General features: G+C 33.0%; 144 protein-coding genes, 1 tRNA gene and 1 pseudogene. 52 read left to right on the forward strand and 94 right to left on the reverse strand.

Features of this window, described 5'->3' with window-relative positions; genetic code table 11:
- The first annotated feature begins 543 nt into the window (after positions 1-543).
- Positions 544-2,460 carry a DUF294 nucleotidyltransferase-like domain-containing protein gene (locus AC6CH4_RS19475; protein WP_498105898.1) on the forward strand — a complete coding sequence of 639 codons (1,917 nt, stop codon included), beginning with the start codon at positions 544-546 and terminating at the stop codon, positions 2,458-2,460.
- A gap of 3 nt (positions 2,461-2,463) precedes the next feature.
- Complete coding sequence (locus tag AC6CH4_RS19480) at positions 2,464-3,060, forward strand: 3'-5' exonuclease (RefSeq protein WP_498105900.1); 597 nt, start codon at positions 2,464-2,466, stop codon at positions 3,058-3,060.
- 66 nt (positions 3,061-3,126) lie between these two features.
- Here the strand turns inward: AC6CH4_RS19480 and acs are convergent, their stop codons facing one another.
- From acs to AC6CH4_RS19515, 7 genes are all read right to left on the reverse strand, one after another.
- Positions 3,127-5,037 (reverse strand): acetate--CoA ligase, encoded by a 1,911-nt coding sequence (gene acs / locus AC6CH4_RS19485; protein ID WP_498105902.1) that lies wholly within the window; start codon positions 5,035-5,037, stop codon positions 3,127-3,129.
- A gap of 496 nt (positions 5,038-5,533) precedes the next feature.
- Positions 5,534-7,003, reverse strand: a complete 1,470-nt coding sequence (gene ilvC / locus AC6CH4_RS19490; protein ID WP_498105904.1) for a ketol-acid reductoisomerase — start codon at positions 7,001-7,003, stop codon at positions 5,534-5,536.
- Between the two features lie 42 nt (positions 7,004-7,045).
- On the reverse strand, positions 7,046-7,567 hold the full coding sequence (gene ilvN / locus AC6CH4_RS19495) for an acetolactate synthase small subunit (RefSeq protein ID WP_498105906.1): 522 nt from the start codon (positions 7,565-7,567) through the stop codon (positions 7,046-7,048).
- Between the two features lie 72 nt (positions 7,568-7,639).
- Complete coding sequence (ilvB, locus tag AC6CH4_RS19500) at positions 7,640-9,328, reverse strand: biosynthetic-type acetolactate synthase large subunit (RefSeq protein ID WP_498105908.1); 1,689 nt, start codon at positions 9,326-9,328, stop codon at positions 7,640-7,642.
- A 73-nt stretch (positions 9,329-9,401) separates the two neighbouring features.
- Complete coding sequence (ilvD, locus tag AC6CH4_RS19505; protein ID WP_498105910.1) at positions 9,402-11,075, reverse strand: dihydroxy-acid dehydratase; 1,674 nt, start codon at positions 11,073-11,075, stop codon at positions 9,402-9,404.
- Positions 11,076-11,345: 270 nt separating this feature from the next.
- Positions 11,346-12,464: a 3-isopropylmalate dehydrogenase gene (leuB, locus tag AC6CH4_RS19510; RefSeq protein ID WP_498105912.1), complete on the reverse strand. Its 1,119-nt coding sequence runs from the start codon at positions 12,462-12,464 to the stop codon at positions 11,346-11,348.
- Between the two features lie 86 nt (positions 12,465-12,550).
- Positions 12,551-13,726 (reverse strand): 2-isopropylmalate synthase, encoded by a 1,176-nt coding sequence (locus AC6CH4_RS19515; RefSeq protein WP_498105914.1) that lies wholly within the window; start codon positions 13,724-13,726, stop codon positions 12,551-12,553.
- A 155-nt stretch (positions 13,727-13,881) separates the two neighbouring features.
- Between AC6CH4_RS19515 and AC6CH4_RS19520 the strand changes: the two genes are divergently transcribed.
- The gene (locus AC6CH4_RS19520; RefSeq protein ID WP_498105916.1) at positions 13,882-15,426 is read left to right on the forward strand and encodes a hypothetical protein; all 1,545 of its coding nucleotides are present in this window, start codon (positions 13,882-13,884) and stop codon (positions 15,424-15,426) included.
- A 203-nt stretch (positions 15,427-15,629) separates the two neighbouring features.
- Here the strand turns inward: AC6CH4_RS19520 and AC6CH4_RS19525 are convergent, their stop codons facing one another.
- A complete protein-coding gene (locus tag AC6CH4_RS19525) occupies positions 15,630-17,285 on the reverse strand; it encodes a M1 family metallopeptidase (RefSeq protein WP_498105918.1) in 1,656 nt (551 codons plus the stop codon).
- 168 nt (positions 17,286-17,453) lie between these two features.
- Here AC6CH4_RS19525 and AC6CH4_RS19530 point away from each other — a divergent pair, with 168 nt between their 5' ends.
- Positions 17,454-18,152 carry a carbohydrate-binding family 9-like protein gene (locus AC6CH4_RS19530; RefSeq protein ID WP_498105920.1) on the forward strand — a complete coding sequence of 233 codons (699 nt, stop codon included), beginning with the start codon at positions 17,454-17,456 and terminating at the stop codon, positions 18,150-18,152.
- 173 nt (positions 18,153-18,325) lie between these two features.
- Here AC6CH4_RS19530 and hisIE read toward each other — a convergent pair whose 3' ends face one another.
- The 11 genes from hisIE to AC6CH4_RS19585 form a co-directional block, all read right to left on the reverse strand.
- Complete coding sequence (hisIE, locus tag AC6CH4_RS19535; RefSeq protein ID WP_498105922.1) at positions 18,326-18,922, reverse strand: bifunctional phosphoribosyl-AMP cyclohydrolase/phosphoribosyl-ATP diphosphatase HisIE; 597 nt, start codon at positions 18,920-18,922, stop codon at positions 18,326-18,328.
- Between the two features lie 44 nt (positions 18,923-18,966).
- A complete protein-coding gene (gene hisF, locus AC6CH4_RS19540; RefSeq protein ID WP_498105924.1) occupies positions 18,967-19,722 on the reverse strand; it encodes an imidazole glycerol phosphate synthase subunit HisF in 756 nt (251 codons plus the stop codon).
- Between the two features lie 98 nt (positions 19,723-19,820).
- Positions 19,821-20,132: an NIPSNAP family protein gene (locus tag AC6CH4_RS19545; RefSeq protein ID WP_498105926.1), complete on the reverse strand. Its 312-nt coding sequence runs from the start codon at positions 20,130-20,132 to the stop codon at positions 19,821-19,823.
- Positions 20,133-20,237: 105 nt separating this feature from the next.
- Positions 20,238-20,963 carry a 1-(5-phosphoribosyl)-5-[(5-phosphoribosylamino)methylideneamino]imidazole-4-carboxamide isomerase gene (hisA, locus tag AC6CH4_RS19550; protein WP_498105928.1) on the reverse strand — a complete coding sequence of 242 codons (726 nt, stop codon included), beginning with the start codon at positions 20,961-20,963 and terminating at the stop codon, positions 20,238-20,240.
- 53 nt (positions 20,964-21,016) lie between these two features.
- Positions 21,017-21,598 (reverse strand): imidazole glycerol phosphate synthase subunit HisH, encoded by a 582-nt coding sequence (hisH, locus tag AC6CH4_RS19555; protein ID WP_498105930.1) that lies wholly within the window; start codon positions 21,596-21,598, stop codon positions 21,017-21,019.
- A gap of 68 nt (positions 21,599-21,666) precedes the next feature.
- Complete coding sequence (gene hisB, locus AC6CH4_RS19560) at positions 21,667-22,803, reverse strand: bifunctional histidinol-phosphatase/imidazoleglycerol-phosphate dehydratase HisB (RefSeq protein WP_498105932.1); 1,137 nt, start codon at positions 22,801-22,803, stop codon at positions 21,667-21,669.
- Positions 22,804-22,970: 167 nt separating this feature from the next.
- The gene (hisC, locus tag AC6CH4_RS19565) at positions 22,971-24,017 is read right to left on the reverse strand and encodes a histidinol-phosphate transaminase (RefSeq protein WP_498105934.1); all 1,047 of its coding nucleotides are present in this window, start codon (positions 24,015-24,017) and stop codon (positions 22,971-22,973) included.
- Between the two features lie 97 nt (positions 24,018-24,114).
- Complete coding sequence (gene hisD, locus AC6CH4_RS19570) at positions 24,115-25,398, reverse strand: histidinol dehydrogenase (protein WP_498105936.1); 1,284 nt, start codon at positions 25,396-25,398, stop codon at positions 24,115-24,117.
- 102 nt (positions 25,399-25,500) lie between these two features.
- A complete protein-coding gene (hisG, locus tag AC6CH4_RS19575) occupies positions 25,501-26,358 on the reverse strand; it encodes an ATP phosphoribosyltransferase (protein WP_498105938.1) in 858 nt (285 codons plus the stop codon).
- A 309-nt stretch (positions 26,359-26,667) separates the two neighbouring features.
- Complete coding sequence (locus AC6CH4_RS19580) at positions 26,668-28,068, reverse strand: sensor histidine kinase (protein ID WP_498105940.1); 1,401 nt, start codon at positions 28,066-28,068, stop codon at positions 26,668-26,670.
- Positions 28,069-28,734 carry a response regulator transcription factor gene (locus AC6CH4_RS19585; protein WP_498105942.1) on the reverse strand — a complete coding sequence of 222 codons (666 nt, stop codon included), beginning with the start codon at positions 28,732-28,734 and terminating at the stop codon, positions 28,069-28,071. It lies immediately after the preceding gene.
- 210 nt (positions 28,735-28,944) lie between these two features.
- On the opposite strand from AC6CH4_RS19585, the gene AC6CH4_RS19590 reads away from it, so the two are divergent.
- Positions 28,945-31,035 carry an LTA synthase family protein gene (locus tag AC6CH4_RS19590; RefSeq protein ID WP_498105944.1) on the forward strand — a complete coding sequence of 697 codons (2,091 nt, stop codon included), beginning with the start codon at positions 28,945-28,947 and terminating at the stop codon, positions 31,033-31,035.
- Positions 31,036-31,227: 192 nt separating this feature from the next.
- Here AC6CH4_RS19590 and AC6CH4_RS19595 read toward each other — a convergent pair whose 3' ends face one another.
- From AC6CH4_RS19595 to AC6CH4_RS19710, 24 genes are all read right to left on the reverse strand, one after another.
- Positions 31,228-32,226: a zinc dependent phospholipase C family protein gene (locus AC6CH4_RS19595; protein ID WP_498105946.1), complete on the reverse strand. Its 999-nt coding sequence runs from the start codon at positions 32,224-32,226 to the stop codon at positions 31,228-31,230.
- Between the two features lie 134 nt (positions 32,227-32,360).
- Positions 32,361-33,341 (reverse strand): YeiH family protein, encoded by a 981-nt coding sequence (locus AC6CH4_RS19600; protein WP_498105948.1) that lies wholly within the window; start codon positions 33,339-33,341, stop codon positions 32,361-32,363.
- Between the two features lie 74 nt (positions 33,342-33,415).
- Complete coding sequence (locus AC6CH4_RS19605; protein ID WP_498105950.1) at positions 33,416-34,312, reverse strand: LysR family transcriptional regulator; 897 nt, start codon at positions 34,310-34,312, stop codon at positions 33,416-33,418.
- 120 nt (positions 34,313-34,432) lie between these two features.
- Positions 34,433-36,460, reverse strand: a complete 2,028-nt coding sequence (locus tag AC6CH4_RS19610; protein WP_498105952.1) for a hypothetical protein — start codon at positions 36,458-36,460, stop codon at positions 34,433-34,435.
- A gap of 144 nt (positions 36,461-36,604) precedes the next feature.
- Complete coding sequence (fabG, locus tag AC6CH4_RS19615; RefSeq protein WP_498105954.1) at positions 36,605-37,351, reverse strand: 3-oxoacyl-[acyl-carrier-protein] reductase; 747 nt, start codon at positions 37,349-37,351, stop codon at positions 36,605-36,607.
- Between the two features lie 208 nt (positions 37,352-37,559).
- Positions 37,560-37,835, reverse strand: coding sequence for a hypothetical protein (locus tag AC6CH4_RS19620; protein ID WP_498105956.1), 276 nt, complete (start codon positions 37,833-37,835; stop codon positions 37,560-37,562).
- A 72-nt stretch (positions 37,836-37,907) separates the two neighbouring features.
- Positions 37,908-39,260: a DUF4302 domain-containing protein gene (locus AC6CH4_RS19625; RefSeq protein ID WP_498105958.1), complete on the reverse strand. Its 1,353-nt coding sequence runs from the start codon at positions 39,258-39,260 to the stop codon at positions 37,908-37,910.
- An 11-nt stretch (positions 39,261-39,271) separates the two neighbouring features.
- Positions 39,272-40,132: a substrate import-associated zinc metallohydrolase lipoprotein gene (locus AC6CH4_RS19630; RefSeq protein ID WP_498105960.1), complete on the reverse strand. Its 861-nt coding sequence runs from the start codon at positions 40,130-40,132 to the stop codon at positions 39,272-39,274.
- A 19-nt stretch (positions 40,133-40,151) separates the two neighbouring features.
- A complete protein-coding gene (locus AC6CH4_RS19635; RefSeq protein ID WP_498105962.1) occupies positions 40,152-41,627 on the reverse strand; it encodes a RagB/SusD family nutrient uptake outer membrane protein in 1,476 nt (491 codons plus the stop codon).
- 12 nt (positions 41,628-41,639) lie between these two features.
- Entirely contained in the window at positions 41,640-45,368 is a 3,729-nt protein-coding gene (locus tag AC6CH4_RS19640) for a SusC/RagA family TonB-linked outer membrane protein (RefSeq protein ID WP_498105964.1), read from the reverse strand.
- 247 nt (positions 45,369-45,615) lie between these two features.
- On the reverse strand, positions 45,616-46,728 hold the full coding sequence (locus tag AC6CH4_RS19645; RefSeq protein WP_498105966.1) for a FecR family protein: 1,113 nt from the start codon (positions 46,726-46,728) through the stop codon (positions 45,616-45,618).
- Positions 46,729-46,817: 89 nt separating this feature from the next.
- A complete protein-coding gene (locus tag AC6CH4_RS19650; RefSeq protein ID WP_498105968.1) occupies positions 46,818-47,429 on the reverse strand; it encodes an RNA polymerase sigma factor in 612 nt (203 codons plus the stop codon).
- A 414-nt stretch (positions 47,430-47,843) separates the two neighbouring features.
- Positions 47,844-48,731 carry an IS3 family transposase gene (locus AC6CH4_RS19655; RefSeq protein ID WP_498106144.1) on the reverse strand — a complete coding sequence of 296 codons (888 nt, stop codon included), beginning with the start codon at positions 48,729-48,731 and terminating at the stop codon, positions 47,844-47,846.
- Positions 48,677-49,195 carry a helix-turn-helix domain-containing protein gene (locus AC6CH4_RS19660; protein WP_463459475.1) on the reverse strand — a complete coding sequence of 173 codons (519 nt, stop codon included), beginning with the start codon at positions 49,193-49,195 and terminating at the stop codon, positions 48,677-48,679. The genes AC6CH4_RS19655 and AC6CH4_RS19660 overlap by 55 nt, the downstream gene beginning before the upstream one ends.
- A gap of 83 nt (positions 49,196-49,278) precedes the next feature.
- Complete coding sequence (locus AC6CH4_RS19665; RefSeq protein ID WP_498105970.1) at positions 49,279-49,707, reverse strand: hypothetical protein; 429 nt, start codon at positions 49,705-49,707, stop codon at positions 49,279-49,281.
- Between the two features lie 141 nt (positions 49,708-49,848).
- On the reverse strand, positions 49,849-50,721 hold the full coding sequence (sucD, locus tag AC6CH4_RS19670) for a succinate--CoA ligase subunit alpha (protein ID WP_007808093.1): 873 nt from the start codon (positions 50,719-50,721) through the stop codon (positions 49,849-49,851).
- 84 nt (positions 50,722-50,805) lie between these two features.
- Complete coding sequence (locus AC6CH4_RS19675) at positions 50,806-51,168, reverse strand: nuclear transport factor 2 family protein (protein ID WP_498105972.1); 363 nt, start codon at positions 51,166-51,168, stop codon at positions 50,806-50,808.
- Position 51,169: 1 nt separating this feature from the next.
- Positions 51,170-52,099 (reverse strand): UDP-3-O-(3-hydroxymyristoyl)glucosamine N-acyltransferase, encoded by a 930-nt coding sequence (locus AC6CH4_RS19680; RefSeq protein ID WP_498105974.1) that lies wholly within the window; start codon positions 52,097-52,099, stop codon positions 51,170-51,172.
- Between the two features lie 136 nt (positions 52,100-52,235).
- Positions 52,236-52,802, reverse strand: a complete 567-nt coding sequence (efp, locus tag AC6CH4_RS19685) for an elongation factor P (protein ID WP_035624093.1) — start codon at positions 52,800-52,802, stop codon at positions 52,236-52,238.
- Positions 52,803-52,939: 137 nt separating this feature from the next.
- Positions 52,940-53,725: an acyl-ACP--UDP-N-acetylglucosamine O-acyltransferase gene (gene lpxA / locus AC6CH4_RS19690; protein ID WP_029270176.1), complete on the reverse strand. Its 786-nt coding sequence runs from the start codon at positions 53,723-53,725 to the stop codon at positions 52,940-52,942.
- Between the two features lie 74 nt (positions 53,726-53,799).
- Entirely contained in the window at positions 53,800-55,188 is a 1,389-nt protein-coding gene (locus AC6CH4_RS19695; protein ID WP_498105976.1) for a bifunctional UDP-3-O-[3-hydroxymyristoyl] N-acetylglucosamine deacetylase/3-hydroxyacyl-ACP dehydratase, read from the reverse strand.
- Positions 55,181-56,224: a UDP-3-O-(3-hydroxymyristoyl)glucosamine N-acyltransferase gene (gene lpxD / locus AC6CH4_RS19700; protein ID WP_498105978.1), complete on the reverse strand. Its 1,044-nt coding sequence runs from the start codon at positions 56,222-56,224 to the stop codon at positions 55,181-55,183. The genes AC6CH4_RS19695 and lpxD overlap by 8 nt, the downstream gene beginning before the upstream one ends.
- Before the next feature lie 39 nt (positions 56,225-56,263).
- Positions 56,264-57,493, reverse strand: coding sequence for an HD domain-containing protein (locus AC6CH4_RS19705; RefSeq protein ID WP_498105980.1), 1,230 nt, complete (start codon positions 57,491-57,493; stop codon positions 56,264-56,266).
- 227 nt (positions 57,494-57,720) lie between these two features.
- Positions 57,721-58,800 carry an acyltransferase family protein gene (locus AC6CH4_RS19710; protein WP_498105982.1) on the reverse strand — a complete coding sequence of 360 codons (1,080 nt, stop codon included), beginning with the start codon at positions 58,798-58,800 and terminating at the stop codon, positions 57,721-57,723.
- 181 nt (positions 58,801-58,981) lie between these two features.
- Between AC6CH4_RS19710 and porX the strand changes: the two genes are divergently transcribed.
- From porX to AC6CH4_RS19735, 5 genes are all read left to right on the forward strand, one after another.
- Entirely contained in the window at positions 58,982-60,535 is a 1,554-nt protein-coding gene (gene porX, locus AC6CH4_RS19715; RefSeq protein ID WP_498105984.1) for a T9SS response regulator signal transducer PorX, read from the forward strand.
- Positions 60,536-60,617: 82 nt separating this feature from the next.
- The gene (gene tsaE / locus AC6CH4_RS19720) at positions 60,618-61,025 is read left to right on the forward strand and encodes a tRNA (adenosine(37)-N6)-threonylcarbamoyltransferase complex ATPase subunit type 1 TsaE (RefSeq protein ID WP_498105986.1); all 408 of its coding nucleotides are present in this window, start codon (positions 60,618-60,620) and stop codon (positions 61,023-61,025) included.
- Positions 61,026-61,136: 111 nt separating this feature from the next.
- Positions 61,137-61,610, forward strand: coding sequence for a GNAT family N-acetyltransferase (locus AC6CH4_RS19725; RefSeq protein ID WP_498105988.1), 474 nt, complete (start codon positions 61,137-61,139; stop codon positions 61,608-61,610).
- 84 nt (positions 61,611-61,694) lie between these two features.
- Positions 61,695-62,894 carry an alanine dehydrogenase gene (locus AC6CH4_RS19730; RefSeq protein ID WP_072970800.1) on the forward strand — a complete coding sequence of 400 codons (1,200 nt, stop codon included), beginning with the start codon at positions 61,695-61,697 and terminating at the stop codon, positions 62,892-62,894.
- 36 nt (positions 62,895-62,930) lie between these two features.
- Positions 62,931-63,305 (forward strand): DUF4258 domain-containing protein, encoded by a 375-nt coding sequence (locus AC6CH4_RS19735; protein ID WP_498105990.1) that lies wholly within the window; start codon positions 62,931-62,933, stop codon positions 63,303-63,305.
- A gap of 78 nt (positions 63,306-63,383) precedes the next feature.
- On the opposite strand, the gene AC6CH4_RS19740 is transcribed toward AC6CH4_RS19735, so the two are convergent.
- A complete protein-coding gene (locus tag AC6CH4_RS19740; RefSeq protein WP_498105992.1) occupies positions 63,384-64,049 on the reverse strand; it encodes a uracil-DNA glycosylase in 666 nt (221 codons plus the stop codon).
- A gap of 132 nt (positions 64,050-64,181) precedes the next feature.
- On the opposite strand from AC6CH4_RS19740, the gene AC6CH4_RS19745 reads away from it, so the two are divergent.
- From AC6CH4_RS19745 to AC6CH4_RS19755, 3 genes are all read left to right on the forward strand, one after another.
- Positions 64,182-66,347, forward strand: coding sequence for an endonuclease MutS2 (locus tag AC6CH4_RS19745; protein WP_498105994.1), 2,166 nt, complete (start codon positions 64,182-64,184; stop codon positions 66,345-66,347).
- 363 nt (positions 66,348-66,710) lie between these two features.
- A complete protein-coding gene (locus tag AC6CH4_RS19750) occupies positions 66,711-67,016 on the forward strand; it encodes a GIY-YIG nuclease family protein (protein WP_498105996.1) in 306 nt (101 codons plus the stop codon).
- Positions 67,017-67,120: 104 nt separating this feature from the next.
- Positions 67,121-67,564, forward strand: coding sequence for a thiol-disulfide oxidoreductase DCC family protein (locus tag AC6CH4_RS19755; RefSeq protein ID WP_498105998.1), 444 nt, complete (start codon positions 67,121-67,123; stop codon positions 67,562-67,564).
- A 117-nt stretch (positions 67,565-67,681) separates the two neighbouring features.
- On the opposite strand, the gene ettA is transcribed toward AC6CH4_RS19755, so the two are convergent.
- The 3 genes from ettA to holA all read right to left on the reverse strand — a co-directional run bounded on the left by ettA (position 67,682) and on the right by holA (position 70,698).
- Positions 67,682-69,373 (reverse strand): energy-dependent translational throttle protein EttA, encoded by a 1,692-nt coding sequence (gene ettA / locus AC6CH4_RS19760; RefSeq protein WP_042567052.1) that lies wholly within the window; start codon positions 69,371-69,373, stop codon positions 67,682-67,684.
- Between the two features lie 71 nt (positions 69,374-69,444).
- The gene (locus AC6CH4_RS19765) at positions 69,445-69,621 is read right to left on the reverse strand and encodes a CAL67264 family membrane protein (protein ID WP_089069631.1); all 177 of its coding nucleotides are present in this window, start codon (positions 69,619-69,621) and stop codon (positions 69,445-69,447) included.
- 72 nt (positions 69,622-69,693) lie between these two features.
- Positions 69,694-70,698 carry a DNA polymerase III subunit delta gene (gene holA / locus AC6CH4_RS19770; RefSeq protein WP_498106000.1) on the reverse strand — a complete coding sequence of 335 codons (1,005 nt, stop codon included), beginning with the start codon at positions 70,696-70,698 and terminating at the stop codon, positions 69,694-69,696.
- Between the two features lie 94 nt (positions 70,699-70,792).
- Here holA and AC6CH4_RS19775 point away from each other — a divergent pair, with 94 nt between their 5' ends.
- From AC6CH4_RS19775 to AC6CH4_RS19785, 3 genes are read left to right on the forward strand one after another with little or no spacing between them, the layout of a single operon-like run.
- Positions 70,793-71,245 carry a type I restriction enzyme HsdR N-terminal domain-containing protein gene (locus AC6CH4_RS19775; RefSeq protein ID WP_192184559.1) on the forward strand — a complete coding sequence of 151 codons (453 nt, stop codon included), beginning with the start codon at positions 70,793-70,795 and terminating at the stop codon, positions 71,243-71,245.
- 19 nt (positions 71,246-71,264) lie between these two features.
- Positions 71,265-72,284, forward strand: a complete 1,020-nt coding sequence (locus AC6CH4_RS19780) for a glycosyltransferase family 2 protein (protein WP_498106002.1) — start codon at positions 71,265-71,267, stop codon at positions 72,282-72,284.
- A gap of 34 nt (positions 72,285-72,318) precedes the next feature.
- Positions 72,319-73,152, forward strand: a complete 834-nt coding sequence (locus AC6CH4_RS19785) for an OmpA/MotB family protein (protein WP_056191429.1) — start codon at positions 72,319-72,321, stop codon at positions 73,150-73,152.
- 189 nt (positions 73,153-73,341) lie between these two features.
- On the opposite strand, the gene AC6CH4_RS19790 is transcribed toward AC6CH4_RS19785, so the two are convergent.
- From AC6CH4_RS19790 to AC6CH4_RS19805, 4 genes are all read right to left on the reverse strand, one after another.
- Positions 73,342-73,962, reverse strand: a complete 621-nt coding sequence (locus AC6CH4_RS19790) for an L-threonylcarbamoyladenylate synthase (protein WP_498106004.1) — start codon at positions 73,960-73,962, stop codon at positions 73,342-73,344.
- 17 nt (positions 73,963-73,979) lie between these two features.
- Positions 73,980-74,477 carry a hypothetical protein gene (locus AC6CH4_RS19795; protein ID WP_498106006.1) on the reverse strand — a complete coding sequence of 166 codons (498 nt, stop codon included), beginning with the start codon at positions 74,475-74,477 and terminating at the stop codon, positions 73,980-73,982.
- Positions 74,478-74,496: 19 nt separating this feature from the next.
- Positions 74,497-76,833 (reverse strand): ATP-dependent helicase, encoded by a 2,337-nt coding sequence (locus AC6CH4_RS19800; RefSeq protein WP_498106008.1) that lies wholly within the window; start codon positions 76,831-76,833, stop codon positions 74,497-74,499.
- A 233-nt stretch (positions 76,834-77,066) separates the two neighbouring features.
- Complete coding sequence (locus AC6CH4_RS19805; protein WP_498106010.1) at positions 77,067-77,834, reverse strand: sulfite exporter TauE/SafE family protein; 768 nt, start codon at positions 77,832-77,834, stop codon at positions 77,067-77,069.
- Positions 77,835-77,959: 125 nt separating this feature from the next.
- Between AC6CH4_RS19805 and AC6CH4_RS19810 the strand changes: the two genes are divergently transcribed.
- Positions 77,960-78,481, forward strand: coding sequence for a DUF7935 family protein (locus AC6CH4_RS19810; protein WP_498106012.1), 522 nt, complete (start codon positions 77,960-77,962; stop codon positions 78,479-78,481).
- Between the two features lie 76 nt (positions 78,482-78,557).
- Here AC6CH4_RS19810 and AC6CH4_RS19815 read toward each other — a convergent pair whose 3' ends face one another.
- From AC6CH4_RS19815 to AC6CH4_RS19825, 3 genes are all read right to left on the reverse strand, one after another.
- Positions 78,558-78,962, reverse strand: coding sequence for a hypothetical protein (locus AC6CH4_RS19815; RefSeq protein WP_498106014.1), 405 nt, complete (start codon positions 78,960-78,962; stop codon positions 78,558-78,560).
- A 27-nt stretch (positions 78,963-78,989) separates the two neighbouring features.
- The gene (locus AC6CH4_RS19820; protein ID WP_498106016.1) at positions 78,990-79,898 is read right to left on the reverse strand and encodes a patatin-like phospholipase family protein; all 909 of its coding nucleotides are present in this window, start codon (positions 79,896-79,898) and stop codon (positions 78,990-78,992) included.
- A gap of 107 nt (positions 79,899-80,005) precedes the next feature.
- Positions 80,006-82,066 carry a M1 family metallopeptidase gene (locus tag AC6CH4_RS19825; protein ID WP_498106018.1) on the reverse strand — a complete coding sequence of 687 codons (2,061 nt, stop codon included), beginning with the start codon at positions 82,064-82,066 and terminating at the stop codon, positions 80,006-80,008.
- On the opposite strand from AC6CH4_RS19825, the gene AC6CH4_RS19830 reads away from it, so the two are divergent.
- Positions 82,056-82,904 (forward strand): Dph6-related ATP pyrophosphatase, encoded by an 849-nt coding sequence (locus AC6CH4_RS19830; RefSeq protein WP_498106020.1) that lies wholly within the window; start codon positions 82,056-82,058, stop codon positions 82,902-82,904. The two genes, AC6CH4_RS19825 and AC6CH4_RS19830, sit on opposite strands and share 11 nt — an antisense overlap.
- Before the next feature lie 94 nt (positions 82,905-82,998).
- Here AC6CH4_RS19830 and AC6CH4_RS19835 read toward each other — a convergent pair whose 3' ends face one another.
- The 3 genes from AC6CH4_RS19835 to AC6CH4_RS19845 all read right to left on the reverse strand — a co-directional run bounded on the left by AC6CH4_RS19835 (position 82,999) and on the right by AC6CH4_RS19845 (position 85,482).
- Positions 82,999-83,544, reverse strand: coding sequence for a DUF1697 domain-containing protein (locus AC6CH4_RS19835; protein ID WP_498106022.1), 546 nt, complete (start codon positions 83,542-83,544; stop codon positions 82,999-83,001).
- 79 nt (positions 83,545-83,623) lie between these two features.
- Positions 83,624-84,055 (reverse strand): hypothetical protein, encoded by a 432-nt coding sequence (locus AC6CH4_RS19840; RefSeq protein ID WP_498106024.1) that lies wholly within the window; start codon positions 84,053-84,055, stop codon positions 83,624-83,626.
- 146 nt (positions 84,056-84,201) lie between these two features.
- Positions 84,202-85,482: a phosphatidylserine decarboxylase family protein gene (locus AC6CH4_RS19845; RefSeq protein ID WP_498106026.1), complete on the reverse strand. Its 1,281-nt coding sequence runs from the start codon at positions 85,480-85,482 to the stop codon at positions 84,202-84,204.
- A gap of 397 nt (positions 85,483-85,879) precedes the next feature.
- Between AC6CH4_RS19845 and recG the strand changes: the two are divergent.
- Positions 85,880-87,991 (forward strand): annotated as a pseudogene (recG, locus tag AC6CH4_RS19850) (ATP-dependent DNA helicase RecG); the annotation flags it as partial.
- 84 nt (positions 87,992-88,075) lie between these two features.
- Here recG and AC6CH4_RS19855 read toward each other — a convergent pair.
- From AC6CH4_RS19855 to AC6CH4_RS19865, 3 genes are all read right to left on the reverse strand, one after another.
- Positions 88,076-88,681, reverse strand: coding sequence for a PAS domain-containing protein (locus AC6CH4_RS19855; RefSeq protein ID WP_498106028.1), 606 nt, complete (start codon positions 88,679-88,681; stop codon positions 88,076-88,078).
- Positions 88,682-88,777: 96 nt separating this feature from the next.
- Positions 88,778-89,638, reverse strand: coding sequence for a hypothetical protein (locus tag AC6CH4_RS19860; RefSeq protein ID WP_498106030.1), 861 nt, complete (start codon positions 89,636-89,638; stop codon positions 88,778-88,780).
- A 25-nt stretch (positions 89,639-89,663) separates the two neighbouring features.
- Positions 89,664-90,260 (reverse strand): DUF6436 domain-containing protein, encoded by a 597-nt coding sequence (locus tag AC6CH4_RS19865; protein ID WP_498106032.1) that lies wholly within the window; start codon positions 90,258-90,260, stop codon positions 89,664-89,666.
- A gap of 506 nt (positions 90,261-90,766) precedes the next feature.
- On the opposite strand from AC6CH4_RS19865, the gene AC6CH4_RS19870 reads away from it, so the two are divergent.
- From AC6CH4_RS19870 to pheT, 7 genes are all read left to right on the forward strand, one after another.
- Positions 90,767-91,828, forward strand: a complete 1,062-nt coding sequence (locus tag AC6CH4_RS19870; RefSeq protein ID WP_498106034.1) for an efflux RND transporter periplasmic adaptor subunit — start codon at positions 90,767-90,769, stop codon at positions 91,826-91,828.
- A 99-nt stretch (positions 91,829-91,927) separates the two neighbouring features.
- The gene (locus AC6CH4_RS19875) at positions 91,928-95,023 is read left to right on the forward strand and encodes an efflux RND transporter permease subunit (protein ID WP_498106036.1); all 3,096 of its coding nucleotides are present in this window, start codon (positions 91,928-91,930) and stop codon (positions 95,021-95,023) included.
- Between the two features lie 52 nt (positions 95,024-95,075).
- The gene (locus tag AC6CH4_RS19880; protein WP_498106038.1) at positions 95,076-96,386 is read left to right on the forward strand and encodes a TolC family protein; all 1,311 of its coding nucleotides are present in this window, start codon (positions 95,076-95,078) and stop codon (positions 96,384-96,386) included.
- A gap of 27 nt (positions 96,387-96,413) precedes the next feature.
- Positions 96,414-97,277: a bestrophin family protein gene (locus AC6CH4_RS19885; protein WP_498106040.1), complete on the forward strand. Its 864-nt coding sequence runs from the start codon at positions 96,414-96,416 to the stop codon at positions 97,275-97,277.
- Between the two features lie 242 nt (positions 97,278-97,519).
- Entirely contained in the window at positions 97,520-99,706 is a 2,187-nt protein-coding gene (locus AC6CH4_RS19890; protein WP_498106042.1) for a T9SS type B sorting domain-containing protein, read from the forward strand.
- Positions 99,699-100,628 carry a PorP/SprF family type IX secretion system membrane protein gene (locus AC6CH4_RS19895; RefSeq protein ID WP_498106044.1) on the forward strand — a complete coding sequence of 310 codons (930 nt, stop codon included), beginning with the start codon at positions 99,699-99,701 and terminating at the stop codon, positions 100,626-100,628. Before AC6CH4_RS19890 ends, AC6CH4_RS19895 begins: the two co-directional genes overlap by 8 nt.
- Before the next feature lie 276 nt (positions 100,629-100,904).
- On the forward strand, positions 100,905-103,325 hold the full coding sequence (pheT, locus tag AC6CH4_RS19900; RefSeq protein ID WP_498106046.1) for a phenylalanine--tRNA ligase subunit beta: 2,421 nt from the start codon (positions 100,905-100,907) through the stop codon (positions 103,323-103,325).
- Between the two features lie 50 nt (positions 103,326-103,375).
- On the opposite strand, the gene AC6CH4_RS19905 is transcribed toward pheT, so the two are convergent.
- Both AC6CH4_RS19905 and AC6CH4_RS19910 read right to left on the reverse strand, forming a co-directional pair.
- Positions 103,376-103,843 carry a hypothetical protein gene (locus tag AC6CH4_RS19905; protein WP_498106048.1) on the reverse strand — a complete coding sequence of 156 codons (468 nt, stop codon included), beginning with the start codon at positions 103,841-103,843 and terminating at the stop codon, positions 103,376-103,378.
- A gap of 26 nt (positions 103,844-103,869) precedes the next feature.
- The gene (locus tag AC6CH4_RS19910; RefSeq protein ID WP_498106145.1) at positions 103,870-104,127 is read right to left on the reverse strand and encodes a S8 family serine peptidase; all 258 of its coding nucleotides are present in this window, start codon (positions 104,125-104,127) and stop codon (positions 103,870-103,872) included.
- Between the two features lie 292 nt (positions 104,128-104,419).
- On the opposite strand from AC6CH4_RS19910, the gene AC6CH4_RS19915 reads away from it, so the two are divergent.
- From AC6CH4_RS19915 to AC6CH4_RS19930, 4 genes are read left to right on the forward strand one after another with little or no spacing between them, the layout of a single operon-like run.
- Positions 104,420-104,857, forward strand: a complete 438-nt coding sequence (locus AC6CH4_RS19915) for a hypothetical protein (protein ID WP_498106050.1) — start codon at positions 104,420-104,422, stop codon at positions 104,855-104,857.
- 6 nt (positions 104,858-104,863) lie between these two features.
- A complete protein-coding gene (locus AC6CH4_RS19920; RefSeq protein ID WP_498106052.1) occupies positions 104,864-105,511 on the forward strand; it encodes a hypothetical protein in 648 nt (215 codons plus the stop codon).
- Positions 105,484-106,263, forward strand: a complete 780-nt coding sequence (locus AC6CH4_RS19925; protein WP_498106054.1) for a sensor histidine kinase — start codon at positions 105,484-105,486, stop codon at positions 106,261-106,263. The genes AC6CH4_RS19920 and AC6CH4_RS19925 overlap by 28 nt, the downstream gene beginning before the upstream one ends.
- A complete protein-coding gene (locus tag AC6CH4_RS19930) occupies positions 106,260-106,910 on the forward strand; it encodes a response regulator transcription factor (RefSeq protein ID WP_498106056.1) in 651 nt (216 codons plus the stop codon). Before AC6CH4_RS19925 ends, AC6CH4_RS19930 begins: the two co-directional genes overlap by 4 nt.
- 1 nt (position 106,911) lies before the next feature.
- Here AC6CH4_RS19930 and AC6CH4_RS19935 read toward each other — a convergent pair whose 3' ends face one another.
- Complete coding sequence (locus AC6CH4_RS19935; protein ID WP_498106058.1) at positions 106,912-107,424, reverse strand: adenine phosphoribosyltransferase; 513 nt, start codon at positions 107,422-107,424, stop codon at positions 106,912-106,914.
- 114 nt (positions 107,425-107,538) lie between these two features.
- Here AC6CH4_RS19935 and AC6CH4_RS19940 point away from each other — a divergent pair.
- The 9 genes from AC6CH4_RS19940 (at position 107,539) to AC6CH4_RS19980 (ending at position 116,707) form a co-directional block, all read left to right on the forward strand.
- Positions 107,539-107,612 (forward strand) — tRNA-Arg (locus AC6CH4_RS19940).
- Between the two features lie 109 nt (positions 107,613-107,721).
- Positions 107,722-108,147 (forward strand): helix-turn-helix domain-containing protein, encoded by a 426-nt coding sequence (locus tag AC6CH4_RS19945; RefSeq protein WP_498106060.1) that lies wholly within the window; start codon positions 107,722-107,724, stop codon positions 108,145-108,147.
- A 403-nt stretch (positions 108,148-108,550) separates the two neighbouring features.
- Entirely contained in the window at positions 108,551-108,799 is a 249-nt protein-coding gene (locus AC6CH4_RS19950; protein WP_498106062.1) for a hypothetical protein, read from the forward strand.
- A 74-nt stretch (positions 108,800-108,873) separates the two neighbouring features.
- Positions 108,874-109,311, forward strand: coding sequence for a phosphatase PAP2 family protein (locus AC6CH4_RS19955; protein ID WP_498106064.1), 438 nt, complete (start codon positions 108,874-108,876; stop codon positions 109,309-109,311).
- A 68-nt stretch (positions 109,312-109,379) separates the two neighbouring features.
- Positions 109,380-110,060 (forward strand): response regulator transcription factor, encoded by a 681-nt coding sequence (locus AC6CH4_RS19960; RefSeq protein ID WP_498106066.1) that lies wholly within the window; start codon positions 109,380-109,382, stop codon positions 110,058-110,060.
- Positions 110,050-111,315: a sensor histidine kinase gene (locus tag AC6CH4_RS19965; protein WP_498106068.1), complete on the forward strand. Its 1,266-nt coding sequence runs from the start codon at positions 110,050-110,052 to the stop codon at positions 111,313-111,315. Before AC6CH4_RS19960 ends, AC6CH4_RS19965 begins: the two co-directional genes overlap by 11 nt.
- A 63-nt stretch (positions 111,316-111,378) precedes the next feature.
- The gene (locus tag AC6CH4_RS19970) at positions 111,379-113,790 is read left to right on the forward strand and encodes a TonB-dependent receptor (protein ID WP_498106070.1); all 2,412 of its coding nucleotides are present in this window, start codon (positions 111,379-111,381) and stop codon (positions 113,788-113,790) included.
- Between the two features lie 74 nt (positions 113,791-113,864).
- Complete coding sequence (locus AC6CH4_RS19975; RefSeq protein ID WP_498106072.1) at positions 113,865-115,823, forward strand: LTA synthase family protein; 1,959 nt, start codon at positions 113,865-113,867, stop codon at positions 115,821-115,823.
- Entirely contained in the window at positions 115,823-116,707 is an 885-nt protein-coding gene (locus AC6CH4_RS19980; RefSeq protein ID WP_498106074.1) for a diacylglycerol/lipid kinase family protein, read from the forward strand. Before AC6CH4_RS19975 ends, AC6CH4_RS19980 begins: the two co-directional genes overlap by 1 nt.
- A 76-nt stretch (positions 116,708-116,783) precedes the next feature.
- Here the strand turns inward: AC6CH4_RS19980 and AC6CH4_RS19985 are convergent, their stop codons facing one another.
- A complete protein-coding gene (locus AC6CH4_RS19985; protein ID WP_498106076.1) occupies positions 116,784-117,542 on the reverse strand; it encodes a phosphatase PAP2 family protein in 759 nt (252 codons plus the stop codon).
- 430 nt (positions 117,543-117,972) lie between these two features.
- Between AC6CH4_RS19985 and AC6CH4_RS19990 the strand changes: the two genes are divergently transcribed.
- The 4 genes from AC6CH4_RS19990 (at position 117,973) to AC6CH4_RS20005 (ending at position 122,756) form a co-directional block, all read left to right on the forward strand.
- A complete protein-coding gene (locus AC6CH4_RS19990) occupies positions 117,973-118,713 on the forward strand; it encodes a DUF6597 domain-containing transcriptional factor (protein WP_498106078.1) in 741 nt (246 codons plus the stop codon).
- Between the two features lie 71 nt (positions 118,714-118,784).
- Complete coding sequence (locus AC6CH4_RS19995) at positions 118,785-119,318, forward strand: dihydrofolate reductase family protein (protein ID WP_498106080.1); 534 nt, start codon at positions 118,785-118,787, stop codon at positions 119,316-119,318.
- A gap of 397 nt (positions 119,319-119,715) precedes the next feature.
- Entirely contained in the window at positions 119,716-121,326 is a 1,611-nt protein-coding gene (locus tag AC6CH4_RS20000) for a serine hydrolase (protein WP_498106082.1), read from the forward strand.
- Positions 121,327-121,757: 431 nt separating this feature from the next.
- Complete coding sequence (locus tag AC6CH4_RS20005) at positions 121,758-122,756, forward strand: hypothetical protein (RefSeq protein ID WP_498106084.1); 999 nt, start codon at positions 121,758-121,760, stop codon at positions 122,754-122,756.
- 1,083 nt (positions 122,757-123,839) lie between these two features.
- Here AC6CH4_RS20005 and AC6CH4_RS20010 read toward each other — a convergent pair.
- The 9 genes from AC6CH4_RS20010 to AC6CH4_RS20050 form a co-directional block, all read right to left on the reverse strand.
- Entirely contained in the window at positions 123,840-124,409 is a 570-nt protein-coding gene (locus AC6CH4_RS20010) for a hypothetical protein (protein WP_498106149.1), read from the reverse strand.
- On the reverse strand, positions 124,354-124,956 hold the full coding sequence (locus AC6CH4_RS20015) for a JAB-like toxin 1 domain-containing protein (RefSeq protein WP_498106086.1): 603 nt from the start codon (positions 124,954-124,956) through the stop codon (positions 124,354-124,356). Before AC6CH4_RS20015 ends, AC6CH4_RS20010 begins: the two co-directional genes overlap by 56 nt.
- Before the next feature lie 53 nt (positions 124,957-125,009).
- A complete protein-coding gene (locus AC6CH4_RS20020) occupies positions 125,010-125,126 on the reverse strand; it encodes a DDE-type integrase/transposase/recombinase (protein ID WP_498106088.1) in 117 nt (38 codons plus the stop codon).
- Positions 125,127-125,387: 261 nt separating this feature from the next.
- The gene (locus AC6CH4_RS20025; RefSeq protein ID WP_498106090.1) at positions 125,388-129,194 is read right to left on the reverse strand and encodes an FIDD domain-containing protein; all 3,807 of its coding nucleotides are present in this window, start codon (positions 129,192-129,194) and stop codon (positions 125,388-125,390) included.
- A 298-nt stretch (positions 129,195-129,492) separates the two neighbouring features.
- A complete protein-coding gene (locus AC6CH4_RS20030; RefSeq protein WP_498106092.1) occupies positions 129,493-129,945 on the reverse strand; it encodes a hypothetical protein in 453 nt (150 codons plus the stop codon).
- Positions 129,946-130,120: 175 nt separating this feature from the next.
- Positions 130,121-130,648 carry a hypothetical protein gene (locus AC6CH4_RS20035; RefSeq protein WP_498106094.1) on the reverse strand — a complete coding sequence of 176 codons (528 nt, stop codon included), beginning with the start codon at positions 130,646-130,648 and terminating at the stop codon, positions 130,121-130,123.
- Positions 130,612-135,060, reverse strand: a complete 4,449-nt coding sequence (locus AC6CH4_RS20040; protein WP_498106096.1) for a DUF6443 domain-containing protein — start codon at positions 135,058-135,060, stop codon at positions 130,612-130,614. Before AC6CH4_RS20040 ends, AC6CH4_RS20035 begins: the two co-directional genes overlap by 37 nt.
- Before the next feature lie 9 nt (positions 135,061-135,069).
- Positions 135,070-138,300 carry a hypothetical protein gene (locus AC6CH4_RS20045; protein ID WP_498106098.1) on the reverse strand — a complete coding sequence of 1,077 codons (3,231 nt, stop codon included), beginning with the start codon at positions 138,298-138,300 and terminating at the stop codon, positions 135,070-135,072.
- Between the two features lie 546 nt (positions 138,301-138,846).
- Positions 138,847-139,161: a DDE-type integrase/transposase/recombinase gene (locus AC6CH4_RS20050; RefSeq protein WP_498106146.1), complete on the reverse strand. Its 315-nt coding sequence runs from the start codon at positions 139,159-139,161 to the stop codon at positions 138,847-138,849.
- 85 nt (positions 139,162-139,246) lie between these two features.
- Between AC6CH4_RS20050 and AC6CH4_RS20055 the strand changes: the two genes are divergently transcribed.
- A complete protein-coding gene (locus AC6CH4_RS20055; RefSeq protein WP_498106100.1) occupies positions 139,247-140,581 on the forward strand; it encodes a metal-dependent hydrolase family protein in 1,335 nt (444 codons plus the stop codon).
- A gap of 421 nt (positions 140,582-141,002) precedes the next feature.
- Here AC6CH4_RS20055 and AC6CH4_RS20060 read toward each other — a convergent pair whose 3' ends face one another.
- Positions 141,003-141,431, reverse strand: a complete 429-nt coding sequence (locus AC6CH4_RS20060; protein WP_498106102.1) for a nuclear transport factor 2 family protein — start codon at positions 141,429-141,431, stop codon at positions 141,003-141,005.
- A gap of 17 nt (positions 141,432-141,448) precedes the next feature.
- Positions 141,449-142,495: an NADP-dependent oxidoreductase gene (locus tag AC6CH4_RS20065; RefSeq protein ID WP_498106104.1), complete on the reverse strand. Its 1,047-nt coding sequence runs from the start codon at positions 142,493-142,495 to the stop codon at positions 141,449-141,451.
- 147 nt (positions 142,496-142,642) lie between these two features.
- Here AC6CH4_RS20065 and AC6CH4_RS20070 point away from each other — a divergent pair, with 147 nt between their 5' ends.
- The 3 genes from AC6CH4_RS20070 (at position 142,643) to AC6CH4_RS20080 (ending at position 143,619) form a co-directional block, all read left to right on the forward strand.
- Positions 142,643-142,996 carry a winged helix-turn-helix transcriptional regulator gene (locus tag AC6CH4_RS20070; RefSeq protein ID WP_498106106.1) on the forward strand — a complete coding sequence of 118 codons (354 nt, stop codon included), beginning with the start codon at positions 142,643-142,645 and terminating at the stop codon, positions 142,994-142,996.
- 69 nt (positions 142,997-143,065) lie between these two features.
- Positions 143,066-143,281 carry an Arm DNA-binding domain-containing protein gene (locus AC6CH4_RS20075; protein WP_498106147.1) on the forward strand — a complete coding sequence of 72 codons (216 nt, stop codon included), beginning with the start codon at positions 143,066-143,068 and terminating at the stop codon, positions 143,279-143,281.
- Positions 143,282-143,298: 17 nt separating this feature from the next.
- Positions 143,299-143,619 (forward strand): hypothetical protein, encoded by a 321-nt coding sequence (locus AC6CH4_RS20080; protein WP_498106108.1) that lies wholly within the window; start codon positions 143,299-143,301, stop codon positions 143,617-143,619.
- Between the two features lie 155 nt (positions 143,620-143,774).
- Here the strand turns inward: AC6CH4_RS20080 and AC6CH4_RS20085 are convergent, their stop codons facing one another.
- From AC6CH4_RS20085 to AC6CH4_RS20095, 3 genes are all read right to left on the reverse strand, one after another.
- Positions 143,775-144,365: an NADPH-dependent F420 reductase gene (locus AC6CH4_RS20085; RefSeq protein ID WP_498106110.1), complete on the reverse strand. Its 591-nt coding sequence runs from the start codon at positions 144,363-144,365 to the stop codon at positions 143,775-143,777.
- A 33-nt stretch (positions 144,366-144,398) separates the two neighbouring features.
- A complete protein-coding gene (locus AC6CH4_RS20090) occupies positions 144,399-145,193 on the reverse strand; it encodes an SDR family NAD(P)-dependent oxidoreductase (RefSeq protein WP_498106112.1) in 795 nt (264 codons plus the stop codon).
- Positions 145,194-145,283: 90 nt separating this feature from the next.
- Complete coding sequence (locus AC6CH4_RS20095; RefSeq protein ID WP_498106114.1) at positions 145,284-145,787, reverse strand: SRPBCC domain-containing protein; 504 nt, start codon at positions 145,785-145,787, stop codon at positions 145,284-145,286.
- Positions 145,788-146,074: 287 nt separating this feature from the next.
- On the opposite strand from AC6CH4_RS20095, the gene AC6CH4_RS20100 reads away from it, so the two are divergent.
- From AC6CH4_RS20100 to AC6CH4_RS20110, 3 genes are all read left to right on the forward strand, one after another.
- Positions 146,075-146,647 (forward strand): Crp/Fnr family transcriptional regulator, encoded by a 573-nt coding sequence (locus AC6CH4_RS20100; RefSeq protein ID WP_498106116.1) that lies wholly within the window; start codon positions 146,075-146,077, stop codon positions 146,645-146,647.
- A 391-nt stretch (positions 146,648-147,038) separates the two neighbouring features.
- Positions 147,039-147,677, forward strand: coding sequence for a Crp/Fnr family transcriptional regulator (locus AC6CH4_RS20105; protein ID WP_498106118.1), 639 nt, complete (start codon positions 147,039-147,041; stop codon positions 147,675-147,677).
- A 100-nt stretch (positions 147,678-147,777) separates the two neighbouring features.
- Complete coding sequence (locus AC6CH4_RS20110) at positions 147,778-148,326, forward strand: ester cyclase (protein WP_498106120.1); 549 nt, start codon at positions 147,778-147,780, stop codon at positions 148,324-148,326.
- Between the two features lie 671 nt (positions 148,327-148,997).
- Here the strand turns inward: AC6CH4_RS20110 and AC6CH4_RS20115 are convergent.
- Positions 148,998-150,860 (reverse strand): transthyretin-like family protein, encoded by a 1,863-nt coding sequence (locus AC6CH4_RS20115; RefSeq protein WP_498106122.1) that lies wholly within the window; start codon positions 150,858-150,860, stop codon positions 148,998-149,000.
- 418 nt (positions 150,861-151,278) lie between these two features.
- On the opposite strand from AC6CH4_RS20115, the gene AC6CH4_RS20120 reads away from it, so the two are divergent.
- A complete protein-coding gene (locus AC6CH4_RS20120; protein ID WP_498106124.1) occupies positions 151,279-151,467 on the forward strand; it encodes a hypothetical protein in 189 nt (62 codons plus the stop codon).
- 184 nt (positions 151,468-151,651) lie between these two features.
- On the opposite strand, the gene AC6CH4_RS20125 is transcribed toward AC6CH4_RS20120, so the two are convergent.
- The 4 genes from AC6CH4_RS20125 to AC6CH4_RS20140 all read right to left on the reverse strand — a co-directional run bounded on the left by AC6CH4_RS20125 (position 151,652) and on the right by AC6CH4_RS20140 (position 154,297).
- Positions 151,652-152,251 carry a murein L,D-transpeptidase catalytic domain-containing protein gene (locus AC6CH4_RS20125; protein ID WP_498106126.1) on the reverse strand — a complete coding sequence of 200 codons (600 nt, stop codon included), beginning with the start codon at positions 152,249-152,251 and terminating at the stop codon, positions 151,652-151,654.
- 316 nt (positions 152,252-152,567) lie between these two features.
- The gene (locus AC6CH4_RS20130; RefSeq protein WP_498106127.1) at positions 152,568-153,113 is read right to left on the reverse strand and encodes a hypothetical protein; all 546 of its coding nucleotides are present in this window, start codon (positions 153,111-153,113) and stop codon (positions 152,568-152,570) included.
- A gap of 2 nt (positions 153,114-153,115) precedes the next feature.
- Positions 153,116-153,586: an RNA polymerase sigma factor gene (locus AC6CH4_RS20135; protein ID WP_498106128.1), complete on the reverse strand. Its 471-nt coding sequence runs from the start codon at positions 153,584-153,586 to the stop codon at positions 153,116-153,118.
- Between the two features lie 174 nt (positions 153,587-153,760).
- On the reverse strand, positions 153,761-154,297 hold the full coding sequence (locus AC6CH4_RS20140; protein ID WP_498106129.1) for a hypothetical protein: 537 nt from the start codon (positions 154,295-154,297) through the stop codon (positions 153,761-153,763).
- Between the two features lie 183 nt (positions 154,298-154,480).
- On the opposite strand from AC6CH4_RS20140, the gene AC6CH4_RS20145 reads away from it, so the two are divergent.
- Positions 154,481-154,888, forward strand: a complete 408-nt coding sequence (locus AC6CH4_RS20145) for a helix-turn-helix domain-containing protein (RefSeq protein WP_498106130.1) — start codon at positions 154,481-154,483, stop codon at positions 154,886-154,888.
- A gap of 158 nt (positions 154,889-155,046) precedes the next feature.
- Here AC6CH4_RS20145 and AC6CH4_RS20150 read toward each other — a convergent pair whose 3' ends face one another.
- From AC6CH4_RS20150 to AC6CH4_RS20200, 11 genes are all read right to left on the reverse strand, one after another.
- Positions 155,047-155,643 (reverse strand): hypothetical protein, encoded by a 597-nt coding sequence (locus AC6CH4_RS20150; RefSeq protein ID WP_498106132.1) that lies wholly within the window; start codon positions 155,641-155,643, stop codon positions 155,047-155,049.
- 62 nt (positions 155,644-155,705) lie between these two features.
- Positions 155,706-156,209 carry a hypothetical protein gene (locus AC6CH4_RS20155; protein WP_498106133.1) on the reverse strand — a complete coding sequence of 168 codons (504 nt, stop codon included), beginning with the start codon at positions 156,207-156,209 and terminating at the stop codon, positions 155,706-155,708.
- A 17-nt stretch (positions 156,210-156,226) separates the two neighbouring features.
- Positions 156,227-158,923: an ATP-dependent DNA helicase gene (locus tag AC6CH4_RS20160; RefSeq protein ID WP_498106134.1), complete on the reverse strand. Its 2,697-nt coding sequence runs from the start codon at positions 158,921-158,923 to the stop codon at positions 156,227-156,229.
- A 429-nt stretch (positions 158,924-159,352) separates the two neighbouring features.
- Positions 159,353-160,405, reverse strand: a complete 1,053-nt coding sequence (locus tag AC6CH4_RS20165) for a redoxin domain-containing protein (protein WP_498106135.1) — start codon at positions 160,403-160,405, stop codon at positions 159,353-159,355.
- A 303-nt stretch (positions 160,406-160,708) separates the two neighbouring features.
- Complete coding sequence (locus tag AC6CH4_RS20170; RefSeq protein WP_498106136.1) at positions 160,709-161,137, reverse strand: hypothetical protein; 429 nt, start codon at positions 161,135-161,137, stop codon at positions 160,709-160,711.
- Positions 161,138-161,312: 175 nt separating this feature from the next.
- Positions 161,313-161,765: a DUF6896 domain-containing protein gene (locus AC6CH4_RS20175; RefSeq protein ID WP_498106138.1), complete on the reverse strand. Its 453-nt coding sequence runs from the start codon at positions 161,763-161,765 to the stop codon at positions 161,313-161,315.
- A gap of 187 nt (positions 161,766-161,952) precedes the next feature.
- Entirely contained in the window at positions 161,953-162,492 is a 540-nt protein-coding gene (locus AC6CH4_RS20180) for a hypothetical protein (protein WP_498106139.1), read from the reverse strand.
- Positions 162,493-162,666: 174 nt separating this feature from the next.
- The gene (locus AC6CH4_RS20185) at positions 162,667-163,053 is read right to left on the reverse strand and encodes a hypothetical protein (protein ID WP_498106140.1); all 387 of its coding nucleotides are present in this window, start codon (positions 163,051-163,053) and stop codon (positions 162,667-162,669) included.
- Positions 163,054-163,243: 190 nt separating this feature from the next.
- On the reverse strand, positions 163,244-163,807 hold the full coding sequence (locus AC6CH4_RS20190; protein ID WP_498106141.1) for a hypothetical protein: 564 nt from the start codon (positions 163,805-163,807) through the stop codon (positions 163,244-163,246).
- Between the two features lie 161 nt (positions 163,808-163,968).
- Positions 163,969-164,592 (reverse strand): hypothetical protein, encoded by a 624-nt coding sequence (locus AC6CH4_RS20195; RefSeq protein WP_498106142.1) that lies wholly within the window; start codon positions 164,590-164,592, stop codon positions 163,969-163,971.
- Positions 164,593-164,775: 183 nt separating this feature from the next.
- Positions 164,776-165,186 (reverse strand): hypothetical protein, encoded by a 411-nt coding sequence (locus AC6CH4_RS20200; protein ID WP_498106143.1) that lies wholly within the window; start codon positions 165,184-165,186, stop codon positions 164,776-164,778.
- Positions 165,187-165,330 lie beyond the last annotated feature (144 nt).

Here is a 165,330-nt window from a genome sequence, read left to right on the forward strand (position 1 = left end):
GTGTATGTTCTTGGCGAAAAAGCCCAGATAAAAATTGAAGCTGAAAATGGTCAGTCAACAAATGCAGTACTATATGTGAATGAAAGTGTTTTACAGTTTAATAAAAGAGGTGGATCTGATTTAGTTCCAGACGAAACGATTCTGACAAAGTTATCTGAATAAGACAATTTTCTGAAAGTATATTTTGACCTATAATTTATATTATGTAAAATAGAATATTCTTAAAAACCCATTACTCTTCAATTATATCTGGCAATTACCTTATTTACTCCAAATAATAGCACTATGGAAATATTATAAAAAATATAGATCTAACACTTAAAATTCTACTTCTACTTAATAATTTACTGTTATTAAAAGCTTTGCGGTAAAACGAAAGTTAAATAATAAAGAAATTAACCAATAAAAAATCATTTTAAAGCTTATAAAACTATAAATTTTAACATTTCTTTAAAATAAATACATTCTGATAAAGATGCTTTCATTGTAAGAGTTTATTTTATTATTTTTACATTCGATACTTTAAAAAAATTATCAAAACGTATGAATACAATTGCTGAGCATATTGCCGATTTTTTAAAAGAATACCCGCCATTTGATAATTTGACTTTTCAGGAATTATCTGATATTGCAATCAATATCCGAGTTATCAATTTAGAAAAACATACCGTATTGTTTCAAAACAATGACGTGCTTCATGATAGTTTTTATGTTGTGGCATCTGGTGTCATAAATTTAACTACAATTGCTGATGCCGAGGAAACAATTATAAATAAATGCCATGAAGGAGATATTTTTGGTTTAAGACCATTTTTTGCCAAAAACAACTACATGATGACTGCGAAAGCACGTGAAGAAAGTATCATTTATGCTATTCCGATCGCGGTTTTCAGACCTTTTGTGGCTAATAATTCTGATGTTTTAAACTTTTTACTAGAAAGTTTTGCCACAAATTCACGTCACACTAAAGACAGTGTAAATTCGAATGGAAAAGTAATTTCTGACACCTCTTTTTATGTAGATCAGGGATCAGAAATGCAATATATACAGTCACTTAGCTATAACAATTCACCTTTAACAACTGAAGCAAATCATATTGTTAAAGATGTTGCTATTTTAATGACTGAATCTATGGTTGATAATATCATTGTATGCGAGAAAAACAAACCAATTGGTATTGTTACGGCTACAGATTTATCATCTAAAATTGCTACCGGACGCTACCCTATAACTGAAACGATTGATAAAATCATGTCTTCACCAGTTGTTACTGTAATTGAAAATGTATCACTTGCCGAAGCTCAGTTATTAATGTTAAAGCATAATGTAACGCACTTATGCGTTACTAAAGACGGTACAAGTAAATCTGCAGTTAAAGGAATTATTTCTGAGCACGATCTAATTGTTGCTCAGGCCAGTAATCCTGGTGTTTTGATCAAAGAAATTAAACGTTCTCAGCTTCCGAAAGACTTAAAACAAATTCGTGATCGTTTGTCTGATTTGATTCAGAATTCAATTCAGAAAAATATTCCAATTTCACATATTAGCAATATTGCAAGTGAAATTAACCTTGCTATAATTAAACGTGCCGTTGAATTATCAATTTTAGACTTAGGCTCACCCCCTGCTCGATTTGCATGGTTAAGCATTGGTAGTCAAGGACGTAAAGAGCAACTTTTGCTAACAGATCAAGATAGTATTTTAATATTTGAAGATGTTACACCTGAGAAATACAGAGAAACAAAAGATTATTTTTTAAGACTGGCTAAAAGAACAACGGCTATATTAGAAAAAGTGGGTTACGAATATTGTCCAAATGGTCATATGGGAAGTAATATGTTGTGGTGTAAATCACTGACTGACTGGACAAAACAATACAACAGTTGGATGAATACTCCAGGTGAAAATAGTAATGACCTAAGCAGTATTTTCTTTGATTACGAGATTATTTTTGGAGAGCCAAAAATTGAGGAAGTAATTGAAAACGTTATTTTTAAAAATGCTGTAAATAATACTTTATTCTTTGACTTTTTAGGAAACGATGCTTTAAAGAAAAATTCTCCGTTAAGTTTCTTCAAAAAATTCATTGTAGAAGAAGAAGGTCCACACAAAACAAAATTTGATATTAAAACCCGTGCATTAATGCCTTTGATTGATGGTGCACGTTTGTTAATTTTGAATGCCAATATAAAAGGAATAAAAAATACTTATTTAAGATTTAAACAGTTGGCAATAACCGACTCTAAAAATGCTGAAATATATTTAAGTTGTGCTGAAGCTTTTTTAACATTATCAAAGTTTAGAACTGTTGAAGGATTGAAAAATGATGATTCAGGGCAATATATCAATCTTAGAGAAATGTCTAAAACAGATAAGGAAAAATTGAAAAATGCTTTGACACCAATGAAAGATCTTGAGGAATTAATTAAGAGTAAATTTCAACTTACCCAATTCTCATAATATATGCTAGACTGGCTGAAAAATATCAATAAAGAGTATCCGGATTTCTGGAAAGACTATTTAACGAAATTCGAAACAAAACCCAATAGATTTGTGGTTTTGTCGACTGAAACTTCAGGACTAAATCCCTATAAAGATGTGATTTTATCCTTAGGAGCTTTTTCAGTTGTTGATGACGGTATAGTAATTAAAGATAATTTTGAATCGGTTTTATTGCAATACAAGTTTTTGCAAGACAACGGCCTTTCAAATGAGTTTATCATTGAAAGTAAAATGATAAAAATGCCGGAACCAGAGGCACTAGAAGCTTTTGTGAATTTTCTTGGAAATGCAATTTTAGTCGGCCATCATATTAATTTTGATATCGAAATGCTAAATGCTGCTTTGGAACGCCTGGACTGTGGCAGAATAAAAAATGAAGCTTTAGATGTGGATGTGATGTACCGAAAGCTAATGGATGTGAATGACAAGCAATTTTCATTGGATGATTTATGCGAAATATATAGAATCCCAAAAAGCGATCGAAATTCATCTACTGAAGATGCCTACAGAATCGCACTTTTGTTTTTGAAGCTAAAATCGAGATTAGGAATTAAATAAACCTAAACCATATAAAAAATGCCTCTTAATTTTAAGAGGCATTTTTATTTCTATTTATTTTCAGAATTAAGAAATTCTTTCTTTCATAATTTCTTCAACAATTTCAGGATTCAATAATGTTGAAGTATCTCCAAAATTAGAAAAATCTCCTTCAGCTATTTTACGTAAAATTCTACGCATAATTTTTCCGGAGCGTGTTTTTGGTAAACCAGAAACAAACTGAATTTTATCTAGTTTAGCGATTGGTCCAATGTGGTCTGCAATATATTGATTAATCTCTTTAGTCAGGTTTTCTTTATTTCTAACTTCTCCAGTTTCTTTTAAGATTACGTAACCATATAGAGCATTTCCTTTAATATCATGCGGGAAACCAACAATAGCAGATTCTGCTACAGCCTGATGCTCATTGATTGCATCTTCGATAGGAGCTGTTCCTAAATTATGACCAGAAACGATAACAACATCATCTACTCTACCGGTAATTCTGTAATATCCAACTTCGTCTCTAAGTGCTCCATCTCCTGTAAAATATTTCCCAGGAAAAGAAGAAAAATAAGTGTCTTTGTAACGTTGGTGATCTCCCCAAATAGTTCTGGCAATTCCAGGCCATGGAAATTTAATACATAAACTTCCAACTACTTGGTTTCCTTCAATCTCATTGCGCTTTTCGTCCATCAAAACAGGCTGAATTCCTGGTAATGGTAAAGTTGCGTAAGTTGGTTTTGTTGGTGTTACAAAAGCAATTGGCGAAATCATGATTCCACCCGTTTCTGTTTGCCACCATGTATCAACTACCGGGCATCTTTTATCTCCTACGTGATCATTAAACCAGTGCCAAGCCTCTTCATTGATTGGCTCTCCAACAGATCCAATAACTTTTAATGATTTTAGAGGATACTTTTGAATATAATCTAAACTTTCTTTTGCTAAAGAACGAATTGCAGTTGGCGCTGTATAGAATTGTGTAATTTTATGTTTTTCAATAATATCCCAAAAACGGCTAAAGTCAGGATAAGATGGAACTCCTTCAAAAATTACAGTTGTTCCTCCGTTTAATAATGGTCCGTATAAAATGTACGAATGTCCAGTAATCCAACCAATATCAGCGGTACACCAGAAAATATCATTTTCTTCGTGAGCAAAAACATTTTTAAAAGTATACGCCGTATAAACCATATATCCGGCTGTAGTATGTACCATTCCTTTTGGTTTTCCGGTAGAACCTGAAGTATATAAGATAAATAAAGGATCTTCTGCATCCATAATTTCTGCAACACTATTATCCAGAGCTACATCTAATAAAGGTTGCAACCATTCGTCACGACCTTCTTTCATTTTAATATCAGTTTGAGTTCTTTTAACCACTAAAACTTTAGAAACTGATGGACAAGAATCTAATGCTTCGTCTACAATTCCTTTAAGATCAATAGTTTTGTTTCCTCTATAACCACCATCAGATGTAATTACCATTTTGCATTCGCAATCATTAATTCTTGCAGAAACCGCAGAGGCTGAAAATCCGGCAAAAATCACAGAATGAATAGCTCCAATTCTCGCACAGGCTAAAACAGCAACCGCCAATTCCGGAATCATTGGTAAATAAATACAAACTCTGTCTCCTTTACGAACGCCCTGATCACGCAGTACGTTTGCCATTTTAGAAACTCTTTCGTAAAGTTCGTTATATGTTATGTGTAAAGCTTCTTCAGAAGGATCATTCGGTTCAAAAATAATAGCCGTTTTTTCTCCTCTTTTGCTTAAATGTCTATCGATACAGTTTTTTGTAATATTAACTTTTGCTTCAGTAAACCATTTTACTTCGGCATCAGCCATATTAAAATCAACTACTTTTTCCCATTGTTGATACCACGTGAAATTTTCCTCAGCTATTTTTCCCCAGAATTTCCTTGGCTCTCTTATTGACTTATTGTAATGTTTAAAATATTGTTCTAAATTTTCAATTTTATAATAACTCATATGTTTTTGGAATTTTTTTATAAATGTATTAAATATCAGCGTATTCTTAAAATTATTTAATTCATAAATTTTGGCAAAAAAAAACACATATTAAAAAAAATATAATCTTTTAATGTATATAATTTAAAAATTTAATTTTTCAACCAAAATTACATATTGCAAAAAAGGCATGGTAATTAAATACCACGCCTTTTCAATTTTAACAATTTCAATAACAATTAATTTTTTGTAATCTGTATTACAATCTACAGCTCTACTTTGAAAACAATAGGAGCTTTATTAATTAAAATAGAAATCTCAACAAGTACATTTATTACTAAACATACCCCATTATAAGGGATTACCTCACTTAACTTACTTAAAGAAGTTAAGTGAATGCAATATTGCATCTATATTCATTTTTCTTAATAAGTGCTTACTAATTCAAAATATTAAATAAAACAGAGATACAGTGCAAATCCCATCACAGTCGAATGTGTGGTAATTCCCCAATTTATTATCCAATTTTTTTCATTGCAGTCATAGATTCTCTCAACCATGCTCCTACTTCTTCAATAGGGTGTTGACGAATTTCTTTGTTAACTGCAATTAAAATAGCATTGTCTACTCCGTTTGAAGTTGAAAATGGTTTTCCTATTACATTTGTTTCAACAGTTTTCATGTATTCAGTTAATAACGGCTTACAAGCGTGATCGAATAAATAACATCCGTATTCAGCTGTATCCGAAATAACGCGGTTCATTTCAAACAATTTTTTTCTTGCAATTGTATTTGCAATCAATGGCAACTCGTGTAATGACTCATAATAAGCTGATTCTTCAATGATTCCAGCTTCTGTCATAGTTTCAAAAGCCAATTCAACTCCAGCTTTTACCATTGCAATCATCAATACTCCATTGTCAAAATATTCTTGTTCAGTTATTGGAGCATCAGTTGGAGGAGTTTTTTCGAAGTTAGTCTCTCCCGTTGCAGCTCTCCATGTCAATAAATTTTTATCATCATTAGCCCAGTCAATCATCATGGTTCTTGAGAATTCTCCAGAAATAATATCATCCTGATGTTTTTGGAATAACGGACGCATGATATCTTTTAATTCCTCAGCAATTTCGTAAGCTTCGATTTTTGCCGGGTTAGAAAGACGATCCATCATATTGGTGATACCACCATGTTTCAAAGCTTCAGTGATAGTTTCCCATCCGTATTGAATTAATTTTGAAGCATATGCTGGTTCGATTCCTTTTTCAACCATTTTATCAAAACATAAAATAGATCCGGTTTGCAACAATCCACATAGAATAGTTTGCTCACCCATTAAATCTGATTTTACTTCAGCTACGAATGATGATTTCAAAACTCCTGCTTTGTGACCTCCAGTTGCTACAGCGTAAGCTTTTGCCTGATCTAAACCAAAACCGTTCGGATCATTTTCAGGGTGAACAGCAATTAAAGTTGGCACACCAAATCCTCTTTTGTATTCTTCACGAACCTCAGATCCAGGACATTTAGGAGCACACATAATTACTGTGATATCTTTACGAATTTGCATTCCTTCTTCAACAATATTAAATCCATGAGAGTATGCTAAAGTCGAACCTTGTTTCATTAATGGCATAATAGCTGTAACTACAGCAGTATGTTGTTTATCCGGAGTTAAATTACAAACTAAGTCTGCAGTTGGAATTAATTCTTCATATGTACCTACAGTAAAACCATTTTCAGTAGCATTTTTATAAGAAGCTCTTTTTTCAGCGATTGCATCTGCACGTAATGCATATGAAATGTCTAAACCTGAATCTCTCATGTTTAAACCTTGATTCAATCCTTGTGCACCACAACCTACAATAACAACTTTTTTTCCCGCCAATGCTGCGATTCCGTCTGCAAATTCAGATTGCTCCATAAATTCGCAAACTCCTAATTGTTCTAATTGTAATCTAAGTGGTAATGTGTTGAAATAATTTGCCATTTTTTTTTAAAATATTTAATGATATGTAATTTATAATTGATACTAGTTAAGAGTTTCTAATAATGATGAAATTTCCATCTTTTCTTTAGAAACAGATATTCTGCCTGAACGCACAAATTGCATAATACCGTAAGGTTTGAATTTGGCATATAGTTCTTCAATTTCTGAACGTCTTCCCGATTTTGAAATCACAAAGAAATCACGAGAAACGGTCACGATTGTAGATTGACTTTCTTTGATGATATTCTGAATTTGTTTTTCATCAAACAACAAACTTGACTGTATTTTAAATAGAGCATTTTCCAAATAAATGGTTTCTTCATCTGTATGATAAAATGCTTTTATTACTTCAATTTGTTTTTCTATTTGTCCCACGATATTCTGAACCCATTTTTCAGTTGTATCCACTACAATAATAAAACGAGAAACATTCTCTATCTCTGATTCTGAAACGTTTAAACTTAATATGTTAATGTGACGCTTTAAGAATATTCCTGATATTCTATTCAATAAGCCCACGTTATTCTCTGAGTATACCGATATGGTAAATGTTTTATCTTCCATTTTATTTTTAGTTTATTTTGTTTCAAGTTTCACGTTATATAACCTGAAACTTGAAATCTGAAACTTTTTTCTTTAGCTTAATCTGATTTCAGAAACACAAGCTCCTGTTGGAATCATTGGAAAAACGTTGTTTTCCTTTTCTACCATAACCTCTAAGAAATAAGAATCTTTTGAAGCCATCATTTCGGCTACAGCAGCATCTAAATCTTCTCTTTGTGTTACTTTTTTAGATTTAATATGATATCCTTCAGCGATTGCAACAAAATTTGGATTAATCATTTTTGTTGAAGCATATCTGTTATCAAAGAACAATTCCTGCCATTGACGTACCATTCCTAAAAACTCATTATTTAAAATGACAATTTTTACCGGCACTTTTGTCTGGAAAATAGTCCCTAATTCCTGAATAGTCATCTGGAATCCACCATCACCAATAATAGCAACCACTTCTCGATCTGGTCTTCCCATTTTAGCTCCAATAGCGGCTGGTAAAGCAAATCCCATGGTTCCTAAACCGCCAGAAGTAATATTACTTTTAGTCGAATTAAATTTTGCATAACGACAAGCAAACATTTGGTGCTGACCAACATCAGAAACGATAATCGCATCACCTTTTGAGTGTTTGTTGATCATTTCCATGGTTTCTCCCATTGAAATACCTTTACCATTAGTTGGATTTAATTCTTCATTTATAACAGATTCCACTTCTATTTTATGCAATTCCTTGAATTCATTATGCCATGAATCGTGTGATCTCTTTTCAATTAAAGGCAATATTGCATTTAAAGCTTCTTTAACATCACCTAAAACTGCTACTTCAGTTTTTACGTTTTTATCAATTTCAGCAGGATCAATTTCAAAGTGAATTACCTTTGCCTGTTTCGCATAAGTCGCTAACTTCCCGGTAACCCGGTCATCAAAACGCATTCCTAATGCAATTAAAACATCACATTCATTTGTTAGCATATTAGGCCCATAATTTCCATGCATTCCTAACATTCCAACGTTTAAAGGATGGTCTGTTGGTAAAGCTGAAAGCCCTAAAATAGTCCAACCTGCTGGTATGCCTGATTTTTCAATAAAAGCTTTTAGTTGTTCTTCGGCCTGACCAAGAATAATTCCCTGACCAAAAACAATAAAAGGTTTTTTAGCACTGTTGATTATAGCTGCAGCTTCGGCAACCTTATCTAATTTTAATTTTGGAACCGGATTGTAACTTCTGATTCCTGTACATTTTTCATAACTAAATTCGAACTCATCGAATTGAGCATTTTTAGTAATATCAATCAGAACAGGACCTGGACGACCAGAACGTGCTATATAAAACGCTTTTGCAATGATTTCCGGAATTTCCGAAGCTTCTGTAATCTGGTAATTCCATTTGGTAACCGGAGTCGAAATTCCGATAATATCCGTTTCCTGAAAAGCATCAGAACCTAATAAATGTTTTCCAACCTGGCCTGTAATACAAACCATTGGAGTTGAATCGATTTGAGCATCTGCTATTCCAGTAACTAAATTTGTTGCTCCCGGCCCAGAAGTGGCAATTGCCACCCCTACTTTTCCTGTAGCTCTGGCATATCCCTGAGCTGCATGAGTTGCACCTTGTTCGTGACGTACTAAAACATGGTGTAATTGGTCCTGAAATTTATATAATTCGTCATAAACCGGCATTATGGCTCCTCCCGGATATCCGTAAACCAAGTCTACTCCTTCTTCTAATAAACATCTTATAACGGCTTCTGCCCCTGATATTTTCATAGTATATTTTTTTTATCACAAATCAATGTCATTTCAATTGCTATTGATTTGTGATATTTTGTTATTTTAATAATTAGTTATCGGTAACGCAACCTGTAGAAGCGCTTGAAACCGATCTGGCATATTTAAGTAAAACTCCTTTTGAAACTTTTAACGGTGGTTGAACCCAAGCCGCTTTTCTGGCTGCAAATTCTTCGTCAGATATTTTTAGGTTGATTGTATTTTTCACAGCGTCAATAGCAATTAAATCGCCATCTTTTACTAGTGCAATACCGCCACCATCATAAGCCTCTGGTGTAATATGTCCTACGACAAAGCCATGTGAACCTCCAGAAAACCTGCCGTCTGTGATAAGAGCACAAGTGCTTCCTAATCCTGCTCCAATAATGGCTGATGTAGGTTTTAGCATTTCAGGCATCCCCGGACCACCTTTTGGTCCACAATACCTGATGACGACTACATTACCTGGTTTTATTTTTCCGGCTTCAAGACCAGGAATTACTTCAAATTCCCCTTCAAAAACCACAGCTGGCCCTTCAAAATATTCGCCTTCTTTTCCGCTGATTTTTGCTACCGCACCTTCAGAAGCAAGATTTCCGTATAATACCTGAATATTTCCTGTTGGCTTTAATGCTTTTTGAATTTCGTGAATTACTTGTTGTCCATCTTGTAAATCAGGAGTCGAAGCTAGATTTTCAGCTACTGTTTTTCCTGTGACCGTTAAACAATCACCATGAATCAATCCTACTTTCAATAAATATTTCATTACCGAAGGAATACCACCTGCTTCATGAATATCTTCCATCATATATTTACCACTTGGTTTCATATCTGCCAATACTGGTGTTCTATCATTAATTGCCTGAAAATCATCCAGAGTAATTTTGATATCAACAGCATGAGCCATTGCAATTAAGTGCATAACAGCATTTGTAGAACCTCCTAAAACAGCAACAATTGTAATTGCATTTTCGAAAGCCTTGCGAGTCATAATGTCTCTTGGCTTAATATCTTTTTCTAATAATATTTTGATTGCTTCTCCTGCAGCCAGACATTCATCTCTTTTTTCCTGGCTTAAAGCAGGGTTTGAAGAGCTGTATGGCAAACTCATTCCTAATGCTTCAATTGCTGAAGACATTGTATTTGCAGTATACATTCCGCCGCAAGCACCAGCTCCCGGACATGCATTTTGAATAACCCCTTTAAAATCTTCGGGAGTAATTTCGTTTTTTACTCTTTTTCCTAATGCCTCAAAAGCAGAAACAATATTTAAAGATTCTCCTTTCCATTTTCCAGAGTGAATTGATCCTCCGTAAACCATCATCGACGGGCGGTTTAATCTTCCCATTGCGATTAAAGCTCCTGGCATATTTTTATCACAACCCGGAATAGCAATTACACCATCATACCATTGTGCTCCCACAACAGTTTCAATAGAGTCTGCAATTACATCGCGAGAAACTAGTGAAAAACGCATTCCTTCAGTACCGTTTGAAATACCGTCACTAACACCAATAGTATTAAAAATAAGTCCGACCAGATTTGCATCCCAAACACCTTTTTTAACGTCTTTTGCTAAATCATTCAAGTGCATGTTGCAGGTGTTACCATCGTAACCCATGCTCACAATACCTACTTGTGCTTTCTTCAAATCTTCTTCAGTTAAACCAATACCATACAACATAGCTTGCGCCGCAGGTTGTGTTTGATCTTGAGTGATGGTTTTGCTGTACTTATTTAATTCCATTATGTATTAATTTATTTTAATTTTTATTCAAAAAAAAACCTTCCAGTATTTGGAAGGTTTATAATATAGTTTTTCAATTATATTTATACCATTCCCGATGCAGATGTGAAAATCACATTGACAACAACGACAGAAGTAATAATAATTGAGATTTGCATCTTTTTATTTTTTTTAGTGTGACAAAAGTATAAAAACTTAAGTGACTAAAAAAATAAAATCTCAACATTTTAGATACTTCTTGTTATTTCTTTTAAGTTTTAACAAAAAATATTAAACAATTGTCGATTGTCCGATATGAACGTTGTCATTATTAAAATATAATAAGTCGTCTTTGCTGAAAATAAAATTGGAAACAAACTCCCCTACTTCATTTGTACCGAATTTTGAATCTGGTTTTAAATCAACAGTAACAACTTTAAATTCAATTGCTTTTTCAATTGCCTGATAAATTACATTTGCTTCTTTAAACAAGCCAAAATGCTCTAACAACATCGCTGCTGATAAAATAGAAGCAATTGGATTGGCAATATTTTTTCCTTTTGCTTGTGGATAAGATCCGTGAATTGGTTCAAACAAAGCATTTTTTTCTCCTAAAGATGCCGAAGCCAATAAACCAATAGAACCTGTAATAACACTTGCTTCGTCTGATAAAATATCTCCAAATAAATTCTCAGTCAAAATAACATCAAACTGTTTTGGATTTAAGATGATTTGCATTGCTGCGTTATCCACAAATAAAAAGTCTAAAGCTACATCTGGATAGTTTTCGCCCACTTTCTGAACTACTTTTCTCCATAATCTTGAGGTTTCCAAAACATTTGCTTTATCTACCATTGTTAACTTTTTACGACGGTTTTGTGCCGATTTAAAAGCTAAATGTGCAATTCTGGTGATTTCTTCTTCTGAATATTCACATAAATCAGAAGCATGTGTTCCTTCTTCATTTAATGTTTTTGCTCCAAAATAAGCACCACCTGTTAATTCTCTAAAAATAGTAAAATCAGCTCCTTCAATAATTTCTCTTTTTAAAGGAGAAGCGTCAATTAGTGATTTATAAGGTTTTATTGGACGAATATTTGCAAATAAACCTAGTTCTTTACGTAATTTCAATAACCCCTGCTCCGGACGAACTTTTGCATTTGGATTATTATCATACTTAGGATCTCCAATCGCTCCAAATAAAACAGCATCAGTATTAAGGCAAAGATTAAGCGTTTGTTCCGGTAGCGGATTTCCTGTTTTATCAATAGCTATAGCACCCATTAGTGCTTCTTCAAAAACAAATTCATGATTGTAAACCTCGCCAATTGCGTACAACGCTTTTTTGGCTTGTAAAATTACTTCCGGTCCAATTCCGTCTCCTGGTAAAACTGCTATTTTCAAATTCATAACGTCTCGTTCTTTATGTATTTAAATCTTTATTTTTTCTCTTTCTTCTTTCTTCTTTATTCTATTTTCTATTTTCTATTTTCTTTTCAGCTTCTGATCAAGTCTCCCTGAATTTTAGAAGCTTCAATGATCTGATGAATATCAGCATCTATAACTTCTTTTTTAATGTCGGCGAATTTCAAAAACTCAATATAAACAATATCCAATTGTACTTTTGTTAGTTCGTAACCTACTTTTTTAGCACGGTACGCCAAAGCAGCTCTTCCGCTTCTTGCTGTCAAAATAATAGATGATTCATTTACACCCACATCAAGCGGATCCATGATTTCATAAGTTGCTCTGTTTTTGATCACACCATCCTGATGAATTCCTGAACTGTGTGCAAAAGCATTTGCTCCAACAATAGCTTTATTTGGCTGAACAATCATTCCCATACTTTCAGAAACCAAACGACTCATTTCGTTCAATTCTCTTGTATTGATGTTTGTATCCAAATTAAGGTAAGGATGTTGCTTGAAAATCATTACTACTTCTTCAAGTGCCGTGTTTCCTGCTCTTTCACCAATACCATTAATTGTACATTCTATTTGTCTCGCTCCATTTATTGCACCTGCAATAGAATTTGCAGTTGCCATTCCTAAATCATTATGACAGTGACATGAAAGGATTACGTTTTCGATTCCTTTTACGTTTTCTCTTAAATATTTAATTTTTGCTCCGTATTCTTCTGGTAGACAATATCCTGTTGTATCAGGAATATTTAATACTGTTGCTCCGGATTTAATTACTTCTTCGCAAACTTGTGCTAAGAAAGCGTTATCTGTTCTACCTGCATCTTCTGCGTAAAACTCAACATCTTCTACATATGATTTTGCGTGAGAAACAGCAAATTTTGCTCTTGCGATAATATCTTCTCTGGTAGTATTTAATTTATGGAGTATATGAGATTCAGATGTTCCGATTCCTGTGTGGATTCTAGGTCTTTTAGCATGCTTTAAAGCTGCTGCTGCAACATCAATGTCGTTTTTTACGGCTCTTGTTAGTCCACAGACGGTTGCATTTTCTACAATTTTACAAATCTCAGAGACCGATAAAAAATCGCCCGGACTTGACACAGGAAAACCTGCTTCGATAACGTCAACTCCCATTTTGTCTAGTCGTTCTGCGATAACTAATTTTTGTTTAGTATCTAACTTACATCCTGGAACTTGTTCACCATCGCGCAAAGTGGTGTCAAAAATTTGAACTTTCTCTCTATTCATATTCATTTATTTAATGTAATTTCACATCTTGATAACAAATATATATTGTACTTATGCAGTATGAAATTCATTTTAATGAAATTATACTGTTCATAACACAATTTATAACGAGTTAAATAATTAATAATCAATAAGTTATATTATTATATTTTACAATGGCTAACCATCAAAAAGATTTCTTATTTGTTCTGATAAAATCGCTTTCCAAATCCGAAAAAAGACAGTTTAAAATTTTTGCAAGCCGATTGGAAACAAGTTCGAATACTAAATTCATCGAGTTATTTAATATTTTAGATAAGTCTGAAACCTATGATGAAAAGCTTATTCTAAAAAGTGGCATCATTAAAAAAATACAGCTATCTAACTTAAAATCATATTTATACAAACAAATTCTGGTCAGTATTCGATTGAATATTCCAAGTCAGAACATTCGATATCAATTGCGTGAACAAATTGATTTTGCTGGAATCTTATATAATAAAGGATTGTATAAACAGAGTTTAAAAATTCTGGATAAGACAAAAATCATTGCGCTGGAAAATGATGAAAAATATATGGCATATGAAATTGTAGAGTTCGAAAAACTAATCGAATCACAATATATTACCCGAAGTATTCAGGGCCGTGCAGATGAATTGGTAATTCAGGCAAAAGAATTGAATTACAGAAATACTATTTCAAGTAAATTGTCAAATTTATCACTGCAGTTATACGGAATCATGCTAAAAACAGGTTACGTAAAAAATGATGAAGAGTATAAATATATTGATGATTACTTTAACAGACATACTGCAAAATTAGACGAAAGTAAATTTGGTTTCAGAGAAAAATATTGGTTTTACAATGCCAATCTTTGGCGCAGTTTTCTTGTTCAGGATTTCTTAGCAAGTTATAAATATGCTTATAAATGGGTTACATTGTTTTATGACAACCCAAATATGATTTACCAAAATCCGGTATTTTTCTTAAAAGGGAATCATTACTTTTTGGAATCACTTTATATGCTAAAATACAAATCGAATTTCAAAAAATATCTATCACTTTTAGAAAAAACGATTCAGGATGATAAATTTCCGGTAAACGATAACATTGCATCGCTATCATTTCTATATGTTTATAACAATAAGTTAAATTTACATATACTAGAAGGTACTTTTGCCGAAAGCGAATATTTGATTCCGGAGATTCTGGAGAAAATAAAAATTCACAGCGATCATCTTGATGAACATCACGAAATGTTGTTTTTCTATAAAATTGCTTCTATTTATTTTGGAAACGAAAAATATAACGAATGCATACTATATTTGGATAAAATCATCAATAACAAGAACTTAACAATGCGTGAGGATTTAATGTGTTTTGCGAGATTATTATCGTTGATTGCACATTATGAGTTAGGAAAAGATTATTATTTAGAAAATCATCTTAAAAGCACGTACAAGTTTTTATTGAAAATGAATGATTTACATGAAGTTCAAAAGGAAATCATCAAATTCCTGAGAAACCTGAACAATTTTTATCCAACAGATATTAAAAAGGAATTTATTAAAATGCGCGAGCGTTTTATTGAATTAGAGAAAAACACCTACGAGAAAAGAGCTTTTCTTTATTTAGACATTATTTCATGGCTGGAAAGCAAAATTGAAAATCGTAAAATTGCTGATATTATTAAGGAAAAGGCAAAATTGAGTAGTCGATAGAATTGAAATTCCATTTTTTTAAATTCCAAATTCCAATAAAAAAAAGCGGTAAAAACATAGTTTTCACCGCTTTTTTGTCATTTCGACGAAGGAGAAATGACATACTTTGAGGATATTATCAAATAACAAACTCAACAGGTTTTAAAACCTGTCGGGTTTAATAAACTCCATAAATTGGGATTTGGATTTTTTATATTGGAATTTTATTCTACTATATTAGAACTCGTTACATAAAAATCTTTATCGACTTCTAAAGTTCTGTTTTCATTGGTTGTTTTTACTGATTGCCATTCTGTTGTTGGTTTCAACCAGGTTTCTTCACCGTTTATTTTTACTTTAACCGGCATATCAAATTTAGTTACACAGTTTGTCCAATGATATCCTAAAGTTCCATTTTTGAACATATATTCAAAAATCGGAATTTGAGTTGTAGTTAAATATTGAGCAAAAACTCTGTTGAAATTAATTCCCGATTGCGTATTGATATAATCTTCAATTTCTTTAGAAGTAACGGTTTTATGATAAAAAGTACTATTTAACCCTCTTAAAATCGATTTCCACTTTGCATCATCATTAATAATCTGACGAATTGTATGTAACATGTTGGCTCCTTTTGGATACATATCACCCGATCCTTCGTTGTTTACGTCATAATGCCCAATAATTGGCGTGTCATTCTGAATATTTTTTCTACAACCTCTTACATATTCCGCTCCCGCTTCTTTTCCGTAATAGTACTCCACAAAAAGACTTTCTGAGTAGTTCGTAAAACTCTCATGAATCCACATGTCTGCGATATCTTTATAAGTAATATTGTTCGCAAACCATTCGTGACCAGATTCATGGATAATGATAAAATCAAATTTTAATCCCCAGCCAGTTCCGCTTAAGTCTTTTCCTAAATAACCATTTTTATAGGCGTTTCCATAAGTTACACTACTTTGATGTTCCATACCTAAATAAGGCGCTTCTACCAATTTGTAGCTGTCTTCATAAAACGGATAAGGTCCAAACCAATTTTCAAAAGCTTTAAGCATTCTTGGAGCATCTTTAAACTGTTCTTTGGCTTTAGTCAAATTATCACGTAAAACATAATAATTACAATCTAAATCGCCTTTTTCTCCTTTATATTTTTCAGAGAAATTAACATAATCTCCAATATTGATATTTACTCCATAATTATTAATTGGGTTTGAAACATACCAATTAAAAGTTTTAGTGCCATCTTTTTCTTTTTTAACGCTTTTTAGTCTTCCGTTTGAAACATCTGTTAAATCTCCCGGAACATTAACACTAATCAACATATTCTCCACTTCATCATACATATGGTCTTTGTTTGGCCACCAAACACTGGCACCTAAACCCTGACAAGAGGATGCAATGAAATCTTTACCATTATTATCTTTTTTCCAGGTAATTCCGCCATCCCATGGTGGTCTCACGGCTTCTTTAGGTTTGCCTCCAAAAGAAATTACGATTTCTTTCGTCTCTCCTATTTTTTGTTTAGCTGTTAACTGAATGAAAAATGCATTTCCATCTCTTTCAAATTTTAATTCTTTTCCACCCTGTGTTACTTTATAAATCTGCATTGGTTCCTGCAAATCAATCTGCATTTTATTGTATTCTGTTAAAACAGTATATTTAACAGTATTTGAACCTGTAATTGTTTTTTCAGTTGGATTTACCTTTACATCAAGATGATAATGTTTTAAATCCCACCAAGATCGTTCTTTTGTAATGCTTCCGCGTAAAGAATCCTGATGTGTAAAAGCGGTCTCAGACTTATTTAGAAGTCCTTGCGCATTGGCATTAAAACCAACCAAAAAGGCAATAAAAATGCCTCCAAAGTAATTTTTCATAAATTAGAAATTTGAAATAAATAGGGTACTTAAACGAACTTAATCATCAACAAAAGTAAACATTCGAATCAAGTTTTTAATAATTTTATAATTTCGATTCGAAAAATTTAATGTTAAAGTTTACAATTCTTCCCTATTTTAGCCCTTTCAAATTTTCATTATTGCTTTATGAAACTTATTTCATTTTCTTCATTTTTATGTTTTTTGTGCTCGATAACAGTGTATTCGCAAAATATACCGATTTATAAAACAACTGATCAGCCAACTATTAATGGAGATTTATCAGATTGGAAAACACCTTTTCTAGGCCCATTTGTAATTCATGATTCTGGTGCAAATGCTAGCCAGAATACGATGGTTTCACTTTCGTGGAATGATGACAACCTATATATAGCTTATAAATCTTCTGATTCTAAAATAGTTGGATCATATCAGAAAAAGGATTCGCAAATATTTAATACAGATGATTTAGTAGAAATTTTTATTGATCCCGATGGAGATGGCCAAAATTATATTGAAATTGGAGTGAATGCCTTTTCAACGAATTATGATATGTTATTAAAATGTATTTCTCCCGATTGCGGTGGATGGAGAACTTCAATGGCATTTGATATTCCTGGACTTGAAGCAGCAAGCAAAATAACTCCTGAAGGTTATGCTACAGAAATTAAGATTCCGTTTTCGAGTCTGAAAAAAATTCAGAATGGTAATTTTTCAAAGCCTAAAACTGGAATAAAATGGAAAGGAAATACTTTTAGAATTGATTACGGTAATACTACTGAATATCTTGCTTTACAACCGTATAAGAGTTTAAAATTTGGATTTCATCAGCCGAAGGAGTTTGCTTTTTTTGAGTTTGTGGAATAGTGGTGAATGGAACGCTGATGCCCCATATTCAAAGGATTTATTCTCATTTTTATCCTCCTGACGAAGGAAAGACCATATTAGAAACTCGACAAAGATTGATGACCTTCTATGCGGAATTACTTGTATGATCCTTCCTTCGTCAGAATGACAGGATTGTGTTGAAATGATTGCTTTTATTTCTGGCGTTTCTTCAAAACATCCACAACATCATTCAATTGAAAGCCTTTTGCCTGTAACAAAATCAAATAATGAAAAAGTAAATCAGCACTTTCGCTAAGAAATAAATCATCATTATCGTCTTTTGCTTCAATCACTACTTCTACAGCTTCTTCACCTACTTTTTGAGCAATTTTATTGATTCCTTTTTCAAACAAAGACGCTACATAACTCTTCTCAGAATCAGCATTTTCTCTTCGAACTTTTATAGTATTTTCTAAAGTAGAAAGGAAACCATAATTCTCTTTATTTTCTTCTTGCCAGCAAGTGTCAGCTCCCGTGTGACAAGTTGGCCCAACAGGTTTTGCCTGAATTAAAAGTGTATCGCCGTCGCAATCATTTTTAATACTTACCAAATTCAAAAAGTTTCCACTCTCCTCACCTTTTGTCCAAAGTCTTTGTTTTGAACGGCTGAAAAAGGTTACTTTTTGAGTTTCTATTGTTTTTTTAATCGATTCTTCGTTCATATAACCCAGCATCAGAACATTTTTTGTTTCTGAATCCTGAATTATCGCTGGAATTAATCCGTGTGAGCTTTTGATATCTATGTTCATATTTTTAGTCTAAAGTTGTAAAGTCGAAAGTCTTAAAGTCAAAACTAAATTCGAACTTCTATATTATTATTTCTTAATTCGTGTTTCAAAGCCTTAATTTCGATTTCTTTAAAGTGAAAAACACTTGCTGCCAATGCTGCGTCTGCTTTTCCAACTTTAAAAGAATCTACAAAATGCTGTATATTTCCCGCTCCGCCAGAAGCAATAATCGGAATATTGATCAGAGTTGATAATTTAGCCAAAGCTTCATTGGCAAAACCATTTTTAGTTCCGTCATTATCCATTGATGTGAATAAGATTTCTCCCGCACCACGTTCTGCAACTTCTACAGCCCAGTCAAATAAATTTAATTCTGTTGGCACTTTTCCTCCAACTAAATGTACTATCCATTGTCCGTCAATTTGTTTAGCATCTATCGCCACAACAACACATTGGCTTCCGAATTTCTGTGCCAGATCATTAATCAACTGTGGATTTTTTACTGCTGATGAATTAATTGATACTTTATCTGCACCGTTATTCAGCAGAATTTCAACATCTTCTACAGATGAAATACCGCCTCCAACTGTAAACGGAATGTTGATTTTTTCAGCAACACTTCTCACCATATTGACCAACGTTTTACGACGTTCTTCAGTAGCTGAAATATCCAGAAAAACCAATTCATCAGCACCTTCAGCCGAATAAATTTCTGCCAATTCCACCGGATCGCCAGCATCGCGCAAGTCAACAAAGTTAACGCCTTTAACGGTTCTTCCGTTTTTTATATCCAAACATGGAATGATTCTTTTTGCTAACATCTTTTTAAATGTGTTAATTAGAAAATTTGATAATTAGATAATTTTACGCTACGTATTAAATTATCTAATTTTCTAATTCTCTCATTATCTAATTTTTTCTACTCGAATACAGGACTCAAAAAGGTTCTTTCGTAACTTATAACGCATCTTGTGTCTTCGGCAATTTTAAAAGCTTCTACACACTCCTGATCATCTTTTGAAAACATTTGTTTTCGGTAATTTTCATAACCAGTTAAACTTGGAAAAGAAAACAGTGCATAAGCAATATTATTAGCTCCCTCCGAAGGCATAAAATAACCATGATGCTGGCCTCCTAATCGATTTACGATTTTAATCCATCTCTTACCGTAATCTTCAAACGCTTCCAATTGATAAGGATCTATAACGTATTTTAAATGACATGTTATCATAATCTTTTTTTTAATGTGTCAATGTGGAAATTTGATAATTAGATAATTTTTGTGCAATACGGGAAATTATCTAATTTTCTAATTGGCACATTATCTAATTAACCCTCATTTTCCAATTATATAATTCTCTAGTTGTTTTAGCGAAATTCTGCCTTCATAAATCGCTTTTCCAATTATTGTTCCTTCACAACCTAAATGAGCTAATTTTGGTAGTTCATCAAAAGTTGAAATTCCTCCGGAAGCTATTAATTTTACACCAACGGCTTCTTTTAATATTTTTTCATACAAATCAAAGCTTGGTCCTTCAAGCATTCCATCTTTAGCAATATCGGTACAAATAACATATTGAATTCCTTTCATTTGATACTCCTGAATAAACGGAATCAAATCTTCATCAGAATCTTCTAACCAGCCTGAAACTGCTATTTTTTCATCTTTAGCATCAGCTCCTAAAATGATTTTTTCAGAACCATATTCTGTAATCCATTTTTCGAAGATTGCTCTGTTTTTTACCGCAATACTTCCGCCGGTAATCTGACTTGCACCACTTTCGAAAGCAATTTTTAAATCTTCATCTGATTTTAAGCCTCCGCCAAAATCAATTTGCAAACTGGTCTGTGTCGCAATTTGCTCCAGAATTTTATAATTGACAATTTTACTCGATTTTGCACCGTCTAAATCTACTAAATGTAAATATTCAATTCCGTGTGCTTCGAATGATTTCGCTGCTTCAAGCGGATTTTCATTGTAAATTATCTTCGTATCATAATCGCCTTTTGACAAACGAACACATTTTCCGTCAATGATATCTATGGCTGGTATTATTCTCATTATTTAGGTCTTAAAGTTTGAAAGTCCAAAGTCGTAAAGTCCTTAGATTCCTTTTATATTTTTAAAAAATTCTCTAATATTTTCTCACCGACAGCTCCGCTTTTTTCCGGATGAAATTGTGTTCCGTAAAAATTGCCTTTTTTTAATGCCGATGCGTATTCTAACTCATAATCCGTTGTCGCAATGGCTTCATCGCAATTTGGAGCATAAAAACTATGTACTAAATACATAAATTCATTTTCCGAAATCCCCTTAAACAAATCCGATTTTAGATTATAAATTTGATTCCATCCCATTTGTGGCACTTTTACTTTTGATGTGAATTTAATTACATCGACATCAAAAATTCCTAGACCTTTCGTATCGCCTTCTTCAGATGATTTACACATCAATTGCATACCAAGGCAAATTCCTAAAACGGGTTGTTTCAAATTCGGAATCAAACTATCCAATCCGCTTTCTTTTAGTTTTTTCATAGCCGAACTTGCTTCACCAACTCCTGGAAAAATCACTTTATCAGCCTGCTGAATCTCTTCGGGATTATTACTCAAAACAGCTTTAAAACCAAGCCTTTCAATAGCAAACATAATGCTCTGAATATTTCCTGCTCCGTAATTTATAATTACTATTTTCATTAAAAAAGCTTTAAGCTTTAAGCCGTAAGCTTTAGGCTTATTGCCTATTGCCTATAGCTTATAGCGTTTTACAACATTCCTTTCGTTGAAGGCAAAATCATCTTTTCTGTATCTCTTTTCACCGCTACTTTTATGGCTTTTGCGAAAGCTTTAAAAATCGCTTCAATTTTGTGGTGCTCGTTGGTTCCTTCTGCTTTTATGTTGATATTGGCTTTAGCACCGTCAGAGAACGATTTAAAGAAATGATAAAACATTTCTGTTGGCATTTTACCTACCATTTCGCGTTTGAATTCGGTTTCCCAAACCAACCAGTTTCTTCCTCCAAAGTCAATGGCAACCTGCGCCAGACAATCATCCATTGGCAGACAGAAACCGTAACGCTCAATTCCTAATTTATTCCCAAGTGCTTTCGCAAAAACTTCTCCAAGTGCAATTGCAGTATCTTCAATCGTGTGGTGTTCATCAACTTCTAAATCACCTTTTACCAAGATTTCCAAATCCATTTGACCGTGACGAGAAATCTGGTCTAACATATGATCAAAAAATGCAATTCCGGTATCAATTTTACTTTTTCCGGTTCCGTCTAAATTCACATTAATGAAAATATCGGTCTCATGTGTTTTACGTGTAATCGATGCCGAACGTGCTTCCAATTTCAAAAACTCATAGATCGTTTTCCAGTCCGTCGTTTGCAAAATAATCGTATCATTCAATTCTTCACGTTTTGATGATATTTCATTACTTCCAATTCCGTCCGTCATATTCATGAAAATCGCTTTGGATCCTAAATTTTTCGCCAATTCAACATCTGTCAAACGATCTCCCAAAACAAAAGAATTTTCTAAATCATATTCCGGATTATTCAAATATTTCGTCAACATTCCTGTTCTAGGCTTGCGCGTTGGCGCATTATCTTCTGGAAATGATCTGTCAACAAAAATATCATCAAACAAAACTCCTTCATTTTCAAAAGCTTTTAAAATGAAATTCTGCGTTGGCCAAAATGTATCTTCCGGAAAACTATCCGTTCCTAATCCATCCTGGTTGGTAACCATCGCTAATTCGTAATCTAATTCAATGGCGATTTTAGCCAAATATTGAAAAGCTTTTGGATAAAATTCTAGTTTATTCAAACTATCCAGTTGCAAATTTTCAGGTTCTAAAACAATCGTTCCATCACGATCGATAAAAAGTACTTTTTTCATAGTATATTTTTGTTCTGCCACAGATTACGCAGATTAAAATGATTTTTTCTCTTGCCACGAATTTCACTAATTTTCACTAATTTAATTTGTGTTAATTCGTGGCAAAGAAAATAAAACACAAACAGAAAAAAATCATTTTAATCTGTGAAATCTGTAGCCAATATTTTTTACTTTAATAATTTCAATTCCTTAATCAAAATTGCATTTTCTTCTGGAATACCAATCGTAAAACGCAGGCAGTTTTCGCATAAAGGCTGAGTTGTTCTATTGCGTATTACAATTCCTTTTGCAATTAATTCGTCGTATCTTTTGTTGGCATCGTCTACTTTAACCAAGACAAAATTGGCTTCCGTCGGGTAAACTTTTTCTACAAAACTAACTTCAAGTAAAACTTTAAGAAGTTCTTCTCTTTGCTCAATGATAGAAGCTATTTCCTGCCTTATTTTATCAGAATCCTTCAGACGAGAAATGGCTCTTTGTTGTGTCAATTCGTTTACATTATAAGGAGGTTTTATTTTATTTAAAACCAAAATTACAGCTTCAGAAGCATAACAAATCCCCAAACGAATTCCGGCCAAACCATAGGCTTTTGAAAGTGTTTGTGTAATAACCAAATTTGGATATTCATCCATTTCTGTCAACCAGCTTTCTTTGTCTGAAAAGTCAATATACGCTTCATCAATTACCACCAAACCTTTAAAATTCTGAAGCAATTTCACTACGCTTTCATCCGAAAAAGAATTTCCTGTCGGGTTATTTGGTGAGCATAAAAAGATGATTTTTGTATTCGCATCAACAGCTTCTAAAATTTTCTCTACTTGTGGCTGAAAATCTGTTGAAAGTAAAACTTCTCTATTTTCTACCGCATTAATATTCGCTAAAACACTGTACATTCCGTACGTTGGTGGTAACGAAATAATATTATCAATTTTTGGTTCACAAAAAGCTCTGAAAAGCAAATCCAAAACTTCATCGCTCCCATTTCCTAATAAAATCTGACTTGATTTTACGCTATTATTCTTCGCCAAAATCGCCTTAACCGAACTTTGTTGTGGATCAGGATAACGATTTACACCATTCTGAAACGGATTTTCATTAGCATCCAAAAAAATCATTTCGGCAGTATCAAAATCTTCAAACTCATCTCTTGCTGACGAATATGGTTTTAATATTTTTACGTTTTCACGTGTTATTGTATTTATATCGAATTCCATTGTCTTAATTTTTGGAATATAGAAAATAGAATATAGAGAATAGACTTCTCGCTTTATCTAAATTTTTCTACATTCTTTGTTCTATATTCTATATTCTTTACTCTATACTCTTTAATCTCAGTGTTACAGCATTTTTATGTGCTTGCAACCCTTCAGCTTCTGCCATAACTTCAATAGCTCTTCCAATGTTTAGAATTCCGGTTTTAGATATTTTCTGAAATGTCATCGATTTCATAAAACTATCCAGATTTACTCCACTGTAATTCTTAGCGTATCCGTTTGTTGGCAACGTATGATTTGTTCCTGAAGCGTAATCCCCTGCGCTTTCCGGCGTATAATTACCGATAAAAACAGAGCCCGCATTTACAATTCCATTGCAATAAAAATCGTCATATTCAGAACAAATAATAAAATGTTCCGGACCGTATTCATTGATTAAATCCAATGCAATTTTGTCATTTTCTACATAAATCAATTTCGAATTTTCTATCGCTTTCTTTGCAATTGCTTTTCTTGGAAGCTCTTCAATTTGAGATTGAATTTCAGTTTCAACAGCATCAATCAATCTTCTTGAAGTCGAAACTAAAATTACCTGACTATCCGTTCCGTGTTCAGCCTGAGATAATAAATCAGATGCTACAAATGCAGGAACTGCAGTTTCATCAGCTACAATCAACAATTCAGAAGGTCCGGCCGGCATATCAATAGCTACTCCAAATTGTGTTGCTAATTGTTTAGCTACGGTTACAAATTGGTTTCCTGGCCCGAAAATTTTATAAACCTTCGGAATAGATTGTGTTCCAAACGTCATTCCGGCAATCGCCTGAATTCCGCCTACTTTTAATATTTTAGTTACACCACATAAATTTGCAGTGTATAAAATCGCCGGATTTATTTTTCCTGTTTTATCCGGAGGCGAGCATAAAACAATTTCTTTGCAACCTGCAATTTCTGCAGGAACGGCTAACATTAAAACCGTTGAAAATAAAGGCGCCGTTCCACCCGGAATATACAAACCGATTTTTTGGATTGGTCTTTTTTCCTGCCAGCAATTTACTCCCTCAATAGTTTCAACTGAAATTCGTTCTGTTTTTTGAGCAGTATGAAACTTGAAAATATTTGATTTTGCCAATTGGATTGAATCTTTCAATTCATCTGAAATTGAATTAATTGCTTCTTCAATTTCTTCCGGAGTAACTTCATAATTATCTAAAGTAATTCCATCGAAAATAGAAGTATATTTTGCAACAGCTTCATCACCTTTTTTCTGTACTTCCTTAAAAATTTCTTTAACCGTAACTTCGATATCATCTATTGTTTTGGTTGGTCTTTTTAATATATCTGACCAGGTTTCTGGTTTTGGATTATCTATTTTATTCATTTTTTTTATGCTTTAAGCTTTAGGCTTTAGGCCATAAGCTAATTAACTTTGTGTTTTTTGGCGTAAAGCTTAAAGCTTATTGCCTAAAGCGCGCAAAGCGCATTAAAGAACCATTTTCTCAATTGGGCAAACTAAAATTCCTTCTGCTCCTGCCTCTTTTAGTTTATCAATTACGTCCCAAAAAGTATCTTTGTCGATTACAGAATGAACGCTACTCCAGCCTTCCTGCGCTAATGGTAAAACAGTTAAACTTCTTAAAACGGGTAGAATTTTTCCAATCTCGTCGATTTTTTCATTCGGTACATTCATCAAGATGTATTTTGAATTTCTGGCTCTTAAAACCGATTGAATTCTGAATTTTAAAGTATCGATGTGTTTTTGAATTTCCGGAGAAACTTTTGGTGAAACTGCCAAAACAGCTTCACTTTTTAAGATCACTTCAACTTCTCTTAAATTGTTTTTAAATAAAGTACTTCCGCTTGAAACGATATCTACAATAGCATCGGCTAGACCAATGTTTGGTGCAATTTCTACAGAACCTGAAATTTGATGAATGTCAACCGTTAATCCGAAAGAGTTAAAATACTCATTGACAGTGTTTGGATAAGATGTTGCGATTCGTAAACCTGCCAAATCCTGAATAGAATTATATTCGAAAGTTTTAGGGACAGCTACGGAAACTTTACATTTTGAGAATCCAAGTTTTTGAATCACTTCAATATGCTTTCCTTTTTCTACAAGAAGGTTGTCGCCAACAATGGCTAAATCTACTACTCCATCAATTAAATACTGAGGAATATCTGAATTTCTCAGGTATAAAACTTCTAAAGGAAAATTGGAAGCTTCTGCTTTTAACTGATCGTTTCCGTTGTTGATCGAAATACCACAATCTTTTAAGATTTGAATGCTGTCTTCGTTTAAACGACCTGATTTTTGAATTGCAATTTTTAAAGTACTCATTTTTTAGTTGTTTGTTGAATTAATAGTTTGAGTACAAAGAATTGGAATTAAAAAACCCGCTTGATGTACTCAAACGGGTTTTAAAATATGATGATTTACATGCATACCATTAACACATCGCCTGAGAGCAATAATGAAAATGATGATGATGTAATTGATTTGAAATCATTGTTTGGTTTGTTTTATAATTCTTTGATTCGGTTGCAAATATACTAGTTAATTTCATAAAAAAGCAATTTTTAATTTAACTTAACGATAGTTTATTGTTAAAAAATATTTCAGATGCCATTTTTATTACATTTTTTCAATCTACGATAACGTTTTCATATCTTCGTTAAAACTTAAAATAACTGTAGTTCCTACTTCTATTTCGCTTTCAATTCTAAATTTAATATCAAGTAAGTCTGTCGTTCTTTTTACAATTGATAAACCTAATCCAGTTCCTTTAATTTCAGGGTGATCTGTAGAATTTGATCTGAAAAAAGGATTTAAAATTGCCTCTAAATCTCCTTTGGCAATTCCGATTCCGTTATCTGAAATTTTACAAATTGTTTCCCCATTTTGCCTCGAAAGAAAAATTGAAACTCGTCCACCAATACTGGTATATTTAATTGCATTCGAAATAATATTTCTCAAAATAGTAATCACCAAAAAATTATCAGATTTAATATAATAATCCTGTTCAGCATCAAATTTGACGTTGATTTTCTTATTATTTATTTTTTCAGAATTCAGCGTTAACACATCCAATATTAAGGCATTCAGATAAACAGATTCTGTATTTACATTTTGTCTTTGATTCTCAAAACGAGCCATTAAAAGAAGCTGATCAACGAGCATATTTAGATGATCTACTTCATTTATACAATAATTAATTTTTTCTTCATATTCTTTATTATCACGAGGTTTACGAATCAAAACTTCAAGAGTTCCTTTAATAACTGTTAATGGCGTTCTTAACTCATGAGAAGCATCAGAAGTAAACTGTTTTTCACGTTCAATTGCATCTTCAATTCGGTTTAATAAGTTGTTGATGGTTTTTGAAAGCGTATATAATTCGTCACGGGTTTTGGGCAACGGAATTCGCGTTTTCAAATTGTCTTTTGTAATTATTTTTGAAGTATTTATAATTGCATTTATCGGTTTTATACTTCGTCCGGCAAAGAATCGGGCAATAAAAAACAGCAATAATAATATCGCCAAAAATGACAAGCACATAATATCAAACAAATTATTTAATACCATTGTGGAATCGGCCAGAGACATAGCGACAATGATATAACCTATTTGTTTCTTTTTAATATGAAGCGGAACCTGAATTTGTCTAATGGCATGATTACCCATTTTAGTATCAAACAACTCATAATCTTTTACAGAATCATTAAATTCAAGTGTTTGCGTTTTAAGATTAGGCGCTTTCTCAATAATCTTTTTATTCAAATCCAAAAACTCCACAAAAACAGGATTTACATCCACAGTATTGTGTTCACGTTCATTCCATTCTTCTTCATCAATTAAAATTACTTTGTCACCTACAACCTTGATTTCTGCTAAATGATTCTTGATTTCAACATTTAAATTTTCATCAATATGACTATAAGCAGTATGCTTTACAATCGAATAAATCAGCGAAAAAACCACTAAAATCAACAAACCAGTGGTAATAATATAGTTTAATGCAATTCTGTTTTTAAAGGAAATTTGTACCATTTATAAGTCGTTTGCGATGTAACCAATACCACGAATTGTTTTTATATAATCTTCTTCAATTTTTAAATTAAGTTTTTTTCGAATAGCATTCATAAAAACATCTATAACGCCGGTATCATACTCAAAATTGATTTCCCAAACGTCTTTTAAGATCTGATTTCGGGTACAAACTTTTCCTTTGTGCTGAATTAAATAAGTTAGCAGTTCAAATTCTCTTTGAGTTAAAGCTACTTCTTCATCATTTTTTAGCACAATATGTTTGGATAAATCTATTTTTATCTTCCCCAAAGTAAGTGTTTCAGTACCTTTTTTATTTCTAAAATGAACTTTAATACGTTCAACTAATTCCTCAAAGCTAAAAGGTTTTTTAATGTAATCATTTGCACCTGCTTTCAAGCCTTCAATAGTTTCCTGAACAGTATCTTTTGCAGTCAAAAAGATAATTGGAGTATACTGGTCTTTAATCCTAATGGCTTTACATAAGTCCAAACCATTAATTTTTGGCAACATCCAATCTAATAAAATCAAATCAAATTGTTGATTCTGAACCAATTCAAACCCTTTTGAGCCGTCACTAGCAGTAGTTACCTGATAACCTTCCTCCTGCAAACCTTGTTGCAAAAACTGAATAATTCCTAATTCATCTTCTACTATTAAAATGTGCATCTATCTTTTTTATTAAAAATTATATTTTTCAAATTTAATTTGAATTAATCAAAGGTAAATATTTAAAATTTTGAAAATCAATTAATACCTTTTGAATAGCAGAAAATAATTATAATCTTAAGTAAATATTAAGTTAACACTAACAAAGGTAAAAGGCGAACTTAATCTCAAATTAATCAACCGGAATTAATTTTGTAAAAAAATAATTTCATGACTTTTTACAAGAAAATCTCCCCTTTTTACAATCTTGCCTTTTTTTATTTTTCCATAAGTTTTCTGCTTCGAATTGTGCTGTTTTTTCATCCCATTACGCAAAGTACTTTTACAATTCTTCAAAGCCTAAAAATCTTTAGTTTAGGCTTACTCTCAGATTTTTTTGTCTTTGTAATCGCGAGTTTTTTTCTATGGCTATATCTGGTTTTTGTTTCGAATATCAAATATAACAAGCCTTCAGGATATATTATTCTTGGGGTTTTTATTAGTTTCTTTTTATATGTAGCATCCGGAAAAAGCATTTTTGACGAGTACGGAGGAGCATTGCCTGAGATTATTTTAATTTTTATTGGAGTAAAAACGTTACTATTTGCTCTTTTGCTTTTTCTTCCAAAATGGAGGGACAAAATCAGATTCTGGCTATTTGCTTTTGTAATCTTTTTATATGTTTTATTAATTCTTCAAAATGGCTTAAGCGAATATTTCTTTTGGAATGAATTTGGTGTAAAATACAATTTTATTGCAGTTAACTATTTGATTTACACAAATGAAGTTATTGGAAATATTATGCAATCTTATCCAGTAATTCCGTTATTTTCTGCCTTATTTTTAGCAACAGGAATTACTACTTATTTTATTTTGAAAAATTCTAAGAACTTTATTAAGGAGATTCCGAATCTTAAGGAAAAAATAAAGCTTTCGGGGTTTTACATTATTTTATTTCTCATTTCGTTAATCGCTATTCCGATATTAGCAAAAACAGAAAATTCTAAAAATGTTTTTGTCAATGAATTACAGGCTAATGGTTTGTATAAGTTTTACTTAGCTTTTGAAAATAATAAATTAGACTATTTCAAATTTTACAAAACACTTCCTAACGATAAGGCTTTTGCAATTTTGAAACAGCAATATCCTGTCATTACAGGAGAAAATACTACTCGAACCATTACAGCTGATTCTCCTGAAACCCATAAAAATGTAGTATTAATTACCATTGAAAGTTTGAGTGCCGAATTCATGAAATCGTACGGAAATGAACAAAACATTACGCCCTTTTTAGACAGTTTATCGCAAAAAAGTCTTCAGTTCACCAATTTATACGCCGCAGGAAACAGAACTGTCCGTGGATTAGAAGCCGTTACATTGTGTCTGCCTCCAACAGCCGGAGAAAGTGTAGTAAAAAGAGAAGACAATAAAAATAAATTTTCAACCGGAGCTATCTTCAAACAAAAAGGTTACGATGTAAAATTCATGTATGGTGGAGATGCCTTTTTTGATAACATGCAAGACTTTTATTCAGGAAACGGCTATCAGATTGTAGATAAATCTAGTTTTTCTCCTGAGGAAATTACATTTTCGAATGTTTGGGGAGTTTGTGATGAAGACATGTACAACAAAAGCATAAAGGTTATGAATAATGAAGCCGGCAAAAACAAACCTTTCTTTAATCATATCATGACGGTGAGTAACCACAGACCATTTACGTATCCGAATAATAAAATTGATATTCCAGGTGACATCAAGTCCCGTGACGGAGGCGTAAAATATACCGATTATGCATTGAGGAAATTCTTTGAGATGGCAGGCAAACAACCATGGTTTAAAAACACCGTTTTCGTTATTGTTGCTGATCATTGTGCTTCAAGCGCAGGAAAAACAAAGCTTCCTTTGGATAAATATAGAATTCCGGCTTTTATTTTTACTCCTGGTGAAAAACCTTCAAAATGCAATAAACTAATGTCACAGATTGATTTAATGCCAACACTTTTTGGATTACTACATTTTGATTATCAAAGTAAGTTTTATGGTCAGGATGTTTTGAAATCTGATTATAAACCAAGAGCTTTTATTGCAACTTATCAGGATTTAGGTTTGATAAAAGATAATGTTTTGACCATTTTATCTCCTAAACAAATGGTAAAACAATTTGAACTAAAACTAAATCCAAGACTAGGAATTGCTCCGGAATACCAAATTTTTTATGATGAAATTCCGTTGCAAACAGAAAGAACTGACTTGGTCAATGAAACTATTTCGTTTTATCAGACTGCTTCGGATATGTTGAAACAGAAGAAATACCAGAAGTAGGACTTTTAAATTCCAATTTAAAAAATTCCAAATTCCAATTTAACCGCAAAGTTTCTACCCCATTTTTGTCATCTGAAGAACGAAGGATGACAAGGTGACGTGATAAACAAACAAAGCCTCAAATTCTATTGAACTTGAGGCTTTGTTTAGGTATCAATCTGAAAACTGAGACCGAGACTGAAAACTTAATTATTAATCATTTTGATTCTGCATCCCGAATAGATCTCCGCTTTGATATAATTTTAAATCATCTTTCAATGCCTGATTGTTTCTTTGCGTAACTGCTGGCGAATCTAAATCACTTAAATCAGGTTTTCCGGCATTTACCCATGCAGTATACCAAAAACTAGCAGTGGCTGTAATGGCTTTTTTCATTTGGTTTTCAACCATTCCGTTTAAGTCTTTATGCAGTTTTTTAGCATATTCATCAGAGAAAATAGCCGAATTGTATTTACTTTTTAGCACTTTCCCATCAGCGTCCATTTTAAAGACCTGATTTTCAGGAGTCGCACTTCTTAGTTTTTTATCAATGTCTAATAAAGGCTGCGCTAAACTGTGTGTATCATTAATCATATCCCAGATTGCTTTATGAACATCTTCATAATAATGAGCTTCGGGAACATTTAATTTATAATTTTTAGCAAACAATTCAGGCAATCTGCTCTCCCAAAGAGAATGAATTCCTTTTTGATCGCTCAATTGTCCATCATGATTTGCAGAAGTATGCAATGGCATATGCGCATCACCTATATAATGCCCTAAATCTGCAGCAAGAAATAAAATTTCTGCTCTATTTTTATCTTTAAAAGCCTTGGTTAATTTAACCATCATATCTTCAATGTACCAGGGTAAAATTCCGTTGTCGTTCAAGAATTTAGCATCGTATTTTTTCTTTGCTTCTTCCATGGTTTTTGGCAGACTGTCAGCAGAACCAAAATTTTCCATGTCAAAATAATGTCTTGGATTTTCATCTTTATAATTCAAGGCATATTTACGAATATCCGGAACGGAAGCTTCCTGCGTAATAAAATCAATATGATTGTAGAAGAAAATTTGTAGTGGTCGAGGCAAAGCCATTACTGCCGCTTTGTTAATACGTTCGTGACCAACGATTCCCCATGACAAGGTTAAAAATCCAATTCCTAATGCAAAAAAGGCAATTAGTCTCGGCTTCATTTTAAAGTTTTTCATTTGTAAATTTGTTTGAAGTACAAATTTATTTTATTTAACGATAATTCAAAAATAAACCGACAAAGATTATGTTAATTTAATTCTTTATAAAATTTCAACCATATAACTGAAATAAGCTCATTTTAAAACAAACCTTAATTTGAGAAATATAAAATTGAAGCCAAACCCAAACCTGCAGTAAATATCCAAAGGAAAACGCCCTGTAACAAAGGCTTCACTCCTACTGATTTTAAAGTATTTATATTTAAGGTTGCACCAATTAGAAATAATGTTATGGTTAAACCAATTTTGGCAATCCCTACAATATGCGGCGCAATAATAGCGGTTTCAGGTATATAAGTATTCAAAAGCATCGCCAAAATAAATAAGCCAATAAAATAAGGGATCTTGATTCTCTTTCCGACGCTTCCTGATTGATTTTTAAAAATTATAGCTGTTCCCAGTGAAATTGGAATAATCCATAAAGCTCTGGCTAATTTTACTGTTGTCGCAACCTGCAAAGCTTCTGCTCCGTATTTATTGGCAGCACCAACTACAGAACTGGTATCGTGAATGGCGATAGCACACCACAAACCAAAATCTTTTTGAGACAAATCAAGCTGATGACCAATAAATGGGAAAACAAATAAAGCAATTGAATTCAGAATAAAAATTACACCCAAAGCAATTGAAGTCTGATTTTCATTTGATTTAATTACGAGAGAAATTGCTGCAATAGCACTCCCACCACAAATTGCTGTTCCGCACGAAATTAAATGTGAAGTTTTTTTCTCTGTTTTAAGCCATTTTCCTAACAGCGTTCCGACAATTAAAGTGCTAATTATAGAAAATACCGTTAATAGAAAGCCTTCTTTTCCTGCTGAAATAGCTGCTGTAGCATTCATTCCAAACCCTAAACCAACAACTGAAAATTGTAATAAAAAAGTAATAGCTCTATGATTGAATGCAATAAAAGGATTTCCAAAAACATTTACAATCAGAACCCCCAATAACAAAGCAATTGGAGGAGATATAAAAGAGAATAAACACAGTCCGATTATGAATGCAAAGACTGCTTGCTGGAAATAAAGATTCACTTCGAATAAATGGGTTTCAGAATGTTGCTTTGTTTTCAAAATAGGCTATTTGATAATTATCATACAAAGGTCGGTCCTATATATTGAAAACGCCAATCGTAAAATACAATTGACTATAACTTTAAATTATAATAAGAGGATAAGTTTTGAATAAAGAGTTCCGATAAAGAATCTGTTTTCCCAACTAACGTGATAATATAAAAGTATCTTTCGATAGCCAAACTCTCAACATCCAAAACAATCAATTCATTATTCTTTAATTCGTTACTTACTGCATGTATTGACATGAAAGCAAAACAATCTGAGTTTAACAAATACGATTTTATACTTTCTGTACTTCCTAATTGCATTTCGATTTGTAAATCTGTTAATTTTACATTTACTTGTTTTAAAGCATATTCTATAACTTCAAGTGTTCCGGAACCTCTTTCACGTGTTATGAATTTCATTGTTTTTAAATCTTCCAATGAAATTTTATGCTGTTTGACCAACGGATTTTTGGTATTGCAAACCAAAACCAATTCGTCTTTTAAAAACGGAATGTATTTAATAGACTGATTCTTAGATTGCCCTTCAACAATTCCGATTTCGATTTCTTTGTTAATTAAGGAATTTTCAATTTGCTCCGTATTTCCGTTCAGCAAATTAACTTTTATATCTTTTTGCTTTTGATGAAAACGAGCCAAAACGGGAGAAATAATATATTGTGAAATTGTAGTACTTGCTCCCAACCGCAATAAACCTTGTCGTTCATTGATAAACGAACTCATCTCAAAGTCTATTTCTCTGTAAATTTCAAAAATGTTTTTGGTATGTTTTAAAAGAATTTCCCCTGCTGGCGTTAAAGCGATTTTAGAACCGTTTCTTTCAAAAAGTTTAGTTTTATAGGTTTCTTCGAGTTCCTGGATATGTTTTGAAACTGCAGGCTGCGAAATATACAACTCTGTTGCCGCTTTAGTAAAGTTTAAGCGGAGTGCAACGGTATAGAATACTTTTAGTCTGAAATCCATGTTTTATTCTTTCAATTCTTTGTGAATCTCTGTGATGTCTTTGAGAATCTTTGTGTTATAATTATTTTACAGAGATTCACAGAGCTTTCGCAAAGTTTCACTGAGGAAAATAAACCAAAATTACAACAATCCGTTATACTTTCTCACAAACCATTCGGTCGTCAATAAAGCTCCAATTAAAATCAATAACCAAACCCAATCAATTAACGGTGTTTTTGTCGAAATATTTTTCTCTATCGATTTATACTCTTTGTTTTCTAACAATGTATTAATTAAATCATCTGCCTGATTTTCGAAGAAAGCTTTTCCATTAGTTTGCAATGCTAATTGTTTCAATTTTAAAACATCAGGATTTACAAATTGTTTTTCGATATCAAAATCCAGAATTTCAAAATGACTTGAATAAGATGTATTTGAGTTTAGTTCTTTTACAGAGAAATTATATTTCCCGGCTGTTAAACCGTCCAGGTTTACTGAGAAAGAATTATTCCCTTTTAATAAATCATAGTTTTTGCTTTGCTTCGTTTCCGCGTTTGTAACTGTGATAGTAAGTCTCGCTTTTTCGTCAAACTCGTAATTTTTGTTGAAATATTGCGCATTGATTACAATAGCTTCTCCTGAATTGTAAAAACTTTCATGTGTTACAACTAATGATTTTTTCGAATTCGTTGAGGCCAAATATTGAATAATCTTGTCTATAAAAACATCGTATTTCTCAAATGACTGATTGTCGATATGACTTTGCAAACGCCATTTCCAGCTATTTTCTCCTAATAAAAATGCTGTTCTTTTTCCTTGATTGTCGGCGAAAGCCAATAAAGGCGCATTTGTAGCGACATTTCTGATTTTTGAAGAAAGCAAAACCGATACATTTCCATTTGTTGAAATTGTACCGAATAGATTTTGCAAAGGCGGGAAATTTTCAAAACCAAAATCCTCAATGGCAAACAGATTGAATTGCGATTGAAATTCGGATAAATAATCTTCTCTTTGTCCGCTCATTTTAAAAACCAAATTGTTTTGCTGCTGGTTAAGAAAATTGAAATCGGTATTGTTACCGGTAATGATAAAAGTATTTCTTCCGGCTAATTTGTTATTATCGAATATTGCTTTAAAAACTGCTGTTGGCTGATACAAAACGAGAACAGAAGCATCTTGTAATTGATTAATATCATTCGGCTTAACCAATATCACTTTACGTTGCGCATTAACTTCTATTGAACGTTTTAACGACGCTATATCAGGATGATTTATAGACGAAACAATTGCAATTGTTGATTTTTGATCAATCACTTCAACTGCAAAGTTCTTTATATTATTATAACTGTTTTTCTCTTTTTCTTTTGAAGAAATACTTGCTTTAAAAATTTGCAAACCCACTTTATCAGCAGGCAAAAGTAAATTTATAGTGGCCGTTTTTCTAGAAGGTGAAAAAGAAACCTTTTCTTTTGCAATAACTGAATTTCCTTGCGAAATTGTAAAGTCGGCATTTATAGCTTTATCTCCCGCATATTGTAGAAATACTTCAACAGGAAATTTATTTTTATGAAAAGCGTATTTGTTTACGTTAAGCTGATTGATTTTTAAATCAAAAAACGTGGTTGTATCTCCCACAACTAAAGGATAGACTTTATTAACAGGATCAAATCGATATACATAATCGTTTCCTGTAGTTTGATTTCCGTCAGTAATTACAACCGTCGGGAAAATCAGGTTTTTATTGATGCTTTTTAAATTCCTGGCAACTTCATCAAGATTGGTTTGTTTTCCTTTGAAATCAAATTTATCTGAGGACTTAAAATCGGCATCAAATTGATAAGACTGAATATCGAATTTCTCCTGTAGTGCCGGATTTGAAATTAGTTTTTGATATAATTCGGCGACTTTTTTATCTGATTTTAAAGCAACAATAGAACTCGAATTATCAACTGCAATAGCCAGTGGTGTTTTTGTTATTTCAAGCGAATTTTTAGAAACAATCGGATTTATTAATAAAACCAATAATCCGAAAATAGCCAGAAAACGTAAAAAAGCCAAAAACACAATCACATTGGATTTGTTTTTGGCTTTAAAATAATATTGAAAATACGACAAACCACCCGCTATTACTAATGAAAGCAATAATAATAGAATCGTATTTGTAGTCATATTTATTTAGTATTCAGTATCAGTTTACAGTATTCAGATTTTGAAAGTCATCATTTGAGACTATTCGGTTTCAGTTTCATCTAAAGTAAGATAAAAACTGATTACTAAAACCTTAGAATCTTAGCAACTTAGAACCTTAGTATCTTAGGTTAACATTCCTCCACAAACATTAAGAACTTGTCCTGTAACGTAAGCACTCATATCTGAAGCTAAGAAAAGACATGCGTTTGCAACATCCTCAGTAGTTCCTCCACGTTTCAACGGAATTCCGTCTCTCCATCCTTTTACTACATCTTCAGGTAATTTTGCAGTCATTTCTGTTTCGATAAAACCAGGAGCGATTGCGTTACAACGAATATTACGAGAACCCAACTCCAAAGCAACAGATTTTGTAAACCCAATAGCACCAGCTTTAGACGCTGCATAATTTGTTTGACCGGCATTTCCCGAAACACCAACTACAGAGCTAATATTAATAATAGAACCAGCACGTTGTTTTAAGAAAGTTTTTTGAATCGCTTTAGTCATATTAAATACTGACTTTAGGTTTACATCAATAACCTGATCAAAATCAGCTTCTGACATACGCATCAATAAATTATCTTTTGTAATTCCGGCGTTGTTAATTAAGATATCAACCGTTCCGAAATCAGCTAAAACAGCATCAACAAAAGTTTGCGCTTCATTAAAATCGGCAGCATTTGATTGGTATCCTTTTGCTTTAACTCCTAAAGCATTCAATTCAGCTTCTAAAGCCTCTGCAGACGCTACAGATGAGCTGTATGTAAAAGCAACATTTGCTCCATGTTTAGCAAAAACTTCAGCAATTCCTCTTCCAATTCCACGACTAGCGCCCGTAATAATGGCAACTTTTCCTTCTAGTAATTTCATATTCAAAATTAATTTTAATATTTATTTGTAGCTATTCCTGCTATGAATGACTTGCCAAATATATGATAATTCCCTTTTTAAAAAAATAACAATCGCAATAACCTTTCAACATTGCAAAATATAAATACTTTGATAGACTGTCCAAAATCAAAAAAGCAACTCAAAATTGAGCTGCTTTCTCTTCAAAATAAAAATTAAAACTAAATTCTTACATATTGTTTTCTCTGGTTATGAAAAAGAAAACAATTAGCAAAACAGCCATAATCAGCATTCTGTAAATTGACGATTGAAACTCTGTTGTATTATTGAGTTTGTCTTCCTTTCTATGTTTTATCATCTTAATGACAGTGAATGGAATGATTACTATTATAGATAAGTACAAATAATATCTTGTATAATTTGGATAGAATCCTGATATAACAAGAAGCAGTAAACCCCATAAAAAGAAAGCAATATTTATTGGTGCGGTATATTTATTTGTCATATGTTTTATATGTTAAAAAAGCAGCTCAGCGATGAGCTGCTTAATTCAAAATAAAATAAAAACTAAAACTGTTTACTGAAAAGCGTATGTGGTCATTCTAAAATTACTTGTTGAACTTGTAAATGTGTAAATATTATTTGTAAAAGCGATTTTGAAAGCTTCTTTTTTAATATATAATCCACTAGGATTCATAAGTTCAGTGTCTACTTTTTTAAGTAATGCAGGTTGTGCAATAACTGCTCCTGTATTAGCCTGCCATGTCCCCGGAACAAGTATTAATTTCTTATTAACAGCATCTTGCTGTACTGTAAAGTTGTGATAAATAGTAGTTTTACCACCTGTAAATGTATATGAAATGTAACTTTCACCAGCTGCGTCATTAAAAGTAAACTGAATTCTATTTACTTTTTGAGTTGAAGGTAAACTTGCGTGAATTTCAGCAATTAATGAATTAAAAAGTGACGAATTACTTGGTGCAGTAGCTAAATTTGCATGAATATAAGCAAAACCTGTTTGAGGAGCCTGAAGCATCACCTTATAATCATCAGTTAAGATCAATGGTTTGTTGCTATATTTAATTATAGCAGTAACCCCATTCGTTCCTGTGGCAGTAAAACTTCCATCAACATCATTGTATACAAAATTGGTTAATTTTTGTCCGGCAACTTCGACAGCCGGGCTTACTACAATTCCGGTTGGCGTGTAACCAACTCCCATGTTATAACTTACAGAATAACCAGTTTCTATGGAATTTGCTTCTGCATAGCGAGTTACATCTGAAAATGAGAAATCAAATTGGTGTTTTGCTGTTCCGTCATTGGTTTCTAATAACCTAAATAGCGGACGAGTATCATCGCCAATTACATTGTCAATCATGTCAATGTTTTTTGGCAAATCAGTCCAGTCTTGTGCAGTTGCTTTTACAAAACGTATCTCGGTACCATTTCTGTTAGCTTTAAAAATAATCTGCCCGTTTTCTTGTCCGTAATACAAAAACTGGAAATCTCCTAAATATCCCTTTGCTCTTAATGCAGCTATTGGATAATTATCTGATTCAGATAAAAGATGAATTCTATTTTTTGTTGTAAAAGTCAAACTTACTGTACTTCCAAGCTGTACCTGGTATTCACTTTTATAAACAGCTGTATCATCATCAAAATCAGAAGCCATCTGAACTGTACCATCAGCTGCAAATCTAAATAAATGTGTATAACCTCCCAGAACTGTATTATCAGTAAAATAAACGGCTTTCCAACCAAATTCAGAAGAAAGCAAAGCATCACTCAATTCTGTTTTCTGAGCATTTAAACGCTCGGTTGGTGTTTTATCAAATTTTGGATCTGCTTCTGTATTATTGTCGCAGGAGCTTAATTGCAAAGCCAAAAAGGCAGCAAATAAGAACTTATATATGTTTTTAATTTTCATAATACCTTTTTTTAATTTGTTATTACAGCATTTGTGTTTATTTCAGCAGCATCTCTTAATGCGTAGAAATCCATGTCATAAGCTTCCTTAAAATATTTTACTACAAGTGCCTCTTTTGCTTGTAAGGCTGCTAAAGCGTCAGGATCATCAATACCATCTAAAAACGCAGCATATTCTGCTTTTGAATAGATTAAGATCATCGAAGCTGTTTCTGCAAAATCTTCATTGATATTTGATCTAGCATAACTTGTAATAAATCCAATTTCGTTTGATTCCGGAATATCATAATTATACCAATCTGAAGTATAACCACCAGGAGTTATAGCCGCCCATGATTTTTCATCAAAAGGTTTATGCTGATTTAAAATATGAATATACTCGTGCTGAATTGTATGAATAAATTCTGAGACATTATCACGATCAGACTGATCTATATAATCTGTTTCAAATAAGGTAACTCGTTGTCCTCCTTCTGCTAAACCTAAAGTTCTTGTTCCAACACTATTCAAGTTTACACCTCCAATTAAAACAATTTCTCTTGGTGCAATTTTCTTTACAAAATCTGCCCCTCCAATTTGTGAGTAACTTTTAAGCCATATTGTCTGAACAATTTCAAGAGCAGGCTTTACTTTATCAATTGTTGGGGGGAATAAATAACGACTGTTATCTACCGTATTTTGATTCCATTTGTACTGAACATTGATATTGTATGGATTTAAATAAGTAGTTGTAATCCAATTATCTAATGCTGTCTTAGTAGGTTGTGTATAATCTAACTGACTATCTCCCGGACGTTCATCGTTTGCGCAAGAAATTATAGTCGTTGAAACCATAACCAAAAGTGCTATTTTACTATATTTTATTAGTTTCATAAGAATTTGCTTTTAAAGATTATCTAGGATTTAGCTCAACACCTGTATTCGTTGCATGAAGCGGGATCTGTAAGGGTCTGCGTTTATCATCTTTTACCAAAATGTTCACAGGCTTATTAGTCGTTTCATGTCTAACTACAATATTGAAACGTTTAACATCAAACCATCTCATACCTTCATGTACAAAATCTCTGCGTCTGGTTTCCGCAATTGCCTTTACGTAAGACGTTTGCACCGGAGTCATAGTGTAAAAAGGTGTGTACTCGTCTGCTATTACAGGATATTTTGCGACTACTTTAGCTTGTGTTACCTTATCTGTAGCTACATAACCAACTGTTCTTGTTGATAAAAAGTATTCCAATTCATCATTTGCTACTTGTATCTGTCCTTTCATTACATGAGCTTCAATTCTATTTAAGAAAAATTCATCATTACTTAACAAAACTTCAGCAACGTATGGATCTCCAATTCCAGCTGTTACGTTTGAATATTTAAAATATTCGTAAAACTTAGGAAGAAACACTGTTATACTACTGTTTGATGAGTAAAAGTTATAATACCATGGTTTTGCAAAAAGGCTTGTTGCTGTACCGAATATTTCCGGATAACGTGCTCCTGAAAGATAAAATCTATTTGAGTAGTACGATCTGCTTACGATCGTATTTGCAGAAACTACCAATAAGTTTGTTTCAGCCGCACTGCTTGCATAACTTAATCTCTGATCATCGATAGCCATAACATCGTAAGATGCAAAGTCTCTTAATTTACCAACAGGTCTGTTCCCTAAATCATCTGATAAAGCAATTACTTTATCCCAATCTCCTTTTACTAAATAAAAACGGCTGGCAAAAGCTTTTGCAGCATTTTTAGTAAAATGAAATTTAGGTTCTTTATAATCATTGGTAACATACTTTAACCCTTCCTGAATATCTTTTTCGATAAATTCGAAAACTTCGGCTACTGTATTTCTCTTGTATTTAGTTATTAATTCTGTTTCCGGTTTGGTAACATATGGAATTCCTAAATCAGTACTTGCCGTTGCCGGATTGTAACGTTGCGACCAGAATGAAACCAACATAAAATGAGCATAAGCTCTTGCTATAAGTGCTTCTCCTTTTTGAGGATTTAAATCAGCTGTATTTCCTAATTGATCTATAGCTTCCAAAGCTTTGTTTGCATGCGCAATGGCCTGATAACAAGCATCCCAATAATAAGCTTGCGTATCTATATCAGCAGTTTCTGTTTGAAGCTCCCAGTTATAGTTTTGCTCATTTTTAATTAATGTCTCTGGCATACCACTATCAAAAACATTATCAGACATTGTTTCTGCAATATCGAAATAACTCATTTGAGGATAAGCTCCAACCAATAATTCAGAAATCTTATCAGGAGTATCTATTTCGGTTCTATTATCTGGCTTCTCAGACAAGAAATCATCACAACCAGTAATACTTATAAGTATTAATAGCGATAAAGTTATTTTTAATTTTTTCATGTTTTTGGACTATTATAATGAAATGTTTAAAGTAAAAGTGTATTGAGATGTAACTGGCATAGCAACACCCCCGGCATTACGGAACTCAGGATCCTGACCATTTAATCTTTTGTCTGAATAAATTAACCAAGGGTTAACCGCAGAACCTTTTAAAGTAAATGTGCTTAGTCCAAGTTTTCTCTTGAAATCATTTGGAAATTCCCAGCTTAGAGAAATATTTTTAAGTCTGACAAAATCTCCATCAGCAATACGTGCATCAGAATAGTTATAAGTGTTATAAGCTCTTGCTAATGTACGTTCTCCACCATAATTAGAATTCAAACGTTTATCTGCAATAACAGGTACATTTGTAAAGTTCTCATCTCCGGGATTAATCCAACGATTTGTAAAATCTTTTGTAAATACAGTTAAATCATCATAAGTACTATCATAAATAGGATTTAAACGTACTTTGTTACCTCCTGATCCTACGAAGAATACATATAGAGACCAATTTTTATAAGTAAATGTATTTGCTAAACCTATAGATTTATTTGGTTCGATTGACCCTTCATATTTCAAATATTTAGTTACATCTAAATTGTCCTGAAAATTAGCTTCTGTAATATTATTGTCAGCTCCGTCTTGTAAAATAAAAGTTGGTAAACCCTGATTATTCAAACCTGTAAACTGATAAGAATATAGTGAGTTTCTTGGATGTCCAATTGTATTTCCTCCATTTGCATCTACTAAATCAAATGCTGTTGGTGTGTTTTCAAGCTTTGTAATTTTTTGTGAATAAACAGAAAAATTAAGCGTTGTTGACCATTTGAAATCGCGATTATCAAAGTTTTTCGTTGTAAATCCAATCTCAAGACCTTTAGTTTCCATATCGGCATTATTTCCTTGTCTGATTCTTTGACCTCCAATTCCTGAAGTAATCACATAATCCACCAAATCAAAAGCTTTACGACTATAAATATCTGAAGTAAATTGTATTCTGTTGTTAAACATTCCAAGATCAACTCCTATATTGGTCTCAAATTGTTTTTCCCAGGTTAAGTCACTATTTTGTAATTGGTCAATATTAATTCCTGACTCTCTATCATCAAGATTAAAACGATCTGTTATATAACTTTTATAAATTGCTAACGAGTTTGTTGCCGGGCCTGCAGTTGCAGTAAGTCCGTAAGAAGCTCTTAATGCTAAGGTATTTACAGATTCAATATCTTTCATGAATTTTTCTTCGGCCACATTCCATTTACCACTAAAAGTATAAGTTGGCAACCATCTTGAAGAATCGCTATTTCCTTGTCTGTTCGATCCGTCATAACGACCTGTAACCGAAGCAGTATAACGACGATCATAAGTATAACCTACTTTTCCGAAGAAACCTACTGTTCTCTCTTTTTCTTCATTAAATCCATAGTATGAATCTCCTCCATTGATGATTTTTTCAATTAATCTTGGATCAGTAAAGGCAGTAAGACCTCTGTCGTATTGTAAACCTGCAGCTGTAAAATTATCACTGCTTCTGTCCACAACTCTTAACTCAGTTCCAAATAAACCTTCTAGTTCATGTTTGTCATTTAAAGTATTTCTGTAGCTAATACTGTTTCTTAAGTTATAAGAAGTCATATCATTAGTGAATTTTCTTAAAAAACCACCATTTGGTAATACAGAAACTTTTGGTGCAGTTAAATCATTAGGATCCTGATATAAAAATATATTCTGATCTCTCACTAATGTATTAACTCCATCTTCACCTTCTGGAGTACCAGCTTTGTAAGCTCCCACAACGTTTGAGTTCTCCATAATTTTATGCTCACGGCTTGTATTGGCATAACGGGCAGAACCAGTAAGATTGTAATTTAAATGCGGATTGATTTTATAATCTAAATCTAATTGAAAACGAATATCTTTAACCTGGATTTCCATGAAGTTGTTTTCCAATTCATTGATAATATTCATTTTAGCCCAGTTATTTCTGTAATATTCTAAATTTCGATTTTCATCATATGGTCTTAAAGTTCTGCTTGTATTTAATACATAGTTGAACGGATTGATATCAAAATCACGAGTTACTTTACCAAAAACAACATCTTTTTCACTTTCATAACTTCCTGGAGCACCCTGATCACGAACCGAAGCCAAAGTCGAAAGCGTAAGATTTAATCTGTCATTTACATAAAATGTCCCTTTAATATTTGATGATAATTGTTTTACATCGTCAGCAAGAGTCCATCCCGGATCAGTATAATATCCTAAAGAAGCATAGAATGTATTGTTTTTTCCACCACCAGAAAAACTCAAAGAGTGATTTTGCGTGATAGAAGGTCTAAATAATACACTAAACCAGTCTGTATTTGCCAATTCGTATTTTCTTAAGAAGTTATTACGGCTAACAGGATCGTTATTCACTAAATAGGTTCCTGTTTCAGGGTTATATGTATTTATTGCTCTTCCTAAGATGTTATATGCACCACCGTATCTTCCATTTACAGTTGATGGCAAATCAAGATAGCCTTTAGCTTCCATTTCCTTAAAAATACTCATAGATTCCTGAGAATTTAAAATATCATATTGGCTATAGTTTGGAACTGCTCTGATAGTTTGTTCTAATCCGTAAGTCACTTTCAAAGGCGCATCTCTACGGCCTTGTTTTGTTGTAATTACTACAACCCCGTTCAAAGATCTTGATCCATAAATAGAGGTTGCAGAAGCATCTTTCAAAATCTCAATGTTTTGAATATCATTAGCGTTTAAACCTGCCACAGACGAACTCAATAAAGTTTCTGAGTTACCTGAAGCTAAATCTGCAAATGAAACATTAATTATATCCTCCTGTACAACACCATCAATCACCCATAAAGGTTTTGTGTCTCCAAAAATAGAAGATGATCCACGAACTGTAATTTTAGGAGCAGTACCAAAAGTTCCTGTAACGTTTTGTACCGTAACCCCAGCCGCTTTTCCTTCGATCATTCTGCTGACATCTACAACTCCATCTACCTTTAACTCAGCTCCTGAAATTTTACTAATCGCACCTGTAAAAGTTCTTTTTGAAGTTTTTTCATAACCCGTTGTTACTATAACCTCCTTAAGATTTTGACCAGCTTCATTTAAAATAATTGTTGGAGAAGTATTTTCTATACCAATCTCTTTAGTTTCCATTCCAACATAAGAAATAACTAATGCAGTACTATTAGCAGGCATTTCGATAGAAAAATTTCCATCAAAATCTGTTAAAACTGCAACCTTAGTTCCTTTTACTAATACTGTTGCTCCAGGTAAAGGTACTCCGCTAGGGTCAGTAACTTTTCCTTTGATAATAGGACCTGGTGCCAATATTTCAAATAAAGAAGGAGTGTTTTCTATATTTGAAAATGGATCCATTACATTATTCTTTTGTAAAATAATCTGGTTGCTTACTTCTGAAAAAGTAATATTAAATGGTTTTAAAATTCTGTTAAGTACACTTGACAAAACTTCCTGATTAGCCTCTATAGTCACTTTTTGATTAAGCTGAGGCAATCGGGAATTATACGAAAATTTTACTCGTGCAGATTTTTCTAATTTAGATAATGCATTGTCTAAAGTTAAATTTGCAACGGTAATAGTAACTTTTGTATCTAATTTTCTTTGTCCATTTACACTGTTTGCCATTGTAACACTTGAAAACACAAGTGCTAGGACAAACTGAAATAGCGTTATTTTCATGATTCGATGGAGTAATCGTTGTTTAACAACTGGTTTTTTCATAATTTTGGTTTGTTTTGATTAATACTATTCGCGTGTATTTTAAGAAACGTACTGAATTGCTCTTTACAGAGAGAAATTCAATTTTATAAGTGTCGATAATGTTACAGCATTTCGGCACTTTTTTTATGCATTTGGTTTTTACATAGGCAATGACTGTAATTTTAAGTTTGGTTAATTTTTAGTTTTATTTTGGTTTTTAATTAAGTTACTGAGCTTCTTCTATATAATTACAGTTATACAGATTAAACTAATTACAACCTTCTGATGTAATAGTGATTTGGTTTCCATTCATTTCAAAACTGGTATTCGTTCCAATGCTTTTACAGACAATTTTTAGTTTTTCCGTCAAAGGCTGATCACTGAGCGAAGTGGTAAGATGACAATCTTTCAGTTTATTTTCCGGATAATCTATGTCAACCAAATAAGCTTGTTCTATTGTTTCAAAAATTTGCGAGACCGGAATATCCGTAAATTCAAAGCTTAGCTGCTCAATATTACCAACGCTTTTGACTAAAGTCTCATCTTGGGTAATATTTGTTATTTTATTGAATTTCAAATCACTTCTTAAAAATCGAAGTGCCTGATTAGGAAGCAGTATCACTTCCTGCTGATCTGATTTAGCTACCAGATCATTTGATTTAACCTTAACTTTACCGGTGCGAACAAGAACTTCAACATCAGGCTGATCAGAATAAGCTTTTATTCTAAAACTAGTTCCAACTACCTTGGTAACGATCTCGTTTGCATAAACGTAAAAAGGTTTTTTTGGATTTTTACTAATTTCAAAGAAACCTTCGCCGGATAAATAAACCTTTCTTTCGTTTCCGGTAAAGATTTTAGGGTAACTTAATTTACTATTGGGTTGTAATAAAACCGAACTACCGTCAGATAAAGTGATGATTTGCGGTTTACTGGAATTATTAGTTTGCTCAACTAGCCCTTCGCTATTTTCATCGATTAACTCTTTGTAGGTAACAATATTGTCTGGCTTAAAATGATTATTATAAAACCAAATTGACATTAAACAGAGGAGTAAGCTTGCAGCAATTCCTGCAAGAGAATATTTTCTTAAAAAAAATGTTTTTGAACTCTCTTCAGAATTACTTTGATTTTCTTTCTCTTCAATTTTGCGCCATACCGCTTGTAATGCGTTATGGATATCTGAGGAAGACAAATCAGATTCCGGAACTTTCATTGCTAACAATAAAAGTCTTGCATCCTGAACCAACTTAGCGCGTTGGCGACTTTCTAAAGTCCATTCTTCCCAACCATTTTCATCAATTTTAAATAAAATCCATGACTGGAAAGATTCGTCAGACAAAAAATCTTCAATTTGGGTATATGTGTTACGTTTTTGCATCTAAAAATAAGGTTACAAAAACATAGAGGACAGTACTCTTATTATATACTCACCAAATTGTGATTTTTTTTATTTTTTTTGAAATAAAATTAAAAACTACTTGAAAATAGAATAAGAAATAGGGTAAAACTCCCTTTCCATTCCTTGCGAAGGCTAAGTAAACCACGATGTAGCAAATTACTGGCCGATTGATAATTAACATCCAGCATCTCTGCAATTTGCTCTACAGTTAAACCTTGATGGTAACGAAGATATAGTGCTTCTTTTTGTCGTGCTGGTAAGTCGTTCAATAAATTATTTAAATGAATGACTTTTTCTTTTGTTGCATAATCATCGTCAATAAGTTCATAATCAACTGAAAACTCTAAAAGGAATGCAATAGAATCTGTACTGGTTGTTTTACGAAAAATATGATCTCTTTCATACAAACGAGCAATTCTTTTACGTACACTGGATAATAGATATGCCTTAACAACTACCGAACTTTGAAGTGTATTTCGATACACCCAAATATCTGTAAATACATCCTGAATACAGTCCTGTACTTTTTCTTTATAGGGAGAAAGTGAATTGCCATAACGCACTAAGTCGGTATAATATCTTTCAAACAGCATCGAAAATGATTTTTCATCACCTTCTCTTAAATTATTCCAAAGCATTGAATCATCAACACTATTGAATTTTAAAATCGCATTCTTCATCTTCTAATTTGGGGTGACGTGCTTAATAGACTTTTTACTTAAGGAATGCATTTATTTAACATTATCCTTTCATTTTGTTTGCTAAATATATAAAAGCTTCTATTCAAAAGCCAATTTTTTCACATAAAAAAAACAGTTTCTTAATGTAAGAAACTGTCTTTTTATTAGATTCTGCGCGGCTTTCAGCCAAATGTTAAAATTATATTTTTCTTAACATATCTTTAGGCTTTATAAGATTTTACTGCAATTTATATTAACCGTTTTTTTAGTATGTCTGATTTTTAAAAATTAATTTAATCGAATGTTATTATTGTAGTCAGTAAACAACGTAAATGAGAATTAAAAATATATTTCATAAAAAAAAAGCCTTACTTAATATTTAGACTGCACCCAAAAGTTTAGACAAATTTATAATTAAGTTTGATAATAATGAGCTCGATATTTTATCGGGCTCATTTTATTTAAATTTGATTTAATTCTTTCGTTATTGTAATAGATTATATATCTATTAATTTCTTTTTTTAATTGTTCTATTGATTTGAATTTTTGAGTATAAAACATTTCAGATTTTAATATTCCAAAGAAGTTTTCAATAATTGCATTATCCAAACAGTTTCCTTTTCTTGACATACTTTGTTTGATTCCTTTTTGTTCTAATAAATGTTGGTAATGTTTCATTTGGTATTGCCAGCCTTGGTCAGAATGAAGTATTAAATTTGTATTGTTTGGTATTTTTCTAAAGGCTTTTCTCAGCATTATAACCACTTGATTGAACACTGGTCTCTCCGTAACTTCATAGCTGATTATTTCTTGATTAAACAAGTCAATTATTGGTGATAAATATAATTTGTTTCCCCCTACGTTGAACTCTGTTATATCGGTTGCCCATTTTTGATTTGGGGCTTGTGCCCTAAAATTTCGTTCCAGTATATTTGGAGCTATTTTACCATTTTCACCTTTGTAAGATTTATATTTTTTTACTCTAATAACACTTTTCAGCCCTAATAGATTCATTAATCGGAGAACTGTTTTATGATTGATAAGCACCCCTCTGTTTTGCAGTTCATCGGTTATCCTTCTATAGCCATAGCGTCCTTTATGCTTTTGATAAATGGCTTTAATCAGTTCTTTAGTTTCTTTATATTTATCAGGTGATTTACTTTGTTTTTGATGATAATAAAAACTGCTGCGCGCCATATTTGCTAGGTCCAGAAGTAATTCCAAACCAAATTTATGCCTTAATTCGTTTATGGCTTTGGATTTTTCCTGGCTTGAATTAAGGCTTGAAGCTTTTTTAGCAATTCATTCTCACAGCGAAGTCTTTCGTTTTCTTTCAGCAGTTCTTGCTCTCTTGTAAGGAGTTTGTCTGATTTACGTTTTTTGCCTTTATTATCACTCATCGATATGGGTCTGCCTCTTTGTTTTGGTTGTAATGCTGCTAGCCCAAAGTTAGCAAAATCTTTTTTCCATTTTAAAATTATGGACATATTGGGAATATTAAATCTTATGCCAGCCTGCATCAAGGAAAGAGATTCTTTTTGTATGCTATTGAGTACTTTTAGTTTAAATTCGGCTGAATAGCTTTGATTCATTCGTGGCAATAAACCAATTTTACCATATGCCTTATAAAAACTGACCCACTTACGAATATTCCATCTTGCAGTCTGTTTTAATTTTGAAACATACCCATCTGAATAATGCTTCTTTAAAACCAATTCTACACATTCTAACTTAAATGCATAGTCATACTTTACTTTTCTTTCCATAAAAAATGCCCCAAATAGTGTCTAACTTTTTGGGGCATGTTCAATTTAGCAAGGCTTTTGATAATTTTTATTTAAATAACTTTTTAGAAAGCTACATTCCATCTAGGCAATTTTGCATTTTCATCTAAGAAATTCTGCAAAACCTGACCTTCAACTGCAGTTGGAATCGCTTTTGCATCAGCATTATAAGTCTCGTACCAAACCACTTCTAAAGCATCAATGTTCTCCAATTTCATTTGTGCTGGCCAAGAGTATTTTCTTCCTGTTTTAGCAAATTGATGACCGTTTACGATTTTATCATATAAACCACCATTTTTACTTTTTAGAGTTCCATCATTCTGAACAGTTCCTGTAGAACCAACCATTATTAACTCTTTTGCGTCACCTTCAATAGCATATACAACAAAAATTCCTGCACCTCCTTCAGGAGCATTACAAACTTGTTCTAAACTATCTTCAATCGTAAAAGTAAAACTGTTGCTTACTTTAAACTTTTTTAATTCTTTGCTCATCTTTCTTATTTTTAAGCTACTAAAATTCTTAGAATCTGAGTTGCTAAGTTTAATTATATTCCACACATTTTAAAAATGTAAAAAAGTCTCAACACAATATTGAGACTTTTTTTTGGAATTTTTTATTTTGAATACTGGTGATTATCCAAGTACTTCTTTTACTTTTTTACCAATTTCAGCTGGTGAATCAACAACGTGAATTCCGTTGTCTCTCATAATTTGTTTTTTAGCAGCAGCTGTATCGTCAGAACCACCAACAATAGCACCTGCGTGACCCATTGTTCTACCAGCAGGAGCAGTTTCTCCAGCGATAAAACCAACAACTGGCTTACGGTTACCATCAGCTCTTACCCATTTTGCAGCATCAGCTTCTAATTGACCACCGATTTCACCAATCATAATGATAATTTCAGTTTCAGGATCGTTCATTAACAATTCAACAGCTTCTTTAGTTGTAGTTCCAATAATTGGATCTCCACCAATTCCGATAGCTGTAGTAATTCCTAAACCTTGTTTTACAACCTGATCAGCAGCTTCGTAAGTTAAAGTTCCTGATTTAGAAACGATACCAACAGTACCTTTTTTGAAAACGAAACCTGGCATAATACCAACTTTAGCTTCTCCAGGAGTAATAACACCTGGACAGTTTGGTCCTATTAATCTAGAATTTCTTTCTTTAACATAATTATTTGCTTTAATCATATCTGCTACAGGAATTCCTTCTGTAATAGCAATAATTACTTTAATTCCAGCATCAGCAGCTTCCATAATTGCATCAGCAGCAAAAGCTGGCGGTACAAAAATGATAGATGTATCAGCTCCAGCTTGATCAACAGCATCTTTTACTGTGTTAAAAACCGGACGATCTAAATGGCTAGTTCCTCCTTTACCCGGAGTAACACCACCAACAACATTAGTACCGTACTCAATCATTTGAGAAGCGTGGAAAGTTCCTTCGCTTCCTGTAAATCCTTGAACAATTATTTTGGAATCTTTATTAACTAAAACACTCATGATATATATTTTATGTAGTTTTTAAAATTGTGATGCAAAAGTAAGGTTTTGTAATGTATTTTAATCTTTTTGCCTTCAAAAAAATTAAGAAAATTGACTCATTTGATAACCACGGTATAATTTATCATCCTTAATTTGCCAAATTGTAGAAAAATGGGCTAATAACATCTCTTCTCTTGGGTTTTCAATCGTTTTCACAAAATGAGAATAACGTATTGAAACCAAGTCATCTTCTGCAATAATATGACTAATTCTGACTTTCGAACGTACATATGCACGACTTAATTCAGTAGCCATTCCTAGCATAGATTCATAATCCATCTCAATTAATCCTTTGGTGCTATTCCAATCTAACTTTACATCAGGATGTAAATAAGTTTTCATGATTTCGCTATCAATTAAGGCATCCGACTTATAAAATTTCTGTACAAACTCTTTTATAGACATATTACTTCAATTTATTTAGAATTTCAGGAATCTTTTTGATATTGGCTAATTGTTTTAACTTTTCTCGTGATTCTTCAATTGGTGTACCAAAATAAGATTTTCCACCTTCAACAGATTTAGTAACGCCGGTTTGTCCCATAATAACAGCCTTCGCTCCTATTGTTATTCCACTGGTTGTACCAACCTGCCCCCAAATCGTTACTTCGTCTTCAATAATAACACAACCAGCAATACCAGTTTGCGATGCTATTAAACATTTTTTTCCTATAACAGTATCATGCCCAACATGAACCTGATTGTCAATTTTTGTTCCTTCTTTAATTGTTGTATCTCCGGTAACACCTTTGTCGATAGTGCAAAGTGCACCAATTCCAACATTATCTTCAATAACAACTCTGCCTCCTGAAATTAACTGATCGAAACCATCCGGACGTTTTTTATAATAAAAAGCATCAGCTCCTAAAATAGTTCCGGCATGAATAATAACATTGTCACCAATTACAGTATGATCGTAAATAGAAACATTTGAATGTATTATACAATTTTTACCAATTGTAACATTATTTCCAACAAAAGAATTAGGCTGAATTACAGTTCCTTCTCCAATAACTGCAGAAACGGCTATTGCCACACTGGTCGCTTGAAAAGGTTTAAAGTGTTTGGTTAGTGTATTGAAATCTCTGAAAGGATCATCAGAAATTAAAAGTGCTTTACCTTCCGGGCAATCTACTTCCTTATTAATTAAAACAATGGTCGCAGCAGATTGCAAAGCTTTATCATAATATTTAGGATGATCAACAAAAACAATATCTCCCGGCTCAACAACATGTATTTCGTTCATGCCTAAAACTGGAAAATCCTGGTCGCCAATAAATTTGCATTGAAGCAAATTTGCAATTTCTTGTAAAGAATGAATCTTTGGAAATTTCATATTTTATAATTAGAAAATTTGTCAATTAGAGAATGTGTCAATTAGAAAATGTGTCAATTAGAAAATAAAAATTATTCAATTTCTGCTTATGCATCAATTTTCTAATTGACTCATTGACAAATTATCCAATTAAAAATTACTCTTTTACACGCTCCATGTAAGAACCTGAAGCAGTATCAATTTTAATTTTATCACCTTCGTTGATGAATAACGGAACGTTTACAGTTGCTCCAGTTTCTACCGTCGCAGATTTTGTAGCATTTGTAGCGGTATTTCCTTTTACTCCTGGCTCAGCATAAGTAACTTCAAGAATTACAGAAGATGGCATATCTACTGATAAAGGCAAATCAGTTTCAGTATTTACCTGAACCATTACACTTGTACCTTCTTTTAACAATCCTGGAGCATCCAAAATGTTTTTATTCAAAGAAATTTGCTCGAAAGATTCTGTATTCATAAAATGAAACTCATCTCCTTCAGCATATAAAAACTGGTAATTATGCGTCTCTACACGCACATCATCAATTTTATGTCCGGCAGAAAATGTATTATCTAATACTCTTCCTGTAGTTAAACTTCTCAATTTTGTTCTTACGAAAGCAGGTCCTTTTCCAGGTTTTACGTGAAGAAATTCAACGATTTTATAAATATCGTGATTGAATTTAATACACAATCCGTTTCTAATATCTGATGTAGATGCCATTTTGTTTAATTTTAGATTTTAGAATGCAGATTTAGATTCTAAAAAGAATCGTTAATCTACATTTTATTATTTTTTATATTTATTTGAGCTTTAATGATGAAGTAAGAAATCTAAAATCAGATATCTAAACTCTAAAATTAATAATTCCCTGAATAACCTTTCATGATTCCTCTTGATGAATTTCTGATAAAATCTAAAATTTCATCTCTCTCAGGAGTAGCTTCCATTTCGGCTTCAATAATACTTAAAGCCTGAGTTGTATTATAATTTTTTTGGTATAAAATTCTGTAAATTTCCTGAATTTCTCTGATTTTTTCCGTGCTAAATCCTCTTCTTCTTAAACCAACTGAATTGATTCCAACATAAGATAAAGGTTCTTTTGCCGCTTTTGTATAAGGCGGAACATCTTTTCTTACCAAAGATCCACCAGAAATCATAGCATGATCTCCAATATGAATAAATTGGTGAATCGCTGCCAAACCTCCAATTACAGCATGGTTTCCAACCACTACGTGACCAGCCAGGGCAACTCCGTTTACGATAATGGCATTGTTTCCAATTTCGCAATCATGCGCAATGTGCGCATAAGCCATAACTAAACAATTGTTTCCAAGAATAGTTTGACCTGAAGCAACTGTACCTCTATTTATAGTTACGCATTCTCTGATAGTACAATTGTCTCCAATAATAGCCAAAGAATCTTCTCCTCCAAATTTTAAATCTTGTGGTACCGCAGAAATAACTGCCCCTGGAAAAATATTACAATTTTTACCAATTCGAGCGCCTTCCATGATGGTTACATTTGAACCAATCCAGGTGCCATCACCAATAACAACATTATTGTGAATTGTTGTAAAAGGCTCAATTACAACGTTTTTAGCGATTTTAGCGCCAGGATGAACATATGCTAATGGTTGATTCATCTGTATGTTTTATATTTTAAATTAAAATAGTCTAATTTGGGCAACAAACGTAAACAATAATTTTCATTAAATTATTATTGTTTTTTTACAATTTGAGCCATTAATTCTGCCTCGGTAACTAATTTACCATTTGCATATGCATTTGCCTGCATGTGACAGATTCCTCTTCTGATAGGAGAAATCAATTCGCATTTGAAAATTAATGTGTCACCTGGCAATACTTTGTGTTTGAATTTAACATTATCTATTTTCATAAAATAAGTCAAATAGTTTTCAGGATCCGGAACTGTACTCAATACTAAAATCCCTCCTGTTTGTGCCATAGCTTCAACGATTAAAACACCCGGCATTACCGGAGCTTCAGGAAAATGTCCTACAAAGAAATTTTCATTCATCGTAACATTTTTCAAACCTACAACGTGACGGTCAGACATTTCTATAATCCTGTCAATCAACAAAAATGGTGGTCGGTGTGGCAACATCGACATAATTTTGTGAATATCCATCAAAGGCTCTTTGTTCAAATCATAAACCGGCACATGATTTCTCTGCTCAATTTTAATGATTTTCCCAATTTTTTTAGCAAACTGGGTATTTACGTAATGACCTGGTTTGTTTGCTATAATTTTTCCTTGAATTCTTACTCCAATTAAAGCTAAATCTCCTACTACATCTAATAATTTGTGACGAGCTGCTTCGTTTGGGTAATGTAAAGTAAGATTATCTAAAACACCATTTGGTTTTACAGAAATTTTATCTTTACCAAAGGCTTTCTTTAAATTTTCCATTGTAGAGTCAGAGATTTCTTTATCTACATATACAATTGCATTGTTTAAATCTCCTCCTTTAATTAGTCCGTTTTCTAACAGAGACTCTAATTCATGTAAAAAACTAAAAGTTCTTGAATTAGCAATTTCATCTTTAAAATCGGCTATGCTTTTCATCGTTGCATTTTGTGTACCTAATACTTTAGTACCAAAATCAACCATTGCAGTAACTTGATAGTCATCGCTTGGCATTACCAGAATCTCACTTCCTGTAGCTTCATCTGTAAAAGAAATCACTTCTTTTACTACATAAACGTTACGTTTAGCGTCTTGTTCTTCAATACCCGCTTTTTCTATCGCCTCAACAAAATATTTTGAAGAACCATCCATGATAGGAAGTTCTGAAGCATTTAATTCTATGATAACATTATCCAAATCACAACCAACCAATGCAGCTAGTACGTGTTCCGGAGTTTGAATTTTCACCCCTAGTTTTTCTAAATTTGTACCTCTTTGTGTATTAACAACATAATTGGCATCAGCTTCAATCACTGGCTGACCTTGCAAATCTACTCTTACAAAAGTGAAACCATTATTAATTGGAGCTGGTTTAAAAGTCATTGTAACTTCTTTTCCAGTGTGTAATCCAACGCCTGTTAGTGAAATTTCATTTTTGATGGTCTTCTGTTTAACCATTATTTCCATTTTTTGGGTTTATTATTTGTTTTTTTAATTCTTCCAGTTCGGCCACAATTTTAGGAAAGTTCTTGAAATGAACATATGATTTATTAAAATCAGTATATCCAAGTGAAGGCGTTCCTTGCAATATTTCATCATCTTTGATGTTTCTTGCTACTCCCGATTGAGCCTGAAGCCTAACATTATTTCCTATAACTAAGTGTCCTGCGATACCAACTTGCCCGCCAATCATACAATTTTCTCCAATTTTTGTAGAACCCGCAACGCCTGATTGAGCAGCAATTACAGTGTTTTTACCAATTTCTACATTATGGGCAATCTGAATCTGATTGTCTAATTTAACTCCTTTTCTAATAATCGTAGAACCAAGAGTAGCTCTGTCAATTGTAGTATTGGCACCAATATCTACATTGTCTTCTATAATTACATTGCCTATTTGAGGCACTTTACTATATACACCTTCTTCATCTGGTACGAAACCAAAACCATCTGCACCTATAATAGTTCCGGAATGAATGGTACAATTGTTTCCAATTACCGTTTCCGAATATATTTTAGCCCCGGCAAAAATATACACATTGTCACCAATAACAACATTATCACCAATAAAACTGTTTGGATAAATTTTTACATTATCACCTAAAACCACATTTTGTCCTATATAGCTAAAGCTTCCCAAATATAAATTTTCGCCATATTTAGTTCCTTCAGAAATAAAAGACTGTGTTTCTATTCCATTTTTATTCAATTTAACCTGATTGTAAAACTGCAAAAGTTTAGAAAAAGACGCATAGGCATCTTCTACTTTTATTAAGGTTGTAGTAATTTCCTGTTCTGGTATAAAGCTGTCATTTACAATTGTTACTGAAGCTTTTGTAGTATATATGTAGTTGATATATTTGGGATTAGCCAAAAAAGTAAGCGATCCTTCCTCGCCTTCTTCTATTTTAGATAGCCGAGAAACTTCTGCATTGGGATTCCCAACAACTTCTCCTTCTAAAATTCCTGCTATTTGTTCTGCTGTAAATTTCATTGCGACAAAAATATAAAAAATAGATTTTAAATGTTAATTTTAGATAAGTTGTTTTGGAAAACAGATGTAATATTTTGTCACCAATTTAGATAACGATTTCAAATTCAACTGATCAGATGCTTCTACAACATCTTCAATTGTTTTATCTTTTTTCAAAATTCGTATCGGTTCAGCTTCTTTACTATAGGCCTGGTTTTTAATTTTCCCTCTAAAAATAAAATATCCGGCATCTACAGACGAAATATGATGCTCTTCAGCAAATTCCTCTTTCATCGATTGCGATTCTTCCATTGGAATCTTCTCGGCACTCAATTTAATCTTTAATAAATCCCTGTTAATGATCATTTTACTTAAAGTAGAAAGTATAAAATCATCTTGTTTTTGCCACGCTTTTAAAGCACTTATAATATCAAAATCATCTAATTGAGAGAATAAATCTAATTTTTCGGCATCAAAATCTTCTAATGAAACTTTATTCTGCATAAAAAACAACAGTGGTTCACTGCAAGGTAAAGAAACTCCTTTTAAGGTTAGTTCTTTGGCTCTTTTCAATACTTTCATTAAAATTAATTCGGCCACCAAACTTGTTTTATGCAAATAAGCCTGCCAATACATTAATCTTCTGGAAAGCAGGAATTTTTCAACAGAATAAATTCCTTTTTCTTCAATAACCAATACACCATCCACAACATTCATCATCTGAATTAATCGCTCTGAGTTGACATTTCCTTCTGCAACTCCGGTATAAAAGCTATCTCGTTTTAAATAATCCATTCGATCCATGTCTAATTGACTTGAAATCAATTGCAACATGAATTTTCTGTGATACTCACCTTTAAAAACCTGAATTGCCAAACTCAATCTTCCATCAAATTCTTCATTCAGCTGATTCATGAATAATAGCGAAATAGCCTCATGATTCACATCTTCGACTATACTTTTTTCCATTGCATGCGAAAATGGACCATGACCAATATCATGCAATAAAATAGCTATCAGCAAAGCACATTCTTCTTCCTGAGAAATAGCAACTCCTTTAAAACGAAGTGTTTCAACTGCTTTCTGCATCAAATGCATACACCCCAAAGCATGATGAAAGCGCGTATGATTAGCACCAGGATAAACCAAATACGACAATCCCATTTGCGAAATACGGCGTAAACGCTGAAAATAAGGATGTTGAATTAAATCGTAGATAAGTTCGTTCGGGATTGAAATAAACCCGTAAATGGGATCATTAAATATTTTTAACTTGTTGATATGAGTCACTATTTGGTTATTTTTTGGTCAACAAATATAAGTAATTTAGATTGTAATATTAGAAAGATTTAGAATACAGTCAGAAACCTTTTTTACTGAAGGCATTTTTTTCTATTTATAAAATCCTGAAAAATATCTTACAAAAGAAATACAATTTTCAATCACACAATCATTTTTATGCAAAAATTTCTTTCGAACAATTACTTTTTCATTAACTCATATCATTTATTTCAAAATTAAACCTTCCTTCTTCTCTCAGTCAGGTATTTTCGAACCGGAATATCGTAAAAAGTCATTACTAAATAGGCAAATCCAACCAAAAGAATAGTTCCAGTGATTATAATAAAAGCTAGTTGATTTGTTGCCGGTTTGTACTTTGTGTAATAATTTAAAAACATCCATATCACCATATAATGAGTCATATATAAAGGATAAGAAATTTTCCCGGAAAAGATACATACCTTTCGCAATCTTTGTGTTAGTGAGGCTCCGGCTCCTAATACAATCAATAAAGGGAAATATAATAATACGATGAAAGGTTCTGTAAGCCAGTTCCAATCAGAAAAAGGCATTAAAAGCGCTAGCAAAAGTAGTATTGATAAACCTGCAAACCCGAGCTTTGTTTTGATAATCCAATTCGATTTGTAAATCAACATTCCTGCTAAAAATGAATAGGAAATGCGGGCACAACCATCCCAAAAACTTGCATCACCCCATCCGCCCATCAGGGTACCTCCTGCACGATAGCTAACAAAACAAATTCCTATTGCAGCTAAAATCGTTAATAAAGACAGCCAACGCTGACTTAGTTTATATAGAAAAAGTGCATAAAAAATATTGGCAACATATTCCCAAAACAAAGACCAGGCAGGAGCATTTAAACCGAAAAGATTAAAAGAACGTTCTGTCATTACCGGAAAAGGAATTAAAAGAATTGAAGTCAAAAATATTAAAATTACTTTACCAGTTTCATAAGTTTCTGATTGACCGTTAAAAGGATCAAAAAGGAAAGCCAGTAATCCCAATATCGAGCCAAAAACTACTAAAGGATGTAATCTGATAAGCCTAGATTTAAAAAATTCAAGAATTCCCATTTTTTCAACACGGTCATTATAGGCATAAGCAATGACGAATCCAGATAAACAGAAGAAAAAATCGACTGCTAAAAAGCCGTGTGCAAAAAAATTATCTTTTGGAGCATAAACCATTTCCATAAAATGAAAAAGTACAACTACCAAAGCAGCTATACCTCTTAATCCGTCTAAAATCTCAAAATGTTGTTTTGGCTTTAAAATCACGGCATCGATGTTTGTCATATTTTTATTCTTAAAAAAATTGTTCTTCCTAATTTTACGAAAATATAAAAAAACAAATACCTATTGCTTACTACCTCATTATTTTAATCTAAAAACAGTATTTATTATTCTGAATTTTATACTATTTTTAATACTTTTTAAGTTCTATACTTCTAAATTGCATAAAAATTAAAATACATTTATGGACAAGATAAAAATACTTTGGGTCGACGATGAAATCGATCTTTTAAAGCCACATATATTATTTCTGGAGAAAAAAAACTATGCTGTAACAACTTGTAACAACGGTTTAGATGCTATTGCTTTGTTTGAAGAAGACAATTTTGACATTGTTTTTTTGGATGAAAATATGCCGGGAATGAGCGGTTTGGAAACACTTTCGGAAATGAAAGAAAAAAAATCGGCCATTCCGATGATTATGATTACCAAAAGCGAGGAAGAGTATATAATGGAAGAAGCGATTGGTTCTAAAATCGCTGATTATTTGATAAAACCGGTAAATCCAAATCAGATTTTGTTGAGTTTGAAGAAAAATCTGGATCATTCAAGATTGATTTCTGAAAAAACGACTTTAGATTATCAGAAGGAATTTCGTAAGATTTCAATGGAATTAGCGATGGTTAATTCTTTTGAAGATTGGGTTGAATTATATAAAAAATTGATTTTTTGGGAATTAGAACTCGAAAACATCAATGATCAGGGAATGATTGAAATCCTTGAATCTCAAAAGATTGAAGCCAATTCGCAATTTGGAAAATATATTGAAAGAAATTACGAAGACTGGTTTGCTCCAAAAGCAGACAAACCTATTCAATCTCACAACTTATTTAAGGAATTAGTGGTTCCTGAAATCAAGAAAAAAGACAAACCAATTTTGTTTGTAGTTATTGATAATTTGCGTTACGATCAGTGGAAATCTTTTGAAACTGTGGTTTCTAACTATTATAAATTAGAAAAAGAAGTTCCTTATTTTTCTATTCTTCCAACGGCTACACAATATGCAAGAAATGCCATTTTCTCTGGATTATTGCCTATCGAAATGGAAAAACAATTTCCACAATACTGGAAAAACGATGTTGAAGATGGAGGAAAAAATCTTTACGAAGCCGAATTCCTTTCCGCTCAGTTAAAGCGTTTGGGATTAAATATTAAAGAAGATTATTTTAAAATTACAAATTATGCAGGCGGTAAAAAACTGGCTGAAAACTTCAAAGCTTTAAAAGGCAATGATTTAGTAACAGTTGTTTACAATTTTGTAGATATGTTATCGCATGCCAAGACAGAAATGGAAGTTGTAAAAGAGTTAGCTTCTGATGATAAAGCCTATCGTTCATTGACTTTAAGCTGGTTTAAAAATTCCCCTTTATTGGAAATTATCCAACAAGCACAACTTTTAGGATTCAAATTAATTCTGACCACAGATCACGGAACGATTAATGTAAAAAACCCATCGAAAGTGGTTGGAGATAAAAATACAAGTTTAAATTTGCGTTATAAAACCGGTCGTAGTTTGACTTACGAGCAAAAAGATGTGTACGTTGTAAAAGAGCCAAAAAATATTGGATTGCCAGCTATAAATATGAGTAGCTCCTTTATATTCGCTAAAAATGATTTCTTTTTAGCCTACGTAAACAACTATAATCATTACGTGAGTTATTACAGAAACACCTATCAGCATGGTGGAATTTCATTAGAAGAAATGATTATTCCGTTTTTGGTTTTTAATCCTAAATAAAAAAAGTTTTCAGTCGCAGTTTTCAGTTTTTCAACTGATACTGAAAACCGCAACTGAGACTATTATAAAAATAAGTATAACAATGAATATCGTTTTTTCATTAGATCAAATTCAGGAAGTAGCAGAACAAATTATTGCTCAAAATCCAAAAAAAATCATTCTTTTCAATGGAGAAATGGGTGTTGGAAAAACTACTTTAATTAAACAATTATGCAAGAGCTTAGGAGTTCAGGATGCTACAAGTAGTCCAACCTTTTCTTTAGTTAATGAATATTATACTTCTAACAATCAAATCATTTATCATTTCGATTTCTACAGATTAAACAAAGAAACCGAAGCACTTGATATGGGTGTTGATGATTATTTGTATTCTGGAAACTGGTGTTTTATTGAATGGTCTGAAAAAATAGCCAGTTTAATTCCGGAAGAACATTCTACAGTTACAATTGAGTTGTTGGCTGATGGAAATAGAAGTTTAGAACTGATTTAATTCTACAGAGATTCCCGAAGATTTCACGGAGATTCGCAGAGTTTTTTGATCTAGTTCTTTCTGTTATTCTGCGAAAATTTCGTTTATATCTGTGTAACAACTAATATTATTATGAATACCCAAAATACAGTAGAAATAATCCCCTACTCACCAGATTTAAAAGAACACATCAAAACCTTAAACATCGAATGGCTTCAAAAGTATTTTAGAGTTGAGGAAAAAGATGAACTAGTGCTTTCAAATCCTCAGGAAGAAATTATTGATAAAGGCGGAATGATTTTTTACGCTAAGTATAATGATGAAATCCTTGGAACAGTTTCTCTGATGAAGATTGATGAGAACACTTTCGAATTGAGTAAAATGGCTGTTTCAGACAAAGCGCAAGGCCTTGGAATTGGAAATAAACTTTTAGTACATAGTGTAGCTGTGGCTGAAGAAAATAATATCAAAAAGTTGCTTTTATATTCAAACAGAATTTTACTTCCTGCACTTCATTTGTATAAAAAATTTGGTTTTATTGAAGTTCCATTAGGAGATGTCAGCTACGAAAGAGCCGACATAAAAATGGAAAAAACAATCTCTTAATATTGACTTTTAGTATTAGCAGAATATTTGCACTAATTTTAAAACTTTTTACGTAATTTGTACTCTTAATTTTTTGCACAACCCATGTCAATTACCTTAACTCCATTTACGAAACAACAATTGTTACCACAAGAAGAAAAACTTGAAGTGGGCCGATTTAAAAGAGAGCTTTTCATAGGGATACCTAAAGAAACTAGTTATCAGGAACGTCGTATTTGCCTGACGCCAGACGCGGTCAACTCACTTACCTATGAAGGACATCGTGTAATGATTGAATCGGGTGCAGGAGAGAGTTCGAGCTATTCTGACAAGGAATATAGTGATGCGGGTGCAGAAGTGACAAAAGATACCAAAAAGGTTTTTGGCTGTCCGATGTTGCTTAAAGTAGAACCACCAACTCTGGCTGAAATTAAAATGATTAATCCTGAAACGATTATCATTTCTGCTATTCAGTTAAAAACAAAAAAGAAAGAATATTTTGAAGCTTTAGCTCAAAAAAAAATAACGGCATTAGCGTTCGAGTATATTAAAGATGAAGATGGTTCTTATCCTGCCGTAAAATCTTTAAGTGAAATTGCCGGTACAGCTTCCATCCTTATTGCTGCCGAATTAATGATTACAGATGAATTTGGAAAAGGACTTTTATTCGGAAATATTACCGGCGTCCCTCCTACTGAAGTTGTTATTTTAGGTGCTGGAACTGTGGGTGAATTTGCTGCAAAAACCGCCATTGGACTTGGTGCAAACGTAAAAGTTTTTGATAATTCAATTACCAAATTACGTCGTTTACAAAACAATCTAAACCAAAGAATTTTCACTTCTACTGTTCAGCAAAAAGCATTATTAAAAGCTTTGAGACGTTGTGATGTTGCCATCGGTGCCATGCGAGGTAAAGAGCGCTGCCCGATTGTAGTAACAGAAACTATGGTTGAACATATGAAAAAAGGAGCCGTAATTGTCGATGTCAGCATCGATACAGGAGGTTGTTTTGAGACTTCAGAAGTTACTACTCACGAAAAACCGACTTTCATAAAAAGTAATGTTTTGCATTACTGTGTACCAAATATTCCATCAAGATATTCCAAAACCGCCTCATTATCAATTAGTAATATACTAACGCCATATCTACTTCAGATAGCAGACGACGGTGGTTTAGAAAGTTCTATCAGATGTAATAAAGGATTGAAAAACGGAGTTTATTTATACCACGGAATCCTAACAAATAAAGCAATTGGCGATTGGTTCGATTTGCCAGACAACGATATTAATTTACTTGTATTTTAAAGGAACTTTAGTGTACCTTTGCAAAAAATTTATTTCATGAAGTTCGTACATCGTTTTGCTTATTATTTAATTGGTTTAGTTATGGGATGCTTTTTTGTAGCCCTTGTATTTAGTGGAAAGGATACTCGTTGCAACTACTTCCCAAACGCCAGAGTTTTAAATAATTTACGCACGAAACCTTTTCAATATTCCGATAAGGCAATCCAAACTTTGAATGAAAAATGGGTTGATACAGCTGATGTTAAAAACACACTAACTTATGGAGATGTAGATTTTGATCAAAGTAATGTTCCGTTCAAAAAAGGAAAACTTTATATTATTGAAGGAAAAACAGCTAAGAATCAAGAAATTATTTTAAAAGTAATCAACTTCGAAAATAAAGCGATTCTAGACGAGATTATTAAGAAATAAATAAAGTCAATAACGCAAATTTCACAGATTTGTACAAATTAATTGATTAGTACAAATCTGTGAAATTCGTGTTTATTGTTACCATTCTATTTCTTTCAGTCCTTTTGATCTCAAAAAATCATTTGTTTGACTAAAATGTTTATTTCCAAACCAAAATCCTCTGTTAGCACTTAAAGGAGAAGGATGTCCGGATTTTAGAATATGATGTTTTGAAGCATCGATTAAAGCTGCTTTCTTTTGAGCAAAACCTCCCCAAAGCAAAAACACAACATTTTCTTTTTCAGCAGAAATCTGTTTAATAACAGCATCAGTAAATTTCTCCCAACCTTTGCCCTGATGACTTCCGGCTTCAGCTTGTCGAACTGTTAAAGTAGCATTTAAAAGAAAAACTCCCTGACCTGCCCAGCGTTCTAAATTACCCGTCTTAGGAATCGGTTTGTTCAAATCTTTTTCGATTTCTTTAAAAATATTATAAAGAGATGGAGGAAAAGGAATTCCGTCATTTACAGAAAAACACAATCCATTTGCCTGATTTGGACCGTGATAAGGATCCTGACCTATAATAACCACTTTTACCTGATCAAAATGACAATGATCAAACGCCGAAAATATTTGACTCCCTTTTGGATAACAAACCTTAGTGGTATACTCAGATTTTACAAAAGCAATCAATTCGTTAAAATAGGGCTTCTCAAATTCATCACTTAAAACTGGCTTCCAAGAAGAATGCATTTTTATGTCCATAACTTTTTTTATGCGAATTTCAGGAATTTTTAAGTAAAATCATATTTAAAGCAATAAAATTTAGACGCGAACTTTCTGAAATTCAATGCTACTAATTTCGTACTTTTGCATGTACTTTATTAAAGGAATTAAATGATCAGTATTACCGAAAAAACATTACAGGACTTACAATTTCCAACAGTGCTCGAAACTATTTCAGCGGGCTGTAACACAGATATTGGAAAGGAAAAAGCCTTACAAATAACACCATTCAGAGATAAGGAAACTTTGATGCAGGCTTTATTGCAGACATCAGAATATGTTTCCTCTTTTCAAAATAATAACGCGATTCCTAATCACGGATTTGACGCCATAACACACGAAATCAAATTCTTAGCCATTGAAGATAGTTTTTTGGAAGTAGGCAGTTTTAGAAAAATTGCTACACTTTCCTCAACTTCTAATTTCTTGCTTAATTTCCTTAAAAAATTTGATGATTATTATCCAAATCTAAACGCGAGAGCGTCACGAGTTGAATACACCAAAGATATCGTTACCTTAATTGATGCTATTGTAGACAAATATGGAGAGATAAAAGACAATGCTTCTCCAGCCTTATTGAGTATTCGACAAAATATGAATATTGTTCGCGGTAAAGTAAATCAAAGTTTTGGAGTTGCTCTAAGCCACAACAATAGTCTTGGTTATCTGGACGATATTAAAGAAAGCTTTGTTCAAAACCGTCGAGTATTAGCGGTTTTAGCCATGTATCGTCGTAAAGTAAAAGGTTCTATTTTAGGAAGTTCCAAAACCGGAAGTATTGCTTACATCGAACCAGAAGCTACTTTACAATACTCCAGAGAATTAGCGAATCTTGAATATGAAGAAAAAGAAGAAATCACACGAATTCTAAAACAATTATCAAATCAGATTCGTCCCTATTTACCTTTATTAATTGAATATCAGGAGTTTTTAAGTGATATTGATGTTGTTGCGGGAAAAGCTAAATACGCCAACAGAATAAATGGAATCTTACCAACAATTACAGAAGAAAGAAGATTGTTCTTTAGAGAAGCTTATCATCCAATTTTGTATTTAAATAACAAACAGAAAAACGAAGTTACGCATCCACAAACCATTGAATTAAAACAAGATAACCGAATCATTGTAATTTCAGGACCAAATGCTGGCGGAAAAACAATTTCGCTTAAAACAGTTGGTTTATTGCAATTGATGCTACAATCGGGAATGTTGATTCCGGTTCACGAACGAAGTGAAACTTTCTTATTCGACCGAATTTTAACAGACATTGGAGACAATCAATCTATTGAAAATCATTTGAGTACTTATAGTTATCGTCTGAAAAACATGAATTATTTCCTGAAGAAGTGCAACAAGAAAACTATGTTTTTGATTGACGAATTTGGTACAGGTTCTGATCCTGAATTAGGAGGCGCTTTGGCTGAAATTTTCCTGGAAGAATTCTACCATCGTGAAGCGTTCGGAATTATTACCACACACTATTCGAACTTAAAAATTTTGGCTAACGAATTGCCTTTTGCTACAAATGCAAATATGATGTTCGATGAAAAATCGCTTGAGCCAATGTACAAATTGGCTTTAGGTCAAGCCGGAAGTTCGTTTACTTTTGAGGTTGCCTTGAAAAATGGTATTCCGTTTGGACTGATTAATCGTGCCAAAAAGAAAATCGAGGTTGGGAAAGTGCGTTTTGACAAAACAATTGCAACACTTCAAAAGGAACGTTCGAAATTGGAAAAGACTTCTATCAATTTAAAAGAAGAAGAAACAAGAGCGCGCGAGGAGAGCAAAAAGATGGAAAACATCAATGTAAAAATCAAACAAAAACTCGAAAGCTATCAGGAATTATACGACAGTAATCAAAAGACAATTTACATTGGTCAGAAAATAGAAGATATCTCGGAGAAATATTTCAACAATAAAAATAAAAAAGAGCTTATTGGAGAATTTTTGAAAATTATTGAAATTGAAAATTCAAAACGCAAAAAAGCAACTCCAAAAGAAGCCAAAGCTATAATCGAAAAGAAAAAAGAAGTTATTGCCGAAGTATCTGTTCAGGTGGAGGAAATTCGAAAAGAGAAAAAAGAAAAGAAACTCAAACCTGTTATCGAAAAACCAAAACCTATTTTGAAAGTTGGAGATCGCGTTAGAATGTTAGATGGAAGATCTGTTGGGAGTATAGATTCAATTGAAAAAAATAAAGCAACAGTAAATTACGGAATCTTTACTTCGAAAGTAAGTTTGGATGAATTGGAATTTGTAGAAGCTGGGAAGAAATAGTCTTCAGTCTTCAGTCGCAGTTTTCAGAGTTGCAATTATGATGAAAAATCATCAGAATTAAAATAAAGCGATTTAAATAAAGATTTTTTAAAATACGAGATGAAGATCGAAAATTATCAAAAAAAACGTTTAAATTAAATTTATGAAGGCCGTTTTTAATTCATGAAATTTATTAAAATATAATTTTTAATAATTAAAATTTATAATAATAAAAATCTTACAATTTATATTTTTATTTATAGTTTTGTCATTGCGAGGAACGAAGCAACCACACTAACATAATTGAGTTAAAACTTATTTATGAAAAATCAAAGTGAGATTACTTCTTTCCTTCAATAAATGACAATTCTAAAAAATAAAAACATGAAATCAGGATTCGTATACCTCATTAACAATAAATACCAAACAATAATTTACACTGGTGTAACTTCAAATCTTCCGAATAGAATCCTAGAACATAAAAATAAAAAATACCCAAAATCGTTCTCTGCAAAATATAATGTAAATATTCTAGTTTATTACGAACAATTTCAATGGATTGAAGATGCAATAGGAAGAGAAAAGCAAATCAAAGCTGGATCAAGAGAAGCAAAGAATGAACTCATTCGTTCGATTAATCCAACTTGGAAAGATTTGTTTGAAGAAATTGAAGACATAATGATAGTATAATAGAAATGAAAAAACATAGTGTGGTTGCTTCGTTCCTCGCAATGACATTACGTGTGTCTTTGCGAGGAACGAAGCAATCTCACTAAAATAAGCAATTATAGTATATGAAAACACAAACCGAAATTGCATCGTTTCCTGCAAACATTGCAAAAGACAAAAAAATAATCCTCTTCGATGGTATTTGCAATTTATGCAATAGCGCAGTTCAGTTTATTATCAAAAATGACAAAAAAGATATTTTTCGATTTGTGGCTTTGCAATCGGAATTGGGAAATGAAATTTGCAACTACATTGGTATTGATCAAACTAAAATTGATAGTATTATTTTATACAATCCTGGTGTTGCTTATTATTATAAATCTTCTGCAGCAATAGAAATTGGAGAAGACTTAGGAGGAATTTATAGTCTGATTTCAATTTTAAAAATATTTCCTGAAAAACTTCGAAATTATACCTACGATTATATTGCCAAGAATCGTTACAAATGGTATGGCAAAAAAGAAAGCTGTATGATTCCTGCTCCAGAATTGAAAAGTAAATTTTTGTAAAACTTTTTGAACCGCAAGGAACGCAAAGATTACGCAAAGCTCGCAAAAAAAATCCCAAATTCAATTTATCAAAAAATTGGAATTTGGGATTTTAAAAATTGAAAATTAATTCAAGTATTATCTAATTAACTTTCTGTATTTCAGACGTTTTGGAGTTAAATCACCACCTAAGCGTTTCTTTTTGTTTTCTTCGTATTCAGAGAAACCTCCTTCGAAATAGTAAACTTCAGAATCTCCTTCGAAAGCCAGAATGTGCGTACAAATTCTATCTAAGAACCATCTGTCGTGCGAAATAATTACGGCACAACCTGCAAAATTCTCCAGACCTTCTTCAAGTGCACGAAGTGTATTTACATCTAAATCATTCGTAGGCTCATCCAGTAAAAGTACATTTCCTTCTTCTTTCAAAGTCATTGCTAAGTGCAAACGGTTACGCTCTCCACCTGAAAGCATTGACACTTTCTTGTTTTGCTCGCCTCCACCAAAATTAAAACGAGATAAATAAGCTCTTGAGTTTACTTGCTTTCCGCCCATCATAATCAATTCCTGACCATCGGCAAAATTTTCCCAGATCGATTTATTTGGATCAATATTAGAGTGAGATTGATCTACATAAGCGATTTTTACAGTTTCTCCTACTGAAAATTCTCCGCTATCTGTTTTTTGCTCGCCCATAATCATTTTGAAAATGGTCGATTTACCAGCACCGTTTGGTCCGATAATTCCAACAATTCCAGCTTGTGGCAAAGTGAAGTTCAAATTATCATACAACAATTTATCTCCAAAAGCTTTTGCAACATTTTTAGCTTCAATAACATTCGTTCCTAAACGTGGACCATTCGGGATATAGATTTCCAGATTTTCATCCAGTTGTTTTTGATCTTCGTTTAGTAATTTATCGTAGTTCTGTAAACGCGCTTTTTGTTTCGTTTGACGACCTTTTGCTCCCTGACGAACCCAGTCCAACTCACGCTCTAAAGTTTTTCTTCGTTTTGAAGCTACTTTTTCCTCTTGAGCCATACGACTAGATTTTTGATCTAACCAGGAAGAGTAATTCCCTTTCCACGGAATACCTTCTCCTCTATCCAGCTCTAAAATCCAACCTGCAACATTATCAAGGAAATATCTATCGTGCGTTACCGCAATTACAGTTCCGGCATATTGTGCTAAGTGTTGTTCTAACCAAAGTACAGACTCAGCATCTAAGTGGTTGGTTGGCTCATCCAATAGCAATACATCAGGCTGTTGCAACAACAAACGACATAAAGCTACACGACGACGCTCACCTCCTGAAAGGTTTTTGATTGGCGTATCTCCTTCCGGCGTACGCAAAGCATCCATTGCAATTTCAAGTTTGGTATCTATTTCCCAGGCACCAAGAGCATCAATTTTATCTTGTAAAGCTGCCTGACGATCCATCAACTTATCCATTTTATCAGGATCGGAATAGTTTTCTTCAAGACCGAATAAATCATTAATTTGATTGTATTCTTCTAAAACTGCCATAGTTTCAGCAGCTCCTTCACGAACAATTTCGATCACGGTTTTAGAATCATCAAGGATTGGTTCCTGCTCTAAATAACCAACAGTATAACCTGGTTGAAAAACAACATCTCCCTGATAATTTTTATCTACTCCGGCAATAATTTTCAAAAGAGAAGATTTTCCAGAACCATTAAGTCCTAAAATACCGATTTTAGCTCCGTAAAAGAAACTTAGATAAATGTTTTTAAGTACCGGTTTGTCTGCTCCCTGATAGGTTTTACTCAATTTTTGCATTGAGAAAATTACTTTCTTATCGTCTGACATTTTATATATTTTTTATTTTAATTAATTATTTTTCTATTGAGTTTTGATATTGTACTTGCAATTTAATATTGCTAAACTCTTCCTTTCAAAGCATTAAAAACCCAGGCATTGGCAAAAAAGCCAACTCCAACAGCTACAAACCCCCAGCCCGATACTTCACTGTATCTAAAAGCGCCAAGACCTATAAGCAACAATCCCATAAGTATCATTATAAAAGTAGCCCATCCTAAAACGGTATTTTTATTCATTCCCATAATTGAAGTAATTATTTTTTAATGTGATTTATTTTTAGAAGTGCAAATATCGTGAATTTTCGTGGCTTAATTAAATATTTTATACAGCATTTCTTTTAGCAAATCTGATTGTGGCAAAGCATTGGCGCCAACTCCCTTACTTTTAACATCCACATCACGCAAAGCGCCAACAATCTGGCTCACTTTTCTCATGGGATAGTTTTTTAAAGCCAGATCATATTCCTTTAAAAAATAAGGATTTACGCCAATCGCCGAAGCTACATTTTTTGGATTTTTATCTTTCAGTCCGTGGTATTTTAAAAGCTGGACAAAAAAACCAAATACTAATCCGGTTGTCATTACCAACGGATATTCTTTAGGATTATGAGCAAAGTTTTCTGCAATTTTATAAGCTTTCCACTGATTGCGTTCACCAATAGCTTTTCGAAGTTCAAAAACATTATAATCTTTGCTGAAACCAATATTTTCCTCGATATGCTGAGGTGTAATTACAGTTCCTTGCGGTAAAATAATCTGCAGTTTTTCTAATTCATTATTAATTTTACTCAAATCTGTTCCTAAAAACTCTACCAACATGGCGTTTGCTTTAGGATCAATGGTATATTTTTTTCCGGCAAGAACTCGTTTTATCCAGTCACCAACCTGGTTTTCATATAATTTTTTACTCTCGTAAACGATTCCGTTTTGTGCTAATAATTTAGTTACTTTTTTACGTTTGTCCAGTGTTTTATATTTGTAGCAAAAAACCAAAACCGTAGTTTCCATTGGATTATTTACATAGGATTCAATTTTATCTATTGTTCGGGATAAATCCTGTGCTTCTTTCACAATAACAACCTGACGGTCAGCCATCATAGGATAGCGCTTAGCCGTTGAAACAATATCTTCAACAGAAACATCTCTTCCATATAAAACTGTTTGATTAAATCCCTTTTCTTCTTCAGAAAGAACATTCTGCTCAATATATTCCGATAGTTTATCAATATAATAAGGCTCTTCGCCCATTAAAAAATAAATCGGCTTTATGTTTCCCGCTTTGATATCATTAACAATTTTTACAACTTCGTCCATTCAAATCTTTTGTTTCAAGTCAACTTTCAGGTTCTGATTTCAATAACTTGAAACTTAAACTTGAAACCTGAAAGTATTTTAATATTTTTGCTTTATGCAACGATTAAATTTTCCAATCTATCCTTTTCGATTCAAAAATAGCGAAAATAAAGTGTCTATTTTTGATGAAATCAGAAAAAAATTTATCATTCTTACTCCGGAAGAATGGGTTCGCCAACACGTTGTTCATTATTTAATGAATGAAAAAAAATATCCAAAATCGCTCATAAACGTAGAAAAAGTTTTAACAGTCAATGGTTTACGAAAAAGGTATGATGTTGTAGTATTCAATTCTGATGGCTCTATACATATATTAGTAGAATGCAAAGCGCCAGAAGTGAAAATATCACAGGCAACTTTTGACCAAATTGCCCGTTACAATATGACAATGCAGGCACGGTTTTTGAAAGTTACAAACGGTCTGAATCATTTTTATTGTCAGATGGATTTTGAAAACGAAAAATATGAGTTTTTAAAATCATTGCCGGATTACAAGGAAATTTATTAAATTATAACATCAAATACTTTTGGATAAAATAGCAGTTGTCATTTTAAATTGGAATGGAAAAAAATTGCTTGAGCAGTTTTTGCCTTCGGTTCTTCAATTTTCAGCAGAAGCTACTTTATATGTAGCCGATAATGCTTCTACAGACGATTCAATACATTTCGTCAAACAAAATTTTCCAACCATAAAAATCATCCAAAATAACGGTAATCATGGCTTTGCAAAAGGTTACAATGATGCTTTAAAAGAAGTCAATGCCGAAATATACGCTTTAGTTAATTCAGATATTGAAGTAACTGAAAATTGGTTAAAACCCATTATTGAAACTTTTGATACCGAAAAACAAACTGCGATTATTCAGCCTAAAATTCTTGATTTTAAAAACAAGGAATATTTTGAATATGCAGGTGCTGCAGGTGGGTTTATTGATAAATATGGTTTTCCTTATTGTAGAGGGCGCATTTTTGATACCATTGAAAAAGATAATGGGCAGTATGACGATAACTGCGAATTATTCTGGGCTTCCGGAGCCTGTTTCTTTATCAGAAAAGAAGTATATGATGAATTGAAAGGTTTTGACGAAAGTTTTTTTGCACATCAGGAAGAAATTGACTTGTGTTGGCGTGCCGCAAATGAGGGACATATTATAAAATACAATTCACAATCAATAGTTTATCATGTTGGAGGCGCAACATTACAGCAGGGAAATCCGAAAAAGACATTTTTAAATTTTAGGAATTCATTACTAATGCTGGTGAAAAACTTACCTAAAAAAGGATTGTTTTTTAGAATTTTCTTTCGAATGATTTTGGATGGAATTGCGGGTATCCGTTTTCTTACGCAAGGAAAATTTAGCCATACTTTTGCAATTCTAAAGGCCCACTTTTCTTTTTATTGTATATCTTTAAAATATCTTCGGGAAAGAAAAGATTTTCAAATACAGCAATACTATACCGTAAAAAGTATCGTTTACCTATATTACATTAAGAGATTGACTGTATTTAAAGAAATCTTTAACAGTAATCAAAATATTAAAAACTAAATTTGTAATCAACGTTTAATTAAATAAAATACCTATGAGAAAAATAGTTATCGCACTATCAGTATTAATGGCCTTAACTTCGTGTGTATCGAAAAAGCAATACGCAGCATTAGAAGCTAAGAACAAAGAGACACAAGATTTATTAAACTCTTGCACAGTTAAATTAAATTCTTGTTTAGAAGAAAAAGCAGGATTAGCAGCTACAGCTGAAAGTTATAAAGCACACAATCAAGACTTAATAAACAGTTCTAAAGATTTAACTGTATTAACTACTAAAGGAGCTGAAAACCTTGAAAAATCTTTAGAGAGTTTAAAAGAAAAAGATTTAAAAATCTCTAGACTTCAGGATGCCTTAACTAAAAAAGACAGTGTGACATTAGCATTAGTTACAAGTTTAAAAGGTGCTGTTGGAATCAACGATCCGGATATCGAAATCAATGTTGAAAAAGGAGTTGTATTTATTTCTATCGCAGATAAATTATTATTCAAAAGCGGTAGCTATGAAGTAAGTGATAAAGCAAAATCTGTTTTAGCGAAAGTTGCAAAAGTAGTTAACGACAAACCAGATTTTGAGTGTATGGTTGAAGGTCATACTGATGACGTACCATACAAAAGCAATGGTATAATATTAGACAACTGGGATTTGAGTGTTAAACGTTCTACTTCTATTGTACGTGTATTAACAAATGATCTTGGAGTTAACCCTGCAAAATTAATTGCTGCTGGTAGAAGTTCATATGTACCTTTAGTTGCAAATGATAGCGCTGAAAACAAAGCGCGTAACAGAAGAACTCGTATCGTTGTTATGCCAAAAATCGATCAATTCTATGATATGATTGAAAAAGAAATGAAAAAACAAGCTAAATAATTTAGCGTTTTACATACTTTATAATACAGAAAAAGCAGGTCAATTGACCTGCTTTTATGTATTCTTAATTTTTTTAATAACCAATTAAATATAAATTAAGAATAACATTATTTTTAATTAACTAACTAAATTTTAACTATACTAAAGTTAGTTATTTATTTCAAACTTTTACGCAATTTCAGTTTTTTTTTACAAAATATCAATATCTCCCTTTCCTTCCCTTACAATTACCGGCTCATGCTCTGATAAATCAACGATTGTGGAACCTACATTGTCTCCGTAACCACCATCAATTACCATATCAACAAGATTTTGCCATTTCTCAAAAATCAATTCAGGGTCTGTTGTATATTCTATTACATCGTCTTCATCACGAATAGAGGTTGAAACTACTGGATTTCCTAACTGACGTACAATTTCAAGAATAATATTATTATCCGGTACACGAATACCAACTGTTGTTTTCTTTTTGAACTCTTTTGGAAGATTATTATTCCCTGGTAAAATAAAAGTATAAGGACCCGGCAAAGCTCTTTTTAAAATTTTGAAAGTTGCCGTATCTATCTGTCTCACATAATCTGACAGATTACTCAAATCATGACAAATAAAAGAGAAGTTTGCTTTTTCTAACTTCACTCCCTTAATCTTAGCAATTTTTTCTAAAGCACGTGAATTGGTAATATCACAACCTAAACCATAAACAGTATCTGTTGGATAAATTACCAATCCCCCATTCTGAAGTACTTTCACCACTTTAGCAATTGCTGCTTCACTTGGTTTATCGGGATATATTTTTATGAATTCGGCCATTTTTTAGAATAAAGATGTTAGATAATAGAATAAAGACTATTCTTTACTCCCTGTAAAATTTTCAGTGTATATAATATCATTGCAAAAGCAAATAAATTCAATTTAAAACGAAAAATATCGTCATTCTCACGGAACGCAAATACAAATTGTGAAGGTTGAAAATCAAATCCTGCAAAAGTATCATTAGTTAAATCTAAAGTAATATTTATAGCAATTCCATTTACAGATGTAAAATAAACTCCATAAAATTGAAACGCAACCAATTGTAAAATTAATGAAATGATTACTAAATTTAATCCCTTCACATAATTTTTCTTATTTATTAACCACGCAGTATACATACAAAATGCGAAAAAAAGAAAAGGCAGAATAATAAAAATATAAAATGGACCAGCATATTTTTGGGCATTTGTAGTACAAACTAAATATGTCATTACCAACAAACCAATTATACCACCAAAAAACTGATAAATTTCAATGAAATTAAGTTTTTTTAAAAGTCCCTTTTCATGCATCTATTTTCTTTCTTCTATTTTAACCAATAATGTCCAGCTTAGCAAATCGGAGTAATAATTTTTTAATTCCGCCCACTTCGAATTTTATTTCAGCTTTTTTATCTGCTCCAAAACCTTCCAGGTTGACAACTTCTCCTTTTCCAAAACGTTCGTGCATTACCACATTTCCAATAGTTAGTTTACTATCAAATAAATTTGCATTTGAAGCGCTTGGTGCATTGCCTGCAACAGGTTTTAGCTTGCGAACATTTAAATCCGGTTTTGGCTCGTTATCGGTAATATGTTTTGGAGGCGTTCCTCCTATTGGCTTTGCCAGTCTTAATTTCGATTTATCAACATCTCCAAAAATATCGCCATCAATCATGGGTTTATAGCGGTAATTGCTTTCCGCAGGCGTTAAATATTCCAGATATTGTCCGTCAATTTCTTCAATAAAACGAGATGGCTCACTGTCAGTTAATTTTCCCCAGCGATAACGCGATTGCGCATATGTCAGATACGCCTGATGTTCTGCACGGGTTAAAGCTACGTAAAATAAACGACGTTCTTCTTCTAATTCACTTCTGGTACTCATACTCATCGCACTCGGGAACAAATCTTCTTCCATACCAACCACAAAAACATGTGGAAATTCAAGTCCTTTTGCCAGGTGAATAGTCATCAAAGCTACACGATCTTCATCACTCGTATCTTTATCTAAATCAGTTGCAAGTGCAACATCTTCCATAAATTCAGAAAGCGCTCCTCTTGCGCCATCAATTTCTCTTTGTCCTTCAGTAAAATCTTTTATACCGTTTAAAAGTTCTTCAATATTCTGAATTTTTGCCATTCCTTCCGGTGTAGCATCTTTTTTCAATTCCTGAACCAAGCCTGTTTTTTTAGCAACGTGGTCTGTAATATAAAAAGCATCCTGATTTTCATTGATTACCTGAAAACTCTGAATCATCGTCACAAAATCATTCAGTTTATTCTTTGTTCCAGTATTCAGTTTCAAATCGATCTTATCGATATTTACCATTACTTCCCAAATTGAACGTTTGTAATGATTCGCAGCAATCGTAAGTTTTTCGACAGTTGTATCGCCTATTCCACGAGCCGGATAATTAATTACACGAATTAAAGCCTCTTCATCTTTTGGATTAATTATCAAACGCAGATAACACAAAACATCTTTGATTTCTTTACGTTGATAGAAAGACAATCCACCATAAATTCGATACGGAATATCACGTTTCCTTAATGCATCCTCCATCGCACGCGACTGAGCATTAGTACGATATAAAATTGCAAAAGCTCCGTTATGAAGCTGATTTTGCATTTTCTGTTCAAAAATGGTACTAGCCACAAAACGTCCTTCCTCTGCATCTGTCAAACTACGATGAACTTTAATTTTTGCTCCAAAATCATTCGCCGTCCAAACTACTTTATCCAGTTTGGTTTTATTATGCTCCATTACCGTGTTTGCCGCTTCAACAATATTTCGGGTCGAACGGTAATTCTGCTCCAAACGAAACATTACAACACCTTCATAATCCTTCTGAAAATTTAAGATATTATTGATGTTTGCGCCACGAAAAGCATAGATACTCTGCGCATCATCTCCCACTACACAAATGTTCTGAAATTTATCTGATAAAGCCCTAACAATCAAATACTGAGAATGATTTGTATCCTGGTACTCATCAACCAAAATATAACGGAAACGGTTCTGGTACTTTGCCAAAACTTCTGGAAAACGAGTTAATAATTCATTGGTTTTCAACAATAAGTCATCAAAATCCATGGCACCAGCTTTAAAGCAACGCTCTACATATTGCTGATAAATTTCTCCTAACCTTGGTCTTTTTGCCATTGCATCAGCCTCGACCAATTCAGGATTGTTGAAATAGGCTTTTACGGTAATCAAGCTGTTTTTATAACTTGAAATTCGGCCTAAAATCTGCTTTGGTTTATAAATATCACGATCCAGCTGCATTTCCTTAATAATCGAAGAAATAAGTCTTGCCGAATCTTGTGAATCGTAAATCGTAAAGTTTGAAGGGTAACCCAGATGGTCCGATTCTGAACGCAGAATGCGAGCAAAAATCGAGTGAAAAGTTCCCATCCAAAGGTTCTTAGCCTCGGTTGCTCCTACAATATCCGAAATCCTGTGTTTCATTTCACGGGCTGCTTTATTCGTAAAAGTAAGCGACAGAATGTTGAATGCATCAACGCCCTGCGCCATCAAATAAGCAATTCTAATAGTTAAAACACGGGTTTTTCCAGATCCTGCACCAGCAATAATAATCATTGGCCCGTCTTTCTTTAAAACGGGTTCTCGTTGTGCTTCGTTGAGCTGGTCAATATATTTTTGCATGAAATTTTTCTCCTTTGATGCAAAAATAGCAATTAAAGATGTAAAAAGAAAGATACTAAGATACTAAGGTTCTAAGTTGCTAAGATATTTTAAAATTAGCTAATTAGGTCAATATAGAATGATTGTCAGAAGCAAAACAAAGGGCTCTTTTAAATAAAGTTGGTGAAATGCTAAGTTATATAGTAAGGCTCTAAGAAAAACTTAGCATCTCAGAATCTTAGAACCTTAGAATCTTATTTAAAAAACACATCATAAGCAAAGCGAATCAACGTTCCAACTACAACTACCAAAAAGAAAATTCTAATAAAACCATTTCCTTTATTGATGGCTAATTTAGCTCCAAGCCAACCTCCAAGTCCATTGCTGACTGCCATAGGAATTGCGATTGTCCAGATGATTTTTCCTTTTATCATAAACAAACAAATCGAACCGAAGTTAGTTGCCAGATTTACCATTTTAGCATTCGCTGAAGCGTGCAAAAAATCGAAACCCAAAAGCGCTATAAAAGCCACAACAAAAAAACTACCGGTTCCAGGACCAATAAATCCATCATAAAAACCAACAATTACGCTAATAACAACCGCATAGATTATTTGAGTTGTAGGCGAATGGTCTTTTGCAACATGCTGTCCAAAATTTTTCTTTGCATAGGTATAAATAAACAATAATGACAAAACAATCAGCAAAAGCGGTTTCATAAAATCATTGCTGACCAAAGTTAATATCGTCGAACCCAAAAAAGCTGAAGGAACTGCCAAGCACATCATGATCAAGAGTAACCTCCATTGAATAACTACTTTTTTTAAATATTGAAAAGCTGCAAAAGCTGTTCCGGTGAAAGCTGGTAATTTTAAAGTTCCAATAACTGTTGAAACTGGTAAATTGGGCAATAGAATTAATCCCATTGGTGTTTGAATGAGTCCACCGCCGCCAACAATTGCATCAATAAATCCTGCAGCAAAAGCGGCTAAACAAAGTAAAATTATAATATAGCTTTCCATTAAATAGTGCGTTTCAGTTGGTTTTGAGAATTGTGCACAAATGTAAACTTCCCTTTTAGTTATTACAATAGAAATACTATTGTTTTCTCAGCAAAAATTATATTTTTGTTGAAAAATTAAACCAAATGGATTTTACAAGAATTATAGAATTAGCCAGTTATACATTACCAGCCATCGTTACCGGATTTGTGGCTTATAGTTTTTTTGAACTACATATCAAAAACAACGATAAGAAACGTACTTTTCTATTAAACAGAGAATATCAAAAACAATCTTTGCCAATACGTTTGCAGGCTTACGAGCGTATGACTTTATATTTAGAGCGTATCAACCTGACCAAATTATTGATTAGAATTGCTCCTATTTCAAACGAAAAACACGATTATGAAAACTTCGTAATCGATCAAATCGAACAAGAATTTGAACACAATTTAACACAGCAAATTTATATGTCTGATGAATGTTGGACAATCATTACAACTGCTAAAAACTCAACCATACAGATAATTCGCAAAGCTACAATGAGCGACCGGGTTGACAGCGCTGATAGATTAAGAGAGAAAATTTTGAATGATTTATTAGAGAAACAATCACCTAGTAATGCTGCTTTGGGCTATATTAAGAATGAAGTTTCTGAGTTGTGGTAGAAAAAATAATTTTACATTTTAGAGTTCAAATTTTAGATTATTCTTTGAACTCTAAGATGTAACTTTCCAAAAGTTATTAAAATTTACTTTCTAAAAAGCCTAAATCATTATCAATTAAAGCTTTTAAAAACTCAATTGTTTTATCTTCACTTTGGTCCAATAATTCAGATATGTAATTATTGTTCAGCTTTTTACTCAGACCAAACCATGTTTTCTGCAGTTTAGGTCTTTTATAAAATACATAAAAATCATATTTGTCCGGATTGCCAACAGCAGAAATCGCTAAACCATTTTTATTACTTAAATTTTCAAATTCAATTGAAGGCGAGTAAAAAATATTTTTTGAATTCTCCATCTCTTCTAAATGTGATTTCCACGGAAATTTTTCAAATATTAGCATTATATCCGAAGAAATAGTCTTTCCCTTTTCAATGATTTCCGGATTTGTCGGTTCACAAATACTATATCTAAATTCGTTCATTTTTGTTAAAATATTACTATTAGATCGCTATTTTGTCATCTTATTATCACTCATAACCTCAGACTTATTTTGAGCATATTCATATCCTTGCTCCCACCATTCTTTCATTACTTCCTTATTAAAAATTAACGCATTATCGGTAAGTTTTGTCGGAGTGTAGTATAAGTTAAGTTTCACATTCTTATTGTTTGCCATAAGTTTTCCTATAGCAATATCATGTTTCTCAACCTGATCTAAGGCAATTCGGAACAAATCAATCATTAGTGAAAACGGATTTTTACCAATAACCGTTTTGTCCATATTCACTTCCGTTTCCAGAATTATAACGTCGATTTCTGTAGCACCGCGATTGATTGCTTCACGAATCGGAACCAAACTTGAGAATCCGCCATCACCATATTCGCAATTGTCTTTTTCCACCAAACTCATAAACGGAACATAATTACTCGAGATCCAGGACCAATCGCAAAATTCCTCATACGTACAGTCTTTTACCGATTTGTATTCTGATTCATTTTTAGTAAAATTAGTTACAGTGATGACAACATCATTATTTAGTTTTTTTAGTTTATTAAAATCTGAAAGCGAAAAATTATTTCTGATATATTTCTTCAAACCTTTGCTTTCGCCAAAAGTTCTTTTTCCTTTAAAAAACTGACGTAATACATTAAAATGATTAATCGTTACAATATCGACTCCATCTTTATTTTTAACTACAAACGGGCAAATATTAAAAATACTTCTCATAGTAACATTTGTATAAACCGAGTGAATTTTTTTGATATGACCTAAAGCCAAATGCGGAATAAGTAAACTTCCAGTAGAAGTTCCTAAAAACAAATCGTATTCGTAATTTTTTTCTTCTATTAGATATTGCGCAACACCGCCGGCAAATGCTCCTTTACTTCCTCCACCAGAAATAACCAATGCTCTCATAAATTTATTGTAGGTTTTGTATTTATTTAGAAAATAGAAGAAAGAATAAAGAGCAAAGACCTTTCTATTTGTTTTAAATCTTTACTCTTGCTTCTTGCTTCTATTTTTTATTCTTTCAGCAAACGATTCAATTGAAACTGTTCATCGGGGGTCAAATTAGGCAAAATTCTTTCAAACGAAGCACGCATTTCAGGATTTTTTAATAACAATCTTATTGTGTCTCTTCCAAATTTTGAAAATTGCCACATATGATGCGTTGTTGCCCCAACTAAATTACTAAAAACCTGATCGTTAATAATTTTAAAAGCAATCAGCTTTTCGAGTGCATTTTGCCTTGTTGTCGCTTCATATTTTGTAGATGAAAAAGCAATTAATTCGGCAATTAAGGCTTCTGGATTATCTGCATAATTTGGAGTTGATAAGGCCAATGAAAGCCATAAAGTACGAAGATTATAGTCGTTAAAACCAATCCAGTCTTTTGATTTATTGAGATATTCTGCTCGATGTTCCGGAAAATTTCTCCACAAATAATACAATGCAATTTCCTGAGTTTGATATGATTTGTCATTAAGTAACGTTTCATATTCTGTTCTAAAATCTTCCGTAATTTTTGATAATGAAGCAGCAACAACCTGACGAACCTGAATATTATTGCTGTGCAAAGCAATTAATAATAAAGTTTTTTTCGCTTCATATTTTTCATTTTCCAATTGATCAACAATCGCTTCTTTTACAGAATGATAAATATCTGATTCTAAAGTTTTCTTTAAGAAAGCTTCTTTTTCTGCTAAAGGTGTTTTCTTCAATTTATCTACTTCTAATCGAACCTGAATTGCTTTATTTTTACTCAGCAAAGCGTTGGCTGTTGGTGTATCAAAAACTGTTGCTTCTAACCAGGTTTTCTGAAATTTATCTAAATCAAAATTGGATACTTTTTTAATTTCGTCGAAGAAATTCTGAGTGTTTACGGTTTGATAGGCGTACTTTTTCAAATAACTTTTTATCGCTTTTTTGAATGCTTTATCACCAATCGATTCATGTAAAACAAACAATACCCATGCTCCTTTTTCATAAAAAGTTAATGAACTCGCTTTGGCATTCAAAACAGGAATCGAATCTGTTCTGGAAGCAAATTTTATCTGTTGTGCGGTATCGTATAATTTTGAATAAAAATAATCGTCACCATAAATTTCTCTTTCGGCAAGAGCTGCATAATAAGTTGCAAAACCTTCCTGAAGCCAGTGATGTGTACTGCTTTCGGCTGTAATTAAATCTCCAAACCAATGATGAGCCAACTCATGTGCATCTACATTGGTATAATTTCGATCTTCAAAACCAATTGAATCTACCACATATCGCGTGGCAAAAAGTGTCGATGTTGTATTCTCCATTCCGGCATACAAAAAATCATGAACCGGAATTTGTCTGTAAATTTCCCAGGGATATTTTACGCCAATTTCTTTCTCCAGAAAATCAAAAATACGTTTTGAATAACGATAGGTTGGTTCAAAACGATTGGCATCTTTATGTTCTAAATAATATTCTAAGGGAATTTTAGATTTTGCCATAAATTCTTTTTTATCATATTTCCCAACGGACAACATAACTAAATAAGAACTCATTGGTTTTTCCATTTCATATTGCCAATGAATCAAATTTCCATTTGATTTTTTCTCTTTTAAAATTCCATTTGAAACGACCTGATATTCCTTGTCATATGTAATTCCCAAATTGAAAATTACTTTTTCGTTCACATCATCAAAACTCGGGAACCAATTACTAGTATATCTTCCCTGTCCCTGCGTCCAAATTTGAACGTCTGAATTTTCAATGGCAACAAAATACAAAGCTTGCTTCGGTTTAACCGAATATTCAAAAGTTAAATGATTTTCTCCTTTTTGAAAATTAGTTACGATTTGCAATTGCTTGCCTGTATTTATAAAAACAGCCTCTTTATTATTGAGTTGAACTTTAGTAAATTCCATGTTTTTGGCATCGATCTTAATTGTATCAATTCGTTTTAAAACTTCAAATTGATAATCAACAAATCCTGAGACAGATTTTTCTTTGGCATTCAAAAATAATTGTCCTGAGACCGTTTTGAAATCGACAAATTTCGTTTGCTGTGCAAAAATGAAAGAGGTAAATAATAGAAAGATGTATTTCATTGAAATAAATTTGAAGGCGAAAATTCAAAGTTACAAAGGTTTCACCAACAAATCGAATGAAATTTGTAAGTTTACCATAGAAAAATACACTATCGTGCAAACACCTAAAAAAGCCTTATTTAACTGGAGCAGCGGAAAAGATTCTGCTCTTGCCTTATACAAAATTCAGCAAAATCCTGATTATAAAATTGAATGTTTATTGACAAGTGTCAATCAGCAATTTCAGCGTATTTCAATGCATGGTGTTCGTGTGGAGCTTTTAGAACAACAGGCGAAAAGTATAGGATTGCCTTTAAAAATTTTGCAGGTTCCGGAAATGCCAACAATGGAAGTCTACGAAAAAGTTATGACTGAAACCTTAAGCGAAATAAAAAAACAAGGTACTACACATTCTGTTTTTGGAGATATTTTTTTGGAAGATTTACGCAAGTATCGTGAAGACCAACTGGCAAAAATTGGTTTTGAAGGCGTTTTCCCAATTTGGAAAATTCCAACAAAAGATCTGATTCAGGAATTTATTTCACTAGGATTTAAAACAATCGTTGTTTGTGTAAATGAAAGGTATCTTGACAAAAGTTTTGTGGGCCGAATTATCGACCAGGATTTTATTAATGACTTACCTGAGAACGTTGATGTTTGCGGTGAAAACGGAGAATTTCACACTTTTGCTTTTAATGGTCCAATTTTTTCAAAACCAATTGACTTTGAAATTGGAGAAATTGTTTATAGAAAATATGAAAAACCTAAAAATGAAGATTCATCAGATACGGCTTGCGATACAAGTGCCACCGATGCTTTTGATTATGGTTTTTGGTATTGTGATTTGATACCAAAATAAAAAAGTTGCCACGAATTACACAAATTTCCAGGAATTGATTTGTATTAGATTGATTTGTGAAAATTTGTGTAATTCGTGGCAAGAACTTGTCAATTTATTCTTCTGAATACATTTTAAGCAAATTCGTAACTGTATTCCAGTTTCGCATTGTTACTATAACATTTAATTTTTTCTCAATATATTTACCCTCTAATCTGGTTTTCCCGGCTCCTATATCATATTTAATAAAAATTCTGTTTCCGTCGATGCTTGCTTCGTCGGGTTTAAACTGACTTATTTTTAAATCATTTATATTTTCGCTTTTCAATGCAGTTGATACAAAAGCAACATATAATTTTTTAGTATCAATATCTTTTTCTTTTAGATATGGACTGTTTTTAAAACACAATTCCAGATCTTCTTTAGTAATGACAATCGTCGGAACTTCATGTCCAAAAACCTTAAAAATTTCCTGCTTGATCATAAAACCCACTTTCGATGCGCTTTCTTCATCAGTATCAATAAAAACATTCCCGGATTGAAGATAGGTTCGCACGTTCTTAAAACCAATACTCTCCAACATTGTTTTCAAAGCTTCCATTTTCATCATGTTATGACCTGAAACGTTGATACCGCGTAAAAGTGCTAAATGTGTAGTCATCTTTAAAATTTAAAAACAAAAAACTATTCAATTTAATTACTGAATAGTTTTTATAAGTTATTGCAAATTTACATTTTTTTTATCTCATTTTCTCATAAAACAAACCTGGTCCGTCACACATTTGCCATGAGCTTGTTAGTAGACCTTCCGAATTTATATATAGATCTTCACTTAAATTCCCAAAACAATTTCCGATGATATCATTATCTTCAGTGTAAGTCAAATTTAATTGTGTCTCATTTTGATTTTTTTTGATTTCGAATTTCCCTGAGGCAAAAGTTTTTGTTGTTTCTTGTACTCTTGTTTTTGTAAATGTTCCATCTGTTTTAAAATCATAAAATTCCTGCCATTGAGGATTCCCCTCCATATAAAGTGCCAGTATAAAAACTCCTGTCCTTTTAGTTAGTTTCCATTTTCCGTAATAACTTGTAATCACGACAGAATCGGCTCCACTATTTGAACATGATAGAAAACAAAACATTAATATAAAAACAATTCCAATATTCTTCATACTATTTTTTACGATTTTGATTTACTTACTAGATGAAGGTTTCGTTAAAAGGTTGCTTTTATTTGTTAAAATATTTGCTAAACGAACTAAAAAAAACTCTACTATCTAAAAGCAGAGTTTTTATACAATTTAACTAAAAATTTAATTTATAATACCGTCGCGATTTTAGATTTTAAAGGGATGTTACTGGAATTTAAGCCTGGCTTTTGACCGTGCATATCAAACGCAAGCTTTACCTGGGGACCAAAAAACAGACAGTGTGTTGAACCTCCAAAATGAAACATTCCAAGTTGATCTCCTTTTTTGACATGTTGGCCTTCATAAACCGTTATTTCACAAGAAGAAACTTCGGCCATTCCAACCGGCATAAAACACATTAATCCTATTTTTGGATTGTCAGCTTGTATAAAAATAAGTGCTCTTGTAGCTAGTTCGGTAATATAACCTTGAGAATCATTTGGCCCTGCATCGTCAAATCCTTCAGAAATTGCTTCTGCATAATAAGTTCCGTCAACAGTATATGCTTTAACGATGGTACCGCTCACTGGACTATGCCAGCGATGATAACTTAAAGCACTCAAAAAAGCCTGATAGATAGTTCCACCAATAAATTTTTCTGTAAAAGAATCTCCAGCCATCATATGTTCAACGGAATATGGCTGTGCTTTTATCCAAAATTTATCCCTGCCATTTACTTTTTCAGCAATTCTGTAGGGGGCAGATTCGCAGGCGTTTGTAATTACATTATCATCATCCGGACTTGCCAAAGGCCTCTGTCCTGGTCTAAATTCGCGGGTAAAAAAATTATCCCAGGATGTAAATCCATGATGTTCTAATTCAGGCTGGCAAATAAATTCGGTATCAAAATCAGGCATTGCTTTCATCGCATCTGCTCCAAACCAGCCTTTTTTAGGATCTTTATTTAAAACAGCACAAGAATTAGCTGATTTTAGAAAAATCCCCCATTCGTTCAACATTTTTTTGAACTGCTTATTTACTTTTTCACTTAAGAATGCAGCGTAGCCAACTTCAGTTCCCATTGACCAATCTAAAATAGCATTAATAGGAAAACCAACAACTCCCGTTGTATTAAATTCCGGAGCATTTGTCATAATAGTATTAAACAATTGCAGCATATGATGATAATCACGGACCTGTTTATTTCCGGCCGGATCTTTTCTGTACTTTTTTGGAACCTGGCTAAACATCAAATTAAAATACATAAATACTTCGGGGTCATTTTCTATAAAAGACTTAAATTCAGCAATAACAGGCAATAATTCTTTTGGATTTTTATCTGTTTCCTCAATTAGAACGTTGACCCATTCCTGAAGAATCTTTTTATCAGAAGGAAGCCATTCTCCTACTCTAAAAGGTGTCTGAATGTGATTATCATCAATTGTTTCTGTAAATTTGGTTGTTTCCATAATAAAGAAAGTTTAATGTTAGATTTAATGTTTTTGGCAGAGATTTTAGAAAATTAATTTATCTATCTTAACTAAAACTCACATATAAACAAAGATACTATTATGTAGGATAATTTTTAGTTTTAAATTCAAAATTATTTAAAAATCAGGTATTTATACGTACAAAAAACACTTTACTTTTCAATTCAAAAACAAAGCGCTTCTTTTTGTCACAGTAATAATTCTAAAACATTATTGATTTTTAAATTTCCTAATTAAAATCTATCTTCGCTTTTCCAAAGAGAAAGAAAGTAGAGTATAGAATAAAGAGAATAGATTTTTGTCTATGTTCCTTATTCTATACTCTATTTTCTAAAATCTAAAAATCTAAGCCAGTCTAAAATCTAAGAAGTCTAAAAAAATGTCTAACAATCTCCTTGAAACCCCAATCGAATACTTAAAAGGCGTTGGTCCGAGTCGTGGCCAGCTGCTTCGTAAGGAATTGGGCATTCATAAATACGGAGATTTAGTTAATTTTTTTCCAAATAGGTATATTGACAGGACTCGTTATTATAAGATAAATGAGCTTCAAAATACTGGAACTGAAGTTCAGATTATTGGAAAAATAATCAATATAAAAACAGTTGAATTTGCTAAAAACAAAAAACGTTTGGTGGCCACTTTCGTGGATGATACCGGTCAAATTGATTTAAATTGGTTTCAGGGCCATAAATGGATTCGTGAAAGCTTAAAACTGAATGAAGTTTGTGTGATTTTTGGAAAATGTGCTTTGTATGGAAGTCAGTTTAGTATGGCACATCCTGAAATTGAGTTGTTAAGCGAACACGAAAAAAGTCTTCGTTCAGCCATGCAGCCGGTTTATCCTTCGACTGAAACACTTGCAAACAGAGGCATTTCAAATAGAACCATTAATAAAATGATGGAACAATTGTTTTTGGAAACCCAGGCTTTGTTTACTGAAACTTTTCCACCCTATTTAATTGAAGAATTAAAATTAATTCCAAAAAGAGCGGCTTTATTCAATATACATTTTCCAAAAAGTACTGATGCTTTGGCGAAAGCCCAATTCCGATTAAAATTTGAGGAATTATTTTTTATTCAGCTTCAGTTAATTACTAAGAACCTAATTCGGAAACATAAAATAAAAGGGCATCCTTTTACAAAAGTGGGTGAACTTTTTAATGAATTTTATCAAAATCACTTGCCGTTTGAACTCACGAATGCTCAAAAAAGAGTAATAAAAGAAATTCGGGCAGATATGGGAAGCAATGCCCAAATGAACCGATTATTGCAAGGAGATGTGGGTTCCGGAAAAACTATTGTGGCTTTTATGAGTATGCTTTTGGCTATTGATAATGGTTTTCAGGCATGTTTAATGGCTCCAACAGAAATTCTGGCAAATCAGCATTTTATTGGTTTATCTGAATTGGCGAAAACATTAAATCTTAATATCAAAATACTGACAGGTTCAACCAAAACTGCTGCTAGAAAAGTAATTCACGAAGAACTTGAAAATGGCAGTCTGCATATTTTAATTGGTACTCATGCTTTATTGGAAGATAAAGTACAATTTCAAAATTTAGGCTTGGCTGTAATTGATGAACAGCATCGTTTTGGTGTAGAACAACGTTCTAAATTGTGGAAGAAAAATGAAATTCCGCCACACGTTTTGGTAATGACCGCTACTCCAATCCCGAGAACTTTGGCGATGAGTTTATACGGAGATCTGGATATTTCTGTAATTGATGAATTGCCACCTGGCAGAAAACCAATTCAGACCGTACATCGTTTTGACAGTAATCGTTTGAAAGTTTGGAAATTCCTGCGTGACGAAATTGCTTTGGGAAGACAAATATATATTGTTTATCCGTTGATTCAGGAATCTGAAAAAATGGATTATAAAGATTTAATGGACGGTTACGAAAGTATTTCGCGTGATTTTCCGCTGCCTCAATATTCCATTTCAATTTTGCATGGAAAAATGAAACCAGCAGATAAAGATGCTGAAATGAAACGCTTTTCTGAAGGAAAAACCAATATTATGGTGGCTACAACCGTAATTGAGGTTGGTGTCAATGTTCCGAATGCGAGTGTAATGATTATTGAAAGTGCTGAGCGTTTTGGATTGTCACAGCTACACCAATTACGTGGCCGTGTTGGTCGTGGCGCCGAACAAAGTTATTGCATTTTAATGACGAGTCACAAATTAAGCGCTGATAGTAAAACCCGTATGGAAACTATGGTTCAGACCAACGACGGTTTTGAAATCGCAGAAGTCGATTTGAAATTGCGTGGCCCTGGAGATTTAATGGGAACTCAACAAAGTGGTGTTTTAAACCTTCAAATTGCGGATATAGTCAGAGATCGTGATATTTTAAGTTTAGCCCGAAATTATGCGATGAAAATTCTAAAGGAAGATGGTCCTCTCCAAAAACCGGAACATGCTGTACTAAAAGCTGTTTTTATAGAATTGACGAAAAAGAAAAACATTTGGAATTATATTTCTTAAGGTCCTAAGTCTCTAAGATTCTAAGTCACTAAGCTTTTAATCTTAGCACCTTAGAATCTTAGTAGCTTAGCAACTTAAAAAAAACTATTTCTTTTTAGGCGCTTCTTTCTTTTCAAAGAGACCATTAAAAAGACCTTTACTCACTTTATTTTTATCATCTTTTCCTGTTGTAACAAGATGATCAATATATTCCATATATGTTTTTTTGCGTTCCTCTAAAAAGCCAGTCAAGTATTCCTCAGACGCTAACATTCCACTGGCTTCTTCGATATGCAAAAGCTTTTTATACAGAGGTTCGATGAACTTTACAATAATATCCTCGGAAACTGATTTTCTTGTTCCAAAGTATCCCACGATCTCACCATCAGAATCGGCTATGATTTTAAAATCGGTAATTACCCAATAATATCTACCCGTTTTAGACATATTCTTGATGATGGCATGAATATTTTTACTCGATTTAATACTATCCCATAGCAATTTAAAAATCACTTTAGGCATATCAGGGTGGCGAATTAAATTATGAGGCTGTCCAATAAGCTCAAATTCATCATAACCGGATACGTCAATAAAATCTTCATTGGCGTATAAAATGGTTCCTTTTGTATCTGTTTTACTGAGTAGTACTTTATTCTTATTCCAGTCAACTTCTCTGTCTGATGGAGTCGGGCGGGTAATTCTGGTATCCATAAATTTTGTATTTAAAATTAATATGTAATTACATTCTGAGTATACTATTTAATTGCATAAAGTATAAATTACTGATTACAAATAAGTTCAAGGTCTTTAGTGTGATGGTCTGCTATTGATTGACTTAACATGAATATCATTAACCATATCATCAATTTTTTTGGCACTTTCACGCATCATATCTAAATAACTTAAAAGCTTATCGTTATCTGTATGCCCCTTTGAAACATCAATAAGGTTTAACACTGAACTTACTGGTAATTTCAGATCTAAAGTTGTTCTGTGCACAAAATCATTATATTCTTTAGTGGCAGATAATGAACTATATTTTGCCGATGCCAATTTCATATTTTCCAATTCATATTCATCAGATATTTTAGAAATATGATTTTGGCTATGTGCTTTAAAATAGTAAGCCCAATATCCGTTCATAAAGAAAACGACTGCAGCTAATATTACGTGAATGATAAACGTTTCCATATCAAAATTCACTTGTGAAAAATACAATTGTATTCCTTTTGGATCTGTGTAAATAAAGTTTTGCATATAAGCCAAAGCTCCGTGATGTAAGACAACCAAAAGCGTAAGTGGAATTTGTAATTTCCAGTTCTGATAAATAATCAGGATTGTGCTGGCAATAAAAACTGTAAAGTGCATTTCGAACAAACCATGCATCTGATAAATATATTGCGCCATAAAAATAGCAAGCACAACCGCTAATACATATTGGTAAAATTTGGACTTTTTAAGAAAAAATTTTGCCGAATAATAGGCTAATAAATTTAAGGTCCCTACTCCTGCCCCAATCTCCCAGGTATCATATTTAAAAGCCAGAGCGATCCCGAGTAGAAAATAAATGGCCAGAACATAATTAATAATCGTATCCGATTTTTGTGTCATTGTAGACATAAAATTGTGCAGGTAATCCTGTTCATTCAAACTAGCTTTTGCTTTCATAATTTAGGTAATGTTAAGGTTAGATTTATTTAGTGCATTTTGGTAACGAACATCCATAAGCCCGAAGGGCTAACGCATCAAATGAAGGGGCATTTGTATGACTTAATAAAGAATCTATTGCCTGCTCGGCATAATTACTGTCGGCATCAGTACAGTATCGTGTTTTATTATAATTTCCGCGATAATATAAGTTTTGAGAACCATCAACAAGAACAGCCTGAGGTGTTGAGAAAACACCACAATTTTTTGCTATTTCTTCATCAAAATAAACAGGGATTTTTGCGTCAAATTTGTTCTGAATTTCTTCTATTGTAAAAGTCTTCTCTTTGTTTAGAACCACAATTTTAAAATTGATTCTGTCTCCGTACTTTTTAATCAGACCACTAACGTGAGGTACATTAAAACGGGAACACGGACAATCTGGATTAAAAAAATGTATAAAAACTGGTCTTTGATCTGTCACACAACATTTTAAGTCGATTTTACTCCCCATGGCTATCTCATGGTAACCTTTAGGAACCGGTGTAGGCAAACTGTATTTGAATTCATTTTGCCAAAACAAATAAGAAATTGCAGCAAGTAAAAAAGTAAACCATAAACCAAGAAGTAGTTTTTTCTTCATAAACAGACGATTTTCAATTTAAAATATAAACATTTGTTAATTTATTCATTCTTAAAAAGTAAAAAATTCAACTTTATATAACTAAAAAACCTACATTTATTAACGTTTTACGCATTAAAACATTAATATTCTCACAAAAAAACCATCATATTGTTTAACGTTATCAATGTTACAAATAAAATCGATAAACAGCAAAATAAATCGGATAAAATACAGTAAAAAACCAAAACATACAGTTTTTCCTACTTTTAAAATACGTGATTTTACGCTTTTTATAAGTAAAAACTTAATAAAAACACTTTTAAATCTTTATAATTTTTTTTTGAAAAACTTTTTTTTGTGTCAACATTAAACCTTTGTAAACAGAAACAGTCTTATATACAATCTAATTTAAAAACTTGTACATACAAATGTTAAATAATAGCCCAACCCCTTTCGTTTACGGTTCAAAAAGTTAAATTTGTAAGCTACTAAAAACAATCCCAAAAAAACATTTACCTAATTTTATGAAAGTAAAAAATCTAATTTACGCCCTGTTAATTATAGTACTCGGAGGGTTTATTGCCTACAGAGTTGTTTCTAACAAAAGTAAAAACGACGAGTCTAAAAAATCCGGCGATAAAGATCGCCCAACAACTGTAACGGGTATAGTGGTTAAAACTTCTACGTTTGATAATAACCTGTCATTATCCGGATCTGTCGAAGCTAATGAGCAAATAGAAATTCACAGTGAAGTTTCAGGAATTGTTGAAGGTATTTATTTTACTGAAGGCACATATGTAAATAAGGGTCAGGTACTTTTTAAGGTAAATGATATTGAATTAAGAGCACAACTAAGACAAGCCCAGACTAAAGAAGGTTTAGCTGCTGAAAATGAAAGAAGAGCAAAATTATTACTTCAAAAAGAAGCTATAAGTCAGGAAGAATTTGATGTTGCCAATGCAGACTATGCTTCTATGAAAGCGCAAACACAATTAATTAAGGCTCAAATTGCCAAAACTTCCGTAAAAGCACCATTTTCCGGAAAAATTGGTTTACGTTCTATTTCACCTGGAACCTATATAACACCAACAGTTTTAGTAGCAAAATTAGTAAATACCGGAAAATTAAAAATAACGTTCTCTATTCCTGAAAAATATGCTTCGCAAGTAAAATCAGGTTCAACTATAGATTTTTCAGTTTCAGGATCAGATAAGGTCTATTCAGCAAAAATATATGCTATTGAACCAGAAGTAGAAGTAGCAACTCGTACTTTACAAGTTCGTGCTATTGCTGATAATATTGATGGAAAACTTTTCCCAGGAACTTTTGCTGATGTAAAACTACCTTTAAGTATTATTAAGGACGCAATTCTAGTTCCTTCAGAAGCTATAGTTCCTGTGCAAGATGGAAAAAAAGTGTATATAGCTAATATGGGGAAAGCTAAGGAAATTATGGTTGATGCAACAACAAGAACAGATGCTTCAATTTTAATTCTTTCAGGATTAAAAGCAGGTGATACCCTGATTACAAGTGGAGTTATGTCATTGAAAAATGAAGCACCTATAAAAGTTCAAGTTAAAAAATAGTTTTGAGTTATGAATTTTGAGTTATGAGTTTTTCAAATTGATTCTCTATATTCTATTTTCGATATTCTATTTTCTTTACTCTAAAATCTAAAATTTCACATGAGTTTATCAACTACAAGTATAAGAAGACCCGTTTTAACCATCGTACTGAATCTTTTGATTATTTTATTCGGTTTCATTGGTTATACATTTTTGGGTGTTCGGGAATTCCCTTCAATTGATCCGGCGCAAGTTTCTATCAGAACAAATTATACCGGAGCCAATTCTGATATTATTGAATCACAAATTACTGAACCCTTAGAAAAAGCAGTAAATGCCATTGACGGAATTCGAAATATTACTTCGTCAAGTAATCAGGGCAGCAGCAGCATTACAATAGAATTTAATTTAGATAAAAACTTAGAGGAAGCTGCGAATGATGTCCGTGATAAAGTTTCGCAGGCAGTTCGAAGTTTACCGCAGGATATTGATGCGCCACCCGTAGTTTCTAAAGCGGATGCAGATAGTGAGTCTATTATTTCGATGACTGTTCAGAGTGACAGTCGAAGTTCTTTGGAATTAAGTGATTATGCTGAAAATGTTATATCGCAACGTTTAGAAACGATTCCCGGAGTAAGTGGTGTCCAAATCTGGGGGCAAAAACGTTATGCCATGCGTTTATGGATTGATCCTGTAAAATTAAATGCGTATAAATGTACTGTTTCGGATGTTAGAAATGCCTTAAATGCACAGAACGTAGAATTACCATCTGGAAAATTAACAGGAAACAATACAGAATTGACTGTAAAAACAATCGGAAATCTTTCTAAACCAGAAGAATTTAATAATATTATCATTCGTACAGACGGAGATAAAATTGTTCGTTTAAGTGATGTTGGTGGCGCAGAACTTGGGCCTGAAAATATCGAAACTTCTTTAACATCGTCAGGGCTTCCAATGATTGGTTTAGCCATTGTACCGATGCCGGGAGCCAATTATTTAGATATTTCTTCTGAATTTTATAAAAAGTACGAAGCTTTAAAAAAGGATTTACCTAAAGACATCAAACTTAATATAGCACTTGACAATACCCTTTTTGTAAAAAAATCGGTACTTGAAGTTGCTGAAACTCTTGGAATTTCGATTCTTTTGGTAATTATTATTATCTATTTGTTCTTTCGTGACTGGGCAATTGCTTTCAGGCCTTTAATTGATATTCCGGTATCTTTAATTGCTACGTTTTTTATCATGTGGCTTTTTGGATTCTCAATAAATGTATTAACTCTTTTAGCTATTGTTCTGGCAACCGGTTTAGTGGTCGATGATGGAATTGTGGTTACTGAAAATATCTTCAAAAAAGTTGAAGAAGGAATGTCGCCAATTGAAGCTGCTATTAAAGGTTCTAACGAGATATTTTACGCCGTAATCTCGATTTCAGTGACTTTGGCAGCAGTATTTTTACCTGTAATCTTCCTAGAAGGTTTCGTAGGCCGACTCTTTCGGGAGTTTGGGGTCGTAATTGGTGCGGCCGTACTAATTTCTGCCTTTGTATCTTTGACGTTGACGCCAATGTTGAATGCTTATTTAATGAAAGGCGGCGAACAGAAAAAATCGAAATTCTACATTAAAACAGAACCATTTTTTGAAAAATTAAATACTGGTTATGCTGATTCTTTAAAGCGTTTCATGGATAAAAAATGGATCAGTTTCCCAATTCTTATTGCTTGTTTTGGATTGATTTATTTATTCTTTACAATACTTCCAAAAGAAACGGCTCCATATGATGACCGTAGTTCTGTAACGATGCGTATGACGACTCCGGAAGGTTCTTCTTATGAATATACGAACCGTTTTATGCAGGAAATGTCAAAACTGGTTGATGATTCTATTCCGGATAAAAAAGTAAGTTTAGTAATTACTGCGGGAGGTTCAGGAGGTTCTGCAACAAATTCCGGTTTCATAAGGCTTTCGTTGAAAGATCCAGATGAAAGAACCACTTCTCAAAAAGATATTGCTGATAAATTAACAAAATGGACTAAAAAATATCCAAGCGCTAAGACATCTGTGCTTCAACAGCCTACAATTTCTGTTAACAGACGTGGAGGTTTACCAATTCAATATATTATTCAGGCACCGAATTTTGAAAAATTAAGAGCAAAGATTCCGGTATTTATGGATGAAGTTGGTAAAAGTGATGTTTTCTCTATTTCGGATGTAAACTTAAAATTTAACAAGCCTGAAATCAACGTAAGTATCGATCGTGAAAAAGCAGAAAGTTTAGGGATTTCAATTATTGATATTGCTCAGACGTTACAACTATCATTAAGCGGGCAACGTTTTGGTTATTTCATTAAAAACGGAAAACAATATCAGGTAATTGGTCAGTTTGATCAAAAAGATCGTTCTAAACCTTTGGATTTAACTTCGATGTTTGTAAAAAACAAAAATGGAGAATTGATTCAGATGGACAACGTTGTGAAAGTTGAAGAACAAAGTAACCCGCCACAATTATATCACAATAACAGGTATATGTCAGCTACTGTTTCAGCTGGTTTAGCGCCTGGGAAAAGTATCAGCGATGGTATTGAAGAAATGGATCGAATTAAAGCTAAGGTTCTGGATGAAAGTTTTACAACCGACCTGAGTGGAGAATCAAGAGATTTTGTTGAAAGTAGTTCGAATACTTCTTTCGCTTTTGGATTGGCTTTATTATTAATCTTTTTAATTCTTGCCGCACAGTTTGAAAGTTTTATTGATCCGTTTATTATTATTTTAACGGTACCAATGGCGGTGGCCGGAGCATTGTTCTCCTTATGGTTATTCAACCAAACATGGAATATTTTCAGCCAGATTGGAACCGTAATGCTTATCGGACTGGTAACTAAAAATGGTATTTTGATCGTAGAGTTTGCAAACCAGTTACGAGAGCAGGGAAAACCGAAATTAGAAGCGATTTTAGAAGCTTCTGAAGCACGTTTACGTCCAATTTTAATGACGAGTTTAGCGATTGCCTTAGGTGCATTGCCAATTGCAATGTCACTTGGAGCTGCATCTACAAGTAGAATCGGGATGGGAGTTGTAATTGTTGGGGGAACTATTTTCTCTTTGGCATTAACGCTTTTTGTAATTCCGGCGATTTATTTGATGTGGTCTAAAGCCAGAAAACATTATCCGGAATTCGATCATATTGAAGAATACGAAAAAGAAAGTAAATAATTTATTAGCCCCGAATTTGAGTCAATTGAATTCGGGGTAAAAGAAAACAAATATGAATACTAAAATTTTGTTCCGCAGTTTGATATTTTTCTTCTTTTGCATTACACGTATAAATGCGCAGGAAGTTCTGACTATTGGAGATGCTATGAAAATAGCTTTAGAAAATAATTTTGAAATTAAGATTGCCAAGAATAACACAAAAATAAGCGAGACCAACGTAACTATTGGAAATGCAGGAATGTTACCTGTTGCAACGGCTTCAATAACAGACAATAACAGTATCCAGAATTCATCGCAAACACGTCAGGATGGCACTTCAACCTCTTTGGATAATGCAAAAAATAACAGTTTGAATTACGGTGTAAGTTTAGGATGGACTGTTTTTGATGGTATGAAAATGTTTGCCAGATTGGATCAGTTAAAAGAACTTCAAAAGCTAGGTGATTCTCAGTTAAAACAAACGATTTTAATTAAGATTGGCCAGGTTAATTCTGCTTATTATGATTTGGTTCAGCAACAACAGCAATTGGCTGCTTTAGATACAACAATCGTTATTTCAAAACAACGTTTAACATTAGCTCAAAACCGTTTTAGCATTGGAAAAGCTTCAAAATTAGAGGTTCTAAATGCTCAGGTTGATTTAAATTCAGATCAGGTTGCCTTACTAAGACAAAAAGAATCGTATGCAAATTCTAAAATTTTACTGAATCAGTATTTAGCGCGTGATCCAAAAATTAATTTTAAAGTAACTGATTTGGTTACTGTTGATAATTCACTGGTTTTAGCTGATTTAATGAATTTGGCACAAAAACAAAATCCAGGTTTAGAAGCTCAGATCATCAATAAACGAATTGCCGAATTACAACTGAAACAAGTAAAAGCAGACCGATATCCTGTTGTAAACTTAACCTCTGGCTACAATTTTTCAGAAAACCAATCTAGTTTAGGATTTACAAGCCAGTCTTCGGCAAGAGGTTTAAATTATGGTTTTAATGCAACTCTAAACATCTTTGATGGTTTTAATCAGCATCGAAATGAAAAAGTAGCAAAACTGGAAATTGAAAATTCTCAAATTGCAATCGAACAGCAAAATATGATTCTGAACACACAATTGAGCACTGCTTTTCAGACGTATTTAACCAATTTAGAATTAATTGATCTTGAAGAAGATAACGAAGCTATTGCGAGACAAAATTTAGAAATCACTTTAGATAAATTCAAGATCGGAACTATAACAACACTTGATTTCAGAACGGCTCAGCTTAATTATGTTAATGCAAAAGTGCGTTACAGTAATGCGCAATATGAAGCTAAATTATCTGAAATTGCATTAAAAGAATTAGCCGGAAATATGAATTTTTAAGTAAATTTGTTGCAAAACAAGTTATAAATGATTGCATACAACACGAAGGAGTGGTTCACTTTTATATTTCATTTTCATAAATCGGACACTGTTCGAAAATTATTTCCGATAATGATTGCAATCGGAATTTATTCCGGTATTGTAGGTTATTTAGAGGTCGTTTATTTAGGAATTGATACCAATCATTACGTCAAAAATATTCCGGTAATGCACGGAATATTAGGTTTTGTAATTTCACTTTTATTAGTGTTCAGAACGAATACCGCATATGATCGTTGGTGGGAAGCGAGAAAACTTTGGGGCGCTTTGGTAAACAACAGCCGCAATTTTGCGATTAAACTTTCTGCTATTTTAAAAGATGAAAACGATCGTAAATTCTTCAGAAAATTTATTCCGGGTTATGCCTCGATTTTATACAAACATTTAAATAATTCTGATACAGCCAAACAGCTTTTTGACGATGTTGATTTAGAACTTGATCATCATAAGCATAAACCGAATCAGGTGAAGCGCATGATGTCGCATAAAATTAATGATTTATACGAAGCAAAGAAAATTACAGGTGATCAGCTTATTATTTTAAATAACGAGCTGGTTGCTTTTACTGATATCTGTGGCGCGTGCGAGCGTATTAAAAACACACCTATTCCCTACTCTTACAGCGCTTTTATCAAAAAATTCATCTTCTTCTATACGATGACTTTACCCTTTGGATATTCTTTAAGCCTGGGCTATTACGTTGTTCCTGTAGTAGTTTTTATCTTTTATGTTCTCGCAAGTTTAGAATTAATTGCAGAGGAAATTGAAGATCCTTTTGGAGATGATGAAAACGATTTACCAATTAAGAAGATTTCTGAAAACATTAAAAAACACGTTGAAGAATTGATTTAAATTTAAAATGAACATAAACAGGCGATAGCTTTTTTTTAACAGCTAAGATAGCTTAAGTACTACTGTAAAAATTTATAATTTTTTTAAGAAAGAGAAAAGGAGAGAACTTAGGTTCCCTTCTTTTTTTTTTGATCCACTCCTAGAAAAAAAAAAAAAAAACAATTGATAATCAGTAATTTATAACAGATCTTATTTAAATTGTGAGACTTTTTACTGGTATTTTTTCATATATTGTAAAATATATGTTAAACAGACACTTATTAATAGTAGTACTTCTATCCGTAAATTTAGGATTCAGTCAGTCTGAATGCCTTAATTCAGATTTTTCAGCTGGAAATTTTTCCGGATGGGAAGGCTATACAGGTTTGTATAATGCTCCTAATTTACAAAAAGGCATTGTGGAAACCAGACATAAAATCATAACTACTTCGAGCTATGATCCAAGAACTTGCTATCAGTTACCCACAATACCACCAGGTGAAAAATTTTCAGTAAAGCTAGGGAATGAATTCGGAGGAAGTGAGGCAGAGATGTTGGTTTATACAATGGATGTAACGCCAGAAAATAGCATTTTTTTATACAAATATGCTATTGTAATTGAAGATCCCGGCCATATACCTGAGGAGCAGCCTGAGTTCAGCGTGCAAATAACAGATGCTGCCGGAAAAACAATTGATCCTTTATGTGGTGCTTATAAAGTGTATGCAGGTCAGGCAGATCAGGATTTTAACACCTGTAATTATGATAATCCCCTAACCTACAAAAAGAGTACAGTACGGTGGACTAAATGGAACACGGTTGGTATTAATTTGTCCGCTTATATTGGAACAACCGTAAAAATTGAATTCACTACAAAAGATTGTGCATTTATACAACATTTTGGCTATGCCTATATTTCTGCTAAATGCGCTAAATTAAAAGCTGATTTAAAATTATGCGGTAACGATGCTAATTTTGAATTAAATGCACCTTACGGGTTTAATAAATATCTTTGGACATACCAGGGTCAGCCTGTTGGTCTGGCGGAACGAACAACATCCTTACCGGTGGCAAATTATCCTGAAGGTGCCCTTTTTGAATGTACTATGACCGCTTTTAGTAATGCGAATATATGCGAATCAAAAATACAGGTTGTTTTATCCAAACCTTCAAGAATTACCCCTCTGTTTCAAGCAACAACTTCCTGCATTACTAGTCAGACCACATTTAATCCTGTAATTTTTCAGAACCAAACTGTTAGTAACTACCCAAATATAAAATGGAACTGGGATTTTGGAGATGGAACAACTTCAAACGAAAAAAATCCAAAACACATTTTCACATCTTCCGGGAATTATAGCGTTAAACTAACCGCAACGACCGAAAGTGGCTGCACATTCAATTTAAGTAAAGATATTTTCATTAACAATAATCTTATTTCAGAGCCTGTTGTAAATCCTAATCAGACATTTTGTAGTCAAAATGCGACTATTGGCGCTATAAATACAGGCAATCAAAATTTGCAATGGTTTAGTTCCGCAACATCAGCTGAGCAATTACCGGCCGCAACTCCTATATTAGACAAAACAACTTATTATGCCTCTGTAAACAACAATGGCTGCCTGGGAAAAAGACTTTCTTTTGTTGCGTCAATTTTAAACATCTCTCCTCCCACCGGTGATGAAACCCAATATTTCTGTAAAATTGACAATCCGGTACTTTCAGATATAGTAGCAAAAGGCACCGGAATAAAGTGGTTTAAAAACGTAACGGATGTGAATGCTTTAAACACTTCGACAATATTAACCAGTGCTACATATTATGCCCTGCAAACTGATTCACAAACTGGCTGCGAGAGCAAAGATCACCTTAAAGTTAATGTTGTTTTGCAGGACCCGATAAATACTTTAACTGTAGGTTATAAAAAAGAATTATGTTTAGATGATGAATTAGTTATTCGGGCTTTGAGAGGTGAAAATACAGAAATGATTTTTTATGATTCAGAAAAGGCTATTACTCCTCTTTCAGATAATACTCCTATTTACAATGGATCTACTTATTATGCTTCTATATTTGATCCTGAAACCAATTGTGAAAGTATAAAAAGAATCGCTGTTTTAGTTTCAGCAATTAAATGTGAATTGGTTGTATACAATTCAATTACAATTGATGGAAACGACATGAACAATCATTTTGTTATAAAAAACATAGAATTCTTTCCGGAAAATACTGTTGAAGTCTACAATCGCTTTGGTCAATTGGTTTATAAAACAGCTAAATATGGTATAAATGAAAATTATTTTTATGGTGAAGCCAACGCCGGAGAAGTATTTCAAAAGAGTAAAAAACTACCAACAGGTTCTTATTTTTATATCATAAACTTTAAGAAAACTATTTCATCAGAAAATAATTTGCAAAAGGGTTTTCTTTATATCAGCAACAATGAATAGTCCTTCAAAAAAAATACTGGTTGTTGTTGCAGTCTTATTTCTCTCCATTACGGTTAGATCACAAAATGATGCGAAATTATCAATCTTCAATTATAATGGATTGATTTATAATCCTGCTTTTGCTGGTGCAGCCGACGGACTTAATATAGCCGGAATTTACTCAACCCAATGGTATGGATTTGACGGTGCTCCAAAAACACAATACTTAACAGCTGACACCAAATTACCTTACGAAAAAATAGGACTTGGCCTGAGCTTGTATCATGACGAAATTGGTCCGGCAAGAGAATATAATATCGAAGGAAATTTTGCCTATTATCTCGATTTAAACTACGAATACAAATTAGCTTTAGGGTTAAAATCCGGGTTAAACTCTTATAAAGTCGATATCAATCAACTTGATGTTTACCAACCCGGCGAAGAGGTTTTTAATTCTGGTTTTGAAAACCAGCTATCATTACTACTCGGACTGGGAGTAAACTTATATTCTGATACATTTTTCATCGGTATTTCAACTCCAAATATATTGGCGTCAAAGTATTACAATACAAATAATTCAACGGTTCTTTCAAAGAGAAAAAGCAATTATTATCTAAATACAGGTTATAGATTTGAATTGAGACGTGATGTTAGCTTAACTCCGGCAGCTTTAATTCGCGTTACAGAAGGCGCTCCCGTAAGCGTCCTTACCTCCTTAAACTTAAATTGGTACGAAAAATACATTGCCAGTTTAAATTTTGACTATAACTCCAGTGTCGGTTTACTTTTTGGTGTTCGCTTATTTGATAATTTCAAAGTTGGTTATTCTTATGATCAATCCATAACTAAATTTAGCCGTTATAACAATGGCACACATACCTTTTTACTAACCTACACGTTGTTAAATGAAAACAGTGAAAAATGTAGCTGTAAAATTTATTAATGTTTTTTTTTGCATAAGGTTTATGAAATTCTTACTCCGCAAAGTCTAAAGATTCTATTTTTTTAAGGCATATAGCATCTCAAAAATTTCAAATTCACTTCTCTAACTATCTTTATAATGTTTAATTAATAAAAATGCTGGTTTACAAAACAACAATATTTAGCAAGTCTGGTTTACAATAAATTAAAAACCCTTCAAAAAAACCAAATAAATTGTTTCTTACTACAATGCGCAATCCTTATATTTGTATCCTGATACAAGAACAAAATAGTTAACATGAAAATATCTTACAACTGGTTAAAACAATTTATTAAAACAGATTGGACATCTGAGCAAACTTCAGAATTACTGACAGATTTAGGTCTGGAAGTTGAAGTTGTCGAAAAATATCAATCTATAAAAGATGGTTTAGAAGGAGTTGTTGTAGGACACGTACTTACTTGTGAAAAACACCCTGATGCCGACAGATTAAAAGTTACAACTGTAAATATTGGTTTAGAGGCTCCTGTACAAATCGTTTGTGGTGCTTCCAATGTTGCTGCAGGACAAAAAGTTCCGGTTGCTACAATTGGAACTGTTTTATATGATAAAGAAGGCGCTGAATTTACTATCAAAAAAGGAAAAATTCGCGGACAGGAAAGTCACGGAATGATTTGTGCTGAAGATGAATTAGGTTTAGGTACAAGCCACGAAGGAATCATGATTCTTGATGACAATTTAGAGCCCGGAACGCCAGCTGCAGTTGTATTTAAAATTGCAAATGACGAAGTCTTCGAAATAGGATTAACTCCAAACCGTGCTGATGCCATGAGTCATTATGGAACTGCTCGTGATTTAAGAGCGGGAATGCTGCAACGTGGTGTAAACGTAGAATTGATTACGCCATCTGTGAGCAATTTCAGAGTGGATATGCGTACTTTAAAAATTGACGTTAATGTTGAAGAACCGCAATTAGCACCAAGATATTGTGGTGTAACGATTTCCGGAATCACTGTTCAGGAATCTCCAGGCTGGCTGCAGGATCGTTTGAAAGCTATTGGATTAACTCCTAAAAATAATATTGTTGACGTTACTAATTATGTATTACATGAATTAGGACAGCCTTTGCATGCTTTTGATGCTGCAAAAATCAACGGAAAAATAATTGTAAAAACGCTTCCTGAAGGAACTAAATTTACGACTTTAGACGATGTTGAAAGAACATTGCACAAAGAAGATCTGATGATTTGCGACGAGAAAGGCCCGTTATGTATTGCGGGTGTTTTTGGAGGAAAAAAATCAGGTGTTACGGATGGTACCACTTCTATATTTTTAGAAAGTGCTTATTTTGACGCTGTAAGTATTCGTAAAACAGCTAAGAGACACGGATTAAATACAGACGCTTCTTTCAGATTTGAAAGAGGAATTGATCCAACTATTACAGAATATGCTTTAAAACGTGCTGCCATTTTGATTTTGGAAGTGGCGGGGGGAAAACTTACTTCTGATGTTGTAGAAGTTTATCCTAAAAAAATAGAAGATTTCTCTGTTTTATTGAATTTCAGCCATGTTTATAAAATTATTGGACAGGAAATTCCAAAAGATACTATCAAGAAAATCCTGGTTTCTTTAGACATTAAAGTAAACAGTGTTTCTGATTCAGGTCTGGGATTGACCATTCCGGCTTACCGTGTTGATGTACAACGTGAAATTGATGTGATTGAAGAAATCCTAAGAGTGTATGGTTATAACAACATTAATTTCTCTAAGAAATTCAATGCAACAGTTGCCAATTCTCCGAGAACTGAAGATTATAAAGTACAAAATGTTATTGCTTCACAATTGAATTCCCAGGGATTTCATGAAATGATGGCCAATTCATTGACTACTGCAGCCTATGCGAAATTATCTGTCTCCTTAAAAGAAGAGCACAATGTAACCATGCTGAATCCGTTGAGCAGTGATTTATCAACTATGCGCCAGTCTTTGTTATTTTCCGGATTAGAAGCGGTATCGTATAATATCAACAGAAAAAATGCTGATTTAAAATTATTTGAATTCGGAAAAACATACCATAAATATCTTAACGGATATGAGGAACATAAACATCTTTCCTTATTAATTTCCGGAAACAGAAATAAAGAAAGCTGGACAAATCCTCAAAAAACTACCGATTTCTTTTTATTAAAAGGATTTGTTAAAGGAATTGTTGCCCGTTTGGGAATTGATAAAATTTCAAATGCCCCGGTTCAATCTGACATTTTCTCAGAAGGAACTGCAATTTGCTACAACAATGATACTTTAGTAGAAATGGGTGTTGTTAAGAAATCTATTCTAAAACATTTCGGAATCAAACAAGATGTTTATTATGCCGATTTTAATTGGGATTTGGTTCTTAAAATTATTACCGGAAAAATCAAATATTCTGAGATTCCTAAATATCCTGAAGTTCGCAGGGATTTAGCTTTGTTAATTGACCAAAGCACAACATATGAAAGTATTTTCAATTTGGCTAAACAAACAGAGAAAGCACTTTTAAAAGACATTAATTTGTTTGATGTTTATGAAGGAAAAAATCTTCCGGAAGGCAAAAAATCATACGCGTTAAGTTTTACCATTCAGGACAATTCCAAAACGCTTACAGACAGTCAGATTGATAAAATCATGTCTAAATTGCAACAAACTTTTGAAACTGAACTTGGAGCAACTTTAAGATAAAGAGTTTAATTCATAAAAAACCCGACCATAACAAGTCGGGTTTTTCTATTTTAAAAAGTAACGCGGGTTGATAATCGCCTTGCTCCTACTGAATTCGGATGAATTTCGTCTCGCCAATATTGAGATGAATTTAAAAGGCCACGACAATCTATTATTCGGCTTTGAAAACGATAACCATAATAAGTGAAATGATTTTTTATTTGCCATAAAAGAGCATAAAAACGATCCAATAATCGGATAATGATATAACATCTCAAAATTTCATCTGTAATTCCCAAACGATCAAAAACAGGTTTTATCCAGGGTCCCAAAGGCAAACTTAATCCGGCAGCTGAAGGCTGAACACCAAGTTTGAATAAAGGATAATCGTAAGTATGCATATAAAATATGGTGCTTGGCGTACAATGTGCGTTTACAATGCTTCCAAATCCCAGATAATTGCGCATAATAGTAGTAAAAATCGAATTGAGATTGGCGGAATTAAAAAGCGCACGATCCAAGTTGTGGCTCTTTTTCAAGAATTTTCATCATCATAGAAGCTACATTAAGGGGCCGCCATACTACTTCCGCTTTTGGAAGTAAGCTTATTTGATGCCCTGTTTTCTTTACAGGAAGCAGAACAGGATGACCTAATTTTAAAACCTGGTGCTACAACTTCTGGTTTCATACGGCCATCAACAGTTGGACCTGAGCTGCTAAAAGACAAGATAGGTTTTGCATCATCGTTTTGATTGTATGCGCCAACAACAATGCTATATCCCGAATTGCAAATTGAATTGGTTGTATGGGTTTTATTCGCAATTTAGGTAAAAAGATAGATTGTCCGCCGTCATCACGTTCTATATAAACAGGCTTTTCAGATTTCGCCTATCCATTTTGTGCACAAAAAGGAACGATGTAAAATTGTTTTTTTATAAATTACTACAAAACAGCACTTTAACCCAAATTTTTAAATAAATTTACCCTTACAAAAAAGGGTGTATTTCCCCTTGTCTGTTGTAAGGCTTTAAAATAATTTTGCTCATAATATTTGTTTAAAACAGTATTTAATAATCAATTAAACCATTAACTATTAAAGATTTAATTTTAACATTATGGAAAAAGAAACTGGAAGACCGACCCAATTAATTACTAGAAAATTCGCTAAAGAATTACACTCGAATTTCATGAAGTACCGAGCCAGCATTATTGCTAAATACATTAAAAAAGAAGATGCAAATGCGGTTTGGTTTTCTGTAGATGAACTGGAAAATTACATTCATTACATCAAATCCAAAGGTGAAAAAACCGGATATGACGTAAATGGAATTCGCATTTACTTTGGAGTATATCCTGACCAGAAAAAATATGCCGAAAAAGCAGGTTTGATGACCGTATTTTTGCAAGCTACCGGAAAGAAAATCAGAAAAGCCGCTAAAGAAGGAGAAGTACATACTCTTGCTCTAATGATGGACAGTGATGGCGGCGATATATCAAGTATTGAACCAATGAATTATGGCAGTATCGGAAGACCGCCTAGCCTATTATACTAAAAAATTATGTTTGAATTTTTACGATTTTACACTTTCTATTTAGCTTTATTCTCTGGAATTATTGGATTGATTTCAATGCACAAACTTCCTACTAATAGAGCTAAATTTTTAGTAATTTTAATTTGGTTTTCTGTTGTAATTGAAAAGGTGGGATATTATTTTACAGAATGGACAGGATTATTAAATTACTATGTTTTTAATTTTTATATGCTGGTAACCTTTTCTGCCTATATACTGCTTTTGAGGAGTTTATTATCAAAAGTAAACCATAGACTAATAGCGATTCTTTGTTTTATGCTGTTTATTATCTCTTATTTTTTGAATATTTTATATTTTAAAGAAGACATAAACCGTTCATATACTTACAGTTTCTCCATTGGAGTTATACTAATTATGATATTAGCCTGTTTATATTTGGTTGAAATTTTTAATTCAGACAAAATATTAAATTTTAAAAGATCCGTCTTTTTCTGGTATATACTTGGAATATTAGTTTTTCATGTACCGTTTTTGCCTTTTATGTTGGCATTAAACTGGTTTTTGATCAAACATGATGAATCTATTTTTAGTTTAGTAGTTTTTATTTTAAATGTCCTGGCACATAGTTGCTACATTATCGGATTTTTATGGAGCGAAAAGAAATACAATTATTAGTCATTTCGTTAGGTATTGTTTTCTTAACTTTACTGATCATTCTGCTTGTTATATTCTTTTATTTTTTGAAAAAGAAAAACAACTATCTGGTGGAGAAAATGGAGTCAGAACTTTATTTCCAATCAGAATTAGTCAAAACCAGAATAGAGATTAAAGACCAGACGCTGAGTGAAATCAGTAAAGAACTTCACGATAATATAGGCCAAATTATTTCTGTTGGTATCATGCAGCTTAACATGTACCTCGATAGCGGAAAACCTGTTCACCAAAATGAACTCAATGATTTAAAAGAAATATTAGCCAAATCATTAGATGAAATAAGGATTTTATCCCGAATCATCAATAAAGACAATTTACTTCAGAGCAATTTTATCGAAGCCATACAACAAGATTTAGAGCGCATAAAAAAACTTAAGAATATTCAATATCGCTATAATCTTACCGGAGAAATACCTAAGATTAGTCAGGAACATGATTTGTTTATTTACCGAATTTTTCAGGAAGCGCTTCACAACAGTCTTAAACACTCACACAGCGATTTATTTGAAGTCAATATCACTATAACCGAAACTATTTTTCGTTTAGAAATTAAAGATTTTGGAATTGGATATGATACCAATCAAATAAATTCAGGATTAGGATTAAATAATATGAAACTAAGAGCCAAATTAATTGGGGCGCAATTAATAATGGCATCAAACGCATCAGGAACCACTGTAACATTAGAATATCCCTTAATCGAAGACCAATGAAACCAAACATTAAAAACAAAATAATAATTGTAGATGATCACCAGCTTTTTTCGCAGTCTCTTGAACTTTTAATTAATAGTTTTAAAGATTTTGAAGTGATTAGCCGCTTTGAAAATGGAAAAGTTTTCCTTTCCTATTTACAGGACAGTCCTGATACTGAAATTGATCTGATTTTATTAGATGTCAATATGCCTGTTTTAGATGGCGTAAGTACAATGAAATGGATTAAGGAAAACAGACCCGATTTAAAAGTTATTGCCCTTTCAGTCAATGATGATGAAGAAATTATCATCAAAATGATTACCAATGGCGCCAAAGGTTATCTGCTAAAAGATACTTCGCCTGAGATTTTTAAGGACGCCATGATATCGGTCATTGAAAAGGGCTTCTATTTTACAGAAATGGTTTCGGGAATGCTGGTTAAAAAAGCCAATGATGATTCTAAAAAGATCAATTTAAAGGAAAAAGAAATTGTATTCATAAAACATGCCTGTACCGAGAAAACCTATAAGGAAATCGCCTCAGAAATGTGTTTAAGCCCTAAAACAATCGACGGTTATCGAGAATGTCTTTTTGATAAACTCGAAATCAAAACCCGAATTGGATTAGTCCTCTACGCCATAAAACATAAAATCGTTTTGGTTTAAATCAATACATAAGTGCAGCAAAAATAGGATGGTTTTTAATTTTCTCCCTGCCGTTTAGAAAAGATAATTCCATTAAAAAATTACACTGCACAATTTCTCCTCCTAATTTTTCTACCAATTCACAAACCGCTTTTGCAGTTCCGCCCGTTGCCAAAACATCGTCGTGAATTAAAACGCGATCTCCTTTTTGAATGGCATCTGTATGCATTTCGAGACTATCAAGGCCATATTCTAATTCATATGAAGCTGAGATAATTTCATAAGGCAATTTTTTAGGTTTCCTTACGGGAATAAATCCGGCCTTTAATTCGTTTGCCAATAACATTCCGAAGAAAAAACCACGACTCTCCGCTCCTACTACCTTATCTATTTTTTGCCCTTTTAGAGATTCTAATAAAATTGTGAGGCATTCTGTTCTTGCAATTGGGTCATTTAACAGCGGCGTAATATCTTTAAACAAAATTCCTTCTTTAGGAAAGTCCTGAATATCACGTATATAATTTTCAATCTTCATTTTTTTTTATTTTTATGTTATTTTTCTCTTGTATATCTCACATTTATCTCTATCTTTGCACCCGCAAACAGCGTTCAACAAAGCTACGAAAAATTAGCTTAATTGAAAACAAAAGGCCTCGTGGCGCAACTGAATAGCGCACTTGATTACGGCTCAAGAGGTTACTGGTTTGAATCCAGTCGAGGTCACAAAAATCCCATTTCTTACGAAATGGGATTTTTTTTTAATTTTCGAAACGCAGGGTTTTAATTCAAAAAATGGCTTTATCTTTAAGCCTTTAGAAAATTGATATTCATTATGGAACAGAAAATACATCAGGGAAGAAACGTAAAACGTTTCAGAGAAATGCTTAACATAAAGCAGGAAGCATTAGCTTATGATCTGGGCGAAGACTGGAACCAGAAGAAAATTTCTATGCTGGAGCAGAAAGATGTAATTGAAGACAACCTGTTGAAACAAATTTCAGCTGTATTAAAAATTCCTGTTGAAGCTTTTCAGAACTTTGATGAAGAACAAGCGGTGAATGTAATTGCAAATACTTATTCATTCCAAGATTTTAAGGATAACGCTGTCGCCTCTGGATTTAGCTACCAACCCTCTTTTAATCCTGTTGACAAAATAGTTCAATTATATGATGAAAAAATTGCATTGTATGAGCGTATGCTGAAAGAGAAAGATGAAATGATGGTTAGGCTTGAAAAATTAATAAATAATTTTTTATAAAGATATATTAATTCTAAAAAGAGACTTTTGAGTCTCTTTTTTTGTTTTGAAATATTATAAAGTGCAAAGTCAGGAGGCATTCGCACAGCATTTCATAGCAACTCTTTGGAGAGAGGGGTAAATACTACTTTCGAATTGTTATTCCTTGTTCTTGTAATTTTAATAATGCGAGGGTTTCTGAAATATCTTTTCCTTTAGAAGAACAAAATCTATCAAATCATATTCTATTACACATTTAATACTTTCTGATTCGGGTAAATATTATACTTATTTGTTGACATTATTTACATATAATATTATAATTAAATTTCCAGAATATTTTGTATTGACTTAAAAATAATAATACCTTTAATAAAGACTTAATGATTAATGTATATTAGCAACAACAAAAACCAATCATTTGATGAGAAAAATAATTATCCTTGTTATTTTACAGTTTTTGTCCTACTCTGCTTTAGGTCAAAATGCCTCTCCAACGGATTCTATAATAAAGGATACCGTTAAAAATATCAGGTTTAATTACAAACAGCTTATCATTCCGGGAGTTTTGATAGGATACGGTTTTGGGGAGCTGAAAGCGGGCAGATTAAAAGTTTCAACTTTCAAATCCGTGACGAATTTACAGAGGACATTGATCAAAAGGTTACAATAGATGATTTTTCAAGATATGTTCCTGCTGTTTCTGTTTATGCACTTAATGCTTTTGGGGTCAAGGGAAAAAATAATATGCGGGACCGATCTGTAATTCTGGCGACTTCAACTATTATAACCGTGGGAACTGTTTTCGCCTTGAAGTCGGTTACTAATGTAGAACGCCCGGATGGATCTTCCAATAATTCATTTCCTTCTGGTCATACCGCTATCGCTTTTGCAGGCGCTGAATTTTTATATCAGGAATATAAAGACAAATCTATATGGTACGGCGTGGCGGGGTATGCGGTGGCTGCAGGTACTGGCATATTTCGAATGTACAACAACAGGCACTGGCTTACAGATGTAGCTGCAGGTGCAGGAATTGGAATTCTGAGTACCAAAATTGCCTACTGGATGAATCCCTATATTTCAAGAAAATTATTTCATGGTGAACAAAATAAATCGACATCTTTTATAGCCCCTTCATACGATGGGAAGAATTTTACAATCTGTTATTTTAAAACATTTTAGAATGATTTAATTTCAATAAAGAGTCCTTTTATTCAGTTTTTCTTCAGAATTCATTTGTAAATTGCAGCATGAAAATTTTGATTATTGAAGATGAGCGCGAAATTGCGCAGAGCATCAAAGACTACTTTAAAACAAACGGCATTCAATGCGAAACCGCCGAAAACTATAATTTGGCACTCACCAAAATAGACAGTTATGATTACGATTGTATATTATTGGATCTTATGCTGCCGGATGGCGATGGTTTTGATATTTTAAAAGAGTTAAAAGCCAAAAATAAAACCGAAGGCGTAATTATTATTTCAGCCAAAGAAAACCTGGAAACGCGTTTGGAGGGATTCAATCTGGGCGCTGACGATTACCTTACCAAACCTTTTCATCTGGCTGAATTATTGGTTCGCATGCAGGCGCTTATACGCCGTAAAAATTTTAAAGGAAGCAATAGTGTTGTCTTTAATGAAATTGCGGTCGATATTTTCTCCAAAACAGTATCTGTAAATGATATAAAACTGGATCTTACCAAAAAAGAAATAGATTTACTTTTGTTTTTAATTGGCAACGAGAATAAAGTGCTTTCAAAATCTGCCATTGCAGAACATCTTTCCGGTGATATGGCAGATATGCTGGACAATCATGATTTTATATATGCCCATATTAAAAATCTTAAAAAGAAACTAACTCATGCCGGCAGCGGAGATTATATAAAAACGGTGTACGGCTTAGGATATAAATGGGAAAATGAGCAATAAAAAACTACTTCTTAAAACAACCAACAGTTTTCTTATTTATGCTGTTATTATACTTTTAATAGCAGCGCCGGTATTTTATTATACCTGCCAATGGCTCTACATTTATGAAACAGATGAAGTACTGCTTTTTCATAAAGGGGCTTTTGTAAATGAAAGCCATAGCAATTATAAAGCAAGTGACATTGCAGCATGGAACAAATACAATCATAATGTTACTATTGTGCCCGATATGGGCGTAACCAAAGATTCCATCGTTGGTGAGATGATTTTTGAAGCCATGGCCAATGAAAAAGAGCCCTTTCGCATACTTTATGCCCCGGTAGAAATAAACGGAAAAAAATATACTTATATAGAAAAGCGAAATCTGGTAGAAATGGAAGGAATGGTCATTAGCGTTGCTTTCATGTTTCTTTTTATCATCATTATCCTGCTGACAGGGATTATCTGGATATCCAAAAAATCGGCTGCACAAATCTGGAAGCCTTTTTATAATACACTGAGCCAGATTGAGGAGTTTGAAATTGATAAAAACAATTCGCCTGAATTTATTGCAACAGATATCGATGAATTTGACCGCCTTAATAAAAGTCTGGACCGCTTAATAGAAAAAAACACTGTTATTTATAAAAGTCAAAGAGAATTTGTAGAAAATGCAGCTCATGAACTTCAAACCCCATTGGCTTTATTTCAGACTAAAATTGACACGCTGCAGCAATTGGACTTAACCCGCGAACAATCTGAGTTGGTGGGATCTCTCAACAAAGACGTTTCAAGACTGAACAGACTCAATAAAAACCTGCTCTTACTTTCTAAAATTGATAATGAAAGTTATCTGGAACAGGAAACTATTGTTCTCAACGACTATATTGATAAACACCTTGACTTTTTTATGGAACAGGCACAATCCAAGAGTATAAAAATCAATACACATTTTATAAATATCATTACAACAAAAGGAAATACGGCACTTACAGAAGTGCTGCTTAATAATTTATTTCTGAATGCCATTCGTCACAATATAAAAAATGGCGTAATTGATATTATCACAGAAAATAATTCTCTTAAATTTGTCAATACCGGCCAAGAAACTCCGCTGGGAGCGCAGAGCATCTTTAATCGTTTTTCAAAAGTAAATCCGTCATCGCAGGGAAATGGGCTGGGACTGGCTATTATCAAAAAAATCTGCGAAATTAATCGTTGGGATATCCGTTATTCTTTTACTGAAAATCTGCATATTTTTGAAGTAATTTTCTAAAAATTCAAACTTCCTACAGAATCACTTTTGAGCTTTGTACTATTCTTTTTTTAAATAGTACAAATGAAATCAAAAACACTACTGCTCTTCTCTTTTCTGCTAATAGCCGTAATGCAATTATCTGCCCAGAAAAAAACAGTAATTCTTTCAGGAATTATTATCGATAGTAAATCCAAAGTTGCAATACCGTATGCCAATGTTGTTTTAAAATCTTCAAAAGATTCTAAAATTTTCTTCGGAACCGTTAGCGGCGAAGATGGGCGCTTTACTATAACAGGAGTAAATTCAGGAAATTTTACGCTGGAAGTAACTTCAATTGGTTTTAAAACAAAATCACAATCCGTATTTGTTGGCAGCCTTTCTGATTATCTGGATCTTGGAAATATCGGAATTGAAGAAGATATCAATACTTTATCTGAAGTAATGATAATCTCAGACGTGCAAAAAAATCCTGTAACAATGGATAAAAAAGTGTTTGCAGTAGCTGATAATATTACGCAAAGCGGAGGCTCAGTACTACAGTCTATGCAGAGCCTGCCCGGCGTTACGGTTCAGAATGGAAAAGTACAGTTAAGAGGAAATGATAAAGTAACCATCTTAATTGACGGTAAACAAACGGCATTGACAGGATTTGGAAACCAGTCGGGGCTGGATAATATTCCTGCTTCTGCTATCGAAAAAATTGAAATCATCAATAATCCTTCTTCTAAATATGACGCAAACGGAAATGCCGGAATCATCAATATCATTTATAAAAAAAATAAGCAGGATGGCTTAAATGGAAAAATAGGAATCAGTTCGGGTTATGGCGCATTATGGGAGCGTCAGGAGAATCTTCCCACCATTCGCGATCAATATCACATGACGCCAAAAATCAATCCGAGCCTGTCTTTAAATTACAGAAAAAATAAAGTAAATACCTATTTACAAGCTGATTATCTGTATACCGAAACCCTAAACAAAAATGAGTTTGTAACCAGAACTTATGATGACGGCACTATAATTAACCAGCAAACCAAGCGAAATCGCGACACGCATTTTACCACTATCAAAACCGGAATCGACTGGAATTATAATGACAAAAACACTTTTTCATTTTCGGGATTATTCGGAAGCGAAAAAATTATCGATCACGGAGACGAGCCTTTTTTCAATCACAATTATTCTCAGCGTTTACGTTTGTGGCAATTTCTCGAAGATGAGCTTAAAACAACCGTGATGGCGAGCGCTTCTTATCAGCATAAATTCACACAAGCTGGAAGAAAATTAAATGCGGGAATTAATTATACGTATCATCAGGAAGATGAAAAGTATTTTTTTGATAACATTTTGCCGGCATCTACCGGAAAAGATGCTTTTAAATTACTTTCTGATGAAAAAGTAATCGACATCAATTTAGATTATATTCAGCCTTTAAAATACGGGCGTTTTGAAACGGGTCTGAAATTTAGAAATCGTCAAATTCCGACCAATATGCAGTTTTTTCCTGGTGAAAACTCCCCTATCGATGCCAATGCCGGAGGCTGGGCTACCTATAAAGAAATCATTCCTGCTGTTTATGGAAACTATATTTATGAAACAGAAAAAATTGAAGCTGAGCTGGGACTGCGTTATGAATATGTACAGCTAAAGTATGATGTCAATCCCAACCATCCTACTTATAAAAGTGACGGTTATAATTATACAGAACCTTTTCCGAGTGTTAAGCTTGCTTACAAGATAGATGATAAAAATAAATTTACCGCTTTTTACAACCGCCGTGTCGACAGGCCTAATGAAGTCGACATTCGTATTTTTCCGAAATATGATGATGCGGAAATTATTAAAGTAGGAAATCCTGCCCTGCGCCCTCAATACACAAGTGCTTTTGAAGTGGGTTACAAAACCGATTTTAAAAAGGGTTATTTTTTAGGCTCCGTTTATTACAGAGTTGTAAACGGCACGATTACGCGAATTGCAACAACGGTTCCGGGCAGCCCAATCATTTATAATGTATTTCAAAATGCCATGGAAAGTTCTTCTTTTGGAATTGAGCTTGTTTACGCAAAAGAACTCACTTCCTGGTATTCTTTTAATCTGAATGGAAATTTATATAAAAATACCATAGATGCTTTTACGGTTACCAATTTATATCCCGTTCCGTCAACCTATAATGGAAGTCTGCAGGAAGCAACTTCGGGAAATGTAAAATGGAACAATACTTTTCAATTTAATAAAACACTTACCGGACAGGTTTCAATGGTTTATTTGGCACCGGATATTATTTCACAAGGAAAAATTGACTCTCGCTTTTCTACTGATCTTGGTGTAAAAAAAATGGTGCAGAAAGGTAAAGGCGAAGTTTTCATAAATGCAACCGACATCTTCAATACACTGGTAATAAAAAAGGAAATTCAGGGTGAGGATTTCCGCTACACCAGCAAGGATTATTATGAGACACAAGTAGTTCGCTTTGGCTACAGTTATAAATTCTAATTTCCCAATAAAAACCAAAATTCAAAATAAATTCAGAATTGGATTATAAAATTTGCTTTTCAATAGTAAAAAATATGAATAAATTATTTTCAAAATACGGCAGATATTCGCTGTTGTTTCATTTCATTCTTTGGTTTTTAATCCTTTCACAGTTTCTTAGAGTTGTTTTTTTCATATGGCAATATGATGAAGTTTCATGGAATTTGATCACTCTTTTAAGAACATTATTTACAGGTTTGTTTTTTGATATTGGAACCGTTGCTTTTATTTCACTCTGCAGTATATTGTATTATACACTAATGCCCAATAAATGGATTGGATCTGTTTTGGATAAAATCCTTATTTATTTTTTTACCTCATTAACGGTTTTTATTCTTGTCTTTACTTTTTTTGCCGAATTAACATTTTGGGACGAATTTAAAACCAGATTTAATTTTATAGCCGTTGATTATCTTATCTATACACACGAAGTTGTAGCCAATATTAAGCAATCGTATCCGCTTCCTTTGTTAATTGGAGGCGTATTGCTGCTCAGTTTCGCATTTTTGTTTCTTTTTTATCAAAGAAAAGCTTTTGCAACGACTTTTACATCAAAAGCAAGTTTAAAAATTAGACTTTCTGTTTTATTTTCTACCATTGGCATCGCTTTATTTTTTGCTTTTTTTATTACCAATAATCAGGCGGAATGGTCTTCCAACCGCTATAATTCTGAAATTTCGAAATCAGGAATTTACTCCTTTTTTGCTGCTTTTAGAAACAACCAGATGAAATATGTTGACTTCTATACTTCAATCGATAATGACAAAGCTTTTGGTATTATAAGAAAAAAACTGGCAGCTGATAATGCGGTTTATGCCAAAAATGATTATTCTATTCACAGAAAAATAACAGACAGTATAGCTTCTCCTAAAAATAAAAATGTTGTCTTTGTTTTGGTCGAAAGCCTTAGCGGAAGTTTCCTTAAAGAATTTGGAAACAAAGAAAATATAACTCCATTTCTGGACAGTCTCGCCCAAAAAAGTATCTTCTTTGAGGATTTATATGCCACCGGAACCAGAACCGTAAGAGGTATGGAAGCCGTTACTTTATGTATTCCGCCAACGCCGGGGCAAAGTATTGTGAAAAGACCTCATAATCAAAATCTTTATACGGTTTCTAATGTTTTTAAATCCAGAAATTACGATTCTAATTTTTTCTATGGCGGAGACGGTTACTTTGATAATATGAACGCCTATTTTGGAGGCAACGGATTTACTATTTACGATCGCGGACGCGGAAGCGTTTTGAGCGACGAAATCAAAACCGTGCGTCATAATATTAATGATAATGAAGTAACTTTTGAAAATGCATGGGGAATTTGCGATCAGGACATTTTTAATAAAATGCTAAAAGTAGCAGATTTACAATATAAAGCCGGAAAGCCATTTTTAAATTTTGTAATGACAACATCCAATCACAGGCCTTTTACTTATCCGTCAGGAAAAATTGATATTCCGTCTGGAACAAGCCGCGAAGGAGCGGTAAAATATACCGATTTTGCCTTGAAAGAATTGTTCAAAAAAGCAAAAACAAAATCCTGGTTCAAGAATACTGTCTTTGTAATCATTGCTGACCATTGCGCCAGCAGCGCCGGAAAGGATGAAATAGATGTTGCCAATTACCATATTCCAGCCTTCATTGTGAATTTACCTGAAAATCAGAATCAAAAAATAGCCAAACAGTGTTCGCAAATTGACCTGTGGCCTACCCTTTTTTCTTTGTTTCACTGGAATTATGAATCTGATTTTTTTGGGGAAAATGTTTTGGATGCCAATTTTGAACAAAGGGCATTAATGGGAACGTATCGCAAACTGGTTTTGATGAAAAAAGAGAAAGTAATGATTTTATCAGACCAGAAAAAACAAGCCTTTTACTCCTGGAACAAAAAAGATAACAGCCTTAAAGCTCTTACTATCGATCAGTCATTTTTAGAAGAAACAATTTCATGGTACCAGACTGCCGATTTTCTTTTTACCAATAAACTTTTAAAATAATGATTTACATTCATTTTATAATCAATCCTATATCCGGAAGTGGAAAACATAACCTTTCTGCTTCTTATCTTTTGAGTCAATTTTCTAAAGACGAATATAAAATTGAGGTGGATTACACCAATCAAAAAAAGCATGCCATAGTGCTCACAAAAGCGGCTATTACTCGAAATCCTGATTATATCATTGCTTGCGGAGGAGACGGAACCATCAACGAAGTAGCTTCATGCCTTGTGGGAACTTCAATAAAATTAGGCATTATCCCGGTAGGTTCAGGAAACGGTTTGGCATCAAACCTGAATATTCCGAGAAATTTTGACAAAGCAATTGCTATTATTAAAAAAGGAAATTCAACAGCCATGGATGTTGGGCAATTGAATCACAAATACTTTTTCAGTAATATGGGTATCGGTATTGATGCCATGATTATCAAGAAATATGAGAGAGCAGGAAAAAGAACACTTCCCGCCTACATCAAAGCTGCATTATCATCCAGCTTAGAATTTAAACCGCAAAAAACGATTGTGCATTTTAACGATCAGATTATGGAAACAGATCCTTTGATGTTATTCATATCTAACTCAAACGAAATGGGTTATAACATGAGCCTGACTCCAAAAGCAAGTCTTCACGACGGATTACTGGATATGATTATTATACCAAAATTGTCCTTTTTTGAAAAAATTATGCTGGGTTATCATGTGCTTCGAAATTCAATTGAAAAATTTGAAAAGGCAAAACACTGTTTAGTAAAAGATATTCAAATCGAAATACCTTCCAAAATCTTCATTGATGCCCAAATTGACGGAGAACAGTATAATTTAAAAACAAATGAAATAAAAGTAAGCATACTTCCGGGCGCTTTGCAGGTTCTTGTTCATTTATAAAAACATAAATTCCATAGAGAGACTACCTAATCTGTCTATGGAAATTAATTTTGTAATTCCTAAATTATATACTGTTTTAAAATTGCCTTACGAAACTGCATCCCAATTCTTTTCCGTTATAAAAAGGCATAAGCATCGATGTGGTTTTATTTTCTTTTGAGGATTTAAAGACCTTATTCTGCAGATAAGGATACATCCAATAAGCAGCTTTTGTACTTAATATTCCTATACCTGCGCCCGCCACTACATCTGTAAGCCAGTGCCTGTCATTATACATTCTAAAAAGTCCCGTTCCTGTTGCTACAGCGTATCCTGCAATTCCGTACCAAATGGATTGGTCCTTATATTCCTGATACATAAATTCGGCTCCCGCAAAAGCAGTAGCTGTATGCCCTGAAGGAAATGAATTATTAGAAGATCCGTCCGGTCTTTCAACTTTAGTGATATTTTTGAGAGCAAATACCGAAGCGCTCATCATCAAATAAGAACTCGCCAAAATAATAGAGCGGTCTTTCAGGTTATTTTTCCCTTTTACGCCAAAAGCATTAAGTGCATAAACAGAAGCTGCAGGCGCCCATTGAGAAAAATCATCAATAGAGACTTTATGATCTATATCCTCATTTACTTCTTTCTTAATTTCTGCATTGTAGCTCTTAAGCTGATCACTTTCCAAACCAATAAAACCATATCCCAAAAGAACCCCGGGAATGATTAATTGTTTATAATTGAACTTTAAATTGGGCACGGTATCTTGTACCGTAATTGTATCACTTATTGTGTTTTGTGCACAAATCGAAGTCATACCAAAAAGAAATAAGAGGAAGGTTTTTAACATGTTAGAAAAGATTAGATATTACTAATTACGCTTTTTGAATAAAAAATAAACGTAGTTTTTCCTCATAGAAAACAGATTAAATTAAGGTGATAGGTTTTTATCTTAAAGATTTATTATAAGGCAAAGTTGAAGATGAAATCTGAAGAAATTCTGCATTTATGGAAAGGCTGCTTTTTTTTAACAAAAATTTAATTAAGTGTAATTTCATACTTTAATTTGAGAGGTTTCTGTTCCATAAACGAGCGCGCACATCGCATAACCACTTCATAAGTATCTTCAGTAAAACTGTTTTCTATTTAAAAAAGTTAATAAATTAGCCGTATAAAACATAAGAAATAAATCTACTTAAAAACTTGTTTTGTTAAGAATCCCTTATGGTTATTATAAAACCATTTTTTCAGTTTATTGTAAAACAAAACCACAGAAATCGATGGAGTTGGAATATAAAAAAATTAAACCTTGCAAAGAATTAGAACCTTTTATTCATTTCTATTGGGAACTGAAGGGAAACGAACTTGAAGGACAATGGGAACGGGTTTTTCCAGACGGCTGTGCTGGTATACTAATGAATTTGGGGAATACTTGTTTGACAGACAATGGCTTGCTTTCTATGAAGTTTGGTAAAACTTATGTAGTCGGTGCAATGAATTCATTCAAAGACAGTTTTATTGAAAGCGATACACATTTATTAGGTGTGTGTCTAAAACCTGCAACATTTGCTAATTTCTATAACTATACTTCACAAAACGAGCTGACTAATAACACTATTGAATTTGAAAAATCCAATTCATTTAATGTTGATAGAATATTTTATAACCCATTCAACTATTTTGACCATTTTTTTTCCGAAAGAATAAAAACCAAAAACAACCAATTACAATCAGTTATCAATGATATAAATGCAGCAAACGGGCAAATTAGCATTGACGAACTATCAAAAAGAAATTTCACAACTATACGACAATTGGAGCGAAATTTTAAAAAGTACATTGGATTGACACCAAAAGAATATTCAAATATTATTCGTTTTCAAAATGCTTTGAGTATAATCAAAAATTCAACTGAGAATCGAAGTTTGTTGGATATTGCATTTGAGTGCGGCTATTATGACCATTCGCATCTTACCAATGAAATCAAGCGAAATACAGGAATTTCACCATCACTGCTTTAATTTGTCGCATTTTTACAAAGCATACTTGTTTGTCTAAAGGTAAATTTGCGGAAACATTTAATTTAAAACAGATGCGAAAAATATCACTTTTCATTGCAATGAGCTTAGACGGTTACATTGCAAAACCAAATGACGACCTAAGCTTCTTGAAAATGGTAGAAAAAGAAGGAGAAGATTATGGCTATGCAGAATTTACAGCCGAAATTGACACAATAATTATTGGTAGAAGAACCTATGATTATGTACTTAAAGAAGTCGGGGCATCTCATTATGACAATGGACAACTAGATGTTTATGTAATAACAAGAACAGAAAGACCGCAAGTTGGCAGAACTATTTTCTATACAGGAGACATTGTCAAATTAATCAAAAGCCTAAAGTCTGAAAAAGGAAAGAATATTTATTGTGATGGTGGTTCAGAAGTAATAAATGAACTATTGAAGCACAACTTCATAGATGAATTCACAATTTCGGTTATACCAATTTTACTAGGTAATGGAACAAGACTTTTTAATGACGGAAGACCTGAACAAATACTTGAATTCATAACAGCAAAAACATTTGATACAGGATTAACACAACTTTATTACAAACGGAAAAAATAAAAAACAGACCAACTATATTCATTTCATTTTCTTTGATGCTTTTCCAAAGTTTGACAATGAGGGATCCTCTCTTTTTCTGTAAGTTTGAGATCAGATCGAACAAAAGGTTTTGATTGAAATTTTGTGGCAAGATCTTGGTACTTTACTATTTTCAAGAGTTAAAAAGCCTTGTATCGATAAGAGTTGTATCGTCTGGTTTCGAAAGTATTATACTTTTTTACCCTTTTCAATGCATAAAATAACTCAGAAATATATTTTAACTTTCCTTTCATCAAAACTTAAATATTATACTGGAGTTTATAGTTAGGGATTTTTATTTGTAATCTTTTATTATAAATTTACGCAACTGTCACAAAGGGCAAACCGTTAGTTAGAATTCAATAAAAAATCAAAAAAAATGAAATCAATTCAATCAATAACTTTTATTTTATTATTTATAACACAATTGGGTTTTGCACAAAGTAAGAAAGAAAAATTAGAACAACTTTTTGAATTTTACAATCAACAAAATCTATTTAACGGTTCTGTTTTTATTTCTGAAAAAGGAGAAACTTTACTAAATAAAGGTTATGGATTATCAAATGTAGATTTAAAAAAGGAAAATAACGCTAATAGCATTTTTCAAATATATTCCATTACAAAAACTTTTACAGCAACGGTAATTTTAAAATTAGTAGAAGAAAAAAAACTTTCATTACAGGATAAACTTTCAAAGTTCTATCCAGATTATCCCGATGCAAGTGCTATTTCAATTGAAAGTTTGTTAACCCATACCTCTGGAGTTTATGACTATACCAGAGGAAATGATATGAAAGACCAAACGGAAAAATCATTTATTGAATTTCAAAAAACAAAACCTTTGGATTTTCCGGTTGGAACTGATTGGAGTTATTCTAACTCGGGATATTATTTTCTAGGCTATGTAATTCAAAAAGTTACTGGAATAAGTTACGAAAAAGCAGTTGAAAAATACATATTTAAACCATTGAAAATGAAGCAAAGTGGTTTTGCTTTTAAAAATCTAAAAAGCGAAAATAAAGTCATTGGCTATGAGATTTTTTCTGAAAAAGAACAAAAACCATCGATTGTTTATGATCCGCCTATGCCTTTTGCAGCTGGTGGAATATACTCAACTGTTGAAGATTTAAACAAATATTATAATGGCCTAAAAAATTACAAGATTATCTCCAAACAAAGTTTAGAAAAAGCATATACACCTTTCAAAAAAAATTATGGTTATGGTTGGATTACAATGCCAATGTTTAAAAAAATGACAGTTGGTCATAGTGGTTATGGAGCTGGTTTTTGTAGCAATTTTGTTCAAATTCCCGAAGATGATATCTGCATTATACTGCTTACAAATACAGAAAGAGGTTTAGACAGTGCCACTTATGCTATTATGAAAACTTTGTATAATTTATACAATAAAGATTATAAAATTCCAGTTGTAGCCAACATAAGCTCAGAAGCTTTAAAGCAATATGAGGGAACTTATCAAGTTGAAAACAATTTTGTAATTTACCTTACAGTTGAAAACAATAAATTAAAATTGCAAAGTGGAAACGGACCCACAACTATTCTATATCCTGTAAAAGAAAATTTATTTTTCGCTGAAGAATTAATGGGTGATGTAATTTTTGAAAGAGACAAGACTTCCCAAATAGAGTCATTAAGTTTTCATGTAGGAAATCAAGTAAAAAAAGCAACAAAAATATTTCCTTCTTGGGGAATTGTAGGAACTGCCACAGAAAAAGGCTGGGAAGGTCCTGATGCAAAACTTTTTGAAACTGAAACAAAAGGAATTTGGACAATTAAAAATGTGACTTTAAAAACAGGAGAGCTTAAATTTCGTTTTAATGACGATTGGACTTTAAATTTTGGAAAAGATATGAGCGACGGAATAATGCCAAAAGGAAATAGTATAGAAATTTTAACAGGCGTTTATGATATTATTTTGGACATAACTGATTACGAAAAACCAAAATACAAAATTTTCAAGAAAAGTTAAAAACAGCCTATAACAGCTAAAGGATTCGTTGCCGTGCGTAGCACGAACAATGAAGCCCGTGTTGAACGGAATTGCTGAGATTCCGCAACTATTGGTTTTTCGATAAATGAATTATAAGAATTTCAAGAGGCTATTGCGCCTCTTTTTTTTGGAAGTAGTTTCTGCTTGGTTTTTTAGTGTTTTGGCTATCGCCAAGATACCAAACTGGTGGACGACTCTAGTCAAAAAACTGCTGTTTTAGCATAACTTTTTTGTTATATTTGAGGTAATACAGACGGAAGTTTTTTCACAGACTGACGTCAGCAAAAAAAACTTTCTTAATAGCATTTCTTTTTTCTGTACTATTGTATAAAGTAAGGATAGCTAAAAAGTAACAGTTTTAGGCTTTAACCAAAACAAGTGTTTATTAAGTTACAGCTAATTATAAAAATATGAAATCACAGAACAAAAAAATATTATTTTTTATATTTCATTTTTTCTATTTATTTAATTCGTATGCTCAAAATGATATCAATAAATTCTTTTTTAATCTGCCTTTGGAAGCAAGCAGAGACACTATCTACTCATCAATCAAAAAATATGGATTTATAGAAGAGAAGAAAAATAGAATTGTACTTCAAGATGACCGTGTTATCAAAACATTTTACGGTTATTTAGATACAAAAACAGCTGCAAACGTTTTACCTGCCGCAGATAGTATCAAAATTCAATTATCGCTTGGAAGTATTTCTTCTGAAATTGACAAATATTATCACAATTTACTAATTATCCAGAGCTATTATCATTTTTCAAATCCTCAAGCCGCAAAAATATTTTATCGAGATAAAAAAATAGAAATAGAAAAAATAAGTGCCAAAAAAACAGCACAATATAACAATTTAGATGCTAATATAAAAACAGGAATTAGTGATAAATTAACTGATACTGAGGACTACACAGAAGCCTCTATTGAGTTTAAAAGAGAAAGGCCGGGATATATTATTATTATCGTAAAATACGAAAGAAGTGAAGGAGAAAAAAAACTCAAACCCCAATTTATTCCAAAAAAAGAATTAGTATTTAGAGATATAGACAACAAGAATTTATTTCGTTCTAATAACCTAGAACAACTTCCGATTACAAGAAAATGCTCCAATAAAAATAATAAATCGATAGAATGCTTTAAAGAAAGTATTAAAGACTACATCTGGAACGATGTAAATTTCGACGATTTTAATTTGGCACCCGGAAGACAACAAATTGCTTTAAATTTTATTATTACTAAAAATAATGAAATTATCAATATTAAAGTTTCGCACCCAAACAAGAAACTTTGTGAAGAAGTAATGCAAAGCATAAACAGAATAAACATAATTGAACCAGCAATGAACAAAAGTATAAAAGTTGACTATTTAGCCGAGATTTCAATAATCTTCTCAATTAGTAATTAATACTAACGGTATAATTCTATTGAGGATTGCTTTTCCTTAATCAGACCTTTTTTTACTTCACTTTATTTAATCAAAAATTTCATTTTTTTTAACATTTAACCTCCCGATACGTACAAACCGCTATTGATTTAAAAAAATAAATAATTATCTTATAGATTTACCTGAAAATAAGCCAATTTCTTTAAATCATTCATAAAATGGTTTGTAAATTGTGCAGTAAGGGTCACTACAGCCAAATGGCGCCAATTGAAGACAATGGGCGCCATTTTTTATTCAAAAAATCACTAATTACTATATTGGGTAATTTTTTAGTTTTCGTTTCCTTTATTCGAATCACACAGAACAAAGAAATATTTCAAACAAATGCCTTAAACACCCTATATATTTATAAAGATATGATGTATCCTATTCTCATTCTAGATTTATATATGATTCTAGACCTAAATTTTTACAAATAAAATTTTCAAAATTTAAAATTTAATCTCCTGCTGAATCATCTTGGTTTAAAACTATAAAACCTGAAAGATTTAATATATATTGATCAGAAGTTAAACAATGGTTGTGAATGTACAGTTTCCAAGACAAAACAGGGCTCTGTGGCAGCCCTAGCCCCGATAGAAGTGGAAATCCTTTTTTGTCCACCGCGGCGGACAAAATTTTGATGGTTTTTTTGTTTCTTACTACTCCCCTCATCCCTTGTAAACATTGAGATTAAACTAAAAATCATGTTCACTTTGTTAGGTAGATACTAAATACCAAGTTTTAAATCCGTATTTTACTCTCAATATTTCCTTCCTTTCAGGATTTACATACCAAATCAATTAAAAAAGAAAAGAAGAAAAAAAGAGAAGAGGATTTTCTCAATAATTAAAAAAAATACAATTCAATAAGCATCAAAAATAAAAGGGATGTGTATAATACTCATCCCTTTTAAAGTAAATTTCCAATAAATAAAATTGTTAATATATATATATATATGAGTTTCAAAACCGAAAGACTACAATATTCATACATTAATTAACCCTGTTGATATTTGATTTTATATAAAATTATTATTCAACAACATTTTATAGATTATTCATATTATAATTTTTCATTTGTAACTTCTCCTCTTTCATGATTTAGAATTTCCTTTGTTTTCTCTGCAATGTTATATTTTATTTCAATCTGAGATTCCCAATTTAGTAAAATATAGTCAATATTATATGTCTTACCATCAATATATTTGATAGAGGTACCAGAATCAGCCTTTTGAATTATAGCATCACTAACGTCACTAAATATTTTTAAGTAAGCTTCTACTTTCTCAGTACTATATTGGCATAAAATCCCTTTATATACTCCAACAGTATAGTGATTAATTCCTTTATTTCTTTCTTTTAAAGTCCCCAAAATAGCATTTTCTGGAGCATCCCTTAAAACATAAATGTTTTTTTCCTTACTAATAACAATGGCTACAAGCAAACTATTAGGGTTAAGCTTTGGATAGTTTAGAATAAAATCATCCAAGCAGTTTGTCACTGCATTTTGTTCTGACATAACTTTATCCTTATTAGGGGCACATGAAGATATTAATACTAAAAGAAGGCAAGATAATTTAATAAGTTGTCGCTGGGTAAAATTGTTTACTGTCATATTGATAAGCTTTTCCATTATTTGGTGTATATACTTTACGAATTATATTTTCTCCTTTATTATTTGTGGGATAAGAGCTGGCTGCTTTTGCATCATCAGTAGGAGCATTAGGGTTTATAACCTGTTTTGTATCTGCGTAATATCCTGAAGGATTTGTGCCTTTTGCATGATTATGGTCAACTTCAGTTACAGTATTTACTCCTGGTTTATCAAACATTTTTTTAGCTACATCGTCCGCAGGGACTTGTCCCTTTGTATTAGTCGTTACAAGTGCTGAACTTTTATCTCCCTCTGCAGATGTGACATCAATTTTACCATATTCTACGGATACATTATTTGCTATCGTTTTAAAAGCCTCTTTTGCTAAAGCCTGGTCACCAATTTGGAGAATTTGAAATTTATTATCAGGACTGCTATAAAACTGATTATCATTTCCAATATTTTGGGTCACGCCAGTTCTATTACCGTTATCATCTGTAATAACAATTACATCTTCACCTTCTTTTTCTACTTTAGTTATTCCTTTAGAATTTACTAAATATTCGTCTGGAGGTGTAGCTGACATTCCATCAGGATCTATAAAATATACAGGATTATTAAGAACGTATGTGTAAGAAATCAACCGTATTGAGATCTATCAACTGCTCCATACAAATAACGCCATCGTCCTTTAATTTTAATATAAGTCTCGTCCATTCTACAACTACAGCCAACTTCTACTTTGCGTTTCATCATTTACATCTCCATTAAAGGTGCAAGCTTAAATACCCAGCGCTGAATGGTAGCATAATCAACATGAATTCCTCATACTCTCATGGTCTCTCTTCAACATCCCGATAATTTAAAGTATACCTAAGTTTGAAATATACTGCCTGCAGAATAAGGGAATTTGGATAGCATTGATCTATCGAATTCATTTTTTGATTGGTTTAAAATTTTAAAGATAAAAAGTTATTCCCAGATGCGACAAAACCATATAAGTTAGAATACTAAGTTCTATCTTTTCAATGTGAAATGCCCTTTAAAAATTCTGCTATCTTCCAATTTTATTATATACCAGTAATCATCTGAAGGCATTTGCGCTCCCAAATAAGTTCCGTCCCATCCTTCACCTAGTGGATCTATTTGCTTTAGTAATTTACCGTATCGATCAAAAATCTGAACTATTGTTTTTTTGTTTGAAGTATTGTTAACTCCTTCAATATTCCAATAATCATTATAGCCGTCCTGATTAGGTGTAAAAAAAGCCGGAATACCAAATACAGCAAGTTCTTTTGGAATGGCCCCACAACCGTTTTGATCTTTTATATAAACTGTATGAATTCCAGCGGGAACATTTAAAAAAGTATTTTCATTTTGATAAAAGCCGTCTTGATCATCAAGGGTATAAACATAATCACCATTGCCAGTAACTGAAATAGAAATAGTATTAGATTCATCAACAACCGCTATGACATTTGATGCGATATCTGATGCCGAAACTTTTATAGTTCGAGTTCTATAACAATGCGTTTGCTTATCAGTTACATCAACAGTGAAAATTCCTTCTCTATTTACTATTAAACTGTAATTTGTTTCATTGGTAATTTTTGTAGCATTAAAATACCATTGATAATCATAATCATTAATTGTATTTATAGCCAAAAGACCAGCATCTATTTGTTTTGTAAAAGTTGGCAAATTGCTACACACCAATTCTTCTCCTTTTAAGTTGATTTTAGGGAGAGGTTTTATGATGAATTCAATTAAACCACTTGCTTTGCAAGTATCGTTTTTAGGATTTATAACTTCTACTTTTACATTTTGGGAAGTAGTTATAAATGGATTCGGAAGAGGACTTGGCAACAAAGTATTATTCGCATCATAATAATTAACTGTCATTCCTATTTGTGACCCCAATAAAATAGATTCAAAAGAAGAAGTATCAAAAGCATAATTTCCATCTTGTAAAAGAGGATCTGATTCATCATCACAGACGGTAGTTAGAGCAGGATCTATTGAGAAAACTTCAGGTAAATCATCTACAACAAATTTAATCGTCGAATTATAACTGCAAGAAGTTGCTGTATTATTTGTAACAATCACCTTTACGGTTTGTGAAGCTGTTATAAAAGGATTTGGTAAAGGACTTGGCAGTAAAACATTATTTTGATCAAGGTACGAAACCCTAACATTGGTTAATCCATTTAATAACTTGCTTTCAATATCTGAAGTATCAAAAGCAAACAAGCCATCCTGATTATCATCGCAGTGAATTCTTTCAATTGGCTCTGTTACAGGAATTGGCTCTACATTTAAAATAATATATCCTCCTAATCCTAAACAATCATTATCAAGCCTGCTATCAACACGAATATATATTTTTTGAGTATTGGGCGAACTTGTATTTCTGTAATTAGAAATATCTTTAATGGCATTTTTTTCCGCTAATGCGTCTTCTATATTTTGATAATAAAGAACATCTAAAAGTTGACCAGATGGAAATATATTTTTAATATCACTAGTAACAGCACTAAAATCAAATGAAGAAACACCATCTTTATTAGTACCTATAACAGCATCATCACATTGGGTAAAACTTTTGGAATAACTAGATGGGATTTGAGTTGTGGAAACAATAAGATTCACTTGGGCAATTTTATAGCAGGTATTACTATTGGTTACACGAGCATATACTTTGTCTAGACTTACCATCTGATTTCTATAGGCGGTTTGATTTAAAATAGTATTGTTATTATTTTCCGCATCAAACAATGTTTTATGAAAAGTAATAATTTCATTTGCCGAATTAGCTGTTATCTTATTTATAACCTCTTCCAGATTAAAAAGGCTGTACCCATCAATATCATCATCGCATTGTTTTAGATCAACTAAATTAGAAATCACAGGCAAAGCAAATACATCTATATTAAACGACGTAACACCAAAGCAATTAATATTGTCTTTATTTGTAATTTTTGCAAAAATCGTCTCTGTTGCACTTATATTATGATAGGCATTTGGTAAAGTGATCAATTGAGTTAAAGCTGCATCCTTATAATAAGAAATCAGAAATTGATTTGCCGATTGTCCATTTAAAATATAGCTATCTCTTTTAGTTAAATCTAAAACAGCTTTCCCATCATTATCTGTACCAATACTTGTATTATCACATAAACTTAGATCAGGAATAGCACTAGATATATTAGGCAGTGGTGAATCAAATACGGCAAGATCAAAAGTCACAATACTTTTACATTCATTATTGAACTTATTATAAACTTCAGCTGTAATTGTTTCGTTTTGATAGGCTATTTTATTTTTGTATGAACTTGGAACAGCAATTGCATTACCATTTTCGCTATATTTTATAATACATACATTTGGATCCTGACCATTTAAAATTGCACTATTTTGACTAGTTAAATCAAAACTATAAATTCCATCATTATTATCGTCACAGACTAATAAATCATTAGGTTTTGTTGTTGTTGGTACAGAGGTAATAGTAATTTCTTTTGACTTTATAACTGTACCTTTTGGTGTTGTTACTTTGGCTTTTACTAGATATTTTCCAGGAGAAGAATACATATGTTTTGGAGAAACGTTATTTAAGGTAGTTCCATCTCCCAAATCCCACGAGATACTATTTATTGTTTCAGAAGTATTTAAAGTAAATTCAGTTTGTGAACCCAGGCAAAGATTATTAGTTATTATTGATGGGTTAAAATAAGATTGGCTAAAGGTTGGAAGCCCATAATGAGATGAACCAAAGCCTTTTAAGTCCAGTCCATTTAATTTAAAATTACATCCCAATCCTAAAACATCTGGATTTTCAATTACATCTAAAAATTTACCTGACCACGAAGCAACATATATTTTATTATTTATAGCTAATTGTAATGACCCCAGACCTTTTGGAGAAGTACTAACTGTAATTCTCGTTGAGGCTATATTAGATGAAGTTAAGTCAAATTGAGAAATTCTTCCGTTACTCGATTCAGAAATGTAAAGCACCTTATTATTAGGAGAAAATTCAGCCCCAGTAATTTCAAAGTAGCTATTCATTAAAATTTTTGGATTAGAAACCTGACCGGAATTAGTATCAAAATCAAACAATTCGGCATTTTGAAAAAAAGTGTTGCATAAAATTAATTTGCTACCATCAGGAGATATTTTCATATTACCAACTGCCCCAACCGGACCAAGAACCGACTCACTTAAAACAGTTCCAGAATTACTCACTACGGGAGTGTTGCTTATTCCATTTGCAGTAACTAAATAAGAATAAAAAGAATTGCTGTTCCATTTATGAGTAATGACCCAATAATCTATATCATTTGCATGTTTTACAATAGTGATTTTTTCACAAGTAGGAGTATACAAAAGAACATCTTTATTAGATGTAACACCTCCTAACCCACTATTTAAATTCATATCAATTTCGGTGTATCTAATACCATTAGCAAGCCCTCTGGCATCTAGAGTAAAAAGGTAATATAAGTTAGTGCTACCGGGCTTTTGTATTATAGCCGATGTTTGGGTTGAATTATAACTTCCTTTTAAATTTATGGCTATAGGTTGATGGTTCCTATTCCAAAGAGTTTCGCCGTTAGAATAAAGTAACAAATTACCGTTACTATCTGATATAGTGCTGCAACCTTGTACGGCAATTATATTACATCCCAACTTGGATATTACTGAGCCATCAGCATTGAATTTAAGCCATCCTCCGCTGCCAAAACACCAATTACTCGCTTCCTCTTGTGAAAAAGAAAATGAGGAATATAAAACAATTAATAAAAAAATAATTTTACGTAACAATACAATATTTATTTTTGAAAACTATTATGAACATGCCTTTTGGTTTTTTACTTTGTATTTTTAAAACCCACAAAAGTTTGATAAAAAAATATATCATCCTCTTTGCGCCACTAACCTGTTTTTATTTTTGTCAATTTCTCTAAAAAGATTCATCCTTAATACTTCTGGATTTATAGTACCTGATTTCAATGCTTGCGCATTAGCTAATATAGTATAATCTCCTGTGTAGCATTTGTAATACTACTTTGCATGAAATTAATTTTACGCGGATTAAGTACCACCCATAGCAACAACTACTTCAAACTGTACTTTTATTCACCTGTGTTCTGTACCATCTATCTATTTCAATATAACTTAATTCATTCCCTTTAACATAATCCATTGCATATGTTTCCACTAATTCTGAACTTATCTTAATCGCTTCTTCAATTGTTTTTACATTTTTAAAATAGCTTTTATAATCTTTTTGTCCTTTAAATGATAAAATTTCGTCAAGATAAAAAGACTGAAGTTTAAAATTCTCGTCTTTATAAAATTCTCTAATTGTATAGAGACCTTCTCTGACTTTTAAAGTGTCTTCATTAAGTTTAGTAAATTGTATTTGAGGAACAAAATCGCGAAATTCATAAATAAAATAAATTCCAATGCTACTTGATATGAATTTCACATATAAAGCATGGTTATGATCTTCAATATCTTTAATTTCGAAATTAAAAATATTCGTTAAGAAATTGAAATATGTCTTCAACATCTCAATGCTTTTTTATATTCTTAATATTAAAATCCTATTAATGGTGTGGTAGGATAACCTGTTCAAAGGCTGTTTTAATTTTTATGCGATATTAATATAAATATCTGATATTCTGTAAATGTTTGATGAAATATTAACCACCAGCACATCTGATACATTACCGAATATTCAACAATCATTCACATTTCTCCACCAGCATATCCTCGCTAAATACTTTTCTTTTTTTCCTATATTCCTGGTCAAGATCATCGAGCATACTATTATCAAAACATTTGATTTTATTAAAATCATTTTCGCAAAACACAAACTCGAGATAAGGAGCTTCCGTATTATTATATTCTCCATCAAATGTCAAAATATTCTCTTCTATAAGTTGTTTTGGAATTTCTTGATTAGTTCGTTTTTCATTATAATTTACAAATAAAACGGGAACTCCCTTTATAAGTTTGTATTTATAATTAACCTTGACCAGATAAGGTATTTCAGGTACAGATATTGTTAGTATAGCATGATTACTTGTTTTTTTTAATGAACAAATAATCACCTTTGCCTTATAACTTTTTAATTTAACAATAGAATCTTGTATCTGTTTAATATTCTCAACAAAATAAATTGATTGATTTAAATTACTTTTGTTTCCGCAGCTTGTCAATAACAAAAGTGCGATTAGTTTCCAGGTGGTGTAGAAAAGCTTTTTTTCCATTTTAATGTATTTTGAATATAATTAGCATCGAGTACGGTATTATTGTCATAGTAATTTCTTATTAGACCATTTGAATATGAAGGCTTATTAATCACACCGCTTGATTCATAATGAGTTATACCGTATCTACTCCAAATAAAATTTCCCAGTCTGGCTTTTGAGGCATTACTAAAATCTTCATCACTCGGCCTGCTTCCGCCTCCTTTTTCAAAAAGCCATCTACCTCCAAAAGTTTTACCCCATATTCCGGGATGAGTATGATTTCCAATTTCTAAAGAATAACTGTCCCCATTAAAATCTAAAGTAGAATTTCCTGAATTAACGGCCCTGTCTATTTTATTGTCTCCATAGGGAAGTATATCAACTAACATGTTATTTCCATTATCTTCGCTATAAAGTCCCCAGCTGATTTCTTTTTGAAGATATAAGGACATTTTCATCATTAATTCTCCAACGCTTGCATTCAATCTTACACTTTTTCCAGTAATTGTCAATCCATTTTCACTAATATTGGTATTGTCTTGCAAAATCCCTTTATGAACATTCTCTGCGACAACATCCCCGTTTTCAGCAATTAATCTGTCCGTTTTGTCATTTGTCTTTCTCGTAAGAGTTATATTACCTGAGTTATCAATTCCGTAGTCATGTTCTGGAGCCATACCATCAGGGTCGATAAAATAAATAGGATTATTAAAAGCATAATTATAAGGACTATGTCTTCTCATGTTCTCTGCCAGAGGGTCAACATTCATCCATCTGCCAAGTGCAGGGTCATAATTACGCGCACCATAGTCGTATTGGTTGAGCCCCAGCTCGTCCTGCAGTTCCTTGCTATTATATTTATATTTATAGCTGCTATTAATTATGACCTCTCCCGTAATTTTTTGTTTCAAGCCAAAAGGATAATAAGTGTTTTCTTCAACGATTTGCAATGAAGGCGCTGCTGTCCCAACATCTTTATAGCTTAATCTCACGTTACCCAAATGATCCTTGTACTGGTAAATATATGAAAAATCTGCACTGTTTTTATCGACGTAACCCTCTGCTGTTGGAAAAAATCTCAACACCTCCGCTTGTGCCCCTATTTTTTCATACTGAAAACCGCCATCATAATTAGTGATTATACCGGCAGCTGTTTTACGTTGTTTAACACCTATTGCGTCATAATCATAATGAATTGTCCCTCCTGCTAGTGTTACATCGACGGGCATGTTCAGATGATTGTAGGATATGGATGTAATACCTTTATTAGTATCGGTCTTCATATTTCCATTATCATCATAAGTATACTCCTGAGCTGTATGACTGCCATCTTTAAATCCTTCTGTACTTCCTGAACTATCTTCTACTGTATTTAGCCTATTGCCTAGATAAGTATATAGTAAGTTGTCTACTGTCTCAAAAGTATTGGTCGTATTATTCCCTTTTCTCACCAAACTTATTATATTTCCATTCTTATCATAACCCAAACTTTCATTATAACGGGCTAAATTGTCAACTGCATTATTTAATCTGTTTAAAGCATCATAACTATATGTATAGCTTCTTAAACTGATATCTATCGGATTGGTGCTTTTCCAAAAAGTCTGACTTATGTTTCCGTTATACAAAGGGGTTCCTGCAGAAGGGTTGTGGTAATTAATTTTGCAACCAAACAAATCTGTGTAATCCATTGCAATGGTATTATTAGCAGTACTAGTATCATTTAATCCTTTTAACCATCCTCTAATATTATACGAAAAATCAACCATCTGTAAACGGGGTTTTGCAGCTTTCCCCCCGACACCTTTTTGAGTAAGCCGGCCTAATTCATCATACTTGTTAGAAGTAATAATCTCTTCGTCCTGGCTGTTTATTTTCTGTGTGTGTGCAAGCATACGATTTTGATAACCATAGGTGAACGTATCGATAATATCTACCGTACTCCCCTTAATATGTTTTGTAGTTACTTTTAATGCGTTGCCCGCAAAATCTAGTTCGGTTTTGACTTTCTGAATCGAACCTAAAAAATCATTTTTGGAGTAATTGTATATTACACGACCTTTCTGATCATAATAAATTACATTGGTTATCCAGTTACTTGTTCCTAATACACGTATTTTGTTTCCTGTAACTAATGAATTAACTCCTGTGCTAGGCGTAACCGAACCACTATTTTCCGAGTTTCCGTCATTTAAATCAAAATCATAATTGTCATAGTAATGAATTGTAAACAAATTTATATTATTGTCATTAATACTAGGAAAAGCATTATGGCTATAGTAAACTGCTGTACCATTAATTGTGGTACTGCTTACTGACTTCGTTTCAGACAAAATTCCTGAGCCATTGACCAATGCCTGTACAGCAGTTCTAGTGATGTCAATACTGTTAACGTAATCTCCTGTATAAATGGGTCTGCTAAAGGAATCATATTTTGTAAAAAGCCACTTATTTGATGTTCTTAGATTAGCATCTTGTGTCAGAACAGCTCTATCTAGTTTATCATAAACAATAAACTCCCAGCCTTTTCCCGGCAGTTTCTTTTCTACAAGCCGATTGCGCGCATCGTATCTATATTGATAACACAGCTGATCCAAAACAGAAGCCTGGCCAGTAACAATTTTTGCACTAAAAGTACTGCCGGCTTGGGCATGAAAGTCTGGTAATAAACGGATGGAGTTTGTCGCAGTAATGTTTACCGGCGTACTGGCTGGATTTATTACTGCTGAAGATGTTTGATCTGCCAAAACATTTACTGAACTGCCGCTAATTAAATCATCGGCTTTTGGAGGAATTACAAAAGTTAAATTTCCATACTCATCGTAGACATAATATGTGTCATGTTTTACGCTTGCCGCCCCATACGATCCGTAAGTTCTTTTTAAAACTATACGGTCTTGCTTGTCTTTAAATTCTACGGAAGTATGTTCATTGGGAGCCGCTTGGCCGGCCAGCCAGTTTTCATCTTTTGTGATTGTTTTATAAAGCTCAGATGCAGTAAAAAAACCCTCATCTTCTAAATTTGGATTCTCCTTATTTCCTGCATTATAAGAAACGCCAAAACGCCTTACATAATCGTCATCAATATTGGTTTGGTAGTTGTAACTTATTTCATGACCACTGCCCATTTTCCAGGCTTCACCCGGTGCAGCCTGTTTCAATACCCTGTTCATAGGTGAAGTTTGAAATTCTTTTTGTGAATACGGATTATTAGTGTTTTCATATTTGGCTGTATCATAGAAATTTTTAGTCTGCAGGGTAAGATCACCGGTCCTGAAAACACCATTATTGCTGATTTCTGCATACGGTAAATATTCCTTTTCCTGTCTGCCAAGATCATCGTATCCAATATGCGTGATGATATCTTCTGCATTACCTCCGGCAGCAATCCCTATTTTCTGCATTGGACGGCCCAAACCGTCGAAATACGTAATTTCATCTATTTTCTGTTCAGCTGGAAGCACTCCTAAACTTGTGTTGGCAACAGTAGGAGAAATAATGCGAACGTAATTTTCATTGCTTACAGCAGCTGTACAGCCATTATTCGATAAATTATATTCGTCAGGACATCTGTCTAATTTGTTGGTTACATAATTACCGACGGGTTTTGTACAAGAAATAATCGGCACGCCGTTCCAATCGCCAAAGCCGTCGTTGTCGGTATCAGTATACCACAATGCTGCAGGATTTACTGCACTGTTGGAATCATCACAGTCCAGGTTATTGCTGGCGTAATTCCCAAAAGATGGCTTTTCGCAGCCTGCATAAGGATTTACATCCAGACTACTGCCATAACCATCATTATCTGCATCCACATACCAATTTTGCATTATAGTAATAGCGATGTTCTGATCATCGCAGTCTAAATTATTATCAACATAGTTAGATGGCTGATAACAATCCGTAATGGGAAGGGAAGCAGGGTCTCCAAATCCATCTGAATCTGCATCTTTGTACCAGGTCTTAACGCAATTTAAATCAATGGAAATACCAAAATAAAGGGATTTGAAATAAGGGCCGCTGTTACTATTTGATGTGTAAACTACCAAATTATTATCTTCAATCTTGGCATAATATCCTGTTTCTTGTCCATCACCATAAATAGGACCAAGTTCAATATTGGGTAAGGCCGGGGATATATTTATATAGGCTATAATTCCTGTGGTTAAGGACTGGTTGTAGGTCCAAGAAGGGTCAAAATTAACATATAGATGATTATTAGTGATTTCAATAATTCCATTTGCACCGTCACTAGTCCAGTCACTTGAGCCGACAAGATAACGGGCCTCTATAGTTTGGTAATAATTGGGATACTGGTTATCTAGAATTGCAGTGCCGGGTTTTGGTTTCAGGTAACTCGAACTACCGACAATTTTGGCATTTAAACAATAAAAGCTCAGTAAAATTAAGAAAAATAGCTGTTTTTTCATACTTATAGATTATTGCTTATAGTTATACTGATAGTTTGACAATATGTTTCCTTCCGCATCTTTGGCAGATTTTAAACGGCTGGACTGGTCATAATCATAATACGTGGTATACCCTTTTGGATCGGTCATCGAGGTCATGCCTACAAGAGGCTTATACGTATAGGTGGTAATCATGGTACTAGGCTGTGATATCCTTAGAGCATTGACTGCTGCGAGGTTTGATTCATTAATGCTCTCGAGACTCGCAACTCCTAAAGCGGAAGCAATTTGTGAATTTGACGCATTTTCAATTTTAGCTATAGGATATCTCTTATTGTACCCCCAAATTATCGTAACATAGATGTCATTGGGCTTATGAGACATTGCTAAATTCCCTGCTCCATCATAGGCATCATATAGCAGCTTATCTTTAAAATTAGAATCTAATGTAAAGAATCCAAAAGGATCAATTTTTGCAGGATTATAATTTGTTGTAACTGATGAAGGTTCAAATACTTTTCTGACTGCTGGAGCAATCACTGATCCATTTCCTGAAGTTTTTAATTGAAAATCAGATATTTCAGCCGTTATTACCTTGTTATCGACAGTTGAGATTACCTCTATTGGGTAGTTTATCATATTTTTATCAACCATTTTACTATAAATATTACTAATTGGAATTTCGGTCCATTGTCCATTGACTATACCAAACTGGGAGGAACGATACGTGAAATCATTCGGATATTTAAATTCCTTAACTACAACTTTTCCTTTCGAGTTAGTTGCTTTAAGCTGTCTTAACAAACTATTCTCGTTATATGTGTACTCTGATTTATCAAATAACTTAGTATTGTTATCATAGAAAAGTGTTTTCTCCTCTCTTGATAACAAAAGATCTGCAAAAATGCTTGTTGTAACATAATTACTGTAAACCAAAGAGCCGCTGTGACCGGTGAAGGAAATGTAATTTGAAGATTTACTGCTAAGATTATAGAAGTTTTCAGTTAAAGACAATTTATTATCACTTTGATCAAAAATTGTGATTTTAGATATCTTCCCAAATAAATTATCGTAATTATTGTTCAAAGATTTCAAAGGAAATTCAAACGAATTTACAGGTGGGGTAACAGAACCATAGCTTTTTAACTTAAATTTAGAAACTGCAAAGTTCTTTTTATACAGATACCCCCCATTATAATCTAAAGCAGTCTCTGTTTCCATTGTAAAAGGAATTAAAAAGTCAGTAACAATCCTTCCATTTCCAGGGTTTGACTTCTCTACCCGACTGTAATACAAAGCATTATCATTCGAATAAGAACTGGAACTAAAGTGCGACTGCACGCCATCGCCAGTAGGAAAATTGGTTTGGTACAATTGTCCAAATGCGGGCAGATTTGTAATAACACCTGAAGAATTTCCATTAGAGGTCTTGTACTTATAGAGTGTATTAAATGTTAAGCTGTTATTTGAATCATACTGTTCAATACTGGAGATTCGTAATCCAAAACCTTTTTTCAACTCACCTTCATACATGAAATCATTTGACTCATACAGGAATTTTTCATACCCCTTAGTAGGATAAGTAATTTTCTCCAGTATTCCATTTTTCAAAGTAAGTTCGTTAACATTTCTATCTGCTACGTATTTTGCTAAGTTATTTGCATATTTAGCAATAGCTGAAACCTTAATTTCAGTACCTGTGAAATTACTTTTTTTATAAATAGAAAACTTACTTGGTCTGGTATTGCTTCTTATGTTATCGGGGTAGTACCAAAGATCTGGAAGTAAAGTTTTATTTTGCTTTTCAGCATTGTTGGCATTATAATATCCCCAGTAATCCTGCTCGAAAGAATGGCGATGTGGAAGGTTTCCAGAATTATAGTCGAATTTATAAATTTCATCATTATTAATTACAATTTTATCCAGATAAAGTCTTTTAAACAGATATTTTAAATTTGCTGCTGCAAGATCCATTTCTGGTGAAATTTTATAACTCGTTATAAAATCAATATGTTTAAATTCATAATTTTCTTTATTAAAAAACTGTAAATCTTTATAAGCTTTTAAAGAATTTACGTTCTCATTTTTGCGTACATCTTCTCTGCTGGAAGCCTGATAATTAACAAGGATGTATTCAGAAGGTGTTTCAATTTTAATTATTTTTTTAGAGGTAAATACATCTTCAACTGCAGTACTTGAGTATGCCGTTTGATAAGCTAACATATCTTCTTTAAATTCTGTGGAAACATTGCTTAGAAGATTATTGTACTCATCCTGATAATAAAAACTAACAACGTTGTTTCTTTTTGTAGTAATTCTTGAAATATGCCAGCTTACATTTATTGGCTTTTTAACTACCTTAACCCAGTCTTTCGTAGATAAATGATTTGCTTCGGGGCAAACTCTATTATCCAGGCTTGCCATTGACATCGTTGGATAATTGAAAAGTCCTGAGGTATATACGGTACTTCCACTGGAAGTGCCTAGTATTCCAAAACCACTGCCGTAAAAAGAATCATTTCGTTGTTCCACTACATCAAATAAATAAGAATTACCGTACTCATCCATTATAGTAAACTTTATAATAGAAAAATTTCCGACACTATCAGTACTTTCATAAATGGCTTCTATTTTGTCATTTGTAGAACTTACAATGATGTTATTTTTATTTAGTATCATAAAACTGCCCCTCTTGCCTGTAGGAAGCATATAATTGAAAATATCTGGCTGATTATCTCCACTGAAAACATTGTAAACTTGATCGCCAGTAAAATTAGTCATATCTCCATTATGACTTAAAAAATACTGGGCTGCTGCAAGATTTTTTGAGTTGATATCAAACCAGCCTGTTCCAGACTTTATAGTCATCATCTGACAAGGCACATTCTGGTTACTAAACACGTCAAATATAGTACCTGGTTCTAACTCTTTTATTACTTGTTTTGTAAATTCATCCGGCTGTCCGTTAATCTTTCTGTTGATAACCCCTCCAAGTAACAGCGACCAGCCGGTTCCAGCATCGCCAGCTGTTTCCTCTACTCTTACTCCATTTGAATTGTAACTCAAACTAATAGGAAGGCTGAGCTCATCTACATTAACATTGTACAATGGAATTGAAATGTTAGCAGTTCCTGTAGACTCGTTAACATTAACGGGGTTTACTTTAAATAAAGAAGCTACATTTGGAGTTGTGGGAATTTGTGAATAAATAAAATTAGATAGTAACGAAACCAGAATTAAAAATGATATTGAATGCTTCATGTGTTTTATATTTTGTTATTTTCAAATGGTTGTATACTTTAAGAATTGCTGTACGTATGCATTCAAGTATTCCCCGATAAAAATCTGAACCTTCATGATATATGACATAAACAATGGTAAGGCTGCTTATAATTAAAAGCTGTAATTTTGATACAGACAGCTGGCTGGCAGTAAGCACTGGTAATTTTTTTCATTAATTATTAATTTCTGTTTTCAATTGTTCTATTTCTCTTTTCATTGTATTATTTTCCTTTTTTATCTCAATCACATACAGCGTCAGCTCCTCTATTTTCTGCAGTAGTTTTGCATTCATCTCCCTGAGCTTATTTATAACTCGAGTAAACGAAGCAATTCTATGTAATCGATTACATAAATATTAGACTGTAAATAAAAGAAAAAATTCTATCCTTTTTTTACGGGATTCCTCATTTTGCATTTTTTTATTTTTCCTTTACAAGATGTAAGTAATTAAAGGACGGATCTATAACGACAACGAAATATGGTTCTGTCGCATCTATCAGAATCAAACATAATAATTTAAGTAATTTAAACGTTAGCCCGCCAATTTACAGAATGTTTAAACATAGTTATCCCTGGTTCAATCATCTGATTCTTTCTCAGCATATGGACAACTTCAATTCCGTTCAATGTTCGTCTTGCCGATTCAAAGCTTTTAAAGCCTAACCCATTTTGTATACTCCATTTTATAAATCGATGATCCTGTTCTACAATATTGTTGAGATATTTACACTGTCGGATTCTAATATTTGAGAACGAACGCTTGTTATAGACTTTGATAGCGGCAGTATTAAAACCACTTTTATCAATGTTAATTTTTTCTGTTGTTCTAAAGAAGCTAATACATAATTAATATCTCACGAAAAAATCAATAAATTAACATAACATTTACTACATTAGTGCTATAACTTCAAAACCCCTTGTAGATATGTACCCTATAAAGCGAAAATTATTGGTTATGGCAATTTTACTGAGTTCATTTTATGGAATGGCTCAAAAAACAATTCTCATCAACGATATTCAAATTTTTAATGGTAAGGATGAAAAAACAACAAAGGGAAATCTTTTGATTGTCAATAATCTGATTAGCAAAATTTCTACATCACCAATACCAACTGATACAAGCGTAAATACTACTATTATTGATGGCAAAGGAAAATTCTTAATGCCAGGTCTTATTGATGCCCACACACACATCATGATGGAGTCGATGGGTATTATGGAATTGATGAATAGCGATATAGAATACATTACTGCAAATGCTATTAAATCTGCAGAAAAAGACCTAATGCAGGGCTTTACAACTTTCAGAGACCTTGCTGGTCCTGCTGGAGGATTACAAAAGGCTATTGACAGAGGCTTAGTAATTGGTCCGCGTATTTATCCTTCAGGTGCTATGATTTCCCAAACCGGAGGTCATGGAGACTTTCTAACTCCCAATGCTGTTCCAAGAGATTTGGCAGCAAGCCTTGATTTTACCGAACGTAATAATTTCGGTGTCATAGCTGATGGCCCAGATCAGGTATTGAAACGTGTACGGGAACAACTTCGCCTTGGTGCCACACAAATAAAACTAGCGGCTGGTGGTGGCGTTTCTTCAACTTACGATCCTTTAGATGTGTCTCAATTTACAGAAGCAGAAATGAAAGCCGCTGTTGATGCAGCAGAAAACTGGGGTACGTATGTCACCGTTCACGCCTATACACCAAGAGCCATACAAACTGCTTTACGTGCAGGAGTGCTTTGTATAGATCATGCTCAACTTATTGATGATACAACAGCAAAAATGTTAGCAGATAAAAAGGCATGGCTAAGTCTGCAACCTTTTATAGATGAAGGCAAAAGCCTTTATGCAGATGGTTCTCCGAACCGTATAAAACAACAAACTATGATGAGCGGTACTGATAAAGCTTACAATTTTGCAAAAAAATATAATATTAAAACTGCCTTTGGAACGGATTGCCTTTTTGAGCCTGAGCATTCGGCAAAAAGAGCAGGAGATCTTGTAAAGTTGTTACGCTGGTACAAGCCTTATGAAATATTAAAAATGGCTACATCTACAAATGCAGAATTACTTGCCATGAGCGGACCACGTAATCCCTATCCAAACAAATTGGGTGTTATAGAAGAAGGTGCTTATGCCGATGTTTTATTGGTAGACGGTAATCCACTTACTAATTTGAATATACTGGAAGACTATGACAAAACTTTACTACTGATTGTAAAAGACGGGGTGATTTATAAAAATTTACTTAGCAAATAGTTTTTGGAATCGATTAGTAAAAGACTAAAGATTGGTTTTGAAACATACTGCTCTATTAAGACTAAGGGAAAAATGTTTTAAAATTTCACTTCAAGTATTATGGCAAAATCATGGAACAGCGGTATCTTAAAAAATGGAAAATCAGTAAAATATGGATCTAAGAAGTGTAGGTTCCGATATTTATAAGGCAGCCTTATTTTTATTTATTTTTTTAACGGTTCTAGTCTTATTACTGCTACTTTTAAAAATTAAAAGCCGAGAAATCTAGGTTTCTCGGCTCTTTTTATGGTTTGCTAAATTTTGTTTCAGTTTCTTAAAAATTTACAAGCCTGTGTTTTCAAGGGATCTTAGTTCGAGTCCAGAAGTGCAATTAAAGTGTAGAGTTCAATAATAAAAGCGGCATTACTGCCGCTTTTAACCGTTAGACCTCGCGTTTTTCCTGCCAGTCGAAGATCCCTCTTCTTTTGGCTATAAGCCATTGACTATTCTCACGTACATAATCATCCTTATAGATGGCACCTATAGTAGTTCTTGTTTTTTTTCCGCCATCATTCCCAATCAGTGTTATTAGGCAGTAACACGTCCCGTGAGCAGCATCCCCATCTAAATCAACTATCTGCTGGCCATTAAAATGATACACAGTTTCAATTTCGCTAAGAAAACTTTTAAACCCTTTTTCCATTTCTCTTCGTCCCTTCAATTTTAAAATCTGCTTGCCTCCTGCATAGCTTTCCGACACTGCATTTTCAGTGAAAAGCTGTACTTGGGCATGAAAATCTTTCCTGTCTCCCAGGACAGATACACGGTCAAATAATTCTTTGATAGAAGTCCTATCATATAATTCCTCCATATTCATAATATTTACCCTCATCCTACAGTCATTACTATTTTGCCTTGAATATTACCCTTAGACGCACGTTCATGCGCACTTTTTGCATCGGCAAGTGCATAAGTGCTGTCAATGGCCACGCGGATCGTTCCATTTTCGAGCAGCTGTCCTAGCTCCTTGAGCTGAGCTCCGCTTGAGCGCACTTGTGTTGCAGATACCGTTACTCCAAGCTTTTCAGCTTCTTCAGCGTCAGAGAAACCCAAAGGAAATATTGGAAACAAGGCACCACCGCGTTTCAGGGTTCTCAAAAACCTACCGGTGGCCGCCCCCCCCACAGAATCGATCACAAGATCGACATCAGTTACTATGTCTTCGGCAGCAACCTTAGTGTAATCTATGAATTCGTCTGCTCCGAGGTCTCGCAGGAACTCTTCATGCCTTGCAGAGGCAACAGCAATCACGTAAGCTCCCTTCCATTTAGCAAGCTGTAATGCGAAATGTCCCACACCACCCCCAGCACCGTTAATGAGCACTTTTTTGCCTTCAAGCGGCACCGGTTCATGCCTGTTCGGCTGTAGCGGATTCTGTACATCATGGCCTTGGTCAATCATGAATTGCCAAGCTGTAAGCAGGGACATCGGTGCGGCAGCGGCCTGTACGTGATCAATGCCTGCTGGCTTGATTGCAACTTGTGAAGCTGGAGCGGTAACGTATTCCGCGTAGGCTTTGCTCGGTCCGAAGCTGGGAAAACGGACCATCGAATAGACCTCGTCGCCGACAGCGAAATTATTGACATCATCTGCTACCGACTCGATGATACCAGAGATATCTGTTCCGAGTATTATAGGAAATGGGACCTGTGGCTGCCATTCCAGAGGCAACATCTTATATCCTTCGCGAAGATACCAATCTGGTGGATTCAATCCGATTGCGCGGACTCGAATCCTCACTTCTCCATTTTGCAGCTCTGGAACCGGTGCATCTTCATAACGCAGTACTTCCGGACCTCCAAATTCGTACTGGCGTATCGCCTTCATCATTGATGGTGCAGCCTGGCCAACTTCTTTATTTTTAAAATTTTTCATTATCATTAGTTTTTATATAGACTATTTTATTGCCTTACTGGAGCAAAATTAGGATATTTGTATACTTTTGTCAAGTATGTACTTTTTTGTATCTTATTTACTAAAAAGAATGTAATACTGATTAACAGCTGATTAAATTAAAAATAAATGAAAAATAAATCTGAAATTCCAGAGTGCATCCAGAATTGCGGCGTCGAATACGCTTTTAAGCGCATAGGGGGGAAATATAAAGGTCGGATTCTTTGGCATCTGGGAATGCAAAAAGTTTTACGATATGGTGAACTGAGCAGAACCCTGCCAGACATTACAACTAAAATGCTAACCCAAACCTTAAGAGAGCTCGAGGCCGATGAGTTAATCATCCGTAAAATGTATCACGAGGTTCCCCCGAAGGTGGAATATTCGCTGAGTGAGACAGGACTGGAGCTAATTCCGTTTATAGAGCATCTTCACGAATGGGGTAAAAAACAACTGGCCAATGAAACAATGGTGACAAAATAATTCTGTTTTTCAATTATCTTAGTTTTTCCATCAAGTTATACCTCCATATACTCACTAGTCTGTGCCCGGATCACATTAAATGGTAAACGTACCGAGATTTCAATAAAGCGTTCACTTAACGCAAATGAATGGGATGAAAGAAAAGGCATGGCAAAGGGAAGCCGCAAAGAAACAGTGGAACTCAACATGTACCTTAACCAGTTCAAGGCAAAGATCATAAATACCTATCAGCAGATGGTCCTGAGTGACGTTGCGATAGACGGTCCTGCAACCCAGCAACCTTAGAGCCGTATCCTGAGCAAATGTTCTACATTCCAAGGGACAATGTGGCCGTTATCGATGTGGCTGTTTTAGCATCTAATGAGATTAAAAGAAATACTAAGGGAGAATTTCCGCATCAGGCTATAGATGCAATTACTGTTCAGGGCCGAGACATTACCGAACAAATAAGCAAATACAACATTTGGAATACAAATGAATCAAACCTGAAGAAAGTTCTGACACATCATCTTGCGGTACCGGAAGAATTGATACAGATACATTCGAGTGTTGAACTAACAAGAATGACTTTTAAATACCAGACCAAGCATCGACTTGGTAATTTATTTACCAGACCAAATTGAAGCTTCATGCCGCTATGTCCATTTTGTCTGACAGGAAACTTTCAAAATTGTATAAGGCAAAATATACGCAGTAAGTTTAAAACCGGTTAAAAGATGACACAAAATAAGGAACTTAAAAAAAGGGGACACAATTGTGCCCCCCAGTATGCTTGGATTTAGAGGTTGACGAAGTCCATTCCTGAAAAGACGCCTTTGACTTCGGTAAGCTTTCCTCCAAGAGCAAGTGTACCCAAGTCAATCGGAGCAAAACCGATGGATTTGATCAGTTCAACTACCTCTGCTTTAGCATGCTGATCGTCGCTGGCGACAAAAGCGACACGACGACCTCCACCAATCACCGGATCTGCTGCGATTCTTGCAGCAAAAAGTGTATTGAACGCTTTCACGATACGCGCGCCAGGTAATTGTTCCAGTACGATCCCGGTTGAGGTTTTATTGCCCAACTCAGCGATTTTACCACCCTCAATAAACTCATTGGTGATATCGATCACGATTTTGCCACTCCAGTTGATCAGGCCGGTGAGAGACTTTACTTCACACCAAGGAAGCGCCAGTACGACAATATCTGCACCAGCAGCTTCAATAGTACTCACTGCTTTCACACCTTTGCTTAATTTCACAATGAGAGCTTTGAGAGTTTCAGGTTCCCTGCTATTGCTGATCAAAACAGGAACATTGATTTTTAGCAATTGCATGGCAATTGCTTGCCCGATATGGCCTGCGCCAATAATTCCAATTGTTTTCATGATGTTTATTTATAAATGCTTATTAGTAATTATTTAAAATGCAGATTTGATTACCCCGCCATCGGCCCGAAGCGCAGCGCCGTTGGTGGCCGCTGAAAGCGGGCTGGCAATGTATGTCACCAGATTGGCGATCTCTTCCGGTTTGATAAAACGCTTCAATAATGAGGTTCCCCGCATTGTAGTAAAAAACACTTTTTCCATTTCAGTATCGCTGATACCTTGCTGTTCAGCGGTTGCTTTCATAAAATTGGTGATAGCCTGCGTCGATGTTGGTCCGGGTAAAACAGTATTTACGGTAACGGCCGTACCGACGGTCATTTCGGCAAGCCCACGTGACAAACCGATCTGGGCAGTCTTGGAAACACCGTACTGGATCATCTCCGCAGGGACCTGTACACCAGATTCGCTGGAGATAAAAATGATCCGCCCCCAATTGGCCTTCAGCATTTGCTCGATGTAAGCACGCGAAAGACGTACACCACTCATAACATTTACCTGATAGATATCCATCCACTCTTCGTCAGTAATACCTTTGAATGCTTTCGGCTGGGCAACTCCAACGTTATTAACCAGAATATTTACATCAGGATATTGCTGGATAAGGGCATTCACCTGGTCAGCCTGTTCGAGATCCGCCACTGCACCATAGATATTCTGGTTACCGGTTTCTATTTTAATTTTTTCAACAGCTGTATTCACCCGTTCCGGAGTACGCCCATTAACGATAACTTTAGCCCCTTCAGCTGCCAGTGAACTTGCTATAGCAAAACCTATTCCGGTAGTTGAGCCGGTAACAAGGGCAATTTTTTCTTTCAATTGTAGATCCATGATTTGTATTTTGTTTGTGTTAAATAATTGTTTTTTTTATAATGAGGGCTTCAAGATGAGGTCGATTGCTGCCTCTGGCAAGTCCTTCTTTTAATGATTTATTTGCCTGCTAATCGCCTCGGCAGCAATTTTAAGTCGTTCTACCCAATCCTGGTGGTAAGCGTAAAGGGCTCCCGGATGTTTGTGTCCTAATATATTAAGGAACCACTCACCCTGTTGTGTTTCTTCGGTCAGAACATGAACACCTTCATCAGTTGGCGTGATTACCCAGCCGTGGTAAGCAGTGGAACCGGTCTGGTCACCGTCTACTGTAGTTTTCCAAGACAGCCTTCGATTGGGCTCAAACTCTGTCACAGTCAGGTGCATCAGGTAGCCGACAGTTACACGGCTCCATACAGTACCTGCAGCCAGTTCGTTCCCGTGGCTTAAAATTTTAACCTGATTTTCAGGAGGGAAATAGCTCATCCAGTTTTCGGCGTCAACTAAAAGTTTCCAAACCACATCTGCAGGCGCTTTGATATCGATATCATTCAGTGCGTAGATCGCAGATATCTCTGGCTTTTGATCCGCCGGCCAATTTGTTTTATTATACATAGTGTTTCTTCTTTATTTGCCACCAAAGTTCCGGCAACTTGTTATAAATAACGAGGACATTTGACAGAATTTAAATGTGATAAATGTCACAGTAATTGTCAGCTGTGTTCATCAAGTAAACGGACTTATAATTATCAATACGAATTTAATGATAGCGTCTAATATCCATTAAACAGGCCATTATATACCTATTTTATGAATTCAGGTGTTTTGGCTACCTTAAATACATATTTCCAATCTGTTTAATTATCCTTAATTTTTTATAGCTTTGTTCAAAAGCGAAGGCTATGTTTGAATTATTTTCATCTTATTTAAAAGAAAAAGCGGGTCTTAACGAGGATGAATTGACTCAAGTACGTGTAGTAACTGTGAGTAAGAAACTTCGTAAAAGGCAATACCTGTTACAGGAGGGCGACGTTTGTCACTACAATTGCTTTGTTGTCAAAGGCTGCCTACGAAATTATCGTACCAGTAAAGATGGCAATGAGCATATTTTAAGATTTGCAGTGGAAAACTGGTGGGTAAGCGATCCGGAAAGTTATAATAATAGCACACCTTCCAAAAATAATATCGATGCACTGGAAGAGAGTGAACTGCTGATGATTGAAAAAGTAGATTTCAATAATTTACTAGACAGCATTCCCCATTTTAAAGATTTTATTTACAATCTAAAAGCAAAGAGTTTTGACGTAAGCCAAAACCGTATTATGAGCAATATAAGTGATACCGCTGAGGAAAAATATTCCAATTTTATAAAAACATATCCAGATATCTTCAACCGCGTACCGCTCCACATGATCGCTTCCTACCTTGGGTTATCCCGTGAAACTCTGAGCCGCATCAGGAAAGCAGTATACTAAGGTTTTTAATTAGAGTGGCTGTTTTACGACATAATAAATTTGGAAGGGGTACGGTACCATTTTTGCCACAAAAAGTTAAGGCGTTTATTATTTTCTTTTAATCAAAAACAATTACTGATTTTTGATTAAAAGAAAATGAATTATATCAATTATTTAAAGCTCGTTACTACTTTTAAAATAAAACAAAAATTGACATTTTAAATTTGTGGCAACATCGTGACACATCTTCTTTTTGAAAACTAGAAATTCAACAAAATAAAGAGCATAGGAAGTTTAGGTTCTAATCTGCAGCTATCCATTAATCCTTTTTTTAAATGGCAAACTCAATAAATAAGGTGGCTGGTCCTCGATTTTTTGAGGGATGTGAAAACTCTAGTGCAATATAATTTATATGAATAACATATCTTTGTATCCTATGTCTATTCAAAAACTCATATCGCATTTTAACAGCTACCTTCCTTTAAACATGGAAGAAACAGATGCTGTAACAAAAAATGCAAATGAAAGAAAGATTAAGCGCCGGCAATTTATTTTACAAGAAGGAGACCGTTGCAAACATTATAATTTTATTGTTAGCGGGTGTTTTAAAATGTACAACGTTGACAAGGCCGGAAAAGAGCACAATGTACAATTTGGAGCAGAAAATGCCTGGATTACTGATATGGCCAGCTTCCATTCTGTAAAGCCAGCCGATTTTAAAAACCTTAATGCAGGTAAACCAAGCCAGTTGTTTATTGAAGCAGTCGAGCCTTCTGTAATTATTCAAATAGAGCTAAGAGATTTGGTTTTTCTGTTTGAAAAATATCCCAAATTCAACAGGATTTTTAGGGTAATTGTTGAAAATAATTTTATCGAACTTCAAAATAGGATATTGCAAAATATTAGCATGACAGCAGAGGAGCGTTATCTTTCCTTTTTAGAACAATATCCAGATCTTTCCAATAGACTTCCTAATACTCAAATAGCCTCCTTCCTGGGAATTACGCCTGAGTTTCTAAGCAATATTCGAAAAAGCATTGCTGTTAAATAACTGTACTCTTAAACTATCTTAATCTTATTTCTTAAACTTTCTTATTGGCCTGATGTTCTGGCTTGTTTCATCTTTGTATTACAATTATAAAACAAAGATTATGAAAAAATCATCACAGAACTTCAACTGGCGATATGCCGCCAGGGGGTTGAAGCATAAACAATTTTTAGCCGTAATATTAATAATCTTAACTACCGGCTTTCAAACAGTACAAGGACAAGTAACAAAAAAAAGAACAATAGAGAAAATGACACTAGAACAAAACAAACAAGTAATAATTAAGTTTAATAAAGAATTTTTCGAATCTGGAAACACAGAAATCACAAAAGAACTTTTATCAGATTCATTTACCAATCATACGGCCTTACCCAATGCGCCAAAAGATGCAAGTGCGATGATTCGATTTATAACAGTCTTTCATAAAGGTTTTTCTAATATTTCAGTTCGAATTGACGAAGTGCTGGCAGAAGCCGATAAAGTATCCTTGAGAAAAACGATAACTGCAACACACACCGGTGAGTTTATGGGGAAAACCGCCACGGGGAAAAAAGTAGAAATGAATGTGATAGAAATAGATATTCTTAAAGATGGAAAGATAACAGACCACTGGAGCAGAAACGATTTTATACAGATTGTGCAAGGTTTGTGAATTGGAGCTGCTACTTTTGTCACAAAAAGTTAATGCTGTCTCTTTTGCTCTTAGTAAATAACTTAAATTATCAGATTACATTTTGTGGCAAACTCAGATATAAAACTTAATGCATTTTTCCATCAATACCCAACAGGACGTCCAAACCAAATTCTTTAAACCAATCAAAGACAGGCACTAAATGTAGTACACCAATCTCTTCAAATCTTCCATAAAATTTATAGAAATTTGTCCAGTTGCTGTCACTTCTTAAAAAAAAGTCAAAGCTTTCGTTTTAACTTTTTTTTGATCTTCGTGCTATTTAACCAACTTTTACTTCAAAAAAATAAGCGGTTTATATTTCTATCAAGTTAATCTTACTGGATTCACACCGTGTTAATCCTTAACTTCCATCGAATGCTCGAATAATCAATTGACTACATTGGATGTTAGCTCAAACAATCCTTTTTTATCTGTCCTGCTCTTCACCATTGATGCTGACGTCACCATGAAGCTTAATAAGAAGCATATTGCTACAATTACAGAACAGCCATCAACCTTCAAAAACGCCGACCCTGTCCTTTTAGAATTTAGGGTGCAGTCAAAATAAATAGGATACATATAAAAAGTCCCAATCTGGAAATTTCCGAATTGGGACTTTTTTGGTAATAATTCCGTTAAGGCATCTTTAACTAATCAACTTTACAGAACGAAACTAAATCTTCATAAGTTCCTACTCCGCTTTCACCATTTGTAAGCTTTGCTGTTGCTGTTGCTTTGATTGTATAAGCACAAGGCAATAAATCATTGACAGTCTGTGTTGGAGGAGTAAACACCAATTCAGTTGTCCCAAAAGTTTCCGGAGCTGCCATAAGAGCAATAGGATTAAAATCAAAACTTTGACCTGGTTTGTGAGGACCTATAATAGAAAGACCAACGGTACCCAGATTTTCATTTCGAGCGCCATATTTTATATGCAACGCCGTTGTTATTTTACTACATCCGCTCATGCCTGATATTATTTCCTGTATATCAAGAGATAATGCTATACGCTGGCCATTGACAGTGGCTGGAGCCCAACTTCCGTGTTTGTTTACATTGTTATAAATAACATTGTATATACTAATGGCTTTAGAAGTACCTGCTACAAGTTCTGTCGCACTGTTATTGCCTTCTCTTTGTCTCATGCGAATCGCAAAATAACGATTCAGAGTATGAGGACGTGCAGCAGAAACTGTTGAATTCCCAATACCTGACGTTGGCATTGCCATATCAATATTTGTTACACCGGTAAGTGTTTCGGTGTTCAAACATAATATTTGAGCATCTGTATGCGGTGCAAAATTGGATTCCTGAGGTACTTCAATCCAATTACCCTTAAAAGTAACTGTTTTTTCTGTTCCTGTACCATTAATATAGTATGGCTCCTGATCAAACGGATTTGCCGGATCTCCTGAAGGAGTCCACAAGTATCCAATATTTGTTTTAGCAATCATATTAGGTACAACCGGATGCCAACCTACCGGATTAAGCGCTGTTGCAGGAGTGGCTACCTCCTGATATTCAAATAGATACTGCATCGAGTTTCCATTAATTTTTTTGCTGATAGAACCCACCATATTAACGGATGAAAAGAATGAAGATCCACTGGCTTTACCATCTGTGATTCCTGCCTGGATAGGAATATGCTGTATCAGTCCAAAATGGGTAAAAGAAGGCGGAATCGGAGGATCAACAGGTATAAGTTTATCAGAACATAATTTCACGCATAAGCAATATCCCACATTGTTTCTTCTATTAGCCGCGGTTTCCAGGGCAAATCTCTGCCCGTTATATTCGAGTTGAAAATACACATCCGGACCGCTGGCAAAAGGAAATGTAATATCTGTCTCAATATTGAAAGCTGGTGAAAGAAACGTTTTTTTGAATTTGAGAGAATCGTAATAAATGTTAAAATGCCCATTACTATCGGTTAATCCTGTACCAAGCTCATCATCCGTAATAAAATCGGCATCCATGGCAATCACGTTAATTCCAACTAATGGCTTACCGGTTTTGCAGTCTGTTAATTTTCCGCAGATAGTCCACACATCAAAATACCGTCCTTTAATTTCACACCACCATCTGTTCGGAATCGTATAAGAATATTGTCCGATTCTGGTATCTGCTGTAGCCTGCCCTTCAGCATCCCATTTCGGATAAAATGTAGTAACGTGGAATTGTCTTATTGGATTTTTTTTCGGTGGCAGGGGTACTTTAGGCACTGTACCACATTCAAAATCAAATTCTAAGGCTGAATCAGCATAATCTCTTTTTAATTCAATCAGGAATTCACCTGAATCCTCAGTTATTCCCTCACCTACTAATCTGCCTTCTTTCTCCTTAACTTCCTGTGGAGTTAATAATTTAAATGTTTCTTTTTCGGAAGCAGCTAGCGCACCTTCAACATTTGTTCTTCTTTCAGGCAGGTACAAACGTACTTTAACCTGACTGACATTTTCTTCACAGTCTTCACATAAACGTCCTAAAAGTCTTCCTTTAATAAAATTTTTCATAATAATTAACTTGTTGTTTACCTACTCTATTCCCTTTTCGGCATACGGTTTAATATTAAAATTATGAGACAAATTTATCACCTATTCAACTGAAAAACAGCAGGATATACACCCAATTCCAAAGGGTAAATTTCCCCTTTTTAGACATCACAATCATAACAGGGAATTCTATGATTTACAAAATACATGATCTCCCAATTGGGAAAAATGGAAAGAAAAATTAGAACCCGCTCTTTCATAATTTTAGTTTAGGAATATTCAGTAAACGTTCCAAACCTTCCAAAAAAAAGTTTGACATTTGTTTCGTCGAGGTTATTGCTATTTATAATATACTAATGGGAATTACGTAACTACTAACCCTTTAAGTATAACAAATAGCTTTAAGTTGATACTATCTTTACGAAAAATAAAAGCTGCCATGGAAAACTTAAATATTCAAACTCAGAAAATTCAAAAATGTCCGTATCAGGTTATGGCTTACGGTGAAAATAAGTGCGATGTGGCCTACCGTACTCCATATAAAGGAGACTGGGGACATTGGGATGAACCTACTGAAGATTTACTGCCTATTATAAAAACTGAGGATTCTGAAGTGGTTATGAATTAATAATTTAAACTTCGTGAAATTAAGTACTTCCTTTCACTACATATAAAAAATAAAAAAGCCTATTTTATTATAAAATAGGCTTTTTTATTGTCTTGTTTTTGATGACAGCTTTCAAACTTCTGTCGATAGATTGCAAATTCTGAGAACTATACTTTATTAGCACTTCATCCACTTGCTTTTATAATTAATAATAAACATAAAGCATAATTTTTGAATTAGAACTGTCGATAATTTTCTCCAGCCTTTTAAAAAACATTTCGTTTACCATTGGGCAGCCGTGGCTATTCGTGATATAATAATCCTGCTCCTCGTAGGGTACAGCCGAATACTGATGCAGGACTACAGCTCTTTTAAAGGCATTATTATTAGAATCATCCAGTCCGTTAAGCCTGTAGGCTTTTCCGAAAATACCACTATAGGATTTCTCGACCGAGTACCTGCCAAGGGAAGTGCAATTTGAATTGGGAGTATTGCTGAATTTCAATTCTCCTCTTATTCCGGTCTCCGATCCGCTTCCATGGGCTACAAGACCCTGATCCAATATCTTGTTATTTTGAAGATCGTAGACAAAAAAACGGTTCTTGCCCGATTTAATTTTCATGTCTACCAAAAAGGCAATCTTAGTATTATAGCGGCCATTATTGCCTAATACCGATTTGATCTCGCTAACGTGATCAGCAAGCCTTAAAAACTCGAGCTCCGATAATGCTTCTTTTTTATCAGTTGCATTGTAAGTGGTAAAGGAACTCAGAGAAACAAACAATACCATAAAAAATATTTTCATACGCAGTACAAAATTGGGTTAAGTAAATTGAGATTTGGGAAACTGTAAAACTTAAACTTTCATTTTCTGATGTTGCAAAAATAGGCAGATATTTTATATAATTCCCATGTTGACCCTGTTAAATATTTTATAAATAACTGATTTACTGGTAAATATCATTATTAAGCTAAAAAGTTTTTTTAAGGTTTCCTGATTTTCTCAATTATCCTTTCTCTTATTCTTATCAGTTCTACTGCATCGAGGGTTTTGATAAGTTATCTCCTGAAGTCTTATCAGGATGGGTTAAGATAATTATTTGATCTAATCGCCTGTTAGTTTATTCTTTCAGACTTTCAAACATCTTATTTATTCTCCTTTTTCTTTTAGCCCAAACCCGGTGCAATAAGTAAATTTGAACAGGAATAACAAGAGAAATAAAACTTAAGGAGACCAATTTTTCATTGGTTAATGATATAGTGGAGATAAAATAGCCCAAAAGCATTACAATTGCAAATACTCGTGTAGCAATAGAAATAACAGCATAGTTTTTAATTTTGATTAAGTAATTTTTTAATGATTCCAGAATAGTTTCTCCATTTATGGGATTGCCTATGATTTGAAATCCCAATACATTATGTACCAGTATAAAAATAACAGAAACGACAAGCAGGAAGTTCCAAAGAGAGGATTTTAAGTGTCCGTCAAAAATATTATAATATACCGCCAGGAAAATAGCCCAAAGAATCGTTTCTATTAGCAATTGTATTTTTATGCCTTTTAATACCGGATTATTGTTTTCCGAAATTATTTTTTGAATGTCTGTTTTACTCAATGCTGCTTTTCCTGCATTTTGATACTCTGATTTTAAGTTTTCTAATTCCATAATTATGTATTTAAAATTACTTTTAATTTTTTCTTAATTCTATTCAAGCGAACTCCTATGTGGTTTTCTGAAATCCCAATGATTTCTGCAATTTCTACATAGCTGAAATCGTCCAGATAAAGCCCGATAAGTGCTCTTTCATCATCACTCAGTTGGCGAATCGCCGAAAACAGGAGTTCCTCTCGCCAGTGTTCTGCGGTTTCCGGGACGGTACTTTTATCCGGAACAGTATCAGAATACAATAATTTGACTTTGTTTTTTCTAAATGATGCCATGGCAGTGTTTAATCCTATACGATACATCCATGTTGATATTTTAGACTTTCCCTGAAATTTGGGATAAGATTTCCAAAGTTGATAGATTATCTCCTGAAAAAGATCTTCCTGATCTTCGGGTGTGTCCCTATACATTCGGCAAATCTTATGAATCAATGCCTGATGTGGAAATATTACATCTGTAAATTGATCTTTCATAATTGATTGTTTACTTTTTTCATAATTTCTATTTTATGCATTGGTTGATAAAAACTTGAAAAACTTACAGTTGCCGTATTTTTTTTCTAAATTACTATTTTAAAACAAACAATAATATCCTTTATTGAGGTTAGAGGTCACAAAATTAAATGCCCTTTCATAACGAAGGATATTTTATCCCGTTACAGCATCAATCTGATCCGTTTTCCTGATTTTCTCAACTCCCCTTTCTCTGATCAGTTCTACTGCATCGAGCATTTTGATTAAATAAATATAGCATATCACATGGTCAGCGTCAGGCTCTCCCGCTTGCGGAGACAAGGATAGACAGACGATTTCAGATAGAAATAATTCAAATTGTTCAGGCGTTTTTTCATCAAATGCTTTTTGAAATACCGTAAAAGGATTATCGTATTCTTCCTCCGTCAGGGAAGTAAAATGAAATACTGTTTCAGAGCGCAAAGACTCCTTCATTTTCCATTTTTTGCTTTTCTTTTGCAGGCAATAACAGGCTTTGAGCAAAGAGCAGACAGCAGTATAAAATACAAAAACATTGCTGGGGTTGTCTTGTTCATAAACTCTTGTTTTATAGCTGTAAATTACCGCTTCACTTAAATGCTGTTTATAAAAATCAAGATGGGCATAGTCAAAAAAGGTAGCAATTGCCTTAAATGGATTTTCTGCCTTGAAGGATATTTTATTCTTTTTCATAGTGCGGAGATTTAAAATTGTCCAGCGAATTTCCATTCTTTCAAAAGGATAATCTATTCCTAAATGCGGATATAATATTCTGACAAAAAGAATGCTTTACGGGATATTTTTTTATCTTTGAAATTCAGGATTTTTAACCCGAATGGCTTTATCTTTGAGCCTTTAGAAAAATTGATATTCATTATGGAACAGAAAATACATCAGGGAAGAAACGTAAAACGTTTCAGAGAAATGCTTAACATAAAGCAGGAAGCATTAGCTTATGATCTGGGCGAAGACTGGAACCAAAAGAAAATTTCTATGCTGGAGCAGAAAGATGTAATTGAAGACAACCTGCTGAAACAAATTTCAGCTGTGTTAAAAATTCCTGTTGAAGCTTTTCAGAATTTTGATGAGGAACAAGCGGTGAATATTATTTCGAATACTTTTGATAATGGATCTTTCTTAAATACAGGTCATAGTGCAACATTTAATGTTAATCCGATCGAAAAATTGATTCAACTTCATGAAGAAAAAATCGCTTTGTACGAGCGTATGTTGAAAGAGAAAGATGAGATGATGGTGAGGCTTGAAAAATTGATTAATAAATAATCATTTATAAAGATATATTAATTCTATAAAGAGACTTTTGAAGTCTCTTTTTTTGTTTTGGAATTATTATGAGTTCGAAGTCAGAAGACATTTGCAACTTTATATAACTCCTCGGAGAGCACGACACACTAACTCAAAACGACTGTTGAGAGTTGTTTCTAAACGTTAGAATACATTCTATTAAATCTATTTCTACTTTCATCATTTTCGTTGAGTTCTAATAGGAAATTTTCGAAATCCACTTTAATATCTTCTAGCAATTTTTTTGGATTAATTTTAATATCCATTGTACCTTGAAATCTTATACTTTCTTGATAATTGTAATTTATAATAATTTTTCCCTTAACCATTCCACTATGAAATAGCCCACATCTAGCTTCAGAATATAGACTTTTCAAATTAATATCTGAAAATTGATCCGGATAAATTCTGTGAAGTGCCGATGTAAAAAATACTTTGCTTTGACCATCACTACTTTCGCCCTTTCTATACTGTTCAACACCTTCTAAGTATGACATACAGATCATAAGAACTATAAATCCATTATTTTCCTGAGATATTAAATTTTCAGCACGATTTAAGAACCAATCTTTTACTTGACGTTCATAGATTAATATTTTATCAAATACATCATTTGCATCTAAATCAGTTTTTAATCTTTCATCTTTAACAATAGGGTGGTATTCTTCATCTAACCATCCTACAATGTCTGGTGCAATTTTAATTGGATCTAAATATCTTAATTTTTTTGACATATGTTCTTCTGATGTAATAGTTTATAAATTAGTAAATCAAGCTCTGCTGTTAGTAGCTTTATTTATCCAATCAATATTTCAACTTTATTTTCAATATTTATATTATATTCTTGAAGCCTTTCAAAAAGTTGATTTATATACAATATACTGTTTAATTTCTCTTTGATTATATTGTCTCTGTCGAAAATGATTTCTGGATTTATCCTATGAATTTCATAAACTTCTGATAACGCAGAATTATATTTTTTCTGAACTTCTAATATTTCATCCTTATGGAAAACAATATATCCAAAATATGCAGATGTTAAATTCATTAAATCTTCGCCTAAAATCATATAAATTGGTACGACAAATATATCATTCAAGCTTTCATTTTCAAATCCTATTCTTTCTAAATGAATTTTCGAAATTGAAATTTCTCTAAAACTTCCATTTATAACTTCTATTTCTAGATTATTTTTTAGAATTTGAATTGTACTTGAATTATCTTGAATATCAATAAGTTTAATGGGAGCCCAATTATAATCTTTCTTCTTAATCTCATAATAGTTATTAATTATTTTCATTATTTCTCTGGTATATATTACAAATTATGTTTTGATTTTAAAAGTGAGTAATCTTTTTTGTTAAATTTGGTTTCAAAACTTTCAAGAATTTTCTTTTCAGTTTCTGGTGACCAATATATTTTTAATTTTTTCCTTGCTCTTGTTATTGCTGTATAAAATATATTATGAGAAATTAGCTCCTCAATTTCGTCGGTAATTACGATTTTTACTGAATTATATTCTAAACCTTGAGCCTTATGGATTGAAACTGCATAAGCAACTTGAAACGGAACTACATTACTAGAGTCATCATCATCATTGTCAGTACTTTTATAACTATCAACTATAAAACGAATTATTGAATTTCCATTTTCGGCATTATCTAAAAGTTCAAAATCGTAATATTCAGCATCAAATTCATTAATCACAAGATCAATTTCAACATCAAATTGTATTTCATTTTCAAGTGGTTCAATACAAACTATCTTACCTTTAAGATTATTATATATTAAAGGAGAAAATCTTCCTGAGTCATTAAAAATTACAGGATCATTAACTTTATAAGTATGAGTACCCCAATTGAAAGCTTTATTACTATTATCATTTTGTAGAAATGAATTAATGTTGTTTATACCATAAAGTCCATCGTAATTTAAACATAGAATTATTTCATCTTCCTGCGTATTTTCAAATATTGAATTATCTAAAGTCGCAGAATAATTATTTTTCGTTAATGTTTCAAGAATATTTTCATCAATGTTCCTTACTCTTTCCCACAGTCTAAGTAAATCCTCGTTATTGGTTCTATATGGTTTTTGCAATTCAAATATTGAAGACTGTGGAACAAAGCATTTTATTAAACTAAACCAGTTACCAAATAAAATTGATTCAATTTGAAAAACATCACCTACTAAAATAAGTAATCTGAAACTAGCTCTATTGAGGACCTTTAACATGTCTGAATTACTTACTGTACTACACTCGTCAATTATTAGTAAGTCGTAATCTGTTTGCCGACTCCAATTAAACTTAGCTATAGTTTGAAATGCACAATTTGCGACATTTATCTTTCGTTTTAAGTTATCAACAGCAGGATTAGTATTTGCTAAATAAAGTTTTCTGTCTGAATCAAAATAATTTGAAATATGGTTGATCATTGTTGATTTTCCTGTACCCGCAGAACCATAAATTAAAGCAATCTTTGAATTTTCAAACATTGCTTTAATGGCTATTTCTTTTTCTTCGCAATCAATTGTGTACGAAGAAGATTGAAGCCATGAATTAATAGAATGTGTATAATTTTTAATTCCACTTTTAGAAAATTCTATTAATTTTTTCAAAATTTCAATAGTAGTAGCCTCATAATCAGCTATATATAAATTATTTTTATATACTTCAATTTTTCGATGCTTATGTTTCCAATATAAATTATCATTCCAGTTTTTAATTAGTTCTTCTATATTTTCAAAGTTTTCTATTTCATTAATTGACAAGTATAATTGACCTTTGTTTTCAGTGTTGTTTTTAATATGCCTTGCTAAAAGCTCATGCTGTCTATTTTGTGATTCTATTGATGCAAATAAATCATTTAATTTTGGATTATGATTAATTAAAGCAGAATTATAAGGCATTTGATCAAATGGAATACAACCATACTTTAAATTTAGATTAGATAATTGTGCACAAGGAGAATTTTCAAATTGCTTTTTAATAATTTTATTATTGAGTCTGAGTAATAAATATCTTACTATGTTATTTCCATTATCCTTATTTATACTACCTGTACGGCAAGCATCTAATAATTTAAATATCTGCGAAGATTGGGCTTTTTTTGTTATTTCATTTTTTATATTATTATAATACCAATCATTTAAGTCTATAATTTCAATTAAATCATGACCCGTTGATGTCAGATGTTTCATTAATTCGTATGAATCTCTTCCACTATTGTTGACAGTTACTCCTACTATCTTTGCAAAATTATTTATTTCACATGGTCTTATTGATACCTCCCAATCATCAATAATTTGAATTGGCATTTTTTTACCTAAAATCTCAATATGACCTTTACTTATTGATAATTTGACAGCATAATTATCTGAAATATTCATTTTTGTAAATGCTATAATTCTATCAAACTTACTGGTATAATCGTTAGCTCTTCCAAAAGTTAATTCATAATAAATTTCTTCATTTACAAAAAATGGCTTAATCTTTTGAATATAAAATCTGTCTTTATAGGGAGACTCTACTCTGCTTTTAGCAGATTGATTAATCATTACAGAAATTTTTTCATAGTATTCCTTTAAATTGGAATCTGTTTGAATTGGAAAATCACAAATGTTATGAAGAGTATCTGTATTGTAAGTTTGCTTTAAAAATATTCTAATTTGTAAAAGATATTCATAATATTTGAGCATTAACCTTTCTGAATTTTCTTCATTTAAAGTATAATGCGAAGAAGATATTTGCAATAATTTATGAAGACGTGATAAAAACTTTAAGTCTCCTCTTGCTTTAATATATTCAATAGAAGCTTGTATATTCTCATAAGTATTAACTAATTCTGCATTTTTTGCATCTTCTAATACTTTTAAAGCTATATGTTCTACAAAATTTCGTAGTTGGGATAAAATATTTTGAGATAATAATCCTCGTTCAGCAGAATTAAATTTTTCTATGTTACTACATATTGTCTTATCTATATTTTGTATATGTATTAATAGCTTATTCATTTACGTTTTTTGATCTGTTTGGATTTTTTTTTCAGTTAAGTTCAATTTGTTATAAGACAAACTTAAAAAACTCTTCTTTTCTTTTTTACGGTTTTCCATAAGGGATATTATTAAGCTTGCAAAATAATTCTTTAATAAATAAGTCGATAGAGTATAAATACCCCTTTTTAATTTTTAAAGAATATAACAAACTCCGATCGTGCGGATTAGTAATCCATGCCCGCAAAGTATATCTTAACAGATTTAAAAAAAGAAAATCCAGTTTTAATTAATATTAGGAACGGTCACGAAAAGAATTTCCGCGCTATCGTTTCGCATATCCTAGCGATCGGGTTGTATTTGAAACAAAAATTCATTTTTATCAATAAAGATGCCTTCCTTTTCCAAATACTGGAAAAGGTAATTGTAATTCTCGGTCATTGTTTAGGATTATTTTAAATTTTTTTTGAGGAATTTTTCTAAATCTTCGGGACTAATATTGCTTGCAACTATTTTACCTTCGGGGTTAATTAAAAAATTTGATGGGGTAAAAGAAATGTATTTTTTTACAGCTTCGCTATTGTCAATACCTCTTTTTTCAATCAAATTTTTCCATTTTAGATCATGCATTTTCAAGAAATTTTGCCATTTTTGCAAATCTTTATCAACGGAAACTGCTAAAATCTCAAAATTCCTGTCTTTATACAAATCATGAATCTTTTGTAATTTAGGAAATGTAGCGATACAGATACTACAATAGGTTGCCCAAAAATCTATAAGATACCATTTCCCTTTTAAAGATACTGTTTTAAATACGGTATTGTTTTCATCCGGCAATTCAAAATCATAAACCATATCGTTTACATTTATGTCGTTTTTAGGATAAAGTTTTTTTTCTATAATATAAATATTGCCTCTTCGTTGATTTTTTTTATCTAATTTACTATATATTTTTCTTAACTGATTTCTATCCAAGGTGCTATCCCAACACATTTCCTCAATTAAATTACCCACATAATAATTTTTTGGGTTTTTAACTGCTATTGTGTTTAGCTTTCTGTATAACTTTTGATGTCGATCTTTAGCATATAAATTACTAGCAGCAAATCTTTCATAGTCGTCCTGTATTAGAGCTGTTTTTGTACCCACAATTGAAGTTGTATGAAAAAAAACTGTCGTATCCTTGTTTTGGATTTCTTCATAAAAAGCTAAGTTGATTTTAACGTTTTTATTTTCGAGAAAAAATTCTTTTTTCATTATACAAGTTTTTCCTTTCAACCAGAAAAATACATTTGTCATGTTACCTGGTATATGCCCTTTGAAAGAAAATTTATTATTTTCTAGTAAACAACTATCTTTTTTATCTGCATAAGAAACGTATAAATACCCTTTGTAATTATTTTTTAAAACGCCCTTTAATGTAAAATAATCTGGAGTATTCTTTTGTGCTTGAATTAGATTAATAAAAAAAAATAGGATAATAATATAGGTTTGCTTTTTCATGGGTAATCTTCTTGTAATTAAAATAATTATTGAGATTTGTATAAAAACGTTTATAAAACCCGATCGCGCGGATTTGCAATCCGTGCCGACAAAGTATATCCTAACAGATTTAAAAAAAATCCAGTTTTTATTAATATAGGAACGGGCACGGAAAGAATTTCCGCGCTATCGTTGCGCATATCCGAGCAATCAGGATAAAGATGCGAGATTTTTCGATTAAACACAAATTTTCCAAATACAAAACTAACTTTCCATTAAACCTAAAACCCCAATCTCGCCAAACGGCTGTTAGCGGATGGCTGTTTAATGTTTTATTAAAACTCCTTCACTTTCTGTTTTCTGTAATTGATTTGAATATGTTTTTCTGTACAGCAAAGTTTTTCCATTTGAAGTAATCTCAAAGACTGTTTGCCCTAAACGTTGATAACCATCGTAAACTCCCTTCACAATCGAATCATCGGAAGCATTTGTTTCTGTAATAAATCCATCAGTTTTTTTCAAGATCATTTCGTTACAAACTAATTGGCTTTTTTCAGAGCTAAAAATTAAAGTCCTAAATCTTCCTTTGGAAATTTTTCCATTTTTCCATTTATGAGTAAACTGTTTTTTACTCAGATTAAAAGTATAATTAGTACTGTCCGGCAAAGTAGCCTGATATTCTCCAGTTAGAATTGGGTTTGATTTACAACTTATCACAAGAATACTAATAAGTAAAATGATTATGTTTTTCATAGTGGTTCTTTAGATATTCTGATACGGCTTTCTGCTAACGTTCTGGCGCTACAGCGAGTTTGGGACTAAAATTAAGCACATTCTTCGGATTTGCCAAATCATCCCAAATACAAAACCATTTTTCCATTAAGACTATTGCCCAAATTCGTTGTAGTAGCTGTTATGTGGCGTTTTTTTATTCAATATCTTTAATTTGCCCACTTTTATATAGTTCGCCAATCATCGTGCGTAACTCTTGCCAGTTTATATTTTTTATTTCATTTTTATATCTCTCAGTTGATTGCATAAAAGACAAAAGAAACCAAGCATCAATATGACCAAATTCTGGCGGATTACTTAAAACAACTTCAACTTGTTGTTTGTGTTTTTTGTTATAAAAACCACACTCGCCACCGTGAAAATAATAATTCCAACGTTCAGACAGTTTTCCTTTTCTTGGAATATTTTCATTACTTCTTGATATTAATTTTTCATAGTCTTCCAAATTATTTATATCAAGCTCGAATTTTTTTCCAAGTTCAAACATCAATCTTTTTCCTTGAATTCGATAATCAAAAATGGCTTGCTTTATGATGTTAGAATCAACTTTATTTGTTTTGAAAAAGTTTTTTAACCAATTTTTTATCATTTTAGTAAAGTTGTTGGATTCTCTTTGTTCGTGTAAAATGCCACATAACGTTCTGGTACTACAGCGGGTTTGGGACTAAATTAAGCCCTATTTTCGGATTTGGCAAATATTCCAAATACAAGACCAATTTTCCATTAAGCCAATTGCCCAAATCCGTTATAGTAGCTGTTGTATGCTGTTTTTATTATTAAGCTTCTGTATTAAATTGCACATCATAATACTTATTTGTGCTAAAGTTTAATTTAAAAGAAAATAAACAAGATCCGCCCCCATGCCCTTGTTTTAGAGTATACCTAAAATCGAAATCTTTAGCAATAAAGTCACAAACTAATGCTACAAATATTTCTTTTTGTCCCTTGGAATTTGTCACTACTAAATAACGCCTTATATAGTCTTTCTTTTTTAAAATAAAATCTTCTTGTTTATAATTTTCTTTTGGGTGATTTTTTGATACTTCTTTAAAACTTTGAATTTGTAAAGGATTTTGTTTCTCTATTATTTTATTTATTACGTCTTCTATTTTATTTAATTCTTCATCATTTAAAGTTGCAGGTTTAGCATCTTCAAATATTAGCTTACAATTGTTATTAGTAGGTTCATATTTTATTATTGAAATTCTTGAAGTATCTATTTTTAATAAATTAGGATTTAACTCAGTAATTTTTTCCTTTTTTACGCAAGAATTTAGAGAGAGAACGATACAAATTATTTTGATTGTTGACTTCATGTCTTTAAGATAGATTAGTTTCAAAATAGCATACAACGTTCTGGCGCTTGGCGAGGTTGCGAACTTCGTAACCAAGTTCTTTCGGTTAAGATAAAATTTCTTGCGAAACGTAAACGTGAATTTACCACAAAATTCGCAATCTTGCCAAACGCCTGTTGCATGCAGTTATTTATTTTATAGCTTAAATAAATATTTTACTTTAGTTCTAACATGATATCCTTCATGTTGTCCTTCCAGCCATTTTGGAGACCTTTCTAAAACCCTTTTAAGTTCATTTCCTGAATCAAATTTATCATCCTTAATAATCTCAACATTACTTATACTACCATCCATTTCGACTATAAAATTTGCAATAATTTCAGATCCTTTTTTATATTTTGGATTTTTGAAATTAGCATTTACATATTCATCAAACTTTTTTTGACCTTGTGGAAACTCTGGTCTAACTTGAATATTTTCTATTGTATATATTTCTTTCTGAATAGGGCTTAAATCTTGGGCATTCTGTGCAAATACTCCATTCGCCAATAAAACGAGTATCAATGTTACATTTTTTTTCATTAGTTTTTTTTTATTCTGTATTGTATAATTGTCTATAACGTTTTTGTACTACAGCGGGTTTGGGACTAAATTAAGCCCATTCTTCGGATTTGCCAAATCATCCCAAATACAAAACCAACTTTCCATTAAGCCAAATGCCCAAATCCGTTGTAGTGGCTGTTATAGGTAGCCGTTTTGGCCGTATATATACTCAATTTATCATTTTTACTTGTTTTGCTAATTCTTCGCTGTCAGTCACGGTTAAGTTGTCAAGCATTCCATAAACTTCTTCGCCGTTTTTGTCTAAAAAACCAGCTACACTTACAAACAAATTCTTGTCATTTGAAAAAGTAATTTTTATGTCTTGCGGATATATAAAATTCTTAATCTTCTGTGTCTTTTGTTCTGTTGTTGTAACTGTTTCCCAAGTAATATTTATGTCTGTAATTTTTGTTCCAATAAATTTCTCCCAAAGGTCGTTCGACGAAACATTCCATTTTATATTTCCAGAAAAATCAGATTGCTCGTTTATTTTAATGCCAATACCAAATTGAAAAAATTTGTTATCCCAATAAATCTCAACCAATTTTTCACTGTCGGTATGAAGGAAAATTGAGAAGTCAATTGAGTCAAGATTTTTGTATTTTGTCGAATAGTTAGGTCTAGGATTTATCGGCTCGTAATTAATTTCAGAATATTCGACTTTAATAATTGTCAGCCCAATTAGTTGTCGGCTGAATTTTTCAAAGTCCAAATGTTCTTGTGTTAATGTCATTGTTTTCGTTTCTAACGGTTACTTATAACGTTCTCGCGCTACAAGCAGTTTGATTAAATTAAGCCTTATCTTCGGATTCGCCAAATCGTGCAAATACAAACCATTTTTTTCATTAAGCCTAATACCCAAATTGCTTGTAGCGTGTGTTATGCGTCGTTTTTTTATTTATTCAGTTTTTTCAAGCTTTCATTTATCCATTCATTATACCATTCTGCAAAATTATATCTCGATTTAGTTTCAGTTATCAGTGGATATATACCTTCATCATTTGCTCTTGCATCAATCCATACATTTCCTTTTTCTAATCCTGAAACTACCAAAAAATAATAGATTGCGCATCCATAATGACAAATTCTAATACTGCCATAAATATGTTTTTCATTAAAACGCTCTAATTCCCAATTTTTAAATTCTTCACTTTCAGTATAATCTTCATCATCTTCATTTCCGCCATATATTAAATTCCACTTATCCGTATATGGAAAATTTTCATTTAGAAAATTCTTGTTTTCAATATCAAGTTCAAAATTCCAATCTTCTAACTTAAAAACTCCGTACGCAGGACCAACTCCGCCATTTCCAATATTTTTTATAAAATTTCTGTATTCGAATGGTAGTTCAATTTGATTTGTTTTTTCAAAGTCTAAGATTTTACCCTCTGATAAACAATTATTTAGTTCGTACTTATGTTCTTTGGAACCAAATATTTGAAATGGATTTTTCTTGAAGAACCCATTTCCGTCAATTTTTTTAAGCTTAGAAATTAATTCTTTTTCAATTACCATTTAAGTTTCTGTTTTTTATTTTTGTTTCGTCAGCTAAAATGACGCATAACGTTCTGGTACTACAGCGGGTTTGGGACTAAATTAAGACCATTCTTCGGATTTGCCAAATTCTCACAAATACAAAACCAACTTTCCATTAAGCCAATTGCCCAAATCCGTTGCAGTAGCTGTTATAGGCAGTTCTTATTGTTTTTCTCTGTATGTTATCTTCCAATCCAAACTGTCTAGTTCTTTTTTAGAAAACTTGATTAATTTTAGTTTTCCTGTTTTCAACATAGAGTCTGTATTTTTAAATATAAATTGCCGTTCTTCCGAATCAAAAAACGCAATATAAATTGATTTATCTGGATAACTATTTATATCTGTTTTTAGCCCGTCTGAACTTCCTCTAGCAAAAGGTGAATGATAACTATGAGGTTCAATTTCACCGCCCGATGATATTTCATAAAATTTATTTTCATTGTTTTGAGCAAAAGTAGAATAACCAATTTTTTTATCCGTTTCATTTTGGATTGTCATATTTACTTTATGGTAATGACATCCAACTGTGATAAACAATAATAAAAAGAGAAAAAAATTATAACTTGATTTCATATTCTAAATTAAATTATTTGAATTTTTCATTGAATTGCCTATAACTTATTTATATGTGTGACAAAACCACACAAATCCATCCTAGTTTTGGTAGATATGTGTGATAAATTTCATTCCCCGCTCCACGAAGTGTTCTCTATTCAC

Source organism: Flavobacterium sp. GQ95, assembly GCF_059758655.1.

Coding starts and splice junctions, on each gene's coding strand:
- AC6CH4_RS20080 (WP_498106108.1), top strand. CDS start 143,299: ATGTTCTACATTCCAAGGGACAATGTGGCCGTTATCGATGTGGCTGTT.
- AC6CH4_RS20090 (WP_498106112.1), bottom strand. CDS start 145,193: ATGGATCTACAATTGAAAGAAAAAATTGCCCTTGTTACCGGCTCAACT.
- AC6CH4_RS20145 (WP_498106130.1), top strand. CDS start 154,481: ATGGAACAGAAAATACATCAGGGAAGAAACGTAAAACGTTTCAGAGAA.
- AC6CH4_RS19795 (WP_498106006.1), bottom strand. CDS start 74,477: ATGCATGAAAAGGGACTTTTAAAAAAACTTAATTTCATTGAAATTTAT.
- AC6CH4_RS20105 (WP_498106118.1), top strand. CDS start 147,039: ATGAATAACATATCTTTGTATCCTATGTCTATTCAAAAACTCATATCG.
- ilvN (WP_498105906.1), bottom strand. CDS start 7,567: ATGGAAGATAAAACATTTACCATATCGGTATACTCAGAGAATAACGTG.
- hisG (WP_498105938.1), bottom strand. CDS start 26,358: ATGAGTACTTTAAAAATTGCAATTCAAAAATCAGGTCGTTTAAACGAA.
- AC6CH4_RS20045 (WP_498106098.1), bottom strand. CDS start 138,300: ATGAAGCATTCAATATCATTTTTAATTCTGGTTTCGTTACTATCTAAT.
- AC6CH4_RS20165 (WP_498106135.1), bottom strand. CDS start 160,405: ATGAAAAAGCAAACCTATATTATTATCCTATTTTTTTTTATTAATCTA.
- hisIE (WP_498105922.1), bottom strand. CDS start 18,922: ATGAACATAGATATCAAAAGCTCACACGGATTAATTCCAGCGATAATT.
- AC6CH4_RS19805 (WP_498106010.1), bottom strand. CDS start 77,834: ATGGAAAGCTATATTATAATTTTACTTTGTTTAGCCGCTTTTGCTGCA.
- AC6CH4_RS19775 (WP_192184559.1), top strand. CDS start 70,793: ATGCAACGATTAAATTTTCCAATCTATCCTTTTCGATTCAAAAATAGC.
- fabG (WP_498105954.1), bottom strand. CDS start 37,351: ATGAAATTACTAGAAGGAAAAGTTGCCATTATTACGGGCGCTAGTCGT.
- AC6CH4_RS20040 (WP_498106096.1), bottom strand. CDS start 135,060: ATGAAAAAACAGCTATTTTTCTTAATTTTACTGAGCTTTTATTGTTTA.
- sucD (WP_007808093.1), bottom strand. CDS start 50,721: ATGAGTGTTTTAGTTAATAAAGATTCCAAAATAATTGTTCAAGGATTT.
- AC6CH4_RS19825 (WP_498106018.1), bottom strand. CDS start 82,066: ATGAAATACATCTTTCTATTATTTACCTCTTTCATTTTTGCACAGCAA.
- AC6CH4_RS19955 (WP_498106064.1), top strand. CDS start 108,874: ATGCGGGACCGATCTGTAATTCTGGCGACTTCAACTATTATAACCGTG.
- AC6CH4_RS20160 (WP_498106134.1), bottom strand. CDS start 158,923: ATGAATAAGCTATTAATACATATACAAAATATAGATAAGACAATATGT.
- efp (WP_035624093.1), bottom strand. CDS start 52,802: ATGGCATCTACATCAGATATTAGAAACGGATTGTGTATTAAATTCAAT.
- AC6CH4_RS19595 (WP_498105946.1), bottom strand. CDS start 32,226: ATGAAAAACTTTAAAATGAAGCCGAGACTAATTGCCTTTTTTGCATTA.
- ilvB (WP_498105908.1), bottom strand. CDS start 9,328: ATGAAAATATCAGGGGCAGAAGCCGTTATAAGATGTTTATTAGAAGAA.
- AC6CH4_RS19740 (WP_498105992.1), bottom strand. CDS start 64,049: ATGGACATAAAAATGCATTCTTCTTGGAAGCCAGTTTTAAGTGATGAA.
- AC6CH4_RS20055 (WP_498106100.1), top strand. CDS start 139,247: ATGTACCCTATAAAGCGAAAATTATTGGTTATGGCAATTTTACTGAGT.
- AC6CH4_RS19930 (WP_498106056.1), top strand. CDS start 106,260: ATGAAACCAAACATTAAAAACAAAATAATAATTGTAGATGATCACCAG.
- AC6CH4_RS20195 (WP_498106142.1), bottom strand. CDS start 164,592: ATGGTAATTGAAAAAGAATTAATTTCTAAGCTTAAAAAAATTGACGGA.
- AC6CH4_RS19950 (WP_498106062.1), top strand. CDS start 108,551: ATGAGAAAAATAATTATCCTTGTTATTTTACAGTTTTTGTCCTACTCT.
- AC6CH4_RS20035 (WP_498106094.1), bottom strand. CDS start 130,648: ATGGAAAAAAAGCTTTTCTACACCACCTGGAAACTAATCGCACTTTTG.
- lpxA (WP_029270176.1), bottom strand. CDS start 53,725: ATGAATCAACCATTAGCATATGTTCATCCTGGCGCTAAAATCGCTAAA.
- AC6CH4_RS19785 (WP_056191429.1), top strand. CDS start 72,319: ATGAGAAAAATAGTTATCGCACTATCAGTATTAATGGCCTTAACTTCG.
- hisA (WP_498105928.1), bottom strand. CDS start 20,963: ATGAGAATAATACCAGCCATAGATATCATTGACGGAAAATGTGTTCGT.
- AC6CH4_RS19875 (WP_498106036.1), top strand. CDS start 91,928: ATGAGTTTATCAACTACAAGTATAAGAAGACCCGTTTTAACCATCGTA.
- AC6CH4_RS19725 (WP_498105988.1), top strand. CDS start 61,137: ATGAATACCCAAAATACAGTAGAAATAATCCCCTACTCACCAGATTTA.
- AC6CH4_RS19990 (WP_498106078.1), top strand. CDS start 117,973: ATGGAGTTGGAATATAAAAAAATTAAACCTTGCAAAGAATTAGAACCT.
- AC6CH4_RS19730 (WP_072970800.1), top strand. CDS start 61,695: ATGTCAATTACCTTAACTCCATTTACGAAACAACAATTGTTACCACAA.
- AC6CH4_RS19625 (WP_498105958.1), bottom strand. CDS start 39,260: ATGAAAATTAAAAACATATATAAGTTCTTATTTGCTGCCTTTTTGGCT.
- AC6CH4_RS19605 (WP_498105950.1), bottom strand. CDS start 34,312: ATGGATTTCAGACTAAAAGTATTCTATACCGTTGCACTCCGCTTAAAC.
- AC6CH4_RS20140 (WP_498106129.1), bottom strand. CDS start 154,297: ATGAAAAAGAATAAAATATCCTTCAAGGCAGAAAATCCATTTAAGGCA.
- AC6CH4_RS19830 (WP_498106020.1), top strand. CDS start 82,056: ATGTATTTCATTGAAATAAATTTGAAGGCGAAAATTCAAAGTTACAAA.
- AC6CH4_RS20065 (WP_498106104.1), bottom strand. CDS start 142,495: ATGAAAAATTTTAAAAATAAAGAAGTTGGCCAGGCTGCACCATCAATG.
- AC6CH4_RS20015 (WP_498106086.1), bottom strand. CDS start 124,956: ATGTCAGCTACACCTCCAGACGAATATTTAGTAAATTCTAAAGGAATA.
- ettA (WP_042567052.1), bottom strand. CDS start 69,373: ATGTCAGACGATAAGAAAGTAATTTTCTCAATGCAAAAATTGAGTAAA.
- AC6CH4_RS19820 (WP_498106016.1), bottom strand. CDS start 79,898: ATGAGAGCATTGGTTATTTCTGGTGGAGGAAGTAAAGGAGCATTTGCC.
- AC6CH4_RS19650 (WP_498105968.1), bottom strand. CDS start 47,429: ATGAAGAATGCGATTTTAAAATTCAATAGTGTTGATGATTCAATGCTT.
- AC6CH4_RS19620 (WP_498105956.1), bottom strand. CDS start 37,835: ATGACAAATAAATATACCGCACCAATAAATATTGCTTTCTTTTTATGG.
- AC6CH4_RS19580 (WP_498105940.1), bottom strand. CDS start 28,068: ATGGTACAAATTTCCTTTAAAAACAGAATTGCATTAAACTATATTATT.
- AC6CH4_RS20095 (WP_498106114.1), bottom strand. CDS start 145,787: ATGTATAATAAAACAAATTGGCCGGCGGATCAAAAGCCAGAGATATCT.
- AC6CH4_RS20125 (WP_498106126.1), bottom strand. CDS start 152,251: ATGAAAATATTTTTTATGGTATTGTTTGTTTCTCTGAGTTCCTTTACC.
- AC6CH4_RS19855 (WP_498106028.1), bottom strand. CDS start 88,681: ATGGATACCAGAATTACCCGCCCGACTCCATCAGACAGAGAAGTTGAC.
- AC6CH4_RS19890 (WP_498106042.1), top strand. CDS start 97,520: ATGTTAAACAGACACTTATTAATAGTAGTACTTCTATCCGTAAATTTA.
- AC6CH4_RS19865 (WP_498106032.1), bottom strand. CDS start 90,260: ATGAAGAAAAAACTACTTCTTGGTTTATGGTTTACTTTTTTACTTGCT.
- AC6CH4_RS19815 (WP_498106014.1), bottom strand. CDS start 78,962: ATGAACGAATTTAGATATAGTATTTGTGAACCGACAAATCCGGAAATC.
- AC6CH4_RS19630 (WP_498105960.1), bottom strand. CDS start 40,132: ATGAAACTAATAAAATATAGTAAAATAGCACTTTTGGTTATGGTTTCA.
- AC6CH4_RS20155 (WP_498106133.1), bottom strand. CDS start 156,209: ATGAAAATAATTAATAACTATTATGAGATTAAGAAGAAAGATTATAAT.
- AC6CH4_RS19870 (WP_498106034.1), top strand. CDS start 90,767: ATGAAAGTAAAAAATCTAATTTACGCCCTGTTAATTATAGTACTCGGA.
- AC6CH4_RS19960 (WP_498106066.1), top strand. CDS start 109,380: ATGAAAATTTTGATTATTGAAGATGAGCGCGAAATTGCGCAGAGCATC.
- AC6CH4_RS19755 (WP_498105998.1), top strand. CDS start 67,121: ATGAAAACACAAACCGAAATTGCATCGTTTCCTGCAAACATTGCAAAA.
- AC6CH4_RS19645 (WP_498105966.1), bottom strand. CDS start 46,728: ATGCAAAAACGTAACACATATACCCAAATTGAAGATTTTTTGTCTGAC.
- AC6CH4_RS19515 (WP_498105914.1), bottom strand. CDS start 13,726: ATGAATAGAGAGAAAGTTCAAATTTTTGACACCACTTTGCGCGATGGT.
- AC6CH4_RS19945 (WP_498106060.1), top strand. CDS start 107,722: ATGGAACAGAAAATACATCAGGGAAGAAACGTAAAACGTTTCAGAGAA.
- AC6CH4_RS19835 (WP_498106022.1), bottom strand. CDS start 83,544: ATGACTACACATTTAGCACTTTTACGCGGTATCAACGTTTCAGGTCAT.
- holA (WP_498106000.1), bottom strand. CDS start 70,698: ATGGACGAAGTTGTAAAAATTGTTAATGATATCAAAGCGGGAAACATA.
- AC6CH4_RS20070 (WP_498106106.1), top strand. CDS start 142,643: ATGAAAAATAAATCTGAAATTCCAGAGTGCATCCAGAATTGCGGCGTC.
- AC6CH4_RS19525 (WP_498105918.1), bottom strand. CDS start 17,285: ATGAAAAATTACTTTGGAGGCATTTTTATTGCCTTTTTGGTTGGTTTT.
- AC6CH4_RS20200 (WP_498106143.1), bottom strand. CDS start 165,186: ATGAAATCAAGTTATAATTTTTTTCTCTTTTTATTATTGTTTATCACA.
- hisF (WP_498105924.1), bottom strand. CDS start 19,722: ATGTTAGCAAAAAGAATCATTCCATGTTTGGATATAAAAAACGGAAGA.
- AC6CH4_RS19610 (WP_498105952.1), bottom strand. CDS start 36,460: ATGACTACAAATACGATTCTATTATTATTGCTTTCATTAGTAATAGCG.
- AC6CH4_RS20150 (WP_498106132.1), bottom strand. CDS start 155,643: ATGTCAAAAAAATTAAGATATTTAGATCCAATTAAAATTGCACCAGAC.
- AC6CH4_RS20115 (WP_498106122.1), bottom strand. CDS start 150,860: ATGAAAAATTTTATTAAAGGAAGACTTTTAGGACGTTTATGTGAAGAC.
- AC6CH4_RS20000 (WP_498106082.1), top strand. CDS start 119,716: ATGAAATCAATTCAATCAATAACTTTTATTTTATTATTTATAACACAA.
- lpxD (WP_498105978.1), bottom strand. CDS start 56,224: ATGAAATTTACAGCAGAACAAATAGCAGGAATTTTAGAAGGAGAAGTT.
- AC6CH4_RS20020 (WP_498106088.1), bottom strand. CDS start 125,126: ATGATGAAACGCAAAGTAGAAGTTGGCTGTAGTTGTAGAATGGACGAG.
- AC6CH4_RS19800 (WP_498106008.1), bottom strand. CDS start 76,833: ATGCAAAAATATATTGACCAGCTCAACGAAGCACAACGAGAACCCGTT.
- AC6CH4_RS19660 (WP_463459475.1), bottom strand. CDS start 49,195: ATGGAAAGAAAAGTAAAGTATGACTATGCATTTAAGTTAGAATGTGTA.
- AC6CH4_RS19980 (WP_498106074.1), top strand. CDS start 115,823: ATGATTTACATTCATTTTATAATCAATCCTATATCCGGAAGTGGAAAA.
- AC6CH4_RS19745 (WP_498105994.1), top strand. CDS start 64,182: ATGATCAGTATTACCGAAAAAACATTACAGGACTTACAATTTCCAACA.
- AC6CH4_RS20120 (WP_498106124.1), top strand. CDS start 151,279: ATGGAAAACTTAAATATTCAAACTCAGAAAATTCAAAAATGTCCGTAT.
- AC6CH4_RS19985 (WP_498106076.1), bottom strand. CDS start 117,542: ATGTTAAAAACCTTCCTCTTATTTCTTTTTGGTATGACTTCGATTTGT.
- AC6CH4_RS19530 (WP_498105920.1), top strand. CDS start 17,454: ATGAAACTTATTTCATTTTCTTCATTTTTATGTTTTTTGTGCTCGATA.
- AC6CH4_RS20185 (WP_498106140.1), bottom strand. CDS start 163,053: ATGAAAAAAAATGTAACATTGATACTCGTTTTATTGGCGAATGGAGTA.
- AC6CH4_RS19995 (WP_498106080.1), top strand. CDS start 118,785: ATGCGAAAAATATCACTTTTCATTGCAATGAGCTTAGACGGTTACATT.
- AC6CH4_RS20180 (WP_498106139.1), bottom strand. CDS start 162,492: ATGAAGTCAACAATCAAAATAATTTGTATCGTTCTCTCTCTAAATTCT.
- AC6CH4_RS19790 (WP_498106004.1), bottom strand. CDS start 73,962: ATGGCCGAATTCATAAAAATATATCCCGATAAACCAAGTGAAGCAGCA.
- AC6CH4_RS20005 (WP_498106084.1), top strand. CDS start 121,758: ATGAAATCACAGAACAAAAAAATATTATTTTTTATATTTCATTTTTTC.
- AC6CH4_RS19635 (WP_498105962.1), bottom strand. CDS start 41,627: ATGAAAAAATTAAAAATAACTTTATCGCTATTAATACTTATAAGTATT.
- AC6CH4_RS19475 (WP_498105898.1), top strand. CDS start 544: ATGAATACAATTGCTGAGCATATTGCCGATTTTTTAAAAGAATACCCG.
- AC6CH4_RS19810 (WP_498106012.1), top strand. CDS start 77,960: ATGGATTTTACAAGAATTATAGAATTAGCCAGTTATACATTACCAGCC.
- AC6CH4_RS19965 (WP_498106068.1), top strand. CDS start 110,050: ATGAGCAATAAAAAACTACTTCTTAAAACAACCAACAGTTTTCTTATT.
- AC6CH4_RS19765 (WP_089069631.1), bottom strand. CDS start 69,621: ATGAATAAAAATACCGTTTTAGGATGGGCTACTTTTATAATGATACTT.
- AC6CH4_RS19710 (WP_498105982.1), bottom strand. CDS start 58,800: ATGACAAACATCGATGCCGTGATTTTAAAGCCAAAACAACATTTTGAG.
- AC6CH4_RS20030 (WP_498106092.1), bottom strand. CDS start 129,945: ATGTTGAAGACATATTTCAATTTCTTAACGAATATTTTTAATTTCGAA.
- AC6CH4_RS19695 (WP_498105976.1), bottom strand. CDS start 55,188: ATGGTTAAACAGAAGACCATCAAAAATGAAATTTCACTAACAGGCGTT.
- ilvC (WP_498105904.1), bottom strand. CDS start 7,003: ATGGCAAATTATTTCAACACATTACCACTTAGATTACAATTAGAACAA.
- AC6CH4_RS20170 (WP_498106136.1), bottom strand. CDS start 161,137: ATGAAAAACATAATCATTTTACTTATTAGTATTCTTGTGATAAGTTGT.
- AC6CH4_RS20110 (WP_498106120.1), top strand. CDS start 147,778: ATGAAAAAATCATCACAGAACTTCAACTGGCGATATGCCGCCAGGGGG.
- hisC (WP_498105934.1), bottom strand. CDS start 24,017: ATGGAATTCGATATAAATACAATAACACGTGAAAACGTAAAAATATTA.
- AC6CH4_RS19975 (WP_498106072.1), top strand. CDS start 113,865: ATGAATAAATTATTTTCAAAATACGGCAGATATTCGCTGTTGTTTCAT.
- AC6CH4_RS20100 (WP_498106116.1), top strand. CDS start 146,075: ATGTTTGAATTATTTTCATCTTATTTAAAAGAAAAAGCGGGTCTTAAC.
- AC6CH4_RS19840 (WP_498106024.1), bottom strand. CDS start 84,055: ATGAAGAATATTGGAATTGTTTTTATATTAATGTTTTGTTTTCTATCA.
- leuB (WP_498105912.1), bottom strand. CDS start 12,464: ATGAATTTGAAAATAGCAGTTTTACCAGGAGACGGAATTGGACCGGAA.
- AC6CH4_RS19970 (WP_498106070.1), top strand. CDS start 111,379: ATGAAATCAAAAACACTACTGCTCTTCTCTTTTCTGCTAATAGCCGTA.
- AC6CH4_RS19545 (WP_498105926.1), bottom strand. CDS start 20,132: ATGATAACATGTCATTTAAAATACGTTATAGATCCTTATCAATTGGAA.
- AC6CH4_RS19520 (WP_498105916.1), top strand. CDS start 13,882: ATGGCTAACCATCAAAAAGATTTCTTATTTGTTCTGATAAAATCGCTT.
- AC6CH4_RS20060 (WP_498106102.1), bottom strand. CDS start 141,431: ATGGAGGAATTATATGATAGGACTTCTATCAAAGAATTATTTGACCGT.
- AC6CH4_RS19860 (WP_498106030.1), bottom strand. CDS start 89,638: ATGAAAGCAAAAGCTAGTTTGAATGAACAGGATTACCTGCACAATTTT.
- AC6CH4_RS19920 (WP_498106052.1), top strand. CDS start 104,864: ATGTTTGAATTTTTACGATTTTACACTTTCTATTTAGCTTTATTCTCT.
- AC6CH4_RS19665 (WP_498105970.1), bottom strand. CDS start 49,707: ATGAGCAAAGAATTAAAAAAGTTTAAAGTAAGCAACAGTTTTACTTTT.
- AC6CH4_RS19925 (WP_498106054.1), top strand. CDS start 105,484: ATGGAGCGAAAAGAAATACAATTATTAGTCATTTCGTTAGGTATTGTT.
- pheT (WP_498106046.1), top strand. CDS start 100,905: ATGAAAATATCTTACAACTGGTTAAAACAATTTATTAAAACAGATTGG.
- AC6CH4_RS20135 (WP_498106128.1), bottom strand. CDS start 153,586: ATGAAAGATCAATTTACAGATGTAATATTTCCACATCAGGCATTGATT.
- AC6CH4_RS20190 (WP_498106141.1), bottom strand. CDS start 163,807: ATGACATTAACACAAGAACATTTGGACTTTGAAAAATTCAGCCGACAA.
- AC6CH4_RS20010 (WP_498106149.1), bottom strand. CDS start 124,409: ATGGAAAAGCTTATCAATATGACAGTAAACAATTTTACCCAGCGACAA.
- porX (WP_498105984.1), top strand. CDS start 58,982: ATGGACAAGATAAAAATACTTTGGGTCGACGATGAAATCGATCTTTTA.
- hisD (WP_498105936.1), bottom strand. CDS start 25,398: ATGAATAAAATAGATAATCCAAAACCAGAAACCTGGTCAGATATATTA.
- AC6CH4_RS19675 (WP_498105972.1), bottom strand. CDS start 51,168: ATGTCTATAAAAGAGTTTGTACAGAAATTTTATAAGTCGGATGCCTTA.
- hisB (WP_498105932.1), bottom strand. CDS start 22,803: ATGAAAAAAGTACTTTTTATCGATCGTGATGGAACGATTGTTTTAGAA.
- AC6CH4_RS19880 (WP_498106038.1), top strand. CDS start 95,076: ATGAATACTAAAATTTTGTTCCGCAGTTTGATATTTTTCTTCTTTTGC.
- AC6CH4_RS19585 (WP_498105942.1), bottom strand. CDS start 28,734: ATGCACATTTTAATAGTAGAAGATGAATTAGGAATTATTCAGTTTTTG.
- hisH (WP_498105930.1), bottom strand. CDS start 21,598: ATGAAAATAGTAATTATAAATTACGGAGCAGGAAATATTCAGAGCATT.
- AC6CH4_RS19750 (WP_498105996.1), top strand. CDS start 66,711: ATGAAATCAGGATTCGTATACCTCATTAACAATAAATACCAAACAATA.
- AC6CH4_RS19935 (WP_498106058.1), bottom strand. CDS start 107,424: ATGAAGATTGAAAATTATATACGTGATATTCAGGACTTTCCTAAAGAA.
- AC6CH4_RS19915 (WP_498106050.1), top strand. CDS start 104,420: ATGGAAAAAGAAACTGGAAGACCGACCCAATTAATTACTAGAAAATTC.
- acs (WP_498105902.1), bottom strand. CDS start 5,037: ATGAGTTATTATAAAATTGAAAATTTAGAACAATATTTTAAACATTAC.
- AC6CH4_RS19480 (WP_498105900.1), top strand. CDS start 2,464: ATGCTAGACTGGCTGAAAAATATCAATAAAGAGTATCCGGATTTCTGG.
- AC6CH4_RS19895 (WP_498106044.1), top strand. CDS start 99,699: ATGAATAGTCCTTCAAAAAAAATACTGGTTGTTGTTGCAGTCTTATTT.
- AC6CH4_RS20085 (WP_498106110.1), bottom strand. CDS start 144,365: ATGAAAACAATTGGAATTATTGGCGCAGGCCATATCGGGCAAGCAATT.
- tsaE (WP_498105986.1), top strand. CDS start 60,618: ATGAATATCGTTTTTTCATTAGATCAAATTCAGGAAGTAGCAGAACAA.
- AC6CH4_RS20130 (WP_498106127.1), bottom strand. CDS start 153,113: ATGGAATTAGAAAACTTAAAATCAGAGTATCAAAATGCAGGAAAAGCA.
- AC6CH4_RS19680 (WP_498105974.1), bottom strand. CDS start 52,099: ATGAAATTTCCAAAGATTCATTCTTTACAAGAAATTGCAAATTTGCTT.
- AC6CH4_RS19735 (WP_498105990.1), top strand. CDS start 62,931: ATGAAGTTCGTACATCGTTTTGCTTATTATTTAATTGGTTTAGTTATG.
- AC6CH4_RS19885 (WP_498106040.1), top strand. CDS start 96,414: ATGATTGCATACAACACGAAGGAGTGGTTCACTTTTATATTTCATTTT.
- AC6CH4_RS19590 (WP_498105944.1), top strand. CDS start 28,945: ATGACTTTTTACAAGAAAATCTCCCCTTTTTACAATCTTGCCTTTTTT.
- AC6CH4_RS19640 (WP_498105964.1), bottom strand. CDS start 45,368: ATGAAAAAACCAGTTGTTAAACAACGATTACTCCATCGAATCATGAAA.
- ilvD (WP_498105910.1), bottom strand. CDS start 11,075: ATGGAATTAAATAAGTACAGCAAAACCATCACTCAAGATCAAACACAA.
- AC6CH4_RS19845 (WP_498106026.1), bottom strand. CDS start 85,482: ATGGAAACAACCAAATTTACAGAAACAATTGATGATAATCACATTCAG.
- AC6CH4_RS20175 (WP_498106138.1), bottom strand. CDS start 161,765: ATGATAAAAAATTGGTTAAAAAACTTTTTCAAAACAAATAAAGTTGAT.